At 62.8% G+C, this 230,686-nt stretch carries 181 protein-coding genes, 1 tRNA gene, 1 other RNA gene and 9 pseudogenes (2 of these 192 cut by a window edge); 73 read left to right on the top strand and 119 right to left on the bottom strand.

The window, feature by feature from the left end:
• From V1277_RS23320 to V1277_RS23310, 3 genes are all read left to right on the top strand, one after another.
• A protein-coding gene (locus tag V1277_RS23320) for a hypothetical protein (RefSeq protein WP_334418291.1) crosses the window boundary here: on the top strand, nucleotides 1–825 show its end. 1,209 nt of this gene lie to the left of the window's left edge; 825 of the gene's 2,034 nt are visible here — the last part of the coding sequence; its start codon lies beyond the left edge, outside the window; the stop codon is at nucleotides 823–825.
• 403 nt (nucleotides 826–1,228) lie between these two features.
• Complete coding sequence (locus V1277_RS23315) at nucleotides 1,229–2,296, top strand: glycosyltransferase family 61 protein (RefSeq protein ID WP_334418290.1); 1,068 nt, start codon at nucleotides 1,229–1,231, stop codon at nucleotides 2,294–2,296.
• A gap of 135 nt (nucleotides 2,297–2,431) precedes the next feature.
• A complete protein-coding gene (locus V1277_RS23310) occupies nucleotides 2,432–3,469 on the top strand; it encodes a glycosyltransferase (RefSeq protein WP_334418289.1) in 1,038 nt (345 codons plus the stop codon).
• Nucleotides 3,470–3,654: 185 nt separating this feature from the next.
• Here V1277_RS23310 and gspG read toward each other — a convergent pair whose 3' ends face one another.
• Nucleotides 3,655–4,089 carry a type II secretion system major pseudopilin GspG gene (gene gspG, locus V1277_RS23305; RefSeq protein WP_334418288.1) on the bottom strand — a complete coding sequence of 145 codons (435 nt, stop codon included), beginning with the start codon at nucleotides 4,087–4,089 and terminating at the stop codon, nucleotides 3,655–3,657.
• Between the two features lie 359 nt (nucleotides 4,090–4,448).
• On the opposite strand from gspG, the gene V1277_RS23300 reads away from it, so the two are divergent.
• From V1277_RS23300 to V1277_RS23290, 3 genes are all read left to right on the top strand, one after another.
• Complete coding sequence (locus tag V1277_RS23300) at nucleotides 4,449–7,562, top strand: efflux RND transporter permease subunit (RefSeq protein WP_334418287.1); 3,114 nt, start codon at nucleotides 4,449–4,451, stop codon at nucleotides 7,560–7,562.
• A gap of 188 nt (nucleotides 7,563–7,750) precedes the next feature.
• Complete coding sequence (locus tag V1277_RS23295; RefSeq protein WP_334418286.1) at nucleotides 7,751–8,734, top strand: glycosyltransferase family 2 protein; 984 nt, start codon at nucleotides 7,751–7,753, stop codon at nucleotides 8,732–8,734.
• A 389-nt stretch (nucleotides 8,735–9,123) separates the two neighbouring features.
• Nucleotides 9,124–9,354: a hypothetical protein gene (locus V1277_RS23290; protein WP_334418285.1), complete on the top strand. Its 231-nt coding sequence runs from the start codon at nucleotides 9,124–9,126 to the stop codon at nucleotides 9,352–9,354.
• 124 nt (nucleotides 9,355–9,478) lie between these two features.
• Here the strand turns inward: V1277_RS23290 and V1277_RS35045 are convergent, their stop codons facing one another.
• Complete coding sequence (locus V1277_RS35045) at nucleotides 9,479–9,853, bottom strand: DUF3363 domain-containing protein (protein WP_442894511.1); 375 nt, start codon at nucleotides 9,851–9,853, stop codon at nucleotides 9,479–9,481.
• 1,105 nt (nucleotides 9,854–10,958) lie between these two features.
• Here V1277_RS35045 and V1277_RS35040 point away from each other — a divergent pair.
• A pseudogene (locus V1277_RS35040) lies at nucleotides 10,959–11,066 on the top strand (PEPxxWA-CTERM sorting domain-containing protein); the annotation flags it as partial.
• 490 nt (nucleotides 11,067–11,556) lie between these two features.
• Here V1277_RS35040 and V1277_RS23280 read toward each other — a convergent pair.
• Nucleotides 11,557–11,796 carry a helix-turn-helix domain-containing protein gene (locus V1277_RS23280; protein ID WP_334418283.1) on the bottom strand — a complete coding sequence of 80 codons (240 nt, stop codon included), beginning with the start codon at nucleotides 11,794–11,796 and terminating at the stop codon, nucleotides 11,557–11,559.
• Between V1277_RS23280 and V1277_RS23275 the strand changes: the two are divergent.
• Together V1277_RS23275 and V1277_RS23270 are read left to right on the top strand one after the other, a co-directional pair.
• Nucleotides 11,740–12,055 (top strand): annotated as a pseudogene (locus V1277_RS23275) (hypothetical protein); the annotation flags it as partial. The gene V1277_RS23280 and the pseudogene V1277_RS23275 sit on opposite strands and share 57 nt — an antisense overlap.
• Before the next feature lie 121 nt (nucleotides 12,056–12,176).
• Complete coding sequence (locus V1277_RS23270) at nucleotides 12,177–12,338, top strand: hypothetical protein (RefSeq protein WP_334418282.1); 162 nt, start codon at nucleotides 12,177–12,179, stop codon at nucleotides 12,336–12,338.
• A 141-nt stretch (nucleotides 12,339–12,479) separates the two neighbouring features.
• Here the strand turns inward: V1277_RS23270 and V1277_RS23265 are convergent, their stop codons facing one another.
• On the bottom strand, nucleotides 12,480–12,785 hold the full coding sequence (locus V1277_RS23265) for a hypothetical protein (protein WP_334418281.1): 306 nt from the start codon (nucleotides 12,783–12,785) through the stop codon (nucleotides 12,480–12,482).
• Nucleotides 12,786–12,846: 61 nt separating this feature from the next.
• Nucleotides 12,847–13,089 (bottom strand): annotated as a pseudogene (locus V1277_RS23260) (PilZ domain-containing protein); the annotation flags it as partial.
• Nucleotides 13,090–13,307: 218 nt separating this feature from the next.
• Here V1277_RS23260 and V1277_RS23255 point away from each other — a divergent pair.
• On the top strand, nucleotides 13,308–13,694 hold the full coding sequence (locus tag V1277_RS23255; RefSeq protein WP_334418280.1) for a VanZ family protein: 387 nt from the start codon (nucleotides 13,308–13,310) through the stop codon (nucleotides 13,692–13,694).
• Between the two features lie 390 nt (nucleotides 13,695–14,084).
• Nucleotides 14,085–14,714, top strand: a complete 630-nt coding sequence (locus tag V1277_RS23250) for a PEPxxWA-CTERM sorting domain-containing protein (RefSeq protein WP_334418279.1) — start codon at nucleotides 14,085–14,087, stop codon at nucleotides 14,712–14,714.
• A 315-nt stretch (nucleotides 14,715–15,029) separates the two neighbouring features.
• Here V1277_RS23250 and V1277_RS23245 read toward each other — a convergent pair whose 3' ends face one another.
• From V1277_RS23245 to V1277_RS23205, 9 genes are all read right to left on the bottom strand, one after another.
• Nucleotides 15,030–15,647 carry an A24 family peptidase gene (locus V1277_RS23245; protein ID WP_334418278.1) on the bottom strand — a complete coding sequence of 206 codons (618 nt, stop codon included), beginning with the start codon at nucleotides 15,645–15,647 and terminating at the stop codon, nucleotides 15,030–15,032.
• A complete protein-coding gene (locus V1277_RS23240) occupies nucleotides 15,644–16,258 on the bottom strand; it encodes a hypothetical protein (RefSeq protein WP_334418277.1) in 615 nt (204 codons plus the stop codon). The genes V1277_RS23245 and V1277_RS23240 overlap by 4 nt, the downstream gene beginning before the upstream one ends.
• Nucleotides 16,255–16,866 carry a type II secretion system protein GspM gene (gene gspM, locus V1277_RS23235; RefSeq protein WP_334418276.1) on the bottom strand — a complete coding sequence of 204 codons (612 nt, stop codon included), beginning with the start codon at nucleotides 16,864–16,866 and terminating at the stop codon, nucleotides 16,255–16,257. The genes V1277_RS23240 and gspM overlap by 4 nt, the downstream gene beginning before the upstream one ends.
• Nucleotides 16,863–17,978: a PilN domain-containing protein gene (locus V1277_RS23230; protein ID WP_334418275.1), complete on the bottom strand. Its 1,116-nt coding sequence runs from the start codon at nucleotides 17,976–17,978 to the stop codon at nucleotides 16,863–16,865. Before V1277_RS23230 ends, gspM begins: the two co-directional genes overlap by 4 nt.
• 290 nt (nucleotides 17,979–18,268) lie before the next feature.
• Complete coding sequence (locus V1277_RS23225; protein ID WP_334418274.1) at nucleotides 18,269–18,913, bottom strand: prepilin-type N-terminal cleavage/methylation domain-containing protein; 645 nt, start codon at nucleotides 18,911–18,913, stop codon at nucleotides 18,269–18,271.
• Nucleotides 18,910–19,356 (bottom strand): type IV pilus modification PilV family protein, encoded by a 447-nt coding sequence (locus V1277_RS23220; RefSeq protein WP_334418272.1) that lies wholly within the window; start codon nucleotides 19,354–19,356, stop codon nucleotides 18,910–18,912. The genes V1277_RS23225 and V1277_RS23220 overlap by 4 nt, the downstream gene beginning before the upstream one ends.
• Nucleotides 19,353–19,793: a GspH/FimT family pseudopilin gene (locus V1277_RS23215; RefSeq protein WP_334376767.1), complete on the bottom strand. Its 441-nt coding sequence runs from the start codon at nucleotides 19,791–19,793 to the stop codon at nucleotides 19,353–19,355. The genes V1277_RS23220 and V1277_RS23215 overlap by 4 nt, the downstream gene beginning before the upstream one ends.
• Nucleotides 19,790–21,052: a type II secretion system F family protein gene (locus V1277_RS23210; RefSeq protein ID WP_334418271.1), complete on the bottom strand. Its 1,263-nt coding sequence runs from the start codon at nucleotides 21,050–21,052 to the stop codon at nucleotides 19,790–19,792. Before V1277_RS23210 ends, V1277_RS23215 begins: the two co-directional genes overlap by 4 nt.
• 15 nt (nucleotides 21,053–21,067) lie before the next feature.
• The gene (locus V1277_RS23205) at nucleotides 21,068–22,849 is read right to left on the bottom strand and encodes a GspE/PulE family protein (protein ID WP_334418270.1); all 1,782 of its coding nucleotides are present in this window, start codon (nucleotides 22,847–22,849) and stop codon (nucleotides 21,068–21,070) included.
• A gap of 146 nt (nucleotides 22,850–22,995) precedes the next feature.
• Between V1277_RS23205 and V1277_RS23200 the strand changes: the two genes are divergently transcribed.
• Complete coding sequence (locus tag V1277_RS23200; protein ID WP_334418269.1) at nucleotides 22,996–23,910, top strand: hypothetical protein; 915 nt, start codon at nucleotides 22,996–22,998, stop codon at nucleotides 23,908–23,910.
• Between the two features lie 28 nt (nucleotides 23,911–23,938).
• On the opposite strand, the gene V1277_RS23195 is transcribed toward V1277_RS23200, so the two are convergent.
• Nucleotides 23,939–24,394, bottom strand: a complete 456-nt coding sequence (locus V1277_RS23195) for a hypothetical protein (protein WP_334418268.1) — start codon at nucleotides 24,392–24,394, stop codon at nucleotides 23,939–23,941.
• The gene (gene gspD / locus V1277_RS23190) at nucleotides 24,391–26,610 is read right to left on the bottom strand and encodes a type II secretion system secretin GspD (protein ID WP_334418267.1); all 2,220 of its coding nucleotides are present in this window, start codon (nucleotides 26,608–26,610) and stop codon (nucleotides 24,391–24,393) included. Before gspD ends, V1277_RS23195 begins: the two co-directional genes overlap by 4 nt.
• Nucleotides 26,611–26,977: 367 nt before the next feature.
• Here gspD and V1277_RS23185 point away from each other — a divergent pair, with 367 nt between their 5' ends.
• Nucleotides 26,978–27,145 carry a hypothetical protein gene (locus tag V1277_RS23185; RefSeq protein ID WP_334418266.1) on the top strand — a complete coding sequence of 56 codons (168 nt, stop codon included), beginning with the start codon at nucleotides 26,978–26,980 and terminating at the stop codon, nucleotides 27,143–27,145.
• Nucleotides 27,146–27,163: 18 nt separating this feature from the next.
• Here V1277_RS23185 and V1277_RS23180 read toward each other — a convergent pair whose 3' ends face one another.
• On the bottom strand, nucleotides 27,164–27,364 hold the full coding sequence (locus V1277_RS23180; protein WP_334418265.1) for a hypothetical protein: 201 nt from the start codon (nucleotides 27,362–27,364) through the stop codon (nucleotides 27,164–27,166).
• A gap of 489 nt (nucleotides 27,365–27,853) precedes the next feature.
• Here V1277_RS23180 and rfbF point away from each other — a divergent pair, with 489 nt between their 5' ends.
• Both rfbF and V1277_RS23170 read left to right on the top strand, forming a co-directional pair.
• On the top strand, nucleotides 27,854–28,624 hold the full coding sequence (gene rfbF, locus V1277_RS23175; protein ID WP_334418264.1) for a glucose-1-phosphate cytidylyltransferase: 771 nt from the start codon (nucleotides 27,854–27,856) through the stop codon (nucleotides 28,622–28,624).
• A gap of 14 nt (nucleotides 28,625–28,638) precedes the next feature.
• Nucleotides 28,639–29,682 carry an NAD-dependent epimerase/dehydratase family protein gene (locus V1277_RS23170; RefSeq protein ID WP_334418263.1) on the top strand — a complete coding sequence of 348 codons (1,044 nt, stop codon included), beginning with the start codon at nucleotides 28,639–28,641 and terminating at the stop codon, nucleotides 29,680–29,682.
• A 175-nt stretch (nucleotides 29,683–29,857) separates the two neighbouring features.
• On the opposite strand, the gene V1277_RS23165 is transcribed toward V1277_RS23170, so the two are convergent.
• From V1277_RS23165 to V1277_RS23155, 3 genes are all read right to left on the bottom strand, one after another.
• A complete protein-coding gene (locus tag V1277_RS23165) occupies nucleotides 29,858–30,100 on the bottom strand; it encodes a hypothetical protein (protein WP_334418262.1) in 243 nt (80 codons plus the stop codon).
• A 42-nt stretch (nucleotides 30,101–30,142) separates the two neighbouring features.
• Nucleotides 30,143–30,520, bottom strand: coding sequence for an H-NS histone family protein (locus V1277_RS23160; RefSeq protein ID WP_247515091.1), 378 nt, complete (start codon nucleotides 30,518–30,520; stop codon nucleotides 30,143–30,145).
• Between the two features lie 283 nt (nucleotides 30,521–30,803).
• Nucleotides 30,804–32,267: an undecaprenyl-phosphate glucose phosphotransferase gene (locus V1277_RS23155; protein WP_334376785.1), complete on the bottom strand. Its 1,464-nt coding sequence runs from the start codon at nucleotides 32,265–32,267 to the stop codon at nucleotides 30,804–30,806.
• Between the two features lie 190 nt (nucleotides 32,268–32,457).
• On the opposite strand from V1277_RS23155, the gene V1277_RS23150 reads away from it, so the two are divergent.
• Nucleotides 32,458–32,721: a hypothetical protein gene (locus V1277_RS23150; protein WP_334376787.1), complete on the top strand. Its 264-nt coding sequence runs from the start codon at nucleotides 32,458–32,460 to the stop codon at nucleotides 32,719–32,721.
• Nucleotides 32,722–32,772: 51 nt separating this feature from the next.
• Here V1277_RS23150 and V1277_RS23145 read toward each other — a convergent pair whose 3' ends face one another.
• Nucleotides 32,773–33,153: a hypothetical protein gene (locus V1277_RS23145; protein ID WP_334418261.1), complete on the bottom strand. Its 381-nt coding sequence runs from the start codon at nucleotides 33,151–33,153 to the stop codon at nucleotides 32,773–32,775.
• 254 nt (nucleotides 33,154–33,407) lie between these two features.
• Between V1277_RS23145 and V1277_RS23140 the strand changes: the two genes are divergently transcribed.
• A complete protein-coding gene (locus V1277_RS23140) occupies nucleotides 33,408–33,791 on the top strand; it encodes a hypothetical protein (RefSeq protein WP_334418260.1) in 384 nt (127 codons plus the stop codon).
• Between the two features lie 138 nt (nucleotides 33,792–33,929).
• The gene (locus V1277_RS23135; RefSeq protein ID WP_334376791.1) at nucleotides 33,930–34,946 is read left to right on the top strand and encodes a hypothetical protein; all 1,017 of its coding nucleotides are present in this window, start codon (nucleotides 33,930–33,932) and stop codon (nucleotides 34,944–34,946) included.
• 87 nt (nucleotides 34,947–35,033) lie between these two features.
• On the opposite strand, the gene V1277_RS23130 is transcribed toward V1277_RS23135, so the two are convergent.
• On the bottom strand, nucleotides 35,034–35,729 hold the full coding sequence (locus V1277_RS23130) for a PEPxxWA-CTERM sorting domain-containing protein (RefSeq protein ID WP_334418259.1): 696 nt from the start codon (nucleotides 35,727–35,729) through the stop codon (nucleotides 35,034–35,036).
• Nucleotides 35,730–35,985: 256 nt separating this feature from the next.
• Complete coding sequence (locus V1277_RS23125; RefSeq protein WP_334418258.1) at nucleotides 35,986–36,240, bottom strand: hypothetical protein; 255 nt, start codon at nucleotides 36,238–36,240, stop codon at nucleotides 35,986–35,988.
• A gap of 150 nt (nucleotides 36,241–36,390) precedes the next feature.
• Here V1277_RS23125 and V1277_RS23120 point away from each other — a divergent pair, with 150 nt between their 5' ends.
• The 3 genes from V1277_RS23120 to V1277_RS23110 all read left to right on the top strand — a co-directional run bounded on the left by V1277_RS23120 (nucleotide 36,391) and on the right by V1277_RS23110 (nucleotide 39,601).
• Nucleotides 36,391–36,582 (top strand): hypothetical protein, encoded by a 192-nt coding sequence (locus V1277_RS23120; RefSeq protein ID WP_334418257.1) that lies wholly within the window; start codon nucleotides 36,391–36,393, stop codon nucleotides 36,580–36,582.
• A 328-nt stretch (nucleotides 36,583–36,910) separates the two neighbouring features.
• A complete protein-coding gene (gene wecB / locus V1277_RS23115) occupies nucleotides 36,911–38,098 on the top strand; it encodes a non-hydrolyzing UDP-N-acetylglucosamine 2-epimerase (protein ID WP_334418256.1) in 1,188 nt (395 codons plus the stop codon).
• A gap of 3 nt (nucleotides 38,099–38,101) precedes the next feature.
• Nucleotides 38,102–39,601: a glycosyl transferase family protein gene (locus V1277_RS23110; protein ID WP_334418255.1), complete on the top strand. Its 1,500-nt coding sequence runs from the start codon at nucleotides 38,102–38,104 to the stop codon at nucleotides 39,599–39,601.
• Here V1277_RS23110 and V1277_RS23105 read toward each other — a convergent pair whose 3' ends face one another.
• The gene (locus V1277_RS23105) at nucleotides 39,602–39,907 is read right to left on the bottom strand and encodes a hypothetical protein (RefSeq protein ID WP_334418254.1); all 306 of its coding nucleotides are present in this window, start codon (nucleotides 39,905–39,907) and stop codon (nucleotides 39,602–39,604) included.
• Nucleotides 39,908–40,275: 368 nt separating this feature from the next.
• Here V1277_RS23105 and V1277_RS23100 point away from each other — a divergent pair, with 368 nt between their 5' ends.
• On the top strand, nucleotides 40,276–40,560 hold the full coding sequence (locus V1277_RS23100) for a type II toxin-antitoxin system Phd/YefM family antitoxin (protein ID WP_334418253.1): 285 nt from the start codon (nucleotides 40,276–40,278) through the stop codon (nucleotides 40,558–40,560).
• On the top strand, nucleotides 40,557–40,979 hold the full coding sequence (locus V1277_RS23095) for a type II toxin-antitoxin system VapC family toxin (protein WP_334418252.1): 423 nt from the start codon (nucleotides 40,557–40,559) through the stop codon (nucleotides 40,977–40,979). Before V1277_RS23100 ends, V1277_RS23095 begins: the two co-directional genes overlap by 4 nt.
• Before the next feature lie 29 nt (nucleotides 40,980–41,008).
• Here the strand turns inward: V1277_RS23095 and V1277_RS23090 are convergent.
• Nucleotides 41,009–41,320, bottom strand: a pseudogene (locus tag V1277_RS23090) (VWA domain-containing protein); the annotation flags it as partial.
• Between the two features lies 1 nt (nucleotide 41,321).
• Between V1277_RS23090 and V1277_RS23085 the strand changes: the two are divergent.
• A complete protein-coding gene (locus V1277_RS23085; RefSeq protein WP_334418251.1) occupies nucleotides 41,322–41,708 on the top strand; it encodes a flavin reductase family protein in 387 nt (128 codons plus the stop codon).
• 87 nt (nucleotides 41,709–41,795) lie between these two features.
• The gene (locus tag V1277_RS23080) at nucleotides 41,796–42,086 is read left to right on the top strand and encodes a hypothetical protein (RefSeq protein ID WP_334418250.1); all 291 of its coding nucleotides are present in this window, start codon (nucleotides 41,796–41,798) and stop codon (nucleotides 42,084–42,086) included.
• Nucleotides 42,087–42,159: 73 nt separating this feature from the next.
• Here the strand turns inward: V1277_RS23080 and V1277_RS23075 are convergent, their stop codons facing one another.
• Nucleotides 42,160–42,558, bottom strand: coding sequence for a hypothetical protein (locus tag V1277_RS23075; protein WP_334418249.1), 399 nt, complete (start codon nucleotides 42,556–42,558; stop codon nucleotides 42,160–42,162).
• A 65-nt stretch (nucleotides 42,559–42,623) separates the two neighbouring features.
• Between V1277_RS23075 and V1277_RS23070 the strand changes: the two genes are divergently transcribed.
• The 3 genes from V1277_RS23070 to V1277_RS23060 all read left to right on the top strand — a co-directional run bounded on the left by V1277_RS23070 (nucleotide 42,624) and on the right by V1277_RS23060 (nucleotide 45,206).
• Entirely contained in the window at nucleotides 42,624–44,132 is a 1,509-nt protein-coding gene (locus V1277_RS23070; RefSeq protein WP_334418247.1) for an ATP-binding protein, read from the top strand.
• A gap of 205 nt (nucleotides 44,133–44,337) precedes the next feature.
• Nucleotides 44,338–44,820 carry a transcription elongation factor GreA gene (greA, locus tag V1277_RS23065; RefSeq protein ID WP_334418246.1) on the top strand — a complete coding sequence of 161 codons (483 nt, stop codon included), beginning with the start codon at nucleotides 44,338–44,340 and terminating at the stop codon, nucleotides 44,818–44,820.
• 110 nt (nucleotides 44,821–44,930) lie between these two features.
• The gene (locus V1277_RS23060) at nucleotides 44,931–45,206 is read left to right on the top strand and encodes a hypothetical protein (protein WP_334418245.1); all 276 of its coding nucleotides are present in this window, start codon (nucleotides 44,931–44,933) and stop codon (nucleotides 45,204–45,206) included.
• A gap of 208 nt (nucleotides 45,207–45,414) precedes the next feature.
• Here the strand turns inward: V1277_RS23060 and V1277_RS23055 are convergent, their stop codons facing one another.
• The 4 genes and pseudogenes from V1277_RS23055 to V1277_RS23040 all read right to left on the bottom strand — a co-directional run bounded on the left by V1277_RS23055 (nucleotide 45,415) and on the right by V1277_RS23040 (nucleotide 48,537).
• The gene (locus V1277_RS23055) at nucleotides 45,415–45,612 is read right to left on the bottom strand and encodes a hypothetical protein (RefSeq protein WP_334418244.1); all 198 of its coding nucleotides are present in this window, start codon (nucleotides 45,610–45,612) and stop codon (nucleotides 45,415–45,417) included.
• Between the two features lie 319 nt (nucleotides 45,613–45,931).
• Nucleotides 45,932–46,765 carry an N-acyl homoserine lactonase family protein gene (locus tag V1277_RS23050; RefSeq protein ID WP_334418243.1) on the bottom strand — a complete coding sequence of 278 codons (834 nt, stop codon included), beginning with the start codon at nucleotides 46,763–46,765 and terminating at the stop codon, nucleotides 45,932–45,934.
• A 2-nt stretch (nucleotides 46,766–46,767) separates the two neighbouring features.
• Nucleotides 46,768–47,152: pseudogene (locus tag V1277_RS23045) on the bottom strand (carboxymuconolactone decarboxylase family protein).
• Nucleotides 47,153–47,193: 41 nt separating this feature from the next.
• The gene (locus tag V1277_RS23040; protein WP_334418242.1) at nucleotides 47,194–48,537 is read right to left on the bottom strand and encodes an MmgE/PrpD family protein; all 1,344 of its coding nucleotides are present in this window, start codon (nucleotides 48,535–48,537) and stop codon (nucleotides 47,194–47,196) included.
• 125 nt (nucleotides 48,538–48,662) lie between these two features.
• Between V1277_RS23040 and V1277_RS23035 the strand changes: the two genes are divergently transcribed.
• The 11 genes from V1277_RS23035 to V1277_RS22985 all read left to right on the top strand — a co-directional run bounded on the left by V1277_RS23035 (nucleotide 48,663) and on the right by V1277_RS22985 (nucleotide 60,138).
• Nucleotides 48,663–49,613, top strand: a complete 951-nt coding sequence (locus V1277_RS23035) for an NAD(P)-dependent oxidoreductase (RefSeq protein ID WP_334420437.1) — start codon at nucleotides 48,663–48,665, stop codon at nucleotides 49,611–49,613.
• Between the two features lie 32 nt (nucleotides 49,614–49,645).
• Nucleotides 49,646–51,043, top strand: a complete 1,398-nt coding sequence (locus V1277_RS23030; protein ID WP_334418241.1) for an MmgE/PrpD family protein — start codon at nucleotides 49,646–49,648, stop codon at nucleotides 51,041–51,043.
• Nucleotides 51,044–51,143: 100 nt separating this feature from the next.
• Nucleotides 51,144–52,094 carry a branched-chain amino acid ABC transporter permease gene (locus V1277_RS23025; RefSeq protein ID WP_334376843.1) on the top strand — a complete coding sequence of 317 codons (951 nt, stop codon included), beginning with the start codon at nucleotides 51,144–51,146 and terminating at the stop codon, nucleotides 52,092–52,094.
• A 2-nt stretch (nucleotides 52,095–52,096) separates the two neighbouring features.
• Nucleotides 52,097–53,869, top strand: a complete 1,773-nt coding sequence (locus tag V1277_RS23020) for a branched-chain amino acid ABC transporter ATP-binding protein/permease (protein WP_334418240.1) — start codon at nucleotides 52,097–52,099, stop codon at nucleotides 53,867–53,869.
• A complete protein-coding gene (locus tag V1277_RS23015; RefSeq protein WP_334418239.1) occupies nucleotides 53,856–54,563 on the top strand; it encodes an ABC transporter ATP-binding protein in 708 nt (235 codons plus the stop codon). The genes V1277_RS23020 and V1277_RS23015 overlap by 14 nt, the downstream gene beginning before the upstream one ends.
• Before the next feature lie 33 nt (nucleotides 54,564–54,596).
• The gene (locus V1277_RS23010) at nucleotides 54,597–55,856 is read left to right on the top strand and encodes an ABC transporter substrate-binding protein (protein WP_334418238.1); all 1,260 of its coding nucleotides are present in this window, start codon (nucleotides 54,597–54,599) and stop codon (nucleotides 55,854–55,856) included.
• Nucleotides 55,857–55,896: 40 nt separating this feature from the next.
• On the top strand, nucleotides 55,897–57,117 hold the full coding sequence (locus tag V1277_RS23005) for an ABC transporter substrate-binding protein (RefSeq protein WP_334418237.1): 1,221 nt from the start codon (nucleotides 55,897–55,899) through the stop codon (nucleotides 57,115–57,117).
• Nucleotides 57,118–57,140: 23 nt separating this feature from the next.
• Nucleotides 57,141–57,524 carry a 4-carboxymuconolactone decarboxylase gene (gene pcaC / locus V1277_RS23000; protein ID WP_334376848.1) on the top strand — a complete coding sequence of 128 codons (384 nt, stop codon included), beginning with the start codon at nucleotides 57,141–57,143 and terminating at the stop codon, nucleotides 57,522–57,524.
• A gap of 17 nt (nucleotides 57,525–57,541) precedes the next feature.
• Nucleotides 57,542–58,312 carry an SDR family oxidoreductase gene (locus V1277_RS22995; protein WP_334418236.1) on the top strand — a complete coding sequence of 257 codons (771 nt, stop codon included), beginning with the start codon at nucleotides 57,542–57,544 and terminating at the stop codon, nucleotides 58,310–58,312.
• Nucleotides 58,313–58,392: 80 nt separating this feature from the next.
• Entirely contained in the window at nucleotides 58,393–59,109 is a 717-nt protein-coding gene (locus V1277_RS22990; RefSeq protein ID WP_334418235.1) for a GntR family transcriptional regulator, read from the top strand.
• Between the two features lie 51 nt (nucleotides 59,110–59,160).
• A complete protein-coding gene (locus tag V1277_RS22985; RefSeq protein ID WP_334418234.1) occupies nucleotides 59,161–60,138 on the top strand; it encodes a tripartite tricarboxylate transporter substrate-binding protein in 978 nt (325 codons plus the stop codon).
• A 109-nt stretch (nucleotides 60,139–60,247) separates the two neighbouring features.
• On the opposite strand, the gene V1277_RS22980 is transcribed toward V1277_RS22985, so the two are convergent.
• Both V1277_RS22980 and V1277_RS22975 read right to left on the bottom strand, forming a co-directional pair.
• A complete protein-coding gene (locus V1277_RS22980) occupies nucleotides 60,248–61,021 on the bottom strand; it encodes an alpha/beta fold hydrolase (protein ID WP_334418233.1) in 774 nt (257 codons plus the stop codon).
• A gap of 95 nt (nucleotides 61,022–61,116) precedes the next feature.
• Complete coding sequence (locus V1277_RS22975) at nucleotides 61,117–61,962, bottom strand: thioesterase II family protein (RefSeq protein ID WP_334418232.1); 846 nt, start codon at nucleotides 61,960–61,962, stop codon at nucleotides 61,117–61,119.
• 275 nt (nucleotides 61,963–62,237) lie between these two features.
• Here V1277_RS22975 and V1277_RS22970 point away from each other — a divergent pair, with 275 nt between their 5' ends.
• From V1277_RS22970 to V1277_RS22940, 7 genes and pseudogenes are all read left to right on the top strand, one after another.
• Nucleotides 62,238–62,468 carry an MbtH family protein gene (locus tag V1277_RS22970; protein WP_334418231.1) on the top strand — a complete coding sequence of 77 codons (231 nt, stop codon included), beginning with the start codon at nucleotides 62,238–62,240 and terminating at the stop codon, nucleotides 62,466–62,468.
• A gap of 523 nt (nucleotides 62,469–62,991) precedes the next feature.
• Nucleotides 62,992–65,118 (top strand): AMP-binding protein, encoded by a 2,127-nt coding sequence (locus V1277_RS22965; RefSeq protein WP_334418230.1) that lies wholly within the window; start codon nucleotides 62,992–62,994, stop codon nucleotides 65,116–65,118.
• 118 nt (nucleotides 65,119–65,236) lie between these two features.
• Nucleotides 65,237–77,407, top strand: a pseudogene (locus V1277_RS22960) (amino acid adenylation domain-containing protein); the annotation flags it as partial.
• A gap of 83 nt (nucleotides 77,408–77,490) precedes the next feature.
• Nucleotides 77,491–89,883 carry an amino acid adenylation domain-containing protein gene (locus V1277_RS22955; RefSeq protein ID WP_334418228.1) on the top strand — a complete coding sequence of 4,131 codons (12,393 nt, stop codon included), beginning with the start codon at nucleotides 77,491–77,493 and terminating at the stop codon, nucleotides 89,881–89,883.
• 15 nt (nucleotides 89,884–89,898) lie between these two features.
• Complete coding sequence (locus V1277_RS22950; protein WP_334418227.1) at nucleotides 89,899–96,414, top strand: amino acid adenylation domain-containing protein; 6,516 nt, start codon at nucleotides 89,899–89,901, stop codon at nucleotides 96,412–96,414.
• Complete coding sequence (locus tag V1277_RS22945) at nucleotides 96,411–102,503, top strand: amino acid adenylation domain-containing protein (protein ID WP_334418226.1); 6,093 nt, start codon at nucleotides 96,411–96,413, stop codon at nucleotides 102,501–102,503. Before V1277_RS22950 ends, V1277_RS22945 begins: the two co-directional genes overlap by 4 nt.
• Nucleotides 102,500–103,969, top strand: coding sequence for an MATE family efflux transporter (locus V1277_RS22940; RefSeq protein WP_334418225.1), 1,470 nt, complete (start codon nucleotides 102,500–102,502; stop codon nucleotides 103,967–103,969). Before V1277_RS22945 ends, V1277_RS22940 begins: the two co-directional genes overlap by 4 nt.
• Before the next feature lie 119 nt (nucleotides 103,970–104,088).
• On the opposite strand, the gene V1277_RS22935 is transcribed toward V1277_RS22940, so the two are convergent.
• The 5 genes from V1277_RS22935 to V1277_RS22915 form a co-directional block, all read right to left on the bottom strand.
• The gene (locus tag V1277_RS22935; protein WP_334418224.1) at nucleotides 104,089–105,066 is read right to left on the bottom strand and encodes a HEAT repeat domain-containing protein; all 978 of its coding nucleotides are present in this window, start codon (nucleotides 105,064–105,066) and stop codon (nucleotides 104,089–104,091) included.
• Between the two features lie 2 nt (nucleotides 105,067–105,068).
• Complete coding sequence (locus tag V1277_RS22930) at nucleotides 105,069–105,302, bottom strand: 4Fe-4S dicluster domain-containing protein (RefSeq protein WP_008141081.1); 234 nt, start codon at nucleotides 105,300–105,302, stop codon at nucleotides 105,069–105,071.
• A 33-nt stretch (nucleotides 105,303–105,335) separates the two neighbouring features.
• Nucleotides 105,336–107,078: a fumarate reductase/succinate dehydrogenase flavoprotein subunit gene (locus tag V1277_RS22925; protein ID WP_334418223.1), complete on the bottom strand. Its 1,743-nt coding sequence runs from the start codon at nucleotides 107,076–107,078 to the stop codon at nucleotides 105,336–105,338.
• Nucleotides 107,079–107,241: 163 nt separating this feature from the next.
• Complete coding sequence (locus V1277_RS22920) at nucleotides 107,242–108,015, bottom strand: ferredoxin--NADP reductase (protein WP_334418222.1); 774 nt, start codon at nucleotides 108,013–108,015, stop codon at nucleotides 107,242–107,244.
• 138 nt (nucleotides 108,016–108,153) lie between these two features.
• Nucleotides 108,154–109,224: a YeiH family protein gene (locus V1277_RS22915; protein ID WP_334418221.1), complete on the bottom strand. Its 1,071-nt coding sequence runs from the start codon at nucleotides 109,222–109,224 to the stop codon at nucleotides 108,154–108,156.
• A gap of 105 nt (nucleotides 109,225–109,329) precedes the next feature.
• Between V1277_RS22915 and V1277_RS22910 the strand changes: the two genes are divergently transcribed.
• The 5 genes from V1277_RS22910 to V1277_RS22890 all read left to right on the top strand — a co-directional run bounded on the left by V1277_RS22910 (nucleotide 109,330) and on the right by V1277_RS22890 (nucleotide 113,866).
• Complete coding sequence (locus V1277_RS22910) at nucleotides 109,330–109,629, top strand: DUF971 domain-containing protein (RefSeq protein ID WP_442894594.1); 300 nt, start codon at nucleotides 109,330–109,332, stop codon at nucleotides 109,627–109,629.
• Nucleotides 109,630–109,730: 101 nt separating this feature from the next.
• On the top strand, nucleotides 109,731–110,510 hold the full coding sequence (locus V1277_RS22905) for a Crp/Fnr family transcriptional regulator (RefSeq protein ID WP_334418219.1): 780 nt from the start codon (nucleotides 109,731–109,733) through the stop codon (nucleotides 110,508–110,510).
• Nucleotides 110,511–110,673: 163 nt separating this feature from the next.
• Complete coding sequence (locus V1277_RS22900; protein WP_334418218.1) at nucleotides 110,674–112,095, top strand: ABC transporter substrate-binding protein; 1,422 nt, start codon at nucleotides 110,674–110,676, stop codon at nucleotides 112,093–112,095.
• On the top strand, nucleotides 112,092–112,997 hold the full coding sequence (locus V1277_RS22895) for an ABC transporter permease (protein WP_442894510.1): 906 nt from the start codon (nucleotides 112,092–112,094) through the stop codon (nucleotides 112,995–112,997). Before V1277_RS22900 ends, V1277_RS22895 begins: the two co-directional genes overlap by 4 nt.
• Nucleotides 112,994–113,866, top strand: coding sequence for an ABC transporter ATP-binding protein (locus tag V1277_RS22890; RefSeq protein WP_334418217.1), 873 nt, complete (start codon nucleotides 112,994–112,996; stop codon nucleotides 113,864–113,866). The genes V1277_RS22895 and V1277_RS22890 overlap by 4 nt, the downstream gene beginning before the upstream one ends.
• 343 nt (nucleotides 113,867–114,209) lie before the next feature.
• On the opposite strand, the gene V1277_RS22885 is transcribed toward V1277_RS22890, so the two are convergent.
• Genes V1277_RS22885 through V1277_RS22865 form a run of 5 tightly spaced genes read right to left on the bottom strand, consistent with a single transcriptional unit; the run spans nucleotide 114,210 to nucleotide 120,967 of the window.
• On the bottom strand, nucleotides 114,210–115,514 hold the full coding sequence (locus V1277_RS22885) for a TRAP transporter large permease (protein ID WP_334418216.1): 1,305 nt from the start codon (nucleotides 115,512–115,514) through the stop codon (nucleotides 114,210–114,212).
• 55 nt (nucleotides 115,515–115,569) lie between these two features.
• On the bottom strand, nucleotides 115,570–116,163 hold the full coding sequence (locus V1277_RS22880) for a TRAP transporter small permease subunit (RefSeq protein ID WP_334420435.1): 594 nt from the start codon (nucleotides 116,161–116,163) through the stop codon (nucleotides 115,570–115,572).
• An 8-nt stretch (nucleotides 116,164–116,171) separates the two neighbouring features.
• On the bottom strand, nucleotides 116,172–117,170 hold the full coding sequence (locus tag V1277_RS22875) for a TRAP transporter substrate-binding protein (RefSeq protein WP_334418215.1): 999 nt from the start codon (nucleotides 117,168–117,170) through the stop codon (nucleotides 116,172–116,174).
• A gap of 51 nt (nucleotides 117,171–117,221) precedes the next feature.
• Nucleotides 117,222–118,880 carry a hydantoinase B/oxoprolinase family protein gene (locus V1277_RS22870; RefSeq protein WP_334420434.1) on the bottom strand — a complete coding sequence of 553 codons (1,659 nt, stop codon included), beginning with the start codon at nucleotides 118,878–118,880 and terminating at the stop codon, nucleotides 117,222–117,224.
• Nucleotides 118,881–118,882: 2 nt separating this feature from the next.
• The gene (locus tag V1277_RS22865) at nucleotides 118,883–120,967 is read right to left on the bottom strand and encodes a hydantoinase/oxoprolinase family protein (RefSeq protein ID WP_334418214.1); all 2,085 of its coding nucleotides are present in this window, start codon (nucleotides 120,965–120,967) and stop codon (nucleotides 118,883–118,885) included.
• Nucleotides 120,968–121,332: 365 nt separating this feature from the next.
• Here V1277_RS22865 and V1277_RS22860 point away from each other — a divergent pair, with 365 nt between their 5' ends.
• Nucleotides 121,333–122,220, top strand: a complete 888-nt coding sequence (locus V1277_RS22860; RefSeq protein ID WP_334418213.1) for an alpha/beta hydrolase — start codon at nucleotides 121,333–121,335, stop codon at nucleotides 122,218–122,220.
• Here V1277_RS22860 and V1277_RS22855 read toward each other — a convergent pair.
• From V1277_RS22855 to V1277_RS22805, 10 genes and pseudogenes are all read right to left on the bottom strand, one after another.
• Nucleotides 122,201–122,551 (bottom strand): Rieske (2Fe-2S) protein, encoded by a 351-nt coding sequence (locus tag V1277_RS22855; RefSeq protein ID WP_334418212.1) that lies wholly within the window; start codon nucleotides 122,549–122,551, stop codon nucleotides 122,201–122,203. The two genes, V1277_RS22860 and V1277_RS22855, sit on opposite strands and share 20 nt — an antisense overlap.
• Before the next feature lie 10 nt (nucleotides 122,552–122,561).
• Entirely contained in the window at nucleotides 122,562–123,266 is a 705-nt protein-coding gene (locus V1277_RS22850) for an ABC transporter ATP-binding protein (RefSeq protein WP_334418211.1), read from the bottom strand.
• Nucleotides 123,259–124,035 (bottom strand): ABC transporter ATP-binding protein, encoded by a 777-nt coding sequence (locus V1277_RS22845; RefSeq protein WP_334420433.1) that lies wholly within the window; start codon nucleotides 124,033–124,035, stop codon nucleotides 123,259–123,261. Before V1277_RS22845 ends, V1277_RS22850 begins: the two co-directional genes overlap by 8 nt.
• Entirely contained in the window at nucleotides 124,035–125,081 is a 1,047-nt protein-coding gene (locus V1277_RS22840) for a branched-chain amino acid ABC transporter permease (RefSeq protein ID WP_334418210.1), read from the bottom strand. Before V1277_RS22840 ends, V1277_RS22845 begins: the two co-directional genes overlap by 1 nt.
• A complete protein-coding gene (locus tag V1277_RS22835) occupies nucleotides 125,078–125,950 on the bottom strand; it encodes a branched-chain amino acid ABC transporter permease (RefSeq protein ID WP_334418209.1) in 873 nt (290 codons plus the stop codon). The genes V1277_RS22840 and V1277_RS22835 overlap by 4 nt, the downstream gene beginning before the upstream one ends.
• A gap of 69 nt (nucleotides 125,951–126,019) precedes the next feature.
• Complete coding sequence (locus tag V1277_RS22830) at nucleotides 126,020–127,174, bottom strand: ABC transporter substrate-binding protein (protein WP_334369773.1); 1,155 nt, start codon at nucleotides 127,172–127,174, stop codon at nucleotides 126,020–126,022.
• Between the two features lie 79 nt (nucleotides 127,175–127,253).
• A pseudogene (locus tag V1277_RS35035) lies at nucleotides 127,254–128,460 on the bottom strand (xanthine dehydrogenase family Fe-S subunit).
• Nucleotides 128,457–129,293 (bottom strand): FAD binding domain-containing protein, encoded by an 837-nt coding sequence (locus tag V1277_RS22815; protein WP_334418206.1) that lies wholly within the window; start codon nucleotides 129,291–129,293, stop codon nucleotides 128,457–128,459. Before V1277_RS22815 ends, V1277_RS35035 begins: the two are co-directional and overlap by 4 nt.
• A complete protein-coding gene (locus V1277_RS22810; protein ID WP_334420432.1) occupies nucleotides 129,290–131,692 on the bottom strand; it encodes a xanthine dehydrogenase family protein molybdopterin-binding subunit in 2,403 nt (800 codons plus the stop codon). The genes V1277_RS22815 and V1277_RS22810 overlap by 4 nt, the downstream gene beginning before the upstream one ends.
• An 18-nt stretch (nucleotides 131,693–131,710) precedes the next feature.
• Nucleotides 131,711–132,989, bottom strand: a pseudogene (locus V1277_RS22805) (amidohydrolase/deacetylase family metallohydrolase).
• A gap of 163 nt (nucleotides 132,990–133,152) precedes the next feature.
• On the opposite strand from V1277_RS22805, the gene V1277_RS22800 reads away from it, so the two are divergent.
• On the top strand, nucleotides 133,153–133,647 hold the full coding sequence (locus V1277_RS22800; RefSeq protein WP_334418205.1) for a MarR family winged helix-turn-helix transcriptional regulator: 495 nt from the start codon (nucleotides 133,153–133,155) through the stop codon (nucleotides 133,645–133,647).
• Between the two features lie 279 nt (nucleotides 133,648–133,926).
• Here V1277_RS22800 and V1277_RS22795 read toward each other — a convergent pair whose 3' ends face one another.
• The 9 genes from V1277_RS22795 to V1277_RS22755 form a co-directional block, all read right to left on the bottom strand.
• The gene (locus tag V1277_RS22795; RefSeq protein WP_334418203.1) at nucleotides 133,927–134,793 is read right to left on the bottom strand and encodes an amidohydrolase family protein; all 867 of its coding nucleotides are present in this window, start codon (nucleotides 134,791–134,793) and stop codon (nucleotides 133,927–133,929) included.
• A gap of 3 nt (nucleotides 134,794–134,796) precedes the next feature.
• Complete coding sequence (locus V1277_RS22790; protein WP_334418202.1) at nucleotides 134,797–135,774, bottom strand: aldo/keto reductase; 978 nt, start codon at nucleotides 135,772–135,774, stop codon at nucleotides 134,797–134,799.
• An 87-nt stretch (nucleotides 135,775–135,861) separates the two neighbouring features.
• The gene (locus tag V1277_RS22785; RefSeq protein WP_334418201.1) at nucleotides 135,862–136,794 is read right to left on the bottom strand and encodes a sugar-binding protein; all 933 of its coding nucleotides are present in this window, start codon (nucleotides 136,792–136,794) and stop codon (nucleotides 135,862–135,864) included.
• A 92-nt stretch (nucleotides 136,795–136,886) separates the two neighbouring features.
• Nucleotides 136,887–137,969, bottom strand: a complete 1,083-nt coding sequence (locus V1277_RS22780) for an ABC transporter permease (RefSeq protein WP_334418200.1) — start codon at nucleotides 137,967–137,969, stop codon at nucleotides 136,887–136,889.
• A complete protein-coding gene (locus V1277_RS22775) occupies nucleotides 137,969–138,733 on the bottom strand; it encodes an ATP-binding cassette domain-containing protein (protein WP_334369786.1) in 765 nt (254 codons plus the stop codon). The genes V1277_RS22780 and V1277_RS22775 overlap by 1 nt, the downstream gene beginning before the upstream one ends.
• 13 nt (nucleotides 138,734–138,746) lie before the next feature.
• Complete coding sequence (xylA, locus tag V1277_RS22770) at nucleotides 138,747–140,069, bottom strand: xylose isomerase (protein WP_334418199.1); 1,323 nt, start codon at nucleotides 140,067–140,069, stop codon at nucleotides 138,747–138,749.
• Nucleotides 140,066–141,523 carry a xylulokinase gene (gene xylB, locus V1277_RS22765; RefSeq protein ID WP_334418198.1) on the bottom strand — a complete coding sequence of 486 codons (1,458 nt, stop codon included), beginning with the start codon at nucleotides 141,521–141,523 and terminating at the stop codon, nucleotides 140,066–140,068. Before xylB ends, xylA begins: the two co-directional genes overlap by 4 nt.
• Before the next feature lie 82 nt (nucleotides 141,524–141,605).
• Complete coding sequence (locus V1277_RS22760; RefSeq protein WP_334369789.1) at nucleotides 141,606–142,643, bottom strand: LacI family DNA-binding transcriptional regulator; 1,038 nt, start codon at nucleotides 142,641–142,643, stop codon at nucleotides 141,606–141,608.
• A gap of 129 nt (nucleotides 142,644–142,772) precedes the next feature.
• Nucleotides 142,773–143,375: a TetR/AcrR family transcriptional regulator gene (locus tag V1277_RS22755; protein WP_334369790.1), complete on the bottom strand. Its 603-nt coding sequence runs from the start codon at nucleotides 143,373–143,375 to the stop codon at nucleotides 142,773–142,775.
• A gap of 203 nt (nucleotides 143,376–143,578) precedes the next feature.
• Between V1277_RS22755 and V1277_RS22750 the strand changes: the two genes are divergently transcribed.
• The gene (locus V1277_RS22750; protein WP_334418197.1) at nucleotides 143,579–144,820 is read left to right on the top strand and encodes an efflux RND transporter periplasmic adaptor subunit; all 1,242 of its coding nucleotides are present in this window, start codon (nucleotides 143,579–143,581) and stop codon (nucleotides 144,818–144,820) included.
• A gap of 26 nt (nucleotides 144,821–144,846) precedes the next feature.
• Nucleotides 144,847–148,035: an efflux RND transporter permease subunit gene (locus tag V1277_RS22745; RefSeq protein WP_334418196.1), complete on the top strand. Its 3,189-nt coding sequence runs from the start codon at nucleotides 144,847–144,849 to the stop codon at nucleotides 148,033–148,035.
• Nucleotides 148,036–148,357: 322 nt separating this feature from the next.
• On the opposite strand, the gene V1277_RS22740 is transcribed toward V1277_RS22745, so the two are convergent.
• Complete coding sequence (locus tag V1277_RS22740) at nucleotides 148,358–149,359, bottom strand: NmrA/HSCARG family protein (RefSeq protein WP_334418195.1); 1,002 nt, start codon at nucleotides 149,357–149,359, stop codon at nucleotides 148,358–148,360.
• A gap of 156 nt (nucleotides 149,360–149,515) precedes the next feature.
• Here V1277_RS22740 and V1277_RS22735 point away from each other — a divergent pair, with 156 nt between their 5' ends.
• A complete protein-coding gene (locus V1277_RS22735) occupies nucleotides 149,516–150,415 on the top strand; it encodes a LysR family transcriptional regulator (protein WP_334418194.1) in 900 nt (299 codons plus the stop codon).
• Nucleotides 150,416–150,650: 235 nt separating this feature from the next.
• Here the strand turns inward: V1277_RS22735 and V1277_RS22730 are convergent, their stop codons facing one another.
• The 9 genes from V1277_RS22730 to V1277_RS22690 all read right to left on the bottom strand — a co-directional run bounded on the left by V1277_RS22730 (nucleotide 150,651) and on the right by V1277_RS22690 (nucleotide 162,539).
• Complete coding sequence (locus V1277_RS22730) at nucleotides 150,651–152,243, bottom strand: gamma-glutamyltransferase family protein (RefSeq protein ID WP_334418193.1); 1,593 nt, start codon at nucleotides 152,241–152,243, stop codon at nucleotides 150,651–150,653.
• A 79-nt stretch (nucleotides 152,244–152,322) separates the two neighbouring features.
• Nucleotides 152,323–153,714: an aspartate aminotransferase family protein gene (locus V1277_RS22725; protein WP_334418192.1), complete on the bottom strand. Its 1,392-nt coding sequence runs from the start codon at nucleotides 153,712–153,714 to the stop codon at nucleotides 152,323–152,325.
• Between the two features lie 91 nt (nucleotides 153,715–153,805).
• Nucleotides 153,806–154,852: a histone deacetylase family protein gene (locus tag V1277_RS22720; RefSeq protein WP_334418191.1), complete on the bottom strand. Its 1,047-nt coding sequence runs from the start codon at nucleotides 154,850–154,852 to the stop codon at nucleotides 153,806–153,808.
• Complete coding sequence (locus V1277_RS22715; RefSeq protein ID WP_442894509.1) at nucleotides 154,849–156,489, bottom strand: dipeptide ABC transporter ATP-binding protein; 1,641 nt, start codon at nucleotides 156,487–156,489, stop codon at nucleotides 154,849–154,851. Before V1277_RS22715 ends, V1277_RS22720 begins: the two co-directional genes overlap by 4 nt.
• Nucleotides 156,450–157,280 carry an ABC transporter permease gene (locus tag V1277_RS22710; protein ID WP_334418190.1) on the bottom strand — a complete coding sequence of 277 codons (831 nt, stop codon included), beginning with the start codon at nucleotides 157,278–157,280 and terminating at the stop codon, nucleotides 156,450–156,452. Before V1277_RS22710 ends, V1277_RS22715 begins: the two co-directional genes overlap by 40 nt.
• Nucleotides 157,277–158,245, bottom strand: a complete 969-nt coding sequence (locus V1277_RS22705; RefSeq protein WP_334420430.1) for an ABC transporter permease — start codon at nucleotides 158,243–158,245, stop codon at nucleotides 157,277–157,279. The genes V1277_RS22710 and V1277_RS22705 overlap by 4 nt, the downstream gene beginning before the upstream one ends.
• 20 nt (nucleotides 158,246–158,265) lie before the next feature.
• Nucleotides 158,266–159,912 carry an ABC transporter substrate-binding protein gene (locus tag V1277_RS22700; RefSeq protein ID WP_334418189.1) on the bottom strand — a complete coding sequence of 549 codons (1,647 nt, stop codon included), beginning with the start codon at nucleotides 159,910–159,912 and terminating at the stop codon, nucleotides 158,266–158,268.
• A 70-nt stretch (nucleotides 159,913–159,982) separates the two neighbouring features.
• On the bottom strand, nucleotides 159,983–161,221 hold the full coding sequence (locus V1277_RS22695; protein ID WP_334418188.1) for an allantoate amidohydrolase: 1,239 nt from the start codon (nucleotides 161,219–161,221) through the stop codon (nucleotides 159,983–159,985).
• A gap of 31 nt (nucleotides 161,222–161,252) precedes the next feature.
• Nucleotides 161,253–162,539: an ArgE/DapE family deacylase gene (locus V1277_RS22690; RefSeq protein ID WP_334418187.1), complete on the bottom strand. Its 1,287-nt coding sequence runs from the start codon at nucleotides 162,537–162,539 to the stop codon at nucleotides 161,253–161,255.
• A gap of 167 nt (nucleotides 162,540–162,706) precedes the next feature.
• Here V1277_RS22690 and V1277_RS22685 point away from each other — a divergent pair, with 167 nt between their 5' ends.
• Nucleotides 162,707–163,330 (top strand): TetR/AcrR family transcriptional regulator, encoded by a 624-nt coding sequence (locus tag V1277_RS22685; RefSeq protein ID WP_197427411.1) that lies wholly within the window; start codon nucleotides 162,707–162,709, stop codon nucleotides 163,328–163,330.
• A 353-nt stretch (nucleotides 163,331–163,683) separates the two neighbouring features.
• A complete protein-coding gene (locus V1277_RS22680; RefSeq protein WP_334418186.1) occupies nucleotides 163,684–164,091 on the top strand; it encodes a hypothetical protein in 408 nt (135 codons plus the stop codon).
• A 400-nt stretch (nucleotides 164,092–164,491) separates the two neighbouring features.
• Here the strand turns inward: V1277_RS22680 and V1277_RS22675 are convergent.
• The 9 genes from V1277_RS22675 to V1277_RS22635 all read right to left on the bottom strand — a co-directional run bounded on the left by V1277_RS22675 (nucleotide 164,492) and on the right by V1277_RS22635 (nucleotide 173,562).
• Nucleotides 164,492–164,567: transfer RNA gene (locus tag V1277_RS22675), tRNA-Lys, on the bottom strand.
• Nucleotides 164,568–164,746: 179 nt separating this feature from the next.
• On the bottom strand, nucleotides 164,747–165,328 hold the full coding sequence (locus V1277_RS22670; RefSeq protein ID WP_334418185.1) for a Spy/CpxP family protein refolding chaperone: 582 nt from the start codon (nucleotides 165,326–165,328) through the stop codon (nucleotides 164,747–164,749).
• Nucleotides 165,329–165,547: 219 nt separating this feature from the next.
• Nucleotides 165,548–166,873: a TRAP transporter large permease gene (locus V1277_RS22665; protein WP_334418184.1), complete on the bottom strand. Its 1,326-nt coding sequence runs from the start codon at nucleotides 166,871–166,873 to the stop codon at nucleotides 165,548–165,550.
• On the bottom strand, nucleotides 166,870–167,445 hold the full coding sequence (locus V1277_RS22660) for a TRAP transporter small permease (protein WP_334376900.1): 576 nt from the start codon (nucleotides 167,443–167,445) through the stop codon (nucleotides 166,870–166,872). The genes V1277_RS22665 and V1277_RS22660 overlap by 4 nt, the downstream gene beginning before the upstream one ends.
• 121 nt (nucleotides 167,446–167,566) lie before the next feature.
• Entirely contained in the window at nucleotides 167,567–168,568 is a 1,002-nt protein-coding gene (locus V1277_RS22655) for a TRAP transporter substrate-binding protein (protein WP_334369796.1), read from the bottom strand.
• A 1,073-nt stretch (nucleotides 168,569–169,641) separates the two neighbouring features.
• Entirely contained in the window at nucleotides 169,642–170,103 is a 462-nt protein-coding gene (locus V1277_RS22650; RefSeq protein WP_334369798.1) for a DUF302 domain-containing protein, read from the bottom strand.
• 79 nt (nucleotides 170,104–170,182) lie between these two features.
• Nucleotides 170,183–170,905 carry a cytochrome c biogenesis CcdA family protein gene (locus V1277_RS22645; protein ID WP_334418183.1) on the bottom strand — a complete coding sequence of 241 codons (723 nt, stop codon included), beginning with the start codon at nucleotides 170,903–170,905 and terminating at the stop codon, nucleotides 170,183–170,185.
• 181 nt (nucleotides 170,906–171,086) lie between these two features.
• Nucleotides 171,087–171,479, bottom strand: coding sequence for a thioredoxin family protein (locus tag V1277_RS22640; protein ID WP_334418182.1), 393 nt, complete (start codon nucleotides 171,477–171,479; stop codon nucleotides 171,087–171,089).
• Between the two features lie 520 nt (nucleotides 171,480–171,999).
• The gene (locus V1277_RS22635) at nucleotides 172,000–173,562 is read right to left on the bottom strand and encodes a 2-isopropylmalate synthase (protein WP_334418181.1); all 1,563 of its coding nucleotides are present in this window, start codon (nucleotides 173,560–173,562) and stop codon (nucleotides 172,000–172,002) included.
• Nucleotides 173,563–173,989: 427 nt separating this feature from the next.
• Here V1277_RS22635 and V1277_RS22630 point away from each other — a divergent pair, with 427 nt between their 5' ends.
• Nucleotides 173,990–175,504 (top strand): CYTH and CHAD domain-containing protein, encoded by a 1,515-nt coding sequence (locus V1277_RS22630; RefSeq protein WP_334418180.1) that lies wholly within the window; start codon nucleotides 173,990–173,992, stop codon nucleotides 175,502–175,504.
• Between the two features lie 210 nt (nucleotides 175,505–175,714).
• Here the strand turns inward: V1277_RS22630 and V1277_RS22625 are convergent, their stop codons facing one another.
• Nucleotides 175,715–176,287 (bottom strand): bifunctional transcriptional activator/DNA repair enzyme AdaA, encoded by a 573-nt coding sequence (locus V1277_RS22625; protein ID WP_334418179.1) that lies wholly within the window; start codon nucleotides 176,285–176,287, stop codon nucleotides 175,715–175,717.
• Between the two features lie 131 nt (nucleotides 176,288–176,418).
• Here V1277_RS22625 and V1277_RS22620 point away from each other — a divergent pair, with 131 nt between their 5' ends.
• Nucleotides 176,419–176,856, top strand: coding sequence for a nuclear transport factor 2 family protein (locus tag V1277_RS22620; protein WP_334418178.1), 438 nt, complete (start codon nucleotides 176,419–176,421; stop codon nucleotides 176,854–176,856).
• A 330-nt stretch (nucleotides 176,857–177,186) separates the two neighbouring features.
• Here V1277_RS22620 and V1277_RS22615 read toward each other — a convergent pair whose 3' ends face one another.
• The 11 genes from V1277_RS22615 to V1277_RS22565 all read right to left on the bottom strand — a co-directional run bounded on the left by V1277_RS22615 (nucleotide 177,187) and on the right by V1277_RS22565 (nucleotide 186,833).
• Nucleotides 177,187–178,101 carry a polyphosphate kinase 2 family protein gene (locus V1277_RS22615; RefSeq protein ID WP_334418177.1) on the bottom strand — a complete coding sequence of 305 codons (915 nt, stop codon included), beginning with the start codon at nucleotides 178,099–178,101 and terminating at the stop codon, nucleotides 177,187–177,189.
• Nucleotides 178,098–179,078, bottom strand: coding sequence for a branched-chain amino acid ABC transporter permease (locus V1277_RS22610; RefSeq protein WP_334418176.1), 981 nt, complete (start codon nucleotides 179,076–179,078; stop codon nucleotides 178,098–178,100). Before V1277_RS22610 ends, V1277_RS22615 begins: the two co-directional genes overlap by 4 nt.
• A complete protein-coding gene (locus V1277_RS22605) occupies nucleotides 179,075–179,956 on the bottom strand; it encodes a branched-chain amino acid ABC transporter permease (protein ID WP_334418175.1) in 882 nt (293 codons plus the stop codon). Before V1277_RS22605 ends, V1277_RS22610 begins: the two co-directional genes overlap by 4 nt.
• Nucleotides 179,957–179,968: 12 nt before the next feature.
• A complete protein-coding gene (locus V1277_RS22600) occupies nucleotides 179,969–180,673 on the bottom strand; it encodes an ABC transporter ATP-binding protein (protein ID WP_334418173.1) in 705 nt (234 codons plus the stop codon).
• A gap of 3 nt (nucleotides 180,674–180,676) precedes the next feature.
• Nucleotides 180,677–181,444: an ABC transporter ATP-binding protein gene (locus tag V1277_RS22595; RefSeq protein WP_334418171.1), complete on the bottom strand. Its 768-nt coding sequence runs from the start codon at nucleotides 181,442–181,444 to the stop codon at nucleotides 180,677–180,679.
• A gap of 33 nt (nucleotides 181,445–181,477) precedes the next feature.
• Nucleotides 181,478–182,788, bottom strand: a complete 1,311-nt coding sequence (locus V1277_RS22590; protein WP_334418170.1) for an ABC transporter substrate-binding protein — start codon at nucleotides 182,786–182,788, stop codon at nucleotides 181,478–181,480.
• A 97-nt stretch (nucleotides 182,789–182,885) separates the two neighbouring features.
• A complete protein-coding gene (locus V1277_RS22585) occupies nucleotides 182,886–183,602 on the bottom strand; it encodes an NUDIX hydrolase (RefSeq protein WP_334418169.1) in 717 nt (238 codons plus the stop codon).
• Between the two features lie 35 nt (nucleotides 183,603–183,637).
• Nucleotides 183,638–184,039, bottom strand: coding sequence for a hypothetical protein (locus tag V1277_RS22580; RefSeq protein WP_334418168.1), 402 nt, complete (start codon nucleotides 184,037–184,039; stop codon nucleotides 183,638–183,640).
• A complete protein-coding gene (locus tag V1277_RS22575; RefSeq protein ID WP_334418167.1) occupies nucleotides 184,036–185,064 on the bottom strand; it encodes an ABC transporter substrate-binding protein in 1,029 nt (342 codons plus the stop codon). Before V1277_RS22575 ends, V1277_RS22580 begins: the two co-directional genes overlap by 4 nt.
• Nucleotides 185,065–185,217: 153 nt before the next feature.
• A complete protein-coding gene (locus tag V1277_RS22570) occupies nucleotides 185,218–186,006 on the bottom strand; it encodes an ABC transporter permease (protein ID WP_334418166.1) in 789 nt (262 codons plus the stop codon).
• Nucleotides 186,006–186,833, bottom strand: a complete 828-nt coding sequence (locus V1277_RS22565) for an ABC transporter ATP-binding protein (protein WP_334418165.1) — start codon at nucleotides 186,831–186,833, stop codon at nucleotides 186,006–186,008. The genes V1277_RS22570 and V1277_RS22565 overlap by 1 nt, the downstream gene beginning before the upstream one ends.
• Before the next feature lie 312 nt (nucleotides 186,834–187,145).
• On the opposite strand from V1277_RS22565, the gene V1277_RS22560 reads away from it, so the two are divergent.
• Nucleotides 187,146–187,931: an ATP-binding cassette domain-containing protein gene (locus tag V1277_RS22560; protein WP_334418164.1), complete on the top strand. Its 786-nt coding sequence runs from the start codon at nucleotides 187,146–187,148 to the stop codon at nucleotides 187,929–187,931.
• Nucleotides 187,928–189,489 (top strand): annotated as a pseudogene (locus V1277_RS22555) (ABC transporter permease/substrate-binding protein). Before V1277_RS22560 ends, V1277_RS22555 begins: the two are co-directional and overlap by 4 nt.
• 159 nt (nucleotides 189,490–189,648) lie before the next feature.
• On the opposite strand, the gene V1277_RS22550 reads toward V1277_RS22555, so the two are convergent.
• The 3 genes from V1277_RS22550 to V1277_RS22540 form a co-directional block, all read right to left on the bottom strand.
• On the bottom strand, nucleotides 189,649–191,379 hold the full coding sequence (locus V1277_RS22550; RefSeq protein WP_334418163.1) for a sulfatase-like hydrolase/transferase: 1,731 nt from the start codon (nucleotides 191,377–191,379) through the stop codon (nucleotides 189,649–189,651).
• 33 nt (nucleotides 191,380–191,412) lie between these two features.
• Nucleotides 191,413–193,122: a sulfatase-like hydrolase/transferase gene (locus V1277_RS22545; protein WP_334369819.1), complete on the bottom strand. Its 1,710-nt coding sequence runs from the start codon at nucleotides 193,120–193,122 to the stop codon at nucleotides 191,413–191,415.
• A gap of 266 nt (nucleotides 193,123–193,388) precedes the next feature.
• Nucleotides 193,389–194,075 (bottom strand): TetR/AcrR family transcriptional regulator, encoded by a 687-nt coding sequence (locus V1277_RS22540; protein WP_334418162.1) that lies wholly within the window; start codon nucleotides 194,073–194,075, stop codon nucleotides 193,389–193,391.
• A 110-nt stretch (nucleotides 194,076–194,185) separates the two neighbouring features.
• Between V1277_RS22540 and V1277_RS22535 the strand changes: the two genes are divergently transcribed.
• Nucleotides 194,186–194,806 carry a hypothetical protein gene (locus tag V1277_RS22535; protein ID WP_334418161.1) on the top strand — a complete coding sequence of 207 codons (621 nt, stop codon included), beginning with the start codon at nucleotides 194,186–194,188 and terminating at the stop codon, nucleotides 194,804–194,806.
• Here V1277_RS22535 and V1277_RS22530 read toward each other — a convergent pair.
• Complete coding sequence (locus tag V1277_RS22530; RefSeq protein WP_334418160.1) at nucleotides 194,803–195,042, bottom strand: hypothetical protein; 240 nt, start codon at nucleotides 195,040–195,042, stop codon at nucleotides 194,803–194,805. The genes V1277_RS22535 and V1277_RS22530 overlap by 4 nt on opposite strands.
• Before the next feature lie 19 nt (nucleotides 195,043–195,061).
• The gene (locus tag V1277_RS22525; protein WP_334418159.1) at nucleotides 195,062–195,913 is read right to left on the bottom strand and encodes an SDR family oxidoreductase; all 852 of its coding nucleotides are present in this window, start codon (nucleotides 195,911–195,913) and stop codon (nucleotides 195,062–195,064) included.
• Between the two features lie 458 nt (nucleotides 195,914–196,371).
• On the opposite strand from V1277_RS22525, the gene V1277_RS22520 reads away from it, so the two are divergent.
• On the top strand, nucleotides 196,372–197,478 hold the full coding sequence (locus V1277_RS22520) for a DUF2336 domain-containing protein (RefSeq protein WP_334418158.1): 1,107 nt from the start codon (nucleotides 196,372–196,374) through the stop codon (nucleotides 197,476–197,478).
• A 48-nt stretch (nucleotides 197,479–197,526) separates the two neighbouring features.
• Here the strand turns inward: V1277_RS22520 and V1277_RS22515 are convergent, their stop codons facing one another.
• Nucleotides 197,527–198,363 carry a LysR family transcriptional regulator gene (locus V1277_RS22515; RefSeq protein WP_334418157.1) on the bottom strand — a complete coding sequence of 279 codons (837 nt, stop codon included), beginning with the start codon at nucleotides 198,361–198,363 and terminating at the stop codon, nucleotides 197,527–197,529.
• Nucleotides 198,364–198,464: 101 nt separating this feature from the next.
• Between V1277_RS22515 and V1277_RS22510 the strand changes: the two genes are divergently transcribed.
• Entirely contained in the window at nucleotides 198,465–198,920 is a 456-nt protein-coding gene (locus tag V1277_RS22510) for a PaaI family thioesterase (protein WP_334418156.1), read from the top strand.
• Nucleotides 198,921–199,473: 553 nt separating this feature from the next.
• Here V1277_RS22510 and ilvC read toward each other — a convergent pair.
• The 8 genes from ilvC to miaA form a co-directional block, all read right to left on the bottom strand.
• Nucleotides 199,474–200,493 (bottom strand): ketol-acid reductoisomerase, encoded by a 1,020-nt coding sequence (gene ilvC, locus V1277_RS22505; RefSeq protein WP_213287708.1) that lies wholly within the window; start codon nucleotides 200,491–200,493, stop codon nucleotides 199,474–199,476.
• Between the two features lie 145 nt (nucleotides 200,494–200,638).
• A complete protein-coding gene (locus tag V1277_RS22500) occupies nucleotides 200,639–201,241 on the bottom strand; it encodes a LysE family translocator (protein WP_334369829.1) in 603 nt (200 codons plus the stop codon).
• Nucleotides 201,242–201,248: 7 nt separating this feature from the next.
• Complete coding sequence (locus tag V1277_RS22495; protein WP_334418155.1) at nucleotides 201,249–202,139, bottom strand: EamA family transporter; 891 nt, start codon at nucleotides 202,137–202,139, stop codon at nucleotides 201,249–201,251.
• Between the two features lie 6 nt (nucleotides 202,140–202,145).
• Nucleotides 202,146–202,841: a class I SAM-dependent methyltransferase gene (locus V1277_RS22490; RefSeq protein WP_334369832.1), complete on the bottom strand. Its 696-nt coding sequence runs from the start codon at nucleotides 202,839–202,841 to the stop codon at nucleotides 202,146–202,148.
• 2 nt (nucleotides 202,842–202,843) lie between these two features.
• Nucleotides 202,844–203,386, bottom strand: coding sequence for an acetolactate synthase small subunit (gene ilvN, locus V1277_RS22485; RefSeq protein ID WP_057846946.1), 543 nt, complete (start codon nucleotides 203,384–203,386; stop codon nucleotides 202,844–202,846).
• A 150-nt stretch (nucleotides 203,387–203,536) separates the two neighbouring features.
• A complete protein-coding gene (locus tag V1277_RS22480) occupies nucleotides 203,537–204,520 on the bottom strand; it encodes a threonine dehydratase (RefSeq protein ID WP_334418154.1) in 984 nt (327 codons plus the stop codon).
• Between the two features lie 145 nt (nucleotides 204,521–204,665).
• Nucleotides 204,666–206,441, bottom strand: coding sequence for an acetolactate synthase 3 large subunit (locus V1277_RS22475; RefSeq protein WP_334418153.1), 1,776 nt, complete (start codon nucleotides 206,439–206,441; stop codon nucleotides 204,666–204,668).
• Nucleotides 206,442–206,829: 388 nt separating this feature from the next.
• Nucleotides 206,830–207,816, bottom strand: coding sequence for a tRNA (adenosine(37)-N6)-dimethylallyltransferase MiaA (miaA, locus tag V1277_RS22470; RefSeq protein ID WP_334418152.1), 987 nt, complete (start codon nucleotides 207,814–207,816; stop codon nucleotides 206,830–206,832).
• Here miaA and serB point away from each other — a divergent pair.
• Both serB and V1277_RS22460 read left to right on the top strand, forming a co-directional pair.
• Complete coding sequence (gene serB / locus V1277_RS22465) at nucleotides 207,794–208,699, top strand: phosphoserine phosphatase SerB (RefSeq protein ID WP_334418151.1); 906 nt, start codon at nucleotides 207,794–207,796, stop codon at nucleotides 208,697–208,699. The genes miaA and serB overlap by 23 nt on opposite strands.
• A 222-nt stretch (nucleotides 208,700–208,921) precedes the next feature.
• Nucleotides 208,922–210,205, top strand: coding sequence for an IS4 family transposase (locus V1277_RS22460; RefSeq protein WP_334414870.1), 1,284 nt, complete (start codon nucleotides 208,922–208,924; stop codon nucleotides 210,203–210,205).
• 58 nt (nucleotides 210,206–210,263) lie between these two features.
• Here the strand turns inward: V1277_RS22460 and V1277_RS22455 are convergent, their stop codons facing one another.
• The 10 genes from V1277_RS22455 to V1277_RS22410 all read right to left on the bottom strand — a co-directional run bounded on the left by V1277_RS22455 (nucleotide 210,264) and on the right by V1277_RS22410 (nucleotide 219,733).
• Entirely contained in the window at nucleotides 210,264–211,772 is a 1,509-nt protein-coding gene (locus V1277_RS22455) for a Do family serine endopeptidase (protein ID WP_334418150.1), read from the bottom strand.
• Between the two features lie 281 nt (nucleotides 211,773–212,053).
• Complete coding sequence (locus V1277_RS22450) at nucleotides 212,054–212,254, bottom strand: DUF2065 domain-containing protein (protein ID WP_028350308.1); 201 nt, start codon at nucleotides 212,252–212,254, stop codon at nucleotides 212,054–212,056.
• Between the two features lie 98 nt (nucleotides 212,255–212,352).
• On the bottom strand, nucleotides 212,353–213,264 hold the full coding sequence (gene hflC / locus V1277_RS22445; protein ID WP_334418149.1) for a protease modulator HflC: 912 nt from the start codon (nucleotides 213,262–213,264) through the stop codon (nucleotides 212,353–212,355).
• Entirely contained in the window at nucleotides 213,261–214,406 is a 1,146-nt protein-coding gene (gene hflK / locus V1277_RS22440; protein ID WP_334418148.1) for an FtsH protease activity modulator HflK, read from the bottom strand. Before hflK ends, hflC begins: the two co-directional genes overlap by 4 nt.
• 171 nt (nucleotides 214,407–214,577) lie before the next feature.
• Complete coding sequence (locus V1277_RS22435; RefSeq protein WP_334418147.1) at nucleotides 214,578–215,090, bottom strand: dihydrofolate reductase; 513 nt, start codon at nucleotides 215,088–215,090, stop codon at nucleotides 214,578–214,580.
• Nucleotides 215,090–215,575, bottom strand: coding sequence for a GNAT family N-acetyltransferase (locus tag V1277_RS22430; RefSeq protein WP_334369844.1), 486 nt, complete (start codon nucleotides 215,573–215,575; stop codon nucleotides 215,090–215,092). Before V1277_RS22430 ends, V1277_RS22435 begins: the two co-directional genes overlap by 1 nt.
• 19 nt (nucleotides 215,576–215,594) lie before the next feature.
• Entirely contained in the window at nucleotides 215,595–216,389 is a 795-nt protein-coding gene (locus V1277_RS22425; protein WP_334418146.1) for a thymidylate synthase, read from the bottom strand.
• A gap of 175 nt (nucleotides 216,390–216,564) precedes the next feature.
• Nucleotides 216,565–217,548: a tripartite tricarboxylate transporter substrate binding protein BugD gene (locus tag V1277_RS22420; protein WP_334418145.1), complete on the bottom strand. Its 984-nt coding sequence runs from the start codon at nucleotides 217,546–217,548 to the stop codon at nucleotides 216,565–216,567.
• Between the two features lie 111 nt (nucleotides 217,549–217,659).
• Complete coding sequence (locus tag V1277_RS22415; RefSeq protein ID WP_334369847.1) at nucleotides 217,660–219,225, bottom strand: tripartite tricarboxylate transporter permease; 1,566 nt, start codon at nucleotides 219,223–219,225, stop codon at nucleotides 217,660–217,662.
• Between the two features lie 7 nt (nucleotides 219,226–219,232).
• Entirely contained in the window at nucleotides 219,233–219,733 is a 501-nt protein-coding gene (locus V1277_RS22410) for a tripartite tricarboxylate transporter TctB family protein (RefSeq protein WP_334369848.1), read from the bottom strand.
• A gap of 393 nt (nucleotides 219,734–220,126) precedes the next feature.
• Between V1277_RS22410 and ssrA the strand changes: the two genes are divergently transcribed.
• From ssrA to V1277_RS22385, 5 genes are all read left to right on the top strand, one after another.
• Nucleotides 220,127–220,483: a transfer-messenger RNA gene (gene ssrA / locus V1277_RS22405) on the top strand.
• Nucleotides 220,484–220,626: 143 nt separating this feature from the next.
• Nucleotides 220,627–221,142, top strand: coding sequence for an SspB family protein (locus tag V1277_RS22400; RefSeq protein ID WP_334418144.1), 516 nt, complete (start codon nucleotides 220,627–220,629; stop codon nucleotides 221,140–221,142).
• A gap of 71 nt (nucleotides 221,143–221,213) precedes the next feature.
• A complete protein-coding gene (fumC, locus tag V1277_RS22395; RefSeq protein ID WP_334418143.1) occupies nucleotides 221,214–222,629 on the top strand; it encodes a class II fumarate hydratase in 1,416 nt (471 codons plus the stop codon).
• A 271-nt stretch (nucleotides 222,630–222,900) separates the two neighbouring features.
• On the top strand, nucleotides 222,901–223,089 hold the full coding sequence (locus tag V1277_RS22390) for a DUF4169 family protein (protein WP_334420429.1): 189 nt from the start codon (nucleotides 222,901–222,903) through the stop codon (nucleotides 223,087–223,089).
• A complete protein-coding gene (locus tag V1277_RS22385) occupies nucleotides 223,086–223,343 on the top strand; it encodes a ribbon-helix-helix domain-containing protein (RefSeq protein ID WP_028350320.1) in 258 nt (85 codons plus the stop codon). The genes V1277_RS22390 and V1277_RS22385 overlap by 4 nt, the downstream gene beginning before the upstream one ends.
• A gap of 52 nt (nucleotides 223,344–223,395) precedes the next feature.
• Here the strand turns inward: V1277_RS22385 and V1277_RS22380 are convergent, their stop codons facing one another.
• Nucleotides 223,396–223,977: a tetratricopeptide repeat protein gene (locus V1277_RS22380; RefSeq protein WP_334418142.1), complete on the bottom strand. Its 582-nt coding sequence runs from the start codon at nucleotides 223,975–223,977 to the stop codon at nucleotides 223,396–223,398.
• 290 nt (nucleotides 223,978–224,267) lie between these two features.
• On the opposite strand from V1277_RS22380, the gene V1277_RS22375 reads away from it, so the two are divergent.
• Complete coding sequence (locus V1277_RS22375; protein ID WP_334418141.1) at nucleotides 224,268–225,845, top strand: ABC-F family ATP-binding cassette domain-containing protein; 1,578 nt, start codon at nucleotides 224,268–224,270, stop codon at nucleotides 225,843–225,845.
• Here V1277_RS22375 and V1277_RS22370 read toward each other — a convergent pair.
• Together V1277_RS22370 and V1277_RS22365 are read right to left on the bottom strand one after the other, a co-directional pair.
• Nucleotides 225,842–229,489: an AsmA family protein gene (locus V1277_RS22370; RefSeq protein ID WP_334418140.1), complete on the bottom strand. Its 3,648-nt coding sequence runs from the start codon at nucleotides 229,487–229,489 to the stop codon at nucleotides 225,842–225,844. The two genes, V1277_RS22375 and V1277_RS22370, sit on opposite strands and share 4 nt — an antisense overlap.
• A gap of 180 nt (nucleotides 229,490–229,669) precedes the next feature.
• Nucleotides 229,670–230,686 carry the 3' portion of a cytochrome P450 gene (locus V1277_RS22365; protein WP_334418139.1) on the bottom strand. 216 nt of this gene lie beyond the right edge of the window, so 1,017 of the gene's 1,233 nt are visible here — the last part of the coding sequence; the start codon falls outside the window, past its right edge; it ends in the stop codon at nucleotides 229,670–229,672.

Raw genomic sequence — 230,686 nt, 5'->3', positions numbered from 1 at the left:
CTGCGCGTCAGCGATCTTTTCAAGGGCGTTTATGCGACCGGATATTTTGGATATTTCGAACAAAGCAAGCCGATCAGTTCCATAACGAGTACAAATCCTGCGGTCGTCTTTTCCAAGGGGCATGGCTACACCAATGGGCAGCGACTAAAACTATTTGTGAATGGAATGATTCAATTGAACAACAAGATCGTGACGGTATCCAACGCGTCGGCTGATCGCTACGAATTGTCTGGTGTCGACGCGACCGAATATGCCGCGTTTGCCACGGGCAACGGAAATAATTACTCGGTGAAATCGCTGATCTTCGAGATCATGGACAAGAGCAATGCCAAGTTCGTTGCCGATCCCAGGACCTATCCGACCAAATATACTTACTTCAATCAACAACTCGCGCAGAGCCTGCTTACGGGCAATTGCTCGGAAGGCTTTATTTCTCCCATAAATGTCGCCAACCTTCGATCAACATATTGGCCGGCGTTAAAGACCCTGGCAACAGCGAATGGCCTGGATCTCCGTCAGTATGAAAGCGGGGCGCACTTTGTCGGAGACGTTTACCTGACTGGGTTTGGCGGACAAGCTCAATTCACCGAATATCTTGTGAACAGCGGCCATTCGCCGGAAGTGGGCGCTGTTTATGCAGCTGGTTATGCCGCGTTCATTGCCGTGGGTGGCATTCACCCGGCGAAATATACTGAAGGAGGCGCGAGCAGCCGGTACGGGACATGGGCCGGAATACGATTTTGGCCGACCGTGGCCAATGGAAACAAGGTCGACACCGCCAATCCGGTTTGGAAGGCAACAGTCGACTTTAACGGTTCAGCTTAGCGGTTGAGCCGACCACAATGATTAGAAATACCTAACACAGGCGCTTAAGCGCTTCAGGGCAAGCAGACTCGTTGAAACTACTGTTCTTGCGAAATTCTGCCATCCTTCCGTGCATTACAGCCTCTGCCCGCGCAGTCCTCCACCAGCAGGCAAGTCTCGCGCGAGAACTCGCATTCGCCCATCAACAAAATGGCTTCTCGCTTTTTGAGCCGAGAACGAGCCGGAGGCTTGCGGATATGTTCCACTTTGGTGCGTGACGAACCGTCGGCTTTCCGAAGACAGTATTACTGAGGTAAACAAGGATAGCTTGTCCAGCGCTAGTGACAAACTGTTGCCTGCTCTTCTACATCAATCGAACCGCTCGATATTAGGTCCGTGACCCCGGAACAGGATATGCGCAGGGATGAGTGCACGACACTTAAAGTTTCTTTTTGAACGAGTTAGGACCGGGCTGGCGGGCCGTATTGGAGTCGACGTCGACCTTCTCAAGTCGGCCAGTTCGATCGAAACGCTGAACCCGGCAGAGATTATTTCCGGGTCTCCCTGCATTGCGCTTCCAGAACAGTATGAACGTGTGATCGCATGCGGCTTTGAACTCGACCCTGTGCAGGAAGTCGCGCAACTAAAAGGGGCCCCTCGCACTATCGGACCGACCACTCAATACGTCCTAGACGATGTTATTGTTAGCAATGGCACCCTCTACGGCCGGGGGCGGCACAAGTATTTCAATAAGGATGTAGTTTTCCAGTCGAACGAGGCCTCATGGGTTGAATACGATCAAGCTGCACTCAGAAGTTCGTTTGTCGGCTGCCATTTCTTTGGGCATTGGCTGCGCGATGATTGCGCCACCCATTTGATAGCGTGCAACTTCGGAACGCCATTGAGTATGCCCACTCCGCTTTGGCCGGACCGAAAGGGCTACCTCGACCAGTTCGAACAACGAAGTGTTGAGCTCCGAAGAGCGCATATCAAGCGGCTCTTTCTGTTCGATGATATCTACCAGAATGCTCACAAAGCACAAAGATTTCGGGCGCTCAGAGTGCGAATCGCAAGCAGCCAAACTCCAAAAAGGGTCGGACATATTGTCTACCTGATGCGCGGATCTGGAGGAAAGCAACGTCTATTGCTCAACGAAGAAGAGATCACCGAGGCTCTCAGCCGGCGGGGTGTTGTTGTCGTGAGGGCAGAAACACTAAACATTTCTCAATTGGTCTCAGAATTATTGGGCGCGCGTATAATCATCAGCGTTGAGGGTAGCCAATTGTCCCATGCTCTATTCACGCTACATGATCGCGGAGGCATATTAGTCATCCAACCTCCCGAGCGATTTTTCAATTCGCATTTCGACTGGGCACGCGCGCTAAATATGCAATACGGCGTGGTTGTAGGCAAAAAGCTTGATCAAGGCTTCTATCTTCCGATCGACGACCTACTAAACACGATAGATCTTCTGGATAAAAGCATTCAGTGAGGTCTTTTTGGACTTTGCAGCTCAAGCAGCGAGTCGCGCTGATCACCGGCCGGTCAAGGATGACCGACATTCGCGCCTGCATCTGCGTCAACCGATCGAGGTCGTCGCTGCCCGATTTCCAGGACCAAGAACGCCATGAAGTATAGTGTTAATCACCAGAAGCATCTCGTTACGTTCACGCCACAAGAGGTTCGTTCGCGCATCCTGATGATTCCATTTGCGACCGATGCGGAATTGATTGCGAAGGTCCTGGAGCTGGGTGAAAATCAACACCATGCTTGGGGTGTCAAGGAGCTATTGGGGGCCAATGTCGAAGTAGCGGTAGCGCGTCGATACCACAACAGGTGGGAACGATTCGGCCAGGATTGGCGTCTGCCAGACACTTCTGGGTATGATCTGATCTATTCGAACCACAATCGTTTGATCCGCACACCGTTGGAAAGTCTCTTACGGTCAAGAGATACACCATTCGTTTCGTTAGTCTACGCAGGTGAGCCGTTATTTGCTCCCAAACGCCACTTCGGGCTGCTGTGCATGACCCCACATGCATATTCGCGTTTCGAGACGCTTGACTCGGTACATGTACGCTATACCCCGTGGGGTATTGACCCCGACTCTAAACTTCATCAGCCGCTTGAGCCTTTTGGAGAGCACTTTATTTCCTCGGGAGTAACCGGCCGAGACTTCAAGACACTTATGAAGGCCGCCGCGATAGTCGAGGATCGGGTCGTAATCGCCGCCAGGGGTCAACACTTTTCGACTTCTCTCTCGAACGTGAAAGTAGTTGATCAATTCATTTCTCCATGGGGCGTCCGAGATTTGTACACGGGCAGTTATGCAGCGCTACTGGTGCTGCAGCGTGATGAGAAAAAGCGGTCTGCCGTGGGCTGGACGAATATGCTCGAACTCATGGCCGTCGGCCTACCCATCATCAAGACGCGCACCGGCAGCCTCGACGACATCGTTGATCTGGAAGCGATTGGCGCAGGCATTCTCGTCGAGCCGGAGAACCCGGAAGCTATCGCAAGGGCCATGGTCAAACTTCGGGAGAATCCCGAATTGCGTCGATCCATGGGGCGCGCAGGCGCTGCCTACGTGCGATCCCATTTGACAATGCAACAATTTGGAGAACGACTAATTGAGATTGTTGGCGCCGCGCGCGGTCGCCGCTAGCAGCTTACGATGTTAGCGCCCCGGAATCAGCGCAGCTTCAGCGCTTCCAGCGTCGGCAAAGGCATACTTTGCATGGGGTTGTTTTCGCGATTTTTGGTGGGCTATGTCGGCCCGTCCTCACGCGGCATCTCGCTTCGTGAGAGGCCTCCTACTTTTTTGCCGGCGATGCCTATCGCTCCATCGCGCTAACTTCCCGCACTTCGGTAAACCGATGTCTGGGCAGCCGACGCCGAATTGGCCTTGCCGGTCGGACCGAGTGAATAGACCTCGTACTCCCCGTTCGAAGCGGGATACGCGTACTGGTATGGACGTCCCCAGGGGTCAAGCAGGTTTTTGGCCTTCTTGAGATAGGGCCCATTCCACCGCGGTGCCTCTGGCGTGGGCTCCACCAATGCCTTCAGCCCAACACTTGCGCTCGGATAGGCGCCGTTTTCCATATAATAGAGCTCGAGCGCGGTCCCGATATTCTCGATCTGCAGCTGCACCGATTGGGTCTTGGCCTTGCCGAAATAACCCATCAACTGCGGCGTCGCGATTGCCGTCAGAACCGCCAGAATGCCCATCACGACCAGCAGTTCGAGCAGCGTATAACCCGCATTTTTACGGTCGCGGGACCGCAAGGTCCCGCCCCGGAACCGCCTCCCGACACGGGGTCTCGCCCGGTCTAGCATCTTGGCCAACATCCTGATCGCCCCTGAATTCATCTTCGTGAATTTCCGCGAACGATACTGTTGGCCACTGGTGTTCAAAGAGTTTACGAATGGAACCCGCTCGGAAGACGGTCAACGTCAAGTAACGGTTATCCGGAAAGCTAATTATATTTGCGGAAGGGCTTATTCAGGGCCGCGGCCGTCTGGTAAATACCAACTTAAACTGACGGCGTCCGGGCCAACCATTTAATCCGGGATTCCGGCAGGTTCGAAAGACTGGAGCACCACATGCGGCGCCCGCTCCGCCGGCGCCATGGACGTGATTGAGCATGGCGTCGATTTCCGAGCCCTTTATCCGCCGGCCGGTCGGCACCACGCTGCTGGCGATCGGGCTCTTCCTGATCGGCATGGTTGCCTACATGTTCCTCCCGGTCTCGGCGGTGCCCAATGTCGACTTCCCGATGATCCGGGTGTTCGCCAACCGCCCGGGCGCGGACCCCGCCGTGATGGCGGCAACTGTCGCAGCGCCCCTGGAACGGCGGCTCGGCCAGATCGCGGGCATCGAGCAGATCACCTCGACCAGCTCGCTCGGCAACACCAGCATCCAGTTGCAATTCTCGATCGGCCGTAACATCGACCGTGCGGCGCGCGACGTGCAGGCGGCGATCAATGCGTCGCTGGTGGACCTGCCGAGCGACCTGCCGGCGCTGCCGCGATTCCGGAAAGCGAACCCCTCGGCGACGCCGATGTTCGTGCTGGCGCTGACGTCAAGGACGCTGACGGCGAGCGCGATGTACGACGTCGCCGACACCGTGATCGCGCAGCGCATCTCGCAGGTGCCAGGCGTCGGCGAAGTTACCGTCTCCGGCGCCGACCAGCCGGCGGTGCGGATCGCGCTCAATCCGGTGGCGCTGTCGAACGCGGGGATCGCGACCGACGACGTGCGGCTCGCCATCATCAACGCCAATCCGCTGGGGCCGGTCGGGATTTTCAATGGCGGCCGCCAGAGCGAGACGATCTCGACGAACCGGCAGATGCGCACCGCGGCCGAATTCCGCGACGTCATCGTCAAGAGCTCGGCCGGCAATTTCGTCCGCCTGGCCGACGTCGCCGAGGTCGAGGATTCCGTCCGCAACCACCGCTCGATCGCCTGGTTCAACAAGCAGCCGGCGGTGTTGATCCAAATCACCAAGCAAAGCGACGCCAACGTGATCGACACCGTCGACCGCGTAAAAGCCTTGCTGCCTGAGCTGAAGCGATGGCTGCCCTCCGGCCTGGAGATATCGACGTTGGTCGATCGCACCGGCACCATCCGCGCCAGCGTGCTGGACATGCAGTTCACGCTGCTGGCGGCTGCGTTTCTTGTCATGATGGTCGTATTCATCTTCTTGCGGCGGCTGACGCCGACGATTGCGGCGGGCGTTTCGGTGCCGCTGGCGCTGGCCGGCACCTGCGCCGGCATGTGGCTCGCCGGATTCTCGATCGACAATCTGTCGCTGATGGCGCTGGCGATTTCCGTTGGCTTCGTGGTCGACGACGCCATCGTCATGATCGAGAACATGTACCGTAACCTCGAACGCGGGATGGCGCCTTATCCGGCGGCGCTCGAAAGCGCCAAGCAGATCGGCTTCACGGTGCTGTCCATCAGCCTGTCCTTGATCGCAGCGTTCACGCCGCTGATCTTCATGGACGGGATTGTCGGCCGGTTGCTCCGCGAATTTTCACTGACGCTGACCTTTGCCGTCCTGGTCTCGACCGTGGTCTCGCTCACGGTCACACCAATGATTTGCGCGCATTACATCAAGCAGACCACCTCCAACCGTACGACCTGGTTCGACCGGCTGGTCGAGGGCACGCTGTCGCGCGTTGTCGCCTTTTACGCCTGGACGCTGCGGGCGGTGCTGGGTTTCCCGTTCCTGACCCTGCTGGTGTTCTTTGCGACGATCGCGTTAACGGTGATGCTCTACATTAAGATCCCGAAGGGCTACTTTCCGATCGACGACAGCGGCCTCATCGTTGGCGCTTCGCAAAGTTCATCGGACACGTCATTCCAGTCCATGACCCGATTTCAGCAACAGCTCGAGGACGTCATCGAATCCGACGACGCCGTCGCCGGGGTTGGATCGATCCTCGGCAGCATGACGGCGAATCGCGGGCTGTTCTTCATCAGCCTCAAACCGCCGCAGGAGCGAGGTGGACTGAGCACTCAAGCCGTGATCGACCGGCTACGCAAGAAGCTGGAAACGATGCCGGGTGTGCGGCTCTACATGTTTGCTGCTCAGGATGTTCGTGCCGGCGGGCGTCAAAGCAGCAGCTCTAGTTACCAGTATACGGTTTCAAGCGTCGACGTCGACCTGCTCAAGAAGTGGGCCCCCATCGTCGCCAAGCGCATGGAGACAATCGAAGGCATCACCGACATCTCCACCGACCGCGACGCAGCCGGGCTGCAGCTCACGCTGACGATCGACCGCAACGCCGCGGCTACCTTTGGCGTCCGCGTCAAGGACATCGACGATGCCCTAAACAACGCGTTCGCGCAGCGGCAGATCTCGATCATCTATACCCAGCGTAACCAGTACATGGTGGTGCTGGAAATCGATCCGAAATTCCAGGCTGATCCGTCCAACCTCGAGCGCATCTTCGCGGCGGGCGCCAACGATGCGCAGGTGCCGCTGTCGGCCGTCGTCCGCTACGACCGCGGCCTGGCATCGCTGGCGATCAATCATACCCAGTCGATCCCGTCGGCCACGGTGTCGTTCAACCTCGCTCCCAATGTGCCGCTTGAAGTCGCGATCTCGAATATCCAGCGCGCGGTCGAGGAATTGCACATGCCCGAAGGCATCCGCGGCAGTTTTGAGGGCAACGCCGGCGATTTCAACAAGACCAGCGGGCGGCAGCCGCTGTTGATCCTCGGCGCGCTGGTGGCGATGTACATCGTGCTCGGCGTGCTCTATGAGAGCCTGGCGCATCCGATCACGATCATCTCGACCCTGCCGTCCGCAGGCCTCGGTGCGCTGCTGGCGCTGCAGGTGACCAATACGCCGCTCACCGTGATCGCCTTTGTCGGCATCATTCTGTTGATCGGCATCGTCAAGAAGAACGGCATCATGATGGTGGATTTCGCGCTCGATGCCGAGCGCCACCGCGGCCTGTCGTCGGCTGACGCGATCTTCGAGGCCTGCCGCGCCCGCTTCCGGCCGATCCTGATGACGACGATGGCGGCCTTGTTTGCCGGCATTCCGCTGGTCATCGCCACCGGCCCCGGCACCGAGCTGCGCCGGCCGCTCGGCATCACCATCATCGGCGGATTGTTGGTTTCGCAAATCCTGACGCTGTACACGACCCCGGTGATCTATCTCCTGATCGACCGGCTGCGCCGAAGGCTGGGATTCCGCGGTACGCTGTCGCCGATATCGACATCGGTTCCGCCGGCATTGCGATAACGTCCGCCAAGATGGAAAGGTTGGTGACTTGCCAGGCCCGGCCCGCCCCGGGGATTTTAACGCCACAGGCACAAAGGCCGGCTTTAACGTTTATCCCATTGCATTAAACAAGGCCCCAAAGATGCCTTTTCTTTTCTGATCCGCAAGACTAATGATCGCCGATTGTTTGCACCGATTGGTCTCACACCGTGAAATTGCTCGTTGTTATTGTTAACTACCGCGTCACCCAGCTTGCGATCGACTGCCTGCACTCGGTCGCAAAGGAGATCGCCAGCGTCCCCGGCATCCACGTCGCGATCTGCGAGAACGGGTCGGGAGATGGTTCAGCCGAGCTCCTCCGGAGGGCGATCGACGATAATGGCTGGTCATCCTGGTGCACGCTCAAGGCGCTCGACGTGAACCTCGGGTTCACCGGCGGCAACAATGCGGTCCTGCGACCGGCGCTGGAATCAACCGACAAGCCGGAATATTTCTTGTTGCTCAATTCCGATACGATTGTCCGGCCGAACGCCTTCAAGGCACTTGTCGATTTCATGGACACGAACCCGCAAGTCGGTATCGCCGGCAGTCGACTCGAAGATCCTGACGGCACGCCGCAACGGTCCGCATTTCGCTTTCAAACGCCGCTCGGAGAGTTCGAGGGCAGCCTGAAGCTGGGGTTGGTCAGCAAGCTCTTGAGCCGCTGGGTGGTGGCCCCGCCCGTGGTCGATCATGCCTTCGAGACGGATTGGGTTTCCGGCGCCAGCATGATCATCCGGCGCGAGACGATGGAAGCGACGGGATTGCTCGACGAAGGTTATTTCACCTATTTCGACGACATCGACTATTGCTTCAATGCCAAAAAGCAGGGCTGGCCCACCTGGTACGTTCCAGCAAGCCGTGTGGTCCACCTCGTCGGCCAGTCGACCGGCGTGAACAACAAGCCCAAGCGTTTGCCATCCTATCTCCTGGAAGCTCGCAGGCGTCACTTCCTGAAGAACTACGGCGTGCTTTACGCTGCCATGGTCGACATTTGCAGAATTATAGGCCTGTCACTCTGGCGGCTGCGGGTCATTCTCACGGGAAAGCAAGACACCACACCTCCTCAGCACCTTTCCGATTCAATCCGGCACAGCGTGTTTTTCAAAGGCTTCAAGGTGACCGACGTCAAGAATCCGGCCGTAACCTCGTGATTTTCAAATCCGATCCGGGACTGCGTTATGTCCGTCGATGAGATTGATCGAAGTCTTCTAGAGTTTCCCAAAAATTGTAGCCATACCAAAAGGAATTGCGAACGAAAGCGGGTTCGAAGAATCGGAGCATACGATCCAATTGAAAGCGCAGCAGAGCCGTTACTGCAGTCCACCCGCCATATCCTGGAAACTCGCCAACGGCCGCTCATCCAAACGCACTCTCTCCTGCTGGAGGCCTATCGGCGCGCAACTACGCAGATGCGCTCCAAGGCCGATCAGCAGGTCGGTAGTGCCAGCCAAGCACTGAGACAACAACCGGGTGATGCGTTCTCGGTCGAGAGCCTTACTGAAGCGCTGCAGCTCTGGTCCTCGCTCTGGAGCCTCTGCTATTGGCGAACGCGCATGAGGGTATCAGCGATCCGGAAGCGAACATCACCCCCGATCGCATCTTTGACCTGCTCGGCGATCTCTGCCGCCAACGGCATTATGATAAGGCGCAGCAGGTTCTGGATCACGCACTCATCGCCTTCGGGGCAATTCCGGATGCGGCTGCACGCATCCTTTCGACGTGGCGCTGGCGCACGAACACCGTTGGTGTACCGACGACGTCGTCCAAATGAGCCGGAATCGTTCGGGCTGATCATCAGCGTCATAAGCCCCTGATGGTGAGGAACGCCAACGGGTGCGCGCGCAGCGCGGCCCGATGACAGGCTCCGGCCTCGAGAACCAGGCCGCGTCAGTGCGCTACATCCTTCGAGACGCACGCTTTGCGGGCTGTTTAGAGCCACGCGCCTCGGAGAGCCCCTGATCGGCAAATGCCCCGTGCACGGCCTTGATGACCTCGTTGCGCTCGCCAAGCTGCCGCAGCGTGGCCTCGGTCCTGTCTGCCAAAATCCACCGCCCGTGCTCGATCTCGTTGGTCAGGTCACAGCGCGGAGGGTATTGAAATTGCCGCTTGGCAAATTGTCTAAGTGGGATTAGCCTGATCAAGATTTTAATAAAATTTATAGCATGGGGGAATGTAATGCGTGCATTTAATTCGCCGCGTGGGATGCTGTTTCCAGGGATCTTTGCTGTTGCCGTTGTGATTGGTGCTTCAACTGTCGCTCGAGCCGACACAATCGTGCAGAATACCCAAACGCCCGGATTTCCAGGTACCTTCAACTTTATTGGATATAATTCCTCGAACGTGGCTTTCGGGCAGCCCGTGGCGTCTCAATTCTTGGAGTTCGGAGGACGATTTCATCCAAGTACATCGCCGACTGCAGATCAAACGTTCGGAGCCAACACTACAGTTACTGCAACGCAGAATGGTGTCAGTTTTAATGTTCCTTATGCTAATTCCATCCCCGACCCGAATCTTTTCGATAGAAGGATCGCGTACAACCCGAACCTTCTGGGATCGTGGCAGCTCACCGTCAGCAACCCGAACTACACCAACACGCTGATAGTCAATACGGCCGCAATCCAATCAAGCATCGGTGCGCCTCCCTTCATTACGGGAATAGCGATCAGCGGAGCTTCGAACGCAACAACAACCCCGACGATTTCTTGGAACGCGCCGGCCTTCACGCCGCCGGCCGGCTACAATCAGGCGACCAGAATTTTCATCGTCGATCTCAATAACAATAAACAGACCATCTTTAGGGTAGACCTTCCGTCGAGTCAGACCAGCTTTACGATACCCGCTTCGGCCAATCTCTCGCCTAGTGGTCATTACGGCGTTGTTATCCGGGACGACTACCGGATCTCAAGCAATGCGACCACAGGCGCCAGCTCGCACAGCTTTTTCGATTTTCGTCCTAGCGTGATCACACAGTCCAATGGTCCGATCTATTTGCCGGTCTCATCGCTCAATGCAGTGGGTGAAACAGTCTATAGCTTCCACATCGACGTCAGTCATGGGCAGTCCTACAACTTGGATCCGGCCGCCGCGCTGGGTTATATCTTTTCAGTAGGCGTCGGCGATCCGAACTTCGCCAGCGTCAAATTGCCCGACCTCGGCTTGGGGCACCCCTACAGCCTCTATATTTGGAATGGAACCGATTACGTCTTTGCCGCAGATCTCCTCGCCAACACCCTGTTCGATTTTGGCCCGGGCGGCGTCAGCAAGTTTAAGGTCCTGGGCATCGACGCAAGCTTGGGTCTCGACCCCAATAACTCGACGGCATTTGTGACTCAGGTGACCTTCACGGGCGATGGTGTTTTCAGAGGCACGATGACGGCTATCACTGCCGTTCCCGAGCCTTCCACCTGGGCCATGATGATCCTCGGCTTCGCTGGCCTCGGGTTTATGGCTTATCGCCGTTCGCGCAAGCCCGCGCTGGCATGACTTGGCTTGGCTGATCGCCCGCTTCGCGATCTTGTGCAGGTATCGTTTTGAAGTGAAGGGTCCCAACCGGCGGCGGTGGGACCCTTCGCGATCTATAGGGCGTCGCACTGGGCAAGATGCGACGACGCCGAAGTTCCTGGTGCACTTGACGGCCAGCTATGACGGCATGAGAAAGGGCATGGTGGGCTCGCCATACTCGTTCATGAAGACTGATGAATATCCGTTGTCGAGAGCACCTGTCTTTGCACCCTCGATCGCCGCCCCATCCAGCGTGGACTCAAATTACGGCAAATACTTCATCGCTGTGCTCGATCGGCTTGCGGTTCATAACGTCGGCGATGACGGTGCCCATCAATAAGCCGTTAGCTCGCAGCGCTTCGCGAGTATGCTTCGATCTCATTAACTCGCAGGACTAGCCGCATCCGGTCCCCTAGCTACCAAGCGATAGAAGAAAAATGTGAGTAGAAATACCGAAGCTGGCCAACCCCTATCAACCACGCTGTTCTTCAAGAAGTTCGGCAACGGCCACGCCCAATGGAAAAGCTAAGCGCTGAATATTGTCCAGCGTGGTGCTGTGTTTCGCATTCTCAATTTCGCTGATTTGATCCTGGGATAGTTCGGCAGCATGCGCCAACTCCTCTTGGCTCATTTGCCGCGCAACCCGTAGCCGGCGCACATATGCGCGACTAACTTGCGCCGTATCCGGCAACTGATCGTAGCGCTCTCCCATTGCGGCCCGTGGAGCATCGATATTGTCGAACGACCGGGCGGGGTCAGGCGGCTTCCAGCTCTGACGCGACGCCGGGTCGGCGAACACACCTTTGCATGATTTGGTCCCGCCGTCCCACCAGGGACTTCGAAGGCCCGCTCACGCCGAAGCGGCTTGGCTTCTCGTCACCCACCTCAGGCTTTTGACTAGACGCCTCGCCAAGCCCCGAAATTGCTCCACGTTTCTAACTCAGACTCTCGCAGCCGAGTTCCCGATTTAACCTTTGGCGCTTATATCAAGCTTAACGCGCAAGTTGCGTTGCGAACCCCAACTAAGAAACTATGGTTGCTTTCGAGCTGCAATATTTAGCCAAATTGATTGCATGAACCGCGGAGCATTGCGTGAAGCGTCAGCGTTTGAACAAACCCAAAGACGTCCGTGAATTGCCGAAGAAGTCACTGAGCGACCGTTACGCAGAAGTGTTGAGGCTGCGCCAGGCCGTCATCCGGACCCAGGCCGCGCTACGGGCGCCGGCCGGTATCAATCGGCTTGTCGCAAAATAACTTCCATGCGTTCAAGCCTAGCCAGATTGACCTATCTGTTTGCCATTGCCGTAGCCATGATCGGCTGGTCGTGGCTGCTGCTGCATAGCCTCGCCTGGGCGTTTGACTTATAGGCGCGTCGCGCCGAATCGAACCCTGCGCTTAATCGCAGACTCTGATCGCTCGATGTCGCCAGCCCCTGGCGGTCCAGACCCGGCGCACGACATAGCACACAGCATCGCCGCGATAAGCCCATGGACCGTATTCGGCATACTCGCCATAGCCGAACGGATGGTCGTAGCCGTCGTCGAATGGATGTCCGTAGAGCCGCGCGTAGCCGTAGCTGCCCGGATAGCCAATCCCGCGGAATCCCGGGGCCACGACAAACGTGCCGCCTGCCCCCGCGATATCAGGAACGATCGCAAACGCTAGACAGAGCGCAAGCAGAGCTGAGTGGGCCTTACGCATATTCCCGCGTCCTCGCGCTGCCCCGCGGAGCGGAACGGTGTGACGGCGCCGTGGCCAGATGGTCGACAAATTGAGCGCCGAACTCGCATCCGATGCGCCATGCCAGTCGGCACAGGCGCGGGCGGCCGGTTGAAAGGATCAGCGTGAACTCCGCGGGCACGTCGAGATTTTCAGCGATAACCCGCACGCCGCCTTCAGATATATCCGTGATCGTGCAATCGCGCGGAAGAGAGCCGACCCCCAACTGAATCTTGGCCGCCCCATGACAGGAGCGACGTTCGCTCTTTCGCCGATCCACAAACACCCGACCCCACCCACATTGTTGATTTTCTCTTTCGGCAATCTTATCGAAAATCCGTTGGACTTGGCCTAAGCGGTCGGTCCGCAATCGACCGTTTCCCTTATTGGAAAGTTTACCGCCGTAGCTGGCGACCGAGGCCGGCATATGACTTTGCCGGCTGAGGGTAAGGTTAAGGATGATATTACCGCGAAAGAATTTTTGACCCGGTGCAAAACGCCAAGATGAGCAGACGTATTACCCAGCTTGCCATGGCTGCGGCATGGATCGCGGTTATCACGATAGCCTACGCCACGCTGACGCATGTCGGATTTGTCTATGCAATCTATTTCAAGCTCGCGCCGTATCTGATGCGACCGACAATGCAGACCTACGCGCATTTTGAGCACGTTATCGCGTTTGCCTTCCTCGGCGCCCTCTTCGACTTTGCCTATCCAAGACGCCCGCTTCTCGTGTGCGTTATCGTTTTCGGCGCCGCGGCCCTGCTGGAGATCGTGCAGACCATAACGCCGGATCGTCACGGCACATTAATCGATGCGCTCGAGAAAATGGCGGGCGGTGCGGCCGGCATTATATTAGCGAGAACCGCCCGCCGCCTATGGTTCGCCTAGGCAAGCCTCCCAATTCAAACTCGCTGTTTTCGCAACCAAAATGCGCAGTTCCGCGTAAGGAATCCGAGAGTGATTCGACGTGCAACCAAGGGATGCCCTGCCGGAGATCGCCTCCATTTAAACGAATTTACTTAAGAAATACAATTACAAACCACTAATAACAGGATATTTTTGCCGTTAGTTCGGTAGGTTTACCGCTCTAAATTAAATGGTGCGATAATCCTTTTTCAGCATCCGCGCGTTCACGAGCCCCTGCGACGGCCTTTCTTTCTATAGCGCGTTATATGCCGAAATCGGCGGCAGCGCTTGCAAATCGGCGATAAATGACTTGACTCGTTCGATCGCGGTATTTACTGTTCATTAAATAAGATTAATCATTAGAGGTGGACGATGAAGAAAGTTAATGTTGTTGGCGCCCTTCTTGGTGCAGCATTCGCGTTGAGCGCCACGTCCGCGGGTGCAGCCATTATCAATGGAAGCTTTGAGGATAACCTGCAGGCTGCCGGCACATTTGGCTACTATCCGAATTTGATCGGTTGGACGGGCGGACCCAACGGCATCGAACTGCGAAACAACGTCGCTGGCACAGCGTATGACGGCGTAAACTTTGTCGAGCTAGACACAACCGCCAACAGTATCGCCGCCCAGAATATCGCTACGACGTTTGGGACGGTATACACCTTGAGTTTTGCTTATTCCCCTCGTACCGGTATCCCTTCAACGTCTAACGGTATCGAAGTGTATTGGGACGGTTTGCTCGTGAATTTTGTTACCGGATTCACTGCGGCCAACCAGGATTGGACAGTGTACACTGTAAACGTGTTTGGAACGGGTTCGGATTCCCTTCAGTTCAAGGCAGTGGGAACAAGCGATTCGTTTGGTGGTTCTTTGGATGCGATTGCTCTTACCGCGGCAGTCCCCGAGCCTTCGACTTGGGCCATGATGATCTTGGGCTTCCTCGGCGTAGGCTTCACGGCATATCGTCGGAAGCAAAGCGGGCTCGCGCTGCGCTTAGCCTAAGTTTCGGACGTACGATGCCAAAGGCCGCCTCCCCGGGCGGCCTTTTTTATTGGACAATGCACTTGCGACGAAACTACTCGGTAGCAATCTTAATTCTGAAGATCGTCTACCTTCTTTTCGGACCTCAGTTGCTCCCGTGGTTGCTTCCCGCGCCCAGCCAGGGTTCCGACGGATCGTCCGGATGCGTGTGAAGATCGGCTTGACTGCGAGCTGCTTCAAACGCTCTTCAGGAACTCTTTCTTTGGCGCCAACTTTACAGCCAAGGCCTCGCCAACCCCTATTCTGAGAGAACGAAGCCGATTTTGACAGTCGCCATCATTGCAGCGAGCTTGCGACCCATATCAAACAAAGGCCGAGGGCAAGATGGGGCCCGAACGAGATCGCCTGCTTGCCATGAAGATCATGCCCTTCGGATCGCAGGATCAGCAGGCTGACGAGGGCGGAGGCTACCGCGATCAACAGCAACCCGGGAATGCCTTCCGCGCCGATCCAGAGGGTGCCCGCTGCGACAAGCTTGACGTCGCCGAAGCCCAGGCCGTCATAGCCCCGCAGCCAACGATAGCCGGCGCGGAACAGGGCCGCGGCCGCAAAGACCAAGGCAGCCTCAAATCCACGCCACCAGAAGTCTGTCGCGCCCCACAGATAGGCCTGTAGCGCTCCGCCGACGGCCAGCGCCAGGATCAGGCTGTCCGGAATGATGCCGTAGCGGCCATCGATGGCGCATACGGAGGCCAACAGAACGACGAGGTAGCAACCTGCTACGGCCGGCAGCGCCCACCCGGGATCATCTGCAAGGCTGATGGCGAGCCAGACCGCACCCGCTATCAGGCCCCACGCCACGACGACGTATTGCCGCCCTGCCCGGCGCCACGCCAGCGCTTCGCCGAAAAAGCGGCTGGCTCGCTCGCCGGTCTTGCGAAGCGAGCGTATCATCTCCCGCTCGCATGAAGGGGAACGGTCAGCTTCTCGCCCTGCCCCTCCAACACGACTTGCTCCGGCGTAACCACGGCGACGCGCCAGCCGTCGATCTGCCCGTTGACCTCAACCCACACGCCCACCGGGCTTTGCGTCGTGATCAGGAACGCCTTCGCCACCCCATCGCTCATGAACACCCCTTTCAGAGTGATTCCCGAATCCAACGCCGCCATGGGCGGCGGGGGCGGTGCGGAGGCCGGCTCGGCCGCGACAAAGACCTGCCGATTCCGAGAGAACAACGGGCGCTGGATGATATTCTCAAAGCCCGCGGCGGCCCGCGCATCGGAAGCCTTGGCGGCCGGCCCGCTTCTGCCAAACCACATCGGGGCCGTGACCGTCGAAAGCTCGAGCGAAATCACCGCGCTTAGGGTGATCACGCAGACCAGCCCGATCCAGACCGCAAAGCCGACGATGAGAACGCGCGTCGCAGGCCGTAGCGCCGCCAATTCGCTTCGGCCGGGCAGCTCGGCCCGCCCGAGCATGGCGGCGAGCCTGCGGGCTGCGAATTGCCACGGCGAGCCGGTTATGCCTGCCAGCCGAAGCTGAACCATTTGCGTCAGCGGCGTCATGGCGCGCGCTCCGCGGTCACCGGCCGGTGACCGGCCTGCCGGCCATCCATGGCCTGCTCGCTTGCGGAGGGCTGCGCGGCATTGCGGATGGCGCCGTGAACCCTGAGTTCGGCTCTGATCGGGCCGTCCTCCCCGTCCGCCAGGCTTCGAAACGAGGCGGTCGAGACAAACAGCAGCGGTGTCTGGTTCTCGATGGCAGAGATCATGTCCCTCACGGCCCGCAGCGGCCCTTCGAGTTCGACACTGACGGCAACCATCTGCAATTGCTGCGACCGGCCGCCCGTCAGCCCGCGGATGGCAAGCACATTGACCCCAGCGCTCGCCGCCATCGATTTTAGGCCGGCCTGCAGGTCGGCGCTGGCGACGCGCTCTTCATTGCCGGGCAGGAAGGGATCGCCGGAACGCCCGACGCCGCTTGCCGACTTCTTTGCCGCGCGCGTCACGTTCTGGAAATGCGCAAGCTGCGCCGCATTATCCGAAATCTCTTCGCCCCTCTCGGCAAAGTGGGCCAGGATCGGCGCGACGAAGAAGATGACTACGAAGAGGATGGCGGCGGCGTTGAACGCCAGGAACGGCGTCCCGCGCGCCAATTTCAGGTTCTGAATCATGGCGCGGTCCGGGGTCTTGCGGCCGGCCGCACCGCACGGGCGCCGCGCAGCTTGAACGCAATGCTAAAGCGCTCCTTGCGTTCGTTCGCATCCGGCGTGATCGCGGACGTCAGTGTCGCGCCGGAAAACAGCGGCGACTGGTCGATGAGGCGAACCAGCCGCGCGGCGTCTGCCGAAAACCCTGACAGTGTCACCGTTCCGTCGGCAATGCGGGTCTCGGTCAGAAACGTATGATCGGGCAGAATGCGCGACAGCTCATCCCACACGGCGAGGACGCCGGTCTCGGCCTTCATCGCGAACAAACGCGCCGCCGGATCCATGCCGTCGCGACCGCTTTGGGCGGATTGCCGAGCCTCGATAAGTGCCGTCTCCACCGCCGCGGCGACGCTGGCTTGGCGCCACTCGAAGACGACCAGTCCAAGCACGACGGCCCCGAGCGCGGCGAGGGCCAGCAGCCGAACCGCCCGTAGCGCCCAGGCAGGATCTTCGTCGCTGGCGGCGCGGAACGTGATGACGGGCACGGCCTCGCCGCCGGCGTCTGCCACCGCCAGACAGTCGACATCCCGCGACGTCAAGCCGAGTTCCGACAACGCCGCCTCAGCGCGATCGCGCCGGATGATCCAGTGGCACATCGGCACGACGCCGTCGGATTCCCCGCCGACAGCGGTTGCCGCATGCCATATGTCCGAAAGCTGGAACGGCGTTCGCCGCACGATGTCCTGGTCTAGGATCTTGGGCAGGGCGCCAAAGGCCGCCTTGGGCACGCTCAACTCACGCAGAAAGAACAGCTCGCGCGAAATCACCGGCGCGACCGTCGTCGCTTCCCGCGACACGCCCTGCCCGGCGAGCCACTGTTCGAGTGCGGCCGCGTTGAAGTGAGACGATGGAATCCTCGTTTCCGCCGGACCGTCTGCAGACGTCAGGCGACAGGTGATGCCATCGCCATCCCGCCAAAGCATCACCTGCGGCCTTGTCTCGCCCTCGGCCCATATGCGCCACCGCGCAGGAACCGCATCGCGCAAGCCCGACAGCCACCACTGCGCAAAGCCCTGACCCCACGCCGCAAGGACGTGGAGGCCACCGGCGCGGGCTGGCAGATTGGCAACAGACATGATCGTCACATTCGATTCGAATGGACGAAGCCTATTTACTAATTCTTTACGAAGGGTAACGAGCCGCCCAGCCCAATGCTGCGTTGACCGCCCAAACGAAATATCGAAAACAACCCCATGCAAAGTAGCTGTCAACGACCCGGCCTGGCAGGCGATCGACTGCTAATCTCATTGGGCTCCAGCCCGGTCGCGTGAGGCTTCGGCAGCGCCTCACGGCCCGCTTTAACTGCATTCAATTATCGGCTCATCTTGTTGTTCGGGCACGATGTTCCAAAAAAATCGGTCAGGCATTAGCCCTGGCGTAGCGCCACGATGGTGGCGGGCTCGTTGCGCCGTTCATCCTCAAATTCAATCCGGATTGAAACCAGATCCGGCAGTCGCTCGGCGCGACCCCACTCCGTCCGCCAAGCCGGTTTTGCTTTCGTGTCCATGGCGCCGAAATACCCAAGGCGAATTTCGCGCACGCCGCTGAGCACCACGACACGAGTCGATGAAGGTTCGGGATTCTCCTTCGAGAAAGTTCCCTTAAGCAGGACGAAATCAACGACGAGATCGCCGCCGCTTTGCCGCAAGACGATCTTGTGCGGCCCACCCCGCAGCGAGCGCCCCTCGCTCAGTCCCACGAACGATAGCCCCTGCGGACGGCCATCGAACCCGACGGCATCTTTCGGACCTGCCCCATCGAACCGGGCCGGAAGCGCCGACCCGACCAGCGAAGCCACGGTCTGGATCGCAGCACTGGTTTCACTTCCGGTCTCGCTTACGCGATCGGCGCCGAAAGCCTTCCGTGCCATCGACAATCCACCGGCCAGGAAACCGGTCAGGATCGCCAGAATGGCCAGCGACAGCAGCAACTCGATCAGTGTCAGCCCCTGCTCGCTCCTTCGGCGCGCGGCGACGCGAGAGATCCGCCGGTTGCGGATCGCGGGGGTCATTGCTTCGCCTCGGCTGCAAGCTTCAGCGCCGCGAGCCTGGTGGCGGTGCCGTCCGGCGCCTCCACGGCTATTTCGACCCAGAACGACTTCAACGCGCCATTTGCGGGCGCCAGCCGAGCGCCTTGCGACGGACGCGTGTCGCTGGCCGGACGAACTTCGGTAACGGTCTGCCGCCATCGGAATTTATTCGCGATCAGGCCTTCGCGGTATCCCGGCGCAAGCGCCTCGGAAACCCCTGCCGCTTCTAGACGGGACTGCGCCACCCGCAGCGCGGCACGGTTGACCTGCGTGCGCGCATCGGAGCGCATCGCCACCACCACGCCCGTCGATATCGCACCGAGCCCCAGCGCCAGGATGACAAAGGCGACGAGGATTTCGATCAACGCAAATCCGCGTTCGGCGCGGCGCCTGATAAACGCTCGCCTGGATCGCGCGCCCATCATTGGACCAACCTGGGCTCGCCGGTCAGCCAGTTGACGGCAATGCGCGCCGACCGTCCGTCCAGCGTCAGCGCGATCTCGCCGCCGGACGATTGGCCGTCCGGATAGAATCTGATGCCGCCGAGATCGCCGGAACGCTCCGTCTCGGCAACCACCACAGCGGCAGTCATTCCGCGCGGCAGATTGTGCATGGAACTAGGCAGGCCGAACCGGCCTTTCTCCACGTCGATCCGGAACAGCGTTTCGGCATTGCTCGACATCGCCTGCGCGCGGGCGAGCTGAAGCGTAGCGGTGACGGAGCGCGCCGTGACGGCAACGCGCGTGGCCGCGGCTTTCGGTTTGGCGGAGAGTGTGCCGGCCAGGACAAGCCCGATGATCCCGATGACCACGAGCAATTCGGCCAGCGTGAACCCGGCTGACGATCGTGCGGGGCGTTTCATTGGAAGGCGAGATTGTTGATCGACAGCACGGCGCTCATCACATGCATGATGAGCCCACCAATGCTGCCGCCGATGACCAGCGTCAAAGCCGGCGTCAGCAGGCCGACCATGCGCTCGATGCGCCGCTGCAGGTCGGCCTCGATCACGCTGGCCACCTGAATGAGCATTGGGCCGAGCTGACCGGACTCCTCGCCGACGGCGACGAGACGAAGCGAGGCCGGCGGCAGCAGACCGTCCCCTTCGAAGGCACGGTGCAGCGGCGTGCCTTCCGGAACGCGCTTGATGGCGCTCTCATAAAGCGCATTCAGGTGCCGGTTGGTGACGAGCGCACGCGCCGTCTGCATCGCCGACATCAACGGCACCCTTGCAACCAGCAGCGTGCCGAGCGCCCGCGCAAAGCCGCCGGCTTCGCGGTTTTGAATGAGCCGGCCAACCACAGGCAGCGAGCATTTCAACCGATCGGCACCGAGCATGATCTCGCGATTTTGCTTCGCCTTGCGCCACAACACGAAACCGGCGGCACCGAACAGACCGGCTGCGAGCAAGACGATCAGCCAGTTGTCCTGAACCTCCTCGAAGAAATGCAGGATACCCGGAAGCGGAAGGCCGGCGTCGATGAAGATCGGCGATATGCTGGGTATCAGCACGAAGACGATGACGATCACCGACACCAGCGACATCAGGATCAGGATCAGGGGATAGACCAGCGCCGAGGCGATCTTGTTGCGAATTTCGAGTCGGCGCGCCAAGAGTTCGGCGATCTGAGTCAACACCTGCCCGGTAACCCCTCCGGCTTCGCCGGCGGCCAGGATGGCCCGGTAGTCCGAGGGGAACACGTCCGCTCGCTGCGCCATCGCTTCCGAAAGCTGCAATCCCCCCAGCACGTCTTTGAGAAGTCCGTTGGCAAGGCGGACGGTTTTCGGCGCGGCGCCTGGCCCCGCGATGATCCGGAATGCGGCATCGAGCGTCAGGCCGGAATTGATCAGCGACGCCAGTTCAACCGTAAAGGCCGTCAGCTCTTTCAGGCTGAAGCGGTTTGATTGAACGAGCTCCCGCTTCCAGATCGAGGTTTCCGTCTCTTGCGAGGCCGACGCCGGCTTCGGTCGTTCCGCGGTCTGGTCGGTCACGCCGTGGGTTTCGAACGGCGTCAGCCCCGAGCCGTAGAGCGCGTCGATCGCCGCCTCGAGGCCATCGGCGACGATCGTCCCTGCGGTGACTGCGCCTCGCTCGGTGTAAGCCTTGTAGTGAAAGGTTGCCAAGGGCCGGTGCTCCCTTTAGGACGCGCGGGTGACGCGAAGGACTTCTTCGAGCGAAGTCTCGCCGGCCCCGACCTTCACCAGGCCATCTTCGTAGAGTGTGTGAAAGCCTGCTTCGCGCGCAAGCTGCTCGACCGTGCGCTGGTCCTGGCTCCTTCTTCCGATCGCTTCGCGGATGCTGTCGTCGATGACCAAGAGCTCCGATATCGTGGTGCGGCCGCTATAGCCGGTATTGCCGCAGGCCTCGCAGCCGACCGGCTTGCGGCTGTGTGACCAATCCACTTGCGGATGGGCGGCTATCGCCATCTTCAGCTTGCCATGCGCCCGTTCGCTGGCGCTGTGCGGCCGCGCGCAGGCGGGGCAAAGCTTTCTGACCAGGCGCTGCGCCATCACGCCTGCGATCGTCGAGGCGAGAAGGTAGCGCTCCAGTCCGATATCGATCAGGCGCGTGATCGCGGCAATCGCGCTGTTGGTGTGCAGGGTCGAAAACACCAGATGGCCGGTCAGCGCTGCCTGGATGGCGATGCGCGCGGTTTCGAGGTCACGGATTTCGCCGATCATGACGATGTCCGGATCCTGGCGCAGGATCGAGCGAAGCGCCGTTGGGAAGTCGAGACCGATCTGCGGCTGGACCTGGATCTGGTTGATCCCGGAGAGCTGATACTCGATCGGATCTTCCACGGTGAACAGTTTTAGCTCGGGCCGGTTGAGATCCTTCAGGGCGGTGTAGAGCGTCGTCGTCTTGCCGCTGCCGGTCGGGCCGGTGACGAGGATGATGCCGTTGGGCAGCGCCATCAGGCGACGGAGGCTTTCCTGCGTCCTGCCGTCGAGCCCGAGCTTGGTGAAATCCAGCTCCACCCGGGTCCGATCGAGGATTCGCATGACAACGCTTTCGCCGAACACCGTCGGCAAGGTCGAGACGCGGATATCGATCTCGACGCCGCGCACCACCGTCTTGATGCGGCCATCCTGCGGCAATCGCCGCTCGGCGATATCGAGCTTGGCCATGATCTTCATGCGCGTCGTCAGCGCTGCCCGCAGCGCCGCAGGCACCAGGCGCTCCTGCTGCAAAAATCCGTCGATGCGGTAACGAACGGCCACCGCATCACGCCCGGGCTCGATGTGCACGTCGGATGCGCCGCGCTCGACAGCTCTCGCAATGATCTGGTTCACCAGCCGGATGACCGGTGCTTCGTTGGCGATATCGCGCAAGCGCTCGACGTCGAATTCACTGCCATCGTTGCCGGCGATCGCGATGCCGTCGGTTTCCTCGGCGTGCGTCTCGGACGTCGCGTCCTGATACAGCGTCCGCAAGGCGCGCTCGATTTCCGCCGGAGCGATCACGGCGAGATCGACGCGCACGTCGAGCATGTAGCTGATGGCCTTGGCGGCCTCGTCAACGAAGGGATCGGCGGTGGCAATCAAGAGGCGCCGGCCGTCGAACGAGATCGGCAGGATCCGGTTGGTCTTGAGGAAGGAGAGCTGCAAGCGATCAGCTAGAACGGGTCGCGTCGGGATATCCGCCGGCTCGATCAGCGGCAGGCCGCAATAGGTGGCGTAGGCCTGACAAAGGTCGGCCTCGGAAATCAGGCCGAGCTTGACCAGCACGAGGTCGAAGCGCTCGGAGGCCGCGTCGGCGGCCCGCCGCGCCCGGCCGATGGCGGCGGGATCGACCAGATCCTTGCCGAGCAGAAGGTCGGAAAACGCCTGCGCGAAGCCGGCGTCTCTTGGACCCGGCCATTCCGTTCCCCGGCTCAAAGGTGTGGCCGGGCGCAACAATTGCTGGATATCGAATGACATTCGCGCTCGGCGGTCTCGCGGGGGTCTGCGTCGCCGCGATTCTAGGAGGTTTTGATTAACCAAAGCTTTGACGCTTTGTTTGCCATTCCTGCGTAAATATCGGCCGCAAGATCAGGCCGCCTGTCCGGCCCCCAGCAAGGCTTCCCGTGGCAAACCGGCCAGAGGCACGAACGAACCGATTTGTCGTCCCTAGCCGGCCGGAACGCCTCGCCCTGCCCCGCCGCAAGACCAGCCAATCGGGCTTCGCGCTGGTTGCCGTGATCTGGACGCTGGGCCTGATTACACTGCTGGGAATGGCCGTCATCGTCGGCGCGCGTTACCGCACCAAGACGTCGTCGAACTACGCCGCGGTGGCCGCGGCCGAGATGGCGGCAGAGAGCGCCGTCAACCTGACGATTGCTACGGCGCTCGGGGCAACGCCCGACCAGGGCGTTAATTTTCCGTTGCGTTGCCGTTTGCCCGGCGGCGAACGTGCCACGATCACGGTTGAAGAAGAGACCGGAAAGATCGACCTGAACACGGCGAGCCCTGCCGCGCTGACGCGCTTCTTCACCGCGCTCACGGGCGATCAGTCGAGGGGCACTCGCATCGCCGCGCATGTCATCGAATTCCGCAATCCAAAGGCGCAAGCCACGCCGGCCACCAAGCCGGCTGAAGCGCGCTTCACGACCGTGATGCAGCTCGATCAGATCGACGGCATGTCGCCCCGGCTGTTTCGGACAGCGCTTCGCCATGTCACGGTTCGCTCCGGACGGCCTGAGCCCGACATGGACGCTGCTTCTCCCGCTACGCTCAGGTTGCTAAACGTCCAGCCGAAGCAGACTCCCGGCAAACGAGGGTTGCCCGGGGGCGGCAGCATCACCATCCGCGCGGATATCAGCGCCGCAGACGGCACGCGCTTCATCCGCGAGGCGCTGGTCTCACTGGAAGGCGGCAACGGGCGTCCCTTCGTGATCCGCGAGTGGCGGCGCGGTGATATCGATCCATCCAGCGCGCGCCAGGAGCACCCCCAAGGCACCGCGCGCGCATGCCTGCGCGTTCGCGACGCGGCAGCAAGTTGAGCTTTCGCATCGGCGATAGAGCCGCAAACTAGCCTTTGGAATTGAGTATGACCGGCGGCGGCAGAGGTGGCACCGGCGGAGGCGGCGGACGGACGGAGCCTTCGAGCTTCAAACGCTCCTCGACCACGGCAGGACCTGGCTCCATCACGGTGCAGCCCTTGTAGCGCTGCAGATCCGCCAGCGCGTCGAGCCGCCTGCGTTCATCGATGAGCTGCTTGGGCGCATCGAGCGGATAGCGTTCGTAGCCGTAGCCCGCCAGCGGCCCTACCGCGAGCCAATATTCCAGCCGGGCGGCACGCCGCGCCGCGTAACGGAAGGATGAGGCGATGCCGCTGCAACTCATGGATTCATCGACCGGCAAGACGGCATAGGGCGGCGGCGGGTCGATGATCGGAGAGGCATAGGTCACGCAGCCGGCCAGCACGCAGGCCATGCTCGACAGCAGCGAGAAACTCCTCAAACAGGCTGCGGGTCGCTTCGTCACTGTGAAATTATCCGCTGCATGGTGTTGGCCGGCGTACGCTCGCGCGACGTCGTGTGGGGCATGTAGACATGCATCTTGCGCCGGTATTCTTCCGTCACGAGACGGCCTTCCGTGCCGTCGCGGACAACCTTGGGTGTGATCAGGATGACGAGCTCAGTCTTCTGAACCTGGTCGCCCCGGTTGGAGAACGCGGCCCCGAGCCCGGGGATATCGCCGAGCAGCGGGATCTGGTTACTGGTCTTGCTGGCCTGCTCCTGGATCATCCCGCCGAGCGCGAGGACCTCGCCGTCATTGACGACGACGGTGGTCTTCACGCGGCGCTGCTGGATGGTCGGCGAGTCGATCCCGGATGACGTGGTTTTCACCACGGCGCTCACTTCCTGTTCGATCTCGAGCTGCACTCTGCCGCTCTCGTTGATGCGCGGCGTCACCGACAGGATGACGCCGGTGTCCTGCATCGTGATTGAATTGACGATCGCCGTTTGCGCCGTCACCGTGCTGGTCGCGGTCTGCGTGGTGATCGGCACCTGATCGCCGATCTGCAGCCTCGCCGTCTTGTTGTCGAGAACCATCAGCGAGGGCGTCGAAATGACGTTGACGCGTGTAATCGCGTTCAATGCGCTGAGCGTCGACGCTATGCTGGCTGCGTTGACGGCATAGTTGAATCCGGGAAAGACGGATGCGACGCCGCCGGTCAGCGCGTTCGAGAACGAGGCGGTCGGCGTTCCCTTCTTCGATAGCTGCCATTGCACGCCATACTGCAGCTTGTCGTTAAGCGTCACTTCGGCAATGACGGCTTCGATCAGGACCTGACTGGCCACGACATCCAACCCCTGGATGACGCGAAGCACGCGCTGGTAATCCCGGTCGTTGGCCATGATGAGCAGCGAGTTTTTCGTCTCGTCGGCCACGATCTTGAGCGGCGGTTCGCCGCCCGCTCCGTTCGCGGACGGCGGCGGCTCCATCGTATCCGCCGTCAATGCATCCGGCTCGTTGTTCAGCGCGCGCTGCAGGCTCTGCAGATCGTTGTTGCCAGGATTGACGCCACCCCGGAGAAGCCCGGCCGCCGCGCCCTGATCCATATCCGTCACCGAGCCACCCGGTCCGGGCGACCTGGCGGAGCTTCCGGAGAAGCTTGCCTGCTTCGATCGCGGCGAAACGCTGCGCGTTGGCTGCTTCACCACTTTCATTTCGTTCGAGAACATCGACTGCAGCACGCCGGCGAGTTCTGCCACCGGCCGGTTCTGCACCTGATAGACGTGAAGCTGCCGCTCGGAGCCGGCCGCCTTGGCGTCGAGCCGCCTGATCCAGGTCTGTGCTCTCGGCAAATAGCTCGGCTGCGACGTTACGACCAAAATCGCGCCGAGCCGGGTGTTTGCGATGAACCTCACGCGCCCCTTGAGCGGCCCTTCCTTTTCGGACGCGAAGATCGCTTTCAACTCGTCGACCATCTTCTCCGGCTGCGCCGTTTTCACCGGGACCACAGCAAACGACATGCCCTTCATGACATCGACATCGAAGACCGAAATCGAATCCAGCATGCTTTCGATTTCCGCCGGCGAGCCCTTGAGAGCGAGAATGTTGCGCGCATCGTCGGCCTGCACGATGGCGCCTTTCGGCACCATCGGCTCGAGCACGCGCGCGACTTCGGTCGCGGAAACGTATTTCAGGGAAACCACGCGAACGCCGTTGCCGGCGATGGCGCTGTCGGCTGGACCGTCACCAGTCACGATCGCGCCCGTGGCGGCCTGGTCGGCCGGCGCAATCCGGTAGGTGCCGCGGCTCTGCACCAGCACCGCGCCGATCGGCGCCAGTGCGGTCTGAAACATCTCCAGCGCCTCGGCCTTGCTGACCGGACGCGTCGTTTGCACGGAAATAACGCCGTCGACGCGAGGATCGACGACGTAGTTCACGCCGATCATGTCGCCGAGAACGGTCTTGGCGGCTTGCTGAAGGGGAACGCTGGCCAGATTGAGAACCACGTTGCCATCAGCGCCGACGGCCTTCCGCTTCGAATAGGTGCCGCCGATCATACTGCCGTTGCCGCCATCCATGACCGCAACGGCCTGCGATGAGGGTGACGGAAGCGGCACGGCGCCCGTGGGGCCGCCGTCATACGCATAGGTTTGCTCGAGGGAAACGGGCTGTCCCGCCGTCAATCTGGGTTGCGACACCGTGGTCAGGGGCGTCGCGATGGGGGTGGTGCAGCCCGACACAACGTGTATTGCCGCCAAACAGGCGGTTAATCTCGTCGCAAGGCTACGAGAAGGCAACAAAGTAAACCCCCAACCACTTCGCGCCGCGGAGCATTTTGGCGCGTAAATATTCGGTAAAACATCATGGTTAATCGACAGTAAATCTGCCGGAATATCGGACGCCCCGGGCGCCGTGAATGCCCGCAAATGCGCTTGCAGCGAGATTAATCAGCGAGATAATGGGTCCGCTTCGGACCCATTAATAAACCTGCGTCAAGCCTCGTCGCCGATCGCTCTGGAACCAGGGCTGCGGCTGGCTGAACCGGGACGGAGCTGCTATATTTAATTCCGGCTCGGCATTTTCGAGCCTGAATATCAGGATGACGGTATGATGAACCTTGTCGCCGCTCCCGTGAGCGAGACCTTCTCGATCGTTGGAACGTGCATTAATTGCACCGCGCCAGCCAGTCTGCTGGCGACGATGACCGTCATGGCCATCGGCGTTGCACTGGCCTTGCGCTCGGAACGCCGTAACGGCGTGTCCCGCAGGGCCTGAGCGAAGCAGTCAATCCATTTAAACGAGATCGTCGGGCTCGTATTCGACGAACTTCTTGTAGATCCAGCGCCTGCCATCGTGCCGGCGCCACACCTTGCCCCACAGCAGCCGTCCGGTAATCGAGCGCCTCGGGACCATGACCGTCCAGAGGTGCCAGGTATCCGCCCAGGCCCGCTCCGGGCTGAACGACGTGCTCTGAAACAGGTTATCGCGGCTCATCGGACTGAACTCCGGCATTCAAGGCAAGCCGCGCCGACGCAGACGATGGCGCGTTCACATTTCAACTGGTCTGAGACGACGAAAGGAGAATACCTCGGCTGTAACGCATTCAAGCTTGCGCCGGAGTTCGCATACTTCCCGATATTTTTGCGCGAGATCTTCGGGCCGAGCCCGCGATTTACGCTTGGTGACGATTTTTCGATACGGACGATTTCGTTTCATGCTTTATCATAGCTTCACCCGTGAACGGCTCAATCAAAGCCGTCGATTAAGCTAACCGGTCAACCTTACTCGGCCGCATTCAATCTCAACGTCCCCTATCGCGGGATCGCTTCGCTCGTCGTTCCCGCCAAGGAACCCGTAAATTGACGGGCTAAATCAAATAAACCATTCTGTCACGAAATGACGGTGCGGCCTCGCATGGCCTCGCCATTTCATGTAGTGAATATCGCCAAACCTATTAATCTCAACGTATTGAGTGGCAAATTAATGCGCGCAGTATTGCTGGCCGGAGGCCTGGGAACCCGATTTGCCGAGGAGACCGACGTTCGTCCCAAGCCGATGATCGAAATCGGCGGCAAGCCGATCCTGTGGCACATCATGAAGATCTACAGCAGCCATGGGATCAACGACTTCATCATCTGCCTTGGCTACAAGGGCTACGTCATCAAGGAATATTTTTCCAACTACTTCCTGCATCAGTCGAACGTCACCTTCGACCTTCGCGAAAACAGGATGGAGGTTCTGGAGAAACACGCCGAACCGTGGCGAGTGACGTTGATCGACACCGGCGAAGAAACCATGATCGGCGGGCGCATCAAGCGAATCCTCCCCTACATCGGCGACGACGACGCCTTCTGCCTGACCTATGGCGACGGCGTGGCCGACATCGACATCACCGAAAGCATCGCCTTCCATCGCCGCGAGGGACGCCTGGCGACCGTGACCGGCACGCAGCCGCCCGGCCGCTTCGGCGCCATCAACCATCAGGGCCCCCGCGTCACCGGCTTCCAGGAAAAACCGCGCGGCGACGGCAACTGGATCAATGGCGGCTTCTTCGTGCTTTCGCCCAAGGTCGGCGATTACATCGAAGGCGACGCCACCGTGTGGGAAAAAGAACCGATGACGAACCTGGCAAATGAAGGCCAGCTCAGCGTGTTCCTCCATGACGGATTCTGGCACCCGATGGATACGCTCCGGGACAGGCGCCATCTGGAGGATCTCTGGTCAAGCAATAAGGCTCCCTGGAAAAAATGGTAAAGAAGAAGGATTCCATGCGCATTCTTATTACCGGTTCGATGGGTTATGTCGGCCCCATCCTTACGCGCCACGTCCGGCAGAAATTTCCAGACGCCGAATTGATCGGCTTCGATACCGCATTCTTTGCCCACAATCTTACAGGGGCGGCCAGGTTGCCCGAGTCACTGCTGGATCGTGTGCATTTCGGCGACATCAGAAACTTTCCGCCGGAACTGCTCGATGGTGTCGATGTCGTCGTCCATTTGGCGGCGATCTCCAACGATCCGATGGGCAAGGAATTCGAAGGCGTCACCGAAGCGATCAACGAGAAGGCCAGCGTTGCGCTGGCGCAGATGGCGGAGCAGCGCGGCGTTGGCCGCTTCGTATTCGCTTCGAGCTGCAGCATTTACGGCGCGGCCGAAGGTCGCCCCAAGCGCGAAAGCGATTCGCTCAATCCCCTCACCGCCTATGCGCGCTCCAAGGTCGCCATGGAAAACGCGCTCCGCGCGAGCAACGCGGGTGAAATGACGGTCACGTGCCTGAGGTTTGCGACCGCTTGCGGCATGTCGGATCGCCTGCGGCTCGACCTCGTCTTGAACGATTTTGTCGCTAGTGCGCTCGCCACCGGCGAGATCACGGTGCTCAGCGACGGGACGCCGTGGCGGCCGCTGATCGACGTCGCGGATATGGCTCGGGCTATTGAATGGGCCATCGGGCGCGATGCCGACCGAGGCGGACGGGTTCTCGTGGTCAACGCCGGCAGCAACGCGGGAAATTATCAGGTACGCGACCTGGCCAACGTGGTGGCGGCCGAACTGCCCGGAACAAGGGTGAGCATCAACACGGCGGCGCCGCCGGACCTGCGCTCCTATCAGGTTGATTTTTCACTGTTTGCCGAACTGGCTCCTGCTCATCTTCCCGCGGTCCCGCTCGCTCAGTCCGTCAAAAATCTTTACGCCGGACTGAAAGGAATGGGCTTCTCGGACAAGGAGTTTCGCTCGTCCTCCTTGATGCGGCTCAAGACGCTCAAGGACCACATTGCGGTGGGCCGCCTGTCTGCCAACCTCCGCTGGCAATAATCTTGAAAGGCTTACGTTCGAGCGTTTCGAGCGAAGTGGACACCGGCTCGCGTCAAGAAAACGCGTCAAAACAAGAATCTAGAGCCCGGTTCTGATGCAATCAGAATCGAAAAGGCTCTAATCTAGTCGCAACGTAGCGCATCCGCCCGATCGAGAGCGTCGCGACCGGTCATCGCTACCTATTCTGGCAGCCTTGCCGGCACGTTTGGGCCTGGCTGTCACATGCGCTCTGGCAGGGAGCGCCGAGCGTGGTTGGGCATACGCGTTTGCAGGCGTCGTTCTGGCTGGCGCAATTGGCTAAGCAGGCGTCGGTGGCGGCATCGGCCAGGCGCAATTTGCCGATCGAGACGTTGTTTTGCCCCGCCGCGGCAGTTCCGATCAGCAGCAGGGACAATGCAGCACAGAGCGCGAGCTTCATGGGACCTCCGATGACAGGGTCTCGCAGCCAGCAAAAAGAGGGCTATGCGCGGCGGCGTCGAGGACTTTCGCCGCCGGCTTCCGGCTTGCCAATCACGAACTCCTCGATCTTGTGCCCGGTCTTCAGAGCGGCCGTGAGCCAGCGAGGCTGCTTGCCGCGCCCCGACCAGGTTTCGGAGGGCTCCTCGGGATTTCGATATTTTGGGAATACGCGCGGGTACTTGCGGCGCTCACGCGGTGCCCTTTGCGGGTCCGCGGCTTCCGTTTGACGCATCTCCTTCTCGCGCCGAAGTTGCGCCAACCGCTTCTCGAGCTCACGCTTTTCCGACGTCAATCGAACCGAGAGCACCTGACTGAGCTCCTCATGGAGCTGCCATAACTCGTCTACCGACATTCCATCGAAATTTGGCTTCTTGTTCATCCCACCCGCGACCATCACGATTCGTAACAAACTATAAGTCCGGCACCGGCCCTTTCCAGTAAAATTGTTAATTTGGGGGACAAATCGCCGCAGAATGCGGTTTGCTAAGCATCAAACCGTTCATATGCCCGTCAAATCGTGAGGAGGCCCGGAATTTTCCGAGACTCAACGGCACCGCACGGGCACATCTGATGTCACTGAGCCGCCGATGGCGAAGTTCCCCGCCACGGCGCTCGCAACCTATGGTTCAGTGCGCGACGAAGATTCCCTCATTTGATAGCAATCAGTAGGCGTTGCGCTTACGCAATACCTCGAAAAAGGTCTTGATCAATATCTGGATGTCCAGCCACAGGCTCCAATTGTTGATGTACCAGAGGTCGAGCTTTACGCGTTCGGAAATGTGCTCGATCGTAGGTGTGCCCCCGCGCGCGCCGTTGCATTGCGCCCACCCGGTCATGCCGGGCTTGACGTGATGCCTGAACGCATACTCGCTCAACACCGTCTCGAAATAGTTGTCATGGGCCAATGCATGCGGACGCGGACCGATCAGGGACATATCTCCCTTAAGGACGTTCAATAGCTGCGGCAATTCGTCGATGCTCGCCGATCGCAACAGCCGGCCGATGGACGTCACCCGGGGATCGTCGCGGGTGGCCTGCACAACAGCGGGCCCATTTTCCTGCACCGTCATGGTGCGGAATTTGAACATCATAAATTGCTTGCCATTAAATCCCTTACGGAATTGCCGGAAAATAACCGGCCCGGGGCTGTCCAGCTTGATGGCGATGGCCGTGAGCGCCATGATGGGCAGGAAGAATACCAGCGCCAGCGCCGCGATCACAATGTCCATCACGCGTTTGACGAACCGTTCCGCGGCACTGAGCGGCGCGCGCTGAATCTCGATGGCCAGGACGCGCTGGCGCGCCGATGACGCATAATTCGTCAACGTTCTAACCCGCATATCCGGCAAGAGCCGCACCGCAACCGGAAGCGACTTGATGTGCTCGCGGATGAACTCAAGCCGGCCCGCGTCCTCCCAGGGCATCGCAAGCATCACTTCCCTGCAATTGTTGCGCCTGACGAAGTTTGCGGCTGCGTTGATGACGTTGACGTCGGTCGAGTCGCGCTTCGCGAGATCGTGTTCCGAACTGAGCGTGAAACGGCTGACTTCGGAAGTGCCGAAGAAAACCAGGAGATCTCGCGGCTCCAACGCAGCGATCTCGTGGAAGTCGCCGATCAGCACGATGTCCCGCCGGCCGATCACGCCGCGCGAAACAGCCGCCGCCAGGGCCAACTTGGTACCCTTCCTGACGGCGAGCAATCCTACTGGCGCGACGAAATAAAACACCACAAAGGCGCCGCGCGAATAATCGACGCCGACCTTGAGCAGAAAGGCAAAGAACGCGAGCAGCAACCCTGTCGTGAACCAGCAGATCAGTATTTCGCCGATCTCGACGCGCGGTTTGGCGCTGTCAGGAAAATCGTAATAGCCGCTGCCGCTCATGCGCAGGATGTGAATGAAGCTCGCCAACAGCCCGACTGCGCAATGCGGGAGAATGTTCGGTACCGAGTTGCCGACGGTCAACTGATAGCCGATGCCGCCTGCCACGCTGGACAGCAAAATCACGAACGCATCTGCGGTCGACAAGAGATAGGGAACTGCGTTGCTCGAGAAACGGGCGGGAGGACCGCCAGCGGATTGGTCGAGCTGACCTACCTTGTTGCCGATATCCGCCCCGATCGACATGAGAAAAATGCCCGCGCAGTATTACTGGTACAACTGTCAGATTATTGGCCACGAACCATAAATCCGACAGACCTTAAAAGGCCCAAGTAACTCTTCGTTAATATCAGTGACCATACACTCGGCGGGAGTGCGACGCAACATTTAATCGGTTTGAATCCGCTTTTAACCGCGTTCTGGAACGAGTTAACATATGCTGCCCATTCTCGCCTGCGGTGCCGGCATATATGTGGGCCTTCATTTTAATATTCTGGCGCTGCTGCCGCTGTCGGTATTGGGCGCCGGCGCTTACATCGTCTCGGCCTGGGCCAACGGCCAGGGTTTGCTGGACGGTTTGGCCGTCGTGGCGCTCCCCCTCATCACCGTTCAGGTCGGGTATTTCCTGGGGTTGACGAGCCGGCCGGCTTATTTGCAGTTGCGGTCCCGGCTCAATATTCGGCACTCAGAGCGGGTATAATCCCGAAAATACCATTTAAACGCGGATTATCCGCGATTTCCGCAGCACAATTTACCGCACCTTGTCAGCGAAATACCGGCTGAAGACTTCCTGAACGGCACCCAGACCGCCAAGCTGACGTTCCAGCTCCTGCGTGCGTTTTTCACCGCTTGCCATTTGCTGTTCGTATTCCTTGATCCTGGCGGCGTCCTTGGCGTCCCGCGTCAGATATTCATCGTAATCAGTGCCGGTGGCAAAGGCAGCCTGATCGCGCGCCGCATCGACGCGCGCGCGTAGCGCGTCCCTCTCCTTCTGGATGGAAGCGAGCGCGGCCTCGATAGCGGCCGAAATTGAGCCGAGCCGTTCGTTGTCGGTCTGAGCATCGCGCTCGGCGGAACGAACCTTGAAAGCTCGTGCCATATCGAGTCTCCTTGGGCGTACCGGTTTCGCCACGCTGTTCGCCAGACCGGCAGACCGCCAGCCCAACGGTGGAAAGGGAGTTTTGTACAGCCTACCGAACCGCTGCCCGATCAACAACGTTGCATTTTTTTGAAAAAACGAAAGGCTGGATTCCTAAATGATTCGGATTTTGTGAAATAGCAACGACCGCGCAACCGTATAGACTTGCCAAGCATATGCCGAGGTGACGACAGGGCCGAAGCAAGATGAGATTTCGAGACACCTTGAAATTTGCTCTTGAACTGTTTGTGCCTGAAAAGCTCATGCACCCAGGCGGGAGTTCTGTGTCCGATACGAAGCCCGAAGCTTCGCAGAATGCCGCGACGAATCTCGAGGCTGAGGAAGCCGGCCAGCGCGGAAAGGCCCGCCGGATTATCGAGGAGCTGGACCACGGCAAATTTGGCGGCCCCTCCTTTGGTCCGCAAACGATCGAGCTGATGTCGAAGGCCTTGGAAGGTGCCGAAGCTTCCTTGCCCGAACCGGTATCGGACCAGCAGCTTCGATCACTCGCTGCAACGATCTTGAAGGTGGCCGGCGACGGCGAACGCGATCCGATCCGCTTGAAGGCTGCGGCGATGTCCGCCCTGGGGCCGGCCGCTGCCGGCGCGGACGAAAAGCCACCATCGACCTGACAGCAACGCCGCCGACGGGATCTCGAGGACTATGCCCCTGACCGCGCGGGGTGATTTGCCACTCAAGCGGATGGCGAGCTATAAGCCGATCGGGCGGCTGGCTGAGCGTCTCGCCCGCTCGGCCCGGGGACAATCAAAGTGGTTCATCATGAAGCTCCTAAATCGATCCTGGTTCACGTGCTGTTTGGACTCAGGAAACTTCTAGGCGTTGCAACATTTGCCCTGATCATTGTTCTGCTGGGCCCGAAGCTGTTTGTCCTGTTCGACAATCCAAGAAACGCAACGGTTCCGGCGAAGCTGTTCGAGGCGCGCGAATACATTCTCAGTAAATCGGTGCCGGTGCTGCATCGATATGTGCCGACCAACATTGCCGGCAGCGATCGATCCGACTGGATCCTGATCGGCCTCGCCATTGCCGTCACTATTTTCTCGGGCGCCCTCGCCCAGCGCTCGCAAGCCGCCCAGAGCCGGCGGCTGTTACGGAAGTCGGCCCAGGCTTGGCGCCGGAAAGAGGGCGTGAAGCCGGGCTCCAGGCTCGACGCCGAGCTGGAAACAACGCTGCGAATGGCGGAAAGCGGCAAGGCCGTGAACCGCCAGGAGTTGTTGCGGGTATTTGCCGAGACCAAGAAGAAGCTCGACACGTTCGGCCGCGAAGTCGCCTTCCTTGCCATCGATGTGGTCGGCTCGGCGGGGATGAAGGCCGGAGAAGATCCCGCTTCGATCCAATATGACTTCGAAGAGTATCGAAAGCTCGTGGAGCGCATCTTTCGCGCCAGGGGCGTGTTGAAGACGGCATGGACGCCCGACGGCGTGATGGCATGCTTTGCCCATGTCGAGGACGCCTGCCAATCAGGCAAGGACGTCATCAAGAGCCTCAAGGTGTTCAACCGCGAGGTGAAACTGTCCAAGGCGGATTTCGCCGTTCGTTGCGGCGTGAACGCGGGCCTGGTTTATTTCGACGACTCGACTCCCCTCGAGACGATCTCCGATCGCGTCATCGACGTCGCCGGGCACATGCAGAAGAACGCCGAACCCAACACCGTGCTGGTGGCGCGCAAGATCATCGAGCCGTTGCGTCAGCTCGAGGAGTTTACCCACACCACGCAAGTCATCGATGGCTACGAAGCCAGCGTGTGGCGGTATACCAGCTCATAAGCAAAGGCGTGGCAGGCGGTCCCGCGCAACACGCGAAAAGGCCGCCTGTAAGGCGGCCTTCGCGTTCCAGGTCAATATGCGATGCGATCAGGCAGCCGCGTTGGCGCCGTATCGCCGTCGGTAAGTCAGGAATCCAACACCGACAAAGCCGAGAATCATCATCGCCCAGGTCGACGGCTCGGGAACGGCCGCGACATGCTCGTTGAAGCCGGTGACGAGGCCGGTGCTCAGATTGCCACCGGGTCCGTTCGGACCGCTGTACTGGCGTGAGCTCGTCACGGTGTTGGTGGTGTCGGAATCGAGGTACAGTGGCGATCTCGACGAGCTGAGATCCCAGTTCGTGACGATCATCAGCAGATTCTTGCCGCTCGACGGATCGTAGTTGAACGTCGTCGACAACAGGAAATCAAGTTCGCCATCGGAAACCGAAGGTGCCAGACCGTCAAACACCAATGTGGCTGAGCTGAAATCCGGAATGTTGTTGGCGATCGCGCCGACCTGCTGCGACGTCGTCGACAGATAGATCCGGAAGTTTCCTGAATTCGGCGTGCCGCCGGGATTGACCTTGTTGTAGAAGGTCAGCTCGCTGATCGCGAGCGCCGAACTGAAAGCGCTGTCGTCATAGACCTGCTGATAGATGTAGCCGGACTGGGCGCTGCCGAACGGCGCCGAATTGGTGTTAAGGGGATTCGGGTTGGCCGTACCCACCACCACGGCTTGCGCCGGCGAAAATGCCGTGGCGAACAGCAACGCTATCGCTGCTGTCTGAAACGATCGTCTCACGAAACTCTCCTGTCCATATTTTCGATGACCGATGTTTTGATTTTTCAATTGGCATCGATGCGACGCGGGTCGCGTCCGTCGGATCATGGGCAGCGACTGCAAAAGTGGGATGACACCTTCATGTCACGCGTTCGCCGGATCAAATCGCGAGGAGCCGGGATTTTACGGGGTAAGGCCCTAAAATCGCTGATACTTTTCCCCTGGGCATTGACCGCCGCAATATTATATTCTAGCTTTAAACTTTAATTGATTAATTCTATTTCCAACGGTGGCGGCCGTGGATACAAAACTTAGTTCCGATTTGCGACGATTGCGATACGCCCTTGAGGCGGTTTCCGCGGACCTGGACGCGATTGAGCAGCGGCCGCACCCCTCCCTTCGCTCGGCCGCCGAGAATCTCGAGGGATATCAACGAGACGGCCTTGAGACATTCGTCGATCGTTTTGCCTTTGCGGTAAAACAGGGCGTCCTGCGGTAAATAACGGCAGCCCGCAAGCGTCGAGTCTTCCACCGGCTATCGCAGCGCCGCGAAAATCACCGATACCAGGCAAGCCCATTTGTATGGCATAGCACTCGTACGCCATTGCCGGTTTCATCGTTACGTTGTGACCCGACTGATAAGTTTATAATTCAATTCGGGTTGCTGGGTTGAGATCCATTTATGCCGATCGATATTGCAAAAACCTATCTCGAGGTTCAGCAGCTTCGCAAAGAGGTTCGCAGGGCAGAACTCGACATCATCATTTCTTTCGGGCGTCCGCCCGACCGCTCTCTTCACAACCGGGGCGTGAACGCCAGTGCTTTGCAGACGACCAATTCACAAATGCCTCTTGTAAAGCGAAACCAGAATTAACTAACTGGCCTTGGCAGTTGCATGATCCGTAACGGTCGCACGCTGCCCCAACCGGATCGCTTTCGCCCCAGTCAGAAATCTATTCCGGGCGTCGCTTGATGGTTAAGCGTTATGCTCTCGCAGAAAAAACGTGCGAGCATTTACCATGCATCCAAAGTCTTCTCCGGACTTCTACGGTATTCTCCGAAAATCCATTTAAATCAATTGTCTGGTTTAGGGCTGCGGGCTAGATTGCCGGCGATTCCTAATCGTGCCGTCGGGTTTAGTGGTGATGTAACGGCATTTCGGTTGTCGTGTCGTGGGGACGATGCGATCTAGAAAGCACGGTATGCATCACCCACGCAGAGAGCATTTCAGCAACTCAACGCCTGTCCGCACTTTTGTTTTTGTGATTGGCACCCGCCCTGAAGTCATCAAGGTGGCCCCTATCGTCCGCCGCCTGCGCGATGCCGCATGGGCGACCGTTCGGGTCGTAACGTCCGGCCAGCAGAGCGATCTTCTCGACAGCACCCTTGCCGAATTCGACCTCCGCCCTGACCTCTCGATCCGCCATCGAAGTAATTGTCACACGCCGTCAGTTCTCGCCAGCCTGCTCATTCGCCGTCTGGACCGGTATTTCGGGCAGGTTCGCCCGGATTGCGTTCTGGCCCAGGGCGACACGACCACCGCCTATGCATCGTCGATTGCGGCGTTCTACCGCAAGATTCCCTTTGTGCATGTAGAGGCTGGGCTGCGCACGCCAAGCCTTGACGCGCCCTTCCCCGAAGAATTTCACCGCCGTTCGATCGCCGTATCCACTTCTCTCCACTGCGCGCCCACCTCGGCGGCGGCACAGAACCTCGCGCGCGAGAACATTGCGCAGGACAAGATTATCGTTTCGGGAAACACCGTAATCGACTCGTTGCTCGAAGTCGCCGCTTCAAGGCCGGCGCTACCCGCCGACTTTCCGAGGCTACGGACCATTCTCCTCACCGCGCATCGGCGTGAAAATTTTGGCGCGCCGTTACGCGATGCGTTCACCGCGATCAGGGCCTTCGTCGATCTCACCCCCGACGTCGCCGTGTATTTTCCGGTTCATCCCAATCCAAACGCGCGCGAAACCGCTATCGAGATTCTTTCGGGGCATCCCCGAATCAGGCTGGTCGATCCACTGGGTTACCGCGACGTCGTCGCCGCAATACAAAATGCATGGTGCGTCGTGACTGACAGCGGTGGCCTTCAAGAAGAGGCGCCAGCGCTTGGCAAGCCCGTTCTGGTGTTGCGCGATGTAACCGAGAGGCCCGAGGCGGTGGCATCGGGGGTTGTCGAGTTGATCGGGACTTCCCGCCAAGCGGTCTTCGGGGCGTTGTTCGAACTGCGCAACAACAGGGCGAAATATACTCGCATGGCCCGGCCGGTGTTTCCCTATGGAGATGGTCACGCCAGCAAGCGGATCGTCGACGCTCTCTACCGGCAATTCGGCCTGCCGCCGCAGACGCGCGCCGCCGATATCGTTCAGCTTCAGCACGCGTCCTGACAAATGACACAAGCCCTCCCTTTCATCTTCCAATATCTCTATGTCGTCGAGATCCTGATGCTGATCGCGGGTGTGATCATCGCGATTTCCAGCATCGACGATCTCGTGGTGGACCTGATGTACTGGAGCAGCAGGCTGCTCGGCACGGCGGACAGCAAGTCCAAGGGGTTGCCGAGCGTTGAAATACTCGAGCAAATCCCCGAGCGCCCGATCGCCATCATGGTGCCGTGCTGGAAGGAGCACGACGTCATTTTTTCGATGCTTTCGTCGAACTCCCGGCTCGTGCGCTACAATCACGCGCATTACTTTGTCGGCGTTTATCTGAACGATCCCCTCACCCAGGCCGAGGTGCGCAAGGCGCAGGGGCTGTACAAGAACATCCACATGGTTCTGGTCCCGCATGACGGTCCAACCAGCAAGGCCGACTGCCTGAACCAGACGATCTCCGACATCTTCATGTTCGAGGCCGAGCACAAGATCAGGTTTGCGGGACTCGTGATGCACGATTCCGAAGACCTCATTCATCCGCTGGAGCTAAAGCTCTTCAACAAGCTGGTCGACATCCACGACTTCATCCAGTTGCCGGTTTACTCGTTCTCCCGGCCGATCACCTCGCTGATCGCGGGCCTCTACATGGATGAATTCGCCGAGATGCATACCAAGGACCTCGAGGTCCGGCAGCGGATCAGCGGCGTCATTCCCTGTGCCGGCGTCTCGGCATGCTTCAGCCGGGAGGCGATCCAGCACCTCAACGATCAGAATCACGGCGAGGCTTTCCGCACATCGTCGTTCACGGAAGACTATGACATCGCGTTCCGCGTCTCGGAGCTCGGGTTCAATTCCGCATTCATTGCCTATCCGGCCAACTATGCGATCGATATCGACATCGATAGCGGCAACCCGGGGATTCTCTACCGGTCGCTTCCCGTGGCAACCCGCGAATTCTTTCCCTCAGGCCTGGAAGCCGCGTATCGCCAGCGCGCGCGCTGGTTGCTCGGCATCGTATTCCAGGGCTCACATGAGCACGGCTGGAAAGGCTCTCTCGGGACCAAGTATTTCCTGGCGCGTGACAGGAAGGGCGTCATCACCAGCCCGGCCGTCATGCTCGCCTATTTTGCGCTCGCCAATCTGACGATATTCGAACTCTATCGGGCAGTCTTCGATCCCGAAAAGCAGTTTGTTTATACCCTGCTGAACCAGAATTGGGCGATGTGGCTGTTCTTTGTGAACTTCCTGTTTCTGGTCTGGCGGCTGTTCAACCGAATGACGTTCACGGGCATGATCTACAATGTGCGTCACGCCCTGATGGCCGCGCCGAGGCTTGTCGTTGGCAATTTCGTCAACTTCTTCGCGACCTGGCGCGCCGTGCGCATTTATCTGAGCCACCGGATATCCGGCACGACCCTCGTGTGGGATAAGACTTCGCACTCTTACCCCGTGCACATGGGCGACCTCACCCTGCCACGGCCGGCCGTGGCGGCTGATGGCGCCGGAGCCGAATAGTTAGGCCGCCAGCATCGTCTGGCGTTCGGGCTGCTGATTTTCGGCCGGGCTTGGCCCAAGGATAATACGTACGAACGAGCGCATGCCGAGGAAGGCCGCGCAGATCACGATCGCAGCAAGTTGGAGGCTGGGGTAAAGAATAATCGCCCCAAGAACGAGCCAGCCGGCCGCAATAGCCAGGAAGTCGACAAGCCTTGAGCTCTTGCATTCGGCGGGATCGAGGCCCCGATCGAGCGCACTGGCGATCGCATCGAAGCCGTCAATCGTATCTCTGCTCGACGCGCTGGTTAGATCACGTGAAAACATCAGACACCCCAAAAAGAGCCTCTCGCGGGCTCTCGGGGGCATTTGGCGGGACGACTATTGCCTGCGGCTCAAACCGACCGTTACAGTTTTATCCAACTCGCCGTTTTCGAATGCGGGAGTCTGGCACCTCCCTGACATCAATAATTTCGGGCTAATTAACTCGTTCGAATTTGCCTTGGGCGCCGATTGGAGGCCAAAGCCAAGCGCACGGCGGGCGGCTGCCGGGATCCGCGCCGAGGCAGGAATGCGTGCAGCACCGTTTCTCCCATGGGCGAATTACCCTTTCTGAAGCGTAACTTACCTATTGCGCGGGCGCATTCGGCCAATATATAGTCACGATAGTCATATTGGTCACTTAAGGTTTGGGCATGACAAAGGCCAACAAGACATCCTCCTCACCGTCCCCTGGCGGCACCTGGACTCTCGCGGGTGCCAAGGCCCGGCTCTCGGAGGTGGTTGATCGTGCCCAGGCCGGCCCCCAAACCATCACCCGTAACGGCAAGCCGAGCGCGGTGATCGTCTCGGCCGAGGAATGGGCGCGCAAGACCGCGCGCAAAGGCACCCTGGCCGAGTTCCTGCTCGCATCGCCGCTGCGTGGCGCCGATCTCGAGCTGGACCGCCAGCGCGACACGCCGCGTGACGTGACGCTGTGAACCTCCTGCTCGATACCAACGTGCTGTCGGAGGTGCAGCGACCGGCGCCCGATCTGAAGGTGCTCGGCTGGCTTGATGCCGTCGACGAGGACCGGGTGTTCATCAGTGTCGCTTCGATCGCTGAACTTCGGCGCGGCATTGCGTTGATGGACGACGGCCGCCGACGCGCCGCGTTGACCGCCTGGCTCGCCGACGATTTGCCTGCACGCTTTGCCGAGCGGATCCTGCCGATCGATCACGCGGTTGCCGAGCACTGGGGCGACCTAATGGCGCAGAGCCGTCGAAGCGGAGTTGCGCTGGCCATTATGGATGGCTTCTTTGCGGCGACCGCGCTCGCCAAAGACCTCACGCTGGTCACGCGCAACATCAAGGATTTTACGTCATTTGGCATGCGGCTATTCAACCCGTGGGACGAATAGTTACTTGGCGCGTCGCTGGGCAGCCCGCTTCAGCGGGCCAATTGCCGGTAGATCGCTGGAAGCGCCGCCGGCAGTCGACGGATGTTACCGACGATGGCGTAGCCGCCGCGCCCGAACAGCGTGGGAAAGTAGGACTGGGCGTTTGCGTCGACCGTGACGCCGAACACCGCAACTCCGGAACGTCGGGCCTCCCGCACGGCCGTGCGGGTGTCTTCGACCGCAAAGCGGCCTTCATAATGATCGACGTCGTTGGGCTTTCCATCGGTCAGCACCAACAAAAGTTTCTTGCGCTGGGGTTGACGGGCGAGCTCGGCAGCGGCATGGCGCACCGCCGCGCCGACGGTGAGCTCGGTTACGTCGCTTTGCATCGATCCGCCCTGCCTGCTGGTCGGCATCAATACCAGCTCGGAGACTCATGACGCAATTCTCCACAGCGGCCACTTTGGCGTCAGCCTCCTCGGCATGGCCCAGCACGACCTCGCTTTGCGTTTCGCCGGTCGTGGCGGTGTGAAGGGTGTCGATCGGTTCGAGACCGCGGCTTGGAATCAGGGAATCCTGGACGTGCCGGTTTTACGAACATCGATCTGCGCACTGGAATGTGTGCTGCACCAGCATCAGGTGGTCGGCACGCACGGTATCTTCATCGGGAGGATCGTTGCGACGCGGGACGGTGATGGCGTCCCTCTCGTCAATTTTCACGGCGAGCTTCGGTCGCTATCTGCGTACTGACGGCATCGCGATAATTGCGCCGGCGTTTGCGCGCCGATCGAGCGCTACCCGCAACTCCGGCCTCGGCAAGGAAATTGAGAGGTGATCGTGGAATGCACACCCGAAGGCGGCGTACGCCTCGCAGAGCCGTTCGATTTTCGCAATTTCAAGCTGGTGCTGAAAGGCACGACCGGCGTCCGACCTGCTTCGATCGAGAGCATCACTTTCGTCGATGACCGCAATGCGCTCGTCCCCATCGACCTTGTCCCTGCACTGCCCGGTCGACCGGATGACGCGGCCTGGGAGGCGGCCTATGCCGACATGATCGAGCAAGCCCGCAGGCACGGCTGGATCGATGCAAACGCAAACGCGATCCGTGCCCACGTCGAAAGGAAATAGCGCGAACCGTTCCCAGCCGCGGAGCCCGCGCCGACATGCCCGCAGCATCGTACCATTCTCTCGCCAGAAATAATCAAAACAGGATGCGATAAACACGATCGAACACTTGGCGGAGGATCAGGCCCGCCTCTATGAGAACGCCCGGCCGTCTATCAGTCCATTGCCGATCGGGTATCAAACGGCGCTTATGAGCACGCGCCGCATGGCTCTCTTCGGGGCGAAGCGGCCAAACCCCGCCCCGTCGAATCGGGCAGCTTTGTGCCAATATCGGCCGTTCGACGAATGGCCATGCGCTTGTCGTCGATACAGGTCGCAGACCGAACGATGTCGATCTCGCCGCGCTCACGCGCTCGCCGAAAACCTTCGTCCACAACCTCGGCAGCCGCTTGCGGTGCGTGAAGTGTGCTAGGTCGGCGTCCATCTGGGCTGATGGCGTTCGACCAGCCGTGGAGAACACCGAGTGGTCGGCCATGGGTGCTCGACGGGCTGCGATGGGGTTGTTAAGCCCGCCCGCCTAGGAAGATTTTGAGTCGAGACATGACCGTTGCGATCGAGATGGGACATACGACGGCAGGCGCCCCGGCTAACCTGGACCTTGAGGAACTGCTGGCGACCCGCCTGCTGGTGCAGGGCAATTCGGGTTCCGGCAAATCCCATCTGTTGCGCCGGCTGCTGGAACAGAGTGCCCCCTGGGTGCAGCAGACCATCATCGACCCCGAAGGCGACTTCGTGGCGCTTTCCGACCGGTTCGGCCACCTCCTGATCGATGCCGAGGACCATACCGAGCGGGGCCTGCAGGTCGCCGGCGAGCGAGCGCGCATCCATCGCGTCTCCACGGTGCTCAATCTTGAGGGGCTCGACGCCGAGAACCAGATGCGGCGCGCCGCCGCCTTCCTCGGTGGGCTTTTCGAGGTCGCCCGCGACCATTGGTACCCGATGTTGGTGGTGGTGGATGAGGCGCAGCTCTTCGCGCCGGCAGTCGCCGGCGAGGTTTCGGACGAGGCGCGCAAGCTGTCGCTCGGCGCCATGACGAACCTGATGTGCCGTGGCCGCAAACGCGGGCTTGCAGGGGTCATCGCCACCCAGCGACTGGCGAAGCTCGCCAAGAACGTCGCGGCCGAGGCTTCCAACTTCCTCATGGGCCGAACCTTTCTGGATATCGACATGGCGCGCGCAGCCGACCTTCTGGGCATGGAACGGCGACAGGCAGAGGCCTTCCGGGATCTGGAGCGCGGGCAATTCATGGCGCTGGGACCGGCCCTCTCCCGTCGTCCGCTGGGGCTGCGCATTGGTCCAACGGACACCACGCCGCGCAACGCGACCCCGCGCCTGATGCCTCTGCCGGAAGCGACACTGGACGCACGCGCCATCATCCTGGCAGCGCCGCCGCCCGAGAATAATCGGCCCCAGCGCCGGTCGCCGCCAGACCTCCTCGGTCAGCTCATGGCGGCGAAAGCCGCGGCGCTGGAGATCCGTCCCGAAGCGACGGAGCAGCCGCTCGGCGCTGAGGAACTGGCGGAGCGGCGTGAGCGAGTGGACCGTATTCTGCGCGCCGTCATGGCGGAACCCGAGGCCGGATTCCGCGCCATCGGCGTCCTCTATCAGGAGTTCGTGGTCCGCTGCCGAATAGAGGGCCTCGGTTCGGCCGTGCCGGAGCTGGGTGATTTCCGTCGCATGCTGACGCGCGCCCGCGCCGGGCTCGGCTCCGATGTGGCAGAGGATGATGGGTGGCAGGATGTCTCGGTCCGCGCCTCACTTCTGCCGGAGGATATGCAGGGCGTCTTCATGATGATCGCCCGCGCCGCGAAGGAAGGTTGGCCCTGCCCAGGCGATGCAGCGATTGCACGCGCCTATGGCTCACATTCGTTGCGCCGTGCACGGCGTCTGCTGACCTACATCGAGGAGCAGGGTCTCATCGTTTGCCAACTCGACGGTGCCGGTCGGCGGACCGTAACGCTCGTCGAACTGGCTTGGGCGACGGCACCGGGCGACCCCAATGCCGAGGAACTGCCGGCGCAGCAAGGCTGCGGCGGCTCGACTCCATGATGCGACGGTCGAGCGCGCACTCAGATAATACCACGCATCAAGCCGTGGCTGTCTGCAGCAGAAGACTGCCACGGGGCTTGTGATACACAACTTGATAATGGCGCCCGTCAAAAGCCGTTGAGCGCTGCGCTATAGTTCCTTTGACGAGTCTGCGCTCTGGTCGCCGATCGCATTTTGCATGTCTCCCTTAAAAGGAGTTCTGAGCTTGAGCGTTGCCTTCACCAAGGAAGACAGTGCCGAAACTGCGTCGGAGACTTTGCTTCCCGACCGCCCGGTTTCGCCTCATCCGAACCTTGTCACGGAAGCGGGTTTAAAGGCTCTGGAATTTCAGCTCCAACAGGCTCGCGAGGCGTACGAGACCGCGCAGAAGATCGAAGACGTGAATGAACGCAGGCGGCAAGCAGCAACTCCCTTGCGTGATGCGCGCTACTTTGCGGCGAGAGTTCGGGCGGCTCAGATCATCCCCAATCCGACGTCAACTGACACTGTCGCCTTTGGGAGCACGGTGACGTTCAGGCGAGACGATGGGCGCGTACAGAAATATCGTATTGTGGGAGAGGACGAAGCGGATCCTAAGGCCGGTTCTATTTCCTTCGTATCACCAGTGGCAAGGCTTCTGATGGGCAAAACTGTTGGGGATGTCGTCGGCACATCCGGCCAGGAACTTGAGATCATTGCGATCTCGTAGCATGCCCGCCCCCCGCGCCGCGCCATTGACAGCCCGCGCTCGGCTGCCTCGGTGGAACACTCCGCGCCCTTGCCCGTTCTCTTCGATTAGAAAGAGGAAGGAACTGTCCCATGATGAAAATCGCTATTGCCGTGGCGGCTGCCGCAGCGGTGCTGACAACTGCTCCGCTTGTCACTCCGGTCAAGGCCCAAGGCGTCGATGTTCAGGTCGGGCGGGACCGCGACTACGATAGGGACCATCGCCGACGGTACAACTCCGACACCACAGTAGGCGTCGGACCAGGCGGTGTCACCATCGGTCGAGGACAACGTTGTCGTACCGTGACCACCACAGTTGAAAGGGACGATGGCCGCATGATCAAGCGCAAGGAGCGCCGCTGCGACTAAAGCGGCGGAACTGACGTCCGGCCTCTGACCATAGCTCAACTCGGAGCGGGCACGGAGCGATGACGCTTGCGTCGCCATCATCTTGTGCGCTGGCGTTCTCCGATCGGCGAAATCCGTTTGACAACCAAAGCATTGACATTGTTGCCCCACCCAGACTCGTAGGGCGCTGGAGAACAGCGCCCTCGCTGCGGGGCGATATCTTCTCCGATCAGGTCTTGGCCTTCTGATCCGAGACCGCCTCGCGAGCCAGTCGCTCTGCTTTCAAACGCTCCCGATTTGCATGGAGCGCCTGTTGGGCGCGTTGATACTCGGAAAGCGCTGCTTTGGCGTCCGTGTCTCTGAAGAACTTTCGAGCTTCCCGTTCGGCCGCGGTGGGCGTCCTCCGCTCGGATATGTGATTGCTCATTTGCTCCTCCGTCGGTCGCAAACGGTCCTCGCGCCAGGTGGTACGCGCATCAGGACCGCCAACCTAGGTGGTAGGTTTTCCTCCGGCTTGAATTTTGGGGGTGTGAGTGCCAGAGGCAGGGATTCGACGCCTGACGAACCCGTTGGTTCCATTCCGTCTTGGCGGCTTCAAGTCGCATGGCCGGTGCCCCGAACGACTGAGCGCTCCTTGACAGCCGTAAGGCTGAGCCATCGGTCGAAGCCGCACGGACGGTCACGCGTGGTTATCATGGCCGTAGTGTCGTGAAGCAGGTTCGTGTCTGCCGATAATCGATGTCAGGCTAATGCCGCGAAAGATAGTCGGCGCGAACGGGCGCAGCGGCCGATGGCGGCGCATCAAGCCGCACGGCGACGCCCTCGAGCTGCGGGCTCGGGGACGGATAAAGCTTCATCACCAGCGGGTCGTGTCCTGGAACGATATGACTTTCGTCCGGCGCAAGTGCCAGCAGGCGGTCGAATCCCTCCAGCATTTCGCCGATGTGGAGCGCGGTCGTAAACGGACGTTCAGCAGCCATGTTCTCGTAAAAATGGCTGACATCGGAGGCGAGTACGACAAATCCTCGGCGGGTCCTGACCCGAACGAATTGAAGCCCGGCGGAATGGCCGCCAGCCGCATGTACCGTGAGCCCAGGCGCGAGCTCGGCATCGCCATCATAGAACAAGACTCGTCGCGCATAGTTCAGCCGTACAATCCCGCAAATATCGTCGACCTCGAATGAATGCGATAACCTCGGATATCGCATGAAGCGCCCCGTGGCATACGTCAGTTCACGCTCCTGCAGATGGAACCGCGCGTTGGGGAAGCGGTCGAAATTGCCGACATGGTCGTAGTGCAGATGTGTCAAGATGACATCCTCGACCTCGGTCGCATTGATGCCGAACGCGCCGAGCGTCTCCACCGGGCAGCGCAGGAACGTCCTCTTTCGTTTGCTCGATACTTCCGCGTTGAACCCGGTATCGATGACGAAGGTACGACCTCCGCCCCTCGCCACCCACACGAAATAGTCCATTGGCATCGGTCCATCATGCGGATCGCCACCGATGAAATGCTCGCTCCGCCGCGCATCGCGAGTAGCATAACGGATGGCAAACAGTTCGTATTCCTGTTCGGCCATGGTCAGGATTTCGTTTCAACTTCGTTGAACGCTTCCCGCGCGTTTCGGAACGCATCGATGCCCGAAGGGATGCCGCAATACACGGCGACCTGAAGCAGAATCTCCTTGATCTCGTCCTTGGTGAGGCCGTTCTTCAGCGCTCCCTTGACATGCAGCTTCAGTTCGTGAGGGCCGGTTCAGCGCTCCCAGCATCGCCAGATTGACGATGCTGCGGGTACGGCGGTCGAGTCCTGGCCGCGTCCACAACGCCCCCCAGCAAAACTCGGTCGACCACTCCGCCATTGTCCGGGTGAATTCGTCGGCGCCTGCGATGGATTTGTTGACGTACTCTTCGCCAAGCACTTCCTTGCGGACCTTCAATCCCTTGTCGAACAACTCAGTCATCATCGGCTCCTTCCATTGTTTGAGTACGGTTTTTCAACCCGTGCTCAGCCATGCGCCCTCATCAGGCTCGAGACGTCGGCAAGCGTGTCGAGACGCCAAACGTCGTCGATAATGCGATCGATATCCCATCCGCTTCCACCCAGCCGCCCGCAATTGCGAAATTTCGCTTCGATATCGCCATCCGACAACGGGTCGGCAAGACTTCCCTTTGCAGCCATCACGACCTCGCTGAACGTCTCTCCGGACGTCAGTTGGATCGTGACTCGCGCGGCGCCATCCGGAAGCGAAGCGTCAAGCACCGCTCCCACCTTCTGAAGCAAGGCCGCGATGTCGGGCCGAAACACGATCGCGTCGGAGAATTCGACGACACCGGCAGCACCCAGCAAGAGCGCGCAGGCGACGCAATGATGAATGCTGACGCGTGCGTCGCGTTCGTTGCGAACCGGACGGTCGCCGCGCGCCAGCAAGAGCGCAGAGCCCTGCACCGTGACGGAAGCTATATCATCGACACGCCGGTTCAATTCTGCCCGCAACTTGAAGCAGGCATCGATCACGGCATGGAACACGATGCCCGCCGGATAGGGCTTGTAGGTATTCCTCGCGATCTCCCAAGTCTTGCCGAGACCGCCCGTCAGGCGCCCAAGATCTGGTTCGTCTCCCATGGCGCGAGCCCAGCCGAGCCGTCCTTCAATGGCCCGCGGCGAAGCCGAATAGCCCTCGGCCGCGAGCAACGCCGCGAACAGGCCATTGCGCGCCGCATTGCCGACACTGACATTCTTGGCCGCGGTTGGAAGATTTTCGACGATCCCCGCGGACTGACTGGCCGCAATTCCGATCGCATCTGCGATCTTGCCTGCTGAGAGCCCGAGCAGCCAGGCACAGGCTGCGGCGGCGCCAAACACCCCGCAGGTCGATGTGATATGCCAGCCACGCGCATAGTGTCCCGGCGATACTGCGTTGCCGACGCGGCATTCGACTTCCACGCCGAGAATGAATGCGGTGAGAACGGCTTGCCCCGAAAACCCTCGCGCTTGCGCCAACGCCAGCACGGGCGCTGCGACCGGCGCCGCTGGATGAATGATCGTATCGAGATGGGTGTCGTCGAAATCGAGCAGATTGGCCGAAATGGCGTTGACGAACGCCGCGCCCATCGCATCGAGCCGTTCCGGACGACCGATCACCGCGGATGTCGCACCACCGCTGAATGGCAATAGCGCCCGCACCGCGCCGGCAACGGCGGGATCATTCGCCGATCCCAGCGCTGTCGCGAAGAAATTCAGGATCGAGCGTTTCGCCTCGTGACTTTGCGTCGCGACATCCATCCACGCGATGCCGGCAATGAAATCGGCGAGCGTTGTGCTGGCGCCTTGCGCTTCATCTTGCCGCACGGAGCGAATTCCTCGGACCTCGTTTTTCCGACCCTATTCCGGCGCACCGTGGCGTGTCGACAAGAATCTTATGCTTGACAGATTGACTGACAATCCGGACATTCGACGAAACGCGGCCGGGAGCCCTGCCGCAAAAAGAACAAAGAACGCCCGCCTCGGGCGGTACGACAGGGAGCGAGACGATGGCGGGAGAGACGATCGGCTTCGTGGGAACGGGCCGCATGGGCGGGCCGATGGCCGGGCGACTGATAGATGCCGGCTACACCCTGTGCGTCTACGATACGCAGAGCGAGGCCACCAAGCCGCTCGTCGCGCGCGGGGCGCGCCTTGCAAAATCGCCTGCCGAGGTTGCCTCGTCGGCAGATATCGTGCTGGCGAGCCTGCCGACCCCTGACATCGTCAAGGCCGTCGCACTAGGGCCTGACGGAATCATTGCGGGAAACCGCGCCCGCATCGTGATCGACCTGTCCACCAGCGGCCCCGGTGCAGCCAAACTGATCGCAGAAGGATTTAAACCCAGAAACCTGACGCTGGTGGATGCTCCGGTCAGCGGCGGCATCAAGGGCGCGGTGAACGGCACGCTCGCGGTCATGGTGTCGTGCCCCAAGGACACCTACGAGACCGTGCAGCCGATCCTAAAACACTTCGGAAAGCTGTTTTATACCGGCGACAAGCCGGGCACGGCGCAGACCGCAAAGCTCGCCAACAATCTGATGGCGGCGGCCGCCCTGGTGATCACGTCGGAAGCGGTCGCGATGGGCGTCAAGGGCGGTGTCGACGCCAAGGTGCTGATCGACATCATCAATGCCAGCAGCGGCCGCAACAGCGCGTCCGAAGACAAGTTCCCACGCGCCGTGCTTCCCGGCACGTTCGATTTCGGCTTCACCACCGGCCTTTCTTACAAGGACGTTCGGCTCTGCATCGATGAAGCCGAGGCCATGGGTGTACCGATGGTGTGCGGATCCGTGGTTCGGCAGATGCTTGCCATCACCAACGCCAAATATGGCGCGTCGTCCGATTTCACGTCGATCGCGAAGGTCCTTGAAGAGTGGGCCGGCGTGGAAATGCGCGGCTAAGATCCGGCAAAGCCGAGCGAGGAACGATTGCAATGACGATCGGGTCGAGCGGATCGAACGAGACGCCTCTGGCGCGGCAACTGGCCCGCGCTTCGCTCGCCGTCGATCTCAACCGATTCGATGAACGCGTCATCGCCAAGGCCAAGATTTGCCTTCTGGACTTTCTTTCCTGCGCATTCGAGGCGCGTCATCATCCGTGGAGCCGGCAGGCGATCGGCATCGCACGCCACACCGAGAACGGCGCAACCATCATCGGGACAAGCAAGCTTGCGACGCCAGGCGACGCGGCCTTTGCCAACGCGACGCTCGGCCATGGCTTGGTGCGTGAAGACATGCACGCTGCCAGCATCTGCCATCATGGCGTCGTGATCTGGCCGACGCTGCTCGCTCTGTTGGAACGAACGCCGCTGTCTGGCGCCACCCTGATCGCCGCTGCGATCGTCGGCTATGAGGCCGGCGCGCAGATCGGGCGAGCCCTCTTCAACGCCGATCTGGCGCGCCTTTATCGACCGACAGGCCTTGTCACACCGCCGGGAGCAGCCCTCGCGGCAAGCCGTGCACTGGGTCTCACCGAAGATGCTGCGACGAGCGCGGTCTCGATTGCCGCCAATACATCGTCCGGCCTGAATGAGTGGCCGCATGCCGGCGGCTCGGAGATGTATTTCCATCCGGGCTTTGCCGCCCGCAACGCCATCGCAGCGATTGAACTGGCGGAAGCTGGCGCCGCCGCCTCGGAAACCATCCTCGAAGGCGAAGCTGGATTGTTTGCGGCCTACCGACGCCAGGGCGCGCCTGCCGGCATCCGATTGTTTGCAGGCTCGGAGCCGGAAATCATGGCCGTCTACAACAAACCGGCGCCGGCCTGCAATTTTGCGCAAACCGCGGCGCAGGCCGCGTTGCGGGCGGCTCGTGAGCTTGATAGTTCGGAAGAGATCGAGGCGGTTTCGATCCTCGTCCCCGAAGCGGCGGCGCGCTATCCCGGCTGTGACTCCCGGGGGCCTTACCGGAATCCGCTGCAAGCCAAGATGAGCATTCCCTTCAGCGTCGCAGCCGTGCTTGCCCGCGGCGCCATTGAAGAGGACAACTACGCAGAGATCAATGACCCCAAAATCCTGCGTCTGGTCGAACGAACCGATCTGCAATGCGATTCCAGTTTCACGGCCGCCTTCCCGGCGCAGCAGGGTGCCGAAGTCTCGATCGGCCTGCGTAACGGAAAGACGATCCGGCAACGCCTCGACAATGTCATAGCGGCCACGCCGCAGGAAATCCGCACCCGCTTTCGACAGGCCGCCACGGACGCCATCGGCGGTAATCGCGCGCGCGGTCTGGAGGAGCTTGTCGACGGCTGCGAACGGCTCCCGGACAGCGGCGTCATCGCCAAGCAGTGCCGGCTTGAACCGGCAGAGCGGCTGCTCCGGCCAGCTTCGTGATGACTGGACGAGAAAAAGGGAACGCAATGACCAAACCGGGACCGATGATGCCGGCAGCAAGCCCAGAACCCACATCCTCCCGTGTGATGCGAGGTGAGCGGTGACCGCAGCGCTGGAAGGCTTTCTGCAGGCCTTGACCGCCGGACTTCTGATCGGTGCGGTCTATGGCCTGATGTGTGTCGGGCTCGGCCTGATTTTCGGCGTCATGCGGGTCATCAACTTCGCCCAGGGCGATTTCATGATGCTCGGCATGTATGCGGCGTTCTATTTCTTCACAGCGCTCGGCGTGCAAGCCACTTTCGGCAACGCCTTTGGGCCGTTCGTGGCAATTCTCCTTGCCGGTCCAGTGCTCGCGGTGTTCGGTTACGCAATCCATCTCGTCCTGATCTCGCGCGTATCGGGCACCCGCACCACCTCCCTCGAGGGTGAAGGTCACTACGCCCAGCTCATTCTGACGCTTGGGATCGCGCTGATCCTGCAGAACGGCGGCCTGATCGTGTTCGGTTCGGTGCTGGCGTCGATCCGCACGCCGCTGTCGAGCTCGGCCTGGGAGCTCGGGCCGCTGTTCAATGACATCAGTGTTTTCGTCAACAAGGCGCGCGGCATCGACGCTGTGGTCTCGCTGGTAACGATGATACTGCTGACCCTGTTGATCACGCGATCGCGGCTCGGAAAGTCGCTGCGGGCCGCAGCCGACAATCCCACGGCGGCAACCTATATGGGGATCGACGTCGATCGCGCGCATCGCGTTGCCTTCGCGCTCGGCACCGGCATAACAGCGATTGCCGGCGGCCTGCTCGCCACCAACTATCCATTTCATCCCTTTGTCGGCGTCGAATACGTCATCGTCATGTATGCCGGCGTCGTGCTCGGCGGCATGGGCAGCATTATCGGCGCCTTCTGGGGCGGCATGACCATCGGCCTGGTGCAGCAGATGTCGACGCTGGTGCTGCCGACGCAACTGCAGAACGCCGCGATCTTCGTCGTCTTCCTCCTGATCATCTTCTTCCGTCCGCAAGGCTTCTTCGGACGCATGGTCGAGAGGACGTGACGATGCAAAACCTGCGATCGCTCCTCCCCATTCTGATCTTCACAGCGCTCTATGCCGTGCTGTCGCTGAGCGTCACCAATTCGTACTACCAACTGGTGATGACGCTGGTGCCGGTGTGGGCGGTGTTCGGCCTGTCGTGGAACCTGCTCAGCGGCTACACCGGCCTGATCTCGTTCGGCCACGCCGCGTTCTTCGGAATTGGCGCCTACACCACAGCGCTCGGTCAGATCTATTTCGACCTTTCGCCGTGGATGCTGATCCCGATTGCAGCCATGCTCGGCGGCATCGCCGGGTTCCTGATCGGATTTCCGACATTCCGGCTGTCGGGACACTACTTCGCGCTGGCGATGCTCGCCTATCCGCTCGCCATTCTCTACGTGTTCGAATGGCTCGGCTTCCAGGAAGTCACGTTGCCGATCAAGCGCGACAATCCGATCGCCTACATGCAATTTGCGGATCCCCGTCTCTACACATTGCTGGCGCTCGCCATGATGCTGGGGACGATCCTGCTCACCCGGGTGATCGAAAAATCGCGGTTCGGCATGGCGCTGCTGGCGATCAAGCAGAACGAAGCCGCGGCCGAAGCAGCCGGCATCAACACGCTGGCCTGGAAGCTGCGCGCGATCACCCTGAGCGGAGCGATTGCCGGGGCGATCGGCGCCTTCTACGCCGTCGTGCTGCTGGTGGTGACCCCGCAATCGGTGTTCGGCATGCTGGTTTCCGCGCAGGCGCTGACGGTCGCCATGTTCGGTGGGGTAGGAACGGTCTGGGGACCGGTGATCGGCTCCGTGATCCTGATCCCGCTTGCCGAAACGCTCAACGCAGAAGCAGGTTCGCGCTTTCCCGGCATTCAAGGCGTGATCTTCGGACTTGCGATCATATCCGTCATCCTGGTTGCGCCTGAGGGACTGTTCTGGAAACTGCGCGATTTCTTGCGGAAGCGAGTGACCTCACCCGCTGCAGCGAGCCCGAGCGCGCCAGTTCAGCCTGCTGCCGCCATCGCCAATCCGTCCCGTCCGGAACGATCCAGGGGCGCGGGCGAAGTGGTGCTCGAAGTCCGCAACCTGTCGCGCTCCTTTGGCGGGCTGAAAGCCGTCCAGAACGTCAGCTTCAAACTGCGGCGCAACGAGATCCTTGGAATCATCGGTCCGAACGGCGCCGGAAAGACCACGCTGTTCAACCTGCTGAACGGATTCCTGCGACCCGGCACCGGCGAGATTCTCCTCGACGGGCGCGACATGTCAGGCCGCAAGCCGCACGAGCTCTGCGAGGCCGGTATCGGCCGGACCTTCCAGATCATGCGCCCGTTCTTGCGTATGTCGATCTCGGACAATGTCGTGGTGGGCGCCTATGTCCGCGCGAAAACAGACGCCGAAGCCAGGCAGTTGGCGACCGAGGCGATCGCGCGTGTCGGCCTGTCCGATATTGCCGACCGCATCGCCGGCGAACTCACGACCAAGGAGTTGCGGCTGATGGAATTGGCCCGCGCGCTCGCCGGGCAACCGCGAATCCTGTTGCTCGACGAAACACTGGCGGGCCTCGGGCATGACGAAGCCAACGAGGTCGTGGCGGTGATCCAGCGTCTCGCCCGCGACGGCATGACGATCGCGATCATCGAGCACACCATGCAGGCCATGGTCCGCCTGGTCGATAGTTTCCTCGTTCTCGACCATGGCGCCGTCATTGTGGAGGGCGAACCGGAAGCCGTCACGCGCGACAGCCGCGTCATCGAGGCCTATCTCGGCAAGAAATGGGTGGCCCATGCTCCACATTGAAGGGCTGACCGCCGGCTATTCGGCAATTCCGGTTCTGAACGGCGTCTCGATCAAGGTCGAACAGGGCCAGTTCGTCGCTATCGTCGGCCCGAACGGCGCCGGCAAGACCACGCTGTTCAAGGCGATCTCCGGAATCGTGCGGCCGAGCGCCGGAACGATCACCTTCGAGGGGACCGACCTGTTGTCGGTTCATCCCGCGCGTCGTCCCCATCTCGGCATCGCCCATGTTCCCGAAGGCCGCCAGGTTTTTCCCTCGCTCACCGTGATGGAAAATCTCGAGATGGGCGCGATGACCGAAGCAGGCCACCGCGACTGGAAGCGCAACATCGAGCGCATCTTCGACTGGCTGCCCGTGCTCGCCGAGCGCCGCGACCAGTTCGCGGGAACGTTGTCAGGCGGACAGCAGCAGATGCTGGCGATCGGCCGGGGATTGGCGTCTTCGCCAAAGCTTCTGATGCTGGATGAACCTTCGATGGGGCTCGCACCCACGGTAGCCGATTTCATCTTCGAACGGCTGATCGAGATTCGCCGGCAGTCGAAGCTGACAATCCTGCTGGTCGAACAGCGCGTGGCGGAAGCACTGGAATCCGCCGATCACGGCTACGTCCTAGAAGCCGGCCGCGTCGCGCTCGAAGGTAACAACGAAACCTTGCGCGCGGACGACCGCGTGCGCAAGGCCTATCTCGGCATGTGACAACAAACGATCAACAAGCCATTGGGAGGAAAAATGAGCCAGCAAAGAGAAGCCAACAAGGCATCCAAAAAGTCGCTCACGCGCCGGACAGTGCTTTCCGGCGCGGCCGCCATAGGACTTTCGACGATCGCGCGGGCACAAGCGCCGGCCGAGGTCAAGGTCGGCCTGATCGTGCCGCTTTCCGGCATCTATACCCGCCCCGGCCAGGTGATGCGCATGGGCGCGGAGATGGGCATTGAGCACATCAATGCGCAGGGCGGCATCAAGTCACTCGGCGGTGCCAAACTCAAGCTGGTCGTGATCGATTGCGGCGATACCACCGAAAAGGCCAAGAACGCCGCGCAGCGCATGGTGGCGCAGGAGACCGATCTGGTCGCCGCGACCGGATCATATCTCAGCTCCTTCACGCTGGCGGTCACCGAGGTCACCGAGCGCGCCGAACTGCCGATGCTCACCCTCTCTTATTCGGACCTGCTCACTGAGCGTGGCTTCAAATACATCTTCCAGACCGCGGCACCCGCAAGCCGGCAGTCGGAACTCGGCCTGCCCGAGCTGATGAAGCTCGCCGAGAACGCATCGGGCAAGCGTCCGAAGAAGGTCGCGATGCTGATGGACAATACGGCGACGTCGGTTGCGACCGCGAAGGCGCTGAAGGAGAAGATCTTCGCGCAGGAAGACCTTCAGTTGATCCTGGAGGAAGTCTGGACACCGCCGCTTTCCGACGCCACGCCGCTGATCCAGAAGGTCAGGTCGGCCCGTCCCGACCTGCTGCTCTTCATGCCCAATGCAGTATCCGACGCCAAACTCGGCCTTGAGAAAATCAACGAGTTCGGACTGGGCCAGGGCAAGATTCCCACGGTCTCGTTCTCGATCACGATTGCCGAACCCGACATGCTGCAAAGCGTCAGTCCCGAAGTCGTCCAGGGCATCATGACGGTCGTCGCGAACTGGGGTTCGAAGGGTCATGAGGATCTGATCGCCGAGCTCAAGGCCAAGTACAAGGAGCCCTGGATGACGCAGAACGTCATCTCGACCTATGGCGACATGTGGCTGATGAAGCTGGCGCTCGAGAAGGCCGGCAAGGCCGATCGGCGCGCGGTTGCGGAAGCGTTCCGGACAATGGATGGCGGCCCTTCGAAACACTACCCCGGCGGTCAGTTGAAGTTCGACGAAAAGGGCCGTCGGGTCGGCGCCGGCGTGGTGGTCGTGCAGTGGCAGTCGGGTGTGCCCGTCACCGTCTATCCGCCCGATCTCGCGCAGGCGGCGCCTTTCTGGCCGAAGAAGTCCTCCTGATCTGAACAAGCCTCTCGGAGATTTTCAAGGAGTAATTGTCATGAGCAAGATTACGCGACGAACGCTGCTTGCCGGCGCCTCGATCGGACTAATGGCACCCCGTGCGTGGGCGCAAGCACCATCTGAAGTGAAAGTTGGATTGCTGGTGCCGGTCTCCGGTCTCTATGCACGGCCGGGACTCGTGATGCGCCATGGGGCCGAGATGGCCGTGGACCACATCAACGCGCAGGGCGGCGTGAAGTCGCTGGGCGGCGCCAAGCTCAAGCTGGTCGTCCTCGATTCCGGCGACACGACGGAAAAGGCGAAGAACGCGGCGCAGCGCATGGTGGCGCAGGAGCCAGATCTGGTGGCGGCGAGCGGCGCCTATCTGAGCTCGTTTACGCTCGCGGTCACCGAAGTGACGGAGCGCGCCAATCTACCGGTCCTCACCCTCTCCTACTCCGATCTGATCACCGATCGCGGCTTCAAATACGTCTTCCAAACGTCTGCAACCGCCGGCTCGCAGGCCAAGCAGGCCCTGCCGCAAATCGTGAAGCTTGCCGAAACCGCTTCCGGCAAGAAGCCCAAGACGGTTGCGATCGTCACCGACAATACCGGTGCATCGGTCGCCTCGGCGAAGTCGATGCGGGAAGGCCTGCTTGCCGAAAACGGGCTGCAACTGATCGTCGACGAAACCTTCACCCCGCCGCTCGCCGACGCCACCTCGCTGGTGCAAAAGGTCCGAGCGGCAAGGCCCGACCTGCTCTTCTTCCTGCCGACCGTGATTTCCGACGCTAAACTGCTGCTCGAGAAGATGAACGAGTTTGGCCTGGGACAAGGCAAGATCCCGACCATTTCGTTCGGCATCGCCATCGCCGAGCCCGACATGCTGCAGACCGTCAGCCCGGAACTGCTGCAGGGCGTGCTCACCTGCGTCGCTAGCTGGGGCGCCAAGGGGCACGAGGCGTTGATCGCCGAGCTCAAATCCCGCTACAAGGAACCGTGGATGACGCAGAACGCGATCTCCACCTACGGCGACATGTGGATCATCAAGGACGCGCTGGAGAAGGCCGGCAAGGCCGACCGGGTCGCAGTCGCCGACGCGTTACGCTCCATGGACGGCGGCCCCTCGAAATATTATCCGCTCGGCGAGATCAAGTTCGACGAAAAAGGCCGTCGCGTCGGCGCCGGCATGACCATCGTGCAGTGGCAGTCCGGCGTACCCGTCACCGTCTTCCCGCCGCAACTGGCCTTGGCCCAGCCGTTCTGGCCCAAGAACTAACCCTCAAGGATCTGGAAACCGTCATGGACAAGGCAACCTACGACCGCGGACTCAAAATTCGCAAAAGCGTTCTCGGTGATGAATTCGTCGACAAAGCCATTGCGACGGCCGATGACTTCAATCGTCCGATGCAGGACCTCACGACGGAATACTGCTGGGGCTATGTGTGGGGCCGTGACGGCCTTTCGCACAAGACCCGCAGTTTCCTCAACCTCGCAATGCTGTGCGCGCTCAATCGCCCGCACGAGCTCAAGACTCACGTTCGGGGCGCGCTGACCAACGGCGCCACCCGCGAGGAAATACGCGAAGTGTTCATGCAGGTCGCAATCTATTGCGGCGTGCCGGCCGGCGTCGACGCCTTTCGCAATGCGCGGGAAGTCTTCGCCGAGCTGGATCAGAAGAAGTAACCGGAGCCGCAACCGCGATGCTGAAGGGAAAGCGGGCACTCGTGACCGGCGCGACGGCAGGACTGGGACTTGCCGTAGCGGAAAGCCTTGCCGGTGCGGGCGCCAACATCGTCCTTCATGATCTCGTCGACCCCAAAGCGACGGCAGACCAGCTTCGCTCCCGCTTTGATGTCGAGGTGACGAGCGTTGCCGCGGACCTGTCGCAGCGCGCATCCATCGAAGCCATGATGGCCGATCTGCTCGGGCTGGGCGCAATCGACATCCTGGTGAACAACGCGGTGGTCCGGCATTTCGCGCCGGTCGAGAATTTCGCACCGGAGCGATGGGACGAAGCGCTGGCCGTCAATCTGTCGGCGCCGTTTCACCTGGTCCGCCTGGCATTACCTGCGATGAAGGCACGCAATTGGGGCCGCATCATCAACATGGCCTCGATCTACTCCACCCGCGCCGTGGCCGACCGCATCGACTACGTGACGACCAAGACCGCCATCCTCGGCATGACCCGGGCCGTCGCGATCGAGACGGCAACGAGCGGAATCACCTGCAATGCGATCAGCCCGGGCACCCTGCCAACGCCGGCGATCCAGCGAAAGATTGCATCGATTGCAGCCGACGAAGGCCGGGCCGTTGACGAGACGACGCGCGACTATCTGGCGGCGCGCCAACCGAGCGGACGGTTCATCGCCATGGAAAGCGTCGGAGCGATGGTTGTTTTCCTCTCCAGCCCGGCTGGACAGCACATCACCGGCGCGACCCTGCCGATCGATGGAGGCTGGGCCGCCGCATGAGCACGAATGTCCGATTGCAGAGATGATGATTCTGCCCGTAAATCGCTATTGAACCAATGCCGGTACCAGGGCGGTAGACGATGAACAAACGCGGTGAATTGCAGTTCACGCTTCGAATCGAGGACGTTCCGACCGTTCGCTCGATGGTCGCGCAAAAGCTGCGCGAAGCGATCATGTCGGGAAGGCTGAAGCCGGGCCAGCGCCTGGTCGAACGGGAGCTTTGCGAGATGATGGGCGTGAGCCGGCCGTCCATCCGCGAGGCGCTCAGGGTGCTGGAGGCGGATGGTCTCGTCAATACGGTCCCTCACCGCGGTCCGGTGGTCAGCACCATCAGTCTCGAGGAAGCAAAGCAGCTGTACGCGGCGCGCGCCGTGCTAGAAGGATTTGCCGGCCGCGAATGCGCCCGTCTCCGCGATCCGGACGTGGTGCGCAGAATCGGGAATGCGCTGGCGCGGCTGAAGGCGGCATTCGCCGAGGGCGACTTGACCGCCGCCCTGGAAGCCAAGACGGATTTTTATGCGGCAATGATTGGCGGCTGCCAGAACGCCTTCATCGAGCGAATGCTCAGACCGCTGCACGACCGCATTACGCTGCTGCGAATTACTTCGATGTCGCATCCGAAACGCATCAACAAGAGCTTGCGCGAGGTCACCGCGATCTGGCGTGCGATCCAGAATGGCGATCCGGATCTCGCCGAGCAGTGTTGCGTCGACCACGTCAAGGCGGCCGCGGTGGCCGCGCTCAGCATGATCGAGCAATCATCCGCTTCAAAGGAAAAAGCAGTGGCGGAGGAATAGCCGGACCCGGCCAACGCTTCTCGAAAGACCGACGGCAGATAGGGAATTGCAATGAAGTTCTTCAAAACGATTTTGCTGTTGCCGCTAATGTTGTCGTTGCAAGCGCCACCGGCTTTCGCACAGGAATACCCGAACCGGCCGATCACCCTCGTGGTTCCGTTCTCGGCCGGCGGACCCGGCGACGTGATCGCGCGGCTGCTTGGAACATCGATGAGCGCGACGCTGAAGCAGTCGATTGTCATCGAGAACGTCGTGGGCGCCGGCGGCACGATCGGCACCAATCGCGTCGCCAAGGCAGCGCCGGACGGATACACGCTGCTGCTGATGCATGTCGGCCAGGCGACCGCACCGGCGCTCTATGCCAAGCTTCCGTTCGATCCGATTGGCGATTTCGCGCCGATCGGTCTCGTCACTGATGTTCCGATGCTGCTGGTGGCGCGAGCGAATTTTCCAGCAAAGGACCTGAAGGAACTTGTCGCCTATGTGCGTGCCCAAGGCGACAAGGTCACCTACGGCAATGTGGGCCTCGGCTCCGCCTCGCATCTTTGCGGGCTGATGTTCATGAACGCGATCGACGCAAAGCTCACCCCGATCTATTACAAAGGCGGCGGACCGGCGCTCAACGACATCATCGCCGGTCACATCGACGTCTATTGCGATCCTGCAACCGGACCGACGCCCCATATCCAGGCCGGTACCATTCCGGGCTACGCGATTACCAGCAAGAAACGGGCGGCGACCCTGCCGAACGTGCCGACCTCGGCAGAGGCTGGCGTACCGGCGTTCGACGTTACCACCTGGTACGGAATGTATGCGCCGCGCAACACGCCCAAGCCAATTGTGGACGCGCTGGTCGCCGCCCTGCAAAAGGCGCTCAAGGATCCGCCGCTGGTCAACCGCTTCGCCGAGTTGAGCATGACGCCGGTCGAGCAGGAGCAAGCCACGCCCGCTGCGCTCGATGCCTTCCTTCGGGCCGAAACGGCCAAATGGTCGCGCATCATCAAGCAAGCAGGTATCGAGCCTCAATGAGCGAGGTTCGACAAGCTGCAGCATTTTGCTTCGATGAGCCTGCCCGCTCAACAACGCACCGCCGATTTCAAACGACTCCACACCGCGCATTCAGCGCCAAGTCCAAACATCAAGCGGGCAGTAGAAATTCGCTCAACGCGCGCGATACAGCGGCAGGCTGATCAAGGGGCGCCAAGTGGCCGCAGTCGGGGATGACCTCCAGCCGCGCGTTGGGTATCAGGCGATGCGCGCGCTCGGCGATCGCGACCGGCAGCAGCGGATCGTCGGCGCCATGGAGGATCAACGTGGACACCGTGAGCGCGGGGAGCCGATCGACATAGCTGGTCCGTAACCCACGCCAGCCGACTTCACGGCGCTCCCAATCCCGCAATGCCGCTGCCGCGCCAGGCTTGCGCAGCAGCCTCATCACCCGATCGAGCAACATCGGCGTCACCTGCTCGGGTCGATGCGGCGTGGCCCGCCGCAGCGCCCAGCCGGTCAGTCGCCGATTGCTTGCCAGGATGCGCCACTGAAGTGCACTCAGTCCCGGCACATGCACGCCGAACCATGTCGCTCGACCACCGGGAAGGGCGTCATCAAGGCAAGCGCTATCGATCAAGACCAGGCGCTCAACGCGTTCCGGAGCCTCGAGCGCGAAGCCGAGAGCAATGCCACCACCCATCGATACTCCCGCCAGACTGGCGCGCTGGAGACCGAGTTCGGCCATTAGCGGCGACAAGAACGCTGAATAATCTGCAAAGCCCCACCCGCCGGGCATTGGATCGCTGTCGCCGAAGCCTGGGAGGTCCGGCGCAAAGACACGGCATCCCGTTGCGAGCGCCGAAATAGCCGATGCGAAACTTACACCGGCCGCATCAAAAGCAGAGCCATGCAACAGCAGCACCGCAGGGCCGGTGGCGCCGGCCTTCAGGCAATGGACGCGCAAGCCTGAGACCTTCAGCCAAATCTCGTCGAAGGGCTGATCCGCGCGGTCAGCGATCATCCTGTCACGCACGGCGTCGCTGGCTCTGTCGAGATTGCCTGAGCGAGATCGCGCTCCAGCATGGCGACGACCCGGTCGGCGCAGTCGAGCACAAAGAAGTGACCGCCTGGGAACATGCGCACCACGCATTCGCCGGTCGTTTCCTGTTGCCAGGCGAGCAACTCGTCGCGGCCAGTATCCTCGTCGCAAAACCCTCCATAGGCGGCGATATCGATGCGCAGCTTGGAGCGATCGCGTGGTCGGTAAGTTTCGCAGGCGCGGAAGTCGGCGCGGAGAATCGGCAACACCAGTTCGAGAAGGTCGGGTGACCTGAACACCTCCGGAGGCGTAGCCCCGAGTTGGCGCAGGTGCGCGATAAACTCCGCATGTGGCGCCGCGTGCATCGGAGGGGTCGACTGCGGTGCCCTCGGTGCACGGTGGCCGGAGGCTATCAGCAGCCGAGGCATCGCGCTACCGCGCGCGGCGAGCACGTGACACGCCTCGAATGCCACCAGGCTGCCCATGCTATGTCCAAACAGCGCATACGGCTCGCTCGGTCCGGCCGCAACGAGATCGGCAACCGAGCGGGCAACCTGCTCAATGGTTTCGAGTAGAGGTTCGCCTAGCCGACTGCCGTGGCCGGGATACTCGACAGCGAAAATTTCAATGTCCGCCGGCAACAATTCGGGCCACGCGCGAAACATCCCGGCCGCGCCGCCCGCATGTGGCAGACAATAGACCCGCGCACGCGCGCATGATCTGCCGATCCGTGTTGGTGAGACAGATTTTCCTCGGAACGGCGGTCTGATCGATCGCCGAATGTCCGCTTGCTGACCGAACTTCGTCATCGCCTCGCCGCGCATCGTCTGTTCGCGGGGCGATGATGTTCCGCCCGCGCAATCGAAGGTTCGAAGGCTGCTCGCGGAATGTGAACTTCTGATGATGATACCCGGTCAGGTTGACATGACGTGAGCGCGCGGCTGGATTGCACGTTTGTCTGGGAACAACGTCAGCGGTTACGGGATTACCGGCGCCTGATGGATCGGGGAGAGCAACATAACGTTCCCCGACGAGAAGAAGTTCCGATCAAGTTCCATCAACCGAATCCGGGCCGACAAGCGCAGGGAGAGGTCGCGCGATGACAGCGGAAAACCAATCGAGCGATGAAGTCTATCTCGTCGTCGTCAACGACGAAGAGCAATATTCGATCTGGCGTGAAGACAAGAACGTTCCTGCCGGCTGGCGAGCGACCGGCAAACGGGGCACCAAGACGGACTGCCTGCAACACATTGAAGATGTTTGGACCGACATGAGGCCGCTGAGCTTACGCAAGCGGATGGCCGATATTGCCGGGCGCGATGCATCATAACCCCAAGTCTCTGATAACGCAGTCATGTGACGCGTGCTGTGCGACGATTCAATTCACACGAGCATTGGCGTTGCCCTCGCCGTTTCGCGGAACTGCAATCCGCTTGTAACGGATCCAGCGTTCACGGGCGCACGTATCACGGCGCCACATAGGAGACTTCGTATGGTGCTTGCTGCTCGCCGCGTCCCAATTTTGATGGGGGTAAGCTTGTGAAACATCCTCCCAACCGTTCAACGGCCGCTTACGTTCGACTTCCCGGGAAGTCCGATCCGCACCGAGGTCGGATGACAGTGGTCCTCTTCACTGCAATCGGAAGCACCGTCCTGAGACCCACTAAGCCAATCTGTGGCGTGGGTGAGACCGATCCCCCTCTGCTCGACCGAGTTGGTCGGCGATGGTCCCGTTAGAGAACAGATGAGTTCTCGACATCGCCATCCGAGCGCTGTTGCTCCAATTTCTGAAACGCTAATCGCCTCAACAGGCGGTAGCACGCGTGGTTGCGAATCGGCCGGGAGAGAAGCTGATGATGCCTTCGAACACTGCCGTCACAATGGTCGAGGCGTTGCGAGAGCACGCACAAACGATGCCGGAACGGCCGGCGCTTCGTTTTCTTCCCGCCGCATCCGCGAGGGCCGATCTCAGTTTTGCCGCGCTCGATCAGGCGGCAGCCAGACTGGCTGGAGCATTGAGAACGCGCATGCGACGCGGGGATCGTGTGCTGATGTTCTATGCGCCCGGGCTCGACTTCGTGATCGCGTTCTTTGCTGTTCTCTACGCCGGCGCGATCGCGGTGCCGTTGGCCCCGCCTCGGCGATCGGGTAGCAGCCGCGTCATTGCCGCGCTGATTGCCAATGCCGAGCCCGCGACGGTCTTGACGTCCTCGCAGCTAGCGCCGCGGATCAGCGAGATCCTGTCCGAACTCGGTTGTTCTCTCGAAGCGGTCGTGACCGACACCTTGACGACTGATGAGTCAAGCGGTGACGACGTCGTGATGCCCGCGCAGGATGACGTTTGCGTCTTGCAGTACACATCCGGGTCGACCGGCACTCCGCGCGGTGTTGTGGTCACCCATGCGAACGCCGCGCGCAACGCTCGGCTGCTGGCGAGCCAGGCCGAACTGAACGATCAATCAGTCTGGGTGAGTTGGGTTCCTCACTTTCATGATCTCGGCTTATTCGGCGGCATCTGCACGCCACTCTATCGAGGAGCAACATCGGTTCTGATGCCGCCTGCCGCATTCGTTGCTCGCCCGATCCGCTGGCTCGAGGCGATCACGCAGTATGGCGGCACCGCCAGCATTGCACCCAACTTCGCCTATGATCTGTGCTTGCGTCAGATCCCGGAGGAAGATTGCGCCGGCCTCGATCTCAGTCGCTGGGCCGTAGCAGGGTGTGGTGCTGAGCCAATCCGGATGCAAACCCTGAACGGCTTCGCCGAGCGCTTCGGCCGCTATGGACTGAAACGTCAGTCGATGTGTCCGTTTTACGGATTGGCAGAGGCGACGCTGCTGGTGTCGGGCGGACCGGTCGGAGCAGGACAGACAGCGGCGACGGTTTCGCTGTCGGCGATTCGCCGGAACCGGCTGGAACCAGCGCAGGGTCCGCACGACGCCTACGACATCCCCTCCTGCGGAAAGCCAACTCCCGAGCATCGGATTCTCATTATCGATCCACAGACGATGCAGCGCTGCGGTCCGAACGCGATCGGCGAGATCTGGATCGACGGCTCGACCACAGGTCCGGGCTATTGGAGGAACCCGCAGGAATCCGCGCGCGTGTTCGGCGTCCGTCTTGCAGGCGACGAAGGCTCGTTCCTGCGAACCGGCGATCTCGGTTTCATGCGTGAGGGCGTCCTCCACGTCAGCGGACGCATGAAGGACGTCATGATCATCCGCGGCCAGAATGTGTATCCGCAGGATCTGGAAGCAACCGCCCGGGTGGCGGCGCCTGAGATCGCGGAGGCTGCCGCATTTACGTTGTATGACCAGGCAACCGAACGCGCCGCGCTGGTGATTGAGGAGCCCAGGCGGCCTGCAGTCGATGCGACCTCCAGTCTCGAAGCCGTGCGCGCTGCGATTTCAGCCCATAACGGGGTGGATCTTGATCACGTCGTGCTGACGCATCACCGCGCCCTTCCCAAGACGTCGAGCGGGAAAATCCAGCGTTCCCATGCACGCCAGATGCTGCTCGACGGATCGCTGCCGGTGCTTGCCGAATGGCGTGGCGACAGCGAGGCCGCAGAGGCGGAGGGAGGTCATGCCGATGCCATCGCGCTGGTGCTCGACTTGAGACGGCAGACGGATTCCCAGCAGATTCAATCGATCAAAAACTATCTTCATCATGTCTTCGGCGAGTTGCTCGGATTCAGTGGCGACGATCTCGATCGCGGCGAGACGCTCATGGCGCTGGGCGTGACGTCGCTCGGCATCACGCGCATCAGGGCCCGAATCGAGAGCGAATTCATGATCCGGCTCGATCCGGACATGCTCTGGCAGGACTGCGGGTTGGCCGATCTGGCAGCGGAGTTGCGCCGCCGGGTGCTCGCATCTCCGCTTTGGGCAAACGCCGATGCCGTAGAGCGGCTCGCCGAAGAGGTCGCTCAAATGCACGACGAAGATGTCGCTCGCGAATTGGGGTCGAGCGCAGTCTGACCGTCACGTCGCCGTCCCACGCGGCGATTTCCGTTAGGTCCGCTCTGAGCGCGCGCAACCGTAGCCGTTCGAACACCGACCATCGAGCCCAAGGAGCAGATGTCCGATGGATATCCCGATGCACAAGACCCTGCCGACGGCTGCAATCAAAGGTCCCAGGCTCGAACTGCTGCGCCGAAAAATACGAAACTCGGTCGAAGATCTTTTCGATGGAATTCCCAAGGTTTCGCGCGATCACGCGCTGCCGCTTTCATTTGCTCAAGAGCGGCTCTGGTTTCTCGATGGGCTGGGCAGGTTGGGGCCGGCTTATCACATCGGTCTTGCGGTGCGACTGAGAGGGCAGTTGAATATCGCCGCTCTCTCGGCGGCGCTCACGGAAATTGTCCGGCGTCACGAAGCCGTTCGCACACGTTTCACGATGCGCGATGGGCTCGGGTCTCAACTACTCGATCCGCCATGGGAGATCGAGCTCGGGACCGAGAGAGTCACGCTCGACGAAGCGAGGTTGCGCACGCGAGCTCTCATGGAGCACCCCTTCGATCTGGCCAATGATCGAATGTTCCGCTGCTCGCTGCTTGCGCTCGGCGATCAGGATCACGTCCTTGCCCTGGCGATGCATCACATCGTTTCGGACGGCTGGTCGATGGGCGTATTGTTCCGCGAACTCGCCGCGCTCTACGGCGCATTTTCCGCCGGCCGTCCGTCGCCTCTTCCGGAGCTACCGATCCAGTATGCGGATTATGCGGCATGGCACCGCGGATGGGTGTCGGAGCGCGTGCTGCGGCCACAACTGGCCTACTGGCGCGAGCGGCTTGCCGACGCGCCTGCGGGGCTGGACATGCCGACTGACCGATCGCGTCCGGCCGCGCAAAGCTTTCGCGGCGCGACGCACAAGTTTGTTTTGGAGCGCGACCTGACCGCCGCGCTCGCGGCGCTGGCGCGCCAGGAAGGCGTGACGCTGTTCATGGTCTTGTTGGCCGGCTTCAAGGCGCTGCTGGCGCGGTGGAGTGGTCAACACGATATCGTCGTCGGAACGCCGATTGCCGGACGTGTTCGCGCCGAAACCGAGCACCTCATCGGGTTCTTCGTCAACATGCTGGCGATGCGCACCGATCTGGCTGGTGATCCATCGTTCCGGGCGCTGGTACAGAGCGTCAAGCAAACGGCGCTCGGTGCCTATGCAAATCAGGATCTGCCGTTTGAAAAAGTGGTCGATGCGCTGCATCCGATCCGCGATCTCGGCCGGCAGCCGATCTTCCAGACGGTGTTCGCGCTGCAGGACGTTTCGCTCGAGCAGGTGAACCTTCCCGGCCAAACCGTCGAACGCTTCGATGACGAGGCGAACTCGGCGCGATTCGATCTCGAGCTCTCGATGACGGAAGTCGGCGGACAGTTGGCCGGCTCCCTCGTCTATGCGACGGACCTGTTTGACGCCTCCACCATCGAACGGCTGGCGGGCCATTTCGTGCGGCTGCTCAAGGGAGCGGTGGCGGATCCGCAGTTGCGCCTCTTGCAACTGCCGCTCATGTCGAATAGCGAGCGCGCCCGGGTACTGGTCGAATGGAACGCCGCGACGGAAGAACCGCCAACGTACCGCGGCCTGCATCAATTGTTCGCCGCGCAGGCGGCGCGCACGCCGGACGCGCCGGCACTGATCTATCAAGACCAGTCATTGAGCTACGCCGCACTCGACCGTCGTGCCAACCAATTGGCGCATCATCTGCGCACGCTTGGCGTCGGTCCCGACGTGGTCGTCGGGCTTTGCGTCGAGCGTTCGTTCGACATGGTGATCGGGACGCTCGCCATTCTCAAGGCGGGCGGCGCCTATCTGCCCCTCGATCCCAGCTATCCGGCGGACCGGCTGAGCTACATGATTGCCGATTCGCGCTCGACCGTGGTGCTGACACACTCAGCATTGGCCGATCAGATTCCGATGAACGATGCGGCCGTGGTCCGCCTCGATGCGGCCTGGCCACAGATCACGCGGCTTCCGATCGACGCGCCGGCGAGTGCCGTCGATCCTGCCAATCTTGCTTATGTGATCTACACCTCCGGCTCCACTGGGCGGCCCAAGGGCGTCATGGTCTCTCATCGCGGCGCGGCAAATCTGGCGGAGGCCCAGGTTAAGCCCTTAGGCATCGCGCCCGGAAGCCGCGTCCTGCAGTTCGCCTCGTTCAGCTTCGATGCAGCGGTCTGGGAGCTATTGATGAGCTGGCGCAGCGGCGCCGCGCTGGTGATCGCGGACCGTCACGATCTGCTGCCGGGCGAACCGTTGCGCGAGCTATTGCAGCGGCAAGCGATCGGCACCGTTCTGCTGCCGCCCTCAGCCCTGGGCCCGCTGGCGGCCGCGTCGCTGCCGCATCTCAAGACGCTGATCGTCGGCGGCGAGGCCTGTACTGGCGAAGTCGTTGCGCCCTGGCTCGGCGAGCGCATCGTGCTCAACGCCTACGGTCCGACCGAGGCAAGCGTCTGCACCACCGCGTTCCGCTGCATGCCGGATGGCCGGACACCGGCGATCGGACGTCCTTTGGTCAACACGCGGGCCTACGTGCTCGACAAGAATCTAGAGCCGGTCCCGATCGGCGCCCCGGGAGAGCTTTATATCGGCGGCGCCGGATTGGCACGCGGCTACCTGTTCCGGCCTGGGTTAACGGCGGAGCGGTTCGTACCGAACCCGTTCGCATCGGGTGAGCGACTCTACCAAACTGGCGATCTCGTCCGCTGGCGCACGAACGGAGAACTGGAATTTCTCGGCCGCCTCGATCATCAAGTGAAGATTCGCGGCTTCCGCATCGAGCTCGGCGAAATCGAGGCCGCGCTGCTCTCGGAGCCGTGCATCGTACAGGCGACGGTGCTGGCCCGAGAGGACACGCCCGGCAGCAGACGGCTCGTGGCCTATGTCGTACCTGACCTCGCGCGACTCAAAGCCGACCGACGGCAGGAGGACGCGCCGACGAGGGACGATAGCGTCGCGCAGTGGCAAACCTTGTTTGAGGAAACCTATGGCGCCACAAGTGCTGGGCAAGCGCCGAGCTTCGTGGGCTGGAACAGCAGCTACACCGGCGATCCGATTCCGGAATCGGATATGCAGGAGTGGCTGTCCAGCACCGTGGAGCGGATTGCTGGTTTGGCGCCAGAGCGTGTTCTAGAAATCGGCTGCGGCGTCGGTCTCCTGCTGCAACATCTGGCCCCAATCAGCCGCGCGTACCGCGGAACCGATATTTCCTCCGCCGCGATCCGCGGATTGCGCGAATGGGCCAAAGGGCGCGCGCACCTCGCCCATGTCGAGCTCGCCGAGCGCGAGGCGACGGCGCTGTCCGACATCGAGCCGGAATCCGTCGATACCGTCATCCTAAACTCGGTGGCGCAGTATTTTCCCGACATCGACTATCTGCGCGAGGTGCTCGCGAGCGCCGTATCCCTGGTCAGTGACGGCGGCCGGCTATTTGTCGGTGACCTCCGCCATTTCGGTCTGTTGCAGACGTTTCACGCCTCCGTTCAGATCGCGCGGGCAAACCCGGGATCGCGCGCCGGCGAGCTCAAAGCCCGCGTCGCCAGCGCGGAGAAGCGGGAAACCGAGCTTGCCGTCGATCCCGGCTTGTTCCTGGCTCTAAAGGATCATCTCCCTGGGATCTCGGCGGTGGAGATTCTGCTCAAGCGTGGACAGGCGGACAACGAACTGACCCGCTATCGCTACGATGCGGTACTGCACATAGGGGGCAACGAGCCGCCGGCGCCGGCCCAGACCGTCGATTGGGCGAGCAGTTCGCTCGCGGAACTAGCCGCAAGTCTCGACAAGCACCGGCCGGCCAGCATGGCAGTGCTGCGCGTGCCGAACCGCAGGTTGGCGCAGGATCTTGCAGACACGCAATGGCTCGAAACGTGCGAGCCCGGCACCACGGTGTCAGAGCTGCTAAGCGCTTCCCGCGACCGCGCGCTGGCCGCCGAGGATCCGGAAACCTTCTGGGCGCTGGGAGAACGGCTCGGGTATGACGTGCGGGTGAGCTGGACATCGGCCTCGCCGGACGGTTGCTTTGACGTGGTGTTCATCGACCGCAGCCGGGTCGACGGCCCTGTGCGATTACCCACTCCGCGTCTACCGCGGCGCCAGCCGTTGACCGCCTATGCCAATGATCCGGGGGCGGCGACGCTGACGCACCAGCTTGGACAACGCCTTCGCAACTCGCTGCAACTCCGCCTGCCGGACCACATGGTGCCATCCGCCATCGTGGCGCTCGACGCCCTGCCGCTGACCCCGGCCGGCAAGATCGATCGCCGCGCACTGCCGGCTCCCGAGGGACGCCCCGAGGTCGGCAAGTTCGTAGCCCCTCGCACCTCCAGCGAACAAACCCTGGCAGCTATCTGGTGCGATATCCTGAAGCTCGATCACGTCGGGGTCGAGGACAACTTCTTCGAACTCGGCGGCGACTCGATCCAGTCGATTCAGGTCGTGGCCCGTGCCAACCGGGCCGGCCTCAAGCTGACCTCGCGACAAATTTTCGAACATCAGACCATTGCGGCGCTGGCGGCGATAGGCCTCGCGACCGAGGTCCCACCTGACGAACGTTCCGACGGTACGATCCCGTTGTCGGACTCGCTCGGCGGCACTTCTCACGCGGATCTCGATCGCATGCTCAGCGCGGTTGGCGGCGCAACCCTCGTTGAGGACTTCTATCCGCTGTCGCCGACCCAGCAGGGCATGCTGTTCCACAGCATCTACGAACCGCAATCGATGGCCTATGTCACCACGCTCGGCTGCCGGCTGGTCGGAGAACTCGACATCGAGACATTCCGTATTGCCTGGGAGAGGCTGGTTGCTCATCACGCCGTGCTGCGCACCGCTTTCGTCGGACAGGATCTCGAGGTCCCGCTCCAGGTTGTGATGCGCCAGGCAACACTGCCTTTCCGGTACGACGACTGGCGTGACGCGCCGGCCAGCGAGCAGGACGCCCGGCTGGTGGCGTTGCAACGCACCGAGTGCGAACGCGGCTTCGATTTCGCCCAGCCGCCATTGATGCGGCTGTCCATCGTGCGGCTGGCAGAGCAGGACTATCGCCTGGTCTGGAGCTGTCATCACATTCTGTTCGATGGCTGGTCGATACCGCTTCTGTTGAACGAGGTGTTCGCCATCTACGGCGCCCTGTGCCGACGCGAGGCGCCGCCGCTGCAGGCCGCGCCACCGTATCGCAACTTCATCGATTGGCTGCAGCGGCAGGACAAGGGCGCCGCAGAGGCTTACTGGCGTCGACGCCTTGCTGGCTTCGAGGCGCCGACCGCGTTCGGGCTCGGTCACCCGTCCGGCGTGGCCACCGGCCGCGACCGATATGCCGAGCATGATGAAGAGCTGCCGCTCGGCATGGAAGCTTTGGAGAGTTTCGCCCGCCGGCATCGGCTGACCATCAACACCCTGGTGCAAGGCGCCTGGGCGCTGCTGCTTTCCCGTTATGGCGACAGCACTGAGGTGGTGTTCGGCGTCACCGTCTCGGGCCGCCCGGCGGAGCTGCCCGAAGTCGAGCGCACGGTCGGGCTGTTCATCAACACGCTGCCGCTGCGCCTTGCCGTACCCCCCAGACAAAAGATCCTGGACTGGCTGCGCGAGGTCCAGGCGCGGCAGAGCGAACTGACGGACTATCAATACAGCGCGCTGGCCGATGTGCAACGCTCTAGCGAGGTGCCGGCGGGCACGCCGTTGTTCGATAGCATCGTGGTATTTGAAAATTATCCGGCCGAGCTGTCCGCACAGGTACCAGGCCATGCGATCCGCATCGACATGATCCGTGCGGTCAACCGGATCAACTACCCCCTCGCATTGCAGGTGGCGACCGGGCGATCGCTGTCGCTGAAGCTCATGTACGACGCCAACCGCTTCGAGAGCGATGCGATCGTGCGCCTGGCTGGACATCTGCGGATCTTGCTGGAGGGGATCGTCGCCGACCCGGAGCGGCCGTTGTCGGCGCTGGCGCTCTTGAGCGAGGCCGAGCATCGTCAGCTCGTTGGCTTCAACGACACCGCGGCGGAGTATCCGCGCGGCCTGCTGCATGAGCTGTTTGCCGCGCAGGCGGCGCGCACGCCAGAGGCGGTGGCGCTGAGCCTGGACGAAGCGACGCTGAGCTACGGCGACCTCGAGCGCCGCGCCAACCAGCTCGCCCATCATCTGCGCGAGCTCGGGGTCGGCCCCGACGTCGTGGTCGGGCTGTGCGCCGAGCGCTCGTTCGAGATGGTGATCGGCCTGCTCGGCATTCTCAAGGCCGGCGGCGCCTATTTGCCGCTCGACCCGGACTACCCGGCCGAGCGGCTCGCCTTCATGCTCGCCGATGCAAAGGTGCCAGTGCTGCTCACCCAGGCGGCGCTGGCCGACCGGCTGCCGGCAAGCGATGCGACATTGCTCCGGCTCGACGCTGATTGGCCGCGGATCGCTCGCCATCCCGACACCGCCCCACCAAATGCCGCCACGCCCGACAACCTCGCCTATGTGATCTACACCTCGGGCTCGACCGGACGGCCCAAGGGGGTGATGAACGCCCATCGCGGCATCCGCAACCGCATCCAATGGATGCAGCACGCCTATCGGCTGACCGCGGCCGACCGCGTCATGCAAAAAACTCCGTTCGGCTTCGACGTCTCGGTCTGGGAGTTCTTCTGGCCGCTGGCCTGCGGCGCCCGCCTGGTGATCGCCCGGCCCGGCGGGCATCAGGATCCCGGCTATCTGGCTGAGCTGATCGAACGCACCGGGGTCACCATCCTGCACTTCGTGCCCTCGATGCTGCAGGCGTTTTTGGAGGCTGCGGATCTCAAGCGCTGCGGCAGCCTGCGCGACACCCTGTGCAGCGGCGAGGCGCTGCCGGCGGAAACCCAAAACCGCTTCCTCGGCGCGCTGTCCGGCCGGCTGCACAATCTCTATGGGCCGACCGAGGCCGCGGTCGACGTCAGCGCCTGGCAATGCCACCTCGAGCCGGCCGCCACCCAGGTGCCGATCGGCGCGCCGATCAGCAACATCCAGCTCTATGTGCTCGACCATCGCCTCGCGCCGGTGCCGGTCGGGGTCGCCGGCGAGCTCCATATCGGCGGCATCGGGGTGGCGCGCGGCTATCTCGGGCGGCCCGGCCTGACCGCCGAACGCTTCGTACCGAACCCGTTCGCCGCGGGCGAGCGGCTCTATCGCACCGGCGATTTGGCGCGCTGGCGCGCCGACGGACAGCTCGATTATCTCGGCCGCATCGACCATCAGGTGAAGCTCCGCGGCTTCCGCATCGAGCTCGGCGAGATCGAGGCGGCGCTGCGCGCGCATGCCGGCGTCGAGCGGGCGGTGGTGGTGGCGCACGAAGATGCGGCCGGCAAGCGGCTGGTCGCCTATGTGGTGGCGACGGCCGATGGAATGCCCAACGCCGCCGAACTGCAGCACCATCTCAAACGATCCCTGCCCGACTACATGGTGCCGGCCGCCTTCGTGATGCTGGATCAGCTGCCGCTGACGCCCAACGGCAAGCTCGACCGCAAGGCGCTGCCGGCGCCGGACTGGCAGGGCAGTAGCGACGCCATCGCTCCGCGCACGCCGACCGAAGCGACGCTGGCCGCGATCTGGCGCGACGTGCTCAAGCTCGACCGCATCAGTGTCAACGACAACTTCTTCGCGCTCGGCGGCGATTCGATCCAGTCGATCCAGTTGGTGGCGCGGGCCAACCGGGTCGGACTGAGCCTGTCGGCCCGCCAGGTGTTCGAGCAGCAAACCATCGCCGGTCTCGCGGCGGTGGCGGGCCGCGCGACGGCGGTTTGTGCCGAACAAGGCCTGGTGCAGGGCGAGGTGCCGCTGACCCCGATCCAGCGCTGGCTGTTCGAGCAGGAGCTCATCGCGCCGCATCACTTCAACCAGGCGGTGCTGCTAGACTGCGATCCGGGCCTGACGCCGGCCGCGCTCGGCGAGGCGCTGCGTCACCTGGTGCGGCATCACGATGCGCTGCGGCTGCGCTTTCACCGCACTGAGCAGGGCTGGCATCAGGTCCATGCCGAGGAGGCCGAGCCGGCGTTCGAGCAGATCGATTTGTCCGCCCTTGACGCCGCCGCCCAAGGCGCCGCCCTGGCCCGGCATGCCGATCGCCTGCAGGCCAGCCTGGAGCTCGCCGCCGGCCCGCTGGTTTGCGCCGCCTGGTTCGATCTCGGGGCGCAGGGCCGGCGGCTGTTGCTGATCCTGCATCATCTGGTGGTCGACGGGGTGTCGTGGCGCATCCTGCTCGACGACCTCGATGCCGTCCTGGCGGCGCTGCAGCGGGATGAACCGGTGCAGCTTGCGGCCAAGACCACCTCGTTCCGGCAGTGGGCCGAACAGCTCACCGCCTATGCCGGATCGGCGGCCGCGCAGCGCGAGCTGGCGTACTGGCAACAGATGCCCTGGTCGGACGCCGGACGCCTGCCGGTGGACCATCCCGGCGGCATCAACACCGCCGGCGCGGTGCGCATGGTGAGCACGTCGCTCAGCGAAGCCGACACCCGCGCGCTGCTGCAGGAGGTGCCGAACGTCTACCATACCCAGATCAACGACGCGCTGTTGACCGCGCTGGCCGAGGCGGTGGCGGCCTGGAGCGGGCGGCGCCGCCTGCTGGTCGCGCTCGAAGGCCATGGCCGCGAGGCCCTGTTCGCCGCGGCCGACGTCTCGCGCACCGTGGGCTGGTTCACCAGCCTGTTCCCGGTGCGGCTGGATCTCGGCGGTGCGGCCGATCCCGGGGCGGCGTTGAAGGCGGTCAAGGAGCAGTTGCGCGCCGTGCCCAACCGCGGCATCGGCTACGGCATCCTGCGCTATCTCAGCGGCGCCAAGGCGCTGCCGATGCCGGAGCCACAGATCAGCTTCAACTATCTCGGTCAACTCGACGAAGCTGGCGGTCCGCGGCCGTTCCGCTTCGCCGGGCAGAACACTGGCGCCCTTACGCATCCCGGCAACGCGCGCCGGCATCTGATCGACGTCTCCGCCCATGTCCACGACGGCCGGCTGCAACTGCAGTGGTTTTACAACGCAGGCCGGCATGCGCCCGAGACGATGACGGCGCTGGCCGAGCGCTATGTCGCGGCGCTGCGCGATCTGATCGCGCATTGCAAGACCAGTGCCGGCGGCTTCACCCCGTCGGACTTCCCGCTCGCCGCCACCCGCCAAATCGAGCTCGATCGCCTGGTCGCGATGCTCGGCGGTCCCCGGCAGATCGAGGACATCTATCCGCTGTCGGCGACCCAGCAGGGACTGTTGTTCCACAGCCTCTACGCGCCGGAATCCACCGTCTACGTGATCTCGCTCGGCTGCCGGCTGGTCGGGGCGCTCGATGTCGATGCGTTCGAACAGGCCTGGCAGCGCATGGTCGAGCGCCACGCGGTGCTGCGCACCGCCTTTGTCGGCCAGGAGCTGGAGCAGCCGCTGCAGGTGGTGCTGCGCCATGCCGTGCTGCCGTTCGAGCGCCACGACTGGCGCACCCTGGACGCCGCCGAACAGGCGGCGCGGCTTGCCGCCCTGCAGCAGGCCGAGCGCGCCCGCGGCTTCGACTTCACGCGCCCGCCGCTGCTGCGGCTGCATCTGGTGCGCACCGCCGCGGCCGAGTACCGGCTGATCTGGAACAGCCATCATATCGTGTTCGACGGCTGGTCGATGCCGATCCTGTTCAACGAGGTGTTTGCCGCCTACGGCGCGCTGTGCCGGCGCGAGACGCCGCAGCTAAAGCCGCCGCGCCCGTTCCGCGACTACATCGGCTGGCTGCAGCGCCAGGACCAAGGCGCCGCCGAGGCCTACTGGCGCCGACGCCTTGCCGGCTTTGCGACCCCGACCGCCTTCGGGCTCGGCCGGCCCGCCGCGCCGACCGACCCGGTGGATCACTATGCCGAGCATGAGGGGACGTTCCCGGTCGCGTTGGCCGAGATCGAAGGGTTTGCGCGCCGGCATCGGCTGACCCTCAACACCCTGGTGCAGGGCGCCTGGGCGCTGCTGCTGTCCCGCTATGGCGACAGCACTGAGGTGGTGTTCGGCGTCACCGTCTCGGGCCGCCCGGCGGAGCTGCCCGAAGTCGAGCGCACCGTCGGGCTGTTCATCAACACGCTGCCGCTGCGCCTTGCCGTACCCCCCAGACAAAAGATCCTGGACTGGCTGCGCGAGGTCCAGGCGCGGCAGAGCGAGCTGACCGACTATCAATACAGCGCGCTGGCCGATGTGCAGCGCTCTAGCGAGGTGCCGGCGGGTACGCCGCTGTTCGACAGCATCGTGGCGTTCGAGAACTATCCGGCGGAGATGTCCGCGCTGAGCGAACTGACGCGGACGGTCCGGATCACCGACGTCCGCCCGACCGAGCGGACCAACTATCCGCTGACGCTGCAGGTCACGGTCGGGCCGACGCTGTCGTTCCGGCTGATCTGCGATATCCACAGGTTCGAGGCGGTGGCGGTCGAACGGCTGATCGGCCACTTCACCCACCTGTTCCAGCAGATGATCGCCGACCCGGAGCGGCCATTGTCGGCGCTGGCGCTGTTGAGCGAGGCCGAGCATCGTCAGCTCGTTGGCTTCAACGACACCGCGGCGGAGTATCCGCGCGGCCTGCTGCATGAGCTGTTTGCCGCGCAGGCGGCGCGCACGCCTGAGGCGGTGGCGCTGAGCCTGGACGAAGCGACGCTGAGCTACGGCGACCTCGAGCGCCGCGCCAACCAGCTTGCCCATCATCTGCGCGGCCTCGGCGTCGGCCCCGATGTCGTGGTCGGGCTATGCGCCGAGCGCTCCTTCGAGATGGTGATCGGTCTCCTCAGTATCCTCAAGGCCGGCGGCGCCTATCTGCCGCTCGATCCGGACTACCCGGCCGAGCGGCTCGCCTTCATGCTCGCCGACGCCCACGTGCCGGTGCTGCTCACGCGGGCTGCGGTAGCCGACCGGCTGCCGGCCAGCGATGCGACAGTGGTGCGGCTCGACGCCGATTGGCCGCAGATCGCCCGCCATCCCACAACCGCGCCGCCCAATGCCTGCGCGCCCGACAACCTCGCCTATGTGATCTACACCTCGGGCTCGACCGGACGGCCGAAGGGGACGCTGATCACCCATGATTGCGTCACCCGGCTGTTCGCCGCCACCGACGCCTGGTTTGACTTCGGCCCGCACGATGTCTGGACCCTGTTTCACTCGCTGGCGTTCGACTTCTCGGTCTGGGAGCTGTGGGGCGCGCTGCGCAACGGCGGCAGGCTGGTGGTGGTGCCATACTGGGTCAGCCGCTCTCCAGACCTGTTCCACGCGCTCGTGGCGCGCGAAGGCGTGACCGTGCTGAACCAGACGCCCTCGGCCTTCGCCGGGTTGATGCAAGCCGATGCCGCCAGGCCGCGCGCGCTGTCGCTGCGGTGGGTCATCTTCGGCGGCGAGGCGCTGAACTTTGCCGAGCTCACGCCGTGGTTCGAACGCCACGGCGAGGCGCGCCCGCAGCTCGTCAACATGTACGGCATCACCGAGACCACCGTCCACGTGACCTGGCGGCCGGTGCGGCGGAGCGACGCCGACGCCGCGGCGAGCGCGATCGGCCGCCCGATCCCCGATCTGCAGGCCTATGTGCTCGATCGCCACGGCGATCCGGTCCCGCTCGGGGTCGCCGGCGAGCTTTACGTCGGCGGCGCCGGCCTGGCGCGCGGCTATCTGAACCGTCCGGGCCTGACCGCCGAACGCTTTGTGCCAAGTCCGTTCGAAGCCGGCGCGCGGCTCTACCGCACCGGCGATCTGGCGCGCTGGCGCGCCACTGGTGCGCTCGACTATCTCGGCCGCATCGACCACCAGGTCAAGATCCGCGGCTTCCGCATCGAGCTCGGCGAGATCGAGGCGGCGCTGCTCAAACACGACGCGGTCGAGCGCGCCGCCGTTGTTGTCAACGAAGCTACCGACCGCCGGCTCATCGCCTATGTGGTCGGGCGCGGCGACGCGCGGCCTGACGCCGCCGGCCTGCGCCATCATCTCCAACAGGCCCTGCCCGACTACATGGTGCCGGCCGGCTTTGTGGTGCTGGAGCGGTTGCCGCTCACCGCCAACGGCAAGCTCGACCGCAAGGCGCTGCCGGCGCCGGACTGGCATGGATCCGGCGACGCCGTCGCTCCGCGCAACCCGACCGAACAGGCGCTCGCCGCGATCTGGCGCGACGTGCTCAAGCTCGACCGCATCAGTGTCAACGACAACTTCTTCGCCCTCGGCGGCGATTCGCTATCAGCGACGCGCGCGATCGCCCGTGTGCAACAGGAATTGCAGGTCGACGTGCCGCTCAAGGCGATGTTCGAAGCCACGACTCTCGGCGAACTCTCCGACCGGATCGGGCTTCTCGGCTGGGTCAACGCGGCGCCGCTCGCAGCGGAAGCCGAAGCGAGCCTCGAGGAAGGAATCATTTGATGATTGAAGACCTGCTCTCCCCGTTGCGCCGTGAGGGTGTCCATATCTGGTCCGAGAATGGCCGGGTGCGCTACCGCGCGCCCAAGGGCGTGATGACGCCGGAGCGGATCGCGGCGATCCGCTCGCACCAGCACGAAATCACCGCGTTTCTCGAGGAGGCTCAGTCACAGGCAACCGAGCTTCCGCCGGTCACGCCCGCTGCCGCTACCGGCGCGCCGCCCTTGTCATTTGCGCAGGAACGGCTGTGGTTTCTCGAGCAGCTCGGCCTCGCCGAGTCGTCCTACAACATCGCCGCCACGATCCGCCTGCAGGGTATGCTCGACGTGAATGCGCTCGAGCTTGCCTTCACCGAAGTGATCTGCCGGCACCAATGCCTGCGTACACGGTTCGAAACGGAGGATGGTCGCGGTCTGCAAGTCATCGATCAGCCGCAGCCATATCGGCTTGCACGGCTGGATCTTTCGCATCTTTCGGAAGACGAGCAAGATGCGGCGGCGAGCCGCGCCAGCCGGGACCATGCGGCACAGCGCTTCGATCTCAGCGCTGCGGCCCCGTTTCGAAGCTGTCTCATACAGCTCGCGCCCGAGCACCACCTGCTGCTGCTCGCCATGCACCATATTATCTCGGATGCCTGGTCGTCCGAGGTTCTGATCAGTGAGATCGGTGCGCTCTATGGCGCCTTTCGCGCGGGGCGTCCGTCTCCGCTCGAGCCGCTGCCGGTTCAGTACGCCGACTATGCGCTATGGCAACGGCAGCCGCTCTATGGCGCCGTGCTCGAGCGGCAGCTCGCATATTGGACACAGCGCCTGTCGGCCGCGCCGCCCAACCTCGAACTGCCGACCGATCGGCCGCGACGGGCGTTGCCGAGCTTCGCCGGCGCAACCCATTGGTTCTCGATTTCCGAAGGCGTCGCTTCGGCGCTTCGAGCACTGGGACAGCGAGAAAACGCGACCTTGTTCATGGTGCTGCTGTCGGCATTTCAGCTATTGCTGTCACGCTACTGCGGCCAGACCGACATCGCGATCGGCTCCCCGGTTGCCGGCCGGCGGCGGCACGAATTGCAAAACCTGATCGGGCTGTTCGCGAACATCCTGGTGCTGCGCGCCGACTGTTCCGGAAACCAGAGCTTCCGAGACCTGCTGAGGCAAGTGAGGACGACGGCGCTCGACGCCTATGCGCACCAGGATCTGCCGTTCGAGAAACTCGTCGAAGCGCTGCAGCCGGACCGCGATGTCGCACGCCACCCGCTGGTCCAGGTGATGTTCGCATTGCAACCGGCGCCGTTCGAGGCACTGGCACTGCCCGGCTTGAAACTCACGCCGATGGCCGCGGAGAATGCGCAGACCAAATTCGATCTGACGCTGCACGTCTACGATACGAAATCGAGTCTTGATGTATCGATCGAGTATGCGGCGGAGCTGTTCGACCACAGCACGATCGATCGCCTCATTGGCCACCTCATACGGCTGCTCGACCAGGTTGTGAGCGATCCTGATCGACGCCTGTCGGAGATCACGCTACTCGACGAGTCGGAACGCCGGCAGCAGATCTCGGACTGGAACGATACCGCGAGGTCCTATCCACGGCAGCGCTGCCTGCATGAGATGTTCGCCGAACAGGCCGCGCGAACGCCGGCGGCGGCCGCGGTGGACGATGGCACGCGCGTCATCAGCTATCGCGCGCTCGATGGGTGGGCCGATGGCATCGCCGCCGGCCTGCGCGCACTCGGCATCCGTCCCGGTGCGGCGGTTGGCCTGTCGGGGGAACGCTCCGCCGATCTGATCGCCGGCATGCTCGGCATCCTCAAGGCCGGCGGATGCTATGTCCCGCTCGACCCCGGCTACCCGGCCGAGCGCCTGGCCTTCATGGTCAAGGACGCCGGGCTGAGTGCCGTGGTCGTTGCCCCCGGCGGGGTTGCACCGGCCGGATTGCCGTCGCTGCGCAGCGACGCCGTGCACGCCGCCGATGGTTGCCCGCCTGCGGCATCGGGCGGCGAGGCCGTGGCCTACATCATGTACACCTCCGGCTCGACCGGCGTGCCCAAGGGCATTGCGGTGCCACACCGGGCGGTCGCCCGCCTGGTGCTGGGCACCGACTATATCAGCCTGGCGCCGGGCGACCGGCTCGCCCACCTCGCCAGCCCGTCATTCGATGCGGCGACGTTCGAATTATGGGGCGCACTGCTCAACGGCGGCACCGTCGTGATCATCGATCGCGACACCGCGCTGTCGTCGGCGGCGTTCGCCGCCAATTTGCGCGCGCGGCACGTCAGCAGCCTGTTCGTGACCACCGCGCTGTTCAATCGCCTGGTCCAGGATGTTCCGGATATCTTTGCTTCGGTGCGGGACGTCCTGTTCGGCGGCGAGGCGGCCGACCCGCAGGCGGTGCGCGCCGTGCTTGGCAACGGCGCGCCGCAACGGTTGCTGCATGTGTACGGACCGACCGAAGCCACCACCTTCAGCACCTGGCTGGAGACCCGGGCCGTCGCAGCCGACGCCCGAACCGTCCCGATCGGCGGTCCGATCGCCAACAGCACCTGCTATGTCCTCGATGCTGCCCTGCAGCCGGTGCCGATCGGCGTGGCGGGCGAGCTTTATCTCGGCGGCGACGGTTTGGCCCACGGCTATTGGGGCCGCCCGGCGCTCACCGCGGAGCGATTCATCCCCGATCCGTTCGGCCCACCGGGCCGCCGCCTCTATGGCACCGGCGACCTGGTACGGCGTCTCGGCGACGGCAGCATCGCGTATCTGACCCGCCGCGACGGCCAGGTGAAAATCCGCGGCTTCCGCATCGAGCTCGGCGAGATCGAGGTGGCGCTGCGCGCGCATGCCGGCGTCGAGCAGGCGGTGGTGGTGGCGCACGAAGATGCGGCCGGCAAGCGGCTGGTCGCCTATGTGGTGGCGACAGCCAATGGAATGCCCAACGCTGCCGAACTGCAGCACCATCTCAAACGATCCCTGCCCGACTACATGGTGCCGGCTGCCTTTGTGATGCTCGACCAGTTGCCGCTGACGCCCAACGGCAAGCTCGACCGCGGCGCCTTGCCGGCGCCACAGGCTGTCGATTCGACGGATGCCCATGCGGCGCCAGGGAATGCAGTGCAAGAGATGCTGTCCGCGATCTGGTGCGACGTGCTCGGGGTGGAGCGGCCCGGCATCGACGACAATTTCTTCACATCCGGCGGACATTCGCTGATCGCGGCGCGGCTGATGGCTCGGCTGGGCGATGTGTTCAAGATCGAGCTGCCGTTACGTGCCCTGTTCCAGGCCCCCACGATCCGGACGCTGGCAGCCAAGATCGAACAGGCTCAGCGCGAGCAAAATGATCTCGTTCTTCCTCCGCTCGTCGGGCGGCCACACCCGCTGTCGCTGCCCTTGTCGTATGCGCAGGAGCCTTTGTGGTTTCTTGATCAGATTGGGCTCGTGGGCGCGGCCTACAACATGGCAGGCACGCTGCGGCTCGAAGGCTCGCTCGACGTGGCTGCCCTCGAGCGTAGCTTTGTCGAGATCGTGCATCGCCATGAGAACCTTCGCACCCGGTTCGAGCTTGTCGACGGGCACGGTGTCCAAGTGATCGAAGCGTCGGCAGGCTTCGGCCTCGAACTGGTCGACCTCTCAGTGCTTGAGGACGAGGAACGGCAGATCGAGGCGCGGCGCCTGGCCAGTGAACATGCCGAGCGGCCATTCAACCTGCGGACCGGCCCCCTGCTCCGGGCAATGCTGGTGCGGTTGAGTGGCAGCGAACATCTGCTGATGATCAACATGCATCACATCACTTCGGACGGCTGGTCACTGCGAGTTCTACTTCGGGAGCTCGGAATGCTTTATGCGGCGCACCTGGAGGGCCGCCCGTCACCGTTGCCGGATTTGTCCGCTCAGTATGCTGACTACACGCTGTGGCAACGCGCCTGGCTCGATGGGGACGTGCTGGCGCGACACATCGCCTATTGGCGCCATCAGCTTGCCGGCGCGCCCACGACCCTCGACCTGCCGACGGACCGGCCGCGGCCGCCGCTGCAGTCCTTTGCCGGCGCGACCGCGCGGTTTTTCGTATCAAGCGCCCTCAGTTCGCGCCTGATCGCCCTGAGCCGCAGCGAAGGCGCAACCCTATATATGTTGTTTCTTGCGGCCTTCTCGCTGCTGCTCTCCCGCCATAGCGGCCAGGATGACATCCTCATCGGTTCTCCGGTCGCGGGCCGATCTCGACCGGAACTCGAAGACCTGACCGGAATGTTCGTCAACATGCTGGTCATCCGCAGTGATCTCGCTGGCGATCCGACCTTCCGAGAACTGCTAGGCCGAGTGAAGGAAACTGCGCTCGACGCCTATGCGCACCAGGATCTGCCGTTCGAGAAGCTTGTCGACGCACTGCAGCCGGAACGCGACCTTTCGCGCCAGCCGCTGTTCCAGGCCAGTCTGTCATTCGAAAACATTCCGTTCGAGGCCCTGGCGCTACCCGGCATCACCGCCAGCCGCATCGAAACCAGCGCCGAGCATGTAACGACCAAGTTCGACCTGACGCTGTTTGCGCATGAGACACCGGCCGGCATCGAAGGCTGCGTTGAATATGCGACGGACCTGTTCGACCGCGGCACGATCGATCGCCTCATAGGCCACCTCATACGGCTGCTCGACCAGGTTGTGAGCGATCCCGATTGTCGCCTATCGGCGATCACGCTGCTGAGCGCGGCGGAACGCCGGCAGCAGATCTCGGACTGGAACGATACCGCGAGGTCCTATCCACGGCAGCGCTGCCTGCATGAGATGTTCGCCGAACAGGCCGCGCGAACGCCGGCGGCGGCCGCGGTGGACGATGGCACGCGCGTCATCAGCTATCGCGCGCTCGATGGGTGGGCCGATGGCATCGCCGCCGGCCTGCGCGCACTCGGCATCCGTCCCGGTGCGGCGGTTGGCCTGTCGGGGGAACGCTCCGCCGATCTGATCGCCGGCATGCTCGGCATCCTCAAGGCCGGCGGATGCTATGTCCCGCTCGACCCCGGCTACCCGGCCGAGCGCCTGGCCTTCATGGTCAAGGACGCCGGGCTGAGTGCCGTGGTCGTTGCCCCCGGCGGGGTTGCACCGGCCGGATTGCCGTCGCTGCGCAGCGACGCCGTGCACGCCGCCGATGGTCGCCCGCCTGCGGCATCGGGCGGCGAGGCCGTGGCCTACATCATGTACACCTCCGGCTCGACCGGCGTGCCCAAGGGCATTGCGGTGCCGCACCGGGCGGTCGCCCGCCTGGTGCTGGGCACCGACTATATCAGCCTGGCGCCGGGCGACCGGCTCGCCCACCTCGCCAGCCCGTCATTCGATGCGGCGACGTTCGAACTATGGGGCGCACTGCTCAACGGCGGCACCGTCGTGATCATCGATCGCGACACCGCGCTGTCGTCGGCGGCGTTCGCTGCCAATTTACGCGCGCGGCACGTCAGCAGCCTGTTCGTGACCACCGCGCTGTTCAATCGCCTGGTCCAGGATGTTCCGGATATCTTTGCTTCGGTGCGGGACGTCCTGTTCGGCGGCGAGGCGGCCGACCCGCAGGCGGTGCGCGCCGTGCTTGGCAACGGCGCGCCGCAACGGTTGCTGCATGTGTACGGACCGACCGAAGCCACCACCTTCAGCACCTGGCTGGAGACCCGGGCCGTCGCAGCCGATGCCCGAACCGTCCCGATCGGTGCTCCGATCGCCAACAGCACCTGCTACGTCCTCGATGCTGCCCTGCAGCCGGTGCCGATCGGCGTGGCGGGCGAGCTTTATCTCGGCGGCGACGGTTTGGCCCACGGCTATTGGGGCCGCCCGGCGCTCACCGCGGAGCGATTCATCCCCGATCCGTTCGGCCCACCGGGCCGCCGCCTCTATGGCACCGGCGACCTGGTGCGGCGCCTCGGCGACGGCAGCATCGCGTATCTGACCCGCCGTGACGGCCAGGTGAAGCTGCGCGGCTTCCGCATCGAGCTCGGCGAGATCGAGGCGGCGCTGCGCGCGCACGCCGGCGTCGAGCAGGCCGTGGTGGTGGCGCACGAAGATGCGGCCGGCAAGCGGCTGGTCGCCTATGTGGTGGGGCGCGGCGAAGCGCGGCCTGACGCCACCGGCCTGCGCCATCATCTCCAACACACCCTGCCCGACTACATGGTGCCGGCTGGCTTTGTGGTGCTGGATCAGCTGCCGCTGACGCCCAACGGCAAGCTCGACCGCAAGGCGCTGCCGGCGCCGGACTGGCAGGGCAGTAGCGACGCCATCGCTCCGCGCACGCCGACCGAAGCGACGCTGGCCGCGATCTGGCGCGACGTGCTCAAGCTCGACCGCATCAGTGTCAACGACAACTTCTTCGCGCTCGGCGGCGATTCGATCCAGTCGATCCAGTTGGTGGCGCGGGCCAACCGGGTCGGACTGAGCCTGTCGGCCCGCCAGGTGTTCGAGCAGCAAACCATCGCCGGTCTCGCGGCGGTGGCGGGCCGCGCGACGGCGGTTTGTGCCGAACAAGGCCTGGTGCAGGGCGAGGTGCCGCTGACCCCGATCCAGCGCTGGCTGTTCGAGCAGGAGCTCATCGCGCCGCATCACTTCAACCAGGCGGTGCTGCTAGACTGCGATCCGGGCCTGACGCCGGCCGCGCTCGGCGAGGCGCTGCGTCACCTGGTGCGGCATCACGATGCGCTGCGGCTGCGCTTTCACCGCACTGAGCAGGGCTGGCATCAGGTCCATGCCGAGGAGGCCGAGCCGGCGTTCGAGCAGATCGATTTGTCCGCCCTTGACGCCGCCGCCCAAGGCGCCGCCCTGGCCCGGCATGCCGATCGCCTGCAGGCCAGCCTGGAGCTCGCCGCCGGCCCGCTGGTTTGCGCCGCCTGGTTCGATCTCGGGGCGCAGGGCCGGCGGCTGTTGCTGATCCTGCATCATCTGGTGGTCGACGGGGTGTCGTGGCGCATCCTGCTCGACGACCTCGATGCCGCCGTGGCGGCGCTGCAGCAGGGCGACGCGGTGCAGCTTGCGGCCAAGACCACCTCGTTCCGGCAGTGGGCCGAACAGCTCACCGCCTATGCCGGATCGGCGGCCGCGCAGCGCGAGCTGGCGTACTGGCAACAGATGCCCTGGTCGGACGCCGGACGCCTGCCGGTGGACCATCCCGGCGGCATCAACACCGCCGGCGCGGTGCGCATGGTGAGCACGTCGCTCAGCGAAGCCGACACCCGCGCGCTGCTGCAGGAGGTGCCGAACGTCTACCATACCCAGATCAACGACGCGCTGTTGACCGCGCTGGCCGAGGCGGTGGCGGCCTGGAGCGGGCGGCGCCGCCTGCTGGTCGCGCTCGAAGGCCATGGCCGCGAGGCCCTGTTCGCCGCGGCCGACGTCTCGCGCACCGTGGGCTGGTTCACCAGCCTGTTCCCGGTGCGGCTGGATCTCGGCGGTGCGGCCGATCCCGGGGCGGCGTTGAAGGCGGTCAAGGAGCAGTTGCGCGCCGTGCCCAACCGCGGCATCGGCTACGGCATCCTGCGCTATCTCAGCGGCGCCAAGGCGCTGCCGATGCCGGAGCCACAGATCAGCTTCAACTATCTCGGTCAACTCGACGAAGCTGGCGGTCCGCGGCCGTTCCGCTTCGCCGGGCAGAACACTGGCGCCCTTACGCATCCCGGCAACGCGCGCCGGCATCTGATCGACGTCTCCGCCCATGTCCACGACGGCCGGCTGCAACTGCAGTGGTTTTACAACGCAGGCCGGCATGCGCCCGAGACGATGACGGCGCTGGCCGAGCGCTATGTCGCGGCGCTGCGCGATCTGATCGCGCATTGCAAGACCAGTGCCGGCGGCTTCACCCCGTCGGACTTCCCGCTCGCCGCCACCCGCCAAATCGAGCTCGATCGCCTGGTCGCGATGCTCGGCGGTCCCCGGCAGATCGAGGACATCTATCCGCTGTCGGCGACCCAGCAGGGACTGTTGTTCCACAGCCTCTACGCGCCGGAATCCACCGTCTACGTGATCTCGCTCGGCTGCCGGCTGGTCGGGGCGCTCGATGTCGATGCGTTCGAACAGGCCTGGCAGCGCATGGTCGAGCGCCACGCGGTGCTGCGCACCGCCTTTGTCGGCCAGGAGCTGGAGCAGCCGCTGCAGGTGGTGCTGCGCCATGCCGTGCTGCCGTTCGAGCGCCACGACTGGCGCACCCTGGACGCCGCCGAACAGGCGGCGCGGCTTGCCGCCCTGCAGCAGGCCGAGCGCGCCCGCGGCTTCGACTTCACGCGCCCGCCGCTGCTGCGGCTGCATCTGGTGCGCACCGCCGCGGCCGAGTACCGGCTGATCTGGAACAGCCATCATATCGTGTTCGACGGCTGGTCGATGCCGATCCTGTTCAACGAGGTGTTTGCCGCCTACGGCGCGCTGTGCCGGCGCGAGACGCCGCAGCTAAAGCCGCCGCGCCCGTTCCGCGACTACATCGGCTGGCTGCAGCGCCAGGACCAAGGCGCCGCCGAGGCCTACTGGCGCCGACGCCTTGCCGGCTTTGCGACCCCGACCGCCTTCGGGCTCGGCCGGCCCGCCGCGCCGACCGACCCGGTGGATCACTATGCCGAGCATGAGGGGACGTTCCCGGTCGCGTTGGCCGAGATCGAAGGGTTTGCGCGCCGGCATCGGCTGACCCTCAACACCCTGGTGCAGGGCGCCTGGGCGCTGCTGCTGTCCCGCTATGGCGACAGCACTGAGGTGGTGTTCGGCGTCACCGTCTCGGGCCGCCCGGCGGAGCTGCCCGAAGTCGAGCGCACCGTCGGGCTGTTCATCAACACGCTGCCGCTGCGCCTTGCCGTACCCCCCAGACAAAAGATCCTGGACTGGCTGCGCGAGGTCCAGGCGCGGCAGAGCGAGCTGACCGACTATCAATACAGCGCGCTGGCCGATGTGCAGCGCTCTAGCGAGGTGCCGGCGGGTACGCCGCTGTTCGACAGCATCGTGGCGTTCGAGAACTATCCGGCGGAGATGTCCGCGCTGAGCGAACTGACGCGGACGGTCCGGATCACCGACGTCCGCCCGACCGAGCGGACCAACTATCCGCTGACGCTGCAGGTCACGGTCGGGCCGACGCTGTCGTTCCGGCTGATCTGCGATATCCACAGGTTCGAGGCGGTGGCGGTCGAACGGCTGATCGGCCACTTCACCCACCTGTTCCAGCAGATGATCGCCGACCCGGAGCGGCCATTGTCGGCGCTGGCGCTGTTGAGCGAGGCCGAGCATCGTCAGCTCGTTGGCTTCAACGACACCGCGGCGGAGTATCCGCGCGGCCTGCTGCATGAGCTGTTTGCCGCGCAGGCGGCGCGCACGCCTGAGGCGGTGGCGCTGAGCCTGGACGAAGCGACGCTGAGCTACGGCGACCTCGAGCGCCGCGCCAACCAGCTTGCCCATCATCTGCGCGGCCTCGGCGTCGGCCCCGATGTCGTGGTCGGGCTATGCGCCGAGCGCTCCTTCGAGATGGTGATCGGTCTCCTCAGTATCCTCAAGGCCGGCGGCGCCTATCTGCCGCTCGATCCGGACTACCCGGCCGAGCGGCTCGCCTTCATGCTCGCCGACGCCCACGTGCCGGTGCTGCTCACGCGGGCTGCGGTAGCCGACCGGCTGCCGGCCAGCGATGCGACAGTGGTGCGGCTCGACGCCGATTGGCCGCAGATCGCCCGCCATCCCACAACCGCGCCGCCCAATGCCTGCGCGCCCGACAACCTCGCCTATGTGATCTACACCTCGGGCTCGACCGGACGGCCGAAGGGGACGCTGATCACCCATGATTGCGTCACCCGGCTGTTCGCCGCCACCGACGCCTGGTTTGACTTCGGCCCGCACGATGTCTGGACCCTGTTTCACTCGCTGGCGTTCGACTTCTCGGTCTGGGAGCTGTGGGGCGCGCTGCGCAACGGCGGCAGGCTGGTGGTGGTGCCATACTGGGTCAGCCGCTCTCCAGACCTGTTCCACGCGCTCGTGGCGCGCGAAGGCGTGACCGTGCTGAACCAGACGCCCTCGGCCTTCGCCGGGTTGATGCAAGCCGATGCCGCCAGGCCGCGCGCGCTGTCGCTGCGGTGGGTCATCTTCGGCGGCGAGGCGCTGAACTTTGCCGAGCTCACGCCGTGGTTCGAACGCCACGGCGAGGCGCGCCCGCAGCTCGTCAACATGTACGGCATCACCGAGACCACCGTCCACGTGACCTGGCGGCCGGTGCGGCGGAGCGACGCCGACGCCGCGGCGAGCGCGATCGGCCGCCCGATCCCCGATCTGCAGGCCTATGTGCTCGATCGCCACGGCGATCCGGTCCCGCTCGGGGTCGCCGGCGAGCTTTACGTCGGCGGCGCCGGCCTGGCGCGCGGCTATCTGAACCGTCCGGGCCTGACCGCCGAACGCTTTGTGCCAAGTCCGTTCGAAGCCGGCGCGCGGCTCTACCGCACCGGCGATCTGGCGCGCTGGCGCGCCACTGGTGCGCTCGACTATCTCGGCCGCATCGACCACCAGGTCAAGATCCGCGGCTTCCGCATCGAGCTCGGCGAGATCGAGGCGGCGCTGCTCAAACACGACGCGGTCGAGCGCGCCGCCGTTGTTGTCAACGAAGCTACCGACCGCCGGCTCATCGCCTATGTGGTCGGGCGCGGCGACGCGCGGCCTGACGCCGCCGGCCTGCGCCATCATCTCCAACAGGCCCTGCCCGACTACATGGTGCCGGCCGGCTTTGTGGTGCTGGAGCGGTTGCCGCTCACCGCCAACGGCAAGCTCGACCGCAAGGCGCTGCCGGCGCCGGACTGGCATGGATCCGGCGACGCCGTCGCTCCGCGCAACCCGACCGAACAGGCGCTCGCCGCGATCTGGCGCGACGTGCTCAAGCTCGACCGCATCAGTGTCAACGACAACTTCTTCGCGCTCGGCGGCGATTCGATCCAGTCGATCCAGTTGGTGGCGCGGGCCAACCGGGTCGGACTGAGCCTGTCGGCCCGCCAGGTGTTCGAGCAGCAAACCATCGCCGGTCTCGCGGCGGTGGCGGGCCGCGCGACGGCGGTTTGTGCCGAACAAGGCCTGGTGCAGGGCGAGGTGCCGCTGACCCCGATCCAGCGCTGGCTGTTCGAGCAGGAGCTCATCGCGCCGCATCACTTCAACCAGGCGGTGCTGCTAGACTGCGATCCGGGCCTGACGCCGGCCGCGCTCGGCGAGGCGCTGCGTCACCTGGTGCGGCATCACGATGCGCTGCGGCTGCGCTTTCACCGCACTGAGCAGGGCTGGCATCAGGCCCATACCGACGAGGCTGCGCCGGCATTCGAAGCGATCGATTTGTCGGCGCTCGACGCTGGCGCGCAAGACGCCGCCCTGGCCCGGCATGCCGATCGCCTGCAGGCCAGCCTGGAGCTCGCCACCGGCCCGCTGGTTTGCGCCGCCTGGTTCGATCTCGGCGCGCAGGGCCGGCGGCTGTTGCTGATCCTGCATCATCTGGTGGTCGACGGGGTGTCGTGGCGCATCCTGCTCGACGACCTCGATGCCGCCGTGGCGGCGCTGCAGCAGGGCGACGCGGTGCAGCTTGCGGCCAAGACCACCTCGTTCCGGCAGTGGGCCGAACAGCTCACCGCCTATGCCAAATCGGCGGCGGCACAGCGCGAGCTGGCGTACTGGCAACAGGTGCCGTGGTCGGACGCCGGCCAGCTCCCGGTGGATTATCCCGGCGGGATCAACACCGCCGGGATGGTGCGCATGGTGAGCACGTCGCTCAGCGCCGCCGACACCCGCGCGCTGCTCCAGGAGGTGCCGAACGTCTACCATACCCAGATCAACGACGCGCTGCTGACCGCGCTGGCCGAGGCGGTGGCGGCCTGGAGCGGGCGGCGCCGCCTGCTGGTCGCGCTCGAAGGCCATGGCCGCGAGGCCTTGTTCGCCGCGGCCGACGTCTCGCGCACCGTGGGCTGGTTCACCAGCCTGTTCCCGGTGCGGCTGGATCTTACCGGTGCGAGCGATCCCGGCGCGGCGTTGAAGGCGGTCAAGGAGCAGTTGCGCGCCGTGCCCAACCGCGGCATCGGCTATGGCATCCTGCGCTATCTCAGCGGCGCTAAGGCGCTGCCGATGCCGGAGCCGGAGATCAGCTTCAACTATCTCGGTCAACTCGACCAGGCTGGCGGCGCGCGGCCGTTCCGCTTCGCCGGGCAGAACGTCGGCGCGCTCACGCATCCCGGCAACGCGCGCCGCCATCTGATCGACGTCTCCGCCCATGTCCACGACGGCCAGCTGCAACTGCAGTGGGTCTACAGCACGGCCATTCACGAGACGTCGACCATTGAGGCCGTGGCGCAAAACTTCGTCGCGCAGCTACAGAATCTAATCGAGCATTGCGAGGCCAGTGAAGGCGGCTTCACCCCGTCGGATTTTCCACTCCTGCAAGCCAACCTCAGTTTTTGAGATCGGAGCCGACTGATGAACGTTCATGCGCGCAAAAACAAGGCTCAGTCCAGCATCGGCCAGCGAGAGCTCGATCGTTTGATCGCTGCGGTCGGCGGCCCCCGGCAGGTCGAGGACATCTATCCGCTGACAGCACTGCAGCGAGGCCTGTTGTTCCACAGTCTCTACGAACCGGAATCGAACGCCTACGTGATATCGGTCGGTTGCCGGCTGACTGGGACACTTGATCTCGATGCGTTTGAACGGGCGTGGCAGGCCGTGGTCGAACGCCATGCCGTGCTGCGCACCGCCTTTGTCGGCCAGGAGCTGGAGCAGCCGCTGCAGGTGGTGCTGCGCCGTGCCGTGCTGCCGTTCGAGCGCCACGACTGGCGCGAGCTTGACGGCACCGAGCAGCAGGCGCGGCTTGCAGCCCTGCAGGCCGAGCGCGCCCGCGGCTTCGACTTTACGCGACCGCCGCTGATGCGGCTGCATCTGATCCGCGTTGGCGAGAGCGACTACCGTCTGATCTGGAACAGCCATCACATTATGTTCGACGGCTGGTCGATCCCGCTGCTCCTCGATGACGTGTTCGCCGCCTACTGCGCGCTGAGCCGGCGCGACGCTCCGAAATTTGCGCCCGCGCGCCTATTCCGCGATTATATCGCATGGTTGCAGCGCCGGGATCTCGGGGTCGCCGAAGCCTATTGGCGCAAAGCTCTCGCCGGCTTCGAGACACCGACCGCATTGCTGCTGGAGCGGCCCCGCCGAGATGCCGTTCGCAGCGATCGCTATGCCGAGCATAGCCATGTCTTTGATGCCGAACTCACCGCGCTCGAGAGTTTCGCCCGGCATCACAAGCTCACTGTGAACACGCTGGTGCAGGGTGCCTGGGCGCTGCTGCTTTCGCTCTACGAGGACAGCGACGACGTGGTGTTCGGCGTCACCATGTCGGGCCGTCCGGCGGAGTTACCCGAAGTGGAGCGCACGGTCGGGCTGTTCATCAACACGCTGCCGCTGCGCATTGCAATCCCACCGAAGCAGACGGTGACTGACTGGCTGCACGCAGTCCAGGCGCGGCAGACCGAGCTGCTGGAGTATCAATACAGCCCGCTACCGCTGGTACAGCACTGGAGCGAGGTTAAGGACGGCACGCCGCTGTTCGACAGCATCGTAGCGTTCGAGAACTTTCCGGCCGAAATGTCCGCTGCTGCCGATCTGACGCAGACCATAGGGATCACCGACGTACGGTCGACGGAGCGGACCAATTACCCGCTGACGCTCCAGGTCGCCATCGAAAAGGCCGTGTCGGTCAAGCTGATTTACGACGCGGAGCGGTTCGAGGCAGCGGCAATCGAACGCCTCGCCGGCCACTTCGCGCGGCTGCTTGAAGAGCTGATCGCAGATGCGGAGCGGCCGCTGTCGGCGCTATCGCCGCTGAGCGAGCCCGAGCGCCGGGAGCTGATCGCGCGATCGCATGAGACAGCGGCCTATCGACAGCATCGCTGCCTGCATGAGCTGTTTGCCGCGCAGGCGGCGCGCACGCCAGAGGCGGTGGCGCTGAGCCTGGACGAAGCGACGCTGAGCTACGGCGAACTCGAGCGTCGCGCCAACCAGCTTGCCCATCATCTGCGCGGTCTCGGCGCCGGCCCCGACGTCGTGGTCGGGCTGTGCGCCGAGCGCTCGTTCGACATGGTGATCGGCCTCCTCAGTATCCTCAAGGCCGGCGGCGCCTATTTGCCGCTCGATCCGGACTACCCGGCCGAGCGGCTCGCCTTCATGCTCGCCGACGCCCAGGTGCCGGTGCTGCTTACGCGGGATGCGCTAGCCGACCGGCTGCCGGCCAGCGACGCGACATTGGTGCGGCTCGACGCCGATTGGCCGCGGATCGCCCGCTACCCCGAAACGCCGCCGGCGAGCGACGTCGACGCGAGCAACCTCGCCTATGTGATCTACACCTCGGGCTCGACCGGACGGCCGAAGGGGACGCTGATCACCCATGATTGCGTCACCCGGCTGTTCGCCGCCACCGACGCCTGGTTTGACTTCGGCCCGCACGATGTCTGGACCCTGTTTCACTCGCTGGCGTTCGACTTCTCGGTCTGGGAGCTGTGGGGCGCGCTGCGCAACGGCGGCAGGCTGGTGGTGGTGCCATACTGGGTCAGCCGCTCTCCAGACCTGTTCCACGCGCTCGTGGCGCGCGAAGGCGTGACCGTGCTGAACCAGACGCCCTCGGCCTTCGCCGGGTTGATGCAAGCCGATGCCGCCAGGCCGCGCGCGCTGTCGCTGCGGTGGGTCATCTTCGGCGGCGAGGCGTTGAACTTTGCCGGGCTCAAGCCGTGGTTCGAACGCCACGGCGAGGCGCGCCCGCAGCTCGTCAACATGTACGGCATCACCGAGACCACCGTCCACGTGACCTGGCGGCCGGTGCGGCGGATCGACGTCGACGCCGCGGCGAGCGCGATCGGCCGCCCGATCCCCGATCTGCAGGCCTATGTGCTCGATCGCCACGGCGATCCGGTCCCGCTCGGGGTCGCCGGCGAGCTTTACGTCGGTGGCGCTGGCCTCGCGCGCGGCTATCTGAACCGTCCGGGTCTGACCGCGGAACGCTTCGTGCCAAGCCCGTTCGCCCCGGGCAGCCGGCTCTACCGCACCGGGGATCTGGCACGCTGGCGCGCCGACGGACGGCTCGACTACCTCGGCCGCATCGACCACCAGGTCAAGATCCGCGGCTTCCGCATCGAGCTCGGCGAGATCGAAGCGGCGCTGCTGAACCACGACGCGGTCGAGCGGGCCGCCGTTGTTGTCAACGAAGACACCGACCGCCGGCTCATCGCCTATGTGGTGGGGCGCGGCGAAGCGCAGCCTGACGCCGCCGGCCTGCGCCATCATCTCCAACACACCCTGCCGGACTACATGGTGCCGGCTGCCTTTGTGGTGCTCGATCAGTTGCCGCTGACGCCCAACGGCAAGCTCGACCGCAAAGCGCTGCCGGCGCCGGACCGCCTTGAGCAGGACGCCTACCTCGCCCCACGCAATGCCGCCGAAACGATGCTCGCCTCGATATTCGCCGATGTGCTCGGCCTCGAGCGTGTCGGCATCAACGACGACTTCTTCGCGCTCGGCGGCCATTCGCTGCTCGCGACCCAGGCGGTTGCCCGCGTCCAGCAGGAGCTTGGAGTCGACTTCCCTTTGCGCACCCTGTTCGAGGCTCCAACGGTGGCAAGCTTAGCCGAGCGGCTGCAGATGGCGCCGGCAACGTCCGCGGCTCCGCTACTGCCAGTGGAGCGGAACGAGCCGCTGCCGTTGTCGCATGCGCAGGAGCGGCTGTGGTTTTTGGAGCAGCTTGGGCTTGCGGGCGGCAGCTACAACATTGCGGTGGCGGTGCGGCTGACGGGCCGGCTCGATGTTGCGGCGCTGTCGGCGGCGCTGAGCGAGGTGGTGCGGCGGCACGAAGCGTTGCGCACGCGGTTCGAGAGCCGCGGCGATGGGGCGGTCCAGGTGATCGATCCGCCATGGGCGGTGGCGCTGGCGCGAGAGGCGGTCGACCCGCGGCAGGCCCGGCAGCGCGCCGATGCCATCATGCAGCAGCCGTTCGATCTGGCGCGCGACCGCCTGCTGCGCGTGGCGCTGTTGCAGCTTTCGCCAGGCGCCCAAACGGACGTTCAAGTCGACGTTCATGTGCTGGTGCTGGCGATGCACCATGTGGTGTCCGACGGCTGGTCGATGGGCGTCCTGGTGCGCGAGGTCGAGACGCTGTATGCGGCGCTTGCGGCCGGCCGGCCCTCGCCGCTCCCCGCCCTGCCGATCCAATATGCCGACTACGCGGTGTGGCAGCGGCGCTGGCTGGCGGATGCCGCGCTGACGCGGCAGCTCGGCTATTGGACGGAGCAACTGTCCGGCGCGCCGGCAGGGCTGGAGCTGGCGGCCGATCGGCCGCGCCCGGCGGTGCCGAGCTTTCGCGGGGCGGTGCGCCACTTCACCGTCGACCCGGGCCGCACCGCCGCGCTGATGAAGCTGGCGCGCCAGGAGGGCGCGACGCTGTTCATGGCGCTGCTGGCGGCGTTCGACGTGCTGCTGGCGCGCTGGAGCGGCCAGGACGATGTGGTGGTCGGCACCCCGATTGCCGGGCGGACCCGCGCCGAGACCGAAGGCCTGATCGGGTTCTTCGTCAACATGCTGGCGTTGCGCACCGACCTCACCGGCGCACCGTCATTCCGCGACGTGCTGCGGCGGGTGAAGGCGGTCGCGCTCGAGGCCTATGCGCATCAGGACCTGCCGTTCGAGAAGCTGGTCGAGGCCTTGCATCCGATCCGCGACTTGAGCCGCGAGCCGATCTTCCAGGTGGTGTTCGCGCTGCAGAACATGCCGCAGCGGCCGACCCGGATGGCCGGCCTGTCGATCGAACCGTTCGACAGCGGCGCGGTGCCGGCCAAGTTCGATCTCGAGCTCGCGGTGGCCGAAGTCGATGGCGGCCTGTCGGCCTCGCTGGTCTACGCCACCGATCTGTTCGACGACAGCACCATCGAGCGGCTGGTGGGCCACTTCGGGCGGATCCTGGACGGCATCGTGGCCGAGCCGGACCGGCGCATCCGCGAACTGGCGCTGCTCGGCGAGGCCGAACGCCGGCAACTGCTCGCGGACTGGAACGGCCCCGCTGTGCGCTATCCGCAGGATCGCTGCCTGCATGAGCTGTTTGCCGAGCAGGCGGCGCGGCGGCCCGACGCCATCGCCGTGGTGCTGGAGGATCAGACGCTGAGTTACGGCGAACTCGAGCGCCGCGCCAACCGGCTTGCCCATCATCTGCGCGCGCTCGGCGTCGGCCCCGACGTCGTGGTCGGGCTGTGCGTCGAGCGCTCGCTGGACATGGCGGTCGGCGTACTCGGCATCCTCAAGGCCGGCGGCGCCTACCTGCCGCTCGACCCGCGCTACCCCGCCGACCGCCTCGCCTACATGCTGGCCGACGCCAAGGTGACGGTGCTGCTCACCCAGGAGGCGCTGGCCGATCGCCTGCCCGCGCCGGCCGCCAGGCTGGTGCGGCTCGACACCGATTGGCCTGACATCGCCCGGCAACCGGAAACGCCGCCGGCCAGCGGCGTCGATGCCGATCATCTCGCCTATGTGATCTACACCTCGGGCTCGACCGGCCGGCCCAAGGGCGTGATGATCCCGCACCGTGGCATCATGAACCTCGCCGAGGCGCAGCTCGCCCAGCTGCCGCTCGCCCCCACCGACCGCATCCTGCAGTTCGCCTCGATCAGCTTCGATGCCGCGGTGTGGGACGTGGTGATGAGCTGGCGGGTCGGTGCCGCGCTGGTGCTTGCCGAGCCGCACGATCTGATGCCCGGCGAACCGCTGCGCGACCTGTTGATCCGGCAGCGCATCACCACGGTACTGCTGCCGCCCACCGCGCTGGCGGCGCTGCCGGCGGCGGCGCTGCCCGACCTCACAACCCTGATCGTCGGCGGCGAGGCCTGCTCCGCCGAGATGCTGCGACCCTGGTTGTCCGGCCGCAGCGTGCTCAATGCCTATGGCCCGACCGAGGTCAGCGTGTGCACCACCATGTTCCGCTGCGCCGGGGATCGCCGGCCGCCGATCGGCCGGCCGTTGCCCAATGCCCGCATTTACGTGCTGGACCAGCAAATGGAGCCGGTGCCGGTCGGGGTGGCGGGCGAGCTTTACATCGGCGGCGCCGGCCTGGCGCGCGGCTATCTGCTGCGGCCCGGCCTCACCGCCGAGCGGTTCGTGCCAAACCCGTTCGCCGACGGCGAACGGTTCTACCGCACCGGCGATCTGGTGCGCTGGCGCGCCGACGGTGAGCTCGACTTCTTGGGCCGGCTCGACACCCAGGTCAAGCTGCGCGGCTTCCGCATCGAACTCGGCGAGATCGAGGCCACCCTGTTGTCGGACGCCAACGTCGCCCAGGCCGTGGTGGTGGCGCGGGAGGACGCCGCCGGCAAGCGGCTGGTCGCCTATGTGGTGCCGCGCCAGGACGAGATGAAAGACGCAATGAATGACGCGACGAAGGACGCGACACCCGACGCGGCCTTCGACCTCGGCGAATTGCGCCGCCAGCTCCAGCACAAGCTGCCCGACTACATGGTGCCGGCCGCCCTGGTGAAACTCGACCAGCTCCCGCTCACCCCCAACGGCAAGCTCGACCGCAACGCCCTGCCGGCCCCCGACGGCCACCGCGAAGCAGACCACCAGCCGCCGCGCAATCCGGTCGAGACCGTGCTCGCCGGATTGTTCGCCGAAATCCTCGGCCTCGAACGCGTCGGCATCAACGAAAACTTCTTCGAACTCGGCGGCCACTCGCTATTGGCGATGCAGCTCGTCAGCCACGTGCGCGCCGCCCTGGGAGTGACGCTGCCGGTCCGCGTGATCTTCATGGGGCCGACCGTTGCCGAGATTGCCGTCTGCACCGAGGAAGCGCTCGCCGAGGAAATCGAGGCGATGACACCCGAACAAGTGGAGATCGCATTGCAACGCCTGGATGGCGGCAAGGCAAAGCACAGCGAAGTTTCCACGACAACGATCGGGAGCATCGGATGACGGACATTGCATTGCTGCGGCGTGAGCTGCTGCATCGACGGGTCGCGGCTGCGTCCATGGGACGGCTTGCCTCCCAAGACATCGCGCGCCGCGGAGCCGCCGAGGCCCCGTTGTCGCATGCGCAGGAGCGGCTGTGGTTTTTGGAGCAGCTTGGGCTTGCGGGCGGCAGCTACAACATTGCGGTGGCGGTGCGGCTGACGGGCCGGCTCGATGTTGCGGCGCTGTCGGCGGCGCTGAGCGAGGTGGTGCGGCGGCACGAAGCGTTGCGCACGCGGTTCGAGAGCCGCGGCGATGGGGCGGTCCAGGTGATCGATCCGCCATGGACGGTGTCGCTGGCGCGAGAGGCGGTCGACCCGCGGCAGGCCCGGCAGCGCGCCGATGCCATCATGCAGCAGCCGTTCGATCTGGCGCGCGACCGCCTGCTGCGCGTGGCGCTGTTGCAGCTCTCGCCGGACGTTCATGTGCTGGTGCTGGCGATGCACCATGTGGTGGCCGACGGCTGGTCGATGGGCGTCTTGGTGCGCGAGGTCGAGACGCTGTATGCGGCGCTTGCGGCCGGCCGGCCCTCGCCGCTCCCCGCCCTGCCGATCCAATATGCCGACTACGCGGTGTGGCAGCGGCGCTGGCTGGCGGATGCCGCGCTGATGCGGCAGCTCGGCTATTGGACGCAGCAACTGTCCGGCGCGCCGGCAGGGCTGGAGCTGGCGGCCGATCGGCCGCGCCCGGCGGTGCCGAGCTTTCGCGGGGCGGTGCGCCACTTCACCGTCGACCCGGGCCGCACCGCCGCGCTGATGAAGCTGGCGCGCCAGGAGGGCGCGACGCTGTTCATGGCGCTGCTGGCGGCGTTCGACGTGCTGCTGGCGCGCTGGAGCGGCCAGGACGATGTGGTGGTCGGCACCCCGATTGCCGGGCGGACCCGCGCCGAGACCGAAGGCCTGATCGGGTTCTTCGTCAACATGCTGGCGTTGCGCACCGACCTCACCGGCGCACCGTCATTCCGCGACGTGCTGCGGCGGGTGAAGGCGGTCGCGCTCGAGGCCTATGCGCATCAGGACCTGCCGTTCGAGAAGCTGGTCGAGGCCTTGCATCCGATCCGCGACTTGAGCCGCGAGCCGATCTTCCAGGTGGTGTTCGCGCTGCAGAACATGCCGCAGCGGCCGACCCGGATGGCCGGCCTGTCGATCGAACCGTTCGACAGCGGCGCGGTGCCGGCCAAGTTCGATCTCGAGCTCTCGGTGGCCGAAGTCGACGGCGGCCTGTCGGCCTCGCTGATCTACGCCACCGATCTGTTCGACGACAGCACCATCGAGCGGTTGGTGGGCCACTTCGCGCGGATCCTGGACGGCATCGTGGCCGAGCCGGATCGGCGCATCCGCGAACTGGCGCTGCTCGGCGAGGCCGAACGCCGGCAACTGCTCGCGGACTGGAACGATACCGCTGTGCGCTATCCGCAGGATCGCTGCCTGCATGAGCTGTTTGCCGAGCAGGCGGCGCGGCGGCCCGACGCCATCGCCGTGGTGCTGGAGGATCAGACGCTGAGTTACGGCGAACTCGAGCGCCGCGCCAACCGGCTTGCCCATCATCTGCGCGCGCTCGGCGTCAGCCCCGACGTCGTGGTCGGCCTGTGCGTCGAGCGCTCGCTGGACATGGCGGTCGGTGTGCTCGGCATCCTCAAGGCCGGCGGCGCCTACCTGCCGCTCGACCCGCGCTACCCCGCCGACCGCCTCGCCTACATGCTGGCCGACGCCAAGGTGACGGTGCTGCTCACCCAGGAGGCGCTGGCCGATCGCCTGCCCGCGCCGGCCGCCAGGCTGGTGCGGCTCGACACCGATTGGCCTGACATCGCCCGGCAACCGGAAACGCCGCCGGCCAGCGGCGTCGATGCCGATCATCTTGCCTATGTGATCTACACCTCGGGCTCGACCGGTCGGCCCAAGGGCGTGATGATCCCGCACCGTGGCATCATGAACCTCGCCGAGGCGCAGCTCGCCCAGCTGCCGCTCGCCCCCACCGACCGCATCCTGCAGTTCGCCTCGATCAGCTTCGATGCCGCGGTGTGGGACGTGGTGATGAGCTGGCGGGTCGGTGCCGCGCTGGTGCTTGCCGAGCCGCACGATCTGATGCCCGGCGAACCGCTGCGCGACCTGTTGATCCGGCAGCGCATCACCACGGTACTGCTGCCGCCCACCGCGCTGGCGGCGCTGCCGGCGGCGGCGCTGCCCGACCTCACAACCCTGATCGTCGGCGGCGAGGCCTGCTCCGCCGAGATGCTGCGACCCTGGTTGTCCGGCCGCAGCGTGCTCAATGCCTATGGCCCGACCGAGGTCAGCGTGTGCACCACCATGTTCCGCTGCGCCGGGGATCGCCGGCCGCCGATCGGCCGGCCGTTGCCCAATGCCCGCATTTACGTGCTGGACCAGCAAATGGAGCCGGTGCCGGTCGGGGTGGCGGGCGAGCTTTACATCGGCGGCGCCGGCCTGGCGCGCGGCTATCTGCTGCGGCCCGGCCTCACCGCCGAGCGGTTCGTGCCAAACCCGTTCGCCGACGGCGAACGGTTCTACCGCACCGGCGATCTGGTGCGCTGGCGCGCCGACGGTGAGCTCGACTTCTTGGGCCGGCTCGACACCCAGGTCAAGCTGCGCGGCTTCCGCATCGAACTCGGCGAGATCGAGGCCACCCTGTTGTCGGACGCCAACGTCGCCCAGGCCGTGGTGGTGGCGCGGGAGGACGCCGCCGGCAAGCGGCTGGTCGCCTATGTGGTGCCGCGCCAGGACGAGATGAAAGACGCAATGAATGACGCGACGAAGGACGCGACACCCGACGCGGCCTTCGACCTCGGCGAATTGCGCCGCCAGCTCCAGCACAAGCTGCCCGACTACATGGTGCCGGCCGCCCTGGTGAAACTCGACCAGCTCCCGCTCACCCCCAACGGCAAGCTCGACCGCAACGCCCTGCCGGCCCCCGACGGCCACCGCGAAGCAGACCACCAGCCGCCGCGCAATCCGGTCGAGACCGTGCTCGCCGGACTGTTCGCCGAAATCCTCGGCCTCGAACGCGTCGGCATCAACGAAAACTTCTTCGAACTCGGCGGCGACTCGATCCAGTCCATTCAAGTGGTATCGCGAGCGCGAGCTGCGGGCGTGGCGATTACTCCGAGGCAGATTTTCCAATACCAGACGGTGGCAACGCTGGCCCACGTCGCCGAGCAGCCCGCGGCAGCAACCGAGGTGGACATCACCGGCGGCGCAGCGCCGCTGACGCCGATCCAGCGCTGGTTCTTCGAGCAGCCCGGGCCGATCGAACATTTCAACCAGGCGGTGCTGCTGGAAGTCCCGGCCGACATCCGACACGCTCGTCTCGAACGCGCACTCGCATCCCTCTTGATCCATCATGACGCACTCCGCAGCCGATTTGTTCGAAGGCCCACGGGTTGGCAGCAGGAATATCTGGCTGTGGACGAGGTGGCGCCCATCGCGGTTGCGCATTTCGACATGGCTGAGCTCATGCCCGATGCGCGGATCGAACAGATGGAGATTGCCGCGACCACGCTGCAGCAGAGCCTCGATCCGATTGCCGGTCGTCTGGTTGCGGCCGGATGGTTCGACTTCGGCGCCGATACGCCGGGCCGCCTGCTGTTGGCCATCCACCACCTTGTCGTGGACGGCGTGTCCTGGCGAATCCTGATCGAGGATTTGATCGCAGGCTATAGCCAACTCGAACGCAGCGAGACAGTCGAGCTTCCAGGTAAGACCACATCATTCAAGAGCTGGGCGACACGACTCCTGAACCATGCCGAGGACGTTACGGTCTCGAGCGAACTCGATTTCTGGACCGCCGCTTGCCACGAGGCGCCGCAACTGCCGATCGACCATGCCGTTGATCTGCGCCACGCGACCTACGGTCAAACGGAGGGGCTGACGCTTCTGCTCTCGGCCGAGGAGACGCAGGCGCTGCTGACCGCGGTGCCGCAGGCCTACCACAGCCGGATCAACGATGCGCTCCTCACCGCGTTGTCCGTCGCCCTGGCCGGCTGGCGAGCTGCGCGCGGAGAGACCGAAACGGCCACGCTCGTCGATCTCGAGGGCCACGGTCGCGAGGATCTGTTCGCCGCAGTCGATCTGTCGCGGACCGTCGGCTGGTTCACCACCATGTTTCCTGTCAGACTCGATGCCGGGCGGCTGGACCTCGAACAGGTCATGGCCGACGGCCCCGCGGCCGGCGCAGCACTCCGGCGCGTCAAGGAGCATCTGCGCGCAGTGCCGCACGGCGGCATCGGCTGGGGCCTGTTGCGCTACCTCAATGAGCAGACGGCCGAAGCATTGCGGTCGCTGCCACGCGCCAAGTTAAGTTTCAATTATCTGGGCCGTTTTGATGAGGGGCCCGATTCCGGATGGCGCTTGGCGGCTGAAAGTTCCGGGCTGACGATCGCACCGAATCGCGGCAGGGATCATCTGATCGAGGTTGTGGCGTTGGTAAAGGACGGTACGCTGCAGATCCAGTGGCGATGGTGGCCGGCCGCGCATGATCGAGCTTCGATCGTCGACCTGGCGGAATGCTTCGCGGCGGCGCTGCGCGGCCTGATTCGCCATTGCGCGACCCGTGGTATCAGCAGCCATACGCCTTCCGACTTTGCTTTGGCTCAGCTTGACGAGACCCGTCTCAACGCGTTGCAGCAGCGCTATCCGGATCTCGAAGACATCTGGCCGCTGGCTCCCATGCAGCACGTCATGCTGTCGCACGCGCGCCGATCACCGAACAGTGTCGCCTACCATGAGCAATTGTGCCTGACGCTTGAGGGGGATCTCGACCGAGCGGCGCTGGAAGCGGCGTGGCGCGAATTGACGATCCGGCATGCCGCAATGCGCGTCGCCATCGCTGACGACGTCGAGGAAGCACCGCTGCAGGTGGTGCGACGGGATGCCAAGCTGCCGTGGCGCGCCGACGACTGGTCGGGGCTCGATGTGCAAGTCGCCGAGCACCGCCTGCAGAACCTGCTTACCGAAGACCGGGCGCAAGGTTTCGATCTTGCCTCTGGCATGCTGCTGCGGGTCTGTCTGCTGCGTCACTCGCGTGTACGCCACAGCATGATCCTGAGCTTTCACCACCTGCTATTGGACGGGTGGTCGATCCCGATCATGCTGCGCGAGCTCTTGGCGTTCTATCAGTCTGCGCGGCAGCGTCGACCGGCGGCCTTGCCGTCGGCGCGACCTTATCGCGATTACCTGGCATGGCTTGCTGCGGCGGATCGGACCGCCGGCGAAGCGTTCTGGCGCAACCGCCTGGCGGGCCTGGGCGCGCCGCACCGGCTCGATCTGCCGGCGGGAGAATCCGAGGCATCGCCCGATGCTACGGGCGAGCACCGCACAACTCTCTCGGAGCAGCTAACCGCGCAACTGAAGGCGCTGGCGCAGGCACAGCGGCTGACAATGAACACGCTCATTCAGGGGGTATGGGCCTTGGCACTAGGGCGCCACACATCGGATGGCGACGTGATCTTCGGGATGACCACCGCCGGCCGCCCCGGCGAGCTCCCCGGCGTCGAGCGGATCGTCGGGTTGTGCATCAACACGCTGCCGCGCCGCGTACGACTGGACCCGACGGCACGGGTGACGGATTGGCTCGCGGATTTGCAGGCCCGGCAAGCCGAGGAACAGAGCCATGACGGCTGCTCGTTGATCGACATCCGACGCTGGAGCGGCGCTCCGGCCGATGAAGCGCCGTTCGAGTCGGTGATTGTCTTCGAGAATTATCCGGTTGGACCAACGCTTGCGGACCAGGCGGCTGTATCGGCGACCGAATTGCGAGTCGGTGCCATAGCGAGCTTCGAGGAGGGCGTTCACTTTCCGCTATGCCTGGTCGCAGCGCCCGGCGCGCGGATAAACTTGCGGCTTATCTTCGGTCGTCGACGTTTCGATGCAGCCGCGATCAGTCAACTCGCGGATGACCTCGTGAGACTGCTGACGGCGATCGCTGCCGATCCCGGGCAACGGTTGGCCGCGCTATGGTCGGGCATCGCAGGCGCTGAGCCACACTATCGGACGGCGCCGATCGACACGATCGGTCCGCCGAACCCGGTGAGCCCGCCGTGAACCTGCAAAATCCGCCATCGCGCGTGCGCCGGCATCGCGCTCCCGCCGATTCCCGCAGCACCACCCATGAGGCGCCGGTCCCGCCGGCGTCAACCCGGGAGCCGGCATCCCCGCCGCAACTTCATCAATTCGACGAAAAGCAGTTGTCGCGGGCAATGGCGTGGTTCGTCGTGCCGCAGACGGCAAATGCCGTGCTTCAATTGTTCTCCGGCACCATCACGGCGATTTATTTCGGACAGCTTCTCGGCCCATGGGCACTGGCCGTCGCCTCGGTGTTCTTTCCGATCTTCCTTCTGCTGGTCTCGTTTTTGATCGGCGTCATCACCGGCGGCATCGTTCTCGTCGGTCGCGCCTATGGCGCCGGCGATACGCAGCAGATCAAGAGTGTGACCGGAACCACCCTGTGCGTCTGCGCCTTGGTCAGCATTGCCATCGCGGCGGTCGGCTATCGCTTCACTCCGGAACTGCTGGCCGTGATGGCAACGCCGCCGGATATTCTATCGCCTGCCGTTGCTTACGCGCGCGTGACGTTCGTCTCCTTGCCGGTCATGACATTATTTTTCGCCTACAACTATCTTCTGCGCGGCACCGGCGATGCGCGGACGCCGTTCCTGGCGACGGCCTTGTGCATCGCCATCAGCCTGCTACTGACGCCGGCCCTGATCGAAGGCTGGTCCGGGCTACCGAAGCTTGCGGTGACGAGCGCCCCATGGGCCAATCTCGTAGCCTGCACGATATCGCTTCCGGCCCTCATGGCCTACCTTGCGGTCCGGCGACATCCGATGGCGTTCGACCGGGAGCTGTTGCGCCGAGTTCGGATCGACCCGGCGATCGCCCGATCGTTCTTGGCCATCGGCGTTCCCGCCGGTGTCCAGATGGCGATGGCTTCGCTGTCCGAAGTGGCAGTGGTCTTTCTCGTTAACGCTTTCGGATCGAGCGCGACCGCCGCTTATGGGGCCGTCAACCAGGTGGTCGGATATCTGCTTGCGCCGATGCAGGGTGTAGCGCTTGCCGCCACGGCGTTTGCGGCGCAGGCCATCGGCGCGCGGCGAGCCGACCGGCTCGGAGCGATCACGCGGATTGCGACGGTGCTGAACGTTCTGATTGGCGCGCCGGTGGTCTGCGTCATCTGCCTGTTCCCGCAGATTGTCCTTTCGTGGTTCATAACCGATCCCGATACGCTGTCGATCGCCAGCCGCGCCTTACGGATCGCGCTCTGGAGCTATCTGTTGTTCGGAATCGGCAACGTCCTCGCCGGCGTCATGCGAGCGACCGGCGTGGTAGTGTGGCCAGCGGGCATTACGATTGCCGCAATCTGGCTGGTCCAATTGCCCATCGCGTACCTGCTCTCCCGCTGGATCGGGCTGGACGGCATCTGGATCGGCTACCCGGCCGGCTTCACTGCCGCGCTGCTTGCTCAAGTGATCTACTATGGCTTGGTTTGGCGGCATCGGCCCCACCAATGAGCGTACAATGTTTCGCAACAGCGTTCGTGCGCCAAATGCAAAAAGGGACCCGTGGTTCTCTTCGCAGTCGGCAAGCGCGCAGCCGCTCCGAATTTCTCGACCGTCCGGCAATCTACAGGCTAGGAACTCGTCTTCGCCTTCCTGGCAGCAACCTGCTGGAGCGCCCAGCGAGAGTTCTTTCTGACCTCGGGATCCGGATCGTTTGCGACAAGAACGAGAAACGGTTCCGCAGCTGGATCGGCAATCTCCCCCAGCGCTGCCGCCGCCTCCTTCCGCAGATTTGCCTGCTCGTGCGTGATGCATTTGCCGATCGGGCGAACCGCCCGGTCTACCTTCATCTTGCCGAGACTTCTGATTGCCTTGAGCCGCACCTGCCAGAAATCGTCCGTCAACGCGGCGATCAATTGATCCGCCGCAACGAAGCCATTGACGTTAAGACCCAGCGTCTCCGCCGCCATTTCGCGGACCGTCCAGTCATCATCCCCAAGCGTCCGCGTGATCGATTCGGCCGCAGGCTTCATCTGGGAAAACGCCAGCGCGCTGACCGCCGCCCGCCTGACATGGGCATCGGGATCCCCAGTGGATGCGGTGAGCGCGGGTATGGATTCCTCAAGCTTTAAAAAGCCGATGACGCCGATCGCCTGTACGCGTACCGCAGCATCGCTGTCCCGGATCGCTTCCAGCGCCGGCTTGAGCGTGTCCTTGCGCCGCAATTCCTTCAGCGCACGGAGCGCGCCCATGCGGACAAAGGCGTGCGCGTGCTTGACCAAGGGGAGTATGGCATCGGCGCATGCTGAGTCCTTCAGTTCAGCCATGCTGTCGGCCGCAGCGGACGCGACCGCCTGCTCCGGATCGACCAACAGTTTCGCCAAGGCCGCTGCCGACTGCGGGCCGTCGAACTCTCCGAGCGCCATCGCCACCTGTTGACGCACCCCGGCGTCCGGGTCGGCGACCATGCTGCTCAGAAGCCCGACGGCCGCGGGATCGCCCGAATGACCCAGCGCGATAATCGCGACACGGCGCTCGCCGGGATCGGCAGCTCCGAGGCGCTGATCGGCGTCTTCGAGATCGTCGTAGGATTCGAAAGGGCCCGACATGATTACCTCAGAAGGTACGGAATGTTGACAGTAACGGCGCCGGTCGGGCAGTCGGCTTCGCACGGCATGCAATACCAGCACTCGTCATATGCCATGTACGCCTTTCCTGTCATGTCACTGATGCGAAGCACGTCGAGAGGACAAACATCGACGCAGACCGTGCATCCCTTGTCCGCGATACACTTGGCGTCGTCCACAACGACCGGCACGGAGGTCTGATAACTGGCGAGAGGCATTGCTAAGTCTCCTGGTGCTTCGTTGCAGGGCGGTTATGCGCTGGCGCGGATGCGCTGCTTGTCGTAGAGATCCTTCTCCTCATCGGCGATCGGGACGACGTAAGGCTCCACATCCCGCTTCTCGCTGGTCATCTTGCCGTTCCTCTTGCTGAGAAGCGTGTGGCAAAACCAGTTCGCGTTGTCCTTCTCCGGAAAATCGGTGCGAAGGTGATAGAGGCCCCAGCGGCTTTCCTCGCGGTAGAGCGAGGCGTGGGCGGCCATGTCGGCACAGTCGAGTATCGACTGGGCCTCAAGCGCGCGAAGCAATTCGTGCGAGTTGCGCGCGATCATTCGCTGCTCCATATCCTCGCGAACCTCCGCCAGCCGACGCTGGCCGAGCTGGAACTTGCGCGTGACCTTCGGCGGCTGCAGGTAATCGTTGACGAGGCGGCGGGCCTTGTACTCGATCTGGTTCGGCGGGATGCCGTCTTCCCGCCTTGTCGGGGCCATCACCCGGTCGCGCTCTTTGGCCACGTCGGCCGCATCGAACGCTGCGAAGTCGTGATTGTCCGCGAACTCCATCGCGTCGATGCCCGCAACCGAACCGTTGGTAAAAGCGCCAAGCATGTAGTTGTGAGGCACGCTGGCCATATCGCCGGCGGCGTAAAGACCTGGCACGGTCGTGCGCGCAAAATCATCAACGAACACACCGGATGCGCTGTGTCCCGAACAGAAGCCGATCTCGGAGATGTGCATCTCGATCGATTCGGTCCGATAGTCGGTACCCCGTCCCTTCTGGAACAGCCCGCGCGTCGGTCGCTCTACCTTGTGCAGCGTGGACTCGATCTCCTCGATGGTCTTCTCGTGAAGATGCGAGAGCTGAAGAAATACCGGTCCCTTGCCCGACAGCAATTCGTTGTAGAACTCGAGCATCATCTGGCCCGACCAGTAATCGCATTCGATGAAGCGCGATCCTTCGTTGTTGGCCGTGAACGCGCCGAAGGGACCGGCGACGTAGGCGCAGGCCGGTCCGTTGTAATCCTTGATCAGCGGATTGATCTGGAAGCATTCGAGGTTCGCGAGCGCAGCGCCGGCATGATAGGCCATCGCATAGCCATCGCCTGAATTGGCGGCGTTTTCATAGGTACCGAACATATAGCCCGACGTGGGAAGGCCAAGGCGACCGGCGGCGCCCATGCAGAGGATGACAGCCTTGGCCTTGATCACCAGGATCTCGGCGGTGCGCGTATTGACGCTGATGGCGCCCGCGACGCGTCCGTCGTGCGACGTCAGCAGACGGGTCGCCATGTAGCGGTTCGAGATCAAGATCCGCGCCCGCCGGAGCTGGCGGTAAAGGGCCTTCTTGACCGTCTCGCCGTTCGGCATCGGCAGGACATAGGTGCCGATATGGTGCACCTTCTTGACGGCGTAATCGCCGTTCTCGTTCTTCAGAAAGCGGATGCCGAAACTGTCGAGCTCCTCGATGATCTTGTAGCAATTCTGCGCGTATTTGTAGACGGCCTTCTGATCGACAATGCCGTCATTCGCGATGGTTATTTCCTTGGTGTATTGCTCCGGCGTCGCGTAGCCGGGAATGACGGCGTTGTTCAACCCGTCCATCCCCATCGAGATCGCGCCCGACCGCTTGACGTTCGCCTTTTCGAGTAGAACGACATTCGCCTTGGGGTTCTTCAGTTTCGCCTTGAGCGCCGCCATCGGTCCGGCCGTACCGCCGCCGATAACGAGCACATCGCAGGAAACTTCCGAAAGCCCGTCGACGATCTCATCCATTGCCATCACTCGCTCCTGGTTCGGCGTGTTCGCCGTCTTGGCGCTAGATTTTGTCCGGCTGGTCCTTCGGCGATAGCAATTAGTTGTCGCCGGAGAGAGAAACTCAATGTTTGAGCCTTCTGCCGAAATCGAAGTCAGATCTTGAACAACAATGAGGCAGCCGTAACCGTTATCGCTCAACGAAAGCCTTCTCGATCACGAAGTGCCCGGGCTCGCTGTGATTGCCTTCGACGAAACCGCGCGCCACGAACATCACGCGGAGCTCCTCCAGCATGCCCGGGCTGCCGCACAACATGACCCGGTCGGTCTCCCGATCGAGCGCGGGAAGTCCGACGTCGTTGAACATCTGACCCGACTCGATCAGGTCGGTAATGCGGCCACGGTTACGAAACGGCTCGCGGGTCACGGTCGGATAGTAGATCAGCTTGCCGGCGAGCAGCGGACCGAACAACTCGTCCTCTCGAAGCCTTTCCACCAGGCGCTCGCCATAAGCCAATTCGGAAACCTGGCGGCAGCCATGGGCGAGAATGATCGTCTCGTAGGACTCGTAGATGTCGGGATCCTTGATGAGGCTGGCGAACGGCGCGATACCGGTTCCGGTCGAAAGCAGTAGCAGCCGCCTTCCCGGAGTGAGGTTTCCGGTGACAAGCGTGCCGGTGGCCTTGCGACCGACGAGAATGATGTCACCCTCCTTGATCTTCTGCAGGCGCGAGGTCAGCGGTCCATCGCTGACCTTGATGCTGAAGAATTCGAGAGCGTCCTCATGGTTGGCGCTCGCCATGCTGTAGGCACGGACAAGCGGACGTCCTTCGACCTCGAGGCCGATCATGGCAAATTGCCCATTTTGAAAACGAAAGCCCGGATCGCGCGTGGCTGTGAAGCTGAACAGGGAATCGGTCCAGTGTTTCACTGAAAGAACCGTTTCCTTCTGGTAAGCGCTCATCGTTCTTCCTCCGTCGATCGTTCGATCGTCAAAAATGCGCATGTCAACGCGACGACGGAACGTTGGGTGAGAAGCAAAATCTCGCAACGACGGAGTTCAGTTCTTGGTCGATTAGTTTCTAATTTTTCGCGGACTTCATCAAAACGAATGATACTTGACGTAAATCAACGACAACCCGGTCAGGGTCGCGGAAAGAATCAACAGGAGCATGATTGGCTTTAGGCCGAAGGCACGGATGCTTCTCCAGGGTAATGTCAATCCGATTGCCGCCATCGACATGACGAGACAGAAGCGCGAGAGCGGCGTGGTCACCTGAGACAGCTCGCGCGGGATAAACCCCGAGGCATTGAGCAACGCAGCCAAGACAAAACCGACCAAAAAAGCCGGCGGCAACGGCGACGACGGCTTTTGCGAAGCACCCCTACCGGACGCGATAAAGGATACAGCGATGCAGACTGGTGCCAGCAGCGCCACGCGCAGAAGCTTTGCCACAGTGGTCATTTCGCCGGTCTCCGGATTGACGCTGTAGCCAGCAGCAACCGCGTGAGCCACCTCGTGAATACTTCCACCGAGAAAAATACCGCCTGCTGCCGAGTCGAGGTCGGCCATGTGAACCAGGAGCGGATACAGGATCATCGCCGCGGACGATATGATGCTGACGACGCCAATGGTGCAGGCAACATCTCTGTTAGCCGAGTCGTTGCGCATGACGACACAGGCAACGGCGGCGGCTGCCGACGCGCCGCAAATGGCGACGGAAGCTGCGGCGACCAGCGACAACTCCCTGGTAATTCCGAGCATCGGCCCCGCGAACCAGCCTACCGCCAGAACGATTGCCACGTTAATCGCGAGCGCAACGACGTCAGCCACGTTCAGAATCTGCAGGGTCGCGAGCGAAATCTGAAATCCAAGCAGCGCGACACCGATGCGGATCACGTGCCTGGCAACGAACGAAATGCCAGTTTGAAACAGTGACGGAGGCGACCAAATCGCGGCGAGGACGAGACCGAAGATCAAGCCCCAGACAACAGCAGAGCCTGCCAACAGCGCCGTCCAAGTCGCTGCGCAGGCGATCAGCGCGCAGAGGGCAATACCCGGAAGATCCCTCCAAAGCCAGTTCGGTTCGCTCAACCCTCCCGATCGATGCAGCATGATTCGCTTGCCCCGCGATGTTTGCGAAGTCGTGTTCGCGATACCGAGGCGGGACAAGCAAGTAATTTCCAGAACCGGCATTCGGCGCACGTCGGCAATTAGTTGCTATCTAAGCGAGCTGTCGGACGGTAGCCCTTGCTAAGGAAGGACTTCCCAATGTCGATGTCACCACCGATTGCCACGGAGTCACCGACTTGCGAGGTGAGCGCCGATCTCGCCTCGCTATCAATGGTCGAAACCGACGGATCGCGCGTTACGCTTGCGGCGGAGAAGCTACGCCTATTCTGCAAATGTGCACATTGCACCCGCGCCCGCTTCGACGAACGCTTCCCGGATCGGTTCCCCGGGATCGCCATCGTGGAAGTCGCCGACCTAGGCTACGGCCTGAACATTTCGTTCTCGGACGGGCATAACAGAGGAATTTATCCCAAAAGCTATTTGGCAAGTTTGGCCGAACATTGATTCCATTCGGCTTTTCGACCGCGTCATCGATGGCAAAAAGATCAATCTGGCACGAAGATTGCTGCTTTTTAGATCAGTTCTAGATGGTCTGGAGATCGGCAATGTTGCTGCAGGCTGGAAATGTGGTGCGCGGAAGCTCGCCTTCGGCCACGGCGGCGGCCGCGAAATCAACATCCCTGCTTCTCACGGAGAACCACCAATTGATCGGCGGCCCGCCGTCGCTGATGGACAAGTTGACGATACGCGAGCGCGACATCGTCCTGAAACAGGGGCGCCGAAAGGTCCTCAGTCGGGGGCAGACCCTATTCAGTCAGGGCGCCAAACATGACGGCATTTTCCTGATCGAAAGCGGCCGCATTCGCGTCTTCTATTCCTCGCCCCTCGGACGCGAGATCACCCTCGCCTATTGGCACGCCGGCAATTTCGTGGGCGGGCCGGAGGTCTTTGACAGCGGCATTCATCAGTGGTCCGGCGTCGCTTCCAGCAACTGCAGCGTCGTGCAGCTTCCCGGCAAGGAACTGCGGACGCTCGCCACTGAAATTCCCAATCTTGCGATCGGGCTGATCGAGGGCCTCGCGTTCAAGGGCAAGTGCTATTCGGCGCTGGCGCAGATGCTGGGAACGCGCTCGATTACACAGCGGCTTGCGCATCTTCTGTTGCACCTGATGGATCTATACGGCGTCGAGGATCCCGACGGCGTGGTCATCGCCGCGGCTTTTACCCATGCCGACCTGGCGCACATGGTGGGCGCGACCCGACAATGGGTGACAATCAGCCTCAAGCGAATGCAGCAGAAGCGGATTGTGCTGACTAAGCGGTCGCAGATCGTCGTCTGCCTGCCGAATGTTCTGGAGGAAATGCGTGGTCAGGCGTCGGATTGAGTCTGGATGCACACGTAAGCGGCTTTGCACAGCAAAACTGCCCAACGAGTATGCAGCTGACCTTTAACGGCAACTAATCTACTCCGATGACCAGTCCGCATTTGCAGGGAACGTTACCCCAACCAATCATGGTTGCAGCGCTTCCAACCGAATGAGGATGAACATGGTCCGCCAAGTCCAATCACTTTCGATAGCGATATCCGCAGCCGCTGTGACCTTGGCGCTCGCGCAGCCGGCCTTCGGCGAAACCATCAAGATTGGCATCGGCACCCAGGACACTACGACCAACACGGTGACGACCGGGATCGTCATCCGCCAATTGCGCCTCCTGGAGAAGTACCTTCCGACGGATGGCAAGTATGCCAACATCAAGTTCGAGCTCGAATGGCAGAACTTCACCTCAGGTCCTCCCGTCACCAACGGCATGATGGCCAACAAGCTGCAATTCGGTGCCATGGGAGACTATCCGCTCGTCGTGAACGGCTTCACGTTCGAGAAGAATCCGGAAAGCAAGAGCCGCCTGATCGCGGTTGCAGCTTACAGCCTGTCCGGCTCCGGCAATGGCCTCGTCGTCCACAAGGACTCACCGTATTACGAGCTCGCCGATCTCAAGGGCAAGCTGGTCAGCGTCCCCTTCGGATCGGCTGCCCATGGCATGGTTCTGAAGGCGATGCAGGACCGGGGCTATCCGGCGGATTTCTTCCAGCTGGTCAGTCAAAGTCCTGAGGTCGGTTCGACCAACCTTCAGGAGAAGAAGATCGACGGCCATGCCGACTTCGTCCCGTTCGCCGAACTGCTGCCGTTCCGCGGATTTGCCCGCAAGATCTTCGACGGCGTAGAGACCAACCTGCCGACCTGGCACGGCGTCGTGGTCCGCACGGACTTCGCCGAAAAGTATCCCGAGGTCGTCGTCGCCTACATGAAAGCGATCATCGCCGCCAACCAGTGGCTCCGCGCCGACCCGAAACTTGCGGCGGAGAAAATCGCGGAATGGACCGGCATCAACAAGGAAGTCGTCTACATCTTCCTCGGCCCAAGCGGCAACATGACCACCGATCCCACCATCAAGCCGGCTCTGATCGATGCCGCAGAAGTCGACGTCAAGGTTCTGCAGAATCTTGGACGCATGAAGGAATTCGAGCCGAAGAAGTGGGTCGACGATTCCTACATCCGCAAGGCCTATGCCGAGATGAAGCTGGACTACGACGCCCAGCTCGCCAGCACCAAAAACTACGAGATTTCGGGCGAGGATAAGTTCTGCAAGAAGCCGATTTCGGATCCCCGCAAGTCCGGCGAAGTTTGGGTCGAGGATGAAGGCATCCTTCCGTTCAGCAGTGCGACCTGCACGCTTGGCGCCTACGCGAATTTCAAGACCAAGGGAAAGAAGATCAACGTCACTTATGTCTTCGACACGGCACGCGGCATCAAATTGTTTGCCGACCAGGCCTTCTTTGCGGTCGCCGGCGGCGATATCGCCCCGTTTCTGCTGAAGAAGGACGCCGAAGCCTTCGCTGCGAAGAACAACGGCAAGGTTCTTGGTTTCGAGGAGGCAGTGAAGTCGGCCATGAGCGGAGGCAGGACATGAGCAGCGGTCCTGCGCATGCGCTGCATCCGACAGAGCACGAAGCACCCAAGATCGCCGCCCAACCGGCACCTGCCGTTGAGCCCGTCCACATGCCCGTCACCTTCGGCGTCCTGGCGGCCCGCTGGTTCAGGCTCAACAAGGGCCGCCTGCGGGCGACGCTGATCGGCGCCCTTTCCCTGGTCGCATTTCTGATTGTCTGGTACCTGCTGACGAAATACCGCGTCGTGTTTTTCGTGCGGTTCACCAACGTGCCCTCCCCGCTTGCCGTCTACGAGAGCTTCACGACAGCAATCCACGACCCCAAATTTCTGATGCATGTCCTGCTGAGCTGCCGCCGAATCATATTCGGCTTCGCGCTGGCGACCCTTGTCGCGGTGCCCCTCGGTCTTGTCATGGGCCGCTTCAAGCTGATCCATGAAGTGGTATTCCCGGTTTCCGAGGTGCTTCGCCCGATCCCCGCCATCGCCTGGGTGCCCATGGCAATCATGCTGTGGCCGACAAACGAACAGAGCATCGTCTTCATTACGTTCCTCGGCTCGTTCTTTCCGATCCTGGTCAACACGCTGCACGGTATGGCCCTGGTGGATCCGGTTCTCGTTCGCGCCGCGCGATGCCTCGGGGCCAGGGAAACTTCGATTTTTCGCGAGGTATATTTTCCGGCTTCGCTTCCGCACATCTTCACCGGACTTACCGTTGGGATGGGCGTCGCGTGGGTCTCGCTGATTGCAGCCGAAATGATCTCCGGCCAGTACGGCATCGGCTATTTCACCTGGGAGGCTTATTCGCTGGTCCAGTATGCCGACATCGCACTCGGCATGATCGCGATCGGCGTACTCGGACTGACGTCCAGCCTGCTGATCCGCTCGGTCGGAAGGCTTGCTATGCCGTGGGGACGCGCATGAGTGTGATCGAGGCGAAGGCTGCAGCCGGCCACATCGAGGTCAAGAATTTTGCGCTGAGCTACGAGACCATCGACGGGTCCGTGGCCGCCGTCACCGACACGCAGATCCAGGTCAAGCCGGGCGAATTCGTCTCAATCGTCGGCCCTTCAGGTTGCGGAAAATCCACGCTATTGAATGCGGTCGCAGGCTTCCTGAAGCCAACCGCCGGAACGGTCACGGTCGACGGCGAAGAGGTAAAGGGTCCGAGCGCCGAGCGCGGCATGGTTTTTCAGCAATATTCGCTTTTCCCCTGGAAGACCGTCCGAGAGAACGTCGAATTCGGACTGAAGATGCGCGGCATGGACCGGTCCCGTCGCGAGAGAGCTGCACGCACCCTGCTCGGATTAGCCGGACTCGAAGCTTTCGAAAAGCATTATCCCGACCGCCTTTCCGGCGGCATGAAGCAACGCGTCGGCATTGTGCGCGCCCTGGCGACAGGGCCGAAAGTTCTCCTGCTCGATGAACCCTTCGGCGCACTGGATGCGCAGACCCGGGTCATCATGCAGCAAATCCTCACCAACATGTGGCAGCGGCTGAAAATCTCGGTCCTGTTCGTGACACACGACATCGACGAGGCGATCTTCCTGTCCGACCGCGTCTACTGTATGACGGCCCGGCCCGGCTCCATCAAGGCGGAAATTCCCATTCCGCTCGAACGACCTCGCCAGCAATCGATGATGATGTCGTCGGAATTCCTAGGACTGAGACGCGGCCTGATGTCGTTGATTCGCGAGGAAAGCCTGAAAGCAATGGGAGGCGAAATCAGCGACCAAGGCTTGCAAGGGCTCAATATAAACCTTCACGGGCAATCCCTGGCCGACGTTCTTTGACCGGAAGATGTGGAAGGGACCGGCTCGTCTCCTACAGCGGACTGCCTGCCAGACGAGTTGCCCGCGGTGTTACCGTCGAGCGTGCGGAATCGCAGAAAATCGCTGCCTCAATCAATCAGTTTGTCGAGCAACATTGCACTCCCGAACGGGAGCTGCGTCGTACGATCAGTGGCGATGCAAAGTCGTGAACACTCGACTTGTCGAACCACGCGCACCGCTCTGACAGCTTGACATCTAGACGACACGTGACGACCTGCAAGGAAGCGGTCCCCGAACATCGACGGGCCTCGCGGCCGGCGTGGCATCGGCTACGTCGCGGTAGCGTTCTACCGCGCGAGGCGGTCTATCCATAGAGGAGTCTGGGCAGGATCGTGACGATGCTCGGACACAAGGTCAGCAGCAGCACAAAGCTGACCATAATGATCAGATAGGGCAATGTCACGCGCGCGATGTAGCCGAGCCCGTCATCCGTCAGGCCCTGGATGACGAACAGGTTGAAGCCGACAGGCGGCGTGATCTGCGCCACCTCGACAGCAAGCACCAGGAAGATTCCGAACCAGATGTCGTCGAAGCCCGAGGCCTTCACGATCGGCAGCACGATCGGCAACGTCATCACGATCATCGAAAAGCCATCGAGGAAACAACCGAGGACAAGGTAGAAGCCGATCAGCACGACGATCAGCATGAAGGGTGATAGGCCGAGGCCTTTCACAAAAGCGGCCACGGATTGCGGAATGCCGAGGAACGCCGCGGCGTTCCCGAGGATCGACGCGCCGAGCACGATCAGTGCGATCATCGAGCAGGTGACCACCGACCCGATGACCACATCGCGCATCACCTGCTGCGACAGCGATCCCTGCCCCCAGGCGACCAGTGCGGCACCGAGCACGCCGACCGCTGCCGCCTCCGACGGCGTCGCAAGGCCGCCATACATCGAGCCGAGTACGCAGGCGATCAGAAACAAAGCCGGTGCAAGGTCCTTGAGGGCGGCGAAGCGTTCGCGCCAAGGGACCAGCGCAAGCTTCGCCTCGGCCTCCGGCACTAGCGTCGGGTTCAGAGTGGTGTGCAGCATCACCCAGGCCATGAAAGCCCCCGCCAGCAGCAGGCCCGGCAGAACTCCGGCGGTGAACAGCTTCAGGATCGAAACGTCGCCGAGCACGCCATAGATGATCATGATGTTCGATGGCGGAATCAGAAATCCGAGCGTGCCGGCGCCTGCGAGCGAGCCGATCGCGATATCCCTGGAGTAACCCCGACGCAGCAGTTCGTTGAGCGACATGCGGCCAATCACTTGCGTCGTCGCCGCCGACGAACCCGATATCGCCGCGAAGATCGTGCAACCGATTACGTTCACGTGCAGCAGACGTCCTGGCAGCAGTCCGGCCCACGGCGCCAGCCCCTGAGACAGCGATCGCGACAACCGGGTGCGGAACAACAGTTCTCCCATCAGAATGAACAGCGGCAGTGCCAGGAGTTCCTGCGTGGTCAGGATATTCCAAGCGTATTGCGGAAGCAGCTTGTCGAGCGGGATCGACCGAAACATCGCGAGCAGCAAGGTCGCGGTGAATGCGAGGGTCAACCCGATCCAAAGGCCCCCCGCCAGCAGCGCGAACAGAATGACGAACAGGCTGACGACTTCGATAGTCATGGAACTTGCTTTCCGACGGCGGGAGCGGCGGCGCCGGCCCTCGTTGCGCGCGTGGTCATTCGACGGGCGAAGCCTTCATGCGATGGTCTTCGAGCGGCAGCCCTAGCGCCGCCTGGATGGCGCGCGCCAGGAATTGCAGCGTCAGCAGCAGCATCCCGAAGGTGACGACGGCTTGCGGAAACCACAGCGGCGTGTCGCTTGTAGTCGACAGTTGCCCGCGCGTGAAGGATCCCCAGGCGAACTTGACCATCGCCGAGGTCAGGAACGCCATGAAGACGAAGCCGGCGAACGCCGAAAGGATCTCAAGCGCACGTCCGACCGGCGCCGGTACGTTCTTCAGCAGCAGCACGACACGGATATGGCCGCCGACGCGCAGCGTCATGGCAGCGCCGAAGGTGAAGGAAGCCGCCATGAGATAGGAGGAATATTCCCATGCGATCGAGATGGTCGGAGGAAAGAACGGCAAAAGATTCGACAGCAAACGCGTCGCGACCTCGGCAAGCATCAACAGCGTCAACGTCAGCAGGCAGCCGCCGCCGATCCAGCCGTCGAGCCGGCCGAGGCGATCGATCGCATCGAGCAGGATGCGCAGCGGCGGCGGCGCCGCCTCGTTGAGGCTTTCTGGGGGAGCAGGCAGGACACTCACCACAGCCACGCCTAACGCTTGATTTCGGCGAGATAGGCCCTCACCGGCTTGTCCGCCGCCGGTACACGCTTGAGGAAGGCCTCCAGCAGCGGCGCGGTCCGGGCGCGGATATCCGTCATCATCGCATCCGGCACCGGTACCACCTCCATGCCGCCCTCCTTGAGGCGGTTGAGGCTGTCGACGTCGGCTTTAAGCGAATTCGCCCAGAAATCCGGCTCCATCTTCGCGGCGATGTCGGCGACCAGTTTCTGCTGATCCGCACTCAAAGCCTTCCAGGAATCGAGATTGACAGTCAGCATCTGCGACGACCACACATGGTTGGTCGGATAGACGTACTTCATGAACTCCCAAAACTTGCCATCGACACCGGACACCGCCGAGGTCGAAACCCCGGCGACCGCGCCCGACGCCAGTGCTGGAATCGTCTCGCCCCAGGGAATCATGACCGGCGCCATGCCGACCGCGTTCAGCATGTCGACGGCATTCTTGTCGGGCACGCGTATCTTGATGTTCTTCAGCCCCTCGACGCCCGCCACCTTCACCTTGAGGTGAAGGTATTGCGTCGGCCAAGGCACGATATAGAGAATCTTCTGGTTGTTGCGCGCGGCGATCTTGTCGTATTCGGGTCGCACATACTTGTGCAGGATCTTCAGCTCGTCCATGGAGACGGCGAGAAACGGAATGCTTTCGACGCCCATGAAGGGCTCGTCGCCAACCTGCTGGATATTGAGCACGTCGGCCAGCGGAACCAAACCATCGCGCACGGCGCGCAGATGTTCAGGTCCCTTGAAGCCGAGCTGGCCGCCGGCCTTCACCGTGATATTGACGACCCCGTCGGTCTGCTTCTTGACCGCATCTGCGAAAGCCATGGCGTTATGGGTGTGGAAATTGCCGTCAGGCCACACCGTCGACAAGTCCCAGCTCGCCGTTGTGGCCATGCCGCGCGTCGAGAGATGACCGGCGGCGAGCATCGTCGCCGCTCCCGTCGTGAAAGTCCGTCGCGTAATCATCCGTCCTCTCCGTTTTGGTGAAGTTGAAGCGCAAAGCCGCCGCCGGACGCGTCAACCCGCGAAACCGTAAACCGCAACCGCATTCGCGTGCGACACCAGGCCGCTTTCGACATCGTCGTGCACGCTTGCCGGCGCGCGTCGCCTTGGGTCGCCGATCCCGGCGCCGCCAGGCGTCATCACCACAAGCCGATCGTCCGGCGGCACGGTCTGGAAGCCTTTGCCGCGCAGCTTCTGTCCCGACTTCAGTCCGACATAGCCGGCTTCGCCGTCACAGCCGCCATCACGGCCGCGGGGCGGATGATCAATGCGGTCGAAGGCTGCCAGAATGTCGAACGGAGCATCGACGCCGCTGCCGACTTCGATGATCTGGCCGAGACCTCCGCGCGTTCGGCCGGCACCGCCGGAATCCGGACGCAGCTCCTTGCGCCAGAAGATCAACGGCGTCTGCGTCTCCGCGATCTCGACCGGCGTGCCGCGTACGCCGCTGGGATAGGCCGTGGCCGACAATCCATCCTTGGCAAAACGCGCACCGGTGCCACCGTTGCTCGTCACCGCCATCGAGAACCCGTAATTGCCGCCGGCGCCGCTGCGTGTTTGTCCGCGCACATTGAGATTCCACAGGCAGGACGTGCCTTCAGCCGGCACCCGCTCGGGAATGATCTGACGCAGGCACCCGAACACCACGTCGGGCAGCATCTGGCCGATGACATGGCGCGACGCCACCGGCGCCGGCTTCGGCGCGTTGAGGATCGAGCCCGCGGGTGCCGCGACAGTCAGCAGCGAGAGCGAGCCCGCATTGTTCGGGATCTGCGAGGCGACCACGCAGCCGAGGCCGAATACAGTGTAGGCGGTGGTGTAGGAGAGCGGCACATTGATCCCGAACTTCGAGGCGCCCGAGGTACCGTCGAAGTCGACGTGAATGCCCTCTTCCGAGATCGTCAGCGTCGCCGCGAGCGTGACCGGCGCGTCATAGCCATCAACGACCATGCTGTTGCGCCAGACACCCTTCGGCAGCTTGGCGATCTCGGCCAGCACCGCCTCCCGCGAGCGGTCACAGATGAAATCGCCGAGCGTATCGAGCGAATCGATCTCGAATTCGTGCATCATCTCGACAAGGCGCTGGCAGCCGACATCGTTGCAGCCGGCCAGCGAATAGGTGTCGCCCTCGGTGTCGATCGGCAGACGCGTGTTGCTGCGGATCATCGCCATCAGCGTCTCATTGACGACACCCTGATCGATCAGCTTCAGCATCGGGATATAGAGCCCCTCCATGAAGACGTCGGTGGCATCAGGGCCGAAACCGATACCGCCGATATCCATCAGATGGCTGGTGCAGGAAAACAGTGCAACCGCCTTGCCGTCCTTGAAGCAGGGCGTGGTGACGACGAAGTCGTTGAGATGGCCGGTCCCCATCCAGGGATCGTTGGTGATGTAGGCGTCACCCGGCTTCATCGTTTCGATCGGGAAACGCGCGATGAAATGTTTGACCGACTCGGCCATGGAATTGACGTGGCCCGGCGTACCCGTAACGGCCTGCGCCAGCATACGCCCCTTGAGGTCGAACACACCGGCCGAGAGGTCGCCACATTCGCGCACGATCGGGCTGAAGGCCGTGCGCAGCAGTACCTGCGCCTGCTCTTCGACCACGGCGATCAGCCGGTGCCACATGATCTGCAGATCGATCAGGCTCGCGCCGCTTGGCTCATTCATGGTCATGCCGCCTTCCGTTCCATGACAATACTGCCGGCACCGTCGATATGGGCATCGAAGCTCGTCGAGACGAATGTCGATGTCTCATCTTCGGCGATCACAGCGGGTCCCGCGATGGTCGCTCCCGGTGCCATCTCGTCGCGTCGGTACAGCGGAATTTCGACAACCTTCCCCGCGCGGCCATCGAAAAACTTGCGGCTGCCAGCGGCTTTTCCGGCCGGCTTGCGCGTCACCTCGGTAACGCGCGACGGATTGCGCGGCTCGGTGGTCGCGAGCACCGACCAGCTTAGCACCTCGATCGCAGCGCCGGGAATCGGTCGCTCGAACAAGGCCGCATAATCCGTCTCGAAGGCCTGGCGCAGGCTTGCGAGGTCCGCGGCCGTCAACCGCCGGTTCGGCAGCTCGACCGTGATCTCGTGTCCCTGTCCGACATACCGCATGAAGGCGACGCGCCGTTCGCGCACTGGAGCACCGGCGGCGCCGGGCTCGACCAGGGCGCGCGCCTCGGTCGCCATCTCATCCAGCAGGTCGGACAAAGCCGTGGCATCGAACGCATCGAGCCTGACATGACGGCTGCGCACCAGCTCATAGGCGATGGGCGCCGCAAGAAATCCGACGGCCGAGCCGACGCCGGCATTGGACGGTACGATCACACGCGCGACGCCGATCTTCTCGGCGACGCGGGCCGCATGCAACGGCGCGGCGCCGCCGAAGGCGATCAGGGTGTGCTGGCCAACGACAGCGCCACGCTCGACCGCATGGACGCGGGCGGCGCTCGCCATGTTCTCGCACACGACCTCATGCACGGCGTAGGCCGACGTTTCCGCCGATAGTCCCAGCGGTTCACCAATGTCGCGCAATAAGGCCTGTTTGGACAGTTCGAGGTTAAGCTTGATCGTCCCGCCTGCAAAGGCGTCCGGATCGATCTTGCCGAGCGCAACGTCCGCATCCGTCACGGCGGGGCGTTGACCGCCGCGGCCGTAGCAGGCCGGCCCCGGCTCGGATGACGCGCTCTCGGGCCCGACCGTGACACGCTTCAGGGCGTCGACACGCGCGATCGAGCCGCCGCCGGCGCCGATCTCGACCATCTCGATCACGGGAATGCGCACCGGCAGGCCCGACCCTTTCAGGAAACGGGCGGCGCGATCGACCTCGAACACGCGCGAGGTTTCGGGCTGGTACTTTTCGATCAGGCAGATCTTCGCGGTGGTGCCACCCATGTCGAAGGACAGGACCCTGCTCTCGCCCAGACGCGCCGCGACCTGCGCCGCAAAAATCGCGCCACCTGCCGGCCCCGATTCGACCAGGCGCACCGGAAAGCGCCGTGCCGTCTCGATCGAGGTGACGCCGCCGCCTGAGGTCACGAGATAAATGGCGCCGCGAAACTGCTCGACCTGCAGCGCCTCGGCCATGCGCGCGAGATAGCCGTCGATCAACGGCTGCACATAGGCATTGGCGACGGCGGTTGAGGTCCGCTCGTATTCGCGGATTTCGGGGCACACAGCCGACGACAGCGTTACCCAGATGCCCGGCATTTCCTCTTTCAGGATCGCAGCGGCGCGCCGTTCGTGCTCGGGATTGGCATAGGAGTGGAGGAAGGCGATGGCGACGCTTTCCACATTCTGCGCGCGCAGCTCGGGCACGAGTGCACGCACGGCGGCTTCTTCGAGCGGCAACCGCACGGCGCCCTGCGCATCGATGCGCTCGGGGACCGTGAAACGGAGGGCGCGCGGCGCCAGCGGTTTCGGCTTGTCGATCGCAAGGTCGTACTGATCGTAACGGCTCTCGGTACCGATATCGAGCACGTCGCGGAAACCTTGCGTCGCGACAAGCGCCGTCTTCGCGCCGCGGCGTTCGATGACGGCGTTGGTCGCAAGCGTCGTGCCGTGAATGAAGACGTCGATATCGCTCATGCGGGCGCGCGCGTCGACCAGAATGAGACGCATCCCGTCCAGCACCGCCTGCTCCGGTCGTGCGGGCGTCGTCAGCACCTTACGCGTCCTGCGATCCTGACCCACATCCAAGACGATATCCGTGAAAGTGCCCCCGATATCGACGGCAAGCCGCACTTCGGCTCCCTCAAGCATTCCAAATCTCCGCGTGCTGACCGACGAACTGTAGCCAAACGTTCAGCAATTTCCATGCCACCGACTGCGCCGGCGGCGACATATCCAGCGATTTTGCTGGGTACCTATGCAGCACAGCAAACATCCCGCGCCGGCCACTGACACCTCATTTCATTTGTCGGCACCCGCGCACTCTCGTTTCCAAGCACGAAAATTGCATGGTGCTACCCCCCATGAACCTGGTCAATCCGGACATCCACATGCTGCGCTCGCTGACGCCCGGCAGCATACCGAGACCGAGCGGGCGGCTTGGTCGTACTAAACTCATGATCGTCCCTTATCGGATTTGAACAACAATGAACGCTTTGGTTCATCAGGAGTGACGCGTGACTGATATCTCGGCGACGAAGGACAAGACTCTCGATCCCCGGCTGAACTGGGCTGCGCTTTCCCAAGCAGAGCGTGACGCCGCCTATGACAACAACGCAGCGGTAAAGAACAGCGCAGTGCTGATCGCCGAAAGAAATCAGATGTCCGAAACGCTGCGGGCCAGCCGCAAGTCCTTTCTTGATGTTCCCTATGGCGACCGCGAAAGGACGAAGGTCGATCTTTATCCGGCCGCCGACAAGACAGCGCCCTGCCTGGTCTTTCTGCACGGCGGTTACTGGCAGCGCAATTCGCGTGAAGTATTTGCAATGCTGGTCGAAGGCGTCGCGGCCCATGGCTGGTCGGTTGCCATCCCCGGATATTCGCTGGCGCCCGACGCTTCGTTGACGGACATCGTGACGGAGATATCCCTGTCGCTCGACTGGCTGGCCAAAAACGGAGAGTCGTACGACATCTCCGGACCCGTCGTGCTCTCGGGCTGGTCCGCCGGCGCCCACCTCGTCGCAATGGCACTCGGTCACCCGCGCGTCGCCGCGGGACTGGCGATTTCCGGCGTGTACGATCTCGGACCCATCCGCGATACGGGCCTTAACAATGCGCTGAAGCTAACCAGCGCGGAAGTCGCGGCACTATCGCCGCTTCGCCTGACCGCCGTCCGCAAGCGACTCGACATCGCCTACGGCACGGCCGAACTGCCGGCGCTGGTTTTCGATTCAATCAAGCTTCATGAAATGCGAGCCACCGCTGGCGCGCCCGGCAAGCTCTTCCCGATCGAAGGCGCAGACCATTTCACCATCCTCAGCGAGCTGCGGCGCCCTGACGGCGCGCTTGTCGATATCGCCCGAACGCTCATCAGGTGGCAGTCGTCTAAGTCGCCGCCGACCTGATCGCCCCGGCGTCGATCCAGACCTGATCGTCTCCGATCCGGACCGGGTATAGCCGCAACGGCCGGCTCGGCCAGCCGTAGGAAATCTCGCCATTACGGAGATCGAACGAAGCCGCGTGACGGGGACAGAAAAGGCGTCCTCCCAACAGGTGTCCGAGACTGAGGTCAGCCTGTTCATGCGGGCACATCCGTTCGCAGGCTACCGCGCGTCCTTCGCTCCAGACCAGGATCAAATCGACGCCGGTCACGCGGACGCAGACGATCGTTTGCGAGATCAGCCGGCTGAGCCCACAGACCGGCATCCATTTTCCGTCGCCTGACAACGCGCCCATTGGGGGCGGCTCATCCGCCAAGATAGGCCTTTCGCACGTGCTCGTTCTCGATCATCTCCGCACCAGGACCGGAAAGAACGATACGGCCGCCCTCCAGCAGATAGGCGTGGTCGCACATCTCGAGCGCCGCAAACGCGTTCTGCTCGACCAGCAGTACCGTCGTTCCGGCATCTCGGATGTCGCGGATGATCGCAAACGTTCGCTCGACGATGTTGGGCGCGAGCCCAAGGGAAGGTTCGTCGAACATGATCAAGCGCGGACGTGACATCAGCGCCCGGCCGATCGCCAGCATTTGTTGTTCGCCGCCGGACAAGGTGCCGGCAGCCTGCCGCTTGCGGTCGGCGAGGCGCGGAAACTCGGCATAGATCCGATCGCGGTCGGATGCGATATCGGCAGCACTGCTGCGCAGATAGGCTCCCATGTCGAGATTTTCCTCAACCGTCATATGTGGAAACACTCGCCGTCCTTCCGGACAATGCGCGATCCCACTCGCCACCACGCGCGGCGGCTTGGCGCCCGCAATGTCCTTGCCCTCGAACAGCATCGATCCCGAACGCGGCGCAACGAGCCCGGAGATCGCGCGCAGCGTGGTGCTCTTGCCGGCGCCGTTGGCGCCGATCAAGGCGACCAGCTGCCCGGTCTTGACCTCCAGCGAAATGCCGCGCAACGCCATGACGCCGCCGTAGCCACACACCATGTCGCGGATCTCAAGCACGTGTCGCTCCCTGCCCGAGATAGGCCTCGATCACGGCCGGGTCGTTCCGGATCACGTCCGGCGGTCCCTCGGCAATGATCCGGCCGTAGTTCAGCACGACGATCCGGTCCGAGACGCTCATCACCATCGGCATGTCGTGCTCGACGAGCAGGATGGTGACGCCGCGATCCCGGATGTTGCGAACCAACTGCACGAAGGTGTGGGTTTCCGAGGCGTTCATGCCGGAGACCGGCTCGTCGAGCAGCAGCATCGACGGCTCGGCGGCCAGCGCCAACGCCACACCGACAAGACGCTGCTCACCATAGGACAGCGAGCCTGCAAGATCGTAGGCGCGGCGTTCGAGCCCAACCCATTCGACCAATTCGCTGGCGCGCTCCCGCAAACGGCGTTCCGAAGACCGCGCGCGCGGCAGCCCCAGAATGGCTTCGAGAAGGCTGACTCTCCCCTGGCGGTGCAGCCCGACTAGTAGATTGTCGTAGACGGTGTCGTTCGGAAAAACGCTGGTGCGCTGGAAGGTGCGGGCCAAACCGAGATCAGCGATCTGATGCGGCTTCAATCCATTGAGCGCGCTTCCACGATAGCTCACGGCACCGCGTGTTGGATCAAGAAAGCCCGTGACGACGTTGAAAGCCGTCGTCTTGCCGGCGCCGTTGGGCCCGATCAGGCTGACAATTTCGCCCTCGCCGACCGTGAAGTCCAAATCCGAGAGCGCAACGAGCCCCCCGAAGTGCACAGCGACCTTCTCGACCTTCAAGGCGATCGCTATCATCACGCGTGCTCCTTGGCGTCGCGTTCGGAGAAGGTAACCGGTGCAACCGTCTCGGCCCGGTTCCGCGGTTTCGCAAATCGCAGAGCCAGCGACGGCACGATGCCGCGCGGCAATACGAACAGGATAACGATCAGCACGCCGCCATACGCGATCCATTGCGCCTCCGGCGCCATGATCGGCCGCAGAAACACAGGCAACAGCCCAAAGATCATTCCGCCGACGATGGGCCCCGCCAGCGAGCCCTTGCCGCCGGTGATGACCATGATCACCATCGTCACCGTGTTGATAAAAGCAAACACTTCGGGATCGATGATCCGGATGTAGTGTGCGTAAAGGCTGCCGGCCGCGCCTGCGATCCCCGCCGAGATCACCGCTGCCAAAGTGAGCGTCTTTGTCACGTCGATGCCGACGGATACCGCCAGTGTTTCGTTTTCCATCAGCCCGCGCATGGCGCGGCCGAAATGCGAATGGACCAGGCGCGAGATCAGTACATAGGTGACGACCGCGACGGCAAGCACGAGGTAATAGTTCTGCAGCTTGGTGCGGAGGGTCAGATCACCAAGACCCGGCAATCCGATCGTAATCGAAGGAATGCTGGTCAGCGCCAGCGGGCCCTGCGTCAGCTCAACCCAATTCAGCGCCACCAGCCGGACCACTTCGGCAAAGGAAATCGTCACGATCACGAAGTAAGCGCCGCGCACGCGAAACGACAACAGCCCCACGAGATATCCGCACAATCCCGCAACGACGATGGCCAACACGAAGCCGACGATTGGCGGCCAGGGGGTATGAACGACGCGAAAGCCGAAGGGCAAGCCGACATCGAAGCCAAGCGACGTCAATGCGCTGACATAGGCGCCAATGCCGAAGAACGCGATGTGACCAAGGCTGAGCTGACCGGTAAACCCAAGCAGCAGATTGAGGCTCATCGCTCCGATGATGAATATGCCGGTCGTGATCAGCGCGTTCATGAGATATGGATCGCGCAGCCAGAGCGGCACCGAGGCGAACGCGACGACCGAGAGAATGGCGACTCCTGACTTCATCCGACGCGCTCCGAGCGCGCGAAAAGTCCGGTCGGCTTGAAGATCAGAACCGCGATAATGATCAAAAATCCCATGGCGTCGCGGTATCCCGAGGAAACGTAGCCGGCGCCGAGTTCTTCGGCGAGCGCCAGGATGAAACCGCCAATCACCGCGCCGGTGATGTTGCCGAGCCCGCCCAGGATCACGATCGCGAATGCCTTGACGGCGGCGAGATCGCCCATCTGCGGGAAGATGACGTAGACCGGACCGAGCAATGCGCCTGCCGCGGTGGCAAGGCTGGAACCGATTGCGAAGGTCGAGGTATAGATCAGGTCGACATTGACGCCCATCAGCGAGGCGGTGTCCTGATCTTGAAATGTCGCCCGCATCGCACAGCCGAGTTTTGTCTTGTTGATCAAGAGATAGGTGACGACGATCAGCATCGCCGCGGCGGCAAGGACAAACAGCCGCAACCAGGACACCGAGACTGGTCCGAGCACCAGTGGCGCCTCGGGGAAAGGCGTGGTCACCGATTTCGCCACGCCGCCCCATATCCACAAGGCGCCGGACTGCATCGCGATCCAGGCGCCGATCATGACAAGCATGGTGGTATCGATGTCGGAGCCGCGCAGCGGCCGCAGCAAGGTCAGCTCGATCGCCGCCCCAAGAAGCCAGCCGGCCACGACAGCAAGCGGCAGCGCCAGGAAGAAGTTGACTCCGAGCTGATGCACCACGATGAACATGATGTAGGCGCCGAACGTATACAGCACCCCATGCGTGAAGTTCACGACGTTCATGATGCCGAAGATCAAGGTGAGACCGATGCCCAGCAGGGCATAGGTGCCGCCGAGCACCAGCATGTTGATCAGATGTTGCAGAAACTCGCTCAAGGTGGCCCCCGGATATCCAGATGCCGGCGACGGCCGCGGATTCGCTGCCGCCCTCGCCGGTCAGCAACGTCAGAGCGTCTTCATGCCGATCTTGCCGTCGGTGATTTCGATCAGATAGACGTTGGGCTGGCTCTGGCCGCTTTCCTTGCCTTCGGGACCGGACTTGCGGAACACGATGTCGCCGTTCAGACCTTTCACCTTGATGTCCCAAAGTGCCGCCTTGATCGCCGCAGGCTCCGCCTTGCCCGCCTTCTCGATCGCCGCCGCCGCGGTGCGGATACCGTCATAGCCCCGGAAGCTTTCGGTGCAGCCGGCGAAATCGTAGCCGCGCTTCTTCCATTCGGCGATGAAGTAGCTGGTCGCCTCCGGGTTCGGCGTCTTCTCGGGGAACCAGGGCAGGAAGGTCGTCAGGTGCATGGTGCCGTTGGCGGCCGCACCCGCCTGCGCGATGATCTGATCCGGATTCTGCGAGCCGCCGGTGGTTATGATGCGCTTCTTGAGGCCGAGGGCTGCGGCCTGCTTGAAGATCAGCGTGAGCTGGTCCACCGCCGTCGTCACAATGATGGTCTCGGAATCGGTGCCCTTCAGCTTGGAAAGCTGAGCGCTCATATCCTGGGCGCCCTGATCCATGGTTTCGACGGCTCCGACCGCAATGCCCTTCTCCTTCATCATCTTGCTGAAGTCTTCAGCGGTGCCGCGACCCCAGTCATTGTTGATGATGAGGAAATCGACCTTCTTCAATTCGAGCTTGTCGACGATCCCCTTGAACGCCGCGGCCTCGATCGCCGACGGCGGCGAGATACGGAAGATGTAGGGATTGCCGGTCGTGGTGATCTTGCCCGACGAGGAAGTTTCAACCACCATCGGCGTTTCGTATTCCATCAGCTTGGGCATCACGGCAAGCGTCAGGCTCGAACCCCATGCGCCCATCAGCACCGGCACCTTGTCGCTCGTGATCAGCTTTTCGGCGACGGCGGCCGCCTCTGTCGGATTGCTCTTGTTGTCCTCAATGACGAGTTCAAGCTTCTTTCCGAGAATGCCGCCCTTTGCGTTGATCTCATCGGCCGCGATCTTGGCGCCGTTGACAACGTAGGTACCGGACGCGGCGAACGCACCCGTAAGGGGTTCATTGACGCCGATCTTGATGGTTTGAGCGTTGGCGGCACCACCCAACAAGGCGACCGCCAGCGCTATCGTCGGAACAACTCTGAAAGTCCGTATCATGTGGTTCTCCAATCTCACGCTGTTCATCTATCCGCAGTTCACACCCGTCGTTTCCGCATAGCGCGGAGACTTCGATCCATCACGTCGCTCCGTCATTCTTGGACGAGAGACGATCAACCCAGCCCGCGACCCGCACGCGCAAAAGACTGAACACCAGCGACATTCCGTTCAGCTCAGCCGTCGTAGCGTCACCCGGTGGCGTGCCCGACAGGCGACGGTCAAGATTGCCGGCAAACTCTGTGATCAATCGCGCTGCGAGATCGCGCACCAGCCCCGGTCTTCCGACCTGCGCCAGCATGCCAGTGAGCGTGTATCCGATGGAAATGTCGACGCGCGTCCCCTGCTCGATCGGCACCAGTCGATAGCGAATTTCGCCCTGCGTCGAAGACCGGCTGCGCCGGTCGTTGCCGATGCCGACGATGCGGCCGGACATATCGGCCGGATTACCTTCGACTCGCGCGGCGCCCTGGAACGTCGCGGCGATCGGGCCAATCCTGACCCGGATCGCACCTTCGACGCGCTCCGGCTTCGGCGGCGCCGTCAGCGACGCGCCGGGAAGGCAGGCCGCGACAGCACCGATGTCGTCGAACATTGCAAAGACCAGCTCCGGCGGGTGCGCGACGCTGAACTGCTGCTTCAGAACGGTGGCGGGGATGAAGTCCGGAATTGCAGGAACCGAACTGGCCGTTTCAGACGGCGTTTGTTCGCTTGCTGCCGGCCGGATGCGTTCGGCCCGGTCGGCACCGTTGTGCACGCTACGAACCTGAGCCAACGGGACCCAGAACCTTTCGTCCTCCGCCCGGCATTGGCACGATATTGCGAGCGCGCCGCGCTTCGATCACGGACTGGACCGCCCGGACGATTCCGACATAGCCGGTACACCGGCACAGATTGCCGCTTAGTCCGACGCGGATCTGGCGCTCATCGGCCTGCGGCAACCGCAACACCAGATCACGCGCCGAGACTAGCATTCCCGGTGTACAATAGCCGCATTGCAGCGCATGCTCGCGGGTGAAGGCCGCGCGAAGTTCTGTCGTAATATTGTCCTCGTCGAGGCCTTCGATCGTGGTGACCTCAGCCCCTTCGCAAGCCACCGCATAGGTGATGCACGAGCGCGCCGGCACGCCGTCGAGCAGCACCGTGCATGCGCCGCAGACGCCGTGTTCACAGCCGAGATGGGTACCGGTCAGGTCGAGCTTCTCGCGAACGAAATCCGCAAGATTGGTGCGCGGTTCCGCTGATACCTGCACCGCGCGCTGATTTACGGTGAGTGCGATAATGCTCATACGCCGGCTTCCCGGACCGCACGCTTGAGCACGTTCACATGAATATGGCGATGCGCTGCATTCGAGACGCCCGCCTTTGCCAGCAGGACATCAGCGACACGCGCATCGAAGCGATCCTTGTAGTCGCCGGCAATGTGTCCGCCGAACAATTCCGCCGCTTTCGTGATGACGACGGGCGCAGAATCGATCGCACCGATCACGACGCGGGCGGTCGCGGCGCTCGGATCGATCAGGATAGCGCCGATCGCATGCGCGAATTCGCCTGTCTTGCGGCAACTCTTGGCGTAGCCCCAGTGCGCCGATGCCGGCATCGCCGGAACATGAATGGTCTCGACGATCTCGCCATCGCGCAGCGCCGATTCGAGCGCGCCGACGATGAACTCCTCCATCGCCACCATGCGCGCGCCTGAAAGGCTTCGCAGCATCAGTCGCGCACCCAGGGCCGACAGCGCGGATACCCAGTCTGCCGCGGGATCGGCATGGCTGAGCGATCCACCGACCGTGCCGCGATTGCGCACGGCGCGGTAGGCGATGTTGCCGGCGACGCCCTGCATGGCGCCGCGCGTGACGTCCGGAATTCGTCCATCCTCGATGTCGGCATGGGTGACACAGGCCCCGATCACGAGCTCATCGCCGCGACGCTCGAACTGCTTGAGCTCGGCAAGCCCCGTGATGTCAACGATTAACTGCGGCTCCACCAGCCGCAGATTGAGCATGGGACCAAGCGACTGGCCACCGGCGATGATCTTGGCGGCAGTCTTGGCCTCGTCGAGCACGGCAAGTGCCGCCTGCAAGTCGCGTGGACGTTCGTAGCCGAAAGGCGCCGGTTTCATGCCGCCGGCCTTTCTGCTTCGCGCGCGGCCAGGACCGCCTCGACGACGCGATATGGCGTAATCGGCGACTGCATCAGTTCGACGCCAAGCGGGCGCAGCGCATCGTTGACGGCGTTAGCGATCGCGGCCGGAGGGGCGATCGCGCCACCCTCGCCGATGCCCTTCACGCCGAACTGCGTATAGGGCGACGACGTCTCCATGTGATCGAGACGCGGCGCCGGCACTTCGGTGGGCCCGGGCAGCAGATAGTCCGCGAGCGTCGTCGCAAGCGGCTGACCGGCCGCATCGAACGGCATCTCCTCGTACAGCGCGGTGCCGATGCCCTGCGCCAGGCCGCCATAGATCTGGCCGTCCACGACCATCGGATTGACGAGAACGCCGCCGTCCTCGACGATGACGTAATCGAGGATCTCGATCTCTCCGAGATCGGGATCGACGGCAACGACCGCGGCATGCGCGGCATAGCTGAAGGTTCCGGTATCGCGCTGTGGCTTGTAGCCAGCCGTGACCTCCAGCCCGCCGGGATCGACGTCAGCAGGCAGATCCTGCGGACGGCGATACCAGGTATGGGCGATTTCCTTCAAAGTGACGCTGCCGTTGACGCCGCGAACCTCGCCGCTCTGCAGCACGACCGCAGCCGGATCGTGCTGCAACAGCTTGGCACCGATGCGTCTGGCGCGCTCGCCCAGCTCACGGCACGCAGTTGCGACAGCGCCGCCTGCCATCACCATCGAGCGCGAACCCCACGTGCCGGTCGAATACGGCGTCATCGCCGTGTCGCCGAGGATCAGGCGCGTCTTGGCGACGTCGACGCCCAGCATCTCGTGGGCGACCTGGGCCAGCGTCGTCTCCATGCCCTGACCGTGCGAATGCACGCCGACACGGAGTTCGAGGCCGCCGTCCGGCGTCAGCCGCGCGGAGGCCTGTTCGTGGCCGGGCACCATCGGAATGCCCCAGCCGGAATAAACCGACGTGCCATGCGCGGCCTGCTCGCAATAGATCGAGACCCCGACGCCGATGCGCCGACTGTCTGCTTTACCCTCGCGCTGACGCGCCCGTACGCCCTCGACGTCGATGGACGCAAGCGCCCGCCGCATCGCCTCGGGATAGTCGCCGCTGTCGAAGTGCTTGTTGGTAATGTTGTCGAACGGCATCTGCTCGGGCCGCACCAGATTGCGCAGACGGACTTCGCCCGGCTCCAGCCCGGCTTCCGCCGCGACCAAATCGAGCATCAGTTCAAGTGCAAAGCAGACGCCGGTACGCGCCACGCCGCGATAAGGCAGGATCGGACACTTGTTGGTGGCGACCGAAAACGTCCGGCAGCGATAGGCCGGCATCAAATACGGTCCCGGCAGGATGCTGGCGACCTGCGCCGCCTCAAGGCACGCCGAGAACGGATAGGACGAGTACGCGCCGGAATCGACGATTGCTTCGCAGTCAATGCCGCGCAGCCGGCCGTCACGATCGGCATAGACGGTGATCTTGTAGTGGTGCTCGCGGCAGTTCGAGCTGGCGGTGAGATGCTCGCGGCGATCCTCGGTCCAGCGTACGGGATTACCGCGATGCATCGTCAGCCAGGAAAGGCAGACTTCTTCCGGCAGCAGGATTCCCTTGTGCCCGAAGCCGCCGCCAACGTCAGGCGAAACGATACGGATTCGGCCCTGCTCCATGCCAAGGCATTCGGCAAGCCCGCTGCGCGTGATGTGCGGCATCTGGGCTGAGGAATAGAGCGTGAGTTGGTCGAGGCGGTGATCGAAGGTCGCGACCACGCCACGCCCTTCGAGCGGCGACATGCACTGCCGCGCGGTCGATATCTCGCGCGACACCTTGATCGGCGCATCGAACGCCTTGGAGATGTCGATCTCGAAGTTGGTTTCGAGAAAGACGTTATCGCCCCAATGCTCGTGCACCAGCGCCGAACCCGGTTCGCGCGCCTTTCGCATGTCATGGACCGCAGGAAGCTCTTCGAGATCGAGCGTCACCGCGGCCGCAATGTCCTCCGCCTCGGCTCGGGTCGGCGCCACGCACATGGCGACGAGTTCGCCGACCTGACGCACCTTGCCAGTGGCAAGCACCGGCTGCTCGGAAATCTTGAAGCCCGGTAACCCTGAAACCGCGCGGATCGGATTGACGTCGACGAGATCCGCCGCAGTGAAGACGCTGCCGCGATAACGCTCCGGCACATGGATGCCGCGGATCAGCGCATGCGCCAAAGGGCTGCGCACAAAAGCAACGTCCTGCAGCCCGGCAAGGCGGATGTCGGCCACGAACTGGCCTCGGCCCCGCATCAGCCGATCGTCTTCCTTTCGCGGCAGCCGAGCGCCGACGCCTTGTCCGGCGCCCGCTCCGCCCGCAGAAGGAAACTCGCGCTCATTGCGCACGGTGGCACTCTCCTCAATCGATTTGACGTGACCTCCTCAGGCCGCAACGGCCTGCGGTAGAATTGGCGCTACTGCGTCGTATCGCGCACCAGCGCGCAGACAGAACTCAGGCTGCAGCAGACGCTCGGCGATCACTTCATTGTTCTCGTTGTCACGAAGGACAAATCGTCCGGTTCGCTCTCCGATCACCGAGACGTCGGCGTCCCTGCCAATCTTGAGGGCGCCGATTTCGTCAGCACGGCCGAGCATCCTGGCCGAGTTGGATGTGACCATCGGCACGACCTGCTCCAGCGCGAGGCCGAGCGCCATCATCGAACTCATCGCCTGGACCAGACTGAACTTGGCCTGGCCGGCGAACGGATGATTCTCGTCGTCCTCATGCTGGTCGGGCGTACCGGCGGGCGCAGGCACGTGGGTGTTGTAGCCGTGAATGTCCGCGCCGAGCGTGGTGGGGATGATACCGGCGGCGATCGCTTTTTTGGCGAGACGATAGGAGAAATGACTGCCGTGACCGACGTCGACCTTCAAGCCGCGATCGAGCGCCGCCTGAATCACCGGATGCACTTCACCCTCGCGGTTGACGAAGCCTCCGGGGTGGCGCGTGAACGGATGCGCCAGTACGTCGCCCTCTCGCAGTAAAGGAAGCACGCGCGCCAAAATCGTATCGACGTCTTCGCCATTGGTACCACTCTCAGGCAGGCCCCAGAGCTGGCCGAAATGCACATAGACCGGCAAATCGGCGCGGCGTCCGATCTCGGCCGCCATTTCGATGACGCGAATGCCCCAACGCGCGAAGCCGCCGATCTCCGCATGGGCCTTGATGCCGCGAACGATGTCGAGATTGGCCGTCGCCGCCTTCACCGTGGCGTCGATATCGACGCCTTCAGGACTATAGAGTTGCGGATAGTAGTGGCCTTCGAGCCCACCGACCAGATAAGCCGACAGGAATGCATAAACGCGCGACTTCGCAGGCTCGGCAACGAAATGCCGGAAGCCGGGCAGCGTCATGCAGGACGGACCGCCCTGATCGACCAACGTCGTCACGCCGGACTGGACGCCGACCATGTCGGCATTCATGCCGAAGCGGCCGGTGACATATTGATAGACATGCGCGTGGGTATCGATGAGGCCGGGCAATACCACCTTGCCGGTCACGTCGATCACCTCTCGGGCGCTGGTCGGTAAAATGTCGCTCTGCACCGCCGCGATCTTGCCATTGCGGATAGCGACGTCCCTGATGCCGTCGATACCGGAGGCCGGGCCAAATCACGCGGCCGCCGCGCAGGAGTTGGTCGAAGGTGGCGCTGATCGACATGAATAATCTCCCCTGTCTTCGCCGGCGGTGTTACCCCGCCCCGCGACAGAATACGAAGCATACTTCGTATTCTACAAGAGCAAACTTCATGCCATGATCTTCCCGTGGCGAAGCCCATCGAATCGAGCTACTCGCATCGATGTTCCAAGGCTGGGAGAGTGCGTTGCGGAAAGCAAAGAAGCGTCATGGCGAGACCAGACATCGCCCGTGGCCGCTGTCAGAACGACCGGGCTTTCTGATCCGGCGGCTGCACCAGATCCATGTCGCGCTATTTCAGGAAGCATGCGGTGAGTTCGAGATCACACCACTGCAATACAGCCTGCTTTCGGCGCTTGCGGTGCGGAAAACCGCCGATCAGACCACATTGGCGGCCGATATTGCGCTGGACAGGACGACGACGACCGGAGCGCTCAAGCGACTGGCCGCCCGCAATTTCGTCGAGAGACCCGTAGATGATGAGGATCGCCGCGCGCGGCTCTGTAGATTGACGCCGGCGGGAGCGGCGCTTCTGGCAAAAATCGAGGCTTCGGCGCGGGCTGCGCACCGCGCCACGCTCGATAATTTAAGTGAACGGGAGCAAGCCGTATTCGTCGATATGATGCAGCGCATCGTTGCGGCGCACTCCAATCGCGACAGTGCTACTGCCCTATTCGATTGAGCACCACGGCATCATCTGCCGCCTTTTTAACTCGAGCTGCATAATTTGTAATCACCGCGGAACGCCAGTGCAACCGATCGAGCGAAGACGGCTCCTTGCGGCCATCATACCTGTCAATGACACCGGATTGTCGAACATCGCCCGGCTTTCGCCCCGAATGGCGGAGTCAAAATCAGCTTGATTATTCAATGATTTTCAAGGCGCGTTTGGAAAAATGCCAAGAATACGCTCGATCAATTTCAATAGATTGGGTGTGGTTTCCAAATAAGAACAGCGACACTACGCGCCACCTTCTCCCACACGAGGAGGAATAAGATAAGCCCGCTGAGCGTTCGCCCCAAACGCCTTGTGGCGTACCTGAGGGCCAAGCTTCATCAGGCACTCCTCGAGCGCGCTCTTGATCTCGCCATAGCTGCCGGCGAGCAGACAGACCGGCCAGTCGGAGCCGAAGATCAGGCGATCCTCGCCAAAGCATTTGGCGGCGTGCGCGACGAGCGGAAGCAGACGTTCCGCATCCCAGTCGTTCCACCTGGCCTCGGTGGCGAGACCCGAAATCTTGCACCAGACATTGCCGCAAGCGGCGAGTACGACGAGACGATCGGCCCATTCACGGCTGAATCCCTCAGCGATCGGCGGCTTGGCGGCGTGATCGAGGACAAAGCGCCCTTGCGGAAACGCCTGCGCGGTTGCGATCGCGGCCGGCATTTCTCGCGTGCGCACCAGGAGATCGTAGGTGAGATTGTGCGCAACCACTGCGCTCAAGCCGCGCTGCACGTCCTCGCGCAGCAGCCAATCAGGATCGGGCTCATCGTGCACCTGGTGACGAATGCCGACCAGCCTTTCGCCTCCGGGCGAGCCGCGCAGCCGTTCGAGCGTCTCGTCGACCGTGCCGCCCGTCAGGTCGACCCAGCCGACCACACCGATGACGAAGGGCGTCGCAGCGGCGACGCGCAAGAATTCCTCGGTCTCCTCGATCGAGGAACGGCATTGCACCAAAATGCTCGCATCGATCCCGTTGGCGCGAAGCAGCGGCGCGAGATCGCTCGGGCCGAAGGCGCGGCGGATCCGCGCGAGTTCAGGCGCCTCCATCCAGGGATAATCGGCGCGCGCGGGATCCCAGAAATGCTGATGACCGTCGATCACCATGGGTCAGGCTCCGCCCGGCAGTGGTGCGGACGCGTCGACCAATTTGCGCTCGCGCAGCTCCTGCCAGAAGGAGGACGGCACCAACCGCTCGGCCATCGCGATGTTATCCAAAACCTCCGCAGCGCTGCGCGCGCCCAGCAGCGCGACCGTTACCGCCGGATGGGCCATACAGAACTGGACTGCGGCGGCCTTGAGCTCGGTGCCATGCTTGCGGCACAGCGCCTCCAGCGCCAGCGCGCGGGCGACGAGCGCCGCATCGGCGTCTTCGTAATTGAACTTCGCGCCGTCGCGCGGGTTCGCGAGGATACCGCTGTTGTAGATGCCGCCTAGAATGATGCCGATGCTCTTCGCACGGCAGATCGGAAACAACGTCGTCACCGCGCCCTGGTCGAGCAGCGTGTAGCGGCCCGCCAGCAGGAAGCAATCGACCGGCGCCCTTTCGGCGAAGCGGACGAGCATCTCGGATTGATTCATACCGGCGCCGATCGCCTTGACCGTGCCATCGTCGCGCAAGCGCCGGAGCGCGCGGAAGGCACCGGCGACTGCATCCTCATAGTGGTCATCCGGATCATGGACGAGCAATACATCGACGCGGTCGAGCCCGAGACGGTCGAGGCTGTGCTCCACTGAACGCATCACGCCGTCGTAGCTGAAATCGAATTCCGGCCGCTCGGCCGGCGTGCCCTTGTAGTGATCGTCTTCCGCAGCCGCACTGGCCGGGCGCAGCAAACGGCCGACCTTGGTGGAGATTGCAAAGGATTCCCGGTCCTGCTGGCGCAGAAAACTGCCCAGGCGACGTTCGGCCAATCCAAAGCCGTAGAGCGGCGCAGTATCGAAGAAGCGGACACCGAGCGACCAGGCGCGTTCGATCGTGGCTTCCGCGTCCCTGTCGCTGACCGGCGCAAACAGTCCGCCGAGAGGAGCGGTTCCGAGACCAATCGCCGTGACGTCGAGTCCATCCGCAAGTCGCGTGCGCTTCATTCCAGGATCCATGGTCGAAACATGCACTCCCTCTCCCGCACCCGGGAGAGGGAGTGTAGCGCAGGAACGTTGGGGCTGCGAACGTTCCTACTTCAAGAGTTGAGCGACGTTGTCCTTGGTCACGAGGTCAAGGCCGGTATGGATGACCTCGGGAACCTTCTCGCCCTTCTTGATCGCCAGCAGCGTATCCATTGCCTTCTCGCCCATTTCGAAGGGGCGCTGCCCGGTGAGCGCGTTGGAATAGCCGTCACGCAAGAGTTCAAGCTGCATCTTGAGCGTATCGGCGACGACGAGCGTCAGCTTGCCGGCGTCGATGTCCTTCCTGTTCTTGTTGACGAAGGCCTTGTAGCCTTCCGGCGCAAACATTGGCCAGCCACCGACCGGCACGATCGCGCCGAGATCCGGCGTGGCGGTGCGCAAATCCGCCATCTGCTGGACCGCGAGCGCAGGATCGTCGTTGCAGAAAGTCGGCGAACCCGCGACCTCGACCCATTTCGAACCCTTCAACGCCTCGCGTACGCCGTCGACGCGCTCGGCAAGATTCTTGGCGCCGGGGCCGCCGGAGACGACGGCATACTTGCCGCCTTCGGGCTTGAGCTGGAGCAATTGCTTGCCAAGCGCGAGGCCAAAGTCCTTGTTGTTGGTGCCGATATAGGCGATCCGCTTCGAGCCAGGCGCATCCGCATCGAAGGTGATGACGGGAATGCCGGCCGCGGTCGCTGCCTCGATCGATTTCGTCATCGCCGCGACATCCGCGACCGAGATCGCAAGGCCGTCCACCTTCTGCGTGATGAAATCCTGGATGATCTGCGCCTGCGTCGCCGGTTCATGCTCGACCGGCCCCTTGTAGATGCATTGGACGTTGCCGAGCTCCTTGGCGCGCTTCAGGCAGCCGTCGCGCGCGACGTCGAAGAACGGATTGTTCATCGCCTTGGGCACGATCACGAACTTGTAGGTCTGCGCCAATGCCGGGGTGGCCATCATCGCGATGGCCATGCCGGCAAAAAGAAACTTCCTCATTGCTTCCCTCCACACTTTTGTGCCTATCCATTTGAAATTGATGCCCCGGAAAGCGGATAGACGATGCGTTCGTTGTCCTCCCGGAGTAACTGCTAAGTCATGCGTGAGCGGATGCGGTCGACCAGCACGGCCAGGATGATGATCACCCCCACCAGCGTCTGCTGCCAGTAAGAGCTGACCTGCGCGAGCACGAGGCCGTTGCGGATCACTTCCAGCAGCACGCAACCGACGATGGCTCCGAGCGGGCCGCCGATGCCGCCTGCAAGGTTGGCGCCGCCGATGACGGCCGCAGCGATGATGGTGAGCTCGTAGGACGTTGCCATGTTCGCAGGCGCTGACCCGAGCCAGCCGGAGACCACAATGCCTTGCAGGCCTGCGGCGAGCGCGCAGATCACATAGACTTCGATCTTCACCCGCACGACCGGAATGCCAGTCAGCTCGGCTGCCTTCTCGTTACCACCCAGCGCGAAGACGTGGCGGCCGAAGGTCGTATGGTGCAGCACGACCGCCATCACCACGGCGAGGATCACGAGATAGATGAAGGGCGCGGGTACGCCGAACAGATCGCCCGAGGTGAGCGCGTAGAAATAATCGGCGTCCGGCCCGCCTGGAAAACTGCCGCGGCCGTTGGAGACGACATAGCCGAGGCCGCGCACGATCGAGAGCATGCCGAGCGTGGTGACGAAGGGTGACAGCCCGAGCACCGCGATGCAGAAGCCGTTGATGAGACCTGCGATCAGCGCGGTGCCCAGTCCGGCAAGAACGGAGACCAGCAGAATCAGCCCCGGCACATTGGCGACCACGGTCTTGCCGTCCGCGGCAAGATGCACGAACAGCGCCGCGCCGGGCATGCCCGGCGTCGACAGGCTCGACATGACCATGGAGGTGATCATCGCAGAGAAGCACATCATCGATCCCACCGAGAGATCGATGCCGCCGGTGATGATCACGAAGGTGACGCCGAGCGTGGCGATGGCGATGAAGGAGAAGTTCTTCGCCACGTTCTGCATGTTGCCTTCGGTGAAGAAATATGGACTGGCAAAATGCATCACGACGAGCAGCACCAGCAGCGCGAGCAGAACGTAACCGGTTTGCGAAGCGAAGATGCCACGCTGCCACCATCTGATACGACCGACATTGGTAAACGAGATCGGGGATTCCAGGGGCATAGCCATCACGCTGCCTCCTTTGCGCCCGTGATCAGGGCGGTGACTTCCTCAGGACTGGTGTCGCCGATCGGCTTGTCCGCCCGTTTCTCGCCGCGGCGCATGACCACGACGCGGTCACAGACTGCGAAGACGTCGGGCATGCGGTGGGAGATCAGCATGACGGCGACACCTTGCTCTTTCAGGCGATGAATGAGGCTCAGGACCTGTTCGACCTGGCGCACCGAGATCGCGGCCGTCGGCTCGTCCATCATTACGAGCTTGGCGTTGGAAAGCCGCGTCCGCGCAATCGCAACCGCCTGGCGCTGACCACCCGACATCTGCTTGACGAGGTCATCCGGCCTCGTTTCGGAGCGCAGCTCGCCGAACAACTGCAGCGCGCGCACCGCCATCGCCTTGTGGTCGAGGAAGGCGAATGGACCGAATTTGCGCTTGAGCTCGCGGCCGAGGAAGACGTTGGCCGCCGCCGTCAGATTGTCGGCGAGCGCCAGGTCCTGATAGACGACCTCGATCCCGACTGCGCGGGCATCGATCGGGCGGTAGAAATGGACTGCATTGCCGTCGAAGCGGATCTCGCCATGGGTGGGGCGGAAATTGCCGGCGATGATCTTCACGAGTGTCGACTTGCCGGCGCCATTGTCTCCCATCAGGCCGACGACCTCGCCGGGGAAGACCTGCATGTCGACATCGTGCAGCGCGCGGATCGCGCCGAATTCCTTGCCGATCCCTGTCAGCTCCAGGACCGGTTGCCCGTTTGCGCACGGGATTGTCATGCTCAGCCTCGCTTCAGACATACCGGTTGACCAATGATTCCAGATATTCTTGACGACCCGAGCGCGGCTGTGGATCGAAGCCGGCTACCAGCGCCCGATCGGCGAGATCGGCGAGCGAACGCTGGCCGGCGAGAATTGCGCGCCCCTCCGGCTCAGCCCATCCGGCGTAACGCTCCGCGACCGGCTTCGTCAGCGCCTCAGCATCGAGCATGTCGGCCGCGGCGAGGAACGCCCGCGCGCAGGCATCCATGGAGCCGACATGGGCGTGCATCAGGTCGTCCGGGTCTATGGATTGACGCCTGATCTTGGCGTCGAAATTGAGACCGCCGGTCGTGAAACCGCCACGGCGCAGGATCTCATGAAACACCAGCGCCAGCTCCGGCACGTTCATCGCGAACTGGTCGGTATCCCAGCCGAGCAGGTCGTCGCCGCGGTTGATGTCGAGCGAGCCGAACACGCCGAGCGCCCCGGCAAGTGCGACCTCGTGCTGGAACGAATGGCCGGCAAGGATGGCGTGGTTCTGCTCGATGTTGAGCTTGACGTCCTTCAGCAAGTCGTAGCGCTGAAGGAAGCCGTAGCAGGTGGCGACGTCAAAATCATATTGATGCTTGGTCGGCTCCTTCGGCTTGGGCTCGATCAGGATCGGTCCCTTGAACCCTATTCTGTGCTTGTGCTCGACGACGAGCGAGACGAAGCGGCCGAGCTGATCGAGTTCGCGCTGAATGTCGGTGTTGAGCAGCGTCTCATAGCCTTCCCGTCCGCCCCAGAGCACATAATTCTGACCGCCGAGCCGATGCGTTACCTCAAGCGCGGCGCGGACCTGGCCGGCGGCATAGGTGAAGATGTCCGGATCCGGATTGGTCGCCGCGCCCGCCATGTAGCGACGATGTGTGAACAGATTGGCCGTGCCCCAGAGCAGCCGCACTTTGCTCGATGCCATCTTTTGTTCGAAGAGATCGGCGATGGCGTTGAGGTTGGCAACGGACTCTGCCAGCGAGGCGCCTTCCGGCGCGGCGTCGACATCGTGGAAGGTGAAGAAGGGCACATCGAGCAGGCGGAACAGCTCGAAAGCGACGTCGGCCTTGGCGCGCGCCATTGCCATCGCATCCGCACCATGATGCCAGGGCCTCACGAACGTCTCGCCCCCGAAAGGATCGCCGCCGGGCCAGCAGAACGAGTGCCAGTAGCAGACGGCGAAACGCAGGTGGTCCTCGAGCCGCTGCCCGTGAACGATGCGATTCTTATTGTACCAGCGGAAGGCGAGCGGGCTCTTGGCGTCCTTGCCGCCATAGGCGGTCGGCGCACTCGCCCCGAAGAATTTGGGTGACACGTTCACAGGGAGAACTCCTTCAACGCAGGATATAGTTGTCGCCACTGGTGATAGGCTTCATCATAGGCGGCTGCGGCGGACGCTCGCGGCAAGAAGCTCGCAAGCCGCCGCGGACGCGTGCAGACCTGGGCAGGGTTTTCGCCTGTGGCGGCAAGCCGGCCGAGCCGTGCCGCGCCAAGCGCTGCACCGACCTCGCCCTCCTCGACGCGGTGCACGGAAATGCCGAGCACGTCGGCGCAGATCTGCGCCCACAGCGCCGAGCGCGATCCGCCACCGACGAGATCGACTTCGGTGATCGCCGAACTGGCATCGCCGAGCGCCGCAAGATTGTCGCGCGCAGCAAAGGCCACGCCTTCGAGCACAGCCTGAACGATTTGATCGCGCCCCGTCGCACGACGCAAGCCGACGAACGCGCCGCTGGCAGCAGCGTCGTTGTGCGGCGTGCGCTCGCCGTCGAGATAGGGAAGGAACTTGACCGGGCTCGGGCCGCGGACGGTCTCGCCGAGCGGCGCCAGCAACGCGGCGGCAGGCGTCGCCATGACGCCCGAAAGCCAGGCGAGCGAGGCGGCCGCCGCCAGCATCACGCCCATCTGGTGCCAGAGACCCGGAAGCGCATGGCAGAAGGCGTGCACAGCCGACGCGGGCGCCGGCGCAAAACTGTCGGTGACACGAAACACGACGCCTGAAGTTCCCAGCGACAAGAATGCATCGCCGGGCGTGATGGCGCCGAGCCCGATCGCGCTTGCGGCACAGTCTCCTGCACCGCCGGCAACCACAACATCTTTCGCCATGCCCCAGCGCTTCGAAAATTCGGAAGCGAGTACCGCGCTGATCTCGCTGCCTTCGACCAGGCGCGGCATGTGGTGAAGATCGAGCCCGGTGGCATGTAGCAGCAACGCAGACCAGCGGCGCTGACCGACATCGAGCCAGAGCGTCCCGGCGGCGTCCGACATGTCTTCGACCATCTCGCCGGTCAGGCGGTAGCGCACGTAGGCCTTTGGCAGCAGCACTTTTGCCACCCGCTCGAAAATCTCAGGCTCGTGGCGGGACACCCAGAGCAGCTTTGGCGCGGTGAAGCCTGGCATCGCGAGATTGCCGGCGACGGTGTGGAGCGAAGGACAGCGCCCCTCGAGCCTCTCGCATTCGGCAAGGGAGCGACCGTCATTCCACAGGATGGCCGGACGCAGCGGACGCCCGTCCTCGCCGAGCAAGGTAGCGCCGTGCATCTGGCCGGAGAGACCGATGCCACGCACCAGCGCGACGTCGCGCGGATGAGCGGACGCGAGATCGTCGACGGCGCCGATCGCCGCATCAACCCAGGCGTCCGGATCCTGCTCGGACCACAGCGGTGCGGGATGCGAGAGCGCAAGCTCGCGCGCGGCTGTCGCGACGATTACGCCAGCCTCGTTCAAGAGCACCGCCTTCACACCGGACGTGCCGATGTCGATCCCGAGATACACGTCGTTGTCCTCCCTTCCGGCCCGATCGGCGATCTTTGTCGCCTTCCCAACACCGGGCCGTCTTGCAAATCAGTTCTGCAGGCTACGGGAGATTGTCCCGCATCACGATGTCGATCCGGATCTTCTCCTGCTCACTCAGGATCGGCTCGCCGCGGGCGAGCGCGAGCAGCACGCGCACGGCGGCGCGGGCCTCATGTCCCGGGTTTTGCGAAATCGCCGCATCCATCACGCCTTGCAACAAGAGCTTGCGCGTCAGCACGGTGACGTCGTGTCCGACGAACACTACTTGCTTCTCGCGGCCGGAATCGATCAGAGCCTTGGCAACGCCTTGCGTGCCGGCGCCGACATTGTAGAGGCCGACGATGTCAGGATGTCTGCCGAGCAGCCGCGACATGAGCTGTTCCGAGCGCTCGTCCTCGTCGCGCCCTTCGAGCACGGGCAGCACGTTGAGCCCAGGAAACTCCGACGCCATCACCTGATTGAAGCCGAAGATGCGCTCGGCATGGTCGCGCAGACCTTGCGAGCCGGCGACGATCGCGACCTTGCCGGATCGCGGACCAACGAGGCGGCCGACCAGCGCGCCCGCGGTGCGCCCGGCGGCGATATTGTCGATGCCAACATAATAGTGACGGCGCGACGACGGCACATCGGAGACCAGTGTCACCACCTTGGCGCCACCATCGACGAGATCGTTGATGGCGGCCCGCACGCTCGGATGATCCAGCGCGATTACCGCGACGCCGTCGTATTCGCCGGCAAGAGCCTCCAACGAGCTCGCGAGAACGGAGGCGTCGAACACGTCGGTTGCGACCAACTCGACCGCGAGGCGGCGGGCCGACAGCCAGCCTGACATCTCGCCGAGATAGGACTGGATCTGCTGCATGAACAGGTTCGGCCCCGACGGCATCACGAAGGCGAAGCGCCGGGCACGGCCACGGGCAAGCTCGGCGCCGGCCACATGCGGCTGGAAGGAGTTGCGCGCGATCGTCTCCTTGACGCGGCGGATCGTGTCGGGCCGCACGCCGGGGCGGTTGTGCAGGACGCGATCGACCGTCGCGAGGCTGACGCCAGCCTGGCGGGCGATGTCCCTGAGCGTGAGAGGGCCGTCCGGCTCCTTCATGGGGCTGAAGGCTAGCAGAGGTAATTTGAGGTACGCAACTCATTTTGAGGAATACGGCGCAGTAGAGCATGTTCGGGGCCACCGCCGTGGAGCGGGGGCTGCATCCCAGAAGGCTGAACTGCGGCACCGTCAACGTTTCGTCGACTGTTCCTCGAAGACCTTAACGGAAACGTTCGCCACTTGCCGCAGTGCTTCGCGATCGGCGCCCGATGATGCCATCACGCCCATGCCGGCGGATACCGCCGAGAGATAGCGCGCCAGCGCGGCAGCGTCGGCGGTCTGCTTCAGATCGCCCTCCTTCTTCGCCCTGACGAAGCGTTCGCGCAGCTGATCCTCGGTCAGTGCACGGCGCGCTGCGAGCTCGAAGGGAACGTTCTCCGAACCGGTGCCGCAGGCAAGGCCTCCCTGCACGAGCAGGCAACCAGGCGGATTGTCGGGATCGGTTTGGCTGTCTGCGGTGCCCATGAGCATCCGCTCCGCGACGTCGCGGGCGGTCGGCGCGCTCAAAACCCCCTCCATCCAGGCCGCACGTTTGGCCGTGTACCGGTCGAGGGCAGCCTTCAGGAGACCTTCCTTATTTCCAAATGCCGCATAGAGGCTCGGCGGGTTAATGCCCATCGCCTCGGTAAGCTGGGCAATGGTCGCGCCCTCATAGCCATGTCTCCAGAAGACTTCCATCGCCTGATCCAATGCGGCATCGGCGTCGAATTCTCTCGGGCGTCCCATGGCCATTCGCGTTACTCCCTTGAAGCCGACGCCGTTTTCCGCTCGGCGTTCAATCCTCTAACCTTCTAGATTTATTGTGGTTCTTTTATTTGATTTCCAGTCTTGCGGCTTGCGACATAAGATTTTCGTAGTGTGCAGTACATAAGTATCTTGCGGACCGTCGTCCAGCCCCATATCTGTAGCGAACACTACATTTATGGAGCGCGCAAATGCCCCCAGCCACCACTGCCTTCCGTTCCGGTCGATTCAGACGCGTTGTCGGCGGCGTTGCCATCATCGGCGTCCTCGCGGCGGCCGCTTCGATCGCGAGCGGCCGCTATTTTCATGCAGCCCAGGCGACCACCGGAACCGCACCCGAGCAGGCCGTCTCCGTCACGATCGCGGTGATCGAGCCGCGTCGGACCGCGCTGTGGGATGATTTCTCTGGACGTCTCGAAGCCGTCAACCGCGTCGAGCTCCGCCCACGTGTCGCTGGCGCGATCCTGTCGGCCAACTTTGCCGAGGGCGCGCTGGTGAAAGCCGGCGATATCCTGTTCAAGATTGATCCGGCGCCCTATGCCGCCGAAGTCGATAAGGCGAGCGCGCAGCTCGAGGCAGCAAAGGCGCGCGCGATCTTCACTGCGAGCGAAGTCGAGCGCGGCGCACAGCTCGTCGGCAACGCCGTCGTCACGCGGCGCGATTTCGATCAGCGCGACAACGCCAATCGCGAAGCGCTCGCCAATGTGAAGGCGGCCGAGGCGACGCTACAGGCTGCAAAGCTCAATCTCGACTACACCGAAGTCCGCGCACCCGTCGATGGCCGCGTCGGTAAGATCGAGGTGACCATCGGAAATCTCGTGGCCGCAGGGACCGCCTCCCCGGTCCTGACCTCTCTGGTCTCTGTCAACCCGATCTATGCGAGTTTCGACGCGGACGAAGAGATCGTGCTGCGGGCGCTGAATTCCATCGCAGATCATTCGGGCAAGCGCGGCAATCTTGATCAAATACCCGTCGAGATGACCACCTCTGGCGGCACATCGGCCAAAGGCCATATCCAGTTGATCGACAACCAGGTCAATGGTCAGAGCGGCACCATACGCGTCCGCGCAGTATTCCGGAACGAGTATGGACGCCTCATTCCAGGTCAGTTCGCGCGAGTGCGGATGGGCCAGCCGCAGCAACAGACGCTGGTGATGATCGACGAGCGAGCCATCGGCACCGACCAAGACAAGAAGTTCGTTATGGTGGTCAGCGATGATAACCGCGCGGTCTATCGCGGAATAACGCTCGGCGGCGCCGTCGACGGGCTCCGCATCGTGACGGGTGGCCTAAAATCCGGTGACCGCATCGTCGTGAACGGCCTACAGCGGGTACGCCCGGGCGCGCTCCTGAAGACCGAAATTGCGGAGATGGGCTCGCGCGGACCGCGGCAAGCATCGAACGCCGGCAACCGGCAAATCGTGCAGCGCTAACGACCGTCAGCGCTTGGGGCATCGCAATGAATTTCTCAAAGTTCTTCATCGATCGGCCGATTTTTGCCGGTGTGCTTTCGATCGTGGTCTTCCTGGCCGGCCTGATCTCGCTCTTTGCCATGCCGATCTCGGAGTATCCGGACGTCGTGCCGCCCTCCGTGGTGGTGCGCGCGACCTACCCCGGCGCCAATCCGAAGGTGATCGCGGAAACAGTGGCAACGCCGATCGAGGAACAGATCAACGGCGTCGAGAACATGCTCTACATGAGCAGCCAGGCAACCACCGACGGGGCGATGACGCTGACAGTGACGTTCCGCCTCGGCACCGATCCTGACAAGGCGACACAGCTTGTGCAGAACCGCGTGCAGCAGGCCGAACCGCGCCTCCCGGCGGTAGTTCGCCAGCTCGGCATTATCACCAAGAAGAGCTCGCCCGACCTTACCATGGTCGTGCACCTGCTGTCGCCAAACAACCGCTACGACATGACGTATCTCCGCAACTACGCGGTGCTGAACGTCAAGGACCGCCTTGCGCGGATCGACGGCGTCGGTGATGTCCAGCTCTACGGTTCCGGCGACTACTCGATGCGCGTCTGGGTCGACCCGCAGAAGGCCGCCGAGCACGGCCTGACCGCAAGCGACATCGTGAGGGCAATCCAGGCGCAGAACGTCGAGGCCGCCGCCGGCGTGGTCGGCTCCTCGCCGAGCGTCAAGGGCATCGACCTTCAGATGTCGGTCAACGCCGAAGGTCGGCTCGCGAGTGAAGAACAGTTCGGCGACATCGTGGTCAAGACCGGTTCGCGCGGCGAGGTGGTGCGGCTGCGTGACGTCGCGCGCATCGAATTAGGTGCGTCCGAATACGGCCTGCGCTCGCTGCTCGACAACAAACAGGCCGTGGCGATCCCGATCTTCCAGGCGCCGGGCTCCAATGCGCTCCAGATCTCCGACCACGTCCGCGCCACCATGGCCGAGATCAAGAAGAACATGCCAGAGGGCGTATCTTACCAGATCGTCTACGACCCCACACAGTTCGTGCGCTCGTCGATCGAGGCGGTGATCCACACGCTGCTGGAAGCGATCGCGCTGGTGGTACTGGTGGTCATCCTGTTCCTCCAAACCTGGCGGGCTTCCATCATTCCGCTCCTGGCCGTGCCAGTGTCGATCGTCGGCACGTTTGCCGTGATGCATATGTTCGGCTTCTCCATCAATGCGCTCAGCCTGTTCGGCCTTGTGCTCGCGATCGGCATCGTCGTCGACGACGCTATCGTCGTGGTCGAGAACGTCGAGCGCAACATCGAGGCTGGGCTGTCGCCGCGAGACGCAACCTACCAGGCAATGCGGGAGGTCTCCGGCCCCATCATCGCAATCGCTCTGGTCTTGATTGCCGTATTCGTTCCCCTCGCCTTCATCTCCGGCCTCACCGGGCAATTCTACAAGCAGTTCGCGCTGACGATCGCGATTTCGACCGTGATCTCCGCGATCAACTCCCTGACGTTGTCGCCGGCATTGTCGGCGTTGCTGCTCAAGGGCCACAATGAGCCCAAGGACAGGCTTACCCTCGTTCTGGAAAAAGGGCTCGGCTGGTTCTTCCGCGGCTTCAACCGCGCCTTCGCGCGCGCCTCGGAAAATTATAGCGGCAGCGTGTCCAAAGTGATCTCCCGCAAGGCGGCGGTGATGGGCGCCTATGCGCTCCTGATTGGCCTGACCGCACTGCTCTTCCAGCAGGTGCCGAGCGGCTTCGTTCCGGGTCAGGACAAGCAGTACCTCGTCGGCTTCGCACGCCTGCCCGACGGCGCCACGCTCGACCGCACCGAAGAGGTCATCCGCAAGATGAGCGACATTGCGCTGACGCAGCCCGGCGTCGAGAGCTCGGTGGCGTTTCCCGGCCTGTCGATCTCCGGTTTTACCAACTCCTCCAACGCCGGAATCGTGTTCTCCACGTTGAAGCCGTTCGACGAGCGCAACGATCCCGCGTTGAGTGGCCCCGCGATCGCGGCCGAGCTGAACAAGAAGTATGCCGGGATCCAGGAAGCCTTCATCGCCATGTTCCCGCCGCCGCCGGTCAACGGGCTCGGCACCATCGGCGGCTTCAAGCTCCAGATCGAGGACCGCGCCGGCCTCGGCTATGACGCGCTGAACGAGGCGACAAGGGCGTTCATGGCCGCGATGCAGAAGGCACCGGAAATCGCCGGCGTCTTCTCGAGCTTCCAGGTCAACGTGCCACAGTTGTTCGCCGACATTGACCGCACCAAGGCCTTGCAGCTCGGCGTGCCCGTGACAGAGGTCTTCAACACGCTGCAGATCTATCTGGGCTCGTACTACGTCAACGACTTCAACAAATTTGGCCGCACCTATTCGGTCCGTGTGCAGGCCGACGCGCCGTTCCGCGCGCGGGCCGACGACATCAGGCAATTGAAGGTGCGCTCGTCTTCCGGCGACATGATCCCGCTCTCGGCGCTCTTGAAGATTCGCCAGAGCGCCGGGCCTGAACGCGCGATCCGTTACAACGGTTTCTTGTCCTCCGACGTCAACGCCGCGGCAGCGCCCGGCTATTCCTCCGGCCAGGCTCAGGAAGCGGCCACGCGCATCGCCGCCGAAGTGCTACCGCCCGGCTTCGCCTTTGAATGGACCGACCTGACCTATCAGGAGTTCATCGCCGGCAACTCCGGCATCTGGGTTTTTCCACTCGCGATCCTCCTCGTGTTCCTGGTGCTGGCTGCGCTCTATGAGAGCCTGACCCTGCCCCTGTCGATCATCATGATCGTGCCAATGGGGTTACTTGCCGCGATGTTCGGCGTCTGGATGTCGAAGGGCGACAATAACGTCTTCACCCAGATCGGGTTGATCGTGCTGGTCGGATTGTCTGCCAAGAACGCGATCCTTATCGTCGAGTTCGCGCGCGAACTGGAGTTCGCAGGTCGTTCGCCGATCCGGGCAGCGATCGAGGCAAGCCGCCTGCGGCTGCGTCCGATCCTGATGACCTCGATGGCATTCATCATGGGCGTCTTGCCTCTCGTGCTCTCGACCGGCGCCGGTTCGGAAATGCGCCGAGCTATGGGCGTGGCCGTCTTCTCTGGCATGATAGGCGTCACGGTGTTTGGCCTGTTCCTGACACCCGTGTTCTATGTTCTGTTGCGCACCGTCACGGGACTGAAGCCACTGACCAACCATTCCGCCAATGCAGCGCCCGGTAACGCGCCGGAGCCCGGGCGCTAACAGTGGTTGGCCGCGGCCAAACGTCGAGCGCCCGTAGGACGCGGAACGCTTGCGCGCCGCGGCCCTTCGGCGAGGGGCAGAACGAGCCGCGCAGATCGACGAATAGATCAATCTCGACGAGTACGACCCGCCTTGTGTGCTCGAGTAGGCTTGCGACTGCACCGGCGCCTTTTATTGGCGTTATGGAGCAGTGAATTTCTTGCTGGTCTGAGCGCTTATTCTCAAATCGCTAAAATTTTTGGCTACCATCCATCTCATGGATAGCAGGCGTTGTTGGTAAGGCGGCCGCCGCCTGCACCTCAGTCAGCCGGCGGCAGCCTTCTCATATCGGTGCAAGTTGGGCGTGATCGGGCTCAGGAGCGGCGCCATAAGACAGCAAGTCGCCTTGCCAATGACTGCGTTTCAGGAATTGCTCCCACGTCAACACATGCGGATCGATTTTCCGGCTCCACGTCAGGTCGCGCTCGGGGGCGAAGTAGCCATACTCGACGGCGTATTCGACCATGCCCACCAACTCGCGCACGAGATGCTCATCGGCGGCAAAACCCGGAAAGTGACGCAACAAATCTTCGCGCGAATAAGCGGAGGCGTAGCGCGCCCGCTGCCCGGTGACGCGCACAAACGTGTCCACCATGTCCTGCGCCGAGAGAAACTCGCCGATAACCGGCAAGGTTTGGCCGGCGTATTGCGTCGGGTGATCGAAAATCTCGCGCACCGCCGGCCCAGCCGCAGTGAGCGGATCACAGAACGGCATGGGGATGTGCGGCGGCAAGTAGATGGCAAACGTGATGCCGTCCTTCCCGCGCTGCGGCACATAATATTCAAGGAAGTTGGTGTAGAAGAACGCCAGGTACACGAACGAGCTTCGAATGGGCAGGCTGCGAATATAGTCTGCCACCTTCGCCTTGTCAGTAAAGTGCGGCGCCCACTTGGTACCGCCGGTGCGCGCTTCGACGTTTTCGAGCCCGCTGAAAACCACATGTCCGGCGCCAGCGGCCACCGCCGCATCGGCCAATTCCTTGCCGAGAGTAAACTCAAGTTCAGCGGGCGGCACCTTGACGATGGGTGGCGTCATCAAAAACGCCCCGGCCGAGCCGCGCATAGCCGCGGTCAGTTCAGCCTGCTTGCCGGGTTCAAGCGGCGCGACCACGACTTCGGCGCCCTTCTCCGCCAGGATTTGCGCGGGCTGGCTATCGCGGCGCCGAGTCAGGGCACGCACCCGGTAGCGCCCGCTGTCGAGCAAGGCCTCGGCGACGCTTCGACCTTGCTTACTCGAGGCACCGACTACGGTTATCAAAGGTTTGGAGGTATCGGCCTGGATCATGCTATTTCTCCTTTTCTCGAGGGCGTGAAACGCTGCCGCCCGATCTCACCATGGCCTCGCAGGTGAGCGCGGCGCGGGTCTGCCCTGGTGCACGAAGTCTCGACTGATCCGAGCTATATTTTGAAATCGTAGAAATGTTCGGCTACTATCCATCCAATGGATAGCAAGCGCCTCGATCTCAATCTGTTGGTCACTCTCGAGACGCTGCTGGTGGAGCAGAACGTCACGAAGGCGGCGGCCCGCCTGCATCTGAGCCAACCAGCGGTAAGCGCGCAGCTACACCGCCTCAGGCATGAATTCGATGACCAATTGCTCATTCCCGCTCAGCGAGGGATGACACCGACCGCCAAGGCAATCGAACTGCTCGACCCGTTGCGCCAGGCGCTCGACCAGGTTCGCGCCACCGTCGCCACGCACAGGAACTTCGATCCCGCCAAGGCCAAGCTAACCGTCGCCATCGCCTGCACAGACTATTTGCAGGCAGCGGTGATCAAGCCGCTCGTCGTGGAACTCAGAACACGGGCACCCGGGGTGCGTGTGGCGCTGCGCAATCTGGATCTGCCGCAGCTAGAGGCGCAGATGGCACGCGGTGAAGTCGACCTGGTGCTGATGACACCACAGGATGCGCCGCCCAGTCTTCGTACCAGGCATCTGTTCGACGAACGCTATGTGCTTATCGGCCGCCGCAAGCATCCGCGACTACGGAAAGGGATCACGGTCGAAGAATTTGCCAGGCTGGAGCACGTAGTCGTGTCCCTTGGTGGCGGCGGCTTCGTGACACCGGTGGATAGCGCTTTGGCTGCTCTCGGATACAAGCGCAATGCGGTGCTATCTGCCGCTTCATTCTTGTTCGTTCCCGAAATCGTGTCCAGCTCGGACTTCGTGGCTCTGGTGCCGGAAAGGCTGGTACGCGACCGTTCCGACACGCTCAAGGTGATGGACTGTCCGTTCCCCGTGGAAGGCTTCGCCGTCGGGATGGTGTGGCACGAGCGCAGTCAGGGACACAGCGGACAACGCTGGATCCGAGAGGCGATCGCCTCACTGATCAATGCTTAAGGAGATACTTTCGCAGCCCGCAGCTTTATGAACAAGGAGTAGCGCACGTTGCGTCCAAGATGGATTGCCAAGGCATGACAAGCGCTGTGGCGCTTAGCTAGCCGCCGTGTCTAACCGGATCACCTCCCATGGTCGACCATCATTTCAACTGGCGCAGCCTCACAGGACTAATGCCCACATGTCCGTCTTGCGGGAGATGCGACATTGTTTAAGCATTCACAATTTGGAGCCTGCGCTAATAGCCGAGCGCGCAGCCATCCTTTCGATGGTCCGAAGCCCCGACGAGCACACCTCCCTGCCAGTCAATCCCGATGGCCTGCGCTCCGCCGATCGGCCAACGCGGCGGCTGTACCGTTAGCCCTCGGTTAATGAATGCATCAGCAATCACACTACGTAGGCTCTCTTCCGCCTCGACAGCGCTGCTGCCAGGCAACGGAAATAGCCGCGGCTCGTCCATCGCGGATTGCAGATCGAGACCGTGGTCGAATAACCTGGTCAGGAAGTACGCGTGACCCATTGCTTGGTAGTGCCCGCCCATCACACCGAATACCATCGATGGTCGATCTCCTTCATACACCATACCGGGAATAATCGTGTGCATCGGCCGCTTGCGGGGCGCGATGCAATTGCGATGTCCCGGCTCAACGACGAAGCTCTGCGCGCGATTGTGGAACAGCACGCCGCTCGTCGGCTCCATCAACCCTGCTCCGTATGGGTGGAACAGGGAGTTGATGAAGCTGACGGCGTTTCGATCCTTATCGACGGTGCAGATATAGACCGTGTCGCTGTGCTCGGCCCCTGAGAGCAGCGGCATTTCTGCGATCGCCTTGCTCAGGTCGATCCTCGCGGCCAAGGACGTCGCGAGTTCGTCGGACAACATGTAATCCACGGGTACCGTCGCGATCGCAGGATCCGCCAGCAACTGATCGCGCGCCGCGTATGCGAGGCGTGTTGCCTCGACCTCGATATACAGGTTGTCGATACCCCGCGGGGAGCCGGATCGTTTGAACCGGGACAGCATCTTCATGATCATGAGGGCGATGATGCCCTGCCCGTTCGGCCCGCATTCGTAGACCGTGCGGCCCCGATAATCGACCGCTATCGGATCGGTGTACTCTCCCTTCGCCGCTGCGAAGTCGGCACGGGTGTGGACACCGCCCTTGTCGGCAAGGAAGCTTGCGAGTGCTGCGCCGACTTCTCCTTCATAGAAGGCTCGTGCCCCTTCGCGACCGATCAGTTCGAGCGTGTCAGCGAGCCTTTCCTGTCGCTGGACCGAGCCAGCTTTCGGCGCATCTCCGGAAACCAGAAACGTCTCTCGGCACCCAATGTCCGCTTCGAGCAAGGCGACCTGGTTGGCAAGATCGAACGCGACGCGTGGCGTCAGAACGTAGCCGCGGCGAGCTATCTCCACTGCTGGGGCGAGGATCTCGAAGAGTGGCAGGCGGCCGTGGTCCCTTGCAAGCGTCGCCCACGCTTCCACCGCTCCGGACACGGTTACTGCGTGCGGTGATTGCCGATCGATGCTCCGGATACCCTGCCGAACATACCAAGCCGCTTCGGCAGCGGCCGGTGTTCTTCCCGAACCGTTGTACGCAATCGGCCTTGCATCTCCTGCGCGGGCGAAGAGCGCGAAGCAGTCGCCACCGATGCCCGTTGATCCGGCCTCGACGACGGATTGCACCGCGCACGCCGCAATCGCGGCATCCATCGCGTTGCCGCCTGCCTTCATGATCTCAATCGCCGTCAACGTCGAGACCGGGTGAGATGTCGCCGCCATTCCGCCGCGGCCATAGGCCAAAGAGCGTCCCGGAATTTCGAAATTTCGCATCGTCAGAACCTTGATTTGTGAGAGCGCAAGGCCGGCGAGAGTAAGGTCGTCCCTTCGGGCCCAACGCTCGCCGGGAACGTCAAGCAGCGGCGGCCGGGCGGCCCGCCCGCAGCCAAGCGTAGGTTTCGTCGAGCGCAAGCCGGGTGCGCGAGTACATGTCGGCGATTTCTGCCTTGGTAATGATCATCGGCGGGCAGAAGTTGACAGTATCGCCGAGCGCGCGCGTGATCAGACCATGTTTGAGGGCGCGTTCGCCGACCTGGGCGGCGACGCCCCACGACGGATCGAAAACTTCCTTTGTCTCCTTGTTGCTGACAAGTTCTAGCGCGCCGATGAGGCCGACGCCACGCGCATCCCCGACAAGGGGATGATCGGCGAACGAATGAAGGCCAGTCTGGAAATCGCCCATGATCGAACGGACATAATTCACCATGTCCCGCTCCTCGTAGATCTTGAGGGTCTCGAGGGCGACCGCGGTTGCGACAGGATGACCGCCATAGGTGAAACCGTGGCCAAAGGTGCCGATCCTGCCGCTTCCTTCACGGACCGCCCTATAGACCTTCTCGTTGATCATCACAGCCGCGATCGGCTGGTAGGCAGCCGAAAGCTGTTTCGCCATGGTGATGATATCCGGCTCCATGCCGAAGGTCTCGGACCCGAACATGTTACCGGTCCGGGCAAAGCCGCAGATGACCTCGTCGGCGATCAACAGGATCTCGTACTTGCGCAGAACCGCCTGGATCTTATCGTAGTAGGTTGGCGGAGGAACGATGCATCCGCCGGATGCCATCAAAGGTTCGGCGAAGAACGCTGCGATCGTGTCCGGCCCCTCCTTCTGTATGAGTTGTTCGAGAGCGTCGGCACAGCGTGTCGCGAAATCCTCTGGGCTCTCGCCAAGCTTCGCGTAGCGATAATGCAGCGGGCAATCGGTGTGCAGGACGCGGTCGATTGGCAGGTCGAAATCGCGGTGGTTGTTGACGAGGCCCGTGAGGCTCGCGGAGGCAATGGTCACGCCGTGATAGGCGCGGATGCGCGAGATGATCTTCTTCTTGTTCGGCTTCCCGATCGCGTTGTGATAGTACCAGACCAGCTTGATCGCAGTGTCGTTGGCTTCCGATCCGGAGTTGGCGAAGAACACCTTGCTCATCGGCACGGGTGCGAGATCGACCAAGCGCTCGGCGAGCTCGACGGCCGTGTCGTGCGACTTGCCGCCGAAGCTGTGATAGAATGGAAGCTTCTGCATCTGGCGGTGCGCGGCCTCGACGAGGCGCTTCTCGCTGAAACCGAGCGAGGCGCAGAACAGTCCACCGAGCCCCTCGATGTACCGATTTCCTTCGTTGTCGACGACGTAGATTCCGTCGCCGCCCTCGATCATCATCGGCCCCACCTTCTCATGGACGACCGCGTTCGTGTACGGATGCAAGATACGCGCGACGTCGCGCGCTTCGATCGAATTCGGACGAATGGTCATTCCTTGGCTCTCCTCGATTGATCGGCCTGCTCGACTGCATTCTCGTTGCCGATGGCGCGCCGAAACTCCACGTTATTCTGAAAAAGTCGCATCAGTGCCGTGAGCAGAACCCCGCGACAAACCGCCTTGGCGCACTCGCTATAACGTCAAGCGAATAGCCCCCTTCCTGCACTATGACGGTCGGCAACCGCATCGCGCCGAAAATTTCCCCGATCCGCTGGAAGGCGCCGTCGGAGATCCGAAGACGGGACAATGGATCCTGCTGATGGGCATCCCACCCCGCAGACAAGACAAGCGCCCGGCAACCTGCGTTCGCCGCTGCGTCGCTCAGCGAGGCGCAAGCCGCAACGAACTCGTCGTTGCCGGCGCCGGGCTCGAGCGGAAGGTTCAGGTTGTAGCCCTCCCCTTTGCCCGAGCCCCGTTCGTCCGGATATCCGATGAAGAAGGGGTAGTAGTTCGCGGGATTGGTATGGACCGATCCGACGAACACATCATCCCGGTCGTAGAAGATCGACTGCGTGCCGTCGCCGTGGTGGGTGTCAAAATCGATGACGGCGACGCGGTCGAACGCGGAGGTCAGGATGTCGGCGACAACGGCCGCGTTGTTGATATAGCAGAATCCTGCAGCTTGATCGCGGTAAGCGTGGTGCCCGGGAGGACGGCAGGCGGCGAAGGCACTGCGTTCGCCGCGGATGACGAGTTGTGCCGCGTGAATGGCGCTGCGCGCTGATGCCTCGATCGCCTCCCATGTCCCCTCGCCGATCGCACAGTTGAGATCGCTGACATACCATCCAGCCCGCCCGACGATCGTCTGCGACGGGCGGCCCGGCGGCTGTCCCACCTGCGCCGCATTTCGATAGTGATGCGTGTTGGGGATCACCTCAATGCCCGCCTCTGGCAACTTCCGCCACTCTGCATATGCGGAGCTCAAAAAGTCGACGTACTGAGGATCGTGAACCCGGCGCACGTGATCGAGTGAATGCGCATCCGGCTCTACGGCTTCGTGACCATCCTCAGCCAGACTTTGCGCGAGAATGCGTAGTCGCTCAGGCTGTTCCACCGGCTTGACCATCTTGCCGCGCAGCATGATCTGCTGCGGGTCATACCTTGTCTGTACCGGAGATGATATGATCTTCATGATGCCTCCACGGCCGAATAAATGACGCTATCGCCGGCCAAGCCCGGCACGGAGGCAATCAACGTTCGTGTGTAAGGGTGCTGTGGATTGGACAGCAGTTCCCGGGCGGGTGCTTCCTCGACGATCTGACCAAGTTTCATGACCGCGATGCGATCGCAGATCTGCGCCGCGACCCGCATGTCATGGGTGATGAACAGCATGGACAACCCGAGCTTGTCGCGAAGGCCCTCGAGGAGGTCGAGGATTTGCGCTTGCACCGACACGTCGAGAGCCGAGACCGGTTCGTCGGCAATCAGAAGTTCGGCGTTCAACGCCAGTGCCCGGGCGATGCCGATCCGCTGCCGCTGCCCCCCACTGAACTCATGCGGCCATCGGTCCAGCGCCAACGGATCGAGGCCGACGAGTTGCAACTTCTCCTTGGCGATGGCCCGCGCTTCTGCGGCACCTGCTCCGTGGGCGATCGGGCCGTCCGAGATGATGTCTGCGACCGAACGACGCGGATCGAGGGACTCGAATGGGTCCTGGAAAAGAAACTGAATACGCTTCCGGAATGGCTTCCATTGCTTTCGGGACAACGACCGCAGATCAGTCCCCTCGAACCTGATCTCGCCACTATCGGGAGTGATCAGGTTGACGATGGTCCTGGCAAGAGTCGATTTGCCCGAACCGCTTTCGCCGACAAGCCCGATGGTCTCGCCCTTTCGCAGGTCGAGGCTGATGTCGTTGAGTGCAGCCACTTCCTTGCTGCCTCGCCAGAAGGTCTTGCGCAGGCTGGACGCTTTGAGAATGGCTTTTTCGGCTCGTAGTCGCGGCGCATCCATGTTCGGCCTTGGCACGGCCGCAAGCAGCCTCTTGGTGTACTCGTGAGATGGCCGTTCGAGGACGTCGCCGGCTGTACCCTGATCGACCAGTTCACCGTCCTTCATGACGATCACGCGATCCGCGATCTCCCGCACCACACCGAAGTCGTGCGTGATGAACAGCACCCCGGAATTCCGCCGTTGCTGGATTTCACGAATCAGCTTCAAAATCTGGGCCTGCGTGGTCACGTCGAGCGCCGTTGTCGGCTCGTCGGCGATCAACAACGACGGCTCCAGTGCGATCGCCATTGCGATCACGACACGCTGGCGTTGGCCGCCCGACAGCATGTGCGGATAAACGTGTACCAGCGCTTCCGGGTCGGGCAGATTAACCGCCCGAAGCAGACTAAGCACCTGCTCTAGGCTGCCCGGCACACCATGAACCTGGAACACCTCGGCGATCTGATCGCCAATCCGCATCAGGGGATTGAGCGCCGCCATAGGCTCCTGAAACACCATCCCCATCCGGGAGCCGCACAGGCGGCGCAGTTGTGCTGGTGTCTGCTTCAGAAGGTCGATGCCCTGCAGGTCGATCCTTCCGCCGAGAACAGGTAACTCCTTGGGCAAAAGCCCCATGATCGAGTTGGCGATCATCGACTTTCCGGAGCCACTTTCTCCGACGACGCACAGAATCTCGCCCTCGTTCAGCGAAAAACTGACTTTGGAAACCGCTCGGGGACGATCGGCGGATGCCGGGAGCCCGATCGATAGTTCTTTGATACTCAGAAGCTTCGTGGTCATGGCAAATCCCGCTTTGACAGACGCGGATTCAGCCATGTCTGAAGTCCTTCCCCGAGGAGATTGAGTCCGAGCACCGTGACGAAGATCGCGACACCGGGAAGGACGCTGATCCACCAGCCCATCCGTATCACGCTACGCCCCGAGCCAACCAGGAATCCCCACGACATCCAGTTCGCGTCGCCGAGACCGAGGAACGACAGCGCCGACTCGGTGAGGACTGCATTAGCAACCATGAGGCTGCCCAGCACGATCACGGGGGGCAGAGCGTTGGGAAGAAGCGTCTGCCAGACAACACGAAAATGGGAGACACCGAGGACTTCCGCTGCCTGGACGAACTCTCGCTTCCGTAAAGAAAGAAATTCTGCCCGCACAACTCTGGCGACCGGTGGCCAAGACACCAAGGCGATCGCGGCAATGATCGAGAAGATGCTCGGCCGGAAGATCGCGACAAGAAGAATGGCGAGCAGGAAGCTCGGAATTGTCTGGAAGAATTCAGCGAACCGCATGACCGCGTCGTCGACACGTCCGCCGACATAGCCGGCGAGCGCCCCAAGGCTGATCCCGATCCCGAGCGACGCCAGGGTTGAGAAGCCCCCAATCAGCAATGAAACCCAAGCTCCATGTGCGAGTCCGGCCGCCATGTCGCGTCCGAGCGCATCGGAGCCAAGAATGAAGTCCGGACTGCCGGGTGGTTCAAACGGTGCTCCGCGCATCTCCCACGGAGAGAACGGGAACAGAATGGGTGCAGCGATTGCCATGGCGACCACGGCCAGGATGATCGCACTCCCGATCGCCATCCGAGGGAAGCGCCTGACGAAGGATTTCATAGCGCCTGAACCCGCGGATCGACTGCGAGGTAGAGAAGGTCGGTGAGGAGATTGAAGATCAACACAACGACCGATGTGCAGAGAAAGATGCCGAGCAGCAGGTCGTAGTCGCGCGCGAGCAAGGCTTCGAACGCGAGACTGCCGATCCCTGGCCAGGCGAATACCGTCTCGACGAGGACGGACCCGCCGATGAGATGCCCTGCCTGGATGCCGGCCAACGTGATGACGGGCAACAACGCGTTCCGGAGCATATGGACCCACGTGATCCGGCTCTCCGTGGCTCCTTTGGCCCGGGCAGTCTTGATGAAGGGATGGCTCGATACCTCGACCATCGACGCACGCGTCAGGCGCACGTAGACTGCCGAATAGAAAACTGCGAGAGTGATCACGGGGAGAACGGCATGCCACGCGATGTCTGCCACGCGCGCGAAACCCCGAAGCGGCACATCTACGGTTTCCATGCCGAATGTCGGCAGCCAGTTAAGCCAGACGCCGAACACAAGCACCAGCACGATGCCGACGAGGAATAGCGGAGTTGCATAGAAAAACAGCGACGCGCCCATGATGATCGTGTCAACTATACCGCCCGGCTTACGAGCGGCGCGGACCCCGAGTACGATTCCGCTCGCCAACGCGATCACGAACGCCGTCCCCGTCAGCAACAACGTCGCCGGCAATCTTTCGAAGATCACTGTGAGGATCGGTCTCTGGAGGCGATGGGAAACTCCAAGGTCCAAGGTCAGCACTCGCTCGATGTAGATCCAGAGTTGCACGGGTAGCGGCTTGTCGAGACCGAATTGCTCGCGTAGTTGCTGCATGAATTCGGCATCGGCCTGCCCCGATTGGCCGGCGATGGCGCTCGCCGGATCGCCTGGTGCGGCATGAATGAGGAGGAAATTGACGACGACGATGGCCAAGACCATCGCCGCCATTTTGAGCACCCGCCATCCGATCAGGCGAGGCATCGCTTGAAGACGATTCGACGTCATACGAGAAAGACGTCATCGAAATCGTCGGCAATGCCCATCGCCGTCGTGATCGTATTGTTGAGCCTCTTCGCGTAATAGGTCGGGAAGCTCATCTGCAGCAGATAGATGTAAGGCATGTCGTCCACCGCGATGCGCTGAAATTCGGACAGCAGCCTCTGGCGCTCGCCAGGATCGACCGCATATCGCGCCTTGGCGAGAAGTTCATCTACGCGCGGGTTACTGTAACCACCGACATTGTTGAACGCGACGTTCTTGATGTTCTCCGAGGTGAAATACTGTTCCATCCCGATGTTTGCATCACCGACCTGGTAGATGTAGTTGATCGACGTGTCGTAGTCCCATTTCGCCATGCGAGCCGTGTGGCTCCCTGCATCGGTCGTTTCCATCGTCACGTTGATGCCGATCTTCTGCATTGACGCGCGGAAATACTCAGACAGACGCGTCCAGACCTCGCCGTAGGGAAGCGGCAAGTGCCGGATCGCGAACCGGACGCCGGAGGCGTCGGCCTTGTGACCGGCCTCGTCCAGCAGCTTGTTGGCAGCTGCGAGGTCGAACGGAGGTAATTTGACCGAAGCATCGTAGAACTTGGTCGTCTCGCACAGGGGCCCCGTGGCGACCTTGCCACTGTTGAACCAGAGCTTCTGCAGGATGAAGGTGCGATCGAGCGCCATACTCATGGCGCGCCGGACGCGGGCGTCATCCAGCGGTTTGACGCGCTTGTTGATGTCGATCCACGCCAATGGGCCGTAATACTCCCAGCCCTTCAAGGTGACGGACAAATTCGGCTGTGCCTGGAAACGCGGCAGATCGAAAGGCTCGATGTCGTTGCCGCCGGCAAGCTGGACCTGCCCTGACTGCAAAGCGAGGGCGCGGCTTTGGCTGTCCGGAACGATGCGGTAGACGATTTCGTCGAGGTAGGGCTGGTTCGGCTTCCAATATTCCTCATTCCGCCGCAGCCTGATAAAGCTGCCCCGTTGCCATTCGACGAACTTGAACGGCCCGGTGCCGATCGGCTTGGCATTGTTGGGATTGTTGCGCATGTCGGCAACGTCGTAGAGATGCTTGGGGACGATCGTGAAGCCTGTTCCGCCGAAACCGTACAGGAACGGCGCGAACGGCTCCTTCAGGGTAAAGACCACGGTGTGCGGGTCCGGCGCCTCCGCCTTCTCGATCCTGGCGAACACGATGCGCGCCCGCAGCGACAGCGTCATCCAGAACTTCATCGCCGAGAAGATGACGTCGTCGGCCGTCATGGGCTGACCGTCATGGAACTTCACGTTCTGCTGCAGGCGGAACGTATAGACCTTCTTGTCGTCCGAGATCGTCCAGCTCTTGGCCAACACGGGTTCGAAATCGAGTGTTGGCGTGTAGGTGAACAGCGGCTGAAAGATCTTGCTGACAACGGTCAGAGTCGGCGCCTGGGCATTCACGCCGATCATGAGGACCGGAGGCTCGGGCGTCAGGAGGCTGGTCAGCGTGCCGCCCCGCTTTGGTGCGATCCCTTGAGCGATCGCGTCGTTGATGCGCATGAGAAACGGTGCAGTCGCCGCGGCGGCAACCCCCGCCTTCAGCAAGGCGCGCCGCGATGGGCCACGCTCGGGATCGATCTCGGTCTTGTCCCACGTCGAATTGAGTTCACTCATGTCTCTGCCTCCTGACCCTGGTTGAGATCCGAACTCCGGCCGCATCGGCGCGCAACGACGAACTGCCGCATCAGTCATTCGGACGCTGTGCGCGCTCGAGTGCCACGTTGGCCAAAACGTCGGCGCCGGCTTTGGTATGCTCCGGTTCGCACCATTCGAATTCGCTGTGCGAGATGCCGTCACGGCACGGAACGAAAATGAGCGATGTAGGGCACACCACATGCATGTTCAGCGCATCATGCGCGGTCCATGTCGGTAGCCGCATGGACGAATAGCCAAGATCGCCGGAGACGCGCTCTGCCAGCTCCACGAGCTCGACGGGAAACTCGAACTTGTGGCGTTGTGGATTGCGCGAGAAGGACACGGCAAGTTGAGCGTCCTGCCCGAGCTTGGTGACTGCCTGGTCGATCATGTCGAGGATGCGATCACGCCCTTCCGGTTCTGCGTGCACCGTCAGGAACTGCACCACAGCCTTGTGCGGAATGTTGATCCGGTTGTTCGGCAGGATGTCGATCACGGTTGCACTCGCCATTCCATGCGGCTCCTGTGCCATGCCGATCCGCTCGATCTCCTCGACGATCCTCGCGGCCCCCACCAGAGCGTTGCGCCGTTTTGACATTCTGGTCGTCTGGGAGTGTCCGTTCTCACCCAGAATTTCGATGATGCCGCCGCCCTGACACGACGTATGGGTTACCACGCCGATCATGATATTTGCGGCTTCCAACACGGGGCCTTGCTCGATATGCAGTTCGATGTAGCTGTCGACCAGCCGCTGCCCGACCTCGACATCGCCCGCGTAACCGATGCGCTTCAGTTCGTCGCCCATCAAGATGCCCGCGCGATCCCTCGTTTGCAGCAGCGTTTCGAGTGTCGTGCGACCGGCGAAGAGGTTGGAGCCGACGACGCCCGGCGGAAACCGCGCGCCCTCTTCATTGGTCCAGTTCACGACCTCGATCGCGCGCCGCGTCCTGATGCCGGCGCGATTGAGGGTCCGCACGACTTCGAGCCCTGCCAGTACGCCGAGCACGCCGTCGAACCTGCCGCCAGGAGCCTGGGTGTCGAGATGGCTGCCCACCATGACAGGCGGCAGGCTCAGGTCCTGCCCTTCCCTGCGCGCGAAGATGTTGCCGATCTTGTCCACGGTGACGGCCAAGCCGGCTTCCTTCGCCCAGTGGACGAAGAGGTTGCGACCGTCGCGGTCGGCGTCTGACAGCGAGGTGCGGTATGAACCGCCATTGGCCGTCGCCCCAATGGCTGCCATCGTCATCAAGTCCGACCACAACCGCTCGCCGTCTATCCTAACCGTCATGGGATTGTCCTGCTTTCTTGATTGCCAGACATCAGCGCGCTGGTTCGATACCGCACCATTCGGCAACGAAATTGGCGATCGTCTTGGTCGTCTCCCGGAGCGACTCCAGATTGAGGCGCTCATTGAATCCATGAATCCGCTCCCCGACGGGACCGTAGCAGAACGCTGGAATTCCGAAGTGACGATCGTAGAAGCGCGCGTCATTCAGCGATGTAGCAAGTCGCCGCGTCAGAGGCTGTCCAGTCACCGCCCAATGCGCCTCTTCGAGAACCTGCCGAACGGCGGGGTCGGCACGCATGACGTAGCCGTGCGAGAGATAGCCAGACCATACAATCTCGGGCGGATTGTTCGCGAGGAACGGCATCTTCGACGCAGCCTCGTTGACGCAGGCAACAATCTCCTTCTGACAGGCTTCCACGCTCCAGTCGGGCAAGAGGCCGATGCGGCAATCGACGTCGCACCAGGCTGGTACGCTCGACGCCCAATCGCCCCCATGAATGATGCCAGGATTGAAATTCAGGGGATGCTCGACCTCACCGTAGATGGGATGGTCGGCCGCCCGTTCGTTCCAAGTTTTCTCGAGTCCTTCAAGCGCGCGCACCAGTTCCATGGCGGCCTTGATCGCGTTGAATCCTTCCCCGGCATGCGAGACGTGCGTCGGCTCGCCGGCCACCCGCAAACGAAACCAGATGACGCCCAGACAGACATCTCCAAAGCGTTGGCCCGTGGGCTCGGGAAGCAGCGCGCAATCTGCGCGGTAGCCGCGCTGGAGGGCGGACAATGCACCGACACCTGTGCTTTCTTCCTCGATCACCGACTGGAAGTGGATCCGCCCCTTCAAGCGAAATCCGGCCTGTCGGATCGCGTCGACGGCGTAGAGCGCAGCCAGCGTGCCACCCTTCATATCGGCGGCACCACGCCCATAAAGCCATCCATCCTCGATCGTGGGCTGATAGGCGGGCGACTTCCACATCTTCGCAGGCCCCGCCGGAACGACGTCGCAATGCCCCTGAAGGATGATGGATCGGCCGGATTCCGCGTGCGGCTTAAGCGTGCCGACCACGGTCCGGGCACGTGAGAAATCGTGGGAAATCACGCCGAGGTCCGGCAGACCCTTCAGTTCGGATAGATCGATCTGCCAATCATCGACGACGTAGCCTCGCTCCCGGAGCTCGCCGGCCATGAAGTCCTGAGCGGGCCATTCCGCCCCCCTCGTGCTCGGAATGGCGGCGAACGCCTTCGTTCGTTCGACTTGTTCGTCGAAGTTGCGATCGGCGGCGGCGGCAATCAATCCCCTGTGCTGATCAGCAAGCGGCATCTTCCCTCCCGTTCCTCTCCGTATAATCTGGTCAAATGACCAAATTTAGTCAAGCGACCAATTTTGGGCAAAGATGCTGACATTTTGGGCGTTACGAAGAGGGGAGCGACTGCGGCTATTTGACAGAACTTGGCGCATCACCGAACATCTGGCGCATGAAGACTATGATGACAAAAAGCGAAGTTACGCGCGCACAGATCATCCAGGGAGCGTTGCAAGCTCTGGAGAAGACAGGTGTTCTCGGTACGACCACCAGAAAGATCGCGGCGGAAGCGAATGTCAAACTCGCGACGCTGCACTATCATTTCGAGAGCAAGAGCGCGCTCCTCGTCGCGGTGCTTGAAGTGTTGATAGACGAGATCGCAGAACGGTTGCGCGAAGACAGAGCCGGCACGGAGCCCGCATTAGACGAGCGGATCGAAATTCTCATCCGCGGCACTTGGCGCTCAATCACACGGTCGCGCACGCGACAAATCGTCCAGTATGAACTGACGCTCTACGCCCTCCGAGAAGGAGCCCAATGGTTGGCGGATCAACAGTACGAGGCATATCTGCGCCTCTACCGGGACCAACTGGCAAGCAAGTCAGGAAAATCAGAACTGTCACCTCAGGGCTACACAACCCTTGCGCGGTTTATTCTCGCTGGGATCGATGGTCTCATTTTGCAGGAATTGGTCAAGCCGAGCCGTGCTCGTTCGAATCAAGCAATCGAGGCACTCATTTTCGGCACCAAACAGCTTTCTCAACAGCTTTTGTCGTCTGGAGGCAATCGTCAAGTCCTGCTTCGATGACGTGACAGATGGATCGACTCCGGCACGCAACGAACGCACTTACCGACGCTTCGATGACGAAGTCATAGGAGCAAGAAACTGAGCTGCGATGAGAGCGAGGGCGTCGGACCAGGCGGCAGCCCGCAGGGTCGGAGGCGAGCGTAGTCGCAGCAACGATCGATTCACGCGGCGAGAGCAAAACTTCCTAACTAGGAAGAGTTGCGTTGGGATGTGTGGTTTAGCGATCCGTCGTCGCTCCGCGCCTGCGCTCGTACAGCGATCCGGACGCATCTTCCTGGCTCTCGCTTCGGGGCTGGCCTGTCGCGCGTTCCTTCTGCAGAGCCTTTAGGAAGGCACCAGGATCTCACCGCCGTTTGGCTGCGCCAAAGTACCGCTCGACGCTCAATGAAGAGAACAAGGCGCAGCGCGCTCGCGCAGTTGATCAGCGCGCGCGTGTGCTGGCGGAATGGCTGGAGGCGCAGGCGGCGCGCGACAGCAATGGCGCTGACGAAGCATGGCGCCTGAAGCCGTGCCCGTCGCTGATGTTCGTCAATAGCGCCGGCGAACTCGACCAAAAGCACGACCAGGACCTGCGCGATACCTGTGTCATGCTGCTCGACCGCGCCGGCTGCGACCTGTTGACGATCTGCTACATCACGGGGCACTCGTACCGAAGCGCGCAGACCATCGTGAAGCACTACCGCGCCCGCAATGCCGATCGCGCCGATGCCGGCATCGACCGGCTCGAATTGCAGGTGCGCAAGGAAGGTATGAAGGGCTGATCGCCGACCGGCCGAAATCTCATCTCGGCGGCGGCTTGCAGCCGTGCAAGATGCTGTGGTGCTTGGCGTAGCAATATTCGGTATCTTCTGTGATGACGTGACGAACGCCATCTCGTCGATCGCCTTACCGAGCGTCGCCAACGCCTCGCCACGATCCCAGATGGGACGCTCTGAGTGTAATTCCAAAACCGGCTCGAGCACGTGGTCCAAGCACACTGGAAGGCGCGCGGCTCCCCGCTTCTTGCTTCCCGGGTACCGACAAGAACCTTAAGAGAACTTCGTTAACCCGTCGCACGGCGTGCGACGTCCGACCACAAAAAGCGTCGCACGAGACCCGTCTTGTTCTCGTCTATCCACCGTGATCTTTGCGGTAAGCGCTTGATCTGCTACGCGAAAGGCTTGGTGGGCGCACCAGGGCTCGAACCTGGGACCCGCTGATTAAGAGTCAGCTGCTCTACCAACTGAGCTATGCGCCCGGATGTTTTAAGTCCGGCAAGCCCTCGCGAGAGGGCGTCGTTTAGCAAAGCGATCCCGGGATGTCCAGCAAGCTGGGCGGAGTTTTCCCGGAGCTTTGGCTGAGAGCCGGAACGGCGAAAAGCCGCTGGATTTCAGCGGCTTCCGCCCATGTTCGGATCGGGCGCCGATCAGGGGCACCTCAGAGCCGCTCGGGGCCGCCCCGGTCCGGGCCGCCGTCCCGGTCATACCTGTTCCGGTCATAGTCGCGATGGCGATCGAAGTCGCGGTCCATGCCCCGGTGCTCGCGGTGCCGCCAGCCTTCCCTGCCCCCGAACCGGTCCATACGGGTCAGGACGGCAAGCCGGCGTTTCTGGCTGTCATCCAACGTCTTGTAGAGCGGGTCGGCCGCGTCGGCGATCTTCTTCATCGCGGTAGCCGTTGCCGACATGGTTTCGGCGCGCTCGCGAAGCCGCGTCACCGGATCGTCCGGCTTCTGCTGGCTGGAATCGTCCCGCGGCGCGTTCATCCGCGCATTGGCGCGATCGATCCTGAGCTTGGCGAGCTCCCGGACCGCGGCCTCGACCGGCGGCCACAGCTTTTCCTGGTCGGCGGTCAATTTGAGACCGGCATGGACGGCCGCGATCCGCGCGTCGGCATACGCCGCCCGATCCTCCGGGCTCATCCGCATATGGCCGTAGCCCCAATGGCGGTGCTGGGCATAGACGGCGGTCGAGCCGGCGATGGCAAGAACCGCGACGGCGGCGATGGTGAATTTCCTCATGCGAACCTCCTTGAAAGGTTGCATGAAGATGAGCCTGCGTCAGTCGGCGTTCAACTTAAGGATTGGCAAGGGAGGCTTCCCTTACCAAGATGTAATGTGACACCGTTTGATCCACCGCAATGCGCGAAACGGATGCCTTTTCTTCGAAGCGTCATCCCTTCCGTCTTTTTTGAGCATGATCTTGTCGGAAAACCGGTACCCACTTTTCCGGATCATGCTCTACAGCATCCCCAACGCACGCGGCAGCCACAACGAGAGCTCCGGCACGTAAGTGACGACGCCGAGGAAGATCAGCATGGTCAAAAGCCATGGCCACACCGCGATCGTCAGTTCGGTGATGCCCATCTTGGCGATGCCGGAGGCGACGTAGAGATTGAGCCCGACCGGCGGATGGCACATGCCGACTTCCATGTTGACGACCATCAGGATGCCCAGATGCACCGGATGGATACCGAGCTTGACCGCCACGGGAAACAGGATCGGCGCCATGATCAGCACGATCGACGATGGCTCCATGAAGTTGCCTGCGAGCAGCAGCAGCACGTTGACGACAAGCAGGAAGATGATCCAGTTGACGCCGACCGAGGTGATCCAGTTTGCGATGTGCTGCGGAATGTTTTCGTTCGCCATCAGGAACGAGAACAGCACCGCATTGGTGATGATGTAGAGGATCATCGCGCTCATATTGGCGGAGCCGAGCAGCACCTTCGGCACGTCCTTGAGCGACATGTCGCGATAAACGAACACCGCAATCACGAAGGCATAGACCGCGCTGATCGCGGCCGCCTCCGTCGGCGTGAAAATGCCAGCATAGATGCCGCCGAGCACGATCACGATCAGCAGCAACCCCCACATGCATTTGCGGAACGCCGTGAAGCGTTCGCCCCAGCTCGCGCGCTGCAGCCGCGGATAATCGTTCCTCCAGGCGCGGTAGAAGGTGGTCATCCCAAGCAGCGTAGCCATCATCATGCCGGGAATGACGCCTGCGATGAACATCTGGCCGACAGAGGCCGACGAGACGCGCTGGCCCGCGGGATCGATCGCGATGCTGCCGCCGGTCGCCACACAATAAATCACCATCACGATGGACGGCGGGATCAGGATGCCGAGCGCGCCTGATGTCGTGATGACGCCGGCACCAAAGCGCCTCGGGAATCCCTGCTTGACCATCGCCGGCAGCATGATCGCGCCGATCGCAATCACGGTCGCCGGCGACGAACCGGACACTGCGGCAAACAGCGCGCAAGCCATCACTCCGGCAAGCCCAAGGCCACCATACCAGTGTCCGACCATCGAGGTCGCAAAATCGATCATGCGTCTCGCGACACCGCCATGGGTCAGGAAATTTCCCGCGAGGATGAAGAACGGGATAGCCATGATCTCGAAATTGTCGATGCCGGTGAACAGCTTCAGCGCCACCGACTCGGTCGGCACGTTCGTCATCGTGTAGATGACGGTGAGCACCGTCAGACCCAGCGCGATCGAGATCGGCATGCCGGTCAGCATCAGCAGGATCAGCAGCCCGAAGATGATGAATGAGGTCATCGCGTCACCTCCGCGGCGCCCGCGCCGGGCGCCTCGACGTCGACGCCCTCGACATGGGCGTGGTCATGGTGCGGAAGATCGCCCGTGAAGAAGTAGTGATACGCGACCTGCAGGAAGCGGAAGCACATCAGGTAGGAGCCGAGCGGAATACAGAGGTAGACGAACCAGCTCGGGATTTCGAGGTCGGGCGACACCTGGTCGGTGTAGTAAAGCCCGTAGACGAAATGCGCGCCCATGGTGCCGATGACGGCCGTGAAGAAGGCCCCGCAAAGCAGTCCGAACAGCACGATCGCGTTCTTCCAGGGCGACCTGACCTGGTTGACCACGACGTCGACGCCGACATGGATGCCGGTGCGGACGCCATAGGCGGCGCCGAACTTGGCGACCCACACGAACATGTAGATGCAGAGCTCCTGCGCCCAGGACAGGTTGATCGGGAACAGGATCGGAAACAGGAAGGGAACGCCAAGCAGATAGCGATGGCAGACGGCGAGGAAGATGATGAAGGTCGCGAGCGCCATCAGCGTCGCGATCAATATCTCCTCAAGCCGATCGAGGATGCGAAGCAGTATCAATGTCCCCCCTTCAGGTCAGGCTTTTACGACGCCTCACCTTCCTTCGCGGCCGTGTGTTGCCGAGCCCCCGACATACAAGGGCTTCCGTGCCTTGGCACGGAAGCCCGACAACATCGTCTCAGTTGGTTGCGCCCTTGGCTTCCTTCATGAACTCGTCGATCACCCCCTGGCCGACGCGGCCGGCGACGTCTTTGTAGACTGACTCCATCGCCTTGCGCATGGCCGAGTCCTGCTCCGGCGTCAGCTTGATGATCTCGCTCTTGCCGGTCTTGACGATCTCGGCGAGCGCGTCGTCGTTTTCCTTCTGCGACTGGCCGTTGCCGTAGGCGGTGGCTTCCTTCATCGCCTTCTCGCACTGGGCGCGGATGTCAGCCGGCAGGCCATCCCAGAACTTCTTGTTCACGACCACGATGTAGCCGATATAACCGTGATTGGTGTTGGTGATGTACTTCTGCACCTCGTGCATCTTCTGGGTATAGATGTTCGACCAGGTGTTCTCCTGCCCGTCGACGACGCCCGTCTGCAACGCCTGGTAGACTTCCGAGAACGCCATCACCTGCGGGACCACGCCGAGGCCACGGAACTGGGCTTCCAGAACCTTCGAGGACTGGATGCGGAATTTCAGGCCGCGATAGTCGGCCGGCGAAATGAGCTTCTTGTTGGCGCTCATCTGCTTGAAGCCGTTATCCCAGTAGGCGAGACCGGTCATGCCCTTCGGCTCGAGCAACTTGAGCAACCTGGTACCCAGCGGGCCGTCGGTGACCTTACGCACCGTGGCGAGATCGGGCAGGATGTAGGGAAGATCGAACACCTCGAATTCCTTGACCCCGATCGGGCCAAACTTGGCGTTCGAGGGCGCCAGCATCTGCACCGCACCGAGTTGCAGCGCCTCCAACTCTTCCTTGTCCTTGTAGAGTTGCGAGTTCGGATAGACTTCGACCTTGACCTTGCCGTTGGTGTATTTCTCCGCCAGTTCCTTGAATTTCTCCGCCGCGAGCCCCTTCGGCGTGTTGGTCGCTACCACGTGGCTGAATTTGATCACGATCGGCGACTGCGCAGCGGCCGGTCCGATCAGAGTCAACGCCGCGATCGATGCCGCAGCCAAAATCAATTTGCGCATGTATCCTCCCAGACTTTTTTGCAGAACGCGAATGAGACGTTCCGAGCTTGCATGCCAGTTGCATCAATACAGACAAGCCTGCCGAATTGCCATTGCCCGTTAGCAGGGGCCTACTGCCAGGATTTGCTGCGCTGCAAAATCGACCAGCGCCTGTGGTTAAAGATCGTGCCGAACCTAAGCAGGCCGCGTCCAATAAACCTTCGCTATGTCTGGTTTCCTCGGAACGAAAGGCTTAAGGCAGCAATCCTGTAGGATGGGTGGAGCGAAGCGATACCCATCAATGCCGGTTGCGAGACGATGGGTATCGCTGCGCTCCACCCATCCTACAATTCAGAATACGACTTCGCGATCTCGCGACATGAACTGCCCGAGGTTTGCATCTTCTTCTTCGCCCTTTCCAAATAGAGGGCGCAGGGAAGACCGGGTGCTTGCTGCACCCGCGGTCTCGTGTGCAGGTGCGATAAAGAACACGCACACGAGCATACAGGTACAGCGGGAGCATCCCGGCCTTCCCTGCGCAATGGCTTTACGGCTTACTTCGTGCTCTCCCCGGAGAACGGCTTTCTTGCCTCCGTCGCCACGCAGAAAACTTCCACGTAACTTAACGCCAGCACCGCGGCGCCAGAACCACACGACTTCGCCGTACGCTTCCTGCGCGTACGTCTAGCGCGCCATCCGCGTCCATCGCATCTCACCGCACGTTCGTGACGATCGCGAGCGCCCCTCAATGGGTGAGACGGGCGGAATATGTGACTGATTTGCCTCTCGCGTTAAGCGAAATATTTTTGATTCCTGGGCTTGACACGATTTCTGAAAATCAGAAGTGATTTGCTTGATCGCCTCTGCCGACCTTGCAATCGCTGGATGTTCGCAGTTCGTAGGGTGGGCAAAGCGCAAGCGTGCCCACCATCACTTGCACCGAACGTTGGAATGGTGGGCACGGCGCAAGGGCGCCTTTGCCCACCCTACGGCGCTGAAAATCAGAAGTGATTTGCCCGTCAATTGGTCGCAGCCGTGTAATTGACATTCCGCTTGCGCAGGACGCAAAGCGTTTTGCAGATCGCAGGAGCCTGCTATTTCGTCGCCTCGTCCGTGATGTCGTTCAAAACCTTCGTAAACGCCGCGTAGTTGGGCGGGGTCTCCAGTCCATGCCGCGGATAGATTGTCTTATACAGATAGTCGGCTGAGTTATAAGACAGCCATACCTTGCCCTGGTCATCCTCCCAAACGAGAGCCTTCGGAGGATTGTCGATCGCCAGCAATGGCGTCTTCGCCATTACTGGCGTGCCGAGTTTCGGATTGCCGAAGATGAGTACCGTGCGCGGACGCATATCGATCCCGAACTTCTTTCCCGCAGCGGCGTGGTCGATTTCGGTGAACACAATGAACCCTGCGCCCTCCCTTGATTTGACGGCCGCCGCAAAGCGAGAAATCGTATCGTTCACCGAGTAGTTGCTCGACTTCGTAATGATACCGTCGTTCGCGAACGCCGGCGTCACAAACAGGAGCACCAAGAGAGCGACAATGAATTTCATGTGACTTCTCCTCCTAACCGGATTTCCAACTTTCAGGTAACCGCCATGATCCTTCGAGTTCAACCTGCCGACACAACTTCTAGAACCGCGTGGTCAAATTGGTCAGCCATTCCGGAGAAAGTTCGACCAGGAAGGCTTCGAGCGCCTTGTCCGCCCCCGAGATGACGAGCATGCCGACGACGAGAAGCAAAAGGCCCAGCACAAACTTCATTCCGCTGCCCGCGGCTAACAATCGGCCACGCCAGCGCGTCATCGTTTCCCGGGAGAGCCATCCCAGCGCCAACAATGGCAGCGCCGCGCCGATGCCAAACGCAAGCATCGTCAGTGCTACCTGACCAAGATCCTTGCCCTGGGCGGCCAGCAAGGACGCTGCGCCAAGCGTCGGCCCTACGCAAGGGCTCCAGACGGCGCCCAGGAGGACCCCGATCCAAAACTGCCCGGCAACGCCGTTTGCGCGGCTCGTGACCAGCCTGCTGTCGGCCCAATTTCCGATTGGGCCTGCAGCAACGGCGATCTGCACCTGTAGTCGCGGAACGACAAGCACGATGCCGACAAGCATGATCAGCGTCGCCCCGACATAGCGCAGCCGGTCGGCATCCAATCCGATCGAATGGCCGGCCGTCGCCAGAAATAATCCGATGCCAACAAACGAGAGGCACAACCCGCCAGCAAGCGCCAAAGGTCCCTGACGGTGACTGGATGCCGCGGCCGCCAGGACGATTGGAAGTATCGGGAGCACGCAAGGTGAAAGGATCGACAGGATTCCTGCGAGAAACGCCAAAAACGTACTGCCGATCGTCATCGCCGGTATCCCATCGCTAAGCCGACTTTACCGGCACGCCCATACTTGTCCTCGCGCCCCCCGGTGCGCACCAAGGCACTCCCGCGACTGCGCCTCGTCGCCAGGCTAAACCCAACGGCGTGCGCGGGTCGCCAGTAGCCTTCATCCAGTGTCACTGGCCTACTCCAATAGGTCGACGAAGTTAGACGGCTTTCGCGACCGTGGCGAAGATCGAGTCCCGCTTGGTATCGCCGACCGACCGGGCCGCTTCCTTTTCGCCCTTGAAGGCAATCAGGGTCGATTGCGCGCGGACGCCAAACCGCTTGAGCAAATCCTTCTGGCTGTCGAAATCGATGACGAAATAGACGAGATCCTTGAACTTTGGATCAGCCCTTAAATCGCTCAGGATCGGCTCCTGTGCCTTGCAGGTCGGGCACCACGGCGCATGAACCGCAATCAGAATTGGCTTGCCGGCTTTCTGGGCCGCGGCGAAGGCCTTGGCATCGAACGCATGCGCGTTATCGGCGAACGCCGGCGAAGCGGCGAGTGTTCCGGCGGCGAGCAGGGCTCCAAGAATGGATCGGCGGGTCAGCATGGTATTCTCCTGGTTGATCGGGATGAGTTACGGTTTGGAGGCCGCAAATGTTACGCGCCTGCACGCGTAGCGGCATGTATTTCGCAGAGCTCAAGGCTGAGAGGTTCCAGGCAGCCCGGCAAAGGTTAGCGGCTTGGCGAAAGATTCTTATCTGTCGTGGCCGCACGGGCAGGTGTCAGGGCATCGGGTCAAGAGAATGAGCCCTCGGATGCCGGGTTCCGGTTAAGGAAAATCCGCCATATTCCCAGACTTCCAGCGCCGACGCTTGTTCGTATGCCCCGTCATTCACCGGGCAGGGTTCCCGCGGGCCATGGTCGGCTGGTGCGCCTTGCAGATCAGCGACGGTGGAAGCTCACGCAAAAAACGCGGCGCCAAGGAGCCGCGTTTTGCTAGAAGTTTTGTAGGGTGGGCAAAGCGAAAGCGTGCCCACCATCAGGAAGCGTGCTCGATGATAAATGGTGGGCACGGCGCAAGCGCGCCTTTGCCCACCCTGTACGACCGGCTACGACCCCGCGTGGTCTCAGCCTGCCACCGCCGCGGCCGGCATGTCGCGCTGGCGCTTCATGACGATCTTGTTGAGCGCGCCGAGATAGGCCTTTGCCGAGGCGACCAGCGTATCCGGATCCGCTGCACGGGCGCTCATCGAGCGCCCCTCATGGGAGAGACGCACCGTCACTTCGGCCTGCGCGTCGGTGCCTTCGGTCACGGCGTGAACCTGGTACAGCTCCAGTTTCGCTTCGTGCGGCACCAGCCGCTTGATGCAATTGAAGACGGCATCGACCGGGCCGTTGCCTTCGGCTTCCTCGATCCTGGTCTGGCCTTCGACGTCGAGCTTCATGGTGGCGCGCTGCGGGCCGTGGGTGCCGGCGATCACCGTCAGCGAGGTGAGCTTGATGCGATCGTGCGAGGCCGCCATTTCCTCGTCGACCAGCGCCTCGATGTCCTCGTCGTAGATGTCCTTCTTGCGGTCGGCCAGCGCCTTCATCCGCGCAAAGGCATCTTCCAGCTGGTTCGGGCCGAGCTTGTAGCCCATCTCTTCCAGCTTGTGCACGAACGCATGACGCCCGGAATGCTTGCCCAGCACCAGCGACGACTGCTTCAGGCCGACCATCTCGGGCCGCATGATCTCGTAGGTGGAGGCGTCCTTCAGCACGCCGTCCTGGTGGATGCCGCTTTCGTGCGCGAACGCGTTACGGCCGACGATCGCCTTGTTGTACTGCACCGGGAACGAGGTCGCCGCCGATACCAGCTTCGAGGCGCGCGTCAACTGCGTGGTGTCGATCTTGTTCCACCACGGAAACTTGTCGTTACGTACGTTGATCGCCATCACGATCTCTTCGAGCGCAGCGTTGCCCGCCCGTTCGCCGATGCCGTTGACGGTGCATTCGACCTGGCGCGCGCCGCCGGCGATGCCGGCCAGCGAGTTCGCCACCGCCATGCCGAGGTCGTTGTGGCAGTGAACGGAGAAGATCGCCTTATCGGAGTTCGGCACGCGCTCGATCAGCGTCTTCATGAAGTGGGTGTATTCCTCCGGTACGGTGTAGCCGACGGTATCGGGGATATTGACCGTGGTGGCGCCGGCCTTGATGACGGCTTCCACGATGCGGCAGAGGAAATCCATCTCGCTGCGGGTGCCGTCCTCGGCCGACCATTCGACGTCGTCGATCTGGTTGCGGGCGCGGGTGACGTTGGCGATCGAGAGCTCGACCACCTGCTCCGGCGTCATGTTCAGTTTCACCCGCATATGCAACGGCGAGGTTGCGATCACGGTGTGGACGCGGCCGCGCTTTGCGAACTTCACCGCTTCGGCGCAACGGTCGATGTCCTTGGGATGCGCGCGCGACAGGCCGGCGATCACGGCGTTCTTGGAGCGGCGGGCAATCTCGCTGACCGCCTGAAAATCGCCTTCCGAGGTGATCGGGAAACCCGCCTCGATGACGTCGACACCCATGTCGTCGAGCATTTCGGCGACCTCGAGCTTTTCCTCGAACGTCATGGTCGCGCCCGGGCACTGCTCGCCATCGCGCAACGTGGTGTCGAAAATAACGACGCGGTCCTTCTCGGACTTGTTCGCTGTGGTCATATGCTGAATTCCTTTTGGGTCGTAGCGCCATCTCTCATGGACGCTGAAGGGTCTGGTGATCTCGCTCAAAACCCCTGAGTGCCCAGGCGCAAACGCCCAGACGGCCCTCAGGGGCCGATAAGAAGCAGAAGCCCGCCAAGAAGCAGGGTGGGCGCGGACGCAGCCGGAAGCGCAGGGGCAGCCTTGGCCGCTCCACCCCGAACCCCGTACCTTTCGCTGCGAATCAGCATTGCCAGACCCTTAAGGACGCTCAAATCTCGGCCAAAACCATTGACGGTTCGTTGCCGGGACGGCGTTCCGGGGCTCTTCTAGACGAGAATTGCCGCCCGCCGCAATGCCAAAAGAGGGTCAGAAAGGGTGACCTAACGGCCAGGCACCCGGAAGCGCTTTCCGGCGTTACCAATGTGTAGCGTCAGGTGAGCATCAAATGGGCATTGAGACTGAAATCAAATTCCAGATGCCGCAGCGCAATCTCGGGGCATCTTCCAGATTGACGGTGCGCGGCTGCAAAATCGGCAAGCGCTCGGAGAGCGATCTCGTGTCGACCTATTTCGATACGCCGAACCAGAAGCTGAAGCGGCGTGGACTTCTGCTCCGGATAAGGCGAGCGAACGGCAAGCACGTTCAAACGATCAAGAAGACGTCCGACGTTCGGTTCAGCCGCGGCGAGTGGGAAACCGAAATAGGAGGTCGCAGCCCCGATCTCGGCAAGGCGGACGGCACTCCACTTCAGGAGCTTGCCTCGAAGAAGCTGCGGCGCAAGCTGAAGCCGATCTTTGAGACCTCGGTGCATCGCATCACCTTGCCGGTCCGCACCAAGCGGAGCGAATTGGAACTGGCCATTGATCGCGGCAGAATCATCGCGGCAGAGCATACAAGGCGCATCGAGGAGATCGAACTCGAATTGAAAAGCGGACCGACAACGGATCTGTTTCGCGTCGCGAAAGCTCTGGAGCGAAAGCTGGCTGCCGAGCTCTGTTTGAGAGCGAAGGCAGACCGGGGGTACGATCTCGTCAATGGCAACAGCACTCAAACTGTCTTTGCCGAGCCGATCGAGCTTGATAGGCGGATGAGCGCAATCGAGGGCTTCCAGGCCATCGCCCGCTCCGCGCTTCGTCATTTTTCCGGAAACGCCGACGCCATCCGTAACCTTGATCCGGAAGGCGTGCATCAGATGCGGGTCGGCCTGCGCCGGCTGCGTGCGGCCATCTCGCTGTTTTCGAAGGCATTGCCCGAGGCAAAGACCGAGGCGATCAAGACAGAACTCAGGTGGCTGACAAACGAACTTGCGCCCGCCCGCGAGCTCGACGTCTTCCTGGAGGAGAAGATTGGCCCTGTCGCTCGTGAAATAATATCGCAGCGGGGTGGCAAAGCCATCGCGAAGCAATTTGCCGACAAACGTGCTGAGGCGCTCGAGCAGGCCAGGAAGGCTGTCAATTCACCGCGATGCCGCGCGCTGCTCGTCGATGTGCTCGAGTGGATAGAGGCGCAGCACAGCCGCACAAACGGCGCCAACAGCGAACTTGGCGAATTTGCCGCAGAACTCCTGGATCGGCGCATCCGGAACGCACGGAAGGACGCCGGGAAGCTGCAAGCGATGACAGCGCGTGAGCGGCACAAGTTCCGGATCAGGATGAAGAAGATCAGATACGCGGCCGAATTCTTCGAAAGCCTTTTCCAGAGCAAGCGCGAGCGAAAGATACTCGCGCGCCTATCAAAACATTCGAAGAAGATTCAGGATGCTTTGGGCTCGCTCAACGATTTCATGGCGGACCGAAAAATGGCGGCAGAGGCCGCGCTCCAGGCTCCGCCGCAAGACAGGCGCGCCCGCGCCTTTGCGTCAGGCATTATCGTTGGCCGTGAGGATGAGCAGGCAAGGCCTCTCCTGAAAGCGGCAGCGAAGGAAGTGCGTGCGCTTCGCCATCTTTCCGGACTTGGCTGATACTATCCTCACCGGCATTCGTAGGGTGGGCAAAGCGCAGCGTGCCCACCATTCCGCGGCGTACTCGGCACCAATGGTGGGCACGGCGCAAGTGCGCCTTTGCCCACCCTACTTCGCTGTGATGGACGCACCGGCAGGGTTCCCTCCCCCTTGCGGGGATGGAGCCCGACCAGCGTGCTCACATCACGTGGTGGCTCGCGCGAAGTGCTCTCACCTCGTCTTCCCACGCGACGTCGCGCGCACGCTCGATGGCGGGCGACCATAGAGTTCGGCGAACGCGGCGTTGAAGCGGCGGACGCTGCCGAAGCCCGCGCGGAAGGCGATCTCGGTCATCGTGTCGTCGGTGGTATCGAGCAGCCGCTTGGCGCACTGGATGCGGCGGGTATTCGCGACCTGCTGCGGGCTCGCCCCGACATAGCGTTCGAACAGGCGACCGAGATGGCGCGAGGTGATCCCAAGCTTCTCCGCCAACGCGGCAACCGATCCTGGCTCCAGCGCGCCGCCATCGATCAGTTTCAGCGCGCGGGCGACGGTGGAGCGTGTCCCGTTCCAGGCCGGGCAGAACGGCGCGGTCTCGGGACGGCAGCGCAGGCATGGTCGGTATCCTGCCGCCTCGGCCGCTGCTGCCGTCGGGTAATAGCTGACGTTGCGCGTCAACGGGTGCTTCACCGGGCAGACCGGGCGGCAATAGATCCGCGTGGTCCGCACCGCCGTGAAGAAACGGCCGTCGTAGCGCGCGTCGCGCCGCAGCCGCGCGGCATTGCAGACCTCAAAGCTCAGCATGCTCGAATTCTAGCGCATCGCGCGGCCGATGAAAGGGAGCGCGGATGATGAGGTCCGATTCCGGCCAGCGGCAACGGCCGGAGTGCCCTAGATCGGCGGCAATGGCATTCACTCTCCTCGAAAGGCAAAAAATGGATAACCCGACAGCCAAGGACGTCGTCCTCAACGCGTGGAAAACATTCGCAACACGTGACGCCGGCCTGATCGCATCGCTCTTCACGGCGGACGCCGAATGGATCGCCCCTCGCGGCAACGCGACGGCGGTGGCGCTTGCGCATACCGATCACATGATCGGCCCCGACAAGATCGCGCGCTTCATCGCCTCCGAGATGCACCGCCTGTTCTCCGCGATCGACATCTCGTTCCGCGCTGTCCATGTCGACGGTGACACGGTGATCATTGAAGAGCGGATGCGCGCGACCCTTCCGGAAGGGCGGCTGTATGACAACGACTATTGCTTTGTCTTTGTCGTCGCAGGCGACCGCATCAGAGAGGTTCGCGAGTACATGGACACCCGAAAGGGCTGGCAGATGATTTTCGGGGAAACGGCGGAGCAATGTAGCGGCTAACGGCGGACCTGTAGCCCGAACTGTGAGGGACGCAGCGGCGGCAGGGTTCCCTCCCCCCTTGCGGGGGAGGGTTAGGGAGAGGGGTACCACACGACGTGCTCTCTCAGTGTGAATTCCACAACGAGCGACCGAGATTGAGAGGCCGATGCTCACATCAATCGTTTCGCCCCGGGGCTTACCCCTCTCCCCAACCCTCCCCCGCAAGGGGGGAGGGAGCCTGGCCAGTGTGCTCACCTCACTCAGGCTAGGTAGAATGCAGCGAAACCTATCATCCAACCAGGCGGCGGAGGACCGTAAGGTGGGCACGGCGCAAGTGCGCCTTTGCCCACCCTACTTCGCGTTCCCCTCATTCAACAGCGCCTCGCGCACTTTGGCGAATTCGCTGCGGTCGGCCTTGTCGACCTTTGGAAAATGCAGATCGAGTCTGTCGAGCGCGCTAACGATCGTCGAGCCGATCACCACGCGGGCGAACCATTTGTGGTCGGCGGGGACGACGATCCAGGGCGCCGCCTGCGAGGAAGTGTGGCGGATCATATCCTGGTAGGCGGCCTGGTATTTCGCCCACAGCGCGCGCTCGCCGATATCGGCCATCGAGAACTTCCAATTCTTGGCGGGCTCTTCCAGCCGTTCGAGGAAGCGTTCGCGCTGCTCTTCCTTCGATACATTCAGGAAAAACTTCAGGATCACGGTTCCGTTGCGCGCCAGGTAGCGCTCCATCGCGGAGATGTCTTCGAAGCGCTCCTTCCAGATGTTTTTGGTTACGAGTTGCGGCGGCAACTTCTGCCGGTCGAGAATTTCCTGGTGCACCCGCACCACCAGGCATTCTTCATAATAAGAGCGGTTGAAGATGCCGATCCGGCCGCGCTCCGGCAGCGCGATCATGCTGCGCCACAGGAAATCGTGGTCGAGTTCCTTGGTCGACGGCTGCTTGAACGAAGTCACCTCGCAGCCCTGCGGATTGACGCCCTCGAACACGCTCTTGATCGCCGAATCCTTTCCCGCTGCGTCCATGCCCTGGAAGATCAGCAGCAGCGACCAGCGGTCCTGCGCGTAAAGTTTTTCCTGGAAATCGTTCAGGCGCTTGCGGTTGGCTTCGATGATCCTGGTCGCCCTCTCCTTGTCGAGACTGCCCTTCTCGTTGGTGTTGTGCGACTTCAGGTGAAATTCGCCCGCGCCGTCGTATCGGAAGGGGGCGACATAGGGCTCCAGCTCATCGGCGAGTGGTTGTGAGGATTTCTTGTTCATTTCGTCACGGAAGGCTTGGGTTGCGCCTTCAGTTTGTCGAGGACGCTACCAAGAATGCCCTTGGGCAGGAAGATGATGAAGATCACCAGCAAAACGCCGTAGACCAGATTGTCCCAGCCGACCGCCTTGGTACCGAAGCCGATCCGCAGCCCTTCGGCGAGCAGGATGGTGATAACGGCGCCGACGGTCGGCCCGAGCGAGACATAGAGCCCGCCGACGATGGCGGCGAACACCATCTGCAGCGACACCGCAATGCCGCTGACCGTGTCCGGCGAGATGAACATCTGGTACTGGCAGTACAGCGCGCCAGCGAGCGCGGTCATCAAGGCAGAGATCAGCGTGATCTTGAGCTTTTGGGCTGTTACGTTGACGCCGGCCGCAGCCGCCGCGTCCTCGTCCTCCGAGATCGCCTCCATGGCGTAGCGGCTCATGCTGCGGTCGACCCAGCGCCAGATCAGCAATCCTGCCACCCATACGAACAGCGCGATCAGATACCAGGTGGTCTTGTCGTCGAACTGCAACGCCAGCAGCCCCTGGCCGCTGCGGGCGCGGTCCGGCGTGTAGCCGAGCGAGCCACCGGTATAGTCGCGCGTTGCGGTGATGACCTGCAGCACGATGCCCGAGAGCGCCAGAGTCACCAGCACGAAATAATGCCCGGTGATGCGGAAACGAAAACAGGGATAGGCGACGATGAGCGCCAGCACGCCCGCCGCCACCATACTGATGGGAATGCCGATCCAGGGCGTGATGTCGAGGTGGTTCCACAACAGCGCCGTGACATAGGCGCCGACGCCCATGAAGCCGCCATGGCCCAGCGACACCAGCCCGAAGCGGCCCATGATCGACCACGAGGTGTAGGCGAACGACCAGATCAGGATCAGCACCAGGATGTGCAGATGATAGGGCTCACGATAGACGAAGGGCAGCGCGATCAGCGCTGCGAGTCCAACAGCCCAAGCGGCATAACGCTGATTCACGAACGCCTCGCCAAAAGGCCCGCGGGCCGGATGAACATCATGACGATGAAGAAGGCGAACGCCAGCACGTAGCCCCATTCGAGGTCGGAGTACAGGCCGCCCAGCGAAATGATCTGGGCGAACACGAACGCCGCAATGAAACCGCCGACGAAATTGCCGAGCCCGCCGAGCACGCAGATCAAGAACGTGATCGGCCCAAACGACAGCCCGACGAACGGATGCACGTCATACTGCAGCACCAGCAGGCAGGCGGCGAGGCCGGCGAGCGCGCCGCCGATCGCCGAGGTGATGAGATAGATGCGCTTGGTATCGACCCCCATCAGCGACATGATCTGGCGGTCCTGCGCAACGGCGCGGATCGCCGTACCGGTATAGGTGCGCTTCATGAAGAAGTAGATCGCCAGCATGCCGAGCAGGGCGGCGACGAAGGCGAGCAGCCGCGAATAGCTGAAATGCATGTCGCCGATCGCCAGCACCGGCAGGCGGATGCCGAGGTTGCGGAAGTCGATGCCGAAGGCGACGGTCGCAAAGCTCTGCAGGATGAACAGCACGCCGCCGGTGGCGAGCAACTGGTTGATGGGCGGCGCGGTGAGTAGCGGCGCGATGACGAGGTAATGCAGGAGCGCGCCAAGTGCTGCGACCAGCAGGATCGCGATTGGCGCTGCGACCCAATAAGGCAGGCCGAACACCTGGACCATGTAGTACATGCCGTACATGCCGATCATGACCAGCTCGGCGTAGCAGATCCAAGTGACGTCGATGACGCCGAAGATCAGATTGAGCCCGAGCGCCAACAGCGCCAGCACGCCGCCGAGCAGGATGCCGTTGACCACGGCTTCCAGCAGGTAGATGTCGAAGGTGTCGAGAAATGCCTGCATCGCAGCTTTGCCCTATACGCCCAGATAAGCCTGCTTGATCGTGTCGGTCTTCATCATCTCTTCCGACGTGCCGGACGCGCGGATGGTGCCGGCCTCCAGCAGGTACGCGCGATCGACCACCTTCAGCACCTGCTGCACGTTCTGCTCGACGATCAGAACCGTCAGCCCGCCCGAGCGAATTCGCTTCACCAGCTCGAACACCTGCTGCACCACGACCGGGGCGAGCCCCGCCGAGGGCTCGTCGAGCAGGAGCAATTTCGGATCCGACATCAGCGCGCGGCCGATCGCGCACATCTGCTGCTCGCCGCCCGACAGGGTGCCGGCCATCTGGCTGCGCCGCTCCTTCATGCGCGGAAACAGGTCGAACACGAATTCCAGCCGCTCGGCATATTTGGTGCGCGCGCCCGGCATGTAGGCGCCCATCTTCAGATTGTCGTCGACGGTGAGCCGCGGAAACAGCCGGCGGTTCTCCGGCACGTGCGCAATGCCGAGGTCGACGATGCGATGCGCCGGCGTCGCCACGACGTCGCGGCCTTCCATCGTGATCGAACCTTCGGTGGGGCGGATCAGGCCCGAGATCACGCGCATCAGCGTGGTCTTGCCGGCGCCGTTCGGGCCGATCACGCCGACCGCCTCGCCCGCCCTGACCTCGAGATTGATGCCGAACAATGCCTGGAAGCTGCCGTAACCCGCGTCGAGCGATCTGAGTTCGAGCATACTTTACATCCCTGCCCGCCGGCGCGCTTCCGCCGCCGCGGCCTGGCTCGAATCCGCATCCGTTCCGAGATAGACCTCGATCACGCGCGGATCGCTCGCCACCGCGCTCGGCAGGCCTTCGGAAATCTTCTCGCCGTGATCGAGCACCATCACGCGATCGACCACCCGCATCAACACGCCCATGATGTGCTCGACCCAGATGATGGTGATGCCGAGCTCGTCGCGGATCTTGCGCAGCATGTCGGCGGCCTGATCCATCTCGTGCTCGTCGAGCCCGCCGAGGCTTTCGTCGGCGAGCAGAAGTTTCGGCCCGGTGGCGAGCGCCTTGGCGAGTTCGAGTTTTTTCAGGCCGGCGGCACCTAAGCCATCGACGCCGGCGTGGCGGTTGGTCGGCAGGCCGACCATGGCCAGCGCGCGTTCGGCGGCCTCATCCGCGCGGGCGCGGCTATGGCTGCCCTGGCCGTAATAGCCGGCGAGCGCCACATTCTCGAATATCGTGAGCCGGTGAAACGGCCGCGGGATCTGGAAGGTGCGGCCGATGCCGCCGTTGATGATGCGGTGCGGCGCCTTGCCCGCGATCTCCGTTCCGTTGAACACAATCGATCCTGCCGTCGGGATCAGCGTGCCCGACAGCATGTTGAAGATCGTGCTCTTTCCGGAGCCGTTCGGGCCGATCAGGCCGAGAATCTCGCCCTGCTCGACCCGGAACGACACGTTGTTAACAGCGGTGAAGCCGCCGAAGCGTTTCACCAATCCGTCTACCGTCAGCACTCCAGAACCTCCGCTTAGCCGTTTGCCCGGCTCTTACTGGTTGCTGAACGTGGTTCCCTTCGGCAGCGGCAGCACGGCCTCGCGCTGCGCCTGGCTCTTCGGCCACACCACGTACGACTTGTCGTCGACATACTGGATGACCACCGGGAACGAGCGCTCGTTCTGGCCGGCCATCTGGGTACCCTCGCTGTGGAACTTGACGCCGAAGCCCAGCATGGTGCCGCCTTCGGGAATATCGGTCTCGAGGGCTGCCTTGCGCAACGCATCGGGATCGACGCCGCCATATTTCTTGATGGCGCGCGGCAGCACCTCGGTCAGGAACAGGTAGGTGTTGGACGCCGCCATGCCGACATGGGCGGAGCGAATCGCGACACCCGGCTTGGCCTTGTCGAATTCCTCGCCGACCATCTTGATGACCGGCGGCAGCTTCGGATCCATCGATTTCTGGTTGGCGAGCCAGATCGAGATCGGATCGGTGTTGAAGACGTAGTTGACGTCGCCACCGAGCCCTTCCTTCAGCTTCTCGTAGACGCCATAGCCTGCACCGTGACCGACCAGTGCCGCGAACTTCAATCCCTGCTCGCGCGCCTGCCGGCCGAACAAGGTGATGTCCGGGTTGTAGCCGGTGTGGAAGACCACGTCGGGCCGGGCGCGCTTCAGCTTGGTGATGAGCGCGGAAAGATCCGGCGCGGTGGCCGAATAGCCCTCCTTCAGCACGATGTTGAAGCCGGCCTTCTTGGCGCCGGCCTCGTTGCCCTTGGAGACGTCGACGCCGTAGGCGCCGTCCTCGTGGATGATCGCGACGCGCAGGTCCTTTGGCTCCTTGCCGAGCTTGGACTTTGCGTTCTGGGCGATGAAATCCATCGTCATCAGGCCGAACTGGTCGCCCGAGGCCTGCGGACGGAACACGTATTTGAAGTTCTTGTTGTCGAGCACGGCGGAAGAAATGCAGGTGGTGATCCACATGAACTTCTTGAGCTGCTCGACGCGCGCGGCCACCGGCACACATTGCGCCGACGAGTAAAAGCCGAGCAGCATATCGACCTTTTCCTGCTCGATCAGGCGGACCGCCTCGTTGATCGCCACGTCAGGCTTGCTCTGGGCGTCAGCGTAGACCGCCTCGATCTTGTAACCCTCGACGCCGGTCTTGCTGTACTGGTCGAGCATGATCTTGGCGCCGATATATTGCAGCTCCGAACCGCCGCCGGCGAGCGGGCCGGTCAGGTCGTAGATCACGCCGATCTTGATTTTCTTTTCCTGAGCCTCGGCGGAAACCGCCATCCCCAGCACCGCGATTGCGGCAGACAGCCCGACGAGAAGGCGTGCAGTTTTGCGCCCCGGCATGGAATCCTCCCTGGATTATTTTTTGTGCACTGCGTCTTTTCTTGGTTGGCGCCTATCACATTGGTAGCGCGACCAGATGTCAAGCGCATTGCGCGCGTCACGGCCGGGAAGCGAGCTGCGCCTCGATGAATGCCGTGACAAAACGCGGCATTGCCGAATTCAAATCGCGCGCGCTGCGCACGAGGTGAATGGCCGACAGCTCCGGCTGACGCTGCGAGGCGAGGTTGCGCTCGATCCGCTCGCGCAGCGCGTCGCCCGGCATGTTGACGCGCAGGACGCGGATCATCGCGAGCGCAGGCCCGGTGTAGACGCAGTACCAATGCGGCTCGCTGTCGTATTCGCCGGGGGCAAGGCCGGTCTCTTCCTCGAGCTCGCGCGTGACGCTGCCGGATATATCGACCGCGCCGTCCCTGATATCGTCGAGGTCCGGCGTGCCCGACGGAAAATAGATCCGCCCGGCGTTGGAGGTGTGCTGGCCCATTTCGCCGAGCACGAAGGCGCCGTCGGCGCAGAGTAGCGCGCCCATGCCAAAACCGTTGAACACGGAAGCGTCGGGAAAGCCCCAGTCGCGCCAGGCCAGAAAACTGGCGAAGTCGGTTTCGAAATAGCTGGCGCTGAGACGGTCGCCGGAAAACACCGGGTTGCGCCCGAGCAGGACGCGGCCGTTCCATAGTGCAGGCTTTTCACGCTGCTTCTCGGAAAAATGCGCATCGATGGCCGCGCGCCGCGTGTCCGCGAACGGCCACGCGAATGGCTGTACGGGAACGTCAAGCGCGGTGACGCGATGAATGACCGGAGGTGTTACGCCATTCATCGCTTCCGTTCACTCCATTCCTGACTTTGGTAGGCTTACTGCTTGGAATAGCAGTACCCGACATCCGAATCGAAGCAGAGTTGAACTCGCCATAGTAAATCCAGCTCGACTTGGGTGGCCCATCCAACTTTTATTTTTGACTTGTCCTTTTCGGTTTCTCTGAACGACGGGATCAGACGGAAGTCCCAGAACTCAACCACCGTTGTTTTTGATCTGGCAGTCTCCATCTGCGTCACCTTCCACGTCCCAACATCCTCCGCAATCTGACGGTTGTTCGCACGGATGGTGTGCACGTAAGTGTGGTCCGGCTTCAATACGAGTGCGGCAATCTCGCCTCGAAAGTCCGCAATATAATTGCCTACGAGACTTTCTTCCGGGACCGCATTGGAGCAGGCAGACAGCAACAATAGAGCGAAGAGAAGCAGAGATTTCCTCACTTGGCGCTTGTGCCTGTGGTCTTCTTGGCCTGCTCGACATATTTGTTGGTGTACGTCTTAGTCACGTCGATATTGGCTTTGGCCACCTCGGGCGAGCCCTCGCTGAACACGGCGAGCACTGCGTCGGCGCCCTTCGGGTCCATCAACCCGGTTTGCGAGTACATCGGGATCGTGTTCTTCAGCGCGGCGAGATAAAGCGCCTTGTCCTTGCCGACCATTCCCTCGGGCATCTTCGCCATGATCTCTTCCGGCGAATGCGAATGGATCCAGTTGAGCGTATTGACGATCGCGTTGGTCAGCGCCTGCACTTCCTTCTCGTGCGACTTGATCCAGGCCGTCGTGGTGTAGAGCGCGCCGCCCGGATACTCGCCGCCGAACACGGCCAGCGTGTCCTTTTGCGTGCGGGTGTCGGCCAGTATCTTCAAATCCGGATAGCTGCCCTGCAAAACGGTGACGGACGGATCGAGCATCACGGCGGCGTCGATCTGGCCCTGCTGCATCGCCGCCACGGCGGTGGCGCCGAGGCCGACGCCGATCACCGCGGCGCTGGTCGGATCGAGGCCGTTCTTCTTCAACAGATATTTTAAGAAGAAATCGGTCGAGGAGCCCGGCGCGCTGACGCCGACCTTCTTGCCGGCCAGATCCTTGATCGATTTGATCTCATTGGTGTGCGCGGGCGACACCACAAGCACCAGGCCAGGATAGCGGTCGTAGATCACGAAGGACTGCAGCTCCTGCTTCTTGGCGGCCAGGTTGACGCAATGATCGAAATAGCCCGACACCACGTCGGCGCTGCCGCCGAGCACGGCTTTCAGCGCGTCCGAACCGCCCTTGAGGTCGACCAGCTCGACGGCCACGCCTGCCTTTTCATATTCGCCGAGCTGTTTTGCCAGCACGGTCGGCAGATAGCACAGGCAGGCGCCACCGCCGATCGCGATGGTGACCTTGCTTTGCGCTGCGGCAAATCCCGAGGTCAGTGTGAGCGCCAGCAGCGTAGCGGCCAGCCGGCCGAACAGTTTCTTCATGGGTTCCTCCATTCGTTGGGCGGCAAGATAGAGCAGCGGGTGGAGCTTGAGAAGCTTGCACCGTCATTCCGGGGCGATGCGAAGCATCGAACCCGGAATCTCGAGATTCCGGGTTCGCCTCTTCGAGGCGCCCCGGAATGACATTACCGAAATCTACCCCCGCCCCTCCGCCGCCGTCGGACGCCACACCAGGAGCCGCCGTTCGACCAGCGTCACGCCCATGTCGATCAATATGACGAAAGCCGACAGCACGAACATGCCGGCGAAGACACCGGCTACGTCGAACACGCCTTCGGCCTGCTGGATCAGGTAGCCGAGGCCGGCGGCCGAACCCAGATATTCGCCGACGACGGCGCCGACTACTGCAAACCCGACGGACGTGTGCAGCGAGGAGAACATCCACGACAGCGCCGAGGGCCAGTAGACGTGCCGCATCAACTGCCGCTCGTTCATGCCGAGCATGCGGCCATTGTCGAGCACGGTGTTCGAGACTTCCTTGACGCCCTGATAGACGTTGAAGAACACGATGAAGAACACCAGCGTCACGCCAAGCGCCACCTTGGACCAGATGCCGAGCCCCAGCCACAGCGTGAAGATCGGCGCCAGCACCACGCGCGGCAGCGCGTTGATCATCTTCACATAGGGATCGAACACCGCGGCGACGCGCGGCTGGCGCGCGAACCAGAAGCCGACCAGCACGCCACTGATCGAGCCGATCACGAAGGCGAGAATCGATTCCCACAGCGTGATGATCAGGTGCTTCCAGATCACGCCTGACGAGAACCATTTGACGATCTGGCTGCCGACATCGATCGGGTTGGAGAAGAAGAACGGCGGCAGCAGGATTTTTCCGAACACCGGTACGGTGGTGAGGAACTGCCACACCGCCAGGGCTACGACGGCGACCAGCAATTGCAACAGGAGCAGCGTCGAACGGGACATCAGCCTGCCTCCGCACTTCGCGTGGATTGTACGTAGCCCTTCATCACTTCGTCCTTCAGCACGCTCCAGATCTCCCGGTGCAGTTCGTGAAAGTCCTTTTCCATCCGGACTTCCGAAATGTCGCGCGGCCGCGGCAGCTTTACCCGCCAATCGCCGATGATGCGCGCGCTTGGCCCGGCCGACATGATCACGACGCGATCGGCAAGCGCGATCGCCTCTTCGAGATCATGGGTCACAAACAGCACCGCCTTGCGGTCGGCGTTCCACAATTCGAGCAAGAGATTGCCCATGATCTGCCTCGTCTGGGCGTCGAGCGGGCCGAACGGCTCATCCATCAGCAATATTTTTGGATCACGTATCAGGACCTGCGCCAGACCGACGCGCTTGCGCTGTCCGCCGGACAGCATGTGCGGATAGCGGTTGGCGAAGGCGCCGAGTCCGACCGACGTCAGCCAACCCTGCGCGCGCTGCAGCGCCTGTTCGCGCGGCGCGCCCTTGATCTCGAGCCCGATCGCGACGTTGTCGAGCGCGGTCTTCCAGGGAAACAGCGCATCGGCCTGGAAGAGATAGCCGGCGTCGCGGTTCAACCCGATCAGCGGCTGGTCGAAGATTTTGACCGATCCCGCCGCCGGCTTCAAAAGTCCGGCTGCAACGTTGAGCAATGTCGATTTTCCGCAACCCGTCGGCCCGACGATGGCGACGAACTCGCCATCGGCGACGGACAGGCTGGCCTTTTCCACCGCCGTATAGACGCGGTCGCCGGCCACACGAAATGCCACCGTCGCATCGTCAAGCGCGACCGCTGCCGGCTGTGCGGTATCTGCCATGTTTCTCCCCAAAGAATTTGGAGTGATGCCTTAGCGGGTACGAAGGATAAGTTCAACGCGGCGTCATGACGTGGTAGTTGATCCTTTACCCTCCCCTGGAGGGTCGCGAACTCGTCCTTTCTCAAGATGAGGGTCGGCTCGCATGGAGCGCAGCGACATGCCAGACGGGGTGGGGTGATCTCTCAACTCGGGGACTGTTGGATGTCGAGAGACCATCACCCCACCCCGCCGCGCGTTGCACGCGCGACGACCCACGAGCGAGCTTTGCTCGTCTCGGACCCCTCCAGGGGATAGTGAAGGATTCGAGACTGCATGAGCCCTCCCCTGATCACCTACAGCCATGTCAGCAAGACGTTTGACGATGGCCGCGTCATCGCCGTCGACGGCGTCTCGCTTGATGTCGCCGAAGGCGAGTTCCTCGCCATCGTCGGCGGCTCCGGCTCGGGCAAGACCACGCTGTTGCGGCTCGCCAACCGGCTGATTGAGGCGGATAGCGGCACCATCACGGTCGAAGGCGAGGATGTCCGCAACGTCGATCCGATCCTGTTGCGGCGGCGGATCGGCTATGTCTTTCAGAGCGGCGGGCTGTTTCCGCATCTGAGCGTCGCCGGCAATATCGGCATCACGCCAAAGCTGCTTGGCACGCGGCCCGCCGAGATTTCCGCGCGGGTGGATGAACTGCTCGACCTTGTCAGGCTCGACCGCACGCCATATCGCGACCGGCTGCCGCATGAACTCTCCGGCGGCCAGCGCCAGCGCGTCGGCGTGGCGCGGGCGCTCGCCGCCCGCCCGCGCATCATGCTGATGGACGAGCCGTTCGGCGCGCTCGACCCTCTAACCCGCGACGCGCTCGGCGACGATTTTCGCGAGCTGCACAAGAAACTCGGCCTGACCACGGTCATGATCACCCATGATATGAGCGAAGCGATCCTGCTCGCCGACCGCATCGCGATCATGAGCGACGGGCGGCTGTTGGCGCAGGGCACGCCATCAGAGCTTTCCAAATCCGACGACGCTTACGTCGGCGAACTCCTGCGCACACCACGGCGGCAGGCCGAGCGCCTGGGCGCATTGCTTCCTCGCGAGGGTGCGGCATGAGCATCTTCGCCGATCCACGCTGGGGCGAGGCATTGGGCCACCTGCCCGACTATCTCGGCAATCACGTCCGCGTCAGTGTCGCCGCGCTGGCGTTGGGGTTGCTCGTCAGCCTGCCGCTCGCGATTCTTTCACGCCATCGGCCGGTGATGCGCGGCGCGCTGCTCGGGCTCGCCAGCATCGTGCAGACCGTGCCGGGGCTGGCATTGCTGGCGCTGTTCTATCCGCTTCTCTTAGCGCTCGCGGCGTTGTCGCTGTCATGGTTCGGCGTCGGCTTTTCCGCGTTCGGATTTTTGCCCGCGGTGCTGGCGCTGGCGCTCTATTCGATGCTGCCGGTGCTGCGCAACACCATCACCGGCCTGCAGGGCGTCGACGCTGCAATCCTTGAAGCGGCGCAAGGCGTCGGCATGACGCCGCGGCAATCGCTGTTCACGGTGGAATTGCCGCTGGCGCTGCCGGTGATGATGGCAGGCATCCGAACTTCGGCCGTCTGGGTGATCGGCACCGCAACGCTGTCGACGCCGATCGGCCAGACCAGCCTCGGCAATTACATATTTGCAGGGCTGCAGACCCAGAACTGGGTGTTCGTGCTGTTCGGCTGCGTGGCCGCCGCGGTGCTGGCGCTCGCGGTCGATCAGTTGCTGGCGCTGATCGAAGGCGGCTTGCGCCACCGCAGCCGCCTGCGTGCGGCGCTTGGCGGCACCGGCATCGCGGCTTTGGTCGTTGCAACGCTGGTACCGACGATGATGCGCTCGCAGGCGAATTACGTCGTCGGCGCCAAGACCTTTGCCGAGCAATATGTGCTCTCCGCATTGATCGCGCAGCGCCTGAGGGCGGCTGCGCTTCCTGCAACGACCCGCGAAGGTCTCGGCTCCAACGTGATCTTCGAGGCGCTCGCGGCTGATGATATCGACGTCTACATCGACTATTCCGGCACGCTGTGGGCCAACCAGTTTCACCGCACCGACATCAAGCCGCGCCAGGAACTGGTGGCCGAACTGAAGACGATGCTGGCGCGGCAGAACATCACGCTGCTGGGCGAACTCGGCTTCGAGAATGCCTATGCGCTGGTGATGCCGCGCAAGCGCGCGGAGCAATTGGGCATCCGCACCATCGCCGACCTCGCCTCGCGCGCGGCGAACATGTCGATCGCCGGCGACTATGAATTCTTCTCGCGCCCCGAATGGGCCGCGCTACGCAGGGCCTACGGCCTGTCGTTTCGCGGCCAACGGCAGATGCAGCCGGACTTCATGTATGCGGCGGTCGCCTCCGGCGAAGTCGACGTCATCGCGGGTTACACCAGCGACGGGCTGATCGCGAAATACGACCTGGTGACGCTCGGCGATCCCAGGCACGCAATCCCGCCCTATGATGCGATCGTGCTGCTCGCGCCGAAGCGCGCCAATGACGAGGCCTTGCGCAAGGCGCTGACCCCGCTGCTCGGCAGGATCGACATCGCCACCATGCGCGAAGCAAACTTGCGCGCATCCGGCAACGACGCCGCGAGCTCGCCGGATGCGGTAGCGCAGTGGCAGTGTGGGAGAAGGTGGGGAAGAGGTGAGGAGAGGCTGCCGAGCTACCTCCCCGCCATTGCGAGGAGCGCAGCGACGAAGCAATCCACGCCTCCACTTGCGGCGAAATGGGATTGCTTCGCGGAGCCTGTCATCGGGCGCGCATTCGCGCGACCCGTTGGCTCGCAATGACGGCGACAGACCGGAAATCAAAGCCCCTTGATCATGCCGGCATCGATCAGAAGCCGGTTGAACCGGCGCGCCTCCGCGCCTTTCCTGCAGTCATAGAAGGCTCCCTTGCAGCGGAGCATGATGTTCTTCTGCTCTGCAAAGGTCGGATCGAGCGGGATGCTGGCGGCTTCCTGCAGCACGAGGGGGATGTACGCCGCGTCGAGCGTTTCGAGCGCCGATGACAGGTTGCGCGGCTCATAGTTGATGCCGTCGATGGCATAGTAGGTAGAGAAGTAGCGTGGATCGGCGGCCATCACCCGTTTCGCCAGCGTCGCCTGATCGATCCCGGGCTCCAGCATTTTTTGCGAGATCGCCGGCTGGTGATCGCCGAAACGCAGCACCAGGAATGACTCGTCGGGATAGTCGCGCTTCAGCCGCTCGGTGAATTCGCGATAGTCGTTGGCCGTCATAGTCTGGCGGCGAATGTATTCATCGACCTCCGCCGTGTTGCCCGGCGGCGTCCACCCCGGCGGCGTCAGATCGGGCCGGTAGACGTCGGTCCAGGGAAAATGGTTGGCCGTGAGGTAGACGAACATGAAGACCGGCGCCTTCTCAGGCTGCTCGCGCGCAAACACCTTTAGCGCCTGATCGAAATAGAACTTGTCGGGCTGCATGTCCTGGTTCACGCCCATATCCGCCATGTCGACGAAATGGCCGACGCCGGCTCCCTTCTGAAAGGTGCGCGCGCCAAGGAAGTTGCCATAGGTCGGATAGAGCGAGAAGGTCTTGTACCCGCAGTTCCGCAGCGCCTGTGGCAGTCCACGAGTCACGCGACCCGCGGTTATCCTCGTCACGTAGAACTTGAGATCGCCGAACGACCGCGCCGACAGGCCTGTCAGCACATTGAACTCGGTGTACCAGGTCGGACCACCGGTTGCCTCCGCCATCATGGTGCGCTGCTTGCCGTCGCTGGACTTGAAGTAGTCGGCGTATCCCGCCGGCACCTTGATGCCTGGCGCGGACGTGACGTCGAAGCTCGACTCGTCGAGCAGCATGATAATGTGCGGCCGCTTTGCGTCGGCATCGCAGGCAGCGTCAGGTGGCAGCGCCGAAAGGCCGGCGGCGTGCGCTTCCCGTGCGAGGAGAAGCGGGGCGTTTGCCGGCGGATCGGCGTCGATCCATCCCGTCGAAGCCAGTCGCGACACCGCCACCACGCCCGAGCGCGCGAGACTGGAAATGTGGTTGATGCCCTGGAACGGCTCCCACGGCTGCTCGGGCCAAGCGACCGACATCGCCGATATCGACGCAATGCTCGCGGCCAGACCGATCAACGCCAGGCGGCGCCGCACCCGGAACGGATCGAAACGCCAGACCAGCCACAACAGCGGCACGGCAACGATCCCCGCCATGATCAACTGCGTCTGCAATCGCGGAAACACCGAGAGCAGAAACGAAAACGTATCGCGATCGATGATCAGGAAGTCGAGGAACGTCAGGGTGAGTTGCAGGATGCCGAATTTGAAGCGTGACAGCTCGATCAGGATCACGATGAGGGTCACTGCAATCGCTGCGCAGACGCCAGGCCGCTGCAGCACGACCAGCAGGAAGCAGTTCACGAAAACCCACGCCAGCACGGCCAGCGTGATCGCAAACGGCCCGTATTCGCTGGTGAGCAGGACCACGAGCCCCGCCAGATGGACGGCGATAATCAGGCCAGCCGGGACAAAGAACCGGGCGCCGCGCGATTCCGCGCGGATGCTTTCGCTCATTCCCCGTTCAGCAGCGGCCGACATGTCTCGTCTCTACAGCCCTTTGATGAAACCTGCGTCGATCAATAACCGGTTGAACCTGCGCGCCTCGGCGCCATCCTTGCAGGCATAGAATACACCCTTGCAGCGGAGCATGATGTTCTTTTGCTCCTTGAACGAGGGATCGAGCGGAATGCCGGCGGCCTCCTGGATCACCAGCGGCAGATAGGGCGCGTCGATCGTGTCCATGATCGCGGAACTCTTCACCGGCTCGAAGTTGACGGCATCGATCGCGTAATAGGTGGTGAAGTAGCGCGGGTCGTGAGTAACGAACTTGCGGGCGACCCTGGCTTCATCCAGGCCGGGATCAAGCAGGTTCGAGGAAAACTCCGGCTGATGGTCGCCGTAGCGGACGATCAGAAATGGCTGCGCCGGGAACTTCTTTTTCAAATTGGCGACGAACGTTGCATAATCTCCGGCGCTCAGTGTCTGGCGGCGCAGATATTCGTCGACCACGGGCTCGTTGCCGGGCGCGCGCCAGGACGACAGCAGGTCCGGGCGGAATTTGGTTTCCCAGGGGAAATGGTTGGCGGCGAGATAGACGAAGGTGAACAGCGGCGTGTTGGCCGGCTGCTCGGAGATCAGATTCACGGCCTTATCGTAGAAGAAGCTGTCGGGCTCGATGCCCTTCGCGCCGAGCGCGCGTGCGTCATAAAAGTGCTGGATGCCGGTGGAGGTCTGGAAGCCACGCGCGCCCATGAAGGCGCCGTAGGCCGGATAGAGCGAGATGGTGTTGTAGCCGCAGCGGCGCAGCGCCAGCGGCAATCCGCGCTCGACCCGGCCCGAGGCGATGCGGGTGACAAAATAGGAGAAGCGGCCGAACGACCGCGACGACAGGCCGGCGAGCACGTTGTACTCGGCCATCCAGCTTGCGCCGCCGCTGCTCTCGGCCATGAACTTGCGCTCGCGGCCGTCAAAGGACTTGAAATGGCTGCCATAGCCCGGCGGCACCTTGACGCCGGCGGCCTGGCGGATGTCGAAGCTCGACTCGTCATGGATCATGATGATGTGCGGGCGGCGGCCGGGCACATGGCAGGAATCGACCAGCGGCACCTTCAGCCGCTCGGCGGTCACGGCTTCCGATTCCATAAAACCGTAATTGACGAAGTCGGAAACCGCGGTCACGCCCGAGCGGGCGAATTTGGAGAGATAGCCGTCGTCGTAATAGCCGCGCCAGGCTTCATCGGGCCAGACGACGGAATAACCGGCCAGGCTTGCGAGACAGGCCAGCAGGCCGGCGGTGGCCGGCAGGCGGCGGATGCGGAACGGATCGAGCCACCACAGCGCGTACATCAGCGGCAGAATGACGAGGGATGCGCCGACCACGCTCCAGCGCAAGTTCGGAAAGATCGTGAACAGATACGCCGCGGTGTCGCGGTCGATCACCATCAGGTCGACGAAGTTCGCGGTCATCTGCACGACGTCGTGCTTGAGCCGCGACAGCAGCACCAGGAGCACGACCAGCGTCAGCGACAGCGCGGCCGACAGCGCCGGGCGCCGCAGCAGCGCGATGAAGAAGAAGTTCAGGGTGCCCCACGCCAGCGCGAAGCCCATCCGGCCGCCGAAATCGGTTTCGGTGTGCAGCAGGATCGCCAGCGCTGCCATGTGCGGCGCAGCAACGGCCGAAAGCCGCCAGAAGCCGATTGCCGCAAGGCCGGCAGCAAGGGTGGTGGCCGAGGGCCCAGGATTTGGCGCGGGCGCCATGGGAAAAACGCAACATGACCCGGCGCAATACAAAGCCTTGGCTGGCGACGACCAGGAGACGCACGACCCATCCGGAACCTGAGCCGTGTCACAAAAACGTAGTGGAATCGTCATGAACAGGCAATGAATTTGCCCCCGGGCGAACTACGTCGGGGCGAATACGGGGTTGCCGGGAGTGCTCACTGTCATTCCGGGATGGTCCGTAGGACCAGACCCGGAATCTCGAGATTCCGGGTTCGCTTCGCGCCCCGGAATGACGACGCTAGTCAGCTCTTCGCAATCCCCTCGATGAAAAGATCCAACACTGCCTCGGCGGTCCGTTCGGCTTCGGGGGTGGCCACGCCCCAGCGCGGAAAATGGCCGTCTATATTCATCCGGGCAAAACCATAGACCAGCGCCCGCCCGGCGATCTGAACCTGTTTGAGGTCGGCGCCGCGGAGCTGGCCCGCCGCAAAGGCTTCGGCCAGCGTTTGCTCGGTCAGCGCGATCAGTTCGGCATTGTCGCTGGAGATGGCGGCCGCCCGGTCGTGATCGAACAAGCGACGGCTGGAAATGATTTCGAAATGGGTCGGGTTGCGCATCGCCCAGCGCAGGTACGCGAGCCCGAGGCAGCGAAAGCGGCCGAGCGGATCGCCGGCCGGTGCCGCAGCAAGCGCCGCCTCGATCTCGGCACGGAATCGCCGCTGCGCCTCCTCCGCCACCGCCTGGATCAGGGCATCCCGGCTCGGAAAATGCCGGAACGGTGCCCCCGGCGAGACGCCTGCGCGGCGGGCGGCCTCCCGGACGTTGACCGCCTCCGCCCCGCCCTCGCCGACCAGTTGCAGCGCGGCGTCGATCAGGACGCGCCGGAGGTCGCCATGGTGATAGGGTTTTGGCGCGGCCGTCCGCGCAACGCGGCGGCGCGGCTTCGTGGTGGGGGATTTCGCGGCAGAAGGCTTGGCTGACGGACGCATGCCCTCTCCTACCATCACCAGGTCGTGAATGTAAGCGTTGATTACACGGTTGACCTGATACGTACGGCAAATGTAACTGATGATTACATCATCAGCCGGGGAAGCAAAACGTGCCGACACATCAAAAATGGTTCGAAGGCTGGCGGCTGTTCGCCCTGCTCGCGCTGACGCTGCTGGCCATGAGCATCTGGATCGCCGGCATGCGCGGCTTCGAGGTCGATGGCGTGCGCATGGTGATCCGCTTCACCGCGCGCACCTCGCTGGTGCTGTTCTGCCTCGCTTTCGCAGCCGCCGCGCTGGCGCTGTTATGGCCGAACGCCTCGACGCGATGGCTGCGCCGCAACCGCCGCTATCTCGGCGTCAGCTTTGCAGCCTCGCACGCCATCCACGCGGCCGCAATTGCCTGCTTCGCCGTGATGGACCCGATAGGCTATGCAGCGGCCACCTCGATTGCGTCGTATATCTTCGGCGGCATCGGCTATGCCTTCATCGTCGCGATGGCCGCGACCTCGTTCGACCGCACGGCCGCTGCGATCGGCGCACGCGCCTGGCGCCGGCTGCATCTCGTGGGCGGCTACTACCTGCTGTTCCAGTTCATGGTGTCGTTCGGCAAGCGGATTCCCGACATGCCGCTCTACGCACTGTTCCTGATTCCACTCGTGGCGGTGTTCGCGCTGCGGATGATCGCGATGGCGCCGAAGCCGCAGAACCAGACGCTGCGGGCGGGCTAGTCGTCCTTCAGGTAAAACTTCCGTCCGAGACGGCGGTGCACTGACATGACGGCGCGGTCGACGTCGCTGATCAGGCTGTCGCCGAGAACGACGTTGGGGATTTCCCAGTTGCGCCCCTCGCGGATATTGGGAAGCGCACGCACGGCGGGGACGGACGCCGTTTCGCATCCCGGTTGGCTGCGAAGCGCCGCGTCGGCGATCTGCGTCAGCTCGGCTCTGCTCTTTGCTGTCGTCACTGGTGGCCGGTGCCTTTGCTCATCCCTGCGGCGTCAGCCCGAGGCGCTTGGCGATGATCCGGTCGAGGATGCGCTTGGGCAACACGGCGGCCATGAACTGGCGCATCGGATCCGGCGCGATGACGTAGCGCACCTTGGGATTGGGCCGCGTCAACGCCTCGAACACCTTTTCGGCGATCTGCTCGGCCGGCAATCCGTTCGCGCCGAGTTGCAGCATGAAGGCGCGGATTTTCTGCAGCGCCAGGAAATACGGCGAGTTCTTGTAGGTGGAGATATCGACCTCCTCGGCCTTGCTCCAGATCGGCGTCTGGACCGCACCCGGCGCAATGATGATGACATCGATCCCGAACAACATCAGTTCGCGGCGCAGGCTCTCCGACAGCCCCTCGATGGCGTGCTTGGAGGCGGAATAGGCCGAGGTCAGCGGATTGCCGTTCTTGCCGGCGAGCGAGGAGATCATCACGATCCGCCCCTTCGGCCCCTTCAGGCTCGGATCGGAGCCGAGCAGCGGCCCGAATGCCTGGGTCGCAATGATCGGGCCGATGAAATTGACCTCCATCTGACGGCGGAATTCGTCAGCGGCGAGTTCGAGCACGGGACCTGCGACCGCAATGCCGGCATTGTTGACGAGGCCGGCGAGCGTCTCGCCGCTGAGGGCGCCCCGGACCTCGCGCGCCGCCGCCAGCACCGCGGCTTCATCGGTGACATCGAAGATCAGCGGCGTGAAGTTCGTCCCGAACTCGCTCCTGAGGCGGTCGGCATCGGCCTGCTTGCGCACGCTGCCGAACACGCGGAAGCCGCGGTCGAGCAACAGCTTCGCACTGGCCCAGCCGATGCCGGTGGACGCGCCGGTGATGACAACAGATCTCATGACCTAAGCCCTTGTAAGAGGTTTAATGAAGTTCGTCGTGAAGGAATGCTTAAGCACCGGCTCCGTGGCCTTCCTTCGCGGGGTGCAGCCAGCCTTGACGGCGTCTTGTTCGGCAGATTGCTATTCGATTTTTCCCGGGAACGGTTTGGTGAGGATAGCAGCCGGACCGGAGTACCGGAAGCCGCGGCAGATGGCCGATCCGGTTCGACATAGGCGATTTATCGCGCGAAATCGCGGCATACGTCCCGATCGGATTGGTAAAGCAATTCAGAACGCAGAATTTGCAATGCGCGGGCCCTGCTTCGACATACGTCTGTCCGCAACAACCGCGACCGATGCATTGCCCGATTCAGATGCAGTCGATCTGTATTCTACCGGGTCCCCGCCTTTAACGCAGGCGTAAGGCTCGACTCGTCATTGTGGGCACGAACCCTTCAACAACAGACAGGCTGCCCACAATGGTGCAACAGCCGGCGCACTCGATCATTGCCGAACTTGAAGATGCCGTCAGAGGCGGTTCATCCGCCAAGCGGGTGGAGACCCTGCGGCAGGTCACCGATCTCTTCCTCCATGACGGAGAACGCCTCAGCGACGACCAGGTCAAGGTCTTCGACGACGTGCTCTGCCTCCTGATCGCGCGCGTCGAGACGCGGGCGAAGGCCGAACTTTCCAAGCGGCTGGCACCGCTCGACTACGCACCGTTCGAGGTCATCCAGCATCTCGCCTGGGACGACGAGATCGAGGTCGCCGGCAGCGTGCTGGCCCATTCCAGCCGGCTCGGCACTGACGTGCTGGTCGAGATCGCCAGCAGCAAGGGGCAGGATCACCTGCTCGCCATTTCCGGCCGCGCCGAACTGCCCGCCGCCGTCACCGATGTCATCGTGGACCGCGGCGAAGGCCAGGTGATCCGCAAACTCGCCAACAATGCCGGCGCCAGGTTTTCCGATCAGGGCTATTCCACCATCGTCGCCCGCGCCGGCGCCGACGACGAGCTGGTCGAAATTCTCGGCCTTCGCGCCGATTTCCCGGTCAAGTTCATGGGCGACCTGTTGCGCCGCGCCAAGGAGACCGTTCGCGCGCGGCTTCTGGCCATCGCGCCGCCCGCGCTCCAGGAAGAGATCAAGCGGGTCCTGAACGAGGTCGCCCGCGAGGCGCCGCCACCGAGCCGGAGCTTCGGCGTCGCCGAGGAACTGGTGAAGCTGATGAAGGGGCTGAACGAGCTCGACGACGCGGCAGTGTACAAATTCGCGGAGTCGAACAAGTTCGACGAGGTGACTGTTGCGCTGGCGGTCCTCAACGACATGCCGATCGAGATGACCGCCAAACTGATGGAAGGGCCGCGAGCCGACCTGATCCTCATTCCTTGCCGGTCAGCACGCCTGAACTGGCCGACGGTCGAGTCCATCCTGCGTAACCGGCCGGTAAAGCCTCCGATCAGCGAGCAGACGCTGGAGATCGCGCAACGCGATTTCCGCAAGCTGTCGATGGAGACGGCCCAGCGCACCGTTCGCTTCTGGCAGTTGCACAACAAGATCGAGAAGGAACCGATCATCCGGACGCATTGAGCCTTGCCTGCGCGCCGTGGTCGCGGCGCGCGCAAGGTCCGAACCCGGTCACAGGCCATCCAGCGCGCGATCCAGCCAGCCGTCGGCGCCGCCTCGGACCCATTCAAAGCCGAGCCGCCGGTGTAGATCGACGCCCTCGGGGCGAAGCATCCGCACATCGGGGTGTTCGAAACTGTCCGGCATCAGACAGAACCCAAGGCCCGCCGCCACCATCGCGAGCGCCCGCGCATCGCTGTCCGTCTGGGCGACGACCTTCGGCCGCACCTTCCAGGCATCGAGAATCCGCGATGCCGACTGCAACTGCTCGCAGTGCATACGCACGATCAAAGGCTGGCCCGCCAATATCTCAGGCGAGACCGGCCCGCGCGGGAATGAGCGGGCCGAAACGGCCAGCGCCTGCCGATCTGCCGCCAATTCCAATTGCCGGTGGCCGCGTGCGGCCGATCCGAGCGCCGTCAGGACCACATCGTAGCGGCCATTGGCGAGCCTCTGCCGCAGCTTGGCAAGCGGCGCATCTTCGGTCCGCCACGACCGCCCCGGCTCGATCGCCCGCAACCGCTCAATGCATTGCGCCACGAATGCCGGCGCAATCGTCGGCAGAATTCCAAGCCGCAGCGGCCTGCCCGACGGCCTGCCGCCGGTCGCCGCCTTGAGCCGTTCAGCCTGGCGCAAAATCGACCGCGAGGTCTCCAGCACGTCTTCGCCCCTCGGCGTGAGCCTTACGCCACGCGCATGACGCTCCAGCAGTGCGAATCCCAGCTCGGCTTCGAGGGAAGCTATTGCGGCCGATAACGTCGGCTGCGTGACGAAGGCCCGGCGCGCGCCGGCGCTGAAGCTGCCCGCTTCGGCGACAGCCACGAAATACCTGATCTGCTTGAAGTCCATCCATAGAAGATATCTATGGCTCGATATCGGAGCAATCGCGATTGCCTAAGCCTGCGGCTAGACCGAGCATGGCGCCGGTCAATGCAGCCGGGAGAGGATCGATGGATCATCCGACACCGCAGATGTCTGCGCACGATGCGATCCGCGAACTGGTCGAACGGGTCACCTATGCGCCCGGCTATACCAAGGCGGTCGGCACCAGGGTCGAGCACGTAGAACCCGGCCATGTCGTGATGTCGCTCGCGAAAAGCGATGGTCTCGTGCAGGCGAACGGCTTCTTTCATGGCGGCGTCATCGCCGGGCTGGCGGACCATGCCGGCGGCGGGGCCGTCACCACAGCCATGCCGCCTGGCCGGTTCGCGGTGACCGTCAACCTCCAGGTCAGTTATCTGGCTCCGGCAAAGGGGGAGAAGCTGATCGCGCGCGCCCGCGCAATCCAGGTCGGAAGCACGATTGGCGTGGCGCATATCGACGTGGCGTCGCTCGCTGACGGGACGGAGACGCCGTGTGCGGTGGCGATCGTGACGCTTCGCAGCGTCGACTTCCCCGCCAAATAAAAGCCACGCTAGGCTGGAGAACTGCGGTCCGTTCCGAGGATGGAACGCGCATTGCTGCGTGAGGTGATACGAGGTCACCCGGCTTGCTGATCCGACACATGAAGTGTTCGGAATGGCCGAGACCACTGCTTGTCCGACTGTCTAGCGAATGCGGATCTCGTTCAATGGACGAGAATGCACATTAAGCAACCGAGCTTCGACTCGGTAAACGCTGACTTTTCTGTCGCTAATGTAGTTGTTGAGCTGCTTCCTACCCAAGAATGTGCATGAAGCGTCAGTTCTTCGCTTGAGCACGGCTGGCGCGCTTCGTGCGGCGCGTTGAAGAATGTGCTTGAAGCATCAATCCCTCAAGGAAACAGCGAGACCGCTGTTGCGATCTCGCCGGATCATGCCGAGCAAGGTTTAACATTTGGTGTTGCGGTACCGGCGCTCATCCTGACCAGCCGTAGGGTGGGCAAAGGCGCTCTTTGCGCCGTGCCCACCGTGTATCCGCCGCGCCATCCAAGTGGTGGGCACGCTGCGCTTTGCCCACCTTACGCTGATCGGACCCGCCTCAGTTCTTCGTCTTGTCGACCAGCGCGCCCTTCTTGATCCACGGCATCATGTCGCGGAGCTTGGCGCCGACTTCCTCGATCGGGTGCTGGGCGAGCTTGGCGCGGGTCGCCTTGAACGAGGTCTGGTTGACCTTGTTCTCCAGCATCCAGTCCCGGGCGAACTTGCCGGACTGGATGTCGTTGAGCACCCGCTTCATCTCCTTCTTGGTCTCGTCGGTGACGATGCGCGGTCCGGTGACGTATTCGCCGTACTCGGCGGTGTTGGAGATCGAATAGTTCATGTTGGCGATGCCGCCTTCATAGATCAGGTCGACGATCAGCTTCACTTCATGGAGGCACTCAAAATAGGCCATCTCCGGCGCGTAGCCGGCCTCGACCAGGGTCTCGTAGCCGCCCTTGATCAATTCGACCAGGCCGCCGCAGAGCACCACCTGCTCGCCGAACAGGTCGGTCTCGCACTCTTCCTTGAAGGTGGTCTCGATGATGCCGGCCCGGCCGCCGCCGATCGCGGAGGCGTAGCTGAGACCCAGGTCATGGGCATTGCCGGAGACGTCCTTGGCGATCGCGATCAGGCAGGGCACGCCGCCGCCGCGCTGATATTCCGAGCGCACGGTATGGCCGGGGCCCTTCGGAGCGATCATCAGCACGTCGAGGTCGGCGCGGGGATCGAGCAGGTTGAAATGGACGTTGAGGCCGTGCGCAAATACCAGCGCCGCGCCCTTCTTCATGTTGTCGTGCAGGTGCTCGCGATAGATGTCGCCCTGCAGCTCGTCGGGGGTCAGCATCATCACGAGGTCGGCCCATTTGGCGGCCTCGGCGACTTCCATCACCTTGAAGCCGGCGGCTTCAGCCTTCTTGGCCGAGGCCGAGCCCTTGCGCAGCGCAATCGCCACTTCCTTGACGCCGGAGTCCTTCAGGTTCAGCGCATGGGCGTGGCCCTGGCTGCCATAGCCGACGATGACGACCTTCTTGCCCTTGATCAGGTTCAGGTCGGCGTCGCGATCGTAATAAACACGCATGGTCGTTTCCTCAATCGATGGCCAAAAAGGCCGGTTAATCAGGCATTTGGACAGGTGGGACCGCCGGTCGCCCGCGAATTTCCGGCGTTGTCTAGAGCATTTTCCCTCGAAGGGGAAACCCGTTTATGCATGGCCCGGTGCGGCATCATGCGTCCATGAAGACCGGGTAGAGCGAGGCCAGGAGCAGCACCGCCATCACGATGTTGAAGGCGCGCACCGCCCGGCGGGAGGTCAGGATCGGCCGCAGGGCGGTGCCGAACAGGGCCCAGGCCGTGCACGACAGGATGCCCAGGAGCAGGCTTAAGCCGACCTGGATCGCGATATTCCAGGGATAGGCGGCGATCGCTGCATAGGCGGTGATGGTGCCGATCACCATGACCCAGCCCTTGGCGTTGACCCACTGGAACATCGCCGCGCCCCAGAACGTCATCGGGCGACCCCGGCTGTCCTGATCCGCGGATGGCGGCTCGGACATCGCAATCGCCCAGGCCAGATAGACCAGGTAGACCACGCCGGCATATTTCAGGATGGTCTGCAGCACCGGATAGGCAATGAAGATGGTCCCGAGCCCGAGGCCGACCGCCCCGACCATGAAGGCAAAGCCGACCGTGATTCCCATGATGTGCGGGATGGTCGGACGGAAGCCATAAGTGAGCCCCGACGACAGCAGCATGATGTTGTTCGGCCCCGGCGTGAAGAACATAACGGTGGCGAACATGATGAAGGCGATCAGCAGCGATTGCGACATGGGGGCCTCATGCGATCTTTGGCAGAACTTGTTTTTCTGAAGCCTTGGTAGGTTTGGACAGCAACATGACGGCAATGCCGCCGACCACGGTGACCATGCCGGCAAGCCGTAGCGGCCCGAACGTCTCACCGAACACGACGCTCGATGCAGCGGAACCGACGAACGGCACCAATAGCGCGAACGGCACCACCTGCGCCGCCGGGTAATCCCGCAGCAGCCGGCCCCACAGCCAGTAGGCGATGCTGGTGGAGACGCCGCCGAGGCCAATCATGCACAACAAACCGGTGAGGGACATGTGGGTCAGCGCATGCCAGGTCGGCTGCGGGCCGTTGCTCACCAGCGTCAAAGCAAACAGCGGAACTGCCGCGACCAGACACAGCCACGCGAACAGGTCGAACATCGGCACGCCCTGCGCGCGCCGCAGCAGCAGATTGCCGGCCGCGAAGCTGAGCGGCGAGATCATCAAGATCGCGAAGGCGCTGACGCTGAAATCGTAGCCGACGGTGCCGCAGATCATCAGTAGGCCTGCGGTGGCGATAGCAATGCCGATGGTCTGCCCCGCGCCCGGCCGCTCGCGAAACAACAGCGCGGCAAAGCCGATGGTGAACAGCGCCTGGCTCTGTACGATCACACTGGAAAGACCGACGGGAACGCCATAGGCGATGGCAAAAGCCTGGGCGAGAAACTGGCCGAGGAACAGCGTGAAACTGATCGCGACCAGCACCGTCCAGGAAACCTTGGGTCGCGCCACGAACAGGCAGGGCAAGGCCGCGATGGAAAAGCGCAGCGTCGTCATCAATTCCGGCGAAAACTCGTCGAGCGCGATCCGGCTGGCGACGAAAGCAAGCCCCCAGATCACCGCTACCAGCACGGCGATGCAAACATCGGCCGGTTTCATTTTTTTCTAGCTCTGTTGATCCGGCTTTGGCTTGCGCAGGATGTAGGTGCCGTGCAGCGGCGCGTGGTAGTCGACCGATTCCAGCGTGAAGCCGATATCGGTCAGCATGCGCTCGATCACCCAGCCGAAGGTCGAGTACTCGTCGCGCATATGGGTGACCACGCCTTCGCGCTGGAAATCGTGGTTCTTGATGGTGAAATCGGCCCACTGCTCGACATCGCGCTCGGTGCCGTCGGGCATGCTGACGAACACGATGTCGCGCAGGTAGAAATTCGCGCCGGGCTTCAGCGCGGCATAGATCCTTGCCAGCGCCACCGCCTTCCAGAAGTCCGGCAGATGGTGCAGCGTGAATTCGCTGACGATCAGGTCGTAGGAATTGGGCTGGTAGGCAAAGCTCAGGAGGCCTGCCGGCTGGGTGCGGATCGCAACCTTGCGGTCGCGGGCCTGGATATTGGCGAGCGCCAGCATCGCCGGCGAAATATCTATTGCGTCGACCTCGGCCCCCATCAACGCCGCTTCGCAGGCCAGTACACCGTTGCCGCAACCGATATCGGCCACGCGCCAGCCGCGCTGCACGCCGAGCATGGTGAGCGCGGCCCGTGTGCGCTCGTCGCTGTCGTCATGCCGGTCGTAGATCGAGGCGACCGCCGAATCGAGCCCGAGTCGCCGCCTTTGAGTGTAATACCAGTCACGCGCCAGCATGTTCACATCCCCTCAGGCCCGCGCCCGATCGCGGCAACGCCAGTGCGCGACACCTCGACAAGGCCGAGCGGGCGCATCAGGTCGATAAATTGACTGATCTTGGATGAATTGCCTGTGATCTCGAACACAAAACTCTCGGTCGTGGCGTCGATCACGCGGGCACGGAATGCGTCCGCCAGCCGCAGCGCCTCGACCCGGCTGTCGCCGCGGCCACGCACCTTCACCATGGCGAGTTCCCGCTCGATCGAGCGGCCGGTAATGGTCATGTCGACGACGCGGTAAACCGGGATCATGCGGTCGAGCTGATGCTTGATCTGCTCGATCACCGTCGGCGTGCCCGTCGTGACGATGGTGATGCGCGAGAGATGTTTGTGGCTCTCGGTCTCGGAGACGGTGAGACTGTCGATGTTATAACCGCGCCCCGAAAACAGGCCGATCACGCGCGCCAGCACGCCGGGCTCGTTCTGCACCAGGACCGAGAGCGTGTGCGTCTCGTTAGGATCGTGGCGCTCTTCCAGGAAGTAGGCGGATGCGGGCTGGTTCATGGTCGTCCCCTTGTCATTCTCCATTGTCATGCTCGCGAAGGCGGGCATCCAGTAATCGCCGGCGCCTGCGATGGATCGCGGGCCGCGGCGTACTGGATCGTCCGGCCAAGCCGGACGATGACAGCAAATACCTGGCTGGTGTTCGTTGCATTATGCCATTGCCCTTTCAGTGGCGGCGGCATCCGTTCCGATCCATTTGCGGAACAGATCAAAATCGATATTGCCGCCGGACAGAACCAGGCCGACGCGCTTGCCGGCGAGCTTCTGCTTTTCCTGCAGCGCGGCGGCCAGCGGGGCTGCGCCGGCGCCTTCGGCGAGGTTGTGCGTGTCGGTCCAGTAGGCGCGGACGGCGGCTGCGACCTCGTCGTCGGTCACCTGCACGATGCGCGCGGCGCCCTTGCGGATGATGGCGAATGCTTCCGGATCGGGAATGCGCGTCGCCATGCCGTCCGCCAGCGCGTTGCTGGTCTCCGTGGTCACCACCGTGCCAGCCGCAAACGACAGTGCGTAGGACGGCGCTTCGGTCGACTGCACGCCGACGATTTCGGTTTTCAGCCCGAGCAGATCGCGCGCCATGATGCAGCCGGAGATGCCCGAGCCCTGCCCGATCGGCACGTAGAGAATGTCGAGGTCGGGCGTCGTCCGGAACAGTTCGAGCGCGTAGGTGGCGACGCCGAGCACGAGATCCGGATGGAACGACGGCACCATATGAAGGCCGGCGAACTGGGCACGGCGCTGGGCTTCTTCGGCGGCCGCTTGGAAATCCTCGCCATGCTCGACGAGGTCAGCGCCGAACGCGCGCATGGCGCGGTTCTTCTCGACCGAATTGCCCTTCGGCACGTAAATCACCGCCGGCACGCCGTGGCGGGAAGCCGCGAACGCGAGGCTCTGGCCGTGATTGCCGCGGGTGGCGGAAATGATCCCCGATATGTTCGGCCGCTCTCGCTTCAGCCGGTCGAGATAGATCAGCCCACCGCGCACCTTGAACGCGCCAATCGGCGTGTGGTTCTCGTGCTTGACGATCACCGTTGTGCCGAGCCGCTCCGCCAACAGCGGCCAGGCGTGCCCCGGCGTCGGCGGCACCGCCTGCCCCACGATCTCGTGCGCGCGTTCGAGCTCTCTGAGGTCAAACACTTCTCGATCCTCTCATAGGCTCGTCATCCCCGCGAAGGCGGGGATCCAGTATTCCAGAGACGCCCCGAGATTAACGAAGACGCCGCGGCGTACTGGATCGCCCGGTCAAGCCGGGCGATGACAGCGGAATTTGTACCTCGCGTCCTCACACCAGCGCCTTGCCGCCGGCAAACGCCGCGGCGGTGGCTTCATCGGTTGCTTCCGCCGGCAGCAGCATTTCGTTGTGCGCCTTGCCGGACGGAATCATCGGGAAGCAGTTTTCCAGCGCGGCGACGCGGCAATCGAACAGCACCGGGCGCTTGACCTTGATCATCTCCTTGAGCGCGCCGTCGAGATCGCCGGGCTTGATCGCCTGGATGCCGACGCAGCCGAACGCATCCGCGAGCTTGACGAAATCCGGCAGCGCCTCGGAGTAAGAATGCGACAGCCGGTTGCCATGCAGGAGCTGCTGCCACTGCCGCACCATGCCCATGTACTGGTTGTTCAGGATGAAGATCTTGATCGGCAGCTCAAACTGAACCGCCGTCGACATCTCCTGCATCGTCATCTGCACCGAGGCATCGCCGGCGATGTCGATCACGAGGCTGTCGGGATGCGCGACTTGCACGCCGAGCGCAGCCGGCAGGCCATAGCCCATCGTGCCGAGTCCGCCCGACGTCATCCAGCGGTGCGGCTCTTCGAAGCCGAAGAACTGCGCCGCCCACATCTGGTGCTGGCCGACCTCGGTGGTGATGTAGGTGTCGTGGCCGCGCGTCGCCTCGAACAGCTTCTGGATCGCGTATTGCGGCAGGATCACGTCATTGCTCTTCTTGTAGGCGAGCGAATTGCGTGCGCGCCATTTGGCGATCTCCTGCCACCACGGCTTGATATCCGGCTTCTTCGCTTCTGCCTTGAACACCTGCAGCAAATCGCCGAGCACGTTGCCGACATCGCCGATGATCGGCACGTCGACGTGGATGTTCTTGTTGATCGAGGACGGATCGATATCGATATGGATCTTCTTCGAACCCGGCGAGAACGCGTCAGTCCGGCCGGTGATGCGGTCGTCGAAGCGGGCGCCGACGCACAGCATGACGTCGCAACCATGCATCGTCATGTTGGCCTCGTAGGTGCCGTGCATGCCGAGCATACCGAGCCAGTTCTTCCCCGTCGCCGGGTAAGCGCCGAGGCCCATCAGGGTCGAGGTGATCGGAAAGCCGGTGACATCCACGAGCTCACGCAGCAGCTTCGAGGCTTCGGGTCCGGAATTGATGACGCCGCCGCCGGAATAGATCACCGGGCGCTTGGCGGCAGCCAATAGCGCCACCGCTTTTCGGATCTGTGCCGCATCGCCTTTCACCCGCGGGGTATAGGACACATGCACGTCGGATTTGCGCGGCGGATGATAGGTGCCGAGCGCAAACTGCACGTCCTTGGGCACGTCGACCACGACGGGTCCCGGACGGCCCGTGGTCGCAACGTAGAACGCCTCGTGCAGCACTTTCGCCAGATCGTTGACGTCGCGCACCAGCCAGTTGTGCTTGGTGCAGGGACGGGTGATGCCGACCGTGTCGCATTCCTGGAACGCGTCGTTGCCGATCAGATGCGTCGGCACCTGCCCTGTGATGCACACCAGCGGGATCGAATCCATCAGCGCATCCGTCAGCGGCGTCACCATGTTGGTGGCGCCTGGGCCTGACGTCACCAGCACCACGCCGGGCTTGCCGGTCGAGCGCGCATAGCCCTCGGCCGCATGGCCGGCGCCCTGCTCGTGCCGCACCAGGATGTGCTCCACCTCGCTCTGCTGGAAAATTTCGTCGTAGATCGGAAGCACCGCGCCGCCGGGATAGCCGAAGATGTGCTGGACGCCGTGATCGATGAGGGCGCGCACGATCATCGCGGCGCCGGTCATCTGATTGGAGTCGTTGCTCTTGTCGGTCATGGTCTGCTCCGGATGCGCTTGTCGGCGCGGCTTCTTTCGATTGTCTGTTTTGGGAAATAAAAAAGGGCCCGAGAGGCCCCATGCACACCGCCTGAATTTGGATGGCCGCTAGCCATCCCCGGCGGTGTGCCTGGGTACGACGACGATAAGGAGTTTGGTAATAATGTTACGCATTTTGCGGCTCGAACTTCCCAAAGGTTGCGCGGGTTATACCGTTCGGCCCCCGGAAGTCAAGGGACGGACGCTCTCGGCGCGATTTAGGCAGTGTAGCGGTGTTCCGGGCTTTCGGCGAGGGGGAATTTTATGCGTGCAGCCATGCGGGGCCCCCTCACCGCTTTCCCGTCATTCCGGGCTGGTCCGAAGGACCAGACCCGGAATCTCGAGATTCTCAGGGGCGCAAGGGCGCCCCATAGTTCGCTTCGCGCCCCGGAATGACGTTGGCAATCCACTCCCTCGCCGCCTCCGGCGTCACCCATTCGAACTCCGGCAGTTGGTGCCTGAACCACGTGAATTGCCGTTTTGCGTAATGGCGGGTATCGGCGCGGCCGATTTCGGCGGCCTCCTCGCGCGTGATTTCGCCCCTGAGGTGCCGGATCAGCGCCGGCACGCCATGGGCCTTCATCGCCGGCAGCAGGGGATCGAGCTTTCGCGCGGCGAGCGCTGCGACCTCGTCCAGCGCGCCGGCGGCCAGCATCGCGCCGAATCGCGCATCGATCCGCGCGTAAAGTTTTTCACGCTCAGGCGCGAGGAACAGCGCAGAGAATTCGCCCCGAGGCAGCAGCGGCGGCAGGCCCTCGCGATGCCAGTCCGGCAGTGCGCGGCCGGTGGCTTCCACGACTTCCAGGGCGCGGGCAATCCGGGCGCGGTCGCGCGGCTTCAGGCGTTCGGCGGAGACGGGATCGCGCCGCGCCAGCTCAGCGTGCAGTGCTTCGACGCCGTCGCGTTCCAGCCGGGCGCGTACGGCTTCGCGCACCTCGGCCGGGATCGGCGGCACCGCGGAGAGACCGCGCGTCAATGCCTTGAAATAAAGGCCGGAACCGCCGACGAAGATCGGCAGGCGCTTTTCCGCGCGCGCCTCTGCGAGCACCTTTCCAGCATCCGCCACCCACGCTCCGGCCGAGAAATTGACCGACGCGTCGACATGGCCGTAAAGCCGGTGCGGCACGCGCGCTTCCTCCTCCGGCGTCGGCCGCGCCGTGATGATGCGGAGATCGCGATAGACCTGCATGGAATCGGTGTTGATGACGACGCCGCCGGTCTTTTGCGCCAATTCGAGCGCCAGGGCCGACTTGCCGCTGGCGGTCGGCCCTGCGATAAGCACGGCCTTGCTCAAATCTAGCTGATACGCCTGCATGTCCCTGGTCGCCACCCTCATCTGCAATCCGGCCAATCCCGCGCTCGACTCCACCATCGTCGACGGCGCGCTGGCCGTTCTCCCCTCGCCGGGAACGGCGCAATGGCTGTTCGACGAAGTGGCAGTCGACATTCCCTTCGACAGCCAGGTCAAGAGCCCGGACGAGATCAAGGCGATCGAAACCCGCCTGCAACAGGCGCGCGGTGACCTGCCGATCGACATTGTCGTGCAGCCTGCCGCGTTCAGGCGCAAGAAGCTTTTTCTCGCCGACATGGACTCCACCATGATCGGCCAGGAATGCATCGACGAGCTGGCTGACTTCGTCGGGCTGAAGGCGCATGTCGCAGGCATCACCGAGCGCGCGATGCGCGGCGAGATCGAATTCGAGCCCGCGCTGCGCGAGCGTGTCGCGCTCCTGAAGGACCTGCCCGTCGGCGTGGTCGATGAAGTCCTGGCAAAGCGCATCACGCCGACGCCGGGCGGCCGCGAGCTGGTTGCCACCATGCGCGCCAACGGCGCCTGGACCTGCCTGATCTCCGGCGGGTTCACGCTGTTCACCCATGCGGTCGCGGCCAAGATCGGCTTCCAGGAAAACCGCGCCAATGAGTTGAAGGTGCAGGACGGCAAATTCAGCGGCGAGGTTGCCGAGCCGATCCTCGGCCGCGCCGCCAAATTGGCTACGCTCATCGAGCTTCGCGAATCCTTCGATCTCGACGAGATCGATACGCTGGTGGCCGGCGACGGCGCCAATGACCTCGGCATGATCCAGGCGGCAGGCCTCGGCGTCGCCTATCACGCAAAGCCCTCAGTTGCTTCCGCTGCCGCCGCGCGGATCGACTACGGCGACCTCACCGCGCTGTTGTATGCGCAAGGGTATCGGCGCGAGGAGTTTGTGGGGGGATAAGGATCCTGGCGTCGTCCCTGCGAACGCACTAGGGTTTCTACACGTCTGGCGCGACAGATTGACTCGGTGCGTCATGATGTTATCCCGCTTTGCGGTTTGTATGATTCTGTTTCTGACGCTTTGATTCGAAGGAGCGTCGGAGATGCAGCGAGAGCCGGATTTATCACTTGGCGAGTTTGGCGACGTTCGCCTCGATAAAAGGGGGCGGCGTTTGTTCAGGCTATGCTTTGCACGCGCAGCGTCTGCTTGCGCCAGATGGCGCAGGGTGACTGGGCCGCGTACATGGCGTACTGGCGGTTCGTGAACAATCCGCAAGTCACGACCGATCAACTGATTGAAGGCTGGAGCAGGCAGACGGCGACCGTGGTCAGCGGGCGTCATGTGCTGGCGATCCAGGACACCAGCGAGGTCAAGTTTCAAACGCGGCAGGGACGTCGGCGTAGACTGGGCAAAGTCGGCAAAGGCAATGCCCGCGGCGTGTTGCTGCATGCCATGATGGCGGTCGATGCCGACAGCGGGGCCTGCCTCGGCCTCACCGGCGGCAAGGTGTGGACGCGCAGGGGCACGGTTAAGACCCCTCACGACGAGCGTGAGTTGGCCAACAAGGAATCGGCGCGCTGGGTGACGACGGCCGAGCAGGGCTGCGAGGTTTTGGCTGCAGCGCGCATGATCACTGTCATCAATGACCGTGAGGGGGAGTTCTTTGCGCACTGGGCGTTGACGCCCGGCGACAACGTCCACCTGCTGACGCGGGCCATGCATGATCATGCGCTGGCCGACGGCAGAACACTTTATCAAGCGGTGGAGCGAGCCCGCTTCTGCAACAAGGCGGTGATCGATCTGCCGCAGCGGATGGATCGTCGCGGTCGCCAAGCCCACCTCTCGCTGCGCTTCGGAACCATCGTGCTCAAGCGGCCGGCGCGCCCCGGCGTGAAGGACCTGCCGGAGCGTGTCGAAGTCAGCTTCGTGGAAGTCGTCGAGTTGCACCCCCCGAAGGGGGCTGAGCCCGTTCATTGGCTGCTCTTGACCACTCATTCGATCGCCAATGCGGCCGATGCCTGGCGGATCGTCTCCTGGTACAAGCAGCGCTGGATCATCGAACAGTTGTTTCGCTCGCTGAAGAACCAGGGTCTGCGTATCGAGGACAGTCAGCTCGAAAGCGCCGAAGCCCTGATCAAGCTCGTGGCGATCGCCACTAAAGCAGCATGTATCGTCATTCAGCTCGTTCAGGCCCGCAATGGTGGTGGACAATTGCCGGTCAAATGCGCCTTCACGCCAGAAGAAATCGAAACACTTGCCGCCATCAACAGAACCATGAAAGGCAGGACCGAGCTTCAGAAGAACCCGCATCACCCCTACACTCTTCAGTGGGCGGCATGGATCATCGCCAAGCTCGGCGGATGGACCGGCTACGCCTCGCATCGGCCACCCGGACCAATCACCTTCCACAACGGAATGGCTCGCTTCCAAATCATCGTCGCTGGCAGAGCCCTCGAAAATGCGTAGAAACCCTAGCGCGTTCGCAGGGACGACAGGGATTTTTGGGCAACCGGTATGTGATCTATTACTGCACGCCGAGCGCCACGAACCGCAATTCGCCCTCGCCGTTCGACACCAGCAGCAGCACCGATTTCTTGCCGTCCTTCTTGAGCTGATCGACGCGCTTCTTGATGTCGGCGGCGCTGGCGACCGCTTCCTGCGCTACCTCGACGATGACGTCGCCGGCGGAGAGCCGCTTGTCGGCAGCGTCGGAGGAGCCGTCGACACCGGTGATGATGACACCTTTCACGCTCTCCTTGATCTTGTACTTCGTCCGCAGGTCCTTGCTCAGCGCGGCAAGATCGAGGCCAAGCGCCTTTTGCGTCACCGGCTTCTCGACAACAGGGTCTTCCTTGGTCTTGGCGGCGGCCTGCTGCACCTTTTCGGTATCCTCGAGGCGGCCGAGCGTAACCTTGCGGGTTTCCTCGTTGCCCTTGCGGATGATGACCACGTCGACTTCCTTGCCGACGGCGGTATCGGCGACGACGCGGGAGAGATCCTTCGGGTCCTTGACGTCCTTGCCGTCGAACTTGACGACGACATCGCCGGGCTCGATGCCGGCAGGCTTGGCCGGCCCCTTGTCGTCGATGCCGGCGACCAGCGCGCCGCGGGCGGGCTTGATGTTGAGGCTTTCGGCGATCTCCTCGGTGACCTGCTGGATCCGCACGCCGAGCCAGCCGCGGCGCAATTCGCCGAACTGCCGGAGTTGATCAACTACGGCGGCCACCGTCTTCGACGGCACCGCGAAGCCGAGGCCGATCGAACCGCCGGTCGGCGAGATGATCAGCGTGTTGACGCCGACCACTTCGCCTTCAAGGTTGAATAGCGGCCCGCCGGAATTGCCGCGGTTGATGGAGGCATCGGTCTGGATGTAGCTGTCGTACGGCCCCTGGCTGATGTCGCGGTTGCGCGCCGACACGATGCCGGCCGTGACCGAGCCGCCGAGGCTGAACGGATTGCCGATCGCAATCACCCATTCGCCGAGCCGCAGCTTGTCGGAATCGCCGAACTTCACCGCGGTCACCGGCTTCACCGGCTTGAACTTCAAGACAGCAATGTCGGTCTTCTTGTCGACGCCGACCAGTTCGGCCTTGATCTTGGTGCCGTCGTTCATGATCAAGTTGATCTCGTCGGCATCCGCGATGACGTGATTGTTGGTGACGACGACGCCGGCGGCATCGACGATGAAACCGGAGCCGAGCGAATTGGTCTTGCGCGGCGGCTGCATTTCGCCGCTCTTGTCGCCGCCCTTGGGCACGGCGCCGCGCCGGTTCTTGAAGAAGTCGTCAAAAAATTCCTCGAACGGCGAGCCCGGCGGCAATTGCGGCATCGTATCCCTGCCGCCCTTGGCCTCCACGCTCTGCGAGGTCGAAATATTGACGACGGAATCGATCACCTTCTCGGCAATGTCGGCGATACCGTCCGGTCCGCGCGCGCTGGCCGGCACTGAAGCCAGCATGCTGGCGGCACCGAGCGAGATCGCAATCCCCATCAGGCGCAGGCGACTGGTCAAGGCGGGTCTGGCACCGGTCATGTCGGCTCGTCTCCAAAGGCTCAAATTTGGGCCCACAGTGCGCCCGAATGGGTCCTAGGCGCAAGCATCTGCGCCTGACATTCCTGCGAAAAACGGGCGGCTCGCGGCTCACGATTTCGTTGGCGCCAGAGCTAGTTGCGGCCGTTGATTACCGTCATTCCAGGGCGCGAAGCGAAACCCCAATGTGCGATTGCACGTTGGGGAATCTCAAGATTCCCCGATGCGCAATTGCGCGCCTGAGGACTGGTCCTTCGGACCATCCCGAAAATGACCGAGGAACCTTACCGCCGCACGAACCAGATCAGAAGCAGGCCGACGACCGCCGAGACGATGCCGACGATCCGCAGGATATTGTCGGGCGTCGCCAATGCGCTTTTCATCGCCCGGCGCATCCAGGCCGGGCTGGCTGCGAACATCAGGCCTTCAAGCACAAAGAGGATGCCAACACCGATGAGGAAGTCGGCGAACGCAATGGACCTCATCGGATGGCATCCCCCCGCTATTCAAGCGCCTTTTGCTTTTATGCCGGCGAAGCGACCCCCCGCTTCGCCGTAACCTGCGTATGGTGCGGGCCGGCCGTTTAAGGCTTCGGCGCCGCGGCCGCCGCGGCCGCCGCCGGCGGATGGCCCGACGGATTGGCGAAGAAGCGGAAGAACTCGGAATCGGGCCGCAGCAGGAAACGGGTGTCGTTGGAGCGCAGCCCGGTCTCATAGGCCGACATCGAACGATAGAAGGCGAAGAAATCCGGATCCCGGCCATAAGCGTCGGCGAACAGCCGGTTGCGCTCGGCGTCACCCGCGCCGCGCGTCTGCTCGGCGGTCGAGTTGGCCTCCGCAATGATGACGGTCGCCTCGCGATCGGCCCTCGAGCGTATCTCCTGCGCCTTCTGGCCGCCCTGGGCGCGGAACTCGGCCGCCTCGCGCTGCCGCTCGGTCTGCATGCGCTGATAGACCGCCTGGCTGTTGGCCTCCGGCAGGTCGGCGCGGCGGATACGGACGTCCACCAACTGGATGCCGTACTGATCGGCCTCCCGGTCGAGCTGCTCGCGGATGCGCGCCATCAGGCCCTCGCGTTCGTCGCGCACCACGTTGATGAAGGGGACCTCGCCCAGCACGCGGCGCAGCGCCGCGTTCAACAGCGTGGTGAGCTGGATGTTGGCCGCCTGGATCGAGCCGATGCTCTGATAGAAGCGCAGCGGATTCTTGATCCGGTAGCGGGCGAAGGCGTCGACCACGAGCCGCTTCTGGTCGGAGGCGATCACTTCCTGGGACGGATTTTCCAGATCGAGGATGCGCTTGTCGATGCTGATGACGGTGTCGATGAACGGCGCCTTGAAATTCAGGCCCGGCTCGGACACGACGTCAACGGGCCGGCCGAGCCGGACCACGAGCGCCTGCTCGGTCTGCGACACCGTGAAGACCGAGCTGTAGCCCACGATCACCACGGCCAACAGCAGGATCAGGGTGACAATACCTGCAACCGGAGACCTCATCGCGAGCCTCCCTGCTGCTGCTGCTGCTGACCAGCCGTCGGCGGCGGACGGCGCGGCGTCAATTCGCTGAGCGGCAGATAGGGCACGATGCTCTGTGCCGAGTTGCCACCGTCATAGACCAGCTTCTCGGATCCGCCGAGAATCCGCTCCATCGTCTCCAGATAAATTCGCTGCCGCGTCACGTCCTTGGCCTTGTTGTATTCCTCGTACACCTTCATGAAGCGCGCGCTCTGGCCGATGGCCTCGGCGACCGCCTGTTCCTTGTAGCCTTCCGCGACCTGCAGGATCTGCGCGGCACGACCGCGGGCGTCGGGAAGGATGCGGTTGGCATAGGTCTGCGCCTCGTTCTGCTGCCGCTCGAAGTCGGCGCGCGCTGCCTGCACGTCACGGAACGCGTCGATCACCTGCGCAGGTGGGTCGACCTTCTGCATCTGCACCTGCGTGATCTGGACGCCGGAACCGTAGGTATCCAGCGTCTTCTGCATCAGTTCGTGAACGCCCTGCTCGGTCAGGTTACGGGCGCCGGTGAGGATCGGCTGGATCTGCGAACGCCCGATCACCTCGCGCATCGCGCTTTCGGCCACCGCCTTCACGGTGCCTTCGGGATTCTGTATGTTGAAGAGGAAATTGCCGACGCCGTTGGGCTTGATCCGCCACAGCACCGTGAAGTCGACGTCGACGATGTTTTCGTCGCCGGTCAGCATCAGGCTTTCTTCCGGCACGTCCCGCATGGTGCGGCCGCGCCGCGCCGGATCGTCGATCAGGCTCATGCCGATCGAAATTGTGGAGACGCGCAGCGCCTTCGGCAGCAGCACGGTTTCGATCGGATAGGGCAGATGATAGTTCAGCCCGGGCTCGACGGTGCGCACATGCTTGCCGAAGCGCAAGACGACGCCGAGTTCTTCCGACTGTACGCGGAAGAATCCGGACAATCCCCAGATCACCAGCGCGCCGGCCAGCACCAGCGCGATACCCATTCCGCTGAAATGGCCGCCCGGCAGAAGCTGCTGCAGCTTGTCCTGGCCGCGCCGCAGCAGATCCTCAAGATCAGGTGGCCTCGGCCCGCCCGACTGCGGACCCGAACCCCACGGTCCCTTCGGACCCGGGCCCCATGGACCCCCACCTTGATTCTTCCACGGCATGCAAACTCTCCTCCGCGAAGGCCCGGGTCCGCCTGTTTTGGGCAGGATGCCCAGCCTCGCCTATCAGCCCGGCTTTATAGGGGACCGCTAGGTCCCTTACAACGCAAGCTTCCTGCATCAAGCAGCTATGCCTGACGCCATAATTGTCAATGTAAACATTGGTTAGCGAGGTTAACCCTGTTGGCGCCGACGAAATGTCACATAGGAGAAATCGGCGCTATCGTCCGGACCGGCCGGATTCCGCAGGCGCGCCACCTCTTCCCATGCGGTGGCATCGACTGCCGGGAAACGCGTGTCGCCGTCGGGCCGGGCATGCACCTCGGTAATCTCCAGGCGATCGGCGCTGTCCATCCATTGCGCGTAGATTTCCGCGCCGCCGATCACGGCGATCTCAGTGGCGAAACGTCGCAGTGCATCGCCGGTGGCGATCGCCTTCGCGTCGCTGAACGAATGGGTAACCACCACGCCATCGGCGCGAAAACCAGCGTCGCGGGTGACGACGATATTGGTCCTTCCGGGGAGCGGCCGGCCGATCGAGATAAAGGTCTTGCGCCCCATGACGACAGGTTTGCCCGAGGTCAGCGCCTTGAAGCGCGCCATGTCGGATTTCAGCCGCCACGGAATGGCACCCCCGGCTCCGATCACGCCGTTCTCGGCGACCGCGACGATGAGAACGATTTCCATCAGCGCTCCCCTTGCGCTAACGCGCGCAGCGCCGGACCGCCGACCCGGCACACCGTCCACTCGTCCATCAGGACCGCGCCGAGCGACTTATAGAATTCAATCGACGGCGTGTTCCAGTCGAGCACCGCCCACTGCAAGCGCGACCAACCGTTCGCCACGCATTCCCTCGCGAGATGCACCAGGAGCGCCTTGCCGATTCCCTTACCGCGCAGCGCCGGGCGGACGAACAGATCTTCTAGATAGATGCCGGAGCGACCGCTGAAGGTTGAAAAATTCACGAACCAGACCGCGAAGCCGGCCGGCTCTCCGTCCCACTCGGCGATTTCGCAGAACAGGCGCGGATTGGCGCCGAACAGTGCCGCATCGATACCGGCCTCGGTCGCTTCCACTTCGTGCAGCAGCTTTTCGTATTCGGCGAGTTCGCGAACGAAGGACAGGACAAGTCCCGCTTCGCCCGGGCGCGCGCGGCGGATCGTCAGCGACATCAGATGCTCACACCGCTGGTCATACAGCCACTTCGGCCTTGATGTGCGGGTGCGGATCGTAGCCTTCGAGCGCGAAATCCTCGTAGCGGAAGGCGAAGATATCCTTCACGTCAGGATTGATCTTCATGACCGGCAACGGCCGCGTCGGCCGCGTCAGTTGCAGCCGCGCCTGCTCGAGGTGGTTGGAGTAGAGATGCGCGTCACCCAGCGAGTGCACGAAGTCACCGGGCTTCAGTCCGGTCACCTGCGCCACCATCATCGTCAGCAATGAATAGGACGCGATGTTGAAGGGCACGCCGAGGAACACGTCGGCCGAGCGCTGATAGAGCTGGCAGGAGAGCTTGCCGTTCGCAACATAGAACTGAAACAGGCAGTGACAGGGCGGCAGCGCCATCTTGTCGACGTCGGCCGGATTCCAGGCGGTCACGATCAGCCGCCGTGAATCCGGGTTACGCCTGATCATGTCGATGACGTTCGAAATCTGGTCGATGCTGCGCCCGTCCGGCGCCGGCCACGAGCGCCATTGCGATCCGTAGACCGGGCCGAGATCGCCGTTGGCGTCGGCCCATTCATCCCAGATCGAAACGCCGTGATCCCTGAGATATTTGGTGTTGGTGTCGCCGGCCAGGAACCAGAGCAATTCATGCACGATCGCCTTCAGCGGCAGCCGCTTGGTGGTCAGCATCGGAAAACCGGCCGAGAGATTGAACCGCATCTGATGACCGAAGATCGACAGCGTGCCGGTGCCGGTGCGGTCGTGCTTCTCCGCGCCGTCGCTGAGGATACGTTCGAGCAGGTCGTGGTACTGGTTCATGGCTGGTGCTTCAGGCCTTTGTCGGAACGGCGAATTTTAACGGCCGGGACATCCGATCGACACGCCGATTCGGCTTCGCACCCCGATTATACCCGGAAAAATGATCGCTCTCCGAACAAACGACAAGGGGCGGAACCCGCGTTCCGCCCCTCGCCTATCCGTCTGATTACAGGGATTAATTCACCGGCTTGACCACCGGTGTCCACTTCGCGATTTCGCTCTTCACCAGCGTTCCCAGCGCCGCCGGCGTACGATCGGCGGCAGGCGGTATGACGCTGCCGAGTTCGAGCAGGCGCTTGCGCACGGCCTCGTCGTCGAGCGCCTTGACGATCGCAGCGTTCAACTTGGCGACGACATCCGGGGGCGTTCCCTTGGGCGCGAAGATCGCGTTCCACGCCTGGGCCTGGAAGGCCGGCAGGCCAGCCTCGGCGGTGGTGGGAACATTGGGCAGCGAGGGGTTACGCTCTGGCGTCGCCACGGCATAGGCCTTGATGGTGCCGCCGTTGATCTGCGGCACGGCATTGACGATCTGGTCGCACATGTAGTCGACCTGACCGGCCACCAGCGCGTTCATCGCCGGACCGGTGCCGTTGAAGGGAACGCCGATCGGCTTGACGCCCAGAACCGAGTTCAGCAGTTCGCATGATACGTTCGAGACCGAGCCGACGCCGGCATGCGCCGCGTTGACCTTGGACTCGTTCGCCTTGACGTAGGCGATGAATTCCTTGAGGTCCTTTGGCGCAAAATCCTTGCGCGCCAGGATCAGGATCGGCGTGCCGGCGAGCAGTCCGACCGGCTCGAAGTCCTTTTCCGGGTGATAGGCGAGCTTGGGATAGAGCGGCACAGAAGCCGCATGCGTGCCCATATGCCCCGTGATCAGCGTATAGCCGTCATTGGCGGCGCGCGCGGCGCGGGTGGTGGCGGTGGTGCCGCCGGCGCCGACCACGTTTTCGATGATGATGGTTTGACCGAGCGTCTGCGCCATATGGCCGGTGACGATGCGCGCGATGACGTCCGTCGGTCCGCCCGCCGCAAACGGCACGATCATGGTGATATTGCGCGTCGGATAAGCCTGAGCTTGAGCCTGCGAAGAAAATAAGCCCAGCCCCGCAAGCACTGCCAGAAAACTGCTCGCAAGCGAGCGACCGTACAAATTCATTTTGATCTCCGCGATCCGTTGCAATGCCGAGCCCCCCGGCCGGCATTTTCCATGGCATAGAAAATTAGCCCGAAGTCGACCAGACTTCGGGCTGCGGCGCACCGACGCAGGTCAGTTCTCCGATTCCACAAACACCTCATCGCGCTTCTTGCGCAGCGACGGCAGCACCGCAAGGATAAGCAACGCGGCTGCAATCGCCATCAATACCGCCGACAATGGGCGCGTCAGGAAGACTGACCAGTCACCGCGCGAAATCAGGAGTGCGCGGCGCAGGTTTTCTTCCATCAGCGGCCCGAGCACCATCCCGAGCAGCAAGGGAGCCGGCTCGAAATCGTGCTTGATCAGCCAGTAGCCGACCAAACCGAACGCACCGGCGATCATGACGTCGGTTGGTGCGTTGTTCACGGAGTAGATGCCGATACAGCAGAAAACCACGATCGAAGGGAACATCAACCGGTACGGCACGCGCAACAGCCGCACCCATATCCCGACCAGCGGCAGGTTGATGATCAGCAGCATCAGATTGCCAACCCACATCGAGGCAATCATGCCCCACACCAGGTCCGGTTGTTTCTGCATCACCTGGGGACCGGGCACGATGCCGTGAATCGTCATTGCGCCGACCATCAGCGCCATCACCGCGTTCGGCGGAATACCAAGCGTCAGCAATGGAATGAACGAAGTCTGGGCTGCGGCATTGTTGGCACTCTCGGGTGCTGCGACGCCGCGGATTTCGCCATGACCGAACTTCGACGGATCTTTCGCGACTTTCTTCTCGAGCGTGTATGCCGCGAATGATGCGATCACGGCGCCGCCGCCCGGCAGAATGCCGAGAATCGATCCGAGCACGGTGCCGCGCAAGATCGCAGGGGCTGTCTCCTTGAGATCCCTCCGCGTCGGCATCAGTCCCGACACCTTCTCCTGGACCAGCTTGCGATCGGTTTCGCCGCCGGCGTCGAGATTGCGAATGATCTCTGCAAAGCCGAACAATCCCATCGCCAGCGTGGCAAAGCCAAGACCGTCAGCCAGTTCGGGAATGTTGAAGGCCATGCGAGACGCACCGGTCTCGATGTCGGATCCGACCATCGAAAGCAGCAGGCCGAGCACGATCATCGCGATCGCCTTCAGCACCGAGCCTTTCGCGAGCACAACCGCGAAGATCAGGCCGAGCACCATCAGCGAGAAGTATTCGGCAGGTCCGAACGCCAGCGCTATCCTGGTGAGCGGCGCACCCAGCAGGGCGATCAGCACGGTCGCGACGCAGCCAGCGAAGAACGATCCGATCGCGGCAATCGCGAGCGCCGGACCGGCGCGGCCTCTTTTCGCCATCTGGAAGCCGTCAAGCGCGGTGACCACCGAGCCGGCCTCACCTGGAATATTGACCAGGATCGACGTGGTCGAGCCGCCATATTGCGCGCCGTAATAGATGCCTGCCAGCATGATCAGTGCGCCTACCGGGGGCAGGCCAAACGTGATCGGCAGTAGCATGGCCACCGTGGCGATGGTGCCGATGCCGGGCAGCACACCAACCAGCGTACCAACCAGTGCGCCGATCAAGCACAGCAGAATATTGACCGGGATCGGAATGGAAATTCCGCCAAGAAAGGCGGGTGTCCACTGCACGAACTGGAAAACGACGCCGAAGCCGAGTCCAAGATTTGTAAAGATATCTCCCATCGCACCCTCACCGGATCATGAAAGTCGGCAGGAGCTGCAACGGCAGTCCGAGCGCGTACGGAAACAGCAGGCTGCAAAACGTCGTCAGGCAGACGGCAACGATCAGCGTTTCCTTCCACCGGGTCTCTGGTGACCCGCATGCCGCGATCAAGAAGGCGGCCATGGCGGCAAAGATCATTCCCATGGGTCGGATCGTGAAGGCAAACGTCAAAATCGCGATCGTCACGAAAAACGGTCCACGCCAATGGTATTTCGCAAGGTGCGGCCCTTCGGTGACAACGCCGACGGCGGTAATGAGGGCGCCTAGTCCCAGCAGCAAAAATCCGAACATCCGCGGCGCGGTACCGGCGCCGAACGAAAACCCGCGCATGCCCTGCAAGTCGCTCGACGCCCAAAGAGCGAACACGGCAATCGCCATCAAGGCAATTCCGCCGACAAACTCCTGCGGGTTGCGAACCCATTTCGGCATGATGGATTTGACCGGCGCATGGCCCGGCGTAGCATTCATGGATATCTCTCCTCCCCAAGACAGGCTTCGCGCCCGTTTGCTTGGATAACCTGGATACTTGTCCCGGAAACTGCCTAGCGACTTTCGTCAGACAACGCCAGCAAAACCCAAAGCACTCCAGCGCCAACGGTAAACGGAGCGGCCAAAGCCGCCATCAGACCCATAAAGAGCACACAGATCGCAACTTTTCCGGTTGGCGCGCTGCAACACACGCGAGCGAATTGCCGATCACCTTACGAAGGGCGAACGCTGGGGATGGCAGCGACTGCGCACAATTAGTGCAACGAACGTGACCGGCACATTTTGGAATCGTCGAATCCGTGACGAAACCGCAACTGAGCGACAGCAAACCGAAAGTTGGGGGCCATGTTCCCCTCCTGTTCAGCGCCTTTGGCCCTGTCTTTCTCCGAACCTGCACCCTATATTGGGGGTGCCGGTTCGCCGGCTATGGAAATAAATGACCGTCGCAATAAACCATTCGGACCCGGGGGCAGTACCCGGCGCCTCCACCCAAGCCCACCCTCCCGTGGTGGGTTTCGGCGGGGGCGAACCAGGATCGACGAGGGCGTAAAGGACGAGTTTTTTCCCGGTATTGTTCCGCCGTTATCGGGCTATGCAATAGTTGCAAACGACAACTATGCTCCGGTTGCTCAGGCTGCGTAACGCAGTTTGAAAGACCGATCTAAAGTCCTAGCGGGTTAAGCTCCGCTAGGCGGGGTTCGGAGGCACCTGGCAACAGAAGCCTCCACTTAATTCTTTTCATTTCCGGCCGACGGAACCGTTGCTGCAAATTCGATCCGTCGCGCCTGCTGACCTGCGGCTCCCGCCGGGGTAGCATGGGGGCAAAGGGGCGAGTCGGGGGACCGGCAGCCATAAAACCTGACAGGACGACCATGGCGACCGATCACATCCGTTATGACGTGCTGGCGCGCGACGCGCTGCGCGGAGTGCTGCGCCGCGTGCTTGCTGACGCGGCCGAACACGGCCTGCCCGGCGAGCATCATTTCTTCATCACCTTCCTGTCCACCGCCGACGGCGTGAAGCTGTCGCCGCGGCTGTTGGCGCAATATCCGGAAGAGATGACGATCATCCTGCAGCATCAGTTCTGGGATCTGGTGGTGACGGAGGATCGTTTCGAGGTCGGCCTGTCGTTCGGCGGCATCCCCGAGCGGCTGGTGGTGCCGTTCGCGGCGATCAAGAGCTTCCTCGATCCGTCGGTACAGTTCGGCCTGCAATTCGAGCCGTCGGAAACGGCGACAGAAGCGCCCGCGGCGAAGGTGCCGGCGGTTTCCGCGCCGTCCGCCCTGCCCGTCGCCGCGCCGGAGCCCGCCCCGGAAATCGAGGACGAGCCGGCAAAGACGAGCGAAGGCGCTGAAGTGGTGCGACTGGATCGTTTCCGCAAGAAATAATCTAAGCGCGAGAAACTCCGCTACGCTGTAGTGTACGCGTTCCGCCCCTTCACGGCGCAACGGACATACGCATGGCTCGAGCAAGAACATCCGGAAACAGATCTACCCGCAGCGAGACCGACAGCTTCGGTCTGATCGACGTTCCCGCCGACCGCTATTGGGGCGCGCAAACCGAGCGCTCGCGACAAAATTTCAAGATCGGTCAGGACCGCATGCCGATCGCGATCGTCCATGCGCTCGGCATCGTCAAGCTCGCCGCCGCCCAAACCAACCGGGAGCTCGGACTGCTCGATGCACGCAGAGCCAGCGCCATCATCCGCGCCGCACGCGAGGTGATCGAAGGCAAGCTCGACGATCACTTCCCGCTGGTCGTCTGGCAGACCGGCTCGGGCACCCAGACCAACATGAACCTCAACGAGGTGATCGCCAATCGCGCCAACCAGATGCTGGGCGGCGAACTCGGCGCCAAGAAACCGGTTCATCCCAACGACCACGTCAACATGAGTCAGTCGTCGAACGATTCATTCCCGACGGCGATGCATATCGCTGCCGCCGGACGCATCCTCGCCGACCTGATTCCGGCGCTCGACGAGTTGCATCGCGAATTGCGCAAGAAGGAAAAGGCGTTCGCCAAGATCGTGAAGATCGGGAGAACCCACACCCAGGACGCAACGCCATTGACACTGGGGCAGGAATTTTCGGGCTACGCCGCGCAGGTCGAGAGCGCGATCGCGCGGCTGCGAACCACGGTGAAGGAACTGTTCCCGCTCGCGCAAGGCGGCACCGCGGTTGGAACCGGTCTCAACTCGAAGCCGAAATTTGCAAAGCTGTTCGCCAGGGATGTCGCGAAAATCACAAGGCTGCCGTTCACCAGCGCGCCCAACAAGTTCGAGGCGCTGGCTTGCAACGACGCCTATGTGCTGGTGCACGGCGCGATCAATTCGGTGGCGACCGGCCTGTTCAAGATCGCCAATGATATTCGCCTGTTGGGTTCGGGCCCGCGTTCCGGTCTCGGAGAATTGATCCTGCCGGAAAACGAACCGGGCTCGTCGATCATGCCCGGCAAGGTCAACCCGACTCAGTGCGAAGCGATGACCATGGTCTGCTGTCAGGTGTTCGGCAACCAGACCGCCGTCACCGTCGCCGGTAGTCAGGGGCATTTCGAATTGAATGTTTACAAACCCGTATTGGCATATTGTATGATGCATTCCATTCAACTGCTGTCGGACGCGGCGCGCTCGTTCACCGAACATTGCGTGGTGGGCATCCGCGCCGACGAAAAGCGAATCCGCGAATTGATGGAGCGCTCGCTGATGCTGGTCACAGCACTGGCTCCCAGGATCGGATACGACAACGCGGCGAAGGTCGCCAAGTCGGCGCACGCGCGCGGAACGACATTGAAGGAAGAGGCTGTGCGCCTCGGATTTGTGGACGCCCCCGAATTCGAACGTCTGGTGCAGCCGGACAAAATGACACACCCGGGTTGATCGCCGCATCGCCCCCCGGGAAACTACGGATGAGAGATATAAATTATGGATGATACCTGAAGAATGAGGTGGATCATCTATCGCCGTTGTGTTGACGCATGGTAGGAGCAGGAATTATTCGGTTTTTCGCAGAGCGAAATGTATTTTTTGATGCTATCAGAGCCGGTAGACGGGGATTCCGAATGACCATCAAATTTGCTTGCGCACGACGCGACGTTTTTCCGCCCCATGAATCATCATGTCTTCGAGTCGCCGGATGATGGAGGCGAGCATGGGAGACGTGATCAATCTGAAGCGATTCAAGAAGCGTACTGAACGGGAACAATCGGCAAAGCAAGCCGATGCCAACCGCGCGCGCTTTGGCCGGACCAAGGCCGAACGCACGCTCGATGAACGTCGCAAGGATCGCGCCGGCGATCTTCTGGACCAGCACAAGCTCGAGGACGGAGACGCATCATGAAGTCGCCCGTCGTCAAACGCTCGATCGTCGTTGCCGGTCACAAGACCAGCGTCAGCCTCGAAGAAGCTTTCTGGAACGGGATGAAGGAAATCTCGGGCCTGCGGAACATGACGCTGTCCGAACTCGTCGGCGAGATCGACAGCAATCGCCAGCAGGGCAACCTGTCCTCGGCAATCCGTCTCTTCGTGCTCGACTATTTCCGTACCCGCGCCATGCCGGCCGCCGCGCCGGACGCGCCGCGGCCGCAGGCGTAAGCCTCGATCAGGCGAGCGCGTCGCAACGCACCCGCCCTGTTACGTCATAAGCTCAATAAACGAGTCCGGTGCCGGGCGGCTTTTCGAGCGCCGCGGCCAGCGATCGATACTCCTCACAAGCCGTACCGCAAATCGCCGCGATCCGCGTCAGATGATACGACGCCTGGTCGCGATTGCCCTGCTCGACCTGCCACAGGCCGTAATACTGCCAGGTCAGCACGTGGTTCGGATCCGCCTTCAACGCGCGCTCGTACCAAACTTGCGACAGCCTGTAGTCGCCGAGCTTGCGATAGGAATAGCCGATCAGATTGGCAACGTCAGCGTTATCGTCACGGCCGAGCGCCTTTAGCTGCTCGATGGCACCAGCAAAGTCGTTACGCTCATAGATCGTCGCATGCGCGGCACGGTACGCTTTCCGGAACGCATCATCATCGTCGGTGCTCGACTGTTTGGGGGGCTTCTTCTTCGACTTCGAGGTCGATTTGGGAGCGGATCTGGTGTCCGGCGGCGGCGGGTTGGCCGAAGGCGGGTCACCGCCGCCTCCCGCGGCAAAGGCGGGAACGGATGGCGGCGATGCCATCACAGCCATTGAAAACAACGCCAGCGTAGCGAACTTGATTGCCGACTTCATCATGCAAACCTCCGGTTTTCCTTGCGTGAGCGCATCCATGGTCCAGCCGGAGGTAGAGACCCCGCCGCGAATGAAGTATTCCCGCCAGGCCCGCGCGAACCGTTTGCGCCCTGCCTGGCTGGACGAGTGACGGCAATGCGTATCTAATTGACGGTCGTTGCAGTCCCCGTAAAAGCGGCCGACGGAACCCGGCGAAAACCGGCTGAAGAAGCGTAGAGACCCCCTGGAGAGAGAAATGGACATCGCAAAGCTGACCGCGCCTCGCGACCTCAGTCCATTTTCGGAAGCTCTCCATGCCTGCCTTTCTCGTTCTGGATTCCATCTCCCTCGCCACGCCTGACGGACGCTCGCTGTTCGACGGATTGACGCTCGCCATAGGGCGCGAGCGCACCGGCCTTGTCGGTCGCAACGGCTGCGGCAAATCCTCATTGCTGCGCCTGATTGCGGGCGAGATCGAACCTGCCGGCGGATCGCTGCAACGCATCGGCTCGATCGGCATGCTCGCACAACTGACTGACGAACGGCTGACGACCGACGAGGCGCTTGGCGTCGCCGGCGGCCTCGCCCGCCTGCGCCGGCTCGAACGCGGCGAAGGATCGCTTGATGACGCGACGGAAGCGGATTGGACGCTGGAAGCGCGAATACAAGCGGCGCTGATCGAGGCCGGACTGCCGTCGCTGCCGCTGGATCGCCCGATCGTCTCCTTGAGCGGCGGCGAGCGAACGCGGGTGGCGCTGGCGCGGCTTTTGATCGAGGCGCCGGATCTGCTGCTCTTGGACGAGCCGACCAACAATCTCGATACCGACGGAAGACAGGCCGTGGCGCAGATGCTCGAACGCTGGCAGGGCGGCGTACTCGTTGCCAGCCACGACCGCACGCTGCTCGAACGCGTCGACCGCATCGTCGAACTGACGCCGGTCGGAATCACCCTGTTCGGCGGCGCGTGGCCGGAGTTTGCCAAGGCGCGTGAGGCGGCGCGGGCCCGCGCCGCCGATGACATCGACCGCGCCTCGGATGCATTGCGCAATACCGAGCGCGCAGTGCAGAAGGCGCGGGAAAAGAAGGCGCGCCGCGACAAGGCCGGCCGCGCCTGGCGCGCCAAGGGCATCGAGGACAAAATGTTCATGGACCGCGAGAAGGAGCGCGCCGAGAACAGCGCCGCGCGCGAAAGCGGGCTTGCCAGCCGCCTGCTCGGCGAGCGCACCGAAGCATTGGAAACGGCCAAAGCGCAAGTCGAAATCCTGACACCGCTTTCGATCGATCTACCGCGCACCCATCTGCCCGGCGGCCGCGAACTCGTCGCCCTCAGGGACGTGGTGATGGCTTTCGGGGAGCGCCGTCTGTTCGGTCCGCTGTCGTTCGAGGTTCGCGGACCCGAGCGGATCGCCATCCGCGGCGCCAACGGTTCTGGCAAGACCACCTTGTTCCGCCTGCTCACCGGTGAGTTGAACCCCGCGAGCGGCGATATCAGCCGCCTCACCGACCGTATTGCCGTGCTCGATCAGCATGTCGGCCTGCTCGATCCCGAGCTAAGCATCCTCGACAATCTGCGGCGCCTCAATCCGGACCTCTCGGCCAATGCGGCGCACGCCGCCCTGGCGCGGTTTGCGTTCCGCAATCGCGCGGCCCTACAGATCGCGGCTTCTCTCAGTGGCGGCGAGCGGCTGCGTGCGGGTCTGGCCTGCGTGTTCGCACGACCGCAGCCGCCTCTGCTCCTGCTGCTGGACGAACCGACCAACCATCTCGATCTCGCCTCAATCGAGGAGCTCGAGAGTGCACTAAAAGGATTCGACGGCGCGCTGATCGCGATCAGCCACGACGAGGCATTTCTGAAGGCGATCGGGATTAACCGGGAGATCGTGCTCGGCTAGTTCGAGCGCGGCGGTGGATTGGCGAACTGCGGCGTCAGCGCAAGCGGCGGACGCGGCTTCGGCTTGGCGGCGCCCGGCGCGGGCCTGACGTCGATCGGCGGCGGCAGCGGTGCAACCTGCGGCTGGCCTGCGACAGGCGCCGGCGGCGCGTTGACGACGGGCGGACGCGGCGCGGTCGTCTTCTTCGCCGGAGGTCGCCGTGGGTCGCGCCCCTTTGGCGCGATGACCGGCGCGCTCGGCACTGCCTCCGGAATCGGCAACTGCCCCTCCGTAGGCAGCACGATTGGCGGCGGCGACGACGGCGGCGGCTCGCCGCGCTCGATGGCATCGAGCCTTCGCGTTTCGTGATCGATCGCACGCACCGCCAGCCACGAAGATAACGGGGCAACGTCGACGCTGCGGCTCAGCGCATCGGGTGTCCCCACGGCAAGCAGTTGAATCTCCGGACGTCCGGTCGTCATCGTCAGCGAAAGGGCGGCGCGGACATCTGCCTGATCGGCGGCGATATCGTATCCGCCGGAGACGATGGCCCGCACGCCATTGCCGTCCAGCGTCGTCGCGCCGACGCGAAGCCGGCCGTCCCTGATGGTGAACGGGATTTGCGCCGAAGGCACCGCAAGCGCGCCGGCCGGAAGTGCGGATTCGACGATCTGCTTCAATCGGACGTCGTCCTTGGCCTGCCCGTTGTCATTGGCGCGGACCGCCACTTCGAAAGCGCGCGGATCGAGGCCTGAGATCCTGGCCGCCTCCAGCGTCAGCGTTCCGCTGCCGGACAGCGCGCCCGCCAGCGCCGAGGCGCTGCGGCCCTGGGTCGTCAGCGTCATCTGCATCGACGCCCGGCCGGCAGGCATCGCGAGATTGCGATAGCGCAGCGCCGCGCCGTCGACACCGGAAAGCTGGACGCTCGCGTTCAAGGCAATTCCGTGCGCGCCTGGCCTTGCATCGATCGTGGCCGTGACATCGCCACCGCCGATCTTGCCTTTGATGGCGTCGAAGGTCAGCGACTTGCCGTCACTCTTGACGACCCCGCTCACCGGCTGCAATTCGCTTCCGCCCGGTAGCAGGCCGCGCAACGCCTGAAACGCGATGCTGCCGCGCCACCCCTTCGCAAGCCCGCGGCCGAGCGGCTCAGTGGCATCGTGTCCGGCGACACCGAGCGCCAGGGCAAGGGCCGGCGTCAGCGCGAGTTGGTCGGCGCCGATCTCACCCTCGATCTCCTTTTCCTCGCCGAGCGTCACCGCCACGCGGCCGCGCAGGCGCGAACCGCCGACGCTGCTGTCGAGATCGTCGAAGGTGAGCTTGTTGCCGGTGAGCTGCACGCGCGAGGACAGGCCGATGTTCTGCGCCAGCGTATCCGCCGGTTTGAGATCGAGCAGCGGGGCGAAATCGGCGCTGCGAACCTTCAAGCCGAGAACGGCCTTTGCCTCCGGTGCCCATGGTTCGGCGGAGCCTTCCGCTTCGGCATCGAGCCCCGTTCCCGAGATCTTTGCCTTGAGCCGCAACGGCGCGCCCCATGCGCCCGTCGCGGTGCTCTCGAATTGCGCGGGGCCATCGCCCGCCGTGATGGCGCGATCGAAGCCGAGCAATGCCATCAGGGTGCGACCTTGCTCCGACGACAATTTCGAATCGATCCAGACCTCGCTGCGCTGGAGGGCGGCCAGATCGATGCCCTGGATCGCCGCGACGGCAGGTCTGGCGGTGATCGTGCTGGTGCCCTTGAGCAGCGGCGAGTCGAGTTCGGCCGTGGCGCGCGCCTGGACGCGATCGGACGGCCCGGCATTTTTGGTGAGATCGAGCGCCAGTTTCAGGCGCGCCGGACCCGGGCTCGTCCCCATCGCATTGAGCCGCGCGGCCAGCGGCGGTGAAAAGGGAACGATCAGGCTGGTCAGCCGGCCGAGCGAGGCGGCGCTCGAATTGAGCACGAACCATCCGGTCGCGTTGACGCGATCGAAATTGCCCGCGCCGTCCAGCGTCACGTTTTCAAGCTCGCCGATTTTCAACTGCTCGAGCGATATCTTCGCCGGCGAGTAAGCCAGTCTGGCGAGCAGCGGAGATAGCTCCTGGCCGGCGGAGGTGGCGCGGCCGATATCGAGCGAAAGCTTTCCCTCGTCCGGCCACTCGCCTTGCGGCCCTACAAGCGACCGCGCAAAAGCCGTGGCGGCATCGAGATCAAGGCGCGCCGCTTTCAGTTCGGCATCGATCCGGGAGCCGTGATCGGCTTGCCGGTGCGACACCACCACCCGCCCCTCCACCGTGCCGCCATCGATGTCGGCCTTCATGGTGTCGATGGCAAAGCCTTCGGGCGCCACGGTGATGTCGCCGCGCAGGCGAAGCGGCTTCTGGCTGCGATAAGCGGTGTCGCCGCGGCCCTGCAGCCAGGTCAAGAGCGCATCGGGATCGGAGGATTCGACGCTGAGCGCGGCCTTGAAGCGGTCCGGTACAGCGCTCTTCGCGCCGGCCTCGCTGAGCGAAACCCTGGTCGCGCCGGGTGCGCGGAACTCCAGCCTGTGGACGCGCCAGGACTTGGCATCGCCTTCGAGCTCGGCAGCGATGTCCTGCAATGGGCGCCCGCCGAGGATGACCTGCTCGGAGGCGAGTTCGATTTGCGCTGGGATCGGCAGATGCGGAACGACGGAGCTGAGCGCCTGCAGCGCCGGCAGCGCGCGAGCCGGCTCGCTCGAATTGTCTTTGCCATTTTCCTTGGCAACGAACCTGTCGGCATCGAGCTGACGCGCCGACAGCGCCGCGCGCAACAACGGCGTCGCACCGAAACGGATGTCGCCGCTGCCTGCAAGTTTCAGGGCGCGCTCCTCGGCGCCATAGGTCACTTCGACCTGTTCGAGCCGCGCCGCCGAATAATCGGACTTGACCTTGGCGGCGATACGCCACGGTGGATCGTTGCCCTTGCCCTTCTGGCCGGGAGGAGCGACGAGCGTTATCGCGCCTTCAAACCGCGGCGCGCGGGAATCGAAGTTCAGCAGGCCGTCGAGATCGATGGCGAGCGAACGCTGGCCCGGATCGATATTGAGATGAACGCGGGTGCCGTTGCCCTCGGGGCCCTGCCCCGAGGAGACGCGAAACGGATAGCGCGTGCCCGACAGCATGAAATTGCCGTCGCCGCGGATCGAACCGGCCAGCGAACGCACGTCGCCACTGAAAGCGATGTCGTTCAGTTCGAGCGTAGAGCGGCTGACCGCGTCATGCAGGGCGATGCGGCCGGTCAGATTGACCCGATCGATCGCCAGTGAACCCAGATTGAGCGTCCCGGTCGATGCCGGCCAGTCGATCCGTCCTCTGGAATCGAGGCCGAGATCGAGCGACATGCGGTTGATCGTCAATTCGGTGGCGCGCACCTCGCCACGCATCAGCGAGCCCAGGCTGAATTCCACGTCGAGCTTGTCGGCGCGAACCTTGCCGAGATCGTTGGCGCCGCCGACCACGACCGAGTGCAGTTGCAGCGACGGCGCCGGCAATAGGCGCGCGTCGAGCTTGCCGCCGACGCGGACCGGCGCGCCGATGATTCGGCTCGCCTCAGCCTCGAATTGCGGCCGGAACTGGTTCCAGTCGATAAAGTACGGCCCGACCAGCGCGGCAATCAGCGCAATGATGAAGGCGATTGCCAGGCCGAGCAGTGTCGTCTGCACGGTGCTTCCCCTTGAACCGCCCCGGCGCTGGCCGCGCGCCATGCCGGACCCTGCCCCGGAGCTGCTCGGAATATAGAGAGAAGTATGGCGAAGTCACAGCGGCATACTGACAGGAGCCTCGCCAGGCCCCGCCCACTGAACCTGGGGCTCAAAACCGCCGCCAGGGGAGTTGTCAGAGTCTTACCAGCTTGCCGGCAGGCGCTTCAGGCCGCGCAGCACGAAGGTCGGCCGCCATTCCGCATTGACAGCGTCATCGAGCCGCAGGTCCGGTATGCGCCGAAGCAGGGTCGAGATCGCGATCTCGGCCTCGATCCGCGCCAACTGGGCCCCGAGGCAGAAGTGGATGCCGCCGCCGAACGATAGCGGCTTCACGTTGGGCCGGGTGATATCCAGCCGCTCCGGGTTATCAGGATAGACCGCCGGGTCGTGGTTGGCTGAGCCGAGCAGGCACAGCACGCTCTCGCCCTTCGGAATGCGCTTTCCGCCGAGATCGTCGATGTCCTCCAGCGCCACCCGGCCGGTCATCTGCACAGAGGAATCGTAGCGCAGGAATTCCTCGATGGCGTTGGTGATGAGCTCGGGCCTCGCCTTGAGCAGCGCGAGCTGGTCTGGATTGCGATGCAGCGCCAGCAAGCCGTTTCCGATCAGGTTGACGGTGGTCTCGTGGCCGGCGCCGAACAGCAGGATAATGTTGGCGGTCAGTTCTTCGTTGGTGAGCTTGCTGCCGTCCTCCTCGGCCTGCACCAGTTGGGTGATCAGGTCGTCGCCCGGGCTTTTACGCCTGAGATCGAACAGTTGCTGGAAATACATCGCCGCCAGCGCGTTGCTGGCGTTGCCCTGCTTGATCTCTTCCGGCGAGAGCGGCACCGGATCGAGCAGGCGTCCGCCGTCGCGTGAACCGGTATAAAACGCCTCGCGATGGTCCTCGGGGATCCCGAGCATGTCGCAGATGATGGTGACCGGCAGGCGGAACGCGAAATCCTCGATCAGGTCCATCTGCCCCTGCGGGATGATGCGGTCGAGCGTCTCGTCGACGACCTGCTGGATGCGCGGGCGCATGTCCTCGACCCGGCGCGCGGTAAAGGCCTTCACCACCAGGCCGCGCAAGCGGGTGTGGTCCGGCGGATCCTGCTGCAGCATCCAGTGGCTCATGCTGCGGAACACCGGCTCGTCCATGATCTTGGGGCCGTAGCGGCG

This window comes from Bradyrhizobium sp. AZCC 1588, from assembly GCF_036924735.1.
GTDB lineage: Bacteria > Pseudomonadota > Alphaproteobacteria > Rhizobiales > Xanthobacteraceae > Bradyrhizobium.
The sequence above is the reverse complement of the archived record's forward strand: the minus strand, read 5'-3'. Positions and strand labels throughout refer to the sequence as shown.

What these genes read in the sequence shown, in the direction of transcription:
- V1277_RS23315 (WP_334418290.1), top strand. Translation starts at nt 1,229, where the DNA reads ATGAGTGCACGACACTTAAAGTTTCTTTTTGAACGAGTTAGGACCGGG.
- V1277_RS23310 (WP_334418289.1), top strand. Translation starts at nt 2,432, where the DNA reads ATGAAGTATAGTGTTAATCACCAGAAGCATCTCGTTACGTTCACGCCA.
- V1277_RS23300 (WP_334418287.1), top strand. Translation starts at nt 4,449, where the DNA reads ATGGCGTCGATTTCCGAGCCCTTTATCCGCCGGCCGGTCGGCACCACG.
- V1277_RS23280 (WP_334418283.1), bottom strand. Translation starts at nt 11,796, where the DNA reads ATGGGAGAGCGCTACGATCAGTTGCCGGATACGGCGCAAGTTAGTCGC.
- V1277_RS23265 (WP_334418281.1), bottom strand. Translation starts at nt 12,785, where the DNA reads ATGCGTAAGGCCCACTCAGCTCTGCTTGCGCTCTGTCTAGCGTTTGCG.
- V1277_RS23255 (WP_334418280.1), top strand. Translation starts at nt 13,308, where the DNA reads ATGAGCAGACGTATTACCCAGCTTGCCATGGCTGCGGCATGGATCGCG.
- V1277_RS23250 (WP_334418279.1), top strand. Translation starts at nt 14,085, where the DNA reads ATGAAGAAAGTTAATGTTGTTGGCGCCCTTCTTGGTGCAGCATTCGCG.
- V1277_RS23245 (WP_334418278.1), bottom strand. Translation starts at nt 15,647, where the DNA reads ATGATACGCTCGCTTCGCAAGACCGGCGAGCGAGCCAGCCGCTTTTTC.
- V1277_RS23240 (WP_334418277.1), bottom strand. Translation starts at nt 16,258, where the DNA reads ATGACGCCGCTGACGCAAATGGTTCAGCTTCGGCTGGCAGGCATAACC.
- gspM (WP_334418276.1), bottom strand. Translation starts at nt 16,866, where the DNA reads ATGATTCAGAACCTGAAATTGGCGCGCGGGACGCCGTTCCTGGCGTTC.
- V1277_RS23230 (WP_334418275.1), bottom strand. Translation starts at nt 17,978, where the DNA reads ATGTCTGTTGCCAATCTGCCAGCCCGCGCCGGTGGCCTCCACGTCCTT.
- V1277_RS23225 (WP_334418274.1), bottom strand. Translation starts at nt 18,913, where the DNA reads ATGACCCCCGCGATCCGCAACCGGCGGATCTCTCGCGTCGCCGCGCGC.
- V1277_RS23220 (WP_334418272.1), bottom strand. Translation starts at nt 19,356, where the DNA reads ATGATGGGCGCGCGATCCAGGCGAGCGTTTATCAGGCGCCGCGCCGAA.
- V1277_RS23215 (WP_334376767.1), bottom strand. Translation starts at nt 19,793, where the DNA reads ATGAAACGCCCCGCACGATCGTCAGCCGGGTTCACGCTGGCCGAATTG.
- V1277_RS23205 (WP_334418270.1), bottom strand. Translation starts at nt 22,849, where the DNA reads ATGTCATTCGATATCCAGCAATTGTTGCGCCCGGCCACACCTTTGAGC.
- V1277_RS23185 (WP_334418266.1), top strand. Translation starts at nt 26,978, where the DNA reads ATGATGAACCTTGTCGCCGCTCCCGTGAGCGAGACCTTCTCGATCGTT.
- V1277_RS23180 (WP_334418265.1), bottom strand. Translation starts at nt 27,364, where the DNA reads ATGAGCCGCGATAACCTGTTTCAGAGCACGTCGTTCAGCCCGGAGCGG.
- rfbF (WP_334418264.1), top strand. Translation starts at nt 27,854, where the DNA reads ATGCGCGCAGTATTGCTGGCCGGAGGCCTGGGAACCCGATTTGCCGAG.
- V1277_RS23170 (WP_334418263.1), top strand. Translation starts at nt 28,639, where the DNA reads ATGCGCATTCTTATTACCGGTTCGATGGGTTATGTCGGCCCCATCCTT.
- V1277_RS23165 (WP_334418262.1), bottom strand. Translation starts at nt 30,100, where the DNA reads ATGAAGCTCGCGCTCTGTGCTGCATTGTCCCTGCTGCTGATCGGAACT.
- V1277_RS23160 (WP_247515091.1), bottom strand. Translation starts at nt 30,520, where the DNA reads ATGAACAAGAAGCCAAATTTCGATGGAATGTCGGTAGACGAGTTATGG.
- V1277_RS23155 (WP_334376785.1), bottom strand. Translation starts at nt 32,267, where the DNA reads ATGTCGATCGGGGCGGATATCGGCAACAAGGTAGGTCAGCTCGACCAA.
- V1277_RS23150 (WP_334376787.1), top strand. Translation starts at nt 32,458, where the DNA reads ATGCTGCCCATTCTCGCCTGCGGTGCCGGCATATATGTGGGCCTTCAT.
- V1277_RS23120 (WP_334418257.1), top strand. Translation starts at nt 36,391, where the DNA reads ATGCCGATCGATATTGCAAAAACCTATCTCGAGGTTCAGCAGCTTCGC.
- wecB (WP_334418256.1), top strand. Translation starts at nt 36,911, where the DNA reads ATGCATCACCCACGCAGAGAGCATTTCAGCAACTCAACGCCTGTCCGC.
- V1277_RS23110 (WP_334418255.1), top strand. Translation starts at nt 38,102, where the DNA reads ATGACACAAGCCCTCCCTTTCATCTTCCAATATCTCTATGTCGTCGAG.
- V1277_RS23105 (WP_334418254.1), bottom strand. Translation starts at nt 39,907, where the DNA reads ATGTTTTCACGTGATCTAACCAGCGCGTCGAGCAGAGATACGATTGAC.
- V1277_RS23100 (WP_334418253.1), top strand. Translation starts at nt 40,276, where the DNA reads ATGACAAAGGCCAACAAGACATCCTCCTCACCGTCCCCTGGCGGCACC.
- V1277_RS23075 (WP_334418249.1), bottom strand. Translation starts at nt 42,558, where the DNA reads ATGGCCGACCACTCGGTGTTCTCCACGGCTGGTCGAACGCCATCAGCC.
- V1277_RS23070 (WP_334418247.1), top strand. Translation starts at nt 42,624, where the DNA reads ATGACCGTTGCGATCGAGATGGGACATACGACGGCAGGCGCCCCGGCT.
- V1277_RS23060 (WP_334418245.1), top strand. Translation starts at nt 44,931, where the DNA reads ATGATGAAAATCGCTATTGCCGTGGCGGCTGCCGCAGCGGTGCTGACA.
- V1277_RS23055 (WP_334418244.1), bottom strand. Translation starts at nt 45,612, where the DNA reads ATGAGCAATCACATATCCGAGCGGAGGACGCCCACCGCGGCCGAACGG.
- V1277_RS23050 (WP_334418243.1), bottom strand. Translation starts at nt 46,765, where the DNA reads ATGGCCGAACAGGAATACGAACTGTTTGCCATCCGTTATGCTACTCGC.
- V1277_RS23030 (WP_334418241.1), top strand. Translation starts at nt 49,646, where the DNA reads ATGACGATCGGGTCGAGCGGATCGAACGAGACGCCTCTGGCGCGGCAA.
- V1277_RS23020 (WP_334418240.1), top strand. Translation starts at nt 52,097, where the DNA reads ATGCAAAACCTGCGATCGCTCCTCCCCATTCTGATCTTCACAGCGCTC.
- V1277_RS23015 (WP_334418239.1), top strand. Translation starts at nt 53,856, where the DNA reads ATGCTCCACATTGAAGGGCTGACCGCCGGCTATTCGGCAATTCCGGTT.
- V1277_RS23010 (WP_334418238.1), top strand. Translation starts at nt 54,597, where the DNA reads ATGAGCCAGCAAAGAGAAGCCAACAAGGCATCCAAAAAGTCGCTCACG.
- V1277_RS23005 (WP_334418237.1), top strand. Translation starts at nt 55,897, where the DNA reads ATGAGCAAGATTACGCGACGAACGCTGCTTGCCGGCGCCTCGATCGGA.
- pcaC (WP_334376848.1), top strand. Translation starts at nt 57,141, where the DNA reads ATGGACAAGGCAACCTACGACCGCGGACTCAAAATTCGCAAAAGCGTT.
- V1277_RS22995 (WP_334418236.1), top strand. Translation starts at nt 57,542, where the DNA reads ATGCTGAAGGGAAAGCGGGCACTCGTGACCGGCGCGACGGCAGGACTG.
- V1277_RS22990 (WP_334418235.1), top strand. Translation starts at nt 58,393, where the DNA reads ATGAACAAACGCGGTGAATTGCAGTTCACGCTTCGAATCGAGGACGTT.
- V1277_RS22985 (WP_334418234.1), top strand. Translation starts at nt 59,161, where the DNA reads ATGAAGTTCTTCAAAACGATTTTGCTGTTGCCGCTAATGTTGTCGTTG.
- V1277_RS22975 (WP_334418232.1), bottom strand. Translation starts at nt 61,962, where the DNA reads ATGCGCGGCGAGGCGATGACGAAGTTCGGTCAGCAAGCGGACATTCGG.
- V1277_RS22970 (WP_334418231.1), top strand. Translation starts at nt 62,238, where the DNA reads ATGACAGCGGAAAACCAATCGAGCGATGAAGTCTATCTCGTCGTCGTC.
- V1277_RS22965 (WP_334418230.1), top strand. Translation starts at nt 62,992, where the DNA reads ATGATGCCTTCGAACACTGCCGTCACAATGGTCGAGGCGTTGCGAGAG.
- V1277_RS22955 (WP_334418228.1), top strand. Translation starts at nt 77,491, where the DNA reads ATGATTGAAGACCTGCTCTCCCCGTTGCGCCGTGAGGGTGTCCATATC.
- V1277_RS22950 (WP_334418227.1), top strand. Translation starts at nt 89,899, where the DNA reads ATGAACGTTCATGCGCGCAAAAACAAGGCTCAGTCCAGCATCGGCCAG.
- V1277_RS22945 (WP_334418226.1), top strand. Translation starts at nt 96,411, where the DNA reads ATGACGGACATTGCATTGCTGCGGCGTGAGCTGCTGCATCGACGGGTC.
- V1277_RS22935 (WP_334418224.1), bottom strand. Translation starts at nt 105,066, where the DNA reads ATGTCGGGCCCTTTCGAATCCTACGACGATCTCGAAGACGCCGATCAG.
- V1277_RS22930 (WP_008141081.1), bottom strand. Translation starts at nt 105,302, where the DNA reads ATGCCTCTCGCCAGTTATCAGACCTCCGTGCCGGTCGTTGTGGACGAC.
- V1277_RS22925 (WP_334418223.1), bottom strand. Translation starts at nt 107,078, where the DNA reads ATGGCAATGGATGAGATCGTCGACGGGCTTTCGGAAGTTTCCTGCGAT.
- V1277_RS22920 (WP_334418222.1), bottom strand. Translation starts at nt 108,015, where the DNA reads ATGAGCGCTTACCAGAAGGAAACGGTTCTTTCAGTGAAACACTGGACC.
- V1277_RS22910 (WP_442894594.1), top strand. Translation starts at nt 109,330, where the DNA reads ATGTCACCACCGATTGCCACGGAGTCACCGACTTGCGAGGTGAGCGCC.
- V1277_RS22905 (WP_334418219.1), top strand. Translation starts at nt 109,731, where the DNA reads ATGTTGCTGCAGGCTGGAAATGTGGTGCGCGGAAGCTCGCCTTCGGCC.
- V1277_RS22900 (WP_334418218.1), top strand. Translation starts at nt 110,674, where the DNA reads ATGGTCCGCCAAGTCCAATCACTTTCGATAGCGATATCCGCAGCCGCT.
- V1277_RS22895 (WP_442894510.1), top strand. Translation starts at nt 112,092, where the DNA reads ATGAGCAGCGGTCCTGCGCATGCGCTGCATCCGACAGAGCACGAAGCA.
- V1277_RS22890 (WP_334418217.1), top strand. Translation starts at nt 112,994, where the DNA reads ATGAGTGTGATCGAGGCGAAGGCTGCAGCCGGCCACATCGAGGTCAAG.
- V1277_RS22885 (WP_334418216.1), bottom strand. Translation starts at nt 115,514, where the DNA reads ATGACTATCGAAGTCGTCAGCCTGTTCGTCATTCTGTTCGCGCTGCTG.
- V1277_RS22875 (WP_334418215.1), bottom strand. Translation starts at nt 117,170, where the DNA reads ATGATTACGCGACGGACTTTCACGACGGGAGCGGCGACGATGCTCGCC.
- V1277_RS22870 (WP_334420434.1), bottom strand. Translation starts at nt 118,880, where the DNA reads ATGAATGAGCCAAGCGGCGCGAGCCTGATCGATCTGCAGATCATGTGG.
- V1277_RS22865 (WP_334418214.1), bottom strand. Translation starts at nt 120,967, where the DNA reads ATGCTTGAGGGAGCCGAAGTGCGGCTTGCCGTCGATATCGGGGGCACT.
- V1277_RS22855 (WP_334418212.1), bottom strand. Translation starts at nt 122,551, where the DNA reads ATGGGCGCGTTGTCAGGCGACGGAAAATGGATGCCGGTCTGTGGGCTC.
- V1277_RS22845 (WP_334420433.1), bottom strand. Translation starts at nt 124,035, where the DNA reads ATGATAGCGATCGCCTTGAAGGTCGAGAAGGTCGCTGTGCACTTCGGG.
- V1277_RS22840 (WP_334418210.1), bottom strand. Translation starts at nt 125,081, where the DNA reads ATGAAGTCAGGAGTCGCCATTCTCTCGGTCGTCGCGTTCGCCTCGGTG.
- V1277_RS22830 (WP_334369773.1), bottom strand. Translation starts at nt 127,174, where the DNA reads ATGATACGGACTTTCAGAGTTGTTCCGACGATAGCGCTGGCGGTCGCC.
- V1277_RS22815 (WP_334418206.1), bottom strand. Translation starts at nt 129,293, where the DNA reads ATGAAACCGGCGCCTTTCGGCTACGAACGTCCACGCGACTTGCAGGCG.
- V1277_RS22795 (WP_334418203.1), bottom strand. Translation starts at nt 134,793, where the DNA reads ATGGTGATCGACGGTCATCAGCATTTCTGGGATCCCGCGCGCGCCGAT.
- V1277_RS22790 (WP_334418202.1), bottom strand. Translation starts at nt 135,774, where the DNA reads ATGAAGCGCACGCGACTTGCGGATGGACTCGACGTCACGGCGATTGGT.
- V1277_RS22785 (WP_334418201.1), bottom strand. Translation starts at nt 136,794, where the DNA reads ATGAGGAAGTTTCTTTTTGCCGGCATGGCCATCGCGATGATGGCCACC.
- V1277_RS22780 (WP_334418200.1), bottom strand. Translation starts at nt 137,969, where the DNA reads ATGGCTATGCCCCTGGAATCCCCGATCTCGTTTACCAATGTCGGTCGT.
- V1277_RS22775 (WP_334369786.1), bottom strand. Translation starts at nt 138,733, where the DNA reads ATGACAATCCCGTGCGCAAACGGGCAACCGGTCCTGGAGCTGACAGGG.
- V1277_RS22760 (WP_334369789.1), bottom strand. Translation starts at nt 142,643, where the DNA reads ATGAAGGAGCCGGACGGCCCTCTCACGCTCAGGGACATCGCCCGCCAG.
- V1277_RS22755 (WP_334369790.1), bottom strand. Translation starts at nt 143,375, where the DNA reads ATGGCCATGGGACGCCCGAGAGAATTCGACGCCGATGCCGCATTGGAT.
- V1277_RS22750 (WP_334418197.1), top strand. Translation starts at nt 143,579, where the DNA reads ATGCCCCCAGCCACCACTGCCTTCCGTTCCGGTCGATTCAGACGCGTT.
- V1277_RS22745 (WP_334418196.1), top strand. Translation starts at nt 144,847, where the DNA reads ATGAATTTCTCAAAGTTCTTCATCGATCGGCCGATTTTTGCCGGTGTG.
- V1277_RS22740 (WP_334418195.1), bottom strand. Translation starts at nt 149,359, where the DNA reads ATGATCCAGGCCGATACCTCCAAACCTTTGATAACCGTAGTCGGTGCC.
- V1277_RS22735 (WP_334418194.1), top strand. Translation starts at nt 149,516, where the DNA reads ATGGATAGCAAGCGCCTCGATCTCAATCTGTTGGTCACTCTCGAGACG.
- V1277_RS22730 (WP_334418193.1), bottom strand. Translation starts at nt 152,243, where the DNA reads ATGCGAAATTTCGAAATTCCGGGACGCTCTTTGGCCTATGGCCGCGGC.
- V1277_RS22725 (WP_334418192.1), bottom strand. Translation starts at nt 153,714, where the DNA reads ATGACCATTCGTCCGAATTCGATCGAAGCGCGCGACGTCGCGCGTATC.
- V1277_RS22720 (WP_334418191.1), bottom strand. Translation starts at nt 154,852, where the DNA reads ATGAAGATCATATCATCTCCGGTACAGACAAGGTATGACCCGCAGCAG.
- V1277_RS22715 (WP_442894509.1), bottom strand. Translation starts at nt 156,489, where the DNA reads ATGGCTGAATCCGCGTCTGTCAAAGCGGGATTTGCCATGACCACGAAG.
- V1277_RS22710 (WP_334418190.1), bottom strand. Translation starts at nt 157,280, where the DNA reads ATGAAATCCTTCGTCAGGCGCTTCCCTCGGATGGCGATCGGGAGTGCG.
- V1277_RS22705 (WP_334420430.1), bottom strand. Translation starts at nt 158,245, where the DNA reads ATGCCTCGCCTGATCGGATGGCGGGTGCTCAAAATGGCGGCGATGGTC.
- V1277_RS22700 (WP_334418189.1), bottom strand. Translation starts at nt 159,912, where the DNA reads ATGAGTGAACTCAATTCGACGTGGGACAAGACCGAGATCGATCCCGAG.
- V1277_RS22695 (WP_334418188.1), bottom strand. Translation starts at nt 161,221, where the DNA reads ATGACGGTTAGGATAGACGGCGAGCGGTTGTGGTCGGACTTGATGACG.
- V1277_RS22690 (WP_334418187.1), bottom strand. Translation starts at nt 162,539, where the DNA reads ATGCCGCTTGCTGATCAGCACAGGGGATTGATTGCCGCCGCCGCCGAT.
- V1277_RS22685 (WP_197427411.1), top strand. Translation starts at nt 162,707, where the DNA reads ATGACAAAAAGCGAAGTTACGCGCGCACAGATCATCCAGGGAGCGTTG.
- V1277_RS22670 (WP_334418185.1), bottom strand. Translation starts at nt 165,328, where the DNA reads ATGAGGAAATTCACCATCGCCGCCGTCGCGGTTCTTGCCATCGCCGGC.
- V1277_RS22665 (WP_334418184.1), bottom strand. Translation starts at nt 166,873, where the DNA reads ATGACCTCATTCATCATCTTCGGGCTGCTGATCCTGCTGATGCTGACC.
- V1277_RS22655 (WP_334369796.1), bottom strand. Translation starts at nt 168,568, where the DNA reads ATGCGCAAATTGATTTTGGCTGCGGCATCGATCGCGGCGTTGACTCTG.
- V1277_RS22650 (WP_334369798.1), bottom strand. Translation starts at nt 170,103, where the DNA reads ATGAAATTCATTGTCGCTCTCTTGGTGCTCCTGTTTGTGACGCCGGCG.
- V1277_RS22645 (WP_334418183.1), bottom strand. Translation starts at nt 170,905, where the DNA reads ATGACGATCGGCAGTACGTTTTTGGCGTTTCTCGCAGGAATCCTGTCG.
- V1277_RS22640 (WP_334418182.1), bottom strand. Translation starts at nt 171,479, where the DNA reads ATGCTGACCCGCCGATCCATTCTTGGAGCCCTGCTCGCCGCCGGAACA.
- V1277_RS22635 (WP_334418181.1), bottom strand. Translation starts at nt 173,562, where the DNA reads ATGACCACAGCGAACAAGTCCGAGAAGGACCGCGTCGTTATTTTCGAC.
- V1277_RS22630 (WP_334418180.1), top strand. Translation starts at nt 173,990, where the DNA reads ATGGGCATTGAGACTGAAATCAAATTCCAGATGCCGCAGCGCAATCTC.
- V1277_RS22625 (WP_334418179.1), bottom strand. Translation starts at nt 176,287, where the DNA reads ATGCTGAGCTTTGAGGTCTGCAATGCCGCGCGGCTGCGGCGCGACGCG.
- V1277_RS22620 (WP_334418178.1), top strand. Translation starts at nt 176,419, where the DNA reads ATGGATAACCCGACAGCCAAGGACGTCGTCCTCAACGCGTGGAAAACA.
- V1277_RS22615 (WP_334418177.1), bottom strand. Translation starts at nt 178,101, where the DNA reads ATGAACAAGAAATCCTCACAACCACTCGCCGATGAGCTGGAGCCCTAT.
- V1277_RS22605 (WP_334418175.1), bottom strand. Translation starts at nt 179,956, where the DNA reads ATGCAGGCATTTCTCGACACCTTCGACATCTACCTGCTGGAAGCCGTG.
- V1277_RS22600 (WP_334418173.1), bottom strand. Translation starts at nt 180,673, where the DNA reads ATGCTCGAACTCAGATCGCTCGACGCGGGTTACGGCAGCTTCCAGGCA.
- V1277_RS22590 (WP_334418170.1), bottom strand. Translation starts at nt 182,788, where the DNA reads ATGCCGGGGCGCAAAACTGCACGCCTTCTCGTCGGGCTGTCTGCCGCA.
- V1277_RS22585 (WP_334418169.1), bottom strand. Translation starts at nt 183,602, where the DNA reads ATGAATGGCGTAACACCTCCGGTCATTCATCGCGTCACCGCGCTTGAC.
- V1277_RS22575 (WP_334418167.1), bottom strand. Translation starts at nt 185,064, where the DNA reads ATGAAGAAACTGTTCGGCCGGCTGGCCGCTACGCTGCTGGCGCTCACA.
- V1277_RS22570 (WP_334418166.1), bottom strand. Translation starts at nt 186,006, where the DNA reads ATGTCCCGTTCGACGCTGCTCCTGTTGCAATTGCTGGTCGCCGTCGTA.
- V1277_RS22565 (WP_334418165.1), bottom strand. Translation starts at nt 186,833, where the DNA reads ATGGCAGATACCGCACAGCCGGCAGCGGTCGCGCTTGACGATGCGACG.
- V1277_RS22560 (WP_334418164.1), top strand. Translation starts at nt 187,146, where the DNA reads ATGAGCCCTCCCCTGATCACCTACAGCCATGTCAGCAAGACGTTTGAC.
- V1277_RS22550 (WP_334418163.1), bottom strand. Translation starts at nt 191,379, where the DNA reads ATGAGCGAAAGCATCCGCGCGGAATCGCGCGGCGCCCGGTTCTTTGTC.
- V1277_RS22545 (WP_334369819.1), bottom strand. Translation starts at nt 193,122, where the DNA reads ATGGCGCCCGCGCCAAATCCTGGGCCCTCGGCCACCACCCTTGCTGCC.
- V1277_RS22540 (WP_334418162.1), bottom strand. Translation starts at nt 194,075, where the DNA reads ATGCGTCCGTCAGCCAAGCCTTCTGCCGCGAAATCCCCCACCACGAAG.
- V1277_RS22525 (WP_334418159.1), bottom strand. Translation starts at nt 195,913, where the DNA reads ATGAGATCTGTTGTCATCACCGGCGCGTCCACCGGCATCGGCTGGGCC.
- V1277_RS22520 (WP_334418158.1), top strand. Translation starts at nt 196,372, where the DNA reads ATGGTGCAACAGCCGGCGCACTCGATCATTGCCGAACTTGAAGATGCC.
- V1277_RS22515 (WP_334418157.1), bottom strand. Translation starts at nt 198,363, where the DNA reads ATGGACTTCAAGCAGATCAGGTATTTCGTGGCTGTCGCCGAAGCGGGC.
- V1277_RS22510 (WP_334418156.1), top strand. Translation starts at nt 198,465, where the DNA reads ATGGATCATCCGACACCGCAGATGTCTGCGCACGATGCGATCCGCGAA.
- ilvC (WP_213287708.1), bottom strand. Translation starts at nt 200,493, where the DNA reads ATGCGTGTTTATTACGATCGCGACGCCGACCTGAACCTGATCAAGGGC.
- V1277_RS22500 (WP_334369829.1), bottom strand. Translation starts at nt 201,241, where the DNA reads ATGTCGCAATCGCTGCTGATCGCCTTCATCATGTTCGCCACCGTTATG.
- V1277_RS22495 (WP_334418155.1), bottom strand. Translation starts at nt 202,139, where the DNA reads ATGAAACCGGCCGATGTTTGCATCGCCGTGCTGGTAGCGGTGATCTGG.
- V1277_RS22490 (WP_334369832.1), bottom strand. Translation starts at nt 202,841, where the DNA reads ATGCTGGCGCGTGACTGGTATTACACTCAAAGGCGGCGACTCGGGCTC.
- ilvN (WP_057846946.1), bottom strand. Translation starts at nt 203,386, where the DNA reads ATGAACCAGCCCGCATCCGCCTACTTCCTGGAAGAGCGCCACGATCCT.
- V1277_RS22475 (WP_334418153.1), bottom strand. Translation starts at nt 206,441, where the DNA reads ATGACCGACAAGAGCAACGACTCCAATCAGATGACCGGCGCCGCGATG.
- serB (WP_334418151.1), top strand. Translation starts at nt 207,794, where the DNA reads ATGTCCCTGGTCGCCACCCTCATCTGCAATCCGGCCAATCCCGCGCTC.
- miaA (WP_334418152.1), bottom strand. Translation starts at nt 207,816, where the DNA reads ATGAGGGTGGCGACCAGGGACATGCAGGCGTATCAGCTAGATTTGAGC.
- V1277_RS22460 (WP_334414870.1), top strand. Translation starts at nt 208,922, where the DNA reads ATGCTTTGCACGCGCAGCGTCTGCTTGCGCCAGATGGCGCAGGGTGAC.
- V1277_RS22455 (WP_334418150.1), bottom strand. Translation starts at nt 211,772, where the DNA reads ATGACCGGTGCCAGACCCGCCTTGACCAGTCGCCTGCGCCTGATGGGG.
- V1277_RS22450 (WP_028350308.1), bottom strand. Translation starts at nt 212,254, where the DNA reads ATGAGGTCCATTGCGTTCGCCGACTTCCTCATCGGTGTTGGCATCCTC.
- hflC (WP_334418149.1), bottom strand. Translation starts at nt 213,264, where the DNA reads ATGAGGTCTCCGGTTGCAGGTATTGTCACCCTGATCCTGCTGTTGGCC.
- hflK (WP_334418148.1), bottom strand. Translation starts at nt 214,406, where the DNA reads ATGCCGTGGAAGAATCAAGGTGGGGGTCCATGGGGCCCGGGTCCGAAG.
- V1277_RS22435 (WP_334418147.1), bottom strand. Translation starts at nt 215,090, where the DNA reads ATGGAAATCGTTCTCATCGTCGCGGTCGCCGAGAACGGCGTGATCGGA.
- V1277_RS22430 (WP_334369844.1), bottom strand. Translation starts at nt 215,575, where the DNA reads ATGTCGCTGACGATCCGCCGCGCGCGCCCGGGCGAAGCGGGACTTGTC.
- V1277_RS22425 (WP_334418146.1), bottom strand. Translation starts at nt 216,389, where the DNA reads ATGAACCAGTACCACGACCTGCTCGAACGTATCCTCAGCGACGGCGCG.
- V1277_RS22420 (WP_334418145.1), bottom strand. Translation starts at nt 217,548, where the DNA reads ATGAATTTGTACGGTCGCTCGCTTGCGAGCAGTTTTCTGGCAGTGCTT.
- V1277_RS22415 (WP_334369847.1), bottom strand. Translation starts at nt 219,225, where the DNA reads ATGGGAGATATCTTTACAAATCTTGGACTCGGCTTCGGCGTCGTTTTC.
- V1277_RS22410 (WP_334369848.1), bottom strand. Translation starts at nt 219,733, where the DNA reads ATGAATGCTACGCCGGGCCATGCGCCGGTCAAATCCATCATGCCGAAA.
- V1277_RS22400 (WP_334418144.1), top strand. Translation starts at nt 220,627, where the DNA reads ATGGCGACCGATCACATCCGTTATGACGTGCTGGCGCGCGACGCGCTG.
- fumC (WP_334418143.1), top strand. Translation starts at nt 221,214, where the DNA reads ATGGCTCGAGCAAGAACATCCGGAAACAGATCTACCCGCAGCGAGACC.
- V1277_RS22390 (WP_334420429.1), top strand. Translation starts at nt 222,901, where the DNA reads ATGGGAGACGTGATCAATCTGAAGCGATTCAAGAAGCGTACTGAACGG.
- V1277_RS22385 (WP_028350320.1), top strand. Translation starts at nt 223,086, where the DNA reads ATGAAGTCGCCCGTCGTCAAACGCTCGATCGTCGTTGCCGGTCACAAG.
- V1277_RS22380 (WP_334418142.1), bottom strand. Translation starts at nt 223,977, where the DNA reads ATGATGAAGTCGGCAATCAAGTTCGCTACGCTGGCGTTGTTTTCAATG.
- V1277_RS22375 (WP_334418141.1), top strand. Translation starts at nt 224,268, where the DNA reads ATGCCTGCCTTTCTCGTTCTGGATTCCATCTCCCTCGCCACGCCTGAC.